198 protein-coding genes and 2 pseudogenes (1 of these 200 running past the window's edge) are annotated in these 224,195 nt (G+C 72.8%); 82 read left to right on the top strand and 118 right to left on the bottom strand.

Going from position 1 to position 224,195, the window contains the following annotated elements:
- The 3 genes from katG to ACZ56V_RS23640 all read left to right on the top strand — a co-directional run.
- Positions 1-2,115: the 3' portion of a catalase/peroxidase HPI gene (katG, locus tag ACZ56V_RS23650; protein WP_468944973.1), read on the top strand. It extends 108 nt beyond the left edge of the window; only the last 2,115 of its 2,223 coding nucleotides appear in the window; its start codon lies beyond the left edge, outside the window; its stop codon occupies positions 2,113-2,115.
- Positions 2,116-2,209: 94 nt separating this feature from the next.
- On the top strand, positions 2,210-3,211 hold the full coding sequence (locus ACZ56V_RS23645) for a phosphotransferase (RefSeq protein ID WP_468944971.1): 1,002 nt from the start codon (positions 2,210-2,212) through the stop codon (positions 3,209-3,211).
- Positions 3,212-3,268: 57 nt separating this feature from the next.
- Entirely contained in the window at positions 3,269-3,535 is a 267-nt protein-coding gene (locus ACZ56V_RS23640; protein ID WP_398908681.1) for a hypothetical protein, read from the top strand.
- On the opposite strand, the gene ACZ56V_RS23635 is transcribed toward ACZ56V_RS23640, so the two are convergent.
- Positions 3,478-4,506: a MerR family transcriptional regulator gene (locus ACZ56V_RS23635; protein WP_468944969.1), complete on the bottom strand. Its 1,029-nt coding sequence runs from the start codon at positions 4,504-4,506 to the stop codon at positions 3,478-3,480. The genes ACZ56V_RS23640 and ACZ56V_RS23635 overlap by 58 nt on opposite strands.
- Positions 4,507-4,599: 93 nt before the next feature.
- Between ACZ56V_RS23635 and ACZ56V_RS23630 the strand changes: the two genes are divergently transcribed.
- On the top strand, positions 4,600-6,141 hold the full coding sequence (locus ACZ56V_RS23630; protein ID WP_468944966.1) for an alpha/beta hydrolase: 1,542 nt from the start codon (positions 4,600-4,602) through the stop codon (positions 6,139-6,141).
- A gap of 393 nt (positions 6,142-6,534) precedes the next feature.
- Positions 6,535-8,238 carry a cellulase family glycosylhydrolase gene (locus ACZ56V_RS23625; RefSeq protein ID WP_467380061.1) on the top strand — a complete coding sequence of 568 codons (1,704 nt, stop codon included), beginning with the start codon at positions 6,535-6,537 and terminating at the stop codon, positions 8,236-8,238.
- A 3-nt stretch (positions 8,239-8,241) separates the two neighbouring features.
- Here the strand turns inward: ACZ56V_RS23625 and ACZ56V_RS23620 are convergent, their stop codons facing one another.
- Positions 8,242-8,817, bottom strand: a complete 576-nt coding sequence (locus ACZ56V_RS23620) for a hypothetical protein (protein ID WP_467380063.1) — start codon at positions 8,815-8,817, stop codon at positions 8,242-8,244.
- Between the two features lie 36 nt (positions 8,818-8,853).
- On the opposite strand from ACZ56V_RS23620, the gene ACZ56V_RS23615 reads away from it, so the two are divergent.
- Both ACZ56V_RS23615 and ACZ56V_RS23610 read left to right on the top strand, forming a co-directional pair.
- A complete protein-coding gene (locus tag ACZ56V_RS23615; RefSeq protein ID WP_356369185.1) occupies positions 8,854-9,543 on the top strand; it encodes a response regulator transcription factor in 690 nt (229 codons plus the stop codon).
- Positions 9,540-10,868, top strand: coding sequence for a sensor histidine kinase (locus ACZ56V_RS23610; RefSeq protein ID WP_467380066.1), 1,329 nt, complete (start codon positions 9,540-9,542; stop codon positions 10,866-10,868). The genes ACZ56V_RS23615 and ACZ56V_RS23610 overlap by 4 nt, the downstream gene beginning before the upstream one ends.
- Before the next feature lie 36 nt (positions 10,869-10,904).
- Here the strand turns inward: ACZ56V_RS23610 and ACZ56V_RS23605 are convergent, their stop codons facing one another.
- Positions 10,905-11,774 (bottom strand): CAP domain-containing protein, encoded by an 870-nt coding sequence (locus tag ACZ56V_RS23605; protein ID WP_468944961.1) that lies wholly within the window; start codon positions 11,772-11,774, stop codon positions 10,905-10,907.
- A 472-nt stretch (positions 11,775-12,246) separates the two neighbouring features.
- On the opposite strand from ACZ56V_RS23605, the gene ACZ56V_RS23600 reads away from it, so the two are divergent.
- From ACZ56V_RS23600 to ACZ56V_RS23585, 4 genes are all read left to right on the top strand, one after another.
- Positions 12,247-12,525 (top strand): acyl carrier protein, encoded by a 279-nt coding sequence (locus ACZ56V_RS23600; protein WP_356369179.1) that lies wholly within the window; start codon positions 12,247-12,249, stop codon positions 12,523-12,525.
- Positions 12,522-13,808, top strand: a complete 1,287-nt coding sequence (locus ACZ56V_RS23595) for a beta-ketoacyl-[acyl-carrier-protein] synthase family protein (RefSeq protein ID WP_467380070.1) — start codon at positions 12,522-12,524, stop codon at positions 13,806-13,808. The genes ACZ56V_RS23600 and ACZ56V_RS23595 overlap by 4 nt, the downstream gene beginning before the upstream one ends.
- A complete protein-coding gene (locus ACZ56V_RS23590) occupies positions 13,805-14,806 on the top strand; it encodes an ACP S-malonyltransferase (RefSeq protein ID WP_468944956.1) in 1,002 nt (333 codons plus the stop codon). Before ACZ56V_RS23595 ends, ACZ56V_RS23590 begins: the two co-directional genes overlap by 4 nt.
- Before the next feature lie 129 nt (positions 14,807-14,935).
- Entirely contained in the window at positions 14,936-18,310 is a 3,375-nt protein-coding gene (locus ACZ56V_RS23585) for a pyruvate carboxylase (RefSeq protein WP_468945222.1), read from the top strand.
- A gap of 64 nt (positions 18,311-18,374) precedes the next feature.
- On the opposite strand, the gene ACZ56V_RS23580 is transcribed toward ACZ56V_RS23585, so the two are convergent.
- A complete protein-coding gene (locus ACZ56V_RS23580) occupies positions 18,375-20,921 on the bottom strand; it encodes a discoidin domain-containing protein (protein ID WP_467380074.1) in 2,547 nt (848 codons plus the stop codon).
- A 210-nt stretch (positions 20,922-21,131) separates the two neighbouring features.
- Between ACZ56V_RS23580 and ACZ56V_RS23575 the strand changes: the two genes are divergently transcribed.
- Positions 21,132-21,500, top strand: coding sequence for a hypothetical protein (locus tag ACZ56V_RS23575; RefSeq protein ID WP_104630042.1), 369 nt, complete (start codon positions 21,132-21,134; stop codon positions 21,498-21,500).
- 58 nt (positions 21,501-21,558) lie between these two features.
- Here ACZ56V_RS23575 and ACZ56V_RS23570 read toward each other — a convergent pair whose 3' ends face one another.
- The 8 genes from ACZ56V_RS23570 to ACZ56V_RS23535 all read right to left on the bottom strand — a co-directional run bounded on the left by ACZ56V_RS23570 (position 21,559) and on the right by ACZ56V_RS23535 (position 32,816).
- Positions 21,559-23,085 carry a CYTH and CHAD domain-containing protein gene (locus ACZ56V_RS23570; protein ID WP_468944952.1) on the bottom strand — a complete coding sequence of 509 codons (1,527 nt, stop codon included), beginning with the start codon at positions 23,083-23,085 and terminating at the stop codon, positions 21,559-21,561.
- Between the two features lie 37 nt (positions 23,086-23,122).
- Positions 23,123-24,286 carry a M23 family metallopeptidase gene (locus ACZ56V_RS23565; protein ID WP_467380079.1) on the bottom strand — a complete coding sequence of 388 codons (1,164 nt, stop codon included), beginning with the start codon at positions 24,284-24,286 and terminating at the stop codon, positions 23,123-23,125.
- 159 nt (positions 24,287-24,445) lie between these two features.
- A complete protein-coding gene (locus tag ACZ56V_RS23560) occupies positions 24,446-27,127 on the bottom strand; it encodes a SpoIIE family protein phosphatase (RefSeq protein WP_468944949.1) in 2,682 nt (893 codons plus the stop codon).
- A 272-nt stretch (positions 27,128-27,399) separates the two neighbouring features.
- Positions 27,400-28,725 carry an alpha-galactosidase gene (melA, locus tag ACZ56V_RS23555; RefSeq protein ID WP_468944946.1) on the bottom strand — a complete coding sequence of 442 codons (1,326 nt, stop codon included), beginning with the start codon at positions 28,723-28,725 and terminating at the stop codon, positions 27,400-27,402.
- A gap of 45 nt (positions 28,726-28,770) precedes the next feature.
- Positions 28,771-29,661, bottom strand: coding sequence for a carbohydrate ABC transporter permease (locus tag ACZ56V_RS23550; protein WP_398908708.1), 891 nt, complete (start codon positions 29,659-29,661; stop codon positions 28,771-28,773).
- Entirely contained in the window at positions 29,658-30,608 is a 951-nt protein-coding gene (locus ACZ56V_RS23545) for a carbohydrate ABC transporter permease (RefSeq protein WP_468944942.1), read from the bottom strand. Before ACZ56V_RS23545 ends, ACZ56V_RS23550 begins: the two co-directional genes overlap by 4 nt.
- A 14-nt stretch (positions 30,609-30,622) precedes the next feature.
- Positions 30,623-31,951 (bottom strand): ABC transporter substrate-binding protein, encoded by a 1,329-nt coding sequence (locus tag ACZ56V_RS23540; RefSeq protein ID WP_468944939.1) that lies wholly within the window; start codon positions 31,949-31,951, stop codon positions 30,623-30,625.
- Between the two features lie 37 nt (positions 31,952-31,988).
- Positions 31,989-32,816 (bottom strand): endo alpha-1,4 polygalactosaminidase, encoded by an 828-nt coding sequence (locus ACZ56V_RS23535; protein ID WP_398908713.1) that lies wholly within the window; start codon positions 32,814-32,816, stop codon positions 31,989-31,991.
- Positions 32,817-33,188: 372 nt separating this feature from the next.
- Between ACZ56V_RS23535 and ACZ56V_RS23530 the strand changes: the two genes are divergently transcribed.
- The gene (locus tag ACZ56V_RS23530) at positions 33,189-33,410 is read left to right on the top strand and encodes a hypothetical protein (RefSeq protein ID WP_104630051.1); all 222 of its coding nucleotides are present in this window, start codon (positions 33,189-33,191) and stop codon (positions 33,408-33,410) included.
- Between the two features lie 16 nt (positions 33,411-33,426).
- Here the strand turns inward: ACZ56V_RS23530 and ACZ56V_RS23525 are convergent, their stop codons facing one another.
- From ACZ56V_RS23525 to ACZ56V_RS23505, 5 genes are all read right to left on the bottom strand, one after another.
- Complete coding sequence (locus ACZ56V_RS23525) at positions 33,427-34,857, bottom strand: cellulose binding domain-containing protein (protein WP_468944936.1); 1,431 nt, start codon at positions 34,855-34,857, stop codon at positions 33,427-33,429.
- A complete protein-coding gene (locus ACZ56V_RS23520; RefSeq protein WP_468944933.1) occupies positions 34,854-36,476 on the bottom strand; it encodes a beta-N-acetylhexosaminidase in 1,623 nt (540 codons plus the stop codon). The genes ACZ56V_RS23525 and ACZ56V_RS23520 overlap by 4 nt, the downstream gene beginning before the upstream one ends.
- 74 nt (positions 36,477-36,550) lie before the next feature.
- Positions 36,551-37,408 (bottom strand): carbohydrate ABC transporter permease, encoded by an 858-nt coding sequence (locus ACZ56V_RS23515; protein WP_468944931.1) that lies wholly within the window; start codon positions 37,406-37,408, stop codon positions 36,551-36,553.
- Positions 37,405-38,337, bottom strand: a complete 933-nt coding sequence (locus ACZ56V_RS23510) for a carbohydrate ABC transporter permease (protein WP_468944928.1) — start codon at positions 38,335-38,337, stop codon at positions 37,405-37,407. The genes ACZ56V_RS23515 and ACZ56V_RS23510 overlap by 4 nt, the downstream gene beginning before the upstream one ends.
- Before the next feature lie 38 nt (positions 38,338-38,375).
- Positions 38,376-39,644 (bottom strand): extracellular solute-binding protein, encoded by a 1,269-nt coding sequence (locus ACZ56V_RS23505; RefSeq protein ID WP_468944925.1) that lies wholly within the window; start codon positions 39,642-39,644, stop codon positions 38,376-38,378.
- A 226-nt stretch (positions 39,645-39,870) separates the two neighbouring features.
- Here ACZ56V_RS23505 and ACZ56V_RS23500 point away from each other — a divergent pair, with 226 nt between their 5' ends.
- Complete coding sequence (locus ACZ56V_RS23500) at positions 39,871-40,716, top strand: GntR family transcriptional regulator (protein WP_398908723.1); 846 nt, start codon at positions 39,871-39,873, stop codon at positions 40,714-40,716.
- 173 nt (positions 40,717-40,889) lie between these two features.
- Positions 40,890-42,314 carry a Gfo/Idh/MocA family protein gene (locus ACZ56V_RS23495; RefSeq protein ID WP_468944922.1) on the top strand — a complete coding sequence of 475 codons (1,425 nt, stop codon included), beginning with the start codon at positions 40,890-40,892 and terminating at the stop codon, positions 42,312-42,314.
- A gap of 48 nt (positions 42,315-42,362) precedes the next feature.
- On the opposite strand, the gene ACZ56V_RS23490 is transcribed toward ACZ56V_RS23495, so the two are convergent.
- A complete protein-coding gene (locus tag ACZ56V_RS23490; protein ID WP_398908726.1) occupies positions 42,363-43,115 on the bottom strand; it encodes a hypothetical protein in 753 nt (250 codons plus the stop codon).
- 330 nt (positions 43,116-43,445) lie between these two features.
- Here ACZ56V_RS23490 and ACZ56V_RS23485 point away from each other — a divergent pair, with 330 nt between their 5' ends.
- Positions 43,446-43,649, top strand: coding sequence for a cold-shock protein (locus ACZ56V_RS23485; protein WP_003978336.1), 204 nt, complete (start codon positions 43,446-43,448; stop codon positions 43,647-43,649).
- Positions 43,650-43,742: 93 nt separating this feature from the next.
- Here ACZ56V_RS23485 and ACZ56V_RS23480 read toward each other — a convergent pair whose 3' ends face one another.
- The 13 genes and pseudogenes from ACZ56V_RS23480 to ACZ56V_RS23420 all read right to left on the bottom strand — a co-directional run bounded on the left by ACZ56V_RS23480 (position 43,743) and on the right by ACZ56V_RS23420 (position 58,643).
- Entirely contained in the window at positions 43,743-44,576 is an 834-nt protein-coding gene (locus tag ACZ56V_RS23480) for an alpha/beta fold hydrolase (protein ID WP_468944917.1), read from the bottom strand.
- A 37-nt stretch (positions 44,577-44,613) separates the two neighbouring features.
- Entirely contained in the window at positions 44,614-45,429 is an 816-nt protein-coding gene (locus ACZ56V_RS23475; RefSeq protein ID WP_398908729.1) for an SAM-dependent methyltransferase, read from the bottom strand.
- Between the two features lie 222 nt (positions 45,430-45,651).
- On the bottom strand, positions 45,652-46,386 hold the full coding sequence (locus ACZ56V_RS23470) for an SDR family oxidoreductase (protein WP_398908731.1): 735 nt from the start codon (positions 46,384-46,386) through the stop codon (positions 45,652-45,654).
- A 184-nt stretch (positions 46,387-46,570) separates the two neighbouring features.
- Positions 46,571-47,152, bottom strand: a complete 582-nt coding sequence (locus ACZ56V_RS23465; RefSeq protein WP_398908733.1) for a TetR/AcrR family transcriptional regulator — start codon at positions 47,150-47,152, stop codon at positions 46,571-46,573.
- Positions 47,153-47,162: 10 nt separating this feature from the next.
- Positions 47,163-47,672, bottom strand: a pseudogene (locus ACZ56V_RS23460) (YncE family protein); the annotation flags it as partial.
- Between the two features lie 165 nt (positions 47,673-47,837).
- Positions 47,838-48,491, bottom strand: coding sequence for a maleylpyruvate isomerase N-terminal domain-containing protein (locus ACZ56V_RS23455; protein WP_467380095.1), 654 nt, complete (start codon positions 48,489-48,491; stop codon positions 47,838-47,840).
- A gap of 87 nt (positions 48,492-48,578) precedes the next feature.
- The gene (locus ACZ56V_RS23450; RefSeq protein ID WP_467380097.1) at positions 48,579-49,670 is read right to left on the bottom strand and encodes an AI-2E family transporter; all 1,092 of its coding nucleotides are present in this window, start codon (positions 49,668-49,670) and stop codon (positions 48,579-48,581) included.
- A 155-nt stretch (positions 49,671-49,825) separates the two neighbouring features.
- Entirely contained in the window at positions 49,826-51,349 is a 1,524-nt protein-coding gene (gene glpK / locus ACZ56V_RS23445; RefSeq protein WP_356372050.1) for a glycerol kinase GlpK, read from the bottom strand.
- A 147-nt stretch (positions 51,350-51,496) separates the two neighbouring features.
- Positions 51,497-52,327, bottom strand: coding sequence for an ammonia-dependent NAD(+) synthetase (nadE, locus tag ACZ56V_RS23440; RefSeq protein ID WP_468944910.1), 831 nt, complete (start codon positions 52,325-52,327; stop codon positions 51,497-51,499).
- Between the two features lie 134 nt (positions 52,328-52,461).
- Positions 52,462-55,476, bottom strand: a complete 3,015-nt coding sequence (locus tag ACZ56V_RS23435) for a 3-keto-alpha-glucoside-1,2-lyase-like domain-containing protein (protein ID WP_468944907.1) — start codon at positions 55,474-55,476, stop codon at positions 52,462-52,464.
- A 199-nt stretch (positions 55,477-55,675) separates the two neighbouring features.
- Entirely contained in the window at positions 55,676-56,995 is a 1,320-nt protein-coding gene (locus ACZ56V_RS23430; protein ID WP_468944904.1) for a DEAD/DEAH box helicase, read from the bottom strand.
- Between the two features lie 130 nt (positions 56,996-57,125).
- Complete coding sequence (locus tag ACZ56V_RS23425; RefSeq protein ID WP_468944901.1) at positions 57,126-58,085, bottom strand: alpha/beta hydrolase family protein; 960 nt, start codon at positions 58,083-58,085, stop codon at positions 57,126-57,128.
- A 123-nt stretch (positions 58,086-58,208) separates the two neighbouring features.
- Positions 58,209-58,643, bottom strand: coding sequence for a PGPGW domain-containing protein (locus ACZ56V_RS23420; RefSeq protein WP_398909399.1), 435 nt, complete (start codon positions 58,641-58,643; stop codon positions 58,209-58,211).
- A 355-nt stretch (positions 58,644-58,998) separates the two neighbouring features.
- Here ACZ56V_RS23420 and ACZ56V_RS23415 point away from each other — a divergent pair, with 355 nt between their 5' ends.
- Together ACZ56V_RS23415 and ACZ56V_RS23410 are read left to right on the top strand one after the other, a co-directional pair.
- Positions 58,999-60,864 carry a CocE/NonD family hydrolase gene (locus ACZ56V_RS23415; protein ID WP_468944898.1) on the top strand — a complete coding sequence of 622 codons (1,866 nt, stop codon included), beginning with the start codon at positions 58,999-59,001 and terminating at the stop codon, positions 60,862-60,864.
- Between the two features lie 38 nt (positions 60,865-60,902).
- Positions 60,903-61,142 (top strand): DUF5302 domain-containing protein, encoded by a 240-nt coding sequence (locus ACZ56V_RS23410; RefSeq protein ID WP_398908748.1) that lies wholly within the window; start codon positions 60,903-60,905, stop codon positions 61,140-61,142.
- A gap of 83 nt (positions 61,143-61,225) precedes the next feature.
- On the opposite strand, the gene ACZ56V_RS23405 is transcribed toward ACZ56V_RS23410, so the two are convergent.
- The gene (locus ACZ56V_RS23405) at positions 61,226-62,173 is read right to left on the bottom strand and encodes a methionyl-tRNA formyltransferase (protein WP_398908750.1); all 948 of its coding nucleotides are present in this window, start codon (positions 62,171-62,173) and stop codon (positions 61,226-61,228) included.
- Positions 62,174-62,349: 176 nt separating this feature from the next.
- On the opposite strand from ACZ56V_RS23405, the pseudogene ACZ56V_RS23400 reads away from it, so the two are divergent.
- The 8 genes and pseudogenes from ACZ56V_RS23400 to ACZ56V_RS23365 all read left to right on the top strand — a co-directional run bounded on the left by ACZ56V_RS23400 (position 62,350) and on the right by ACZ56V_RS23365 (position 82,453).
- Positions 62,350-63,704 (top strand): annotated as a pseudogene (locus ACZ56V_RS23400) (lysine N(6)-hydroxylase/L-ornithine N(5)-oxygenase family protein).
- An 11-nt stretch (positions 63,705-63,715) separates the two neighbouring features.
- Positions 63,716-64,780 (top strand): FecCD family ABC transporter permease, encoded by a 1,065-nt coding sequence (locus ACZ56V_RS23395; RefSeq protein ID WP_468944894.1) that lies wholly within the window; start codon positions 63,716-63,718, stop codon positions 64,778-64,780.
- 11 nt (positions 64,781-64,791) lie between these two features.
- The gene (locus ACZ56V_RS23390; protein ID WP_468944890.1) at positions 64,792-65,895 is read left to right on the top strand and encodes a FecCD family ABC transporter permease; all 1,104 of its coding nucleotides are present in this window, start codon (positions 64,792-64,794) and stop codon (positions 65,893-65,895) included.
- A gap of 38 nt (positions 65,896-65,933) precedes the next feature.
- Positions 65,934-66,797 carry an ABC transporter ATP-binding protein gene (locus ACZ56V_RS23385; RefSeq protein WP_467380109.1) on the top strand — a complete coding sequence of 288 codons (864 nt, stop codon included), beginning with the start codon at positions 65,934-65,936 and terminating at the stop codon, positions 66,795-66,797.
- Between the two features lie 86 nt (positions 66,798-66,883).
- Complete coding sequence (locus ACZ56V_RS23380) at positions 66,884-67,936, top strand: iron-siderophore ABC transporter substrate-binding protein (RefSeq protein ID WP_468944886.1); 1,053 nt, start codon at positions 66,884-66,886, stop codon at positions 67,934-67,936.
- 2 nt (positions 67,937-67,938) lie between these two features.
- Entirely contained in the window at positions 67,939-69,735 is a 1,797-nt protein-coding gene (locus ACZ56V_RS23375; RefSeq protein WP_468944883.1) for an ABC transporter ATP-binding protein, read from the top strand.
- Positions 69,736-69,792: 57 nt separating this feature from the next.
- A complete protein-coding gene (locus tag ACZ56V_RS23370) occupies positions 69,793-80,766 on the top strand; it encodes a non-ribosomal peptide synthetase (RefSeq protein WP_468944880.1) in 10,974 nt (3,657 codons plus the stop codon).
- Complete coding sequence (locus tag ACZ56V_RS23365; protein WP_398908764.1) at positions 80,753-82,453, top strand: ABC transporter ATP-binding protein; 1,701 nt, start codon at positions 80,753-80,755, stop codon at positions 82,451-82,453. The genes ACZ56V_RS23370 and ACZ56V_RS23365 overlap by 14 nt, the downstream gene beginning before the upstream one ends.
- A 32-nt stretch (positions 82,454-82,485) precedes the next feature.
- Here the strand turns inward: ACZ56V_RS23365 and ACZ56V_RS23360 are convergent, their stop codons facing one another.
- A complete protein-coding gene (locus ACZ56V_RS23360; protein WP_468944877.1) occupies positions 82,486-83,577 on the bottom strand; it encodes an alpha/beta fold hydrolase in 1,092 nt (363 codons plus the stop codon).
- Positions 83,578-83,664: 87 nt separating this feature from the next.
- On the opposite strand from ACZ56V_RS23360, the gene ACZ56V_RS23355 reads away from it, so the two are divergent.
- Both ACZ56V_RS23355 and ACZ56V_RS23350 read left to right on the top strand, forming a co-directional pair.
- The gene (locus tag ACZ56V_RS23355) at positions 83,665-83,877 is read left to right on the top strand and encodes an MbtH family protein (protein ID WP_398908768.1); all 213 of its coding nucleotides are present in this window, start codon (positions 83,665-83,667) and stop codon (positions 83,875-83,877) included.
- A gap of 154 nt (positions 83,878-84,031) precedes the next feature.
- Complete coding sequence (locus ACZ56V_RS23350) at positions 84,032-84,748, top strand: DinB family protein (RefSeq protein WP_398908770.1); 717 nt, start codon at positions 84,032-84,034, stop codon at positions 84,746-84,748.
- Between the two features lie 6 nt (positions 84,749-84,754).
- On the opposite strand, the gene ACZ56V_RS23345 is transcribed toward ACZ56V_RS23350, so the two are convergent.
- Positions 84,755-85,324 (bottom strand): MarR family winged helix-turn-helix transcriptional regulator, encoded by a 570-nt coding sequence (locus ACZ56V_RS23345; RefSeq protein ID WP_468944874.1) that lies wholly within the window; start codon positions 85,322-85,324, stop codon positions 84,755-84,757.
- 171 nt (positions 85,325-85,495) lie between these two features.
- Between ACZ56V_RS23345 and ACZ56V_RS23340 the strand changes: the two genes are divergently transcribed.
- A complete protein-coding gene (locus tag ACZ56V_RS23340; RefSeq protein ID WP_398908774.1) occupies positions 85,496-86,719 on the top strand; it encodes an FAD-dependent monooxygenase in 1,224 nt (407 codons plus the stop codon).
- Here the strand turns inward: ACZ56V_RS23340 and ACZ56V_RS23335 are convergent.
- Positions 86,701-87,312 carry a TetR/AcrR family transcriptional regulator gene (locus ACZ56V_RS23335; RefSeq protein WP_356366817.1) on the bottom strand — a complete coding sequence of 204 codons (612 nt, stop codon included), beginning with the start codon at positions 87,310-87,312 and terminating at the stop codon, positions 86,701-86,703. The genes ACZ56V_RS23340 and ACZ56V_RS23335 overlap by 19 nt on opposite strands.
- Before the next feature lie 148 nt (positions 87,313-87,460).
- Between ACZ56V_RS23335 and ACZ56V_RS23330 the strand changes: the two genes are divergently transcribed.
- Both ACZ56V_RS23330 and ACZ56V_RS23325 read left to right on the top strand, forming a co-directional pair.
- Positions 87,461-88,618, top strand: a complete 1,158-nt coding sequence (locus tag ACZ56V_RS23330; RefSeq protein ID WP_468944869.1) for an FAD-dependent oxidoreductase — start codon at positions 87,461-87,463, stop codon at positions 88,616-88,618.
- A 28-nt stretch (positions 88,619-88,646) separates the two neighbouring features.
- Positions 88,647-89,054, top strand: a complete 408-nt coding sequence (locus ACZ56V_RS23325; protein WP_468944866.1) for a hypothetical protein — start codon at positions 88,647-88,649, stop codon at positions 89,052-89,054.
- Here the strand turns inward: ACZ56V_RS23325 and ACZ56V_RS23320 are convergent.
- The 3 genes from ACZ56V_RS23320 to ACZ56V_RS23310 all read right to left on the bottom strand — a co-directional run bounded on the left by ACZ56V_RS23320 (position 89,051) and on the right by ACZ56V_RS23310 (position 91,682).
- Positions 89,051-89,791: a chitinase gene (locus ACZ56V_RS23320; RefSeq protein ID WP_398908780.1), complete on the bottom strand. Its 741-nt coding sequence runs from the start codon at positions 89,789-89,791 to the stop codon at positions 89,051-89,053. The genes ACZ56V_RS23325 and ACZ56V_RS23320 overlap by 4 nt on opposite strands.
- 115 nt (positions 89,792-89,906) lie before the next feature.
- The gene (locus ACZ56V_RS23315) at positions 89,907-90,425 is read right to left on the bottom strand and encodes a lytic polysaccharide monooxygenase auxiliary activity family 9 protein (protein WP_398908782.1); all 519 of its coding nucleotides are present in this window, start codon (positions 90,423-90,425) and stop codon (positions 89,907-89,909) included.
- Between the two features lie 300 nt (positions 90,426-90,725).
- On the bottom strand, positions 90,726-91,682 hold the full coding sequence (locus ACZ56V_RS23310) for an alpha/beta hydrolase family protein (RefSeq protein WP_468944861.1): 957 nt from the start codon (positions 91,680-91,682) through the stop codon (positions 90,726-90,728).
- Positions 91,683-91,822: 140 nt separating this feature from the next.
- Here ACZ56V_RS23310 and ACZ56V_RS23305 point away from each other — a divergent pair, with 140 nt between their 5' ends.
- Together ACZ56V_RS23305 and ACZ56V_RS23300 are read left to right on the top strand one after the other, a co-directional pair.
- On the top strand, positions 91,823-92,200 hold the full coding sequence (locus tag ACZ56V_RS23305; protein WP_398908786.1) for a MerR family transcriptional regulator: 378 nt from the start codon (positions 91,823-91,825) through the stop codon (positions 92,198-92,200).
- A gap of 250 nt (positions 92,201-92,450) precedes the next feature.
- Positions 92,451-93,524: a ferritin-like protein gene (locus tag ACZ56V_RS23300; protein WP_398908787.1), complete on the top strand. Its 1,074-nt coding sequence runs from the start codon at positions 92,451-92,453 to the stop codon at positions 93,522-93,524.
- 79 nt (positions 93,525-93,603) lie between these two features.
- Here ACZ56V_RS23300 and ACZ56V_RS23295 read toward each other — a convergent pair whose 3' ends face one another.
- Positions 93,604-93,996, bottom strand: coding sequence for a VOC family protein (locus ACZ56V_RS23295; RefSeq protein WP_398908789.1), 393 nt, complete (start codon positions 93,994-93,996; stop codon positions 93,604-93,606).
- An 86-nt stretch (positions 93,997-94,082) separates the two neighbouring features.
- Entirely contained in the window at positions 94,083-94,841 is a 759-nt protein-coding gene (aztA, locus tag ACZ56V_RS23290) for a zinc ABC transporter ATP-binding protein AztA (protein WP_468944856.1), read from the bottom strand.
- A gap of 15 nt (positions 94,842-94,856) precedes the next feature.
- Here aztA and aztB point away from each other — a divergent pair, with 15 nt between their 5' ends.
- Genes aztB through aztD form a run of 4 tightly spaced genes read left to right on the top strand, consistent with a single transcriptional unit; the run spans position 94,857 to position 99,153 of the window.
- Positions 94,857-95,708 carry a zinc ABC transporter permease AztB gene (aztB, locus tag ACZ56V_RS23285; protein WP_467380133.1) on the top strand — a complete coding sequence of 284 codons (852 nt, stop codon included), beginning with the start codon at positions 94,857-94,859 and terminating at the stop codon, positions 95,706-95,708.
- 15 nt (positions 95,709-95,723) lie between these two features.
- Entirely contained in the window at positions 95,724-96,968 is a 1,245-nt protein-coding gene (locus ACZ56V_RS23280) for a hypothetical protein (protein ID WP_467380135.1), read from the top strand.
- Entirely contained in the window at positions 96,965-97,954 is a 990-nt protein-coding gene (gene aztC, locus ACZ56V_RS23275) for a zinc ABC transporter substrate-binding protein AztC (RefSeq protein WP_467380137.1), read from the top strand. Before ACZ56V_RS23280 ends, aztC begins: the two co-directional genes overlap by 4 nt.
- Positions 97,951-99,153: a zinc metallochaperone AztD gene (aztD, locus tag ACZ56V_RS23270; RefSeq protein ID WP_468944852.1), complete on the top strand. Its 1,203-nt coding sequence runs from the start codon at positions 97,951-97,953 to the stop codon at positions 99,151-99,153. The genes aztC and aztD overlap by 4 nt, the downstream gene beginning before the upstream one ends.
- 51 nt (positions 99,154-99,204) lie before the next feature.
- Here the strand turns inward: aztD and ACZ56V_RS23265 are convergent, their stop codons facing one another.
- From ACZ56V_RS23265 to ACZ56V_RS23250, 4 genes are all read right to left on the bottom strand, one after another.
- Positions 99,205-99,282, bottom strand: a complete 78-nt coding sequence (locus tag ACZ56V_RS23265; RefSeq protein ID WP_464863028.1) for a hypothetical protein — start codon at positions 99,280-99,282, stop codon at positions 99,205-99,207.
- Positions 99,283-99,324: 42 nt separating this feature from the next.
- A complete protein-coding gene (locus tag ACZ56V_RS23260; RefSeq protein ID WP_468944849.1) occupies positions 99,325-100,269 on the bottom strand; it encodes a helix-turn-helix domain-containing protein in 945 nt (314 codons plus the stop codon).
- Positions 100,270-100,278: 9 nt separating this feature from the next.
- Entirely contained in the window at positions 100,279-101,115 is an 837-nt protein-coding gene (locus ACZ56V_RS23255) for an alpha/beta fold hydrolase (protein WP_468944846.1), read from the bottom strand.
- Between the two features lie 98 nt (positions 101,116-101,213).
- The gene (locus ACZ56V_RS23250) at positions 101,214-101,726 is read right to left on the bottom strand and encodes a carboxymuconolactone decarboxylase family protein (RefSeq protein ID WP_468944843.1); all 513 of its coding nucleotides are present in this window, start codon (positions 101,724-101,726) and stop codon (positions 101,214-101,216) included.
- A 99-nt stretch (positions 101,727-101,825) separates the two neighbouring features.
- Between ACZ56V_RS23250 and ACZ56V_RS23245 the strand changes: the two genes are divergently transcribed.
- A complete protein-coding gene (locus ACZ56V_RS23245; protein ID WP_467380143.1) occupies positions 101,826-102,803 on the top strand; it encodes a pirin family protein in 978 nt (325 codons plus the stop codon).
- A gap of 16 nt (positions 102,804-102,819) precedes the next feature.
- On the opposite strand, the gene ACZ56V_RS23240 is transcribed toward ACZ56V_RS23245, so the two are convergent.
- Together ACZ56V_RS23240 and ACZ56V_RS23235 are read right to left on the bottom strand one after the other, a co-directional pair.
- A complete protein-coding gene (locus tag ACZ56V_RS23240) occupies positions 102,820-103,458 on the bottom strand; it encodes an HD domain-containing protein (RefSeq protein ID WP_398908807.1) in 639 nt (212 codons plus the stop codon).
- 100 nt (positions 103,459-103,558) lie between these two features.
- Positions 103,559-104,524 (bottom strand): GlxA family transcriptional regulator, encoded by a 966-nt coding sequence (locus tag ACZ56V_RS23235; RefSeq protein ID WP_468944839.1) that lies wholly within the window; start codon positions 104,522-104,524, stop codon positions 103,559-103,561.
- Positions 104,525-104,651: 127 nt separating this feature from the next.
- On the opposite strand from ACZ56V_RS23235, the gene ACZ56V_RS23230 reads away from it, so the two are divergent.
- The gene (locus tag ACZ56V_RS23230; protein WP_398908808.1) at positions 104,652-105,482 is read left to right on the top strand and encodes an alpha/beta fold hydrolase; all 831 of its coding nucleotides are present in this window, start codon (positions 104,652-104,654) and stop codon (positions 105,480-105,482) included.
- Positions 105,483-105,506: 24 nt separating this feature from the next.
- On the opposite strand, the gene ACZ56V_RS23225 is transcribed toward ACZ56V_RS23230, so the two are convergent.
- Positions 105,507-106,118 (bottom strand): CGNR zinc finger domain-containing protein, encoded by a 612-nt coding sequence (locus tag ACZ56V_RS23225; protein WP_468944836.1) that lies wholly within the window; start codon positions 106,116-106,118, stop codon positions 105,507-105,509.
- A gap of 46 nt (positions 106,119-106,164) precedes the next feature.
- Between ACZ56V_RS23225 and ACZ56V_RS23220 the strand changes: the two genes are divergently transcribed.
- Positions 106,165-107,094 (top strand): ketopantoate reductase family protein, encoded by a 930-nt coding sequence (locus ACZ56V_RS23220; protein WP_398908811.1) that lies wholly within the window; start codon positions 106,165-106,167, stop codon positions 107,092-107,094.
- A gap of 13 nt (positions 107,095-107,107) precedes the next feature.
- On the opposite strand, the gene ACZ56V_RS23215 is transcribed toward ACZ56V_RS23220, so the two are convergent.
- Positions 107,108-107,977, bottom strand: a complete 870-nt coding sequence (locus tag ACZ56V_RS23215; RefSeq protein ID WP_468944833.1) for an alpha/beta fold hydrolase — start codon at positions 107,975-107,977, stop codon at positions 107,108-107,110.
- Positions 107,978-108,111: 134 nt separating this feature from the next.
- Here ACZ56V_RS23215 and ACZ56V_RS23210 point away from each other — a divergent pair, with 134 nt between their 5' ends.
- Positions 108,112-108,621, top strand: coding sequence for a CGNR zinc finger domain-containing protein (locus ACZ56V_RS23210; RefSeq protein WP_468944830.1), 510 nt, complete (start codon positions 108,112-108,114; stop codon positions 108,619-108,621).
- A 15-nt stretch (positions 108,622-108,636) separates the two neighbouring features.
- Here the strand turns inward: ACZ56V_RS23210 and ACZ56V_RS23205 are convergent, their stop codons facing one another.
- The 8 genes from ACZ56V_RS23205 to ACZ56V_RS23170 form a co-directional block, all read right to left on the bottom strand.
- On the bottom strand, positions 108,637-109,455 hold the full coding sequence (locus ACZ56V_RS23205; protein ID WP_468944827.1) for a siderophore-interacting protein: 819 nt from the start codon (positions 109,453-109,455) through the stop codon (positions 108,637-108,639).
- Positions 109,456-109,470: 15 nt separating this feature from the next.
- A complete protein-coding gene (locus ACZ56V_RS23200; protein WP_468944825.1) occupies positions 109,471-111,759 on the bottom strand; it encodes a glycoside hydrolase family 3 N-terminal domain-containing protein in 2,289 nt (762 codons plus the stop codon).
- Entirely contained in the window at positions 111,756-113,690 is a 1,935-nt protein-coding gene (locus tag ACZ56V_RS23195; protein WP_468944822.1) for a glycoside hydrolase 5 family protein, read from the bottom strand. The genes ACZ56V_RS23200 and ACZ56V_RS23195 overlap by 4 nt, the downstream gene beginning before the upstream one ends.
- Before the next feature lie 67 nt (positions 113,691-113,757).
- Entirely contained in the window at positions 113,758-114,801 is a 1,044-nt protein-coding gene (locus ACZ56V_RS23190) for a LacI family DNA-binding transcriptional regulator (protein ID WP_398908821.1), read from the bottom strand.
- The gene (locus ACZ56V_RS23185; RefSeq protein ID WP_333750223.1) at positions 114,798-115,625 is read right to left on the bottom strand and encodes a carbohydrate ABC transporter permease; all 828 of its coding nucleotides are present in this window, start codon (positions 115,623-115,625) and stop codon (positions 114,798-114,800) included. The genes ACZ56V_RS23190 and ACZ56V_RS23185 overlap by 4 nt, the downstream gene beginning before the upstream one ends.
- Before the next feature lie 14 nt (positions 115,626-115,639).
- Positions 115,640-116,581: a carbohydrate ABC transporter permease gene (locus tag ACZ56V_RS23180; RefSeq protein WP_356366872.1), complete on the bottom strand. Its 942-nt coding sequence runs from the start codon at positions 116,579-116,581 to the stop codon at positions 115,640-115,642.
- Positions 116,582-116,663: 82 nt separating this feature from the next.
- Complete coding sequence (locus ACZ56V_RS23175; protein ID WP_467380155.1) at positions 116,664-117,953, bottom strand: ABC transporter substrate-binding protein; 1,290 nt, start codon at positions 117,951-117,953, stop codon at positions 116,664-116,666.
- Between the two features lie 142 nt (positions 117,954-118,095).
- Positions 118,096-118,995 (bottom strand): NAD-dependent protein deacetylase, encoded by a 900-nt coding sequence (locus ACZ56V_RS23170; protein ID WP_468944817.1) that lies wholly within the window; start codon positions 118,993-118,995, stop codon positions 118,096-118,098.
- A gap of 335 nt (positions 118,996-119,330) precedes the next feature.
- On the opposite strand from ACZ56V_RS23170, the gene ACZ56V_RS23165 reads away from it, so the two are divergent.
- Complete coding sequence (locus ACZ56V_RS23165) at positions 119,331-120,191, top strand: PP2C family protein-serine/threonine phosphatase (RefSeq protein ID WP_467380158.1); 861 nt, start codon at positions 119,331-119,333, stop codon at positions 120,189-120,191.
- A gap of 20 nt (positions 120,192-120,211) precedes the next feature.
- Positions 120,212-121,183 carry an MASE1 domain-containing protein gene (locus tag ACZ56V_RS23160; protein WP_468944813.1) on the top strand — a complete coding sequence of 324 codons (972 nt, stop codon included), beginning with the start codon at positions 120,212-120,214 and terminating at the stop codon, positions 121,181-121,183.
- 46 nt (positions 121,184-121,229) lie between these two features.
- Here ACZ56V_RS23160 and ACZ56V_RS23155 read toward each other — a convergent pair whose 3' ends face one another.
- The 3 genes from ACZ56V_RS23155 to ACZ56V_RS23145 all read right to left on the bottom strand — a co-directional run bounded on the left by ACZ56V_RS23155 (position 121,230) and on the right by ACZ56V_RS23145 (position 124,147).
- Positions 121,230-122,696: an MFS transporter gene (locus ACZ56V_RS23155; RefSeq protein WP_468944810.1), complete on the bottom strand. Its 1,467-nt coding sequence runs from the start codon at positions 122,694-122,696 to the stop codon at positions 121,230-121,232.
- A 15-nt stretch (positions 122,697-122,711) separates the two neighbouring features.
- The gene (locus ACZ56V_RS23150) at positions 122,712-123,158 is read right to left on the bottom strand and encodes a MarR family winged helix-turn-helix transcriptional regulator (RefSeq protein WP_467380164.1); all 447 of its coding nucleotides are present in this window, start codon (positions 123,156-123,158) and stop codon (positions 122,712-122,714) included.
- Between the two features lie 80 nt (positions 123,159-123,238).
- The gene (locus ACZ56V_RS23145) at positions 123,239-124,147 is read right to left on the bottom strand and encodes an NmrA family NAD(P)-binding protein (protein WP_468944807.1); all 909 of its coding nucleotides are present in this window, start codon (positions 124,145-124,147) and stop codon (positions 123,239-123,241) included.
- 107 nt (positions 124,148-124,254) lie between these two features.
- Here ACZ56V_RS23145 and ACZ56V_RS23140 point away from each other — a divergent pair, with 107 nt between their 5' ends.
- The 4 genes from ACZ56V_RS23140 to ACZ56V_RS23125 all read left to right on the top strand — a co-directional run bounded on the left by ACZ56V_RS23140 (position 124,255) and on the right by ACZ56V_RS23125 (position 126,967).
- On the top strand, positions 124,255-124,818 hold the full coding sequence (locus ACZ56V_RS23140; protein ID WP_467380167.1) for a TetR/AcrR family transcriptional regulator: 564 nt from the start codon (positions 124,255-124,257) through the stop codon (positions 124,816-124,818).
- Positions 124,819-124,990: 172 nt separating this feature from the next.
- A complete protein-coding gene (locus ACZ56V_RS23135) occupies positions 124,991-125,212 on the top strand; it encodes a hypothetical protein (protein WP_398908840.1) in 222 nt (73 codons plus the stop codon).
- On the top strand, positions 125,206-126,504 hold the full coding sequence (locus ACZ56V_RS23130; protein ID WP_467380169.1) for a hypothetical protein: 1,299 nt from the start codon (positions 125,206-125,208) through the stop codon (positions 126,502-126,504). The genes ACZ56V_RS23135 and ACZ56V_RS23130 overlap by 7 nt, the downstream gene beginning before the upstream one ends.
- Before the next feature lie 61 nt (positions 126,505-126,565).
- Positions 126,566-126,967: a DUF2809 domain-containing protein gene (locus tag ACZ56V_RS23125; protein WP_398908843.1), complete on the top strand. Its 402-nt coding sequence runs from the start codon at positions 126,566-126,568 to the stop codon at positions 126,965-126,967.
- Here the strand turns inward: ACZ56V_RS23125 and ACZ56V_RS23120 are convergent.
- Genes ACZ56V_RS23120 through ACZ56V_RS23110 form a run of 3 tightly spaced genes read right to left on the bottom strand, consistent with a single transcriptional unit; the run spans position 126,954 to position 129,282 of the window.
- Entirely contained in the window at positions 126,954-127,811 is an 858-nt protein-coding gene (locus ACZ56V_RS23120; RefSeq protein ID WP_398908845.1) for a biotin-dependent carboxyltransferase family protein, read from the bottom strand. The genes ACZ56V_RS23125 and ACZ56V_RS23120 overlap by 14 nt on opposite strands.
- The gene (locus tag ACZ56V_RS23115) at positions 127,808-128,533 is read right to left on the bottom strand and encodes an allophanate hydrolase subunit 1 (RefSeq protein ID WP_398908846.1); all 726 of its coding nucleotides are present in this window, start codon (positions 128,531-128,533) and stop codon (positions 127,808-127,810) included. Before ACZ56V_RS23115 ends, ACZ56V_RS23120 begins: the two co-directional genes overlap by 4 nt.
- Positions 128,530-129,282: a LamB/YcsF family protein gene (locus ACZ56V_RS23110; protein WP_398908847.1), complete on the bottom strand. Its 753-nt coding sequence runs from the start codon at positions 129,280-129,282 to the stop codon at positions 128,530-128,532. The genes ACZ56V_RS23115 and ACZ56V_RS23110 overlap by 4 nt, the downstream gene beginning before the upstream one ends.
- Positions 129,283-129,500: 218 nt before the next feature.
- Here ACZ56V_RS23110 and ACZ56V_RS23105 point away from each other — a divergent pair, with 218 nt between their 5' ends.
- The 4 genes from ACZ56V_RS23105 to ACZ56V_RS23090 are packed head-to-tail and all read left to right on the top strand — an operon-like array spanning position 129,501 to position 132,914.
- Complete coding sequence (locus tag ACZ56V_RS23105) at positions 129,501-130,220, top strand: DUF969 domain-containing protein (RefSeq protein ID WP_356366900.1); 720 nt, start codon at positions 129,501-129,503, stop codon at positions 130,218-130,220.
- Positions 130,217-131,191: a DUF979 domain-containing protein gene (locus ACZ56V_RS23100; protein WP_104630130.1), complete on the top strand. Its 975-nt coding sequence runs from the start codon at positions 130,217-130,219 to the stop codon at positions 131,189-131,191. Before ACZ56V_RS23105 ends, ACZ56V_RS23100 begins: the two co-directional genes overlap by 4 nt.
- A gap of 47 nt (positions 131,192-131,238) precedes the next feature.
- Positions 131,239-131,889, top strand: coding sequence for a pyroglutamyl-peptidase I (gene pcp / locus ACZ56V_RS23095; RefSeq protein WP_398908850.1), 651 nt, complete (start codon positions 131,239-131,241; stop codon positions 131,887-131,889).
- On the top strand, positions 131,889-132,914 hold the full coding sequence (locus tag ACZ56V_RS23090) for a DUF2891 domain-containing protein (protein ID WP_468944797.1): 1,026 nt from the start codon (positions 131,889-131,891) through the stop codon (positions 132,912-132,914). The genes pcp and ACZ56V_RS23090 overlap by 1 nt, the downstream gene beginning before the upstream one ends.
- A gap of 7 nt (positions 132,915-132,921) precedes the next feature.
- On the opposite strand, the gene ACZ56V_RS23085 is transcribed toward ACZ56V_RS23090, so the two are convergent.
- The 4 genes from ACZ56V_RS23085 to malX all read right to left on the bottom strand — a co-directional run bounded on the left by ACZ56V_RS23085 (position 132,922) and on the right by malX (position 136,959).
- Positions 132,922-133,713 carry an alpha/beta fold hydrolase gene (locus ACZ56V_RS23085; RefSeq protein ID WP_468944794.1) on the bottom strand — a complete coding sequence of 264 codons (792 nt, stop codon included), beginning with the start codon at positions 133,711-133,713 and terminating at the stop codon, positions 132,922-132,924.
- Positions 133,714-133,792: 79 nt separating this feature from the next.
- Positions 133,793-133,963, bottom strand: coding sequence for a 50S ribosomal protein L32 (gene rpmF / locus ACZ56V_RS23080; RefSeq protein ID WP_398908854.1), 171 nt, complete (start codon positions 133,961-133,963; stop codon positions 133,793-133,795).
- 132 nt (positions 133,964-134,095) lie between these two features.
- Positions 134,096-135,319: a MalY/PatB family protein gene (locus ACZ56V_RS23075; RefSeq protein ID WP_398908856.1), complete on the bottom strand. Its 1,224-nt coding sequence runs from the start codon at positions 135,317-135,319 to the stop codon at positions 134,096-134,098.
- Positions 135,320-135,321: 2 nt separating this feature from the next.
- Complete coding sequence (gene malX / locus ACZ56V_RS23070; RefSeq protein ID WP_398908858.1) at positions 135,322-136,959, bottom strand: maltose/glucose-specific PTS transporter subunit IIBC; 1,638 nt, start codon at positions 136,957-136,959, stop codon at positions 135,322-135,324.
- Between the two features lie 361 nt (positions 136,960-137,320).
- On the opposite strand from malX, the gene ACZ56V_RS23065 reads away from it, so the two are divergent.
- Entirely contained in the window at positions 137,321-138,652 is a 1,332-nt protein-coding gene (locus tag ACZ56V_RS23065; protein ID WP_398908859.1) for an SGNH/GDSL hydrolase family protein, read from the top strand.
- Positions 138,653-138,674: 22 nt separating this feature from the next.
- Here the strand turns inward: ACZ56V_RS23065 and ACZ56V_RS23060 are convergent, their stop codons facing one another.
- Positions 138,675-139,304, bottom strand: a complete 630-nt coding sequence (locus ACZ56V_RS23060) for a TetR/AcrR family transcriptional regulator (protein WP_467380177.1) — start codon at positions 139,302-139,304, stop codon at positions 138,675-138,677.
- A gap of 84 nt (positions 139,305-139,388) precedes the next feature.
- Between ACZ56V_RS23060 and ACZ56V_RS23055 the strand changes: the two genes are divergently transcribed.
- A complete protein-coding gene (locus ACZ56V_RS23055; protein WP_467380178.1) occupies positions 139,389-140,333 on the top strand; it encodes an aldo/keto reductase in 945 nt (314 codons plus the stop codon).
- 79 nt (positions 140,334-140,412) lie between these two features.
- On the opposite strand, the gene ACZ56V_RS23050 is transcribed toward ACZ56V_RS23055, so the two are convergent.
- The 5 genes from ACZ56V_RS23050 to ACZ56V_RS23030 all read right to left on the bottom strand — a co-directional run bounded on the left by ACZ56V_RS23050 (position 140,413) and on the right by ACZ56V_RS23030 (position 143,634).
- A complete protein-coding gene (locus tag ACZ56V_RS23050; RefSeq protein WP_398909401.1) occupies positions 140,413-140,946 on the bottom strand; it encodes a TetR/AcrR family transcriptional regulator in 534 nt (177 codons plus the stop codon).
- Between the two features lie 22 nt (positions 140,947-140,968).
- Positions 140,969-141,805 (bottom strand): alpha/beta fold hydrolase, encoded by an 837-nt coding sequence (locus ACZ56V_RS23045; RefSeq protein ID WP_468944787.1) that lies wholly within the window; start codon positions 141,803-141,805, stop codon positions 140,969-140,971.
- A 60-nt stretch (positions 141,806-141,865) separates the two neighbouring features.
- On the bottom strand, positions 141,866-142,204 hold the full coding sequence (locus tag ACZ56V_RS23040; protein ID WP_467380181.1) for a nitroreductase/quinone reductase family protein: 339 nt from the start codon (positions 142,202-142,204) through the stop codon (positions 141,866-141,868).
- Between the two features lie 50 nt (positions 142,205-142,254).
- Positions 142,255-142,485, bottom strand: coding sequence for a hypothetical protein (locus tag ACZ56V_RS23035; RefSeq protein WP_398908867.1), 231 nt, complete (start codon positions 142,483-142,485; stop codon positions 142,255-142,257).
- 105 nt (positions 142,486-142,590) lie between these two features.
- Positions 142,591-143,634, bottom strand: coding sequence for a LacI family DNA-binding transcriptional regulator (locus ACZ56V_RS23030; RefSeq protein ID WP_467380183.1), 1,044 nt, complete (start codon positions 143,632-143,634; stop codon positions 142,591-142,593).
- Between the two features lie 250 nt (positions 143,635-143,884).
- On the opposite strand from ACZ56V_RS23030, the gene ACZ56V_RS23025 reads away from it, so the two are divergent.
- From ACZ56V_RS23025 to ACZ56V_RS22975, 11 genes are all read left to right on the top strand, one after another.
- Positions 143,885-145,033, top strand: a complete 1,149-nt coding sequence (locus tag ACZ56V_RS23025; RefSeq protein ID WP_468944783.1) for a Gfo/Idh/MocA family protein — start codon at positions 143,885-143,887, stop codon at positions 145,031-145,033.
- A complete protein-coding gene (locus ACZ56V_RS23020) occupies positions 145,030-145,971 on the top strand; it encodes a PmoA family protein (protein WP_398908872.1) in 942 nt (313 codons plus the stop codon). The genes ACZ56V_RS23025 and ACZ56V_RS23020 overlap by 4 nt, the downstream gene beginning before the upstream one ends.
- Positions 145,965-146,693: a cupin gene (locus ACZ56V_RS23015; RefSeq protein WP_398908874.1), complete on the top strand. Its 729-nt coding sequence runs from the start codon at positions 145,965-145,967 to the stop codon at positions 146,691-146,693. The genes ACZ56V_RS23020 and ACZ56V_RS23015 overlap by 7 nt, the downstream gene beginning before the upstream one ends.
- A 53-nt stretch (positions 146,694-146,746) precedes the next feature.
- Complete coding sequence (locus ACZ56V_RS23010) at positions 146,747-148,084, top strand: ABC transporter substrate-binding protein (RefSeq protein WP_398908875.1); 1,338 nt, start codon at positions 146,747-146,749, stop codon at positions 148,082-148,084.
- Entirely contained in the window at positions 148,081-149,046 is a 966-nt protein-coding gene (locus ACZ56V_RS23005) for a carbohydrate ABC transporter permease (RefSeq protein ID WP_467380188.1), read from the top strand. Before ACZ56V_RS23010 ends, ACZ56V_RS23005 begins: the two co-directional genes overlap by 4 nt.
- Positions 149,043-149,879 (top strand): carbohydrate ABC transporter permease, encoded by an 837-nt coding sequence (locus tag ACZ56V_RS23000; protein WP_398908879.1) that lies wholly within the window; start codon positions 149,043-149,045, stop codon positions 149,877-149,879. The genes ACZ56V_RS23005 and ACZ56V_RS23000 overlap by 4 nt, the downstream gene beginning before the upstream one ends.
- A gap of 4 nt (positions 149,880-149,883) precedes the next feature.
- The gene (locus ACZ56V_RS22995) at positions 149,884-150,522 is read left to right on the top strand and encodes a hypothetical protein (protein WP_398908881.1); all 639 of its coding nucleotides are present in this window, start codon (positions 149,884-149,886) and stop codon (positions 150,520-150,522) included.
- A 91-nt stretch (positions 150,523-150,613) separates the two neighbouring features.
- Positions 150,614-152,878: an MMPL family transporter gene (locus tag ACZ56V_RS22990; protein WP_468944775.1), complete on the top strand. Its 2,265-nt coding sequence runs from the start codon at positions 150,614-150,616 to the stop codon at positions 152,876-152,878.
- Between the two features lie 91 nt (positions 152,879-152,969).
- Positions 152,970-154,154: a sensor histidine kinase gene (locus ACZ56V_RS22985; RefSeq protein ID WP_468944772.1), complete on the top strand. Its 1,185-nt coding sequence runs from the start codon at positions 152,970-152,972 to the stop codon at positions 154,152-154,154.
- Entirely contained in the window at positions 154,151-154,822 is a 672-nt protein-coding gene (locus ACZ56V_RS22980) for a response regulator transcription factor (protein WP_467380196.1), read from the top strand. Before ACZ56V_RS22985 ends, ACZ56V_RS22980 begins: the two co-directional genes overlap by 4 nt.
- A 40-nt stretch (positions 154,823-154,862) precedes the next feature.
- Positions 154,863-155,879, top strand: a complete 1,017-nt coding sequence (locus ACZ56V_RS22975; protein WP_468944769.1) for a homoserine dehydrogenase — start codon at positions 154,863-154,865, stop codon at positions 155,877-155,879.
- 33 nt (positions 155,880-155,912) lie between these two features.
- Here the strand turns inward: ACZ56V_RS22975 and ACZ56V_RS22970 are convergent, their stop codons facing one another.
- From ACZ56V_RS22970 to ACZ56V_RS22960, 3 genes are all read right to left on the bottom strand, one after another.
- Complete coding sequence (locus tag ACZ56V_RS22970) at positions 155,913-156,902, bottom strand: NAD(P)-dependent alcohol dehydrogenase (protein ID WP_468944766.1); 990 nt, start codon at positions 156,900-156,902, stop codon at positions 155,913-155,915.
- A gap of 105 nt (positions 156,903-157,007) precedes the next feature.
- Positions 157,008-157,895 (bottom strand): GNAT family N-acetyltransferase, encoded by an 888-nt coding sequence (locus ACZ56V_RS22965; protein ID WP_468944764.1) that lies wholly within the window; start codon positions 157,893-157,895, stop codon positions 157,008-157,010.
- A gap of 3 nt (positions 157,896-157,898) precedes the next feature.
- Positions 157,899-158,573 (bottom strand): dihydrofolate reductase family protein, encoded by a 675-nt coding sequence (locus ACZ56V_RS22960; RefSeq protein WP_467380203.1) that lies wholly within the window; start codon positions 158,571-158,573, stop codon positions 157,899-157,901.
- Positions 158,574-158,737: 164 nt separating this feature from the next.
- Here ACZ56V_RS22960 and ACZ56V_RS22955 point away from each other — a divergent pair, with 164 nt between their 5' ends.
- The 3 genes from ACZ56V_RS22955 (at position 158,738) to ACZ56V_RS22945 (ending at position 162,448) form a co-directional block, all read left to right on the top strand.
- Positions 158,738-160,960 carry a bifunctional glycosyltransferase/CDP-glycerol:glycerophosphate glycerophosphotransferase gene (locus ACZ56V_RS22955; protein WP_398908892.1) on the top strand — a complete coding sequence of 741 codons (2,223 nt, stop codon included), beginning with the start codon at positions 158,738-158,740 and terminating at the stop codon, positions 160,958-160,960.
- A gap of 103 nt (positions 160,961-161,063) precedes the next feature.
- Positions 161,064-161,810, top strand: a complete 747-nt coding sequence (locus ACZ56V_RS22950) for a DUF1838 family protein (RefSeq protein WP_398908895.1) — start codon at positions 161,064-161,066, stop codon at positions 161,808-161,810.
- A 47-nt stretch (positions 161,811-161,857) separates the two neighbouring features.
- Positions 161,858-162,448, top strand: coding sequence for a DUF998 domain-containing protein (locus tag ACZ56V_RS22945; protein WP_398908897.1), 591 nt, complete (start codon positions 161,858-161,860; stop codon positions 162,446-162,448).
- 20 nt (positions 162,449-162,468) lie between these two features.
- Here ACZ56V_RS22945 and ACZ56V_RS22940 read toward each other — a convergent pair whose 3' ends face one another.
- The gene (locus ACZ56V_RS22940; RefSeq protein ID WP_398908898.1) at positions 162,469-162,831 is read right to left on the bottom strand and encodes a hypothetical protein; all 363 of its coding nucleotides are present in this window, start codon (positions 162,829-162,831) and stop codon (positions 162,469-162,471) included.
- Between the two features lie 100 nt (positions 162,832-162,931).
- Between ACZ56V_RS22940 and sigJ the strand changes: the two genes are divergently transcribed.
- Both sigJ and ACZ56V_RS22930 read left to right on the top strand, forming a co-directional pair.
- Complete coding sequence (gene sigJ / locus ACZ56V_RS22935) at positions 162,932-163,825, top strand: RNA polymerase sigma factor SigJ (RefSeq protein WP_468944758.1); 894 nt, start codon at positions 162,932-162,934, stop codon at positions 163,823-163,825.
- Between the two features lie 53 nt (positions 163,826-163,878).
- A complete protein-coding gene (locus tag ACZ56V_RS22930; RefSeq protein ID WP_468944756.1) occupies positions 163,879-164,484 on the top strand; it encodes a GPP34 family phosphoprotein in 606 nt (201 codons plus the stop codon).
- Between the two features lie 26 nt (positions 164,485-164,510).
- Here ACZ56V_RS22930 and ACZ56V_RS22925 read toward each other — a convergent pair whose 3' ends face one another.
- Both ACZ56V_RS22925 and ACZ56V_RS22920 read right to left on the bottom strand, forming a co-directional pair.
- Positions 164,511-164,894 (bottom strand): toxin Doc, encoded by a 384-nt coding sequence (locus ACZ56V_RS22925; RefSeq protein WP_104630162.1) that lies wholly within the window; start codon positions 164,892-164,894, stop codon positions 164,511-164,513.
- The gene (locus tag ACZ56V_RS22920; RefSeq protein ID WP_059296486.1) at positions 164,894-165,133 is read right to left on the bottom strand and encodes a hypothetical protein; all 240 of its coding nucleotides are present in this window, start codon (positions 165,131-165,133) and stop codon (positions 164,894-164,896) included. The genes ACZ56V_RS22925 and ACZ56V_RS22920 overlap by 1 nt, the downstream gene beginning before the upstream one ends.
- 149 nt (positions 165,134-165,282) lie before the next feature.
- Here ACZ56V_RS22920 and ACZ56V_RS22915 point away from each other — a divergent pair, with 149 nt between their 5' ends.
- The gene (locus ACZ56V_RS22915; RefSeq protein ID WP_398908903.1) at positions 165,283-166,344 is read left to right on the top strand and encodes an NAD(+)/NADH kinase; all 1,062 of its coding nucleotides are present in this window, start codon (positions 165,283-165,285) and stop codon (positions 166,342-166,344) included.
- A 145-nt stretch (positions 166,345-166,489) separates the two neighbouring features.
- Positions 166,490-166,954 (top strand): spore-associated protein A, encoded by a 465-nt coding sequence (locus ACZ56V_RS22910; protein WP_467380211.1) that lies wholly within the window; start codon positions 166,490-166,492, stop codon positions 166,952-166,954.
- Between the two features lie 85 nt (positions 166,955-167,039).
- Here the strand turns inward: ACZ56V_RS22910 and ACZ56V_RS22905 are convergent, their stop codons facing one another.
- The 3 genes from ACZ56V_RS22905 to ACZ56V_RS22895 are packed head-to-tail and all read right to left on the bottom strand — an operon-like array spanning position 167,040 to position 169,523.
- Positions 167,040-167,786 (bottom strand): class I SAM-dependent DNA methyltransferase, encoded by a 747-nt coding sequence (locus ACZ56V_RS22905; protein ID WP_468944751.1) that lies wholly within the window; start codon positions 167,784-167,786, stop codon positions 167,040-167,042.
- A gap of 57 nt (positions 167,787-167,843) precedes the next feature.
- On the bottom strand, positions 167,844-168,848 hold the full coding sequence (locus ACZ56V_RS22900) for a MerR family transcriptional regulator (RefSeq protein WP_398908907.1): 1,005 nt from the start codon (positions 168,846-168,848) through the stop codon (positions 167,844-167,846).
- Positions 168,849-168,851: 3 nt separating this feature from the next.
- Complete coding sequence (locus tag ACZ56V_RS22895; protein ID WP_398908909.1) at positions 168,852-169,523, bottom strand: HEAT repeat domain-containing protein; 672 nt, start codon at positions 169,521-169,523, stop codon at positions 168,852-168,854.
- Between the two features lie 97 nt (positions 169,524-169,620).
- Between ACZ56V_RS22895 and ACZ56V_RS22890 the strand changes: the two genes are divergently transcribed.
- The gene (locus ACZ56V_RS22890; protein WP_398908911.1) at positions 169,621-170,439 is read left to right on the top strand and encodes an SAM-dependent methyltransferase; all 819 of its coding nucleotides are present in this window, start codon (positions 169,621-169,623) and stop codon (positions 170,437-170,439) included.
- A 159-nt stretch (positions 170,440-170,598) separates the two neighbouring features.
- Positions 170,599-171,318 (top strand): phosphatase PAP2 family protein, encoded by a 720-nt coding sequence (locus tag ACZ56V_RS22885; RefSeq protein ID WP_398908912.1) that lies wholly within the window; start codon positions 170,599-170,601, stop codon positions 171,316-171,318.
- A 54-nt stretch (positions 171,319-171,372) separates the two neighbouring features.
- Here ACZ56V_RS22885 and ACZ56V_RS22880 read toward each other — a convergent pair whose 3' ends face one another.
- From ACZ56V_RS22880 to ACZ56V_RS22770, 23 genes are all read right to left on the bottom strand, one after another.
- Complete coding sequence (locus ACZ56V_RS22880; RefSeq protein WP_398908913.1) at positions 171,373-172,698, bottom strand: glutamate-1-semialdehyde 2,1-aminomutase; 1,326 nt, start codon at positions 172,696-172,698, stop codon at positions 171,373-171,375.
- Positions 172,699-172,705: 7 nt separating this feature from the next.
- On the bottom strand, positions 172,706-173,257 hold the full coding sequence (locus ACZ56V_RS22875) for a dTDP-4-dehydrorhamnose 3,5-epimerase family protein (RefSeq protein ID WP_468944746.1): 552 nt from the start codon (positions 173,255-173,257) through the stop codon (positions 172,706-172,708).
- Positions 173,254-174,486, bottom strand: a complete 1,233-nt coding sequence (locus tag ACZ56V_RS22870; RefSeq protein WP_398908916.1) for a polysaccharide pyruvyl transferase family protein — start codon at positions 174,484-174,486, stop codon at positions 173,254-173,256. Before ACZ56V_RS22870 ends, ACZ56V_RS22875 begins: the two co-directional genes overlap by 4 nt.
- Complete coding sequence (locus ACZ56V_RS22865) at positions 174,483-175,430, bottom strand: glycosyltransferase family 2 protein (protein WP_398908918.1); 948 nt, start codon at positions 175,428-175,430, stop codon at positions 174,483-174,485. Before ACZ56V_RS22865 ends, ACZ56V_RS22870 begins: the two co-directional genes overlap by 4 nt.
- A complete protein-coding gene (locus ACZ56V_RS22860; RefSeq protein WP_467380218.1) occupies positions 175,427-176,716 on the bottom strand; it encodes a hypothetical protein in 1,290 nt (429 codons plus the stop codon). Before ACZ56V_RS22860 ends, ACZ56V_RS22865 begins: the two co-directional genes overlap by 4 nt.
- 5 nt (positions 176,717-176,721) lie before the next feature.
- The gene (locus ACZ56V_RS22855) at positions 176,722-177,996 is read right to left on the bottom strand and encodes a DUF4910 domain-containing protein (RefSeq protein ID WP_468944741.1); all 1,275 of its coding nucleotides are present in this window, start codon (positions 177,994-177,996) and stop codon (positions 176,722-176,724) included.
- Positions 177,993-179,018, bottom strand: a complete 1,026-nt coding sequence (locus ACZ56V_RS22850) for an NAD-dependent epimerase/dehydratase family protein (RefSeq protein ID WP_398908922.1) — start codon at positions 179,016-179,018, stop codon at positions 177,993-177,995. The genes ACZ56V_RS22855 and ACZ56V_RS22850 overlap by 4 nt, the downstream gene beginning before the upstream one ends.
- Positions 179,019-179,021: 3 nt before the next feature.
- Positions 179,022-179,669 (bottom strand): PIG-L deacetylase family protein, encoded by a 648-nt coding sequence (locus ACZ56V_RS22845; RefSeq protein WP_398908924.1) that lies wholly within the window; start codon positions 179,667-179,669, stop codon positions 179,022-179,024.
- A complete protein-coding gene (locus ACZ56V_RS22840; protein WP_398908926.1) occupies positions 179,666-180,475 on the bottom strand; it encodes a sugar phosphate nucleotidyltransferase in 810 nt (269 codons plus the stop codon). The genes ACZ56V_RS22845 and ACZ56V_RS22840 overlap by 4 nt, the downstream gene beginning before the upstream one ends.
- A complete protein-coding gene (locus ACZ56V_RS22835; RefSeq protein ID WP_468944738.1) occupies positions 180,472-181,722 on the bottom strand; it encodes a class I SAM-dependent methyltransferase in 1,251 nt (416 codons plus the stop codon). The genes ACZ56V_RS22840 and ACZ56V_RS22835 overlap by 4 nt, the downstream gene beginning before the upstream one ends.
- Entirely contained in the window at positions 181,719-182,960 is a 1,242-nt protein-coding gene (locus tag ACZ56V_RS22830; protein WP_468944735.1) for a glycosyltransferase, read from the bottom strand. The genes ACZ56V_RS22835 and ACZ56V_RS22830 overlap by 4 nt, the downstream gene beginning before the upstream one ends.
- Before the next feature lie 2 nt (positions 182,961-182,962).
- Positions 182,963-184,195: an O-antigen ligase domain-containing protein gene (locus tag ACZ56V_RS22825; RefSeq protein WP_467380226.1), complete on the bottom strand. Its 1,233-nt coding sequence runs from the start codon at positions 184,193-184,195 to the stop codon at positions 182,963-182,965.
- 1 nt (position 184,196) lies between these two features.
- Positions 184,197-185,732 carry a right-handed parallel beta-helix repeat-containing protein gene (locus ACZ56V_RS22820; protein ID WP_468944732.1) on the bottom strand — a complete coding sequence of 512 codons (1,536 nt, stop codon included), beginning with the start codon at positions 185,730-185,732 and terminating at the stop codon, positions 184,197-184,199.
- A gap of 22 nt (positions 185,733-185,754) precedes the next feature.
- Complete coding sequence (locus ACZ56V_RS22815) at positions 185,755-187,722, bottom strand: alginate lyase family protein (RefSeq protein ID WP_468944729.1); 1,968 nt, start codon at positions 187,720-187,722, stop codon at positions 185,755-185,757.
- The gene (locus ACZ56V_RS22810; RefSeq protein WP_467380230.1) at positions 187,719-189,914 is read right to left on the bottom strand and encodes a bi-domain-containing oxidoreductase; all 2,196 of its coding nucleotides are present in this window, start codon (positions 189,912-189,914) and stop codon (positions 187,719-187,721) included. Before ACZ56V_RS22810 ends, ACZ56V_RS22815 begins: the two co-directional genes overlap by 4 nt.
- Before the next feature lie 59 nt (positions 189,915-189,973).
- Positions 189,974-191,908, bottom strand: coding sequence for an asparagine synthase (glutamine-hydrolyzing) (asnB, locus tag ACZ56V_RS22805; protein ID WP_468944725.1), 1,935 nt, complete (start codon positions 191,906-191,908; stop codon positions 189,974-189,976).
- A 3-nt stretch (positions 191,909-191,911) separates the two neighbouring features.
- Entirely contained in the window at positions 191,912-193,441 is a 1,530-nt protein-coding gene (locus ACZ56V_RS22800) for a Wzz/FepE/Etk N-terminal domain-containing protein (RefSeq protein ID WP_467380234.1), read from the bottom strand.
- A complete protein-coding gene (locus ACZ56V_RS22795; protein WP_468944721.1) occupies positions 193,438-194,805 on the bottom strand; it encodes a Wzz/FepE/Etk N-terminal domain-containing protein in 1,368 nt (455 codons plus the stop codon). The genes ACZ56V_RS22800 and ACZ56V_RS22795 overlap by 4 nt, the downstream gene beginning before the upstream one ends.
- Positions 194,802-196,058 (bottom strand): glycosyltransferase family 4 protein, encoded by a 1,257-nt coding sequence (locus tag ACZ56V_RS22790; protein WP_468944719.1) that lies wholly within the window; start codon positions 196,056-196,058, stop codon positions 194,802-194,804. The genes ACZ56V_RS22795 and ACZ56V_RS22790 overlap by 4 nt, the downstream gene beginning before the upstream one ends.
- The gene (locus tag ACZ56V_RS22785; RefSeq protein WP_356371848.1) at positions 196,048-197,373 is read right to left on the bottom strand and encodes a nucleotide sugar dehydrogenase; all 1,326 of its coding nucleotides are present in this window, start codon (positions 197,371-197,373) and stop codon (positions 196,048-196,050) included. The genes ACZ56V_RS22790 and ACZ56V_RS22785 overlap by 11 nt, the downstream gene beginning before the upstream one ends.
- Positions 197,374-197,443: 70 nt before the next feature.
- On the bottom strand, positions 197,444-198,922 hold the full coding sequence (locus tag ACZ56V_RS22780) for a sugar transferase (RefSeq protein ID WP_467380239.1): 1,479 nt from the start codon (positions 198,920-198,922) through the stop codon (positions 197,444-197,446).
- 335 nt (positions 198,923-199,257) lie between these two features.
- Positions 199,258-200,373 (bottom strand): MerR family transcriptional regulator, encoded by a 1,116-nt coding sequence (locus ACZ56V_RS22775; RefSeq protein ID WP_468944715.1) that lies wholly within the window; start codon positions 200,371-200,373, stop codon positions 199,258-199,260.
- 18 nt (positions 200,374-200,391) lie between these two features.
- Positions 200,392-201,243 carry a helix-turn-helix transcriptional regulator gene (locus tag ACZ56V_RS22770; protein ID WP_398908949.1) on the bottom strand — a complete coding sequence of 284 codons (852 nt, stop codon included), beginning with the start codon at positions 201,241-201,243 and terminating at the stop codon, positions 200,392-200,394.
- Positions 201,244-201,386: 143 nt separating this feature from the next.
- On the opposite strand from ACZ56V_RS22770, the gene ACZ56V_RS22765 reads away from it, so the two are divergent.
- Complete coding sequence (locus ACZ56V_RS22765; RefSeq protein ID WP_467380243.1) at positions 201,387-202,166, top strand: NAD(P)H-dependent oxidoreductase; 780 nt, start codon at positions 201,387-201,389, stop codon at positions 202,164-202,166.
- A gap of 34 nt (positions 202,167-202,200) precedes the next feature.
- Here the strand turns inward: ACZ56V_RS22765 and ACZ56V_RS22760 are convergent, their stop codons facing one another.
- The gene (locus ACZ56V_RS22760) at positions 202,201-202,596 is read right to left on the bottom strand and encodes an ankyrin repeat domain-containing protein (RefSeq protein WP_467380416.1); all 396 of its coding nucleotides are present in this window, start codon (positions 202,594-202,596) and stop codon (positions 202,201-202,203) included.
- Between the two features lie 99 nt (positions 202,597-202,695).
- Positions 202,696-204,159, bottom strand: coding sequence for a catalase (locus ACZ56V_RS22755; RefSeq protein ID WP_467380244.1), 1,464 nt, complete (start codon positions 204,157-204,159; stop codon positions 202,696-202,698).
- A gap of 122 nt (positions 204,160-204,281) precedes the next feature.
- Here ACZ56V_RS22755 and ACZ56V_RS22750 point away from each other — a divergent pair, with 122 nt between their 5' ends.
- The 3 genes from ACZ56V_RS22750 to ACZ56V_RS22740 all read left to right on the top strand — a co-directional run bounded on the left by ACZ56V_RS22750 (position 204,282) and on the right by ACZ56V_RS22740 (position 206,075).
- Positions 204,282-204,695, top strand: coding sequence for a Fur family transcriptional regulator (locus tag ACZ56V_RS22750; protein ID WP_467380246.1), 414 nt, complete (start codon positions 204,282-204,284; stop codon positions 204,693-204,695).
- A gap of 117 nt (positions 204,696-204,812) precedes the next feature.
- Complete coding sequence (locus ACZ56V_RS22745; RefSeq protein WP_398908958.1) at positions 204,813-205,541, top strand: SDR family oxidoreductase; 729 nt, start codon at positions 204,813-204,815, stop codon at positions 205,539-205,541.
- On the top strand, positions 205,542-206,075 hold the full coding sequence (locus ACZ56V_RS22740) for a hypothetical protein (RefSeq protein ID WP_468944711.1): 534 nt from the start codon (positions 205,542-205,544) through the stop codon (positions 206,073-206,075). It begins immediately after the preceding gene.
- A gap of 57 nt (positions 206,076-206,132) precedes the next feature.
- Here ACZ56V_RS22740 and ACZ56V_RS22735 read toward each other — a convergent pair whose 3' ends face one another.
- Complete coding sequence (locus ACZ56V_RS22735) at positions 206,133-206,735, bottom strand: helix-turn-helix domain-containing protein (RefSeq protein WP_356371840.1); 603 nt, start codon at positions 206,733-206,735, stop codon at positions 206,133-206,135.
- A gap of 107 nt (positions 206,736-206,842) precedes the next feature.
- Here ACZ56V_RS22735 and ACZ56V_RS22730 point away from each other — a divergent pair, with 107 nt between their 5' ends.
- Positions 206,843-208,435 carry an MFS transporter gene (locus ACZ56V_RS22730; RefSeq protein WP_468944709.1) on the top strand — a complete coding sequence of 531 codons (1,593 nt, stop codon included), beginning with the start codon at positions 206,843-206,845 and terminating at the stop codon, positions 208,433-208,435.
- A 12-nt stretch (positions 208,436-208,447) separates the two neighbouring features.
- Here ACZ56V_RS22730 and ACZ56V_RS22725 read toward each other — a convergent pair whose 3' ends face one another.
- On the bottom strand, positions 208,448-208,876 hold the full coding sequence (locus tag ACZ56V_RS22725) for a cold-shock protein (RefSeq protein WP_398908967.1): 429 nt from the start codon (positions 208,874-208,876) through the stop codon (positions 208,448-208,450).
- 273 nt (positions 208,877-209,149) lie between these two features.
- Here ACZ56V_RS22725 and ACZ56V_RS22720 point away from each other — a divergent pair, with 273 nt between their 5' ends.
- Positions 209,150-209,776: a DUF1275 family protein gene (locus tag ACZ56V_RS22720; RefSeq protein ID WP_398909405.1), complete on the top strand. Its 627-nt coding sequence runs from the start codon at positions 209,150-209,152 to the stop codon at positions 209,774-209,776.
- A gap of 42 nt (positions 209,777-209,818) precedes the next feature.
- Here ACZ56V_RS22720 and ACZ56V_RS22715 read toward each other — a convergent pair whose 3' ends face one another.
- The 5 genes from ACZ56V_RS22715 to ACZ56V_RS22695 are packed head-to-tail and all read right to left on the bottom strand — an operon-like array spanning position 209,819 to position 214,763.
- Positions 209,819-210,886, bottom strand: coding sequence for an aldose 1-epimerase family protein (locus ACZ56V_RS22715; RefSeq protein WP_467380251.1), 1,068 nt, complete (start codon positions 210,884-210,886; stop codon positions 209,819-209,821).
- Complete coding sequence (locus ACZ56V_RS22710) at positions 210,883-211,629, bottom strand: SDR family NAD(P)-dependent oxidoreductase (RefSeq protein ID WP_467380253.1); 747 nt, start codon at positions 211,627-211,629, stop codon at positions 210,883-210,885. Before ACZ56V_RS22710 ends, ACZ56V_RS22715 begins: the two co-directional genes overlap by 4 nt.
- A gap of 10 nt (positions 211,630-211,639) precedes the next feature.
- Entirely contained in the window at positions 211,640-212,449 is an 810-nt protein-coding gene (locus tag ACZ56V_RS22705) for an enoyl-CoA hydratase/isomerase family protein (protein ID WP_467380255.1), read from the bottom strand.
- Positions 212,446-213,555 (bottom strand): carbohydrate ABC transporter substrate-binding protein, encoded by a 1,110-nt coding sequence (locus tag ACZ56V_RS22700; protein ID WP_398908974.1) that lies wholly within the window; start codon positions 213,553-213,555, stop codon positions 212,446-212,448. Before ACZ56V_RS22700 ends, ACZ56V_RS22705 begins: the two co-directional genes overlap by 4 nt.
- Positions 213,552-214,763 carry a CaiB/BaiF CoA transferase family protein gene (locus ACZ56V_RS22695; RefSeq protein ID WP_398908975.1) on the bottom strand — a complete coding sequence of 404 codons (1,212 nt, stop codon included), beginning with the start codon at positions 214,761-214,763 and terminating at the stop codon, positions 213,552-213,554. Before ACZ56V_RS22695 ends, ACZ56V_RS22700 begins: the two co-directional genes overlap by 4 nt.
- Positions 214,764-215,020: 257 nt before the next feature.
- On the opposite strand from ACZ56V_RS22695, the gene ACZ56V_RS22690 reads away from it, so the two are divergent.
- Positions 215,021-216,193, top strand: coding sequence for a fumarylacetoacetate hydrolase family protein (locus ACZ56V_RS22690; RefSeq protein ID WP_468944702.1), 1,173 nt, complete (start codon positions 215,021-215,023; stop codon positions 216,191-216,193).
- Between the two features lie 20 nt (positions 216,194-216,213).
- The gene (locus ACZ56V_RS22685; RefSeq protein ID WP_398908978.1) at positions 216,214-217,257 is read left to right on the top strand and encodes a LacI family DNA-binding transcriptional regulator; all 1,044 of its coding nucleotides are present in this window, start codon (positions 216,214-216,216) and stop codon (positions 217,255-217,257) included.
- Between the two features lie 62 nt (positions 217,258-217,319).
- On the opposite strand, the gene ACZ56V_RS22680 is transcribed toward ACZ56V_RS22685, so the two are convergent.
- Positions 217,320-217,985, bottom strand: coding sequence for a ThuA domain-containing protein (locus ACZ56V_RS22680; protein WP_398908979.1), 666 nt, complete (start codon positions 217,983-217,985; stop codon positions 217,320-217,322).
- Between the two features lie 70 nt (positions 217,986-218,055).
- On the bottom strand, positions 218,056-219,198 hold the full coding sequence (locus ACZ56V_RS22675) for a mandelate racemase/muconate lactonizing enzyme family protein (protein ID WP_468944698.1): 1,143 nt from the start codon (positions 219,196-219,198) through the stop codon (positions 218,056-218,058).
- A gap of 124 nt (positions 219,199-219,322) precedes the next feature.
- Here ACZ56V_RS22675 and ACZ56V_RS22670 point away from each other — a divergent pair, with 124 nt between their 5' ends.
- Positions 219,323-220,072, top strand: a complete 750-nt coding sequence (locus ACZ56V_RS22670) for a FadR/GntR family transcriptional regulator (RefSeq protein WP_398908983.1) — start codon at positions 219,323-219,325, stop codon at positions 220,070-220,072.
- 72 nt (positions 220,073-220,144) lie between these two features.
- Here the strand turns inward: ACZ56V_RS22670 and ACZ56V_RS22665 are convergent, their stop codons facing one another.
- The 3 genes from ACZ56V_RS22665 to ACZ56V_RS22655 form a co-directional block, all read right to left on the bottom strand.
- Complete coding sequence (locus ACZ56V_RS22665) at positions 220,145-222,811, bottom strand: right-handed parallel beta-helix repeat-containing protein (RefSeq protein ID WP_468944694.1); 2,667 nt, start codon at positions 222,809-222,811, stop codon at positions 220,145-220,147.
- Positions 222,812-222,872: 61 nt separating this feature from the next.
- Positions 222,873-223,664, bottom strand: coding sequence for an SDR family NAD(P)-dependent oxidoreductase (locus ACZ56V_RS22660; protein WP_467380270.1), 792 nt, complete (start codon positions 223,662-223,664; stop codon positions 222,873-222,875).
- Between the two features lie 28 nt (positions 223,665-223,692).
- Positions 223,693-224,034 carry an L-rhamnose mutarotase gene (locus ACZ56V_RS22655; protein ID WP_398908987.1) on the bottom strand — a complete coding sequence of 114 codons (342 nt, stop codon included), beginning with the start codon at positions 224,032-224,034 and terminating at the stop codon, positions 223,693-223,695.
- Positions 224,035-224,195: the final 161 nt, after the last annotated feature.

Below are 224,195 nucleotides of genomic sequence, written 5' to 3'. Positions count from 1 at the left end.
CGCCAGTGGTGGCCGGAGCGGCTCAACCTGAAGATCCTCGCCAAGAACCCGGCCGTCGCCAACCCGCTGGGTGAGGAGTTCGACTACGCCGAGGCCTTCAACGCCCTCGACCTGGCGGCCGTGAAGCAGGACATCGCCGAGGTGCTGACCACCTCGCAGGACTGGTGGCCCGCCGACTTCGGCAACTACGGCCCACTGATGATCCGGATGGCCTGGCACAGCGCGGGCACCTACCGCATCAGCGACGGCCGCGGCGGCGCGGGCGCCGGCCAGCAGCGCTTCGCCCCGCTCAACAGCTGGCCGGACAACGGCAACCTCGACAAGGCCCGCCGCCTGCTGTGGCCGGTCAAGAAGAAGTACGGCCAGAACCTCTCCTGGGCCGACCTGCTGGTCCTCACCGGCAACGTCGCCCTGGAGACGATGGGCTTCGAGACCTTCGGCTTCGCCGGTGGCCGCGCCGACGTCTGGGAGGCCGAGGAGGACGTCTACTGGGGCCCCGAGACCACCTGGCTCGACGACCGGCGCTACACCGGCGACCGCGAGCTGGAGAACCCGCTCGGCGCCGTCCAGATGGGCCTGATCTACGTCAACCCGGAGGGCCCCAACGGCAATCCGGACCCGATCGCCGCCGCCCGCGACATCCGTGAGACGTTCCGCCGCATGGCGATGAACGACGAGGAGACCGTCGCGCTGATCGCCGGTGGACACACCTTCGGCAAGACCCACGGCGCCGGTCCCGCCGACGCCGTCGGCGACGACCCCGAGGCCGCCGCCATGGAGCAGCAGGGTCTCGGCTGGAAGAGCACCCACGGCACGGGCAAGGGCGGCGACGCCATCACTTCCGGCCTGGAAGTGACCTGGACCAGCACACCCACCCAGTGGGGCAACGGCTTCTTCAAGAACCTCTTCGAGTTCGAGTACGAGCTGGAACAGAGCCCGGCCGGCGCCAACCAGTGGGTGGCCAAGGACGCCCCGGAGATCATCCCCGACGCGCACGACCCGTCGAAGAAGCACCGCCCCCGGATGCTCACCACCGACCTGTCGCTGCGCCTCGACCCGATCTACGGGCCGATCTCCCGCCGGTTCTACGAGAACCCGGAGGAGTTCGCGGACGCCTTCGCCCGCGCCTGGTTCAAGCTGACCCACCGTGACATGGGACCGAAGCCCCTGTATCTCGGCCCGGAGGTCCCCGAGGAGACGCTGATCTGGCAGGACCCGCTGCCCGAGCCCGAGGGCGAGCCCATCGACGCCGAGGACGTCGCGACCCTCAAGACCAAGCTCCTCGAGTCCGGCCTGTCCGTCTCGCAGCTGGTGACCACCGCCTGGGCCTCGGCGTCCACCTTCCGCGGCAGCGACAAGCGCGGCGGAGCCAACGGCGCCCGCATCCGCCTCGAGCCGCAGCGCGGCTGGGAGGTCAACGAGCCCGACGAGCTGGCGCAGGTGCTGCGCGTCCTGGAAGGCGTCCAGCAGGAGTTCAACTCCGGGTCCGGCGCGAAGAAGGTCTCCCTGGCCGACCTGATCGTCCTCGGCGGCTCGGCCGCCGTCGAGAAGGCCGCCAAGGAAGCCGGTTTCCAGGTGGAGGTCCCGTTCGCCGCGGGCCGCGTGGACGCGACGGAGGAACACACCGACGCCGAGTCGTTCGAGGCGCTCGAACCGACCGCCGACGGCTTCCGCAACTATCTCGGCAAGGGCAACCGGCTGCCGGCGGAGTACCTGCTCCTCGACCGGGCGAACCTGCTCACCCTGAGCGCACCCGAGATGACCGTGCTGGTCGGCGGCCTGCGCGTGCTGGGCGCGGGCCATCAGCAGTCCCAGCTCGGCGTGTTCACCCGAACGCCCGGCTCGCTGACCAACGACTTCTTCGTCAACCTGCTCGACCTGGGCACCACGTGGAAGTCGACGTCCGAGGACCAGACGACCTTCGAGGGACGCGACGCCGCCACCGGCGAGGTCAAGTGGGCCGGCAGCCGCGCCGACCTGGTGTTCGGCTCGAACTCCGAGCTGCGGGCCCTCGCGGAGGTCTACGCGAGCGACGACGCCAAGGAGAAGTTCGTGCACGACTTCGTCGCCGCCTGGGTCAAGGTCATGAACCTCGACCGCTTCGACCTGGCCTGATCCACCTCACCCGCCCCCGGCGGCCCGTCCCAGGGCCCCCGGGGGCGGGCGAAATCCGGTGGCCGCCCGCGGCACACGGTGCTGGGATGGCGTGATGCTCAGTGACGCGCCGATGACCGTCGACCGGGGGCGGTACCAGGACACCGTCACCCCCTGGGAGGAACCGGCCTGGCGCACCGAGGCCCTCGGCTGGATCGAAGCCCGGCTGGCCGCCCGCGGCCTGCGGCCGACGGGACGGTGGCGGGTGCGGCTGCGGCCGTGGTCCGTCCTGCTGCGGCTGTGCGTCGAGGGAGGCGACTCCGTCTGGTTCAAGGCGAACCCGCCGGCCAGTGCCTTCGAGGGCGCACTGACCGCGGCGCTGGCCCGCTGGGTCCCCGGGCACGTACTGGAGCCGCTGGCGGTGGACACCGGCCGGGGCTGGTCGCTGCTGCCCGACGGGGGACCCCTCTTCCGGGACGTCCTGGCACGGGAGACGGTCGCTCCCGGCGCGTGGGAGGAACTCCTGCGCCAGTACGCGGCCCTGCAGCACGCCCTGACCCCGCGCACGAGCGAGATCGAACGCCTGGGTGTGCCCGCCGTGCCCGCCGACGCGCTGCCCGGCGTCCTCGACCGGCTCGACGAGACCCCGCTGCCGTCCCGGGACCGGGCCGCGCTCCGGGAACTGCGCCCCCGCCTGCCGGACTGGTGCGCGGAACTCGCGGACCTGGGCGTCCCCGACTCCCTCGACCACGCGGACCTGCACGACGGCCAGCTCTTCCACCCCGCGCCCGGCCGGTTCACCTTCTTCGACTGGGGCGACGCCGTCGTCGCCCACCCCTTCTCCAGCCTCGTCGTCCCCGCCCGCCGGGCTGCCGAGCGCTACGGGACGGGGGTACTGCCGCGCCTGCGCGACGCCTACCTCGAACCCTGGACGGGCGCCGGACGTACGCCCGCACAGCTGCGGCGTGCGGTGAGCCTCGCCTGGCGGCTCAGCGCCCTGAACCGCGCCGCCGCCTACGGCAGGCTCTTCCCCACCGCGTCCGGCGGCGCCGGTGCCTCGACGGCCGTGGCGGGCGCACGCTGCCTCCTCGAACTGCTGGACGAACCCCTTCTGTAGCGGCGGCCGGTCCCGGCGCGCGGGCCGTTGTCAGTGGCGGATGCGAGGCTTCACCTCATGGATGAGGTGGAGTTCATGCGGGGCAGGGTCTACGGCGCCGACCACGACAGCCCCGGGCCGCGCGCCGGACGCGTCTACGCCCACCTGGTGGGCGGCCCCCTGGACGGCCTGCTGCTGGACGTCACGGACCTCACGGAGCAGGAGCGCGACCGTGCGGTGGCACTGCCGACGGAGATAGGCCGCTACGGCCCGGGCGGCCGCTCCGCCTACGCCCCGAGGCCGGGTGACGCCCGCCGCTTCGACTGGCGGGGCGACGTGCCCTGATCCGGCACCGCCCCCGTCTGAGCGGTCAGCGCCGCCAGCAGCCAGTCGTGCGCGGTCCCGGGGGTCGGCTCCGGCCGCCCGCCCGGCGCGGTGTTCACCTCGGCCACCAGCTCCCAGTAGCGGTCCAGCCGGGGATCGGCCGCGAGCTGCCCGGCCAGCCGGTGGCGGAAGCCGGGAGTGTCCCGCACCCCGTATGCACTCGTGTACGCGGCGACGAACCCGTCCAGTGCCTCACCCGGGTGCGGCCCCCGGCCCCGCCGCAGCTGCGCCCCGGCCAGCTCGTACGCCTCCGCGAGCCCCGCGTACAGCACGGCGGCCCCCCGCGCCCCGGCGGCCCGGTGTGCCTCGGGCTGGGGCCGGACGGTGCCCGGGCACGGGGCGAGGGTGAGGGCGTTGAGCCGGGCGAAGGCCAGGACCTGGGCCGGAGCGGGGTCGTCGGGCGGCTGCGGCACCGCCACGTCCAGGAACGCGCCGGCCGACCGGGCCGGCATCCGCGCCGGCAGCCAGCCGCGCCAGAACCGCACCAGCGGCGCCGTGCTGGGCGGGACGGACACGGCACCGATCAACCGCAGCCGGTCGGCCTGCTCACCGGGCGGGGACTCCTGCACCAGCCGCAGCGCGGCCTCCCGCCAGCGCAACGCCCTCAGCTCCGAGCCGACCTCACGCAGCCGGCCCGCCACCGCGGCCTCCAGCGCCCCGCCCGCCCCGCTCCCGCCGCCCGCCACACCTTCCGCGTGCCGCTCGTCGAGAATCCGCCGCACCTCGGGAACGGCCAGTCCCAGGGCACGCAGCGAACGGATCAGCCGCAGCCGGTCGAGTGCCTCCGGACCGTACCGCCGGTGTCCGCCGGCGCTGCGGGACGCCTCCGGCAGCAGACCCCGGTCCGAGTAGAAGCGGACCGTCTTGACCGTGACACCCGCACCCTCGGCCAGTTCGCCGATGCCGCACAGACCGTCGTCCGACGTGGACACTTGAACCTCCCTCAGGGGGAGTTCCTACGGTACCGGCGACAGCGGCCCGGCGATCCGGCCGGGCCGCGCCGTGGACGGAGGAGAGAGCAGACCATGACCACGTTCATCCTGGTTCCGGGCATGTTCACCGGCACGCACATCTGGCAGGACACCGCCGCGCGCCTGACCGCGGCCGGCGCGGAGGTGCACACGGTCGCCCTCACCGGCCTCGACGGACCGCGCGCCGCCACCGAGTCCACCGTGGACCTGGAGACGCACATCGCGGACGTGCTCGCGGCGGTCGACTCGGTGGGCGCGGCCGCGGACCGGCGGATCGTACTGGTCGGCCACGACTACGGCATCCACCCGGCGGTCGGTGCCGCCGACCGGCGTGCGGAGCGCGTCGGGCGGATCGTCCACCTGGACTCGGGCCTGCCCAGGGACGGCATCCCGGCCCTGGCCGCCGTGCCCGACCAGTCCCTGCGCGAGCGCCTCGCCGGAACCGTAGGGACCGGAGGCGCGGACCCGGCCCAGCAGGTGCTGCCACCCCCGGCGCTCGGCGAATGGCCGCGCTGGGGCAGCACCATGGGCGTCCCCGACGCCGCACTGGACCGGCTCACCGCCCTCGCCGCGCCGCAGCCCCTCGGCACCCTGCTCCAGCCGCTGCGGCTGACCGGCGCGGTCGGCCAGGTGCCCACCACCGGCGTGCTGTGCACCGGCAACGGCACAAGCATCGAGCTGGTCCAGATGCTGGTGCGCCTCGGCGACCCCGCGCTGCGCCCCCTGACCGATCCCCGGGTGACCTTCTTCGAACTCCCCACCGGCCACTGGCCGATGCTGTCCTGCCCCGGAGAGCTGACGGACGTACTGCTGCGGGCCGCGGCGGGCGAGGGGCACCGGCTGGAACCGGTCGACGACGCGGCGGGGCCGGCTCACCTGAAGCCGTTCCTGCTGGAGGTCCCCGACGTCCCGAGGGAGCGGCACGGGAACGTCGACCTGTACCTGCCGGACGCCGAGGAGCCGCGGCCCGCGGTGGTGTTCGTGCACGGCGGTCCGGTCCCCGCCGACGCCCGGCCCACCCCGCGGGACTGGCCCGGCCTGACGGGGTACGCACGGTGCGTGGCCGGGGGCGGAGCCGTGGGCGTCCTCCTCGACCACCGCCTGCACGACCTCGGCGACTACGAGCGGGCCGCCGCGGACGTGGCCGCCGCCGTGGAGCTGGCGCGGGCCGATCCGCGGGTGGACGGGGACCGGATCGCGCTGTGGTTCTTCTCCGGCGGCGGCCTGATCGCCGCCGACTGGCTGGACGCGCCCCCGGCGTGGCTGCGCTGCCTGGCGGCCACCTACCCCGTCCTGGCGCCCCTGCCGAACTGGGGACTGTCCGAGACCCGCCTGCTGCCGGCGCGCGCCGTGGCCAACGCGGGTGACCTGCCCGTCGTACTCACCCGGGTGGGACGGGAGATGCCGGAACTCGCCGCCACCGTCGAGGAGTTCCTGGCCTCGGCCAAGGACTGCGGGGCCGACGTGGAGGTGATCGACGTGCCGCACGGCCACCACGGCTTCGAGACCGTCGACGTGACCGACGAGTCGCGCACGGCGGTGCGCCACGCGCTGCGCACGGTGCTGGACCACGCCTTCGGAACGGGGGCGCGGTGACGGCGGGCGGTGCGCCACCAATCCGCCCGCCGTCCGACGTCCGCCGCCGTCCGTCGAACGTGACTGGGCCCGTGAGGCACCCGTCAAGAGCCAGCCCTGGCCGCCGGGGGCTCGCGTGACGGGAAGGGCGCACCCGCACCGTGCCCGACGGCGCGAGCGGTTGGCGCGGTCGTGGTGACGGTGGAGTGACGACCGGACCGGCACGGTACCGGCGCTGTCCCGCCCCGCTCCGGGCGGGGCAAGCGTTTTCTGTCCGCAGTCTTGACGTGTACGCGGCGTAGTGAGTTTCATGGTGGGTCGTGGGAGCGCTCCCACGGCCCCGCAGCATGGGAGCCGCTCACCCCACCGTCACCCGCCCCCCCCGTGTCCGCACTACTCAGTCCTGGAGTCGCCGTGCGCACAGCAAGACGCGATACCTCCGCACCGAAGACCCTCGCGGCCCGCCTGGTGGCCGGTCTCGCCGCGCTGATCGGGCTGGTCGTCGTCGGTGCCCTCTGTCCGGGCGCCGCCATGGCCCAGTCGCCCGCGGACCGGGCCGTGGGCGACCGGTCGGCCGCGGCGCAGGCGGCCGGCCTGCACATCGGCGAAGGCCGGCTGGTGGAGGGCAACGGCAACGACTTCGTCATGCGCGGGGTCAACCACGCCCACACCTGGTACCCCGGCGAGACCCAGTCGCTCGCGGACGTCAAGGCGCTGGGCGCCAACAGCGTCCGGGTCGTCCTCTCCGACGGGTACCGCTGGAGCGAGAACAGCCCCGAGGACGTCGCCGCCGTCATCGGGCAGTGCAAGGCCAACCGGCTGATCTGCGTGCTGGAGGTGCACGACACCACCGGTTACGGCGAGGACGCCGCGGCCGGCACCCTCGACCACGCCGCCGACTACTGGATCGGCCTCAAGGACGTGCTGGCAGGCCAGGAGGACTACGTCGTCGTCAACATCGGCAACGAGCCCTGGGGCAACACCGACCCCGCCGGCTGGACCGAGCCGACCGTGGCGGCCGTCAAGAAGCTGCGCGCCGCCGGGCTCCAGCACACGATCATGGTGGACGCCCCCAACTGGGGCCAGGACTGGCAGGGCGTCATGCGCGCCAACGCGCGGTCCGTATACGACGCCGATCCCACCGGCAACCTGATCTTCTCCATCCACATGTACAGCGTCTTCGACACCGCCCAGGAGATCACCGACTACCTGAACGCGTTCGTCGACGCGGAACTGCCCATACTCATCGGCGAGTTCGGTGGTCCGGCCGACCAGTACGGCGACCCGGACGAGGACACCATGATGGCCACCGCCGAGCGACTGGGCCTCGGCTACCTGGCCTGGTCGTGGAGCGGCAACACCGACCCGGTCCTCGACCTGGCGCTCGACTTCGACCCGAGCAGGCTGAGCGGCTGGGGCGAACGCGTCTTCCACGGTGCCAACGGCATCGCCCAGACCTCGAAGGAGGCCACCGTCTACGGCGGCGGCGCCCCGGACACCCAGGCCCCGACCGCTCCCGGCACCCCCACCGCCACCGCGGTCACGGACACCTCCGTCACCCTCGGCTGGACCGCGGCCACCGACGACACCGCGGTCACCGGCTACGACGTCGTCCGCGTCGGCGACGGCACCGAGACCACCGTCGCCTCCTCGGCCACCCCCACCGCCACCGTGACCGGACTCACCGCCGCCACCACGTACACCTTCGCCGTCCGCGCCCGCGACGCGGCGGGCAACCGCTCCGCCGCCTCCCCGCCCGTGGAGGTCACCACCGACGAGGACGGCGGCACCCCGGGCGGCGCCTGCTCCGTCGGCTACCGCGTCGTGGGCGAGTGGCCGGGCGGCTTCCAGGGCGAGATCGCCGTCCGCAACACCGGGAGCGCCGCCGTCGGCCCCTGGACGCTCGCCTTCGCCTTCGCCGACGGCCAGACCGTCACCCACATGTGGGGAGGCACCGCCACCCAGAACGCGGGCGCGGTCAGCGTCGCCCCGGCCTCCTACACCGCCACCATCCCGGCCGGCGGCACGGTCACCCTCGGCTTCACCGCCCACAAGGGCGGCACCAACAGCGCCCCGACCGCGTTCACCCTGAACGGGGCCTCCTGCGCCACGACGTGACCGTCACCACGACACCTCCCGGACGTCGGCCCGGCTCTGCGGCTGCGTCGTCGCGGTGATCTCCGAGCGGTGACGGCTCGCCGTGAACGTCACCTTCAGCGTCTGAGGCGCGCCCTGCTCCGTACGCACCGTGAAGCCCTGGTTCGGCACCGCCGAGATCAGGCACACCCCGCCACCACCGAACCGCACGGTTGCCTTGCCGCCCTCGGAGGGCACCGTGTACACGCCCGCCCCGCCCTCCTCGCAGCCCGGGTCGCCCCCGCCCGCGGGGGGTCGCGGGGCCGTGGTGCGAGGGCTCGGCGTCGGCGTGGGGGTCGCGGTCGGCTCCGGCGGCCGCACGCTGGTGCGGGACGGCTCAGGGCTGGGCTTCCGGCTCGTCGGCGATGGGCTGGGAGTGGCGGTCACGGTCTTGGAGACGGTCGGGCGGGGCGGTGCCGGGAACTCCTCGGGCGCCGTCTGGGCGACCGGCGCCGTCGGCCGGGTCGACCCCACCACGAAGTGGATGGTGATGATGACGGCCGTCACACTGGCCGCCGTGCAGGACAGCCAGATGATCAGACAGCGCAGGAGGCGGGACACGACACCATAGTGACGGACCGGCTAACGTGCCTGCCCATGGCCTCCGTACTTGTCGTCGAGGACGACCCTGTGATCCGGGCCGCGCTGATCGAGGTCCTCACCGGACACGGCTACGCGGTGAAGACCGCACACCAGGGTTTCGAGGCGCTGCGCGACATCACCCAGAGCCCGCCGGACATCGTCGTGCTCGACCTCGGCCTGCCCGACCTGGACGGACTCGACGTGCTGCGGATGATCCGGGGCATATCCCGCGTCCCGGTGCTGGTCGCCACCGCCCGGGACGACGAGACCGAGATCATCCGGCTGCTCAACGCCGGGGCCGACGACTACATGGTCAAGCCCTTCTCCGGGGGCCAGCTCGCGGCCCGGCTCGCCGCCGTGCTGCGCCGCTCCGCGCCCGCCGACCTCCGGGCCGCACGGTTGCCCGTCCTCCAGGTCGCCGACCTCCGCATCGACCCCACTGCCCGCACCGCCCACCTCGCCGGACGGGAACTGCCCCTCACTCGCCGCGAGTTCGACCTGCTCGCCTACCTGGCCGCCAACGCCGACCAGGTCATCTCGCGACAGCGGATCCTCGCCGAGGTGTGGCAGCAGCCGTACGTGGAGGACCAGACGGTGGACGTCCACCTCTCCGCTCTGCGTCGCAAAATGGGGGAGAAGGCCCGAAAACCCCGCTATCTCCACACCGTGCGCGGCATCGGCATCAAGCTGGTCAGCGCGCCATGAGACGCGCCCTCGCCGGGATCGCCCTGGCCGTCACCTCCATGGTGGCCCTGTCCTTCCTCATCCCGCTCGCCCTCCTCGTGCGCGAACAGGCCCGGGACCGGGTCACCACCGCCGCCGAGCAGCGTGCCGCGGCCCTCTCGCCGGTGCTCGCCCTCACCACCCGGCGTGCCGACGTCCAGCAGGCCGTCGCGGAACTCGGCTCCGCCGACCAGCTGGTCGTACGGCTGCCCGACGGCGGCTTCGTCGGCACCCCGCACGCGCCCGAGGAGGCGCTCGACCGGGCCGTACGGGGGCGCGAGACGCTCGCCGTGGACACCTCGGACGGCTGGGCCTACCTCCAGCCCGTCGTGCTGCGGGACGAGCGGGTCGCGGTCGTCGAGGCCTACGTTCCCGCCGCCGACCTCACCCGGGGAGTGACGGCCTCCTGGGGTGTGATGGCCCTGCTCGCCGTGGGCCTGGTGGGCGGCTCGGTACTGGTCGCCGACCGGCTCGGCGCCCGCGTGGTCCGCTCCTCCCGGGGCCTCAAGCGCGCCTCCCTCGCCCTCGGCTCCGGCGACCTCGGAGTACGGGTGGAACCGGACGGCCCGCCCGAGCTCCAGGAGGCGGGAGTGGCGTTCAACACCATGGCGGACCGGGTCGTCGACCTGCTCGCCGTCGAACGCGAGCTGGTCGCCGACCTCTCGCACCGGCTGCGCACCCCGCTGACCGCCCTCTACCTGGAGGCCGACCGGATGGGCGCGACACCCGGCGCGCAGCGGGTCACGGAGGCGGCGGGGCAGCTGGAACGCGAGCTGGACTCGATCATCGCGGCGGCGCGCACCCCCCTGGCGGCCGCACAGCTCGCCGGGACCGGGGCGGGTACGGCGAAACCGTGCGACGTCGCCGAGGTGGTCGCCATGCGCCTGGACTTCTGGTCGGTCCTCGCCACCCAGCAGGAGCGGCCGTTCGAGCGCTCCCTCACTCCGCGTCCGACCCCCGTGGCCTTCCCCGAGGACGACCTCGCCGCCGTCGTCGACGCCCTGATCGGCAACGTCTTCCGGCACACCCCGCAGGGCACCCGCTTCGTCGTGCGCGTGGAACGCCGGGACCGGCACGTGCACCTCACGGTCGACGACGCCGGACCGGGCGTCGCGGACCCCGAGGCGGCCCTCACCCGGGGCATCAGCGTCGGCGGTTCCACCGGGCTCGGCCTGGACATCGTGGCCAGGGCGGCCCGTACGGCGGACGGCGAACTGACGATCACCCGCGCGCCGCTCGGGGGCGCACGGGTGACGGTGTCGTTCGCGCTGGCGGACGCGCGTGCGGCCGGCGGCGGTGAACGGTGAAGGCCGGCGGGTGCGGCCGGGCGGCGGTGACCGGCGTCAGCGGCCGGTGCCGAAGTCCTGGGTCCACCAGGGGCCGCCGTCGCCGAAGTGGACGCCGACGCCCAGCTCCTTGAAGGAGCAGTTGAGTATGTTCGCCCGGTGGCCGGGGCTGTTCATCCAGGAGTCCATCACCGAGGCGGCGTCCGCCTGGCCCCGGGCTATGTTCTCCCCGAGGGTCGACCACTGGTAGCCGGCGGCCTCGACCCGGCTCGCCATGGTGGAGCCGTCGGGACCCGTGTGGGACATCACCCCGCTGCTCGCCATCACGTCGCTGTAGTCGTCGGCGGCCCGCGTCAGCTTGTCGTTCGCGGTGACCGGCGAGCAGCCCGCCGCCGCCCGCTCCTCGTTCACCAGCGAGAGGACCTGCGCCTCGGCACCGCTCGTCGCGCCGGAGCCCGAGCCGGAACCGGAGCCCGACCCACTGCCCGATCCGGAGCCGCTGCCCGTACCGGACCCGTCGCCGCCCGACCCGCCGCCGCTCTTCGCGGTGGCCTTGACGTGAGTCTTCGAGGAGGGCGCCGGAGCCTTCGCGGTGCTGGTCGTCGGGCTCGCCGTCTTCTTCGGCTTCTTCTTCGGCTCGGCGCTCGGGCTCGGCGAGCCGCTCGCCGTGGCGCTCGGGCTCGCCGACGTGGACGCGAGCGGTGCCGCACCGCCCGCCGCGTCCTCGGCGTTCGGCGCCAGGTCGGCGGCGTTCGCGGCGACCCGGTCCGAGGCTCCGCCGTCGTCGCCGTCGGTGACGGCCAGCGTGATCCCGACGCCCGCCGTCAAGGTGACGGCGCCGAGCGCCAGCGCGGTACCGCGGGTCCTGAGCCCACCGCGGGGACGGGCGTGGGAGCGGGACGGGCGAGCGGCTCGGCGGGAACCCATACGCAGGACACCTCGGCTTGTCGGTCGGCTGACGGAGCCCCGTACCCGGTGGACGCGCCCGCGCCCACCGGGACCGTGGGGGGTGTTCGAGAGCCTAGGACCCGACCGGCGTGGAAACGCCCGTTCGAAGGTCATCTTCAGAAAGCCTTAAAAGAGCCGCCAAAGTCCGTTGAGGAAGTATGGCACCACCCCCAGTCCCGCCTGCCCCCTTACGCACGCGCCGCCCGCCACCCTCGGTCCGTCCCGGGGCGCTTCAAGGTGAAGGGCGGACACGGGTGCTCACAGGAGCCCGTCCCGTGCCCCTGACGCTCCGCCGTCACCCCGTACCCGGCGATTGCCCTGCCGGACGGCCGGACAGCCTGTCGGCGTGGACCGGCAGGTCGCCGGACACCGCACGGCGCGCCCGAGGGGACCGGGTCCTCCCGCCCACCGCCTCCGGGCGCGCCGTGCACCGACCAAGGAGGTACCGGACATGCCGTCCACCGCCGACGAAGGACAGCTGCTCGACGAACTGCGGGACCTGCTGGCCGCCACGGTCGAGGACCTGACCGCGGAGGAGATCGAGCCCGACTCCTCCCTCCAGGACGACCTGGGGGTCGACTCGCTGGCCCGGCTGGAACTGGTCGCCGCGATCGAGGACCGCTGGCAGATCGAGGTGCCCCAGGAGCAGGCGGACCGGCTCACGACGGTGCGGCAGATCGCCGCCCACCTCGCCACGGCCGTCACCGCCCCCGCGGGCGGCACCGCGTGAGCCCACGGCACGCGGCCGACCCCGCCCCCGAGGACCGGTTCGCCGTCGTCACGGGGCTGGGACTGACCACCGCGCTGGGCGGCGACGTACCCGCCACCTGGCGGGCCCTGCTGGACGGCGTGTGCGGCGTCGAACGCGTCGACTTCGGAGCACCGGACGGGCCCCCGCAGGTCTACCTCGCGGCCCCGGCGGCGGTCGATCCCGGGACGGTCCTGTCGGCCGCCAAGGCGGCGCACTGCGACCGCGCGGCGCAGTTCGCCCTCGTCGCCGCCCGCGAGGCCGTGCGCGACGCGGGGTTCCCCGACGTGTCGGAGCCCGCCGGGAGCGGCTCGCGGGTCGCCGTGGTGGTCGGGGTCGGCCTGGGCGGCGTCACCAGCATCCTGGAGCAGAACCGGCGCCTCGAGACGCGGGGCGCGGGGCGGGTGAGCCCGCGCACCATCCCGGTGATACTGCCGAACCACCCGGCCGCCGAAGTGGGGCTGATGGTGGGCGCCAAGGCCGGCGTGCACGCCCCCGTCAGCGCCTGCGCCTCCGGGGCCGAGGCCCTCGCCCAGGCCCTCGGCATGATCCGGGACGGCCGCGCGGACCTCGTGGTCGCGGGCGGCGCCGAGGCCGCGCTGCACCCGCTGACCCTCGCCGGGTTCGCGCGGCTGCGGGCCCTCTCCCGGCGCCACGACGACCCCAAGGGCGCGTCCAGGCCCTTCGACGCCGACCGGGACGGCTTCGTGATGGGAGAGGGTGCCGGCATGCTCGTCGTCGAGAGCGCCGCGCACGCCGCCGCCCGCGGCGCCCGCGTCCACGGCCGGCTGACCGGGGCGGGCATCACCAACGACAGCCACCACGTGGCCCAGCCCGCGCCCGGCGGTACGGGCTGTGCGGCGGCCGTCGGCGCCGCGCTGTGCGACGCGGGGCTCGTGCCCGAGGAGGTCCAGCACATCAACGCCCACGCGACCTCCACACCGCTCGGCGACCTCGGTGAGGCGCAGGCGCTGCACAGCGTCTTCGCCAAGGGAGTCGACGACGTGGCGGTCAGTGCCACCAAGGGCGCCTTCGGGCACACCCTCGGCGCCGCCGGAGCCATCGAGGCCGTCCTCACCGTCCTCGCCCTGAGGGACAGGACGGCACCGCCCGCGTGCAGCCTCGAACGGATCGATCCCGAGATCGGTCTGAACGTCGTCGGCCGGGACCCGGCGGCACTGCCCTCCGGGCCCCTCGCGGCCGTCACCACGAGCATGGGTTTCGGCGGGCACAACGTCGCGCTCGCCTTCGCCGACGCCTCATGAGGAACGACCACCCGGCCCCCGCCGGCGGCACACCGCGCACCGTGCTGATGTGCCCCGGCCAGGGGGCTTACGTCCCCGGCGCCCTGCGCCACCTGAGCGAGGTCCCGTCCGTCTCGCGGGTGCTGCGGACGGTGGACGCCCACGCCATCGCGCTCGGCGGCACTCGGACACCCGTCGGCCACCTCCTCACCGATGCCGCGGCACCTGACCCCGACCGCCTCGTGCGCACCGACCCCCTCGCCTTCGACCTGGCCACCTACGCCGCCGTGGTCGCCTCCGCCACCCTTCTGCTGGACCTCGCGGCGCCGCCCGTCCACGCGGTGCTCGGGCACAGCGTGGGCGACCTCTCGGCGCTCACCGTGGCCGGAGCCATCACCCTCGAACAGGGCGTCCGGCTGCTCCACGTCCGCGACCGGCTGCTGCGCGACGCGGCGCTCCCGGCGGCGGGCCTGCTGGCCACCGACCTGACCGCCGAGCGGGCGACCGACCTGCTGCGCGCCGAGGACCTGCCGCAGGTACGCATCGCCGCCCACAACGCCCCCGGCCAGACGGTCCTGGCCGGGCCCGACGACCAGTTGGCCGCCCTCCGGCGCACCGCCAAGGCGCTCGGCCGCCGCGCCACCGTGCTGACCAGCCGCACCGCCTACCACCACCCCCTGCTCACCGAGGTCCACCGGACCTTCCGGCGCCTCCTGCGCGCCCAGCCCGTCGCCCCGCCCGCGCTCCCCGTGTACGCGGCCACCACGGCGGGGCCCGCCCGCACCCCGGCCCAGCTGCGCACCGTGGCCGCCGCCCACCTCTGCGAGCCGCTCGCCTTCCACCGGACCCTGCGCGCGCTGCGCCTGGCCGGTTACACCACCTACCTCGACAGCGGACCCCGGGCGCTGCTGTCCACCCTGGCCAGGGCCGGTCTGCCCGGCTGCACCACCGCCGCACCCTCCCGCACCCCGGTCGGCGTCGATCGCATCCGCCACCGCCTCACCGCCGCCCTGCGGTGACGAGGGCCCTTGACCCGACAGCGACGGCGCGCCTTCATGAGGGGGCCGGGAGTGGCCCGGCTCACATGGCGTACCGAGGGCGGCGCCGACACCATGGTCTCGTCACCCGGCAGGCTGAAGGGATCAAGAATGTTCCGCAAGGTGCTGGTCGCCAACCGCGGTGAGATCGCGATCCGTGCGTTCCGTGCGGGCTACGAGCTCGGCGCGCGCACCGTCGCCGTCTTCCCGCACGAGGACCGCAACTCGCTGCACCGGCTCAAGGCCGACGAGGCCTACGAGATCGGGGAGCCGGGACACCCGGTGCGCGCGTACCTCTCCGTGGAGGAGATCGTCCGCGCCGCCCGCCGTGCGGGGGCCGACGCCGTCTACCCCGGGTACGGGTTCCTGTCCGAGAACCCGGAACTGGCCCGCGCCTGCGAGGAGGCCGGGATCACCTTCGTCGGACCCAGCGCGCACATCCTCGAACTGACCGGCAACAAGGCCCGTGCCGTGGCCGCCGCCCGCGAAGCGGGGGTACCGGTGCTCGGCTCCTCCGCGCCCTCCACCGACGTGGACGAACTCGTGCGCGCCGCCGACGACGTGGGCTTCCCCGTGTTCGTCAAGGCCGTCGCGGGCGGCGGCGGGCGCGGCATGCGCCGCGTCGAGGAGCCCGCCCAGCTGCGCGAGGCCATCGAGGCGGCGTCCCGCGAGGCCGCCTCCGCCTTCGGCGACTCCACCGTCTTCCTGGAGAAGGCGGTCGTCGAACCCCGCCACATCGAGGCCCAGATCCTCGCCGACGGCGAGGGCGGCGTCATCCACCTCTTCGAGCGGGACTGCTCGGTGCAGCGCCGGCACCAGAAGGTGATCGAACTCGCCCCCGCGCCCAACCTCGACCCGGACCTGCGGGCGCGGATCTGCGCCGACGCCGTGAACTTCGCCCGGCAGATCGGCTACCGCAACGCCGGCACCGTGGAGTTCCTCGTCGACCGGGACGGCAACCACGTCTTCATCGAGATGAACCCCCGCATCCAGGTCGAGCACACGGTCACCGAGGAGGTCACCGACGTCGACCTCGTCCAGTCCCAGCTGCGCATCGCCGCCGGTGAGACGCTCGCCGACCTCGGCCTCGCCCAGGAGAACATCACCCTGCGCGGTGCCGCCCTCCAGTGCCGCATCACCACCGAGGACCCGGCCAACGGCTTCCGTCCCGACACCGGGCAGATCAGCGCCTACCGCTCGCCCGGCGGCTCCGGCATCCGCCTCGACGGCGGCACCACCCACGCCGGTACGGAGATCAGCGCCCACTTCGACTCGATGCTGGTCAAGCTCTCCTGCCGGGGACGGGACTTCACCACCGCCGTGAACCGCGCCCGGCGCGCGGTCGCCGAGTTCCGCATCCGCGGCGTCGCCACCAACATCCCCTTCCTCCAGGCGGTCCTGGACGACCCCGACTTCCAGGCCGGCCGGGTCACCACCTCGTTCATCGAGCAGCGCCCGCACCTGCTCACCGCCCGCCACTCCGCCGACCGCGGCACCAAGCTGCTGACCTACCTCGCCGACGTCACCGTGAACAAGCCGCACGGCGAGCGCCCCGAGCTGATCGACCCGCTGACCAAGTTGCCGGCCGTGCCGGCCGGTGAACCCCCGTCCGGCTCACGGCAGTCGCTCGCCGAACTGGGCCCCGAGGGCTTCGCCCGCAGGCTGCGCGCGTCGTCCACCATCGGCGTCACCGACACCACCTTCCGCGACGCCCACCAGTCGCTGCTCGCCACCCGGGTGCGCACCAAGGACATGCTCGCCGTGGCGCCCGTCGTCGCCCGCACCCTGCCCCGGCTGCTGTCCCTGGAGTGCTGGGGCGGCGCCACCTACGACGTGGCCCTGCGCTTCCTCGCCGAAGACCCCTGGGAGCGGCTGGCCGCGCTGCGCGAGGCGGTGCCCAACATCTGCCTCCAGATGCTGCTGCGCGGCCGCAACACGGTGGGCTACACCCCGTACCCGACCGAGGTGACCGACGCCTTCGTGCAGGAGGCCGCCGCCACCGGCATCGACATCTTCCGCATCTTCGACGCCCTCAACGACGTCGAGCAGATGCGGCCCGCCATCGACGCCGTACGGCAGACCGGCACGGCCGTCGCCGAGGTCGCGCTGTGCTACACCGCCGACCTGTCCGACCCCTCCGAGCGGCTCTACACCCTCGACTACTACCTGCGGCTCGCCGAGCAGATCGTGAACGCCGGCGCGCACGTGCTGGCGATCAAGGACATGGCCGGCCTGCTGCGCGCCCCGGCCGCCGCGACGCTGGTCTCCGCGCTGCGCCGGGAGTTCGACCTGCCGGTGCACCTGCACACCCACGACACCACCGGCGGCCAGCTCGCCACCTACCTGGCCGCGATCCAGGCCGGCGCGGACGCCGTCGACGGAGCGGTGGCGTCCATGGCCGGGACCACCTCGCAGCCGTCCCTGTCGGCGATCGTGGCCGCCACCGACCACACCGAGCGGCCCACCGGCCTCGACCTCCAGGCCGTCGGCGACCTGGAGCCGTACTGGGAGAGCGTCCGCAAGGTCTACGCCCCCTTCGAGGCCGGCCTCGCCTCCCCGACCGGCCGGGTCTACCACCACGAGATCCCCGGCGGTCAGCTCTCCAACCTGCGCACCCAGGCCGTCGCGCTCGGCCTCGGCGACCGCTTCGAGGACATCGAGGCGATGTACGCCGCCGCCGACCGGATGCTGGGCCGCCTGGTGAAGGTCACCCCGTCCTCCAAGGTGGTCGGCGACCTGGCCCTGCACCTGGTGGGTGCGGGCGTGTCCCCGGCGGACTTCGAGGCCGAACCGGACCGGTTCGACATCCCCGACTCCGTGGTCGGCTTCCTGCGCGGCGAGCTGGGCACCCCGCCCGGCGGCTGGCCCGAGCCGTTCCGCAGCAAGGCGCTGCGGGGCCGCGCCGAGGCCAAGCCGCTCGCCGAGCTGTCCGAGGACGACCGCAGCGGCCTGGACAAGGACCGCCGGGCGACGCTCAACCGGCTGCTGTTCCCGGGACCGGCCCGCGAGTTCGACACGCATCGCGCCTCGTTCGGCGACACCAGCGTCCTCGACAGCAAGGACTTCTTCTACGGGCTGCGCCCGGGCAAGGAGTACACGGTCGACCTCGACCCCGGCGTCCGGCTGCTCATCGAGCTGCAGGCGGTGGGCGACGCCGACGAGCGGGGCATGCGCACCGTGATGTCCTCCCTGAACGGCCAGCTCCGCCCGATCCAGGTCCGCGACCGCTCGGCGGCCTCCGACGTCCCGGTGACGGAGAAGGCCGACCGGGCGAACCCCGGCCATGTCGCCGCCCCGTTCGCCGGCGTGGTGACCCTCGCCGTCGACGAGGGCGACGAGGTGGAGGCCGGGGCCACCGTCGCCACCATCGAGGCGATGAAGATGGAGGCGTCCATCACCGCGCCGAAGTCCGGCACGGTGACCAGGCTCGCCATCAACCGCATCCAGCAGGTCGAGGGCGGCGACCTCCTCGTCCAACTCGCCTGAGGGACCGGGCTTCCCGCCCGGTGGGTGACGCGCCCCGCACCGCCGCGGGGCGCGTCGTCGTGCCTCAGGGGAACTGGACGACCTTGGACGGCACGGTGTCCGTCCCCGACGTGGCCGCGCCGGTGTCGTTGACGACATGGCGGTACTGGCCCATGCCGCCCAGTGAGATCACCTGGAGGTTGCGCATCCTCACACCCGGCTTGACCGGTACCTGGAACCCGTGGTGCTGGACGATCGTCGGGTCGGACGTGTAGTTGCAGTAGCTGCCGAGCGCCACCGCGTCGTGCACGTTCACCGAGTCGGCGACCTTGTAGGCCGCGTAGCCGACGATGCCGTCGTGGGTGATGGCGGCCTCGTTCGGGGCGTCGTACGCCTTCTCGTTCTGGAAGAAGACGGTCCGGCCGCGCTCCCCGCTCCAGTAGACGTCGTACTTGTTGAAGTGCTCGACGAACAGCCCGGTCGCGAGGACGTCGTCGCCGTTGACCCGCAGGCCGTAGTCGGCGCGGTTGGTCTCCCAGCCGACGCCCTCGCCGTGGTCGGCCCGCCAGATCCAGGTGTGGTCGATGATCACGTCGTCGCTCTCGACCACGACGGAGTCGGTGGCCTTGCCGGGTCCCGCGCCGCCGACGCGGATGAACACGTCCTGCATGGTGGTGGGGTTGGCGGAGTGGTCGGCGTTCCCGCCCGGCGTCCCGATGCGCAGCAGCGTGTCGGAGTTCACCGGACCCGCGTCGATGAGGAAGCCCGCGAGCCGCACGCCGTCGACGTCGGCCACGTGCACGGCGTCGACGCCGCCGTCCGGGATGATCGTGGCCAGCCCGAGGCCCAGCACGACGGTGTTCGCACGGTCGACCTCGATGGTCCGGTCGATGTGGTAGACACCCGGCGTGAACAGCAGGTTGAGGCCCTGATCGAGCGCGGCGTTGATGGTGGCCGCCGTCGCGCCGGGCTTGACCACGTAGAACTGGCTGAGCGGCAGGGAGGTGCCCCCGGCGTTGGCGGGCCACGAGACGCCGCGCGCGTTGGTGCGCTTGGCGGGCACGCGCACCTTGTATTCGTTGCCGTCCAGGTACAGGAAGGGCTTCTCGCGGGAGATCGGCGTGGTGTCGAGCGTGGTGTACGGGCCGGTCTCGAAGTTGCCGGCCGGCGCGCCCTCGACGCCCGTGAACGTCATGTTCCAGACGCCGTTGGTCCAGCCGCCGACCGAGCTGTCCCGGGTGTACCACTGCTGCTGGGAGTAGGGGCCGACGGTGCCGTCGATCTTCGAGTCGGCGATGTAGCCGCCGGAGGCCCAGCCGTAGCCGTTGGGGGCGAGGTTGAGGCCGCCCTTGACGTGGATGCGCCGGAACGGGGCGGCCTGGGCGACGGCCCAGCGGTCGGTGCCGCTGGACGGGGTGATGGCGAGGTTCTCGGCCGAACGCCAGAAGTTCTGCGTGGCGTTGCCGTTGAACCAGCCCGCGTCCACGGTGATGTCACCGTTGATCTGCGTGTCGTCCGGGTTGAGGCCCAGACCGGAGATCGAGGTGTAGAAGCCCAGTTGGGCGTTGATCCCGTTGTAGGTGCCCGGCTTCAGCAGGAACTGGTAGCGCCCGCCGCCGAACTGGCTGGACTCCTGCTGGGCGAAGACCTGGTCGAACTTCTGCTGGAGGTTCGGCGTGGCGGGGTCCACGACGATGACGTTCGGCCCCAGGTCGCCGCCGCCCTCGACCGGGGGAGTGCCGGTGGTGCCGGTGTGCACGGCGACCTCCCACAGCGAGTAGCCGTAGCCGGTGGCGCGGGCCGTACCGTACACGCGGACGTAGCGGCCGGAGCCGCTGACGTCGTAGGAGACCTTGCCGCCGGTGGCACCGGTGACGCTCTTCAGCGTCTGCCAGTTCTGCCCGTCCGAGGAGGCCTCGATCCGGAAGTCCTTGGCGTGGGCGGCCTCCCAGTTCAGGTCCACCTTGCACAGGTCCCGTACGGCGCCGAGGTCGACCCGCACCCACTGCGGGTCGGAGGCCTGGCTGGACCAGCGGGTGCCGGCGTCGCCGTCGAAGGCCGCGGCGGCCGGTGTCCCGGCGTTCTCCACGGAGGAGGCGGAGGCGGGCCTGCCCTGCGCGGCGTTGGCGGTGCCGCACGAGCCGCCCGGCGTGGTGCCGCCGGTGGTGCCGAAGACCTGGAACTCCCACAGGGAGTAGCCCCACGGGGTGGCCCGGTGGACGCCCTGCATGCGGACGTAGCGGCCCTGGCCCGACACGTCGAGCGTGTCGGTGCCGCCGTCGCCGCCGGTGACCGACTTCGCGTCGCTCCAGGTGCTCCCGTCCTGGGAGAGCTGGATCTTGTAGTCCTTGCCGTAGGCCGCCTCCCAGTCGAGCACCACCCGGGTGACGGAGGCGGTGGTGCCGAGGTCGACCTGGAGCCACTGGTCGTCGCTCGCGGCCGAGGACCAGCGGGTGGTCCTGTCGCCGTCGACGGCGTTGCCGGACGGCGTTCCGGCGTTCTCGGCCGACGACGACGTGGCCGTCCGGCCCTGGGAGAGGGGAGTGTCGGCCGCGGTGGCCGTCATCGGGGCGGGGAGGGTGACGAGCGCCGCCGTGGCGACGAGCGCGACACCCAAGGATCTCAGTCTCATGCGGGCGCTTTCTGGGGATGCGGACAGGACCGGTCAACCGCGTGACGCAGCGGCTTAGTTCAAGGTGTGATTTAAGTGGTGAGGCTTTGATCCGGCAAGACTCCGGACAGGAGTTGTCAGTGCCGTGCTGAAGAATGCGGTCCATCGAGATCAACTCCGGCAGGACCGGGTAGGCGTTCTCGAGTCACTGACCTGGAAAGGCCACCGCCGATGCCGCTCACCGCCGCCGCCCGTCCGCAGACCGCCGACTTCCGTGGTGCCAGGCGCCCCGCCCGGATCGGTGCCGCCGAGACCGAGATCCTGCGCATCGTCACCGACGCGCGCACACCCGTCTTCGTCACGGTGCGGGCGGACGGGCGGCGCCGATACAGCTACTGGCGCCCCCTGGACTCCGCCACCGGCCGGGGCGGTTGCTACGCCGCGCTGCCGACCGCCGAGTGCGACGCGCTGCACGCCGCGGGCCGGATCACCCTCGGCGAACCGCTCGCCGACCCGGACCGGATCACCTACCGGGTCAGCGCCACCCGCACCCCGGCGGCGCCGCTGCGCGCGCTGCCGGAGCGGGCGCGCGCCGCGTGAGAGCGGCCCGTGCCGTAGGGCGCACGAAGCGGCCGGCCCGCCGAGACGGCACCGCCGTTCAGTGTTCGAGCGGTGCGCGCAGCGCGGGGTCCGACGCCGCCTGCCACACTCCGGGCAGCTCCTGCCGCCGGGCCTCGGCCCCCGCCCGTTCGAGGCCGTGCAGCAGCCCCCAGGTGAACGCCGACTCACCCGCCCCGTGGGCGGCCACCGCCAACTCCCGCAATGCGTCCTGGGCGACCACGGCGTCCTGGTGGTCACCGAGCAGTCGCTGCACCGCCCTGGCACGCCTGCCGAGCCGGGCCACCGGCTTGCCCAGCGCGGGCCGCGCGACCTCGGCCGCGTAGCGGAGCTTCTTGGCAGCCTTGCGCGCCTCGTGCAGCTCCGCCTCCCGCGACCGGCCGGCCGGCCGCGCCATGGCGCGTTCCATCCGTCCGGAGAGACGGCCGTACTCCTTGAGCACCGCCCGGGCCATCGTACGAGCGGGCTTCCCCGCGGCCTTGGCGCGCAGCGGCGGTCGCCGGACCAGGGTGTCCAGCGCGTCCAGCAGACGCAGATAGCGGGGCGTGGCCAGAGCCTCCCGGGTACGGGACCGCCCCTCGCCGCCCTGGGACACCTCCCAGACGCGCAGCCGGGCGGCCACGGGACCCAGGACGAGTGTGTCCGGCAGCTCCGCCACCGCGGCGCCGATCCGTTCGCCCAGCACCTCCTGGTCCCGCGCCGCTCCCAACTCGCCGGCCAGCCAGCGCAGTTCCGCACGCAGGGGATCGGTGACCCGCCGGTCGAGCACCGACCGGTACGAGCGCAGGCAACCGCGCAGCCGTCGGCACGTGACCCGCATCTGGTGCACCGCGTCGGGCAGGTCACCGCGGACCGCCGGATCCAGCGACACCAGCTTGCCCACCTGCTCGCTCACATACGCGAGCACGTACGCGCCCGCAGACCCGGGCACCGCCGCCGAGCGAGGCTCCCGTTCCACCTCCGCCCCCGTCTCCCGCAGCGCCCGGGCGAGCTTGGACGGGGAGTCGGCGCGGACGATCCCCTTCTTGCGGAGCCTCTTCTCGACGACGTCCAGCAGCCCGGCGGGCACACCGTCCGCGAGTTCGACCTCCAGCTCGCCCCACTCGGCGCGGCCGCCCCCGGACGCCGACGCGTCCGCGCGCACCTCGTCGAGGCTCAGCTCGGCGAGCACCCTGCCGTCCGCGTCCCGCAGCCGGCGCACGGTCCGGGTGGACCGGATGCGTACGACCGGCCGCAGCTCGGCACCCCGCGTGCGGGACAGGGCCAGCTCGCGCAGCGACTCGGGCACGTCGTCCGACAGCGCGGCCCACACCTCCTCCCGGGTGTCCCCGGCCAGCGGCAGCTTCAGATGCCAGCCCGCGTCCGGACCGCCCGTCCGGCGGCGCAACGTGACCGAGGAGCGGGCGAGCCGCAGATCCTCGGTGTCGTGGTACACCGCGTCGAGTTCCTCGGGCCCGGCCGTGGTGACCGAGGCGACGGGCCCGGCACCGGTGAGGTCGGGCAGTCCGGCGACGCCGCCGGAGGGGGGTTCGTACTTCCGCTCTGTCTCGCGCTTCGACTGGGTCATGCTGAGGTCTTCGACACGATCCGCCGGATCAAACCCCCTACGTGGCCAGCCAGGGGCGCGGATCGGTGTAGTACCCGTCGAGGATGACCTCGAAGTGCAGGTGGGGGCCGGTGGACAGACCGGTGGAACCGACCCGTCCGATCGGGGTCCCGGCCTCCACGGTCTGTCCCACGGCCACGCCCAGCAAGGAGAGGTGACTGTACGTCGTCTCCACCCGCTTGCCCTGGATGGTCCCGTGGTCAATCACGATGCGGTTGCCGTAGGCGCTGGTGAGCGCGGCGAACACGACGCGGCCCCGCCGTGCCGCCACGACCTGCGCGCCCTGCGGGGCGGCGAAGTCCACGCCGGTGTGCAGCTTGGTCACCCCGGTCAGCGGGTGCTCCCGCGACCCGAAGGGCGAGGTGATGGTGAGGGGGCTCACCGGCGCGGTCAGCAGGGCACCCGCGGGGCCGCCCGCGCCGCCGCCGGAGTCCTCCCGGTCGAGTGCCTCGTAACGCGGCAGCAGGGCCTGGACCTCGTCGAGGTACGTCTTCGCCCCCGCGGGTACGCGTCCCGCCTCGGTCACGGCGTCCGGTCCGGCGGCGTACGCGGCCAGGGTCAGCTCCACGAGGTCGCCGCTGACCCGGCCCTCGGTGCGCAGTTCGGTGACCTTCTTCGCCAGCGAGCAGTCCCGCCGGCCCAGCGCCATGATGGCGTCCGCCGGATCGCGGGGCGAGGACTTCCCGTTCCCGTCGTCGTCCTTGCCCCAGGTCCGCCACTCGCTGTCGGTGAAGGCGGCGATGCCCTTCTGGCCCGAGAGTTCGTCAGAGTCGTCGACCCAGCCCGAGAGCTGGTCGATCTGCGCGGCGAGCACGGACGGCTCAAGGACGGTGCAGGCCGAGGCGGCCTTGCGCAGCCACGGGACGTAGGAGGGATCGATGTCGGCCCCGGCGGACGTGCCGGTGTCGGAGTCGTCGGGCCACGGGTCGGGCAGTCCGCCCAGCGCGAGGAAGGCGGCCACACCGGTGACGGTCAGGAGTCCGGGCAGCAGCAACAGGGTGAAGGGCCCCGGTCCGCGGCGCTTTCGCCTGCGGGGCTGCTCCGGCTGCTCCGGCCGGTCCGACTGGTCCGGCGGTCCTGGTGGTTCCGGCCGGTTCCCGGCCGGCCGGGGGCCGTCCGTGCCGTCGGGCGTCTGCGCCACGGTCAGCCGCTCGTCGTTCATCTGGCCGCTCGCCGGGACGTGATACTCACGAGGGGACGCTATCGCCTCTTCTGTGCCGGCGTCAGGAGCCGTCGAGGCAGCGGGAGATGCCCGAACGGGCACGGCACCCGGCGCCCGTCCGCCCCACCGGGGCACGCGGATCACGACCCGTCCCGGCCGTCACCCCTCGGGCGGCCGGGGCCGCACGGTCGAGGGCGGCGAGGGCCGGACGGCGAGGATCGCGATGTCGTCCGCGCTGTCCGCCCCCAGACCGATCAACAGCTCGTCGCAGAACGTGTCGAGGGGCTCGCGGGCCAGGTCGGCGGCGTGCCGGCGCAGCCGGTCCAGGGCCTCGTCGAGGGGCTCGTCGCGGCGCTCGACGAGGCCGTCGGTGTACAGCAGGAGCGTCGAGTGGGCCGGCAACGCGTCACGGGCCGTGCTGCGGGCCGCGTGGGGGTCCATGCCGAGCAGCAGGCCGGCACCGCCGTCGAGGTAGCGGGTCCGGCCGTCCCGGGTGGTGAGCAGCGGCGGCGGATGGCCGGCGGAGGAGTGCGTCAGCTCCCAGGGGCCCTCGGGAGGCCCCTTGATCAGGCCGTAGACACAGGTGCCGGTCGCCTCCCGGTGGAGACTGTGGTTCGCCAGGTCCAGCCGGCGCAGCACCTCCGCGGGCGGCTCCTCGCGGTCCACCGCGATGCCTCGCAGCATGCTGCGCAACTGGCTCATCGCGATGGCCGCGTCGAGGTCGTGCCCCGTGACGTCGCCGATGACCAGCGCGGTGTTCCCGCCGGGCAGGACGAAGCTGTCGTACCAGTCCCCGCCGACCTGCGCGGTGGTCGAGGAGGCGGCGTAGCGGGCGGCCAGCCGCAGACCCTCGACCTCCGGCAGCACCGGGAGCAGCGAACGCTGGAGTCGTTCGGCGATGGAGCGGGTGTCCTGGTACAGACGGGCGTTGTCCACCCCCAGCGCCAGACCGTGCACCAGGTCGTCGACCAGCGTGAGGTCCTCCTCCGTGAACGGCGGGCCGCCGGACGCGCGGGCCAGGGTCAGGGCGCCGAAGATCTTGCGGCGGGCCCGCAGCGGAGCGACGACGGCGCTGCCCGCCCCCAGCTCCCGGAACAGGTCGACATACGCCCGGTCCAGCGCGCTCTCGGTCTGGCCCGGCCGCGGTGCGTCGGTCAGCAGGAGCGGCCCGGCGCCGCGCAGCACCCGGGCCAGCGGACCCCGCGACTCCTCGGCGACCTCCGAGAGCGTCCCCTCGTACGCCCCCGGACGCAGGGCCCGGGGGTCCCGGTGGACGACACAGACCCGGTCCACCCGGGCGTCGGCGGTGAACAGGTCCACCACGCACCAGTCGGCCAGCCGCCGCGTCAGCAGCCGGCCGGCGCGCTGCAGCCCCTCGTCCAGGTCGAGCGTGTTGTTGAGCTGCGCCGCGAGTTCGGCCAGAAGGGTGAGCCGGTCCAGCGCCGTCAGGCCGCCCCGGGCACCGGCCGTCCTGGCACCGTCCGTCCCGGCACCGGCGTCCGGACCGGCCGGTGCCCGGCCTCCGTCGGGCTCCCCGACGGCCGCCTCCCGGACCCTGCCGGGAGTCCGGGGACCGCCCAGGAACGTGGCCGCCCGCGGGACGAGCTGGGCGACGAAGACGGTGCGGCCGTCGGCCGTCTCCTGGGTCTGGATGTACAGCCGCACCGGAACCAGCCGGCCGTCGCGGTGCAGCGCCGGAAGCGGCACCGAGCGGCCCACGATGCGGGTGCGGCCGGTGAGCAGCATCGAGGTGAACGCCGCCGAGTGCCGCTCGCGCAGATGCTCGGGGACGAGGGTGGTGAGACGGCGCCCGACCAGGTCGTCCGGGTCCCAGCCCAGCAGGTCCGCCGCGGCCCCGTTGGTCGCCACGATCCGGTTGCCCTCGTCGGCGGCGACGGTCGGCATCCTGCTGGCCCGCACCTGGCCGACGTCCCACGGGACGAGCTCGGCGGAGCTGACCTCCGGCGCGCGGGGGACCACGGTCCACGCGGTGGGCGGGCCCCCGGTCAGCTGCCCGGCGATCTCGTCGAAGAGCCAGTCCTGGAAGGCGCGGCCGCGGGGCAGGGCCGGGAGCGTGAGCAGCCGTTCCTCCCGCGCCCGCGCCTCGGCCAGGCCGAGCACGCGGCGCAGCGCCCGCACCGCCGGCAGGGCGGCGGCCGACAGGGGGAGGGCCAGGGTGCGCAGACCGGGCTCGGGGGCCGGTCCCGCCGACGCGGCCGCCATCCCGGCGCTGATCACGTTGTTGACGTCGTTGGCCGCCACGAGGTCCTCGGGCGGCACCCCGAGGGGGTCACCCGCGGACGCGGCGAGGGTCAGCTCGCGCAGCACCGCGTGCCGGTGCTGCCGGCACGCGGACTCCAGGGCGGTCGGCATGTCGACGAGCGACACCGTCCGTTCGGCGGGCCGCGGCGGCACGGTGGTCTCCCACCCGGCCGACGGCGGCGGGGGGCCCTCGTGCCACAGCTCGAACCACACCGTCTTGCCCGCGTCGTCGCCGTCCGCCCCGAACCGGGAGGCCAGCTGCTCCACCAGCGCCAGCCCCTGCCCCGTACCGGAGTACGGCGAGCAGCGCTGCGGCACGAGTGCACGGCTCGGCCGCCGGTCACCGACCCGTACACGCACCCGGCCGTCCAGGCGTGCCACGCTCACCTCGACCTCGGTGCGCGCGTGCAGCACCGCGTTGGTGACCAGCTCGCTGACCAGGAGCTGGGCCGTTTCCACCAGGTCCGAGGGGGCACCGTCCAGCGCGGCGCGCACGAACCGACGGGCCGCCGCGACGCTCACCGGCCCGTCGGCCAAACGCCGTGACACCGCCGCCGGCGGCGGATCGGGGTAACCCATGACCTCAGTGTGGGCCCCGCACGGCCCGCCCCGCAGCGCGCGCCGTTGCGGCGCGCCCCGCTCCCGGCGCCGCTCCTGTCCGCCGGTCGGGTGAAGCCACCTGGTGAAGGCCCGGGGACGACGGGCGCCGGCGGCGGACAGGTGTGGCAGGTTCGTGCCGGTGGAGGGCGCCGGGTCTGGCAGGCGGCAGATTACTCCGATAGCTTGCAGACGCGGCCCCGCGTTCTCCCCCGTACGCGGGGCCGCACCAGTGCCGCCGCGAGGCGGTCGGCTCAGAGGGCGAGTACGCCCCGCAGTCCCGGTTGCAGCCGGTCCCCGTGCGCACGGACCATGTCGTCGCACAGCCGCCAGATCTCCTCGACCCTGAGCGTCGCCGCCGTCGCCGGGTCGGCCATCGCGGCATGCCTGATGTGCCGCGGGTCGTCCTCGGTCGCCGCCCGCACCACCAGGTCGGTGGTGCTGAGGTAGGCCCGGTTGAGGGCCGCCAGCTGCGGGGGCAGCGCGCCGACGCGGGTGGGCTGGAGGCCCGCGGAGTCGACCAGGCAGGGCACCTCGACGGTGCCCCGGGCCGGCAGGTTCTCGATCAGCCCGTGGTTCGGCACGTTGCCGTAGACCGTGCGCGGCGTGCCGGTCACCATGCTGTGGATGATCTGCGGCGCGTACTCCATGGTGCCCTCGACCGTGAGCGGCGCCCCGCACGCCAGCGCGTCGCGGGTGCGCTCGTACTCGGCCACGTTCTCGTCGACGATGCCCAGATAGGCGCCGACGGGCAGCCGCAGCCGGTCGATCTCGCTGTCGTGGTGCAGATACCAGGGGACGTACTCGGAGGAGTGCTCGCTGGTCTCCGTCGGGTAGTGGCCGAGGCGCCGGTACATGTCCATGCGGACCCGGCGGCGCAGCTGCGGGTCCTCGGCGATCAGGGCGTCGAGGCGCGGGTGGAGGTCCTCGCCCCCGTGCTCCAGACGCAGCACCCACGCCTGGTGGTTGACGCCCGCGGCCCGGTAGGTGACCTCCTCGTAGGGGACCTTCAGCAGCTCGCACAGGCCCTGGACGGTCCAGTACACGGAGTGGCACAGCCCCACCACCCGCGTCAGACCGGTCGCCTCGGCCAGGTACTGGACGTTCATCGCCATCGGGTTGGTGTAGTTGAGCAGCCAGGCGTCCGGGCAGACCTCGGCGATGTCCTGCCCGAGCGCCTTGAGCAGCGGGAAGGTGCGCAGGGCGCGGAAGATGCCGCCCACGCCGAGGGTGTCGCCGATGGTCTGGCGCAGCCCGTACCGGGCCGGGACCTCGAAGTCGGTACGGGTCGCCTCGCCCATGCCGACCTGCACGATGTTGATGACGAAGTCGGCACCGACCAGCGCCTCGCGGCGGTCGGCGTGCGCGGTGACCCGCGGGCGGGCACCGCGCTCGGCGGCGATGTACTCGGCGGCGGCCCGCGCGGTGGCCAGGCGCTCCGCGTCGATGTCGTGCAGCGCGATGTGCGCGGACTTCAGCGCGTCGAACGCGAAGAGGTCGGCGAGCAGACCCTGGGTGAAGACGACGCTGCCGGCTCCGACGAAGGTGATCTTGGGTGCGGTCGGGTGGGCGGTGCTCATGCGGGTTCTTTCCGTTGCGGGTGGCGGCGGACGGAGGGCGGGTGGTCAGCCCTTGAGTCCGCTGGAGGTGATCGACTGGATGAAGGTCTTCTGCGCCCCGAGGAAGGCGAGCAGGACCGGCAGCACGGTGATGACGTTGCCCGCCATCACGGCCGCCCACTGGGTGTGGTGCTGGCCCTGGAACGTGGTCAGGCCCAGTTGCAGCGTGTACTGCGTGTCGTGGTTGATGGCGATCAGCGGCCAGGTCAGGTCGTTCCACGTGGTCAGGAAGGTGAGCACGGCCACCGTGGCCAGCGCCGGACGGGACAGCGGCAGCACGATCCGCCACAGCACCCGCAGCCGGGAACAGCCGTCGATCCAGGCGGCCTCCTCCAGCTCCCTGGGCAGCGAGAGGAAGAACTGCCGCAGCAGGAACACCGCGAACGGCGTGACCAGCGACGGCACGATCAGCGCGCCCAGGGTGTCGATGAGGCCGAGCTTCTTCATCACCAGGAACGTCGGGATCATGGTCAGCTGGAACGGCACCGCCATGGTGGCCAGCATCAGCCCCATCAGCACCCGGGAGCCCGCGAACCGCATCCGGGCGAAGGCGTACCCGGCGAGCGAGCCGAAGACGAGGTTCGCGGCGACCGTGACGGCGGAGACGATCAGCGAGTTGACGAACCAGCGGGGGAACATCGCGTTGCCCAGCACATAGCGGTAGCCGCCGAGGTCGATGCCGGAGGGCCACAGCGCAGGCGGGAACCGGTTGATCTCCGCGTTGCTCATCACCGAGCTGAGCACCAGCCAGACCAGCGGCACGGCGAAGACCAGGGCGAGCGGCGCCAGTAGCAGGTGCCAGGGGCTGAACGGGAGCCGCGGGCGGCGCCGTTCGCCGGCGGGCGCCTTCACGATGTCGTGGGCGGCGCTGCCGGGCCGGGCGGAGGTCGCCGTCATGATCGGGCCCCTTCCAGACGGTGGCGTCCCCGGCGCCGGACGATGCGGACGGCCCCGGCGACCAGACCGAGGGCGACGGCCAGGACGTAGGCGGCCGAGGCCCCGTATCCGGCGGTGGCGTTCTTGAAGGCCTGCTCCCAGATGAAGTAGACGATCACCGTCGTGGAGCCGAGCGGCCCGCCCTTGGTGGTGACGTACACGAGGTCGAAGACCTGGAGGGACTGGATGGCCTGCCACAGTACGAGGAAGACGGTGACGGGGGTGAGCGTGGGCAGCGTGACGTGGCGCAGCAGCTGGCGGCGCCCGGCGCCGTCGAGGCGGGCCGCCTCGATCAGGGACTGCGGGACGTCCTGGAGGGCGGCGAGGTAGACCACGACGCAGAACCCGGTGCCGCTCCACAGCGTGATCGCCACCAGCACCAGCAGTGCCTGGGAGGGGTCGGACAGGAAGCCCTGCGACGAGACGCCGAGGCGGTGCAGCACCGAGTTGGCGGCGCCGAACTCCGGGTCCAGGATGAACGAGAACAGCACGCCCTGCGCGGTCGCCGACAGCACGAACGGCACGAAGATCAGGGTGCGGTAGAGGCCGACGAAGCGGATGCGCCGGTTCAGGACCAGGGCGAGGGCCAGGCCGAACAGCAGGCTCAGCGGCACGTACAGCACCGTGTAGAGCAGGGTGTTGCGGACCGCCTGGCTGAAGTTCGGGTCCTGGGCGAGGGCGCGGTAGTTGTCCAGGCCGACCCAGCGGCTGGGGGTGACCAGGTCGCTGGCCTGGAAGGACAGCAGCAGCGACCAGACGACCGGGACGATGCTCAGGCCGAGGACGATCAGGACCGCCGGTGAGACGAACGCCCAGGCGGTGCCGGTTTCGCGGCGGCGCTTGCGGCGCAGTGGCCGTGGGTCCGGCGGCGGGCCCTCGACGGTGATGGGGCGGGGGAGGCGCGGCATGGCGGTGTGGCTCCTCAACGCGGAATGAGCAGGGCGGCGTTGGCTTCGTCGGCGCAGGCGCGCAGCGCCTTCTCGGGGGTACTGCGCCCCAGGAGCACGGCGACGATCGCCTGTCCCAGCGCCTGCGAGACCTCCGGGTACGCCGGGTGGACGGGGCGCACCCGCGCCGTCTCCAACGCCGTGGTGAACACGTTCAGGCCCTCGGTGCGGGCGACCTTGTCCCGCCAGGCGGGCAGGGCCTCGGTGCGGCGGCTGAGTGGGAGGCTGCCGGCCTCGATGTCCCAGCGCACGTCCTGCTCGGGCCGGGCGAGCCAGGTCAGGAAGGTCCGGGCCGCCTTCGACCGGGCCTCTCCGTTGTCGAACACCGTCCAGGTGTCCGGACCCGAGATGGTCACCGGGCGTCCGCTGAAGGAGGGCAGGGGAGCGACGTGGTAGTCGACCCCGGCGGTCTCGATGTCGGGCAGCTGCCACGGCCCGGTGACCACCATGCCCATGCGGCCGGACTGGAACACCTGGTACATCTGCTCGCTGCCGGGCTTGGGATCGACGTACACGCTCTTGTCCCGGGCCAGGTCGGCCACCACCTGAAGCGCCCGGGCGCCGGTGTCGGCGAAGCCGATGCCCTTGCCGCCGTCGTCGACGACGTCGCCGCCCAGGTCCCAGATCAGCGGCCACAGACGCCACACGGTGTCCTCGTCGCCCGTGCCCGGCCAGCCGGTGCCGAAGCGGCCCCGGCCCGACTGGGTGAGCGTGCGGGCCGAGGAGACGAGGTCCTGCCAGGTCCAGCCGGGCTTCGGCAGCGGCAGGCCGGCCTCGCGGAACAGCTTCTTGTTGCAGACCACGGCGAGCGAGTCGAGTACCGCGGGGGCGGCCCTGACCCTGCCGTTGAGCGTGACGGCGTCCCTGGAGGCCGCCCAGTAGTTCTTCCACGGCACGGGCCCCGACCCGACCGTGTCGGTGAGGTCCACGACCTGCGGGCTGCGGGCCACCCGGGCCAGGTCCGACCCGAAGATGTAGGCGATGTCGGGGTAGGAACCGGCGGCGAGGGCGGCCGTCACCTTCTGCAGCATGACGTCCGACAGCACGCCGCCGCCCAGCTTCACCCTGATCTTCGGGTGGGCCCGTTCGAAGTCGGCGACGAGCCCTTCCAGGACCTTCTTCGCCGTGTCCGCCTGGCCGTGCCACATCTCCACGGTGACCGTGCCGTCGGCCGCGACGCCGTCGTCCGTACCGGCCCCGCAGCCGGTCACCGCGGTGCCCGCGACCGCCGCGAGCGCGGCACCCCCGCCGGCCCGCAGCACACCCCTGCGCGAGGGGCGCGCGGCACGTCGGACCGCATCCATCTGTACCTCCAAGGACTTCACTGGCCGTCGTGCGGTGTCAGCAGGTCTGACGGACGTAGCCGCTGCTGCCCTTCGGCGACACGTCCAGGTCGCGCCGGACGATGCTCAGCTCGTCGCCGAAACCCGCGCACGCCTTCGACAGGCCCTTGGCGGTGTACTCGATGACGATCACCCGGTCGCCGAACTCGGCCGTGTAGTCGCCGCACTCGTCCCACTCGCCGCATTCCTCGGCGACCGCGAAGTCCAGCCCGTTCTGTTCGCGGTTCGGGGCCAGTTCGACCGTGTTCTTCTGCCCGATGGCCAGCCCGTCGGAGTGCGCGCGCTCCGCCAGCAGCTTGATCAGGCCCTGCGCGTCGGCGGCGTCCAGCAGGTCGCCCGCGCGGGTGTAGCTGTCGTAGTTGTCCGGTTCGACGGCCTGGAAGCCCTTGTCGGCGCAGCCGTCGATCCAGGTGCCGACCTTCTCGGCGATGCGCTCGCGCTTGTCGGCGGTGCGGATGTCGAGGAAGGCCTCGCCCCAGTCGGTGTCGTAGACGACGTCGCCGTTCGCGTCGCGCAGCAGCAGGTCGTCGTCCCAGTCCTGCTCGGCGCCGGGCTGGGCCTGGAAGGCGTTGACGTAGCAGATGTTGTACAGGCCCGGCGCGGGGGAGGCCGTGTGGTCGCGGCTGACCACCTCGACACCGGCAGGCGGGGTATAGGCGCCGCCGATCTGGTAGTCGAAGCCCGCGTGGGCGGGCGGCGGGGTGTAGGTCGCCGCCTGGGCCGGGGTGCTGCCCGGGACGAGTGCGGCGGCGGTGACGAGGACGGCGGTGGCACCTATGCCGGCCAGTACCGGCTTCCTGGGGGTGTGCACCTGTGTACGGCTCATGGTTCGAGCTCCGGAGGTTGGTGGGCACGTCCCCGCCTCGGAGGCGCGTGGCCGTCCTGGCGACTCAGTCCGGGCTCCTGGCGCGAAGCCAGCTACCGGCTGGGCGTACCTCTGCCGCCGATCACACGACATCGGCGTTGATCGGGAGTAAATCGACCGGATCCAGGCCCTGTCAAGGGTTCGAATGCAGAGAGACGATGCATGAAGATGATCGAAATCAGCTCGTACGGCGCAGAAACAATCATCATGCGTCGGTTCCCGGATGTCCGGGAACGATGGAAGAGGGTCGGGCGGGAGCCGTGATCACAAGCTCCCGCGGGGGCTGGTAGCGTCGCGTGGTCGCGGCGGGCGGCGCGAGAGAGGTGTCGGTGCGTGGGAGAGCGGCAGGACCGTGACTGGGTGGCGATGACGCCGGGCGACTTCGACCGGGACGCCCCGCTGGTCCTCAACGTGGGCACCGGCCCCGCCACCGTCCCGGCCGAGCCCGACGAGTACGGCACCGCCCCCCTGTTCGGCGAGACGGCACCCGAACCCGGCACCCGACCGCGCAACCGGCGGGGACGGCCCGCGCCCGGTCAGGAGCGGCTGTTCTGACCGTCCCCGCCACGGGTCACGGGGCGGGCACCTCGTCCACGAAGGCGGTACCGGCGGCGCGGTACCCGGCGACCTTCGCGGCCACCTCGGCCGGGGTGAGCACCTGGTCCTTGACGTGCAGCACGTAGTCGACCTGCTGGTCGTAGGCGCGCGGCGCCGTCGAGGTCTGGCCGTTCAGGTCGATCAGCCACTGGTTGAAGTTGATCGACATCGGCCGCTCCGGCAGGTACTGCGCTCCGTGCGTGCCGAACGGCTGCCCGTCCACGTAGTAGGTGATGGCGCTGCCGTCGATCGTCACCACCAGGTCGTGCCAGCCGGCGTAGCCGGTGCGCTGCTCGGAGTGCTGGTTGACGGCCTGCCAGGGATCAGGGTTGTAGGTCTCCCAGGAGGTCGTGTACAGGATGTTCGAGGGTTCGCCCCACCCGCCGTTCGGCAGGTACTCGAAGTCGTACTCGGCGTAGTCGTCGGCCATCGGCGCCTTGAGGTCGTTGATGGTGAAGAAGGTCTGCACCAGGTGGTCCCCGTCGGGCCCGGACTTGGGCGCGTCGGCGAACTTGACCCGCGCGGCGTACGTGCCGTCCTTGAACTTCATCGACTTGGTCAGGACCTCGGTCTGCGTGGTGGACGCGCCGGTGCCGGCCGTGGAGGTCTCCAGGTTCATCACCGAGTTGCCGCCCGCGGAGACGAAGGTGACCTTCGACGGGTCCCAGGTGGCGCCTGGCACGCCGGGCCCGCCGGAGTTGGAGCGCACGCTCCAGCCGTGCGCCGAGATCGCGGGATCCGTGTGCGAGCTGTAGTCGAAGTCGTCGAAGAGCGTCTGACCGCCGCCGGGAGGATCGGTGGGGTCCGTCGGGTCGGTCGGGTCGGTGGGGTCGTTGCCCTCGGGAGCCGCACCCCAGACGGTGGCCCCGGTCAGCTGGGCGGTGACCTTGTCCCAGTTCGCGTACGAGGTCTGGGCGCCGTTGAAGGAGTAGTCGTCGCTCTGCCGCAGCGTCTGCCAGTTGCTCTGGTAGAAGCGCAGTTGCAGGTCACCGGTGTCCGCGCCGGGGGCCAGAGAGCCGGCCGCCGCCGTGAAGCCGACCTCCAGGTAGCGGTCGGCCGTCGCGGTCGGGTGGCTCAGGGCGCCGAACGTGCCGGTGACGGCGGCGCAGCCGCGCACCGCCCAGGAGCAGGCGAAGCGGTAGGAGGCGTTCGGGGAGTCCGCCTTGAAGTAGTAGCGGATCTTCACCTGGCTGAGCTGCACGGTGGACGAGCCGGTGTTGCGGACCTTGAACCAGGGTTCCGTCTGGTCCGCGGTGGCTCCGCCCGCGCTGGTGCGGTACTGGACGCTGAGACCGTCGGCGGCGGGAGCGGCCTGGGCGGGGAGGGCGGTCAGCGCACCACCGCCCAGGAGGACGGAGAGGGCGAGCGCCAGGCGGGCGCGGCCGACGGTGGGTCGGTTTCTCATGCGGGATCCTTTCGGCACGGCTCCCGCCTGCGCGGGAGCGTCGATGGGTGGTGCGTGGTGCGGGGGGACGACGAGGGGACGAGTCCGGCCGGCGGGGCGGCGTGCGGGACGTCCAGGGCGTCCAGGCGGGCGCGGTGCCCGGCCAGCCGGGTCGTGAAGTCCCGCCAGCCCGACGTGCCGTCCCAGACCCGGTCGGCGAGCGCGCACAGCCGGGGGAAGGTGAGGTACTCGATGTGCTCCGGCGTGCGCACGAACTCCGTCCACAACTGGCCCTGGGCGCCCAGCACCCGGGACGCCGCCTCCCGGGTCGGCGGTGCGAGGTCCACGTCGTGGACGGCGCGTAGGTCGACGACGCCTCCCGGCTGGGCGGGCGGCTCCCCGGGACCCGCGGTGCGCGCGTAGTCGAAGTAGGTCGCGCGGTGGTCGGCGTGCACGACATGGTGGCCGCGCAGTGCCGCCGCCCGGGCGTGCGCCGGTTCGCGCCAGCTCATCACCGTGCAGTCCAGCGGGAGGGCGACGCCGCTCTCGGCCCAGACCACCGGCCTGCGTCCCGCGCGGACCAGGTGCTCGGACAGCCGCGCGATGAACCAGGGATGCAGCGCACGGGGCCCCGCCAGCCCCTCCCGAGCGACACGGGCCCGCGCCGCCGGGCTCCGCTCCCACTCCGTGGTGGGGACCTCGTCCCCGCCGAGGTGCACGTACGGCGAGGGGAAGACGTCCATCACCTCGTCCAGGACGGTGCGGAAGAAGTCCAGGACGTTCTCGCCGGTGCCCAGGACGTTCTCGCACACGCCCCAGTGCGTCCACACGTCCAGTCGGCGGGCGGGGTCGGTGCCCAGCTCGGGGTAGGCGGCCAGGGCGGCGCGGACGTGCCCCGGCACGCCGGTCTCCGGCAGTACGCTCACCCCGCGCTCCGCCGCGTACGCGACCAGCTCCCGCAGCTCGGCACGGGTGTAGGAGCCGCCGTGCGGCACCCCGTCGAACCGGTCGCCGCCCGCCGGGCCCACCATCGACTCCGCGCGCCGGCCGCCGACCTCGGTGAGCCGGGGGTGGGCGGCCACCGGCATCCGCCAGCCCTGGTCGTCGGTGAGGTGGAGGTGGAGGACGTTCAGCTTGTGCAGCGCCAGCAGGTCCACGTAGCGCCGCAGATAGGACACCGGCTGGAAGTGCCGGGCCACGTCGAGCATGGAGCCGCGCCAGGGGTGGCGGGGTACGTCGGTGATCTCCACGGCCGGCAGCTCCCACGGCACTCCGCGCACCGGCCGCCCGGACAGGGCGTCGTAGGGCAGGAGTTGCCGCACCGTCTGCACTCCGCGCAGCAGCCCGGCCGGGCGGGCGGCCCGGAGCAGGGCGCCCTGGGGGCTCACGGTCAGGCCGTACCCCTCCTCGCCGAGGCCGGTCAGCGCCGAGTCGAGGGCGAGCACGAAGGCCCCGTCGGCCGCGGAGTCCAGGCGCAGTCCGGTGGCCGGGGCGAGCAGGGTGCGCAGCAGGGTCGCGGCCGCACCGGCGCCCGGGGTGACCCGCAGCCGGGTCGTGCCGTCGAGGCGGAAGCGGCCGGAGCGGGTGGAGAGGCGGCGCGGGCGGGGAACGAGGGCCAGTTCGGGGCGTGGCAGGTCCACGGGGCGGCTCCGGTGGTCGGCGGTGTGCGACGGCGAAGGGGACGGAAGGAGCGAAGGAGGAACGGTGGGCCCGGTCAGCCCTTGACGCCTCCCGAGGCCAGACCGGCCGTCACGTGCCGCTGCAGGGCGAGGAAGATGATCAGTGCGGGGAGTGCGAAGAGCGTGGAGGCGGCCATGGTGGCCCCCCAGTCGGTGCCGAAGGTCGACTGGAACGAGGAGAGCCAGACCGGGAGCGTGCGGCTGTCCTGCTGCTTGATGATGAGGAAGTTGGCATAGGTGAACTCGTTCCAGGCGGTGATGAAGCCGAACAGCGAGGTGGCCATGAGCCCGGGGGCCAGCAGCGGGAACGCCACCTTGCGGAACGCCATGGCCCGGGTGCAGCCGTCGACCTGTGCCGCCTCCTCCAGCTCCGGCGGGATGCCCGCGATGAAGCCGCGCAGCACGACCACCGTGAACGGCAGCGTGATCATGAAGTAGATCAGGGTCAGTGTCGGCAGCCGGTCGAGCATCCCGGTGTCGCGGGAGATGATGTAGACCGGGATGATCAGTGACTCCCAGGGCGCCATCTGCGCGACGAACACCGCCAGCATGAACTGCCGGCGCCCGCGCCAGCGCATGCGGGCGACGGCGTAGGCGGCGCCCAGGGCGACCAGCAGGGCGAGCAGGACGGCACTCAGGGTGACCAGGAGGCTGTTGCGCCAGAACAGCGCGAAGCCGTCGGCGCCGACCGCCTTCCGGAAGTGCTCGAACGTCCAGGCGCCCGGCACCAGCCGGGGATCGTAGGACTGGATGTCCGTCGACGGTTTGAACGCGGTCGTGACCATCCAGTACACGGGTAACAGGCAGACCACCACGGTCAGCGCGGCGGCGGCGTTCAGCGGGAGGCGGCGCAGCGCGCGGCGCACCGGGGGACGGGGACGCGGGGTGCTCACGGCTGCTCGCCCTCCTGACGGAACAGTTGGCGGAAGTAGAGGACCAGCACGCTGCTCATCAGCAGGACCGTGAGTATCGAGGCGGCGGAGCCCAGGTCGTAGCGCTGGTGGGCCAGCGCGGTCTGCACGGCGTACACCGGCAGGATGGTGGTGGCCTCGCCCGGCCCGCCGCGGGTCATCACCCAGATCTGCACGAACGCCTTGAACGTCCAGATCACTTCGAGGGACAGGACCAGCATGAAGATCGGCCGGACCAGCGGGAAGGTGACGGAACGGAAGACGCGGGTGGACCCCGCGCCGTCCATGCGGGCGGACTCGTACAGTTCGGCCGGCACCGTGACCAGCGCCGAGTAGAGCGTGATCGCGGCGAACGGCACGGACTGCCAGACGATCAGCACCACCACGATGCCGAACGCGGCCCCGCCGTGGGCGAACCAGGGATAGCCCTCGAACGACTCGAACCCGAGGCCGGTGAGGGCCTCGTTGACGATGCCGAACTCGGAGTGGAACAGCCACTGGAAGACGGTGGTGGCCGCGACCACCGGTACCGCCCAGACCAGGACCAGGGAGCTGAGGACCACGGTCCTGGCCACCCGCCCGAGCCGCTCGGCCATCAGCGCGACCAAGGTGGACAGCACCATGATCGCGACGACGTTGACCGCCATGAACACGAAGGTCCGGCGCACCACCTCCCAGAACTCCGGGTCGCCGAGCAGCGTGCGGTAGTTGCGCAGCCCGACGAAGTCGGCGTCCCCCAGGATGAGTTGGCGCAGCCGGAAGTCCTGGAAGGAGATGAGCACGGCCCGGACCAGCGGATAGAGCAGCAGGTACAGCATGCCCAGTACGGCGGGGGCGACCAGCAGGTACGGCCAGAGCGCCCCCCGCCCCGCGGCGCCGGGCGGCACGCTCCGCTCACGGACGGTCGACACGTCGCCTCCTGATCTCGTGGTGTCGGGGACGACGGCGGTCAGGAGTCGCTGCCCAGCGTCTCGGTGATGTGCCGGGACGCCTCCGCCGCCGCGGACTTCGCGTCCTCGCCGGTGAGCACGGCCGTCATGTACTCCTTGATCGGGTTCTTGGCCTCGACCGCCGCCCACTGGGGCGTGTTGGGCGTGGCGTGTCCGTTGGCGGCGGCGGCCGCCATGGCCGCGGTGCCCGGGTCGTCGGCGACGGCGCCCGCCAGGGTGGTCTTGTTCGGCACGTAGCTCATGGCGACGGCGAGCTTCTTCTGCCAGGCGTCACCGGTCAGTTCGCGGATGAGGGTGAAGGCCTCCTCCTGGTGGGCGGCGACGGCCGGGACGACCAGGTCGGAACCGCCGGTGAAGACGGCGCCCGGACGGTCGGCGGTCTTGCCGGGGATCGGGAAGAAGCCGAGCTTCCCCTTGAGTTCCGGGTTCTTCTCCTCGATGACCTTGGCCCCGCCCGGCACGGCGATGATCTGGGCGACCTGCCCCTTCGCCATCACCTCGGCCTGCGGCGGCTGGGCCTCGTCCGAGTCCTCGGGCCCCTTGCCGAGGGCCTGGAGACGCCGGTAGAAGTCCATGGCCCGCAGCGCCCCGGGGCTGTCGAGGCCGCCCTTCCACCCGCCGCCGGACTTCACGGCCAGGTCGCCGCCCTCGTCCCAGACGAAGCCGGACAGCACGTACCAGTTCTGCCCCGGCAGGTAGATGCCCTGGGTCCCGCCCGTGTCCAGCTTGCGGGTGGCGGCGATCCACTGGTCCCGGGTCCTGATCCGCGCGGGGTCGATCCCGGCCTTCTCGAACAGGTCGGTGCGGTGGATGACGACCCGGTTGGCCGCGTAGTACGGGATGCCGTACTGCTTGCCCTCGTACGACCCGGGCTCCGCGAGCCCCTCCAGCCAGTCGCCGCCCCCCAGTTCCCCGACGCGGTCCGTGAAGTCGGTGAGGCCGCCGCTCTGGGCGTACTGGGCGACCTGGGTGTTGCCGACCTCGATGACGTCCGGGGCGTCGTTGCTGGCCAGGGCCGCGGTCACCTTCTCGCCTATGCCCTCCCACTCCTGGATCTGGATCTTCACGTCGATGTCCGGGTGGGCCTTCTCGAAGCCCGTCTCGAAGTCCTTCTGGAACTGGGCCGAGACACTGTCGCGCATGAGCCAGACGTCGAGGGCGGTCCCGCCGTCCCCGGCGGCGTCGGAGGTGCCGCCGGACGAGGAGCAGGCGGCGAGCCCGGCACTGAGCACCAGCGTGGAGAGCAGGGCGAGCGAACGGTACTTCACGGTTCACCTCTGGGAGAGCTGGAAGGGACGACACACCCGCAGTTGACCAGTAAGGGGCGCTGGGCTTACCAGTCGGCGTTGGTCGAAGGTGGCATGGACCAATGAGGGCGTCAACCCCTCACGTAAGTACGGGTTTTCGGCCGATCGAACCGGGGGAGTGGCTGGTTCACGCCCGAGGTGGACAGGTAAGCTCGGCTGACCAGCAGACCAGTTACGGGAGTACTGCATGGAGATCGACGCCGCCGCCTCCGGTGCGGTGCTCAAGCGGGAGCGTGTCCGCGACGCCGTCCTGGAACTCATCGAGGACCGGCGCCCGGGGGACGCGATTCCCTCGGAGCGCACCCTGTGCGCCGAACTCGGCGTGTCCCGGCCCACGTTGCGTGCCGCGGTCGACGAACTGGTGGTCGCCGGACTGCTGGTGCGCGAGCACGGCCGGGGCATGTTCGTCGCCGCCGAGAAGATCACCCAGGAACTGGTCTCCGACCGCCGGGCCTTCAGCCTCCCGCAGGCCGCCGGCGCCTGGACCAGCAGGCTCCTGGAGGTCCGCACCCTGCCCGCGGGCGCCCGGGTGGGCCGCAAGCTGCGCATGTCGCCCGCGGCGCAGATCCACTACGTGGCCCGCCTGCGCCTGGTCGACGGCTCGCCCATGGCCATCGAGTACCTGCACGTGCCCGCCGACCTCGTCTCGGACCTGACCAGTGAGGAACTGGAGCAGGGCGACCTCTACGAGCACCTCGGCGAGCGGCACGGCGTCCGGGTCAGCGAGGCCGTGCAGTCCATCGAACCCACCGTGGTCACGCGCGCCGAGGCCGACCTGCTCGACGTGCCCGAACTGTCCCCGGCCCTCCTCTTCGAGCGGCTGACCACCGACACCCGGGGCCGGCCCGTCGAGTACGTGCACTCCCTCTACCGGGGCGACCGCTACCGGATCGTCTCCCGGCTCACCCTGGGCCCGCGCGACCAGACGCCGCCTTCGGACGAGGGCCACCATCCGGGCATCCCGCCGGGGGACTTCACCACCAAGGACCCCGTCACGCTCTCCACGCGCGGGGTGGTGCAGGACGGGATGTAGCGGTGCCACAGGTGCGCGGAAATGCTCGGAACGGCTTTGTATCGAGCACGTATTGACATGTCTCGGCTGACGCCGCAGAGTCATGCCCCGAACGTGTCCGACAGCTCGACAGCCCGACGTTGCCCGACCGCGCCCCGACCGTGATGCGAACCGCCACGAGGAGTGTTGCCGTCATGTCCGAAACGCCCGCTGTCTCACGCCGACTGCTCCTGGGCTCCGCCGCCGCCACCGGCGCCCTCGCGGCCGGAATCGGAGCCGCCGCCCCGTCCGCGTCGGCGGCGGCCGAGCAGGCGCCCCGCCGCAGGCCCGGCCAGAAGTCGATGATCGGCGTGCCCTTCGCCGCCCACCGGACCGTCCGCGTCGCGGTCATCGGCCTCGGCAACCGGGGCGGCGGCATGATCACCGGCTGGGCGGCCGTGCCCGGCTGCACCGTGACCGCCGTCTGCGACATCCGCGCCGACCGGGCCAAGCGCGCCGCCGACCGCCTGGAGAGCAAGGGCAACCCGCGCCCCGCCGAGTACGGCGGCTCCGCCGACTCCTACGCCCGGATGCTCCGCCGCGACGACATCGACCTCGTGTACGTCGCCACGCCGTGGGAGTTCCACTACGAGCACGGCCGGGCCGCGCTCCTCAGCGGCAGGCACGCCGTCGTGGAACTCCCCATCGCGACGGAACTGCGCCAGCTGTGGGACCTCGTCGACACCTCCGAGCGCACCCGCAGACACCTGCTCCTGTCCGAGAACTGCAACTACGGCCGCAACGAACTGGCCATGCTGAAGGCGGCGCACGACGGCCTGTTCGGAGACCTCACCAACGGCCACGGCGGCTACCTGCACGACCTGCGCGAACTCCTCTTCTCGGACACCTACTACACCGACTCCTGGCGGCGGCTGTGGCACACCCGCAGCACCGCCTCCTTCTACCCCATGCACGGGCTGGCCCCGATCGCGGCGGCCATGGACGTCAACCGCGGCGACCGCATGACGACCCTGCGCGCCACCGCGACGGCCCCGAAGGGACTGGCCGACTACCGGGCCCGCTTCGTCTCCCGGGACCACCCGTCCTGGAAGGAGACCTACATCAACGGTGACCTGGTCACCTGCATGATCGAAACGGCGAGGGGCAGGACGATCCGGGCGGAGCACGACGTGAGTTCGCCCCGGCCCTACAGCCGGATCAACACCCTCGCGGGCAGCCGCGGCATCGTCGAGGACTACGCGGGACCCGCCCCGACCGGCGCCCGCATCTACGTCGAGCCGGACCACGGCGGCCACACCTGGCGCGACTTCGAGGGCTACCGCAAGGAGTACGACCACTGGCTGTGGCAGAAGGTCGGCGACGACGCCGCGAACAACGGCGGCCACGGCGGCATGGACTACGTCCTGCAGTGGCGCACCGTCCAGCTGATGCGCGCGGGGCTGGTACCGGACATCGACGTCTACGACTCGGCCGCCTGGTGCTCGCCCGTCCCGCTCAGCGTCACCTCGCTGGCCGGGGGCGGCCGCCCCGTCGAGATCCCGGACTTCACCCGGGGCGCCTGGCGGCAGCGCAGGCCCGGCCTGGACTCGGCGCCCACCGACATGCCGCCCGTCGGCTGAGCACGGCACGCGGGCGGCCCCTGGTGCGGCAGCCGTCCCCGGGGCGCCCTACCGCGCCAGGACCTTTTCCGGGCCCATGACGACGACCGGCTCCTTGTCGGGGTCCAGGGCGGTCAGCAGCGCGCGCATGTGCTCCTCGCTCAGGGACACACAGGCGTTGGTCGGCCCGTCGTGGTCCACGTGGATCCAGACCCCGCCGCCCTTGTCCTCGCCCATGGGGCGGGTCTTGTCCAGCGGGGTGGTGCCGGCCACCCGGTTGTAGTCGATGGCGACCACGTAGTCGAACGACCCCTCCAGGGGCTCGCCCAGGTACCCGGTGCCCGACACGGAGAACTCCGGGTCCTCGTCGTAGGGGAGCCGGGTGCCCGGGTCGGGCAGCCGGCCCCCGGCGTCGCTGAGTCCGAAGACGCCGATGGGCGAGTGCAGGTCGCCCGCCTCGTGGTCGTCTGTCCAGCCGCGCAGGCCGTTGTGCGCGGGCCAGGGACCGGCGACCGCGCGCCAGCCCTCGGCCGGGTACTGCTCGTAGAGCACCACCTGGGACCGCGACGAGGCCTCGTCCTCGCCGGTGACCACCAGGGCCTGCCGGGTGCCGTCCGGGAACCGCTCCCGCATGACCGGGCCGACCCCGGGGAGGGGGCGGGGGAAGGAGCGCGGGGGAGCGGGGCGCGGGGCCGTGGAACTCGCGGGTGCGTGCGCGTCCTGCGAGGGGGCGCCCGCGGGCCCCCGGGTGCAGCCGGTGGCCAGCACGCCGGTGCACATGACAGCGCCGATCACCAGGGCCAGCGCTTTCCTGACGGTCATATCGATCTCCGACTCCGTGTGTGGACTCTTCATAGCTAGACCACTTCCGGAACCGCGTCGTGCGGCCGCCTCGCCGTCTCCCCCGGATGGCGCAGTGGGGACCCGCGCGGCGGCGGTCGAGGCCTCAGGTCGGCAACAAGGTTCCCGCTCACCCCCCTTACTCACTGGTGAGGCTCGGACATGCCGTGTAGCGTCAGCAGCAGATGTCGTGGTTCGCCCAGACCGCCCGCGCCGGAGTGCGGGCGGTTTGCTGTGCAATGCCGGAGGACCAGGACGACCACCTCCGGGTTCGCGCGGTGCGGATCCGATAACGGCTGAAAGGCAAAAGGCATGGCCAGCGGAACTGTCAAGTGGTTCAACTCTGAAAAGGGCTTCGGCTTCATCGCGCAGGACGGCGGCGGTCCCGACGTCTTCGCGCACTACTCCAACATCAACGCTCAGGGCTACCGCGAGCTGCAGGAAGGCCAGGCCGTGACCTTCGACATCACCCAGGGCCAGAAGGGCCCGCAGGCGGAGAACATCACCCCCGCCTGATCGGGAGATCGCCGAGCAGGGCGGGGCCCCGGGGGAGCGCTCGTTTCCCCGGGGTCCCGCCCTGTGGCATGTCGTCCCGCGGGCGGGCGCCCGTCAGCGCACGCCGCGGAAGAAGCCGAGCAGGGCGGCCGTCAGCTCGGCGGGCGCGTCCTCCTGGACCAGATGGCCCGCGTGAGCGATCGGCTCCCAGCGGGCACCGGGGACCAGACCGGCCAGTTCGCGTCCCTTGGCCACGGGGATCCAGGCGTCCTCCTCGCCCCAGCAGATCAGCGTCGGCACGTCGATCCCGGCGTACCGGTCCTGCATCTCGTCGGTGTACCGCTGGTCCGCCTGGGCGATCTGCCGATAGAAGGCCGGCTGACCCGTTTCGCCGAGCCAGGGCTCGACCAGCCGGTCCAGGACCGCCAGGTGCAGCCCCGGGCCGCCGGTGGAACCGATGTACTCGCGCACCAGCGCCCGGTGCAGCGCCTCGGGCAGCTGCTCGAAGACCTCGGCGTGGTCGCGGACCAGGCGGAAGAACGGCGACCCCCAGGGCGCCAGCGCGACCGGGTCGACCAGGGCGAGCGCCCCGTACCGGGCGCCGTGCAGCAGATGGGCCCGCAGGGCGACGGCACCGCCGAAGTCGTGCGCGGCCACGAGGGGTTCCTCCAGTCCCCAGTACTCCAGCAGCTCCGTGAAGAGACGGCCCTGCGCGGCCAGGGACACATCCTGTCCGGCGCCCTTCTCCGACAGTCCGTAGCCGGGCATGTCCCAGACGAACACCTGGTGGTCGCGCCCCAGCGAGCGGGCCACCGCGCGCCAGACGTACGAGGAGAAGGGCGTGCCGTGCAGCAGGACCAGCGGGCGCCCGCCCGGGGCGCCCAGCCGGTTCCAGCGGACGGTGCCCGAACTGCCGGCGAACGACTCGGGCAACGGCCATGCGGGCATGGTGCGGGTTCCTCTCGGTCCGGCGCGGGTCAGGGCGTCACGGCTTGCGGGCCAGCCCGCCGTGCTCGCCGATGAGCTTCGGGGCGTCGGCGTCCGCGTCCGGACGCCACTGGGTCACCGGGACCACGCCGGGCTCCACCAGCTCGAGACCGTCGAAGAACGCCGTGATCCGGTCGACGCTGCGCAGGATGTACGGCGCGGCACCGCTCGCGTTGTAGGCGTCCTGGGCCCGGTCGAACTCCGGGTCGATGCCGCGCGAGCCGTCGTTGATCGAGAGGTAGCTGCCGGACGGCAGGGCGTCGACGAGCCGGGCGGCGACGGAACGCGCCTGGTCGTAGTCGGGGATGTGGCCCAGGATGTTGCTGAGGATCAGCGCGATGGGCTTGTCGAAGTCCAGCGTCTCGGCGGCCGCCGCGAGGACGGTGTCGGGGTCGAGCACGTCGGAGTCGATGTACGCGGTCGCGCCCTCGGGCGTGGAGTACAGCAGCGCACGGGCGTGGGCGAGGACCATCGGGTCGTTGTCGACGTAGACGATCCGGCTCTCGGGCGCGATGCGCTGGGCGACCTCGTGGGTGTTGTCGGCGGTCGGCAGCCCGGTGCCGACGTCCAGGAACTGCCGGATGCCCGCCTCGGCGACCAGGTGGGTGATGTTGCGGCGCAGGAACGCGCGGCTGCTGCGGGCGATGGTGACGATGCCGGGGAAGACGGCGGTGTACGCGTCCCCGGCCTGCTCGTCGACCGGGTAGTTGTCCTTCCCGCCCAGCCAGTAGTTCCAGATCCGGGCCGAGTGCGGCACGGACGTGTCGATCTTCTGCTGCGCGGCGTGGCCGGGGGTCGTCGAGGGGTCGCTCATGGGTGCGGTCCGTCTTTCAGCCGAGGCGTGGGTGCTTGACCACAACCTACGTCGCAACGGCCCCCTTCCGTACACCGGTTGGCCGACGGGCCCGGACCGGACCGGGCGGCCGTTGGTCCTGGGGCACCGTCGTGCAGTGCGGCGGTCCGCGGAGACGTTCTCCGAACGGCCGTTCAACGGCCGGACGCCGGCCGAAGACCTGCCGGGTGGCCGCCCGGCCGCCTACTGGGCGCTGGCGGCCGGGCGCACCACGATCTCGTTCACGTCCACCTCGGCGGGCCGGGAGACGGCGAACGCGATGGCGTCGGCGATCGCTGAGGCCGGCACGGCCACCGAGCGGTAGGTCTTCATGTCCTCGCGCGCCCGCGGGTCCGAGATGGAGTCGGCCAGCTCGGACTCGGTGACGCCCGGGGAGACCACACTGACCCGGATGTCCCCGGCCGACTCCTGGCGCAAGCCCTCGGACAGGGCGCGCACGGCGAACTTCGTCGCGCAGTAGACGGCGGCGGTCGGCACCACCTCGTACGCGCCGACCGAAGCGATGTTCACGACGTGCCCGCCGCCCTGTTCCCGCATGACCGGCAGGGCCGCCGCGATGCCGTGCAGCACCCCGCGGACGTTGACGTCGATCATCCGGTCCCACTCGTCCACCTTCAGTTCCGACAGGGGCGAGAGCGGCATCACGCCGGCGTTGTTGACCATCACGTCCACGCGCCCCCAGCGTTCGGCGGCGGCCGACACGAAGGCCCGCACGTCGGCGGCGTCGGTCACGTCGAGCCGCCGGTAGCCGGCGGTGCCCCCGTCCGCGGTGATCCGCCCGGCCAGCTTCTCCAGGCGTTCGGTGCGGCGTGCCCCCAGGAACACCCGGTGGCCGTCGGCGGCCAGGCGCAGGGCCGTCGCCTCACCGATCCCGCTGCTCGCGCCGGTCACCAGAACGACCTTGGTGGTCTGCGTCATGACGATGTCCTCCCGATGGATGGTCCCGCAGCTGTCTGCGCCACCGAGTCTGCGCGGTACGGCGGGGGCGGACCAGGACGGTTGGTGCCTGGGTGCGGCACACCCAGGCAACGCGCCGGGCAGCCGCCGCGGCCACCTTCGGGAGGGCGGCCCGAGCACTCGGGCCCCCGACCCGGCCGCGTGGCTAGCCGGCGTTCGCCGTGCCCCGTGCGGATGCCGTGCGGAGGATGTCGAAGCACTCGGCGAGCAGCGGCCGCAGCGGTGGCTCCTGCCCCTCGTCGATCCAGCGCCGGAAGGCGACCTTGAGCACGGCGATCGCCGCCTCGGCGGCCAGCCGCGCCGTCAGTTCGTCCACGCCGCGCTCACGCAGCGCGTCGGCGAGGGAGCCGGACAGGGACGCGAGCTTGGTCAGTTCCCGCTCCCGCAGCTCGGCGTTGGCGTCGATGACGCCCTGCCGCAGGCGGACCAGATCGCCGCGCTCCTCGAAGACATCCGCCGCGGCGTCCAGGGCGGCGGCCACCGCCTCCATCGGCGTCGCCGTCGAGGGCGCCGCCGCGACGGCGCCCACGCACAGCTCCTCCAGCCCGCCGGAACCGCCGAAGAGGACCTCCCGCTTGTCGGCGAAGTGCCGGAAGAACGTCCGCTCCGTCAGCCCCGCACGCCTGGTGATCTCGGCCACCGGGGTCTGCTCGTAGCCGCGCTCCACGTACAGCTCCAGCGCCGCCCGCTCCAGGCGGCCGCGCGCGTTCGGCTCCCATCGACCCATGCCGCGGAGTCTACGCGAGGGCAGGCACTGTCATGCCCGGCTCCGCCCGCCCTCCGGGGACCGGCCCCGGTGGCTCACGCGTCGCCCGGCCCCTCGTCGCCAGGACCGCTGCGGCCAGGGGGCGCTCGCCCACAGGGAGCCGTGTCACCCGGCCGGTGTCGATGTCGACGCGACTCAGGCCGTTCCAGTAGCCGTCGCGGGTGAAGCCGCCCGAGACGTAGGCGGTGCCACCGTCGGCCGAGAGGGCGACGGTCTCGTGCGGGCCGTCCAGGGGGACGACCCGTTCGTCGCCGTCGGGCGTGCGGACGGTCAGGGACGGGCCGTCGTCCTCGGACGGGTCGATCGGGCCGGTGCCCACCACGTAGAGCGTGCCGTCGGCGCCCGCCGTGACGCCGTGCTGGTGGGTGTTGGCGGTCATGGCCTCGATCCGGACCCGCCCGGTGCCGGGGTCGACCACCGCCTGACGCTCACCCTCGAACGGCAGCAGCAGGGCTTCGTCGGAGGGGCGTACGGCGGTGTAGTTCGACGCTCCGGCTCCCTCGCCGCTGCCGGACGGACGACGGCCCTGTCGTCCGATCGGACGACCCGCTGAACGACGCGGTGGGCGTCCCGCTGGGTGTCCTGCTGGACGGCTCACCGGCCGCCCCGTCGGCCGCCGGGGCCCCGCGGGGACCGGATGCGCCGGTCAGCCGACCGGGAAGGGGAGCCGGCCCGCCAATCCGCCCAGCGCGGCCGTCTCCGCCGCGGTCGGTGCCCGCCGTCCGGTGCCGATCAGCAGCGCGTCCCGGTCGGTGAACGACGCGGGGAACGCCGCTCCGACGACCCCTTCCAGCAGTTCCCGCGAGCGCCTGAGCCCCTCCGCGGGCGGTGCGGCCGCCTCCGGGAGGTGCGCGACCAGGTCGAGATGGTGCAGGGACCATTCCAGGACGTACGCCGAGAGGTAGTCGCCCGCGGTGAGCACCTGGTCCTGGGTACTGACCCGGCCGGTGGGATCCGCGAGCACCGCGGCGCGGCCCGCTGCGGAACCGACGTCGTCGAGATGGAACTTGAGCAGCCACGGCTGCTCGTAGGCGGCGGCCAGGCGGACGATCAGTGCGTCGAGCGGGTCGTCCCCGGTCGGGGGCTCGACGACCTGCCAGTAGGTCACCGCGTCCCGGGTCGGTTCCTCGACGGTCGGGGTGGCCAGGGTGATCAGGACGTCCTGGGCGTCGATGACCAGGTGGCAGACCAGGTCCCGGACGAGCCAGCCGGTGCAGCCGGACGGCCGGGCGAAGTCCTCGTCGGACAGGTCGGCGACCGCGGCGAGCAGGGCCGACCAGGAGCGGCTGAAGGGATCCACGCCCGACAGCCAACACCACCGCCCGCCCGGCCGCGACCCAATTCGCGCGAGGGGCCCGTCCTTCACGTGCGGCGCCCGTGCGCCGGCTCAGCCGTCGGCGGTAGCGGCCTCCTCGGGCGGCTCGGCCAACTGCTCGCGCACGTAGTTCCACACCACCGCGATCAGGGCGGCGAAGGGGACGGCGAGCAGGCTGCCCACGATCCCGGACAGGCTGCCGCCCAGCGTCACCGCCAGCAGGACCACCGCCGCGTGCAGACCGAGGCCACGGCTCTGGATGATGGGCTGGAAGACGTTGCCCTCCAGCTGCTGCACCACCACGATGATCGCGAGCACGATGAGCGCGTCCGTCAGCCCGTTCGACACCAGGGCGATCAGCACGGCCACGAAGCCCGCGAACAGGGCACCCACGATGGGCACGAACGCGGACACGAACGTCAGGACCGCCAGGGGCAGTACCAGCGGCACGCCCAGGATCCACAGGCCGAGGCCGATGAACACGGCGTCGAGCAGCCCCACCAGGGCCTGCGACCGGACGAAGGAGCCCAGGGTCTCCCAGCCGCGCAGGGCGACGACCGGGACGTCGGTGGCCAGCCGACCGGGCAACTGGCGGGCCAGCCAGGGCAGGAACCGCGGCCCGTCCTTGAGGAAGAAGAACATCAGGAAGACGCCCAGGACAGCGGTGATCAGGCCGTTGACGACCGCGCTCACCCCCGTCGCCACCGCGGTGGTGATGCTGCCGACGCTGTCCTGGATGCGCGCCACCGCCGAATCGACCGCACCGGTGATCTCGTCGTCACCGATGTTCAACGGAGGTCCCGCGGCCCACTCGCGCAGACGCTGGATGCCCTCGACCACGCCGTCGGACAACTCATCGGTCTGGGAGGACATCGGCACCGCGATCAGCGCCACGATACCCAGGACGACCAGCAGGAAGGCCACCGTCACCACCGCGGCGGCCAGTGCCGGACGCCAGCCGTGCCGCCGCAGGAAGCGGGCCGAGGGCCACGTCAACGTGGTCAGGAGCAGACCGACGAGCAGCGGCCACACCACCGACCACATACGGCCCAGGAGCCACAGGGTCACGGCGAGCATGACAAGTATCAGCAGCAACTCGCCCGAGACACGGGCGCTGGTGCGCAGCGCGGCCCGGGTCCTCGCGGCGCTCAATCCGGCAGACATGGGATCACCCTAAGGGGACGCCAGTACGACGGACCCACCAGCCCAACAAGAGCCAGCTGTTCACTACTTCCCCCGGGCAAGGACGAACTGCTCGTCAAGCCCGGCAGGAATGGCGGGACGTGGTGATCGAGCGCTACGAGTGGTCCGCCCCCGGGTCAGCTCTCGGGGACCTTGACCCAGTCGAGCGTGCGCTCCACCGCCATCTTCCAGCCCGCGTACCCCTCCGCGCGCTTCTCCTCGGACCACTGGGGCTCCCAGCGCCTGGACTCGCTCCAGTGGGTGCGCAGTTCGTCGGTGTCCCGCCAGAAGCCCGTGGCCAGCCCCGCCGCGTAGGCCGCGCCGAGGGCGGTGGTCTCCGCGACCACGGGGCGGCTGACGGGAACGCCGAGCACGTCCGCCTGGATCTGCATGCACAGGTCGTTGGCGGTCACACCGCCGTCGACCCTGAGCACGTCCAGGTGGACCGAGGAGTCCTGTTCCATGGCCTCGACGACGTCGCGGCTCTGGTAGCAGATCGCCTCCAGCGTCGCCCGTGCCAGGTGCGCGTTGTCGTTGTACCTGGCCAGGCCGACGATCGCGCCCCGCGCGTCGGAGCGCCAGTACGGGGCGAACAGGCCGGAGAACGCGGGGACGAAGTACATGCCGCCGTTGTCCTCGACCGTGCGGGCGAGTTCCTCGCTCTCGGCCGCCGTCTTGATGATCTTCATCTGGTCGCGCAGCCACTGCACGGCGGACCCCGTCACCGCGATGGAGCCCTCCAGCGCGTAGACCGGCGGGCTGTCGCCGAACTGGTAGGCCACGGTGGTCAGCAGGCCGTGCTGGGAGCGGACCAGTTCGGTGCCGGTGTTGAGCACCAGGAAGTTGCCGGTGCCGTAGGTGTTCTTGGCCTCGCCGGGCGAGAAGCAGACCTGGCCGACGGTCGCCGCGTGCTGGTCGCCCAGCACCCCCGTGATGGGCACGGCGGCGCGCAGGGGCCGGGAGGTCCGGGTCGTGCCGTACGCCTCCCGGTGCGAGGAGGGGTTGATGGTGGGCAGCATGCTGCGGGGGATGCCGAAGAAGCCCAGCAGTTCGTCGTCCCAGTCGAGCGTCTCCAGGTCCATCAGCATGGTGCGGCTCGCGTTGGTCACGTCGGTGGCGTGGATGCCGCCGTCGGGACCGCCGGTCAGGTTCCACAGGACCCAGCAGTCCGTGTTGCCGAAGACCGCGTGCCCCTGCTCCGCCGCCTCGCGGACGCCGTCGACGTTCTCCAGGATCCACTGGATCTTCCCGCCGGAGAAGTACGTCGCGGGCGGCAGCCCGGCCTTGCGGCGGATGACGTCGCCCCGGCCGGAGCGCTCCAGGTGGGCCGCGATGGCGTCGGTGCGGGTGTCCTGCCACACGATGGCGTTGTAGTAGGGACGGCCGGTGCGCGGGTCCCAGACGACCGTGGTCTCCCGCTGGTTGGTGATGCCGATGGCCGCCAGGTCGGTGCCCGACAGTCCGCCGTTGCGCAGGGCGTTCTGCATCACCGAGTTGGTGCGCTCCCAGATCTCCACCGGGTCGTGTTCCACCCACCCGGAGCGCGGCAGGATCTGCTCGTGCTCCAGCTGGTGCTTCGCGACCTCGTTGCCGCCGTGATCGAAGATCATGAACCGGGTGCTCGTGGTCCCCTGGTCCACCGCGCCGATGAAGTCCGCCATGTTCGCTCCGTCTCTCCGGCCGGTGTCGGTCCTGGTCCGGGTACCTCCTCGGCCAGACTAAGGCGACTTCTGGCAAACCGCACATAAAGGACGATGATCGGTGTGCGGCGGCCCCGGTGGAGGCCGCCGCACGGCACCGGCCGAGGGTCAGGGAGCGATCGGCAGCCGGCGCTTGTGGTCGGTCTGCCGGTAGCGGGTGAGGATCTTCTCGAAGGTCCGCTCCTTCACCGGCTTGCCCTCCAGGAAATCGTCGATCTCCTCGTAGGTGACTCCGAGGGCGTCCTCGTCGGCCTTGCCCGGGTCGAGGGTCTCCAGGTCGGCCGTCGGAACCTTCCGGACCAGCTCGGCGGGCGCGCCCAGCGCGTCCGCGACGGCGCGCACCCGGCGCTTGGTGAGGCCCGTCAGCGGTACGAGGTCGGCGGCGCCGTCGCCGAACTTGGTGAAGAAGCCGGAGACCGCCTCGGCCGCGTGGTCGGTGCCGACGACCAGGCCGCCGTGCGCACCGGCCACCGCGTACTGCGCGATCATGCGCTGTCGGGCCTTGATGTTGCCGTGCACGAAGTCCTGGTGGCCGGCGTCGCGGAAGGCCACGTCGGCGGCGAGCAGGGCGTCGAGCGCCGCGTCGCTCGCGGGCTTGATGTCCACGGTCAGTACGTGGTCGGCCCGGATGAACGAGAGGGCGAGCTGGGCGTCGTGCTCGTCGGCCTGGACCCCGTGCGGCAGCCGCATCGCGTAGAAACGGGCCTCGTGTCCCGCGGCGCGGGCCCGCTCCACGGCGAGCTGGCACAGTCGGCCCGCGGTGGTCGAGTCGACCCCGCCGCTGATCCCGAGCACGAGCGCGCGCAGACCGGTGGAGGTCAGCCGCTCGGCGAGGAAGGCCACCCGGCGCTCGATCTCCCGTTCGGCGTCGAAGGTCTCCGCGACCTCCAGTTCCCGGGCGATCTCCTTCTGCAGGGCGATGGACGCCGGCTCGCTCAATTCCGCTCCTTGTTCGACGGGCAGGGCAGTTCTTGTTTCACCCTACCCAGAGGCGCCCGGGGAACTCGGACCCGCCGTCTGGCGGAGCGGGAGGTGCGGGGCGGCCGACAGGATCCGCCCCGCACGGCTACGGGTCAGTCCAGCGGTTCGATGCGGAGGTCGCGGAACCGGACCTTGTTCCCGTGGTCCTGCAGCCGGATCGCCCCGGCCGCGGGCGTCTCGGCCCGGCCGGCCGCGGTGGGCCCGTCGAGCACGATGTCGTCGTGGACCGTCCTGCCGTTCCACACCACCGTCACGCGCGCGTCGGCGGTCTTGGCTCCGTTCTCGTCGAAGCGGGCGGCACGGAAGACGATGTCGTACGTCTGCCAGGTCTCCGGGGCCGTCGCCGCGTTGGTGTCGGGTGCCTTCTTCAGGTAGATCGCCCCGGCCTCGTTGGTGTCCGGGGTGGTGTCGCCGTAGGAGTCGAGGATCTGCAGCTCGTAGCGGTCCTGGAGGTAGATGCCGCTGTTGCCGCGGTCCTGGCCGGTCACGTCGTCCGGCAGCAGGGGCACGCGGAACTCCACGTGCAGCTTGAAGTCCTGGTAGGCGTCCTTGGTGCGGATGTCGCCGCAGCACACCTCCATCGACCGCTCCTCTGCCAGCGGCCAGGCGACCTTCCTTCCGTCCGTGTGCTGCCACTGTTCCTGCGAGGCGGCGGTGCCGTCGAACAGGCCGACCCGGGCGCCGTGCGGGCGCACGGTGATCAGGTCGAGGTTGACGTGGCCGGTGTCGCCGGGGTCGTAGCGGTAGGAGAGCGTGTTGTGTCCGGCGCGCAGCCGCAGCGGCTCGGTCCGGGTGGACCAGGTGTCCCAGTCCCCGGTGGACGGGAGCTGTGTCTGGCGGACCTTCTTCCCGTTGGCGTACAGGGACAGCGATTTGGTGCCCTCGAAGGGGTTCGGGCCGTTGGAGTAGCGCAGGCCCACGTCGTAGGTGCCCGGCTTCGGGACGGTCACGTCGAACGTCGTGGTGACCTTGCCCTCGGTGGCGTAGCGGTCGACGAAGCCGCTGCCGGAGTAGCCGGCGTGGTCGGTGTTGATGCCCGCCTTCCCCGTCAGAAGCGCCTCCTCGGCCTCGTACAGGGTGGCAGCCGGCGGCTGCTTGCCGGGCATCTCGTTGAGGGTGTACCAGGCCTCGGTGCTCCACAGCGTCTCACCGGAGCCCGAGGTGAACGGGCGCGGGGAGCGCACGTGCACGACGCGGTCCGGCTTCAGGCCGTCCAGCCGCAGCCGCACGGTGCGGCCGTCGTCCGAGAGGGTCGCGGAGCGCACGGCCAGCTCCTCCTCGGCGATCTTCGGGCCGCCGTAGTCGCCGGTCGGCGTGTAGCGCCACTGCTCGGCCTCGTAGCGGGAGGCCAGCTCCGCGGCCGTCTCCTCGGACACCGGCTGGGTGTACGTGAGGTCGAAGCCGCCCGGCACGGCCCGCATCTTCTGGACGTCGAAGGTGTTGCCGCCGTTGGGCGTCAGCTTCTGCAGGCCGAACTTGAGCTTGCCCTCCTGCCCCCAGTTGCCGTCGGCGCCCAGGCCGCCGGTGTAGATCGCGCCGTCGGGGCCCATGGAGACCCGGTTGACGCCCGCCTCCAGGCCCTGCGTGTAGCGGAAGACGGCGCCCTGGTACTGGCCCTTCACCTTTTCCAGGTAGGCGCGCTGGAGGCCGCCGTAGGTGACGTCGCCGATCAGCATCTGGCCCGCGAACCTGCCCTTGGTGAGGTACAGCGGGGTGGAGGGCGAGTTGCCGATCTCGTTCTGCGGCAGCCACAGCACCGGCTCGGTGACGGGGGAGCCCTCGAAGGGTCCCGCGGGCTCGGTGTAGTGGTTGAAGAAGCGGTCCTGCTTGATCTGGACGAGCTTCGAGGCGGGCAGCCAGCCGCCCTGGTTGTCGGTGGCGAACAGGTCGCCGCCGGGCCCCCAGCCGATGCCGTTGGGCGTGCGCAGTCCGCCCGCGATCGGGCTGATCTTGCCCGTCTTCTTGCTGATCCTGTACGTCGTCCCGCGGTTGGGCGCGGGCTGCGGGGTGGTGGTCGCGCCGCCGAGGTCGATGGCGACGGAGAGGTTCACGTAGAAGTAGCCGTCGCGGTAGAGCAGGCCGAACGCGAACTCGTGGAAGTTGCCGCCGTAGGGCCAGGTGGCGACCGTGCGGTACTCGTCGGTCACGTCGTCGCCGTCGCCGTCGCGGTCGACGAGCCGGGTCAGCTCGTGCTTCTGCGAGACGTAGAGCGAACCGTCCACGTACTTGATGCCCATGGGCTCGCGCAGCCCGCTCGCCACCTTCTCGACGGTCACCTTGTCGCGGCTGGTCTCACCGGTGACGTTGCCCAGGAGGTACACCTCTCCGGCAACGTTGTCGGTGCCGCCCCAGGTGCTGATCGCCAGGCGTCCGTCGGGCAGCCAGTCCATGCCGGTGACCTGCGGTTCGAAGCCGTCGGGGCGCAGGTCGGTGAGGTCGAGGTCGGGACGTACGGAGGTGAGCGGCAGACCGTCGCCCGGGGTGTCGCGCCCGGCCTCGCACTCCTTTCGGCCCGGCGCCGTCACCCGGACGACCCCGGCGTCGGTGCTCAGCGCCTCGTTGGGTACGACGGTGAACTCGCTCTCGCCCGGCGGCATCCAGGACAGCTGCAGTTGCTGGCCGCCGCCGCGGTCGAAGTGGTCGATGCGCAGCGGGTGCGCTCCCGCGGTGAGGTCGACCGTGCCGTCCTTGGGCTCCGCGCCGTGCAGTCCGTCGTGGTCGATCACCGTGGCGTCGTCGAGGGTCAGCCGGGAGCCGTCGTCGCTGACGAGCCGGAACACATAGGTGCCGTCACGAGGGGCGACCAGATAACCGGAGGCCTGGGAGACGAAGTTGTCGGCGATGCCGCCGAAGTCGGCGGTGCTCGACCAGTCGACCGTCGGCATCAGCTTGTCGTGGTTGGGGGTCTGGCCCGGCTTGAGGGTGCACAGCTCGTTGAGGGGTGTCTGGACGTCGAACACGCGCAGGGTGACGCCGGGTTCCTGCGGCGGGATGTCGGCGGGCGCCGCCGAGGACGCCGGGGCGGCCCAGGCACCGCCGAGCGCGACGGCCGACGTCAGCAGGAGGATGAGGTGTCTTCGGGCACGCGAGAACAGCCGTGGGTGCATTGGTCCTCCGGGAGATGGGGACCGGACCGTGCCGGATATCGCTCCGGTCTTGTGCGGTAGGACGGACGTTCCGCCGCCAAGGTAGGAGACTTCCGCTTGACATGTCCATACTTTGTCATCGGTGTGTTCAAAGTTCTCGGCGCCGGCCCGGCCTCAAGTCCCGTTCCCCGGCGCTGTGATCGGCCCGCACGGCCGACGGTCAGCGGCCCCTGCGCACCCGGGCGGCCGCGCGCGCCTCCGCGGCCTTGCGCGCCTCGACGGCCTTGCGGGATCCCTTGGCGGCGCGGCCCGGCCGGGTGCCCATCCCGCGGAAGGGGGCGTTGCCGCCCTCCTGCGCCGGACCGGTCGGCGGGCGCTTCGCGCCGGTGAGGGCCGTCAGCTTCTGCTCGCCCGAGCGCACCGGGGTCACCGTCGGCCGGATCCCGGCCTCGGACATCATCCGGTTCACCTCGCGCCGCTGGTCGGGGGTGACGAGCGTGACCACGCTCCCCGCCCGTCCGGCCCGCGCCGTACGCCCGCCGCGGTGCAGGTAGTCCTTGGCGTCGGCCGGCGGATCGACGTTGACGACGAGGTCGAGCGCGTCGACGTGGATGCCCCGCGCCGCGACGTTGGTGGCCACCAGCACGGTGACCTCGCCCTCCACGAACCTGGCGAGGGTGTGCGTGCGCTGCGGCTGCGACTTCCCGCTGTGCAGGGCGGCGGCGGGCACACCGGCGGCCCGCAGGTGCCGGGTGAACCGGTCGACCCCGGCCTTGGTGTCCAGGAACATCAGCACCCGGCCGTCGCGGGCCGCGATCTCGGTGGCGGTCGCGTACTTGTCGGCGGGGTGGATGGTCAGCACGTGGTGCTCCATCGTGCTCACCGAGGCCGACGCCGGGTCCACCGAGACGGGAACGGGGTCGTGGAGGTGGTCCCGCACCAGCTGGTCGACGTCGCCGTCGAGGGTGGCCGAGAACAGCAGCCGCTGCCCGTCGGAGGGCACCTGCTCCAGGATGCCGGAGACCTGCGGCAGGAACCCCATGTCGCACATCTGGTCCGCCTCGTCCAGCACCGTGGTCCGCACCTGGTTCAGATGGCAGTCCCGGCGGGAGACCAGGTCGGCCAGGCGGCCCGGCGTGGCGACGACCACTTCGGCGCCGTCGCGCAGCGCCTGGGTCTGCCGGTTGATCGACAGTCCGCCGACGACCGTGGTCAGGCGGACGTCCAGCGCCCGTGCGTACGGCGCCAGCGCTTCGCTCACCTGCTGGGCCAGTTCCCGGGTCGACACCAGGACGAGGGCCAGCGGGCGCTTCGACTCCGCGCGGCGGCCCGCGGTCCTGGCGAGCAGGGCCAGCCCGAAGGCCAGCGTCTTGCCGGAGCCGGTCCGCGCCCGGCCCAGGACGTCGCGTCCGGCCAGCGCGTCGGGCAGGGTCGCCGCCTGGATCGGGAACGGCTCGGTCACCCCGAGGGCGGACATCGTCTCCACCAGCACCGGCGGCAGTCCGAGGCCGTCGAAGGATGCGGTCGGCTTCGCGTTCATGGGGGACCTCTCTGATCAGGCGCCCGGAACGCGACCGGGCCCGTACCCCTCGGTACGGACCCGGGCGCCTCAAAGCGTGCCGCCATTTTACCAGCGGGCCCGCCCGCGCCCCGCGGCCGACCGTGCGGGCCTACTTGGACTCGACCCGCCCGAGCGGGTCCGGCCCGGCCGCCAGCCCGTCCCGGGCCTGCTGCCAGGCGGTGTCCCCCGGATACAGCTCGGAGCGCAGATAGGCCCAGGTGAGCCGCTGCACGGCGGCCACCCGCGCGGGGTCCTCGTCGGTGGTCTCCGCGACGTCGTATCCGGCCACCCCGCCGAGCCCGTGCTCCGCGCCGAACAGGGTCAGCAGGGACTTGGGGCCCGGGGAGAGGGCGTACGGGTCGGCATGCCACTCGGGTCCGGACACCGTCAGGTGGGCGGAGTCGTCCTTGTCGCCGGCGACGACGAGCGCGGGTGTGGTCATGCGGGAGAAGTCCGTGGTCAGGAAGAAGGGCATGCTCTCGGCGGCGGACTCGCTGAGGGCGTCGCCGCCCCGGCCGGGGGCCGCCAGCAGCACGCCCGCCCTGACGCGGGGCTCGGCCAGGTCCACCTCCGTGCCGTCGTCCGGATCGGTGAGCCGGGCGCCGAGCAGCAGGCTCGCGGTGTGTCCGCCCATCGAGTGCCCGGCGACCGCGACCCTGCTCCGGTCCAGACGGCCGGAGAGCCGCGGGACGGCCTCCTCCAGGACGTCGAGCCCGTCGAGGACGCGCGTCATGTCCTCGGCGCGCGACCGCCAGAACAGGGGCGCCCCGGGGGTCCCGGGGTCCAGCGCCAGTGTCCGCGAGCTGAGATGGGTCGGCTGGATCACGACGAAGCCGTGTGCGGCCCAGTAGTGGGCGAGCGGGGCGTAGCCGTTCAGGGAGGAGAGGTGGTGCGAGTAGCCCTGGCCGTGCGAGAGCAGGAGGACCGGCAGGCCGGTCCCGGTCACCGGCGCGGAGACCCGCACCTGGAGGTCCACCGGCCGCCCCGGGGCAGGCAGCACCACCGGGGCGACGGAGAGGACGGGAGCGGGCGGGGGGACGAAGTCGGTCGGGTGGGTCTGTGCGCTCATGATGCGTGGGTCCGTTCGATGAATCGACGGCGGGGACGGCGAGGCCGTCCAGGAGTGGACGCGTCGGCGCGACAAAAGCGGGACGCTGTCCCGGTTAAATATACGGAACGCCGTCCCGTTTGGTCAACGCGCGTGTTCCTGGGCCGTTGGTGATCCGCGACGCGCCGCCCGGACACGGCGGTGGCTCCACCCGAGCAGGGCGAACAGCACGAAGCCGGAGACGATCAGGCTCGCCCCGGTGGCCCATCCCGAGTACGGCAGCTCGGGCACGAGGCCCCAGACCACGCCGGCGGCGAGGAGGAACAGCCCCACGAGCACGGACCCGGCGATGCGCCATCGGGAGGAGACGCTCTCCTCGGCAGCACGCATCGCCCGGGTGCGGACCGGGGCGACGAACCGGTCCAGCGCCGGAACGGCGCGCGCCAGCAGCACCACCCCGGCGAAGACGAGCAGCAGGCCGGGGCCGGGCAGCACCAGCAGCGCGACACCGACCAGCAGCAGGACGGCGCCGAGGGCACCCACGGCCGTCCGCCGGATCGATTCGACACCCCGCGCCATGGCGCCCCACTCTCCTGCGGTCGGCAAGGAATCCGGTTCCGTCGGCGTGCCCCACCCTAGGCGCGGACCGCGGCGCGGGCGATTCCGGCGGGCTCGGCCGACGTGCTCGGGGGCGGCCGGCCCCGGAGGCACCGGGACCGGGCGGCCGCGGGCGAAGGGCACGCACCGGGGGCGAGGCCCGACATGGACCCATGTGCCCGGCAGGCCCGGCCGGAGACGGGTGCTGACGGATCACGTCCGCCAACGCCCGATGTGACAGGGGAAGTTGCGATTCGGACCCATCGACGTGCGGGGGACTTCGCTGCTAGACCTGCACCACCCGTACCACCTGCACCCGCCTTCCAAGGAGGAGCATGTGAGACCACGTCGCGCGGTCGTCCGGACCGCATCGGCACTCGTCGCCGCCCTCGCCCTGACCGTCGGCCTGGGCGGCACCGCCGTCGCGGCGCACGAGGCGGAGACCGGTCCGGCCGCCGCCGGGACCGCCCCCGTCACGCACGAGGAGAACGACCGGGTCCCGGAGGGCTCGGTCTGGACCCAGCACTACTTCCCGTCCTCCGACCGCTCGGGCACCCGGCTTCACGCCGACGTCCTGCTGCCCGAAGGGCTGAAGCGGAAGGAGAAGGTGCCGGTCATCGTGTCGATCGGCCCGTACTTCGCCCACGCGGGCCAGACCGGCCCCGAGGGCTGGTCCCACACCGGCCCCTCCGCCCGCTTCCAGGACTTCATCGAGGGCACCGACCTGTTCGACCAGGGGTACGCCTTCGTCATGGTGGACCTGCGCGGCTTCGGCGGTTCCACCGGGTGTCTGGACTGGGGCGGACCCGGCGAACAGGCCGACGTCAGAGCCGCGATCGACTGGGCCGCGAACCAGCCGTGGTCCACCGGCGCGGTCGGCATGTACGGCAAGTCGTACGACGCCGTCACGGGTCTCATCGGCAACAACCTGGACCAGCGCGCGCTCAAGGCCGTCGTCGCCCAGGAACCCGTGTGGGACATGTACCAGTACATCTACTCCAACGGCGTGCCGCGCCCGAACGTGACGGGCACCGCCGACGCGTACAACTCCATCGCCTCGATGCCCCCGATGGCGGACGACGACCCCCGCTACCAGGCCGCCGCCCGGTACGAGGAGGGCCACCCGGAGTGCCTGACGGAGAACTCGGCCGGCTACCGGATATCCGACCAGCGGGACGAGCACTGGACCTCCCGTGACCTGGCGAGGATGGCCAGGGGCAGCGACACCCCGCTGTTCGTCACGCAGGGCTTCGTCGAGAACAACACCAAGCCCGAGGAGATGGAGGAGTACCTCGACAACCACCGCGGCCCCGAGCGCGGCTGGCTCGGTCAGTGGGACCACGTGCGCGGCGGCGACCGCGTCGAGGACGGACGCCTGGCCATGGGCCGCGAGGGCTGGTACGACGAGACCCTTGCCTTCTACGACCAGTACCTGAAGGGCACCAGGCCGACGGTGCGTTACCCGGCCTACGCCGTCGAGGACTCCACCGGTGCCTGGCGGGCCCAGCGCACCTGGCCCGTCACCGAGCGGTCGGTGACCCTTCCGCTCGGCGGCGGCTCCTACGTGGACGACGGCGGCGCGTCCGGCCGCGCGGCCCTGACCGCGTCCGGCGGCCCGGCACCGAAGGCACCGCCGCAGCCGACCGGCAAGTGGGACATGGAGAACGCGCCCGCGACCGAGCGGCCGGCCCCGGCCGGGCTGGCCGCGGAACTGGCGAAGCGTCAGCGCGCCGGTGAGGCCGCCTCCAGCTTCTTCGTCTGGTCGAAGCCGCTGCGGAAGGCCACGCGCGTCACCGGCACCCCGCAGGTGTCCCTGACGGCCCGCGGCGAGGGCAACGTCATGCTCAAGCTGTACGACGTCGCCCCCGACGGCACCGCCGTCATGTTCGACGAGCAGGTCTCCCTGGTGAAGTCGGGCCGCCTGAGCGTCGACCTGAAGGCGACCGACTGGACGCTCGCCGCCGGGCACGTCCTGGCCGTGGAGATCGGCTCCATCCAGACCGGCTCCTGGCGCGACACCCCCTCCGGCGAGACCATCGAGGTCAGGGGAGCGAAACTGCGGCTCGCACTGGACGGCCCGGCCGACGACATCGCCACCGCGGGCGACCGGTCGCCGTACCTGGACACGTACCTGCGCCAGTACACGGTGACCCTGCCGGCGGGCCCGGGCACCTACTCGGTGGTTCCGGGCGGCCGGTCGTGACAAGCTGTGCTCCTGTTGTCCGAGCCCAGGAGGTCGTCATGACTGAAGAGTCTTCATCGCAAGCAGGTTCGGAACCGGCGGAGGACGAGCGCCCCGCCCTGACACCCGACGCCGACGGTCAGTACGACCTGAAGGACAAGTTCCGCCAGGCGCTGGAGCGCAAGCGCGGCAAACAGGCGGAGGCCGCGGCCCAGGCCGCGGGCGCCGACGTGGCGAAGATCCGGGGCACCCACGGCCCCGCCGCCAGCCAGCGTTCGTTCCGGCGCAAGAGCGGCTGAGGCCGCGCGCGACCGTCCAGGGCAGGGCCCGACCGTGACAGCACGGTCGGGCCCTGCCCGTCGTGGACGGCCGGTCGGGGTGCTCAGGGGCGGGTGGTCAGATAGCCGCCCATGGAGGTGAAGTACTCCGTCGCGGCCAACTCCCTTCCGTCCTCGGTCCGTACTCGCGTCACGGCGAGACCGCGGTTGCGGCCCCGGCGCGCGTCCGCCCCGGCGACGATGACCACACCCTCGCCCTCGCGGTAGAAGATCCGGCCGGGCGTACCGCCGTAGCGGCCCTCGGAGACCACCGCGGCGAGGATCTCGAGCCGCCTGCCCCGGTGGAAGGTGAAGGCGCTGGGGTACGGCTCGGACTGGGCCCGGACCAGACGCTCCAGGTCCTCGGCCGGCCAGCTCCAGTCGATGCGGATGTCCTCGGCGGACCGCTTGTGGAAGAAGCTCGCCCGGGACCGGTCCTGCTTCGTGAACTCCGTCTGCCCGGCAGCGATGAGTCCGAGGGCGCCGACGGTGACCGGGGCGATGAGGTCGACGGTCTTGTGGAACAGGTCGGTGGCGGTGTCCGTCGGTCCGACGGGTACCGCCTCCTGCCGGACGATGTCACCGGCGTCCAGCTCGTCGTTCATCATGTGCGCGGTGACGCCCACTTCGGTCTCGCCGTTGATCAGCGCCCAAATCAGCGGGGAGAACCCGGCGTACTCGGGCAGCAGTGAGTCGTGCACGTTGAGCGTGCCGTGGCGCGGCAGGCCGAAGATGCGCGGGGGGATCCAGGTCCGCCAGTTGTTGGCGACGATGATGTCCGGGTCGGCGTCCTTGAGGCGCTCGAACAGTTCGTCGTCGTCCGGGCGGTTGCGGATCAGCACCGGGACGCCGTGCTCCTCGGCGAGGTCGGCGACGGAGTCGCTCCAGATCTTCTCGTACGCGTGCTCGCTCTTGGGATGGGTCACCACCAGGACCACGTCGTGCTCGGAGTCCAGCAGGGCTCGCAGGGTGCGGTGCCCCCAGGTCTGGTAGCCGAACATGACGACCCGCATGGGTGTTCCTCCTCAGAGCAGGGGCTGACCCGGGCAGTTAAGCAAGCCTTACCTTAGTGCGCAACACCGCCGCCATATCCGCCAGTTGGCTCGAAATGACCTCCGTCGCGCCCTATCGACACCCGTATCTCATTAGCTTAGGCTCACCTAAGTTTCCGGCGCACGAGGGGAGTGACATGTCACAGGTTCTTCCTGCTGACTCAACACTGGTCCACGACCTCATTGGTATCGGCTTCGGGCCGTCCAATGTCGCCATGGCGATCGCGATCCGCGAACACAACGCACGGGCCGGCGGGCAGGAGGCGCTCGACGCCCGCTTCTTCGAGCAGCAGCCGCGCTTCGGCTGGCACCGCGGCATGCTGATCGACGACGCGACCATGCAGGTGTCCTTCCTCAAGGACCTGGTGACCCTGCGCAACCCGGCCAGCGAGTACAGCTTCCTCTGCTACCTGCAGAGCAAGGGGCGGCTGATCGACTTCATCAACCACAAGAACCTCTTCCCCCTGCGGGTCGAGTTCCACGACTACTTCGAGTGGGCCGCGGGCAAGGTCGACGACATGGTCTCCTACGGCCACGAGGTCGTCGGCGTCGCGCCTGTCGTGCGGGACGGAGTCGTGGACCACCTGGAGGTGACGGTCCGTTCGGGGGAGGGTCTCGAGGTCCACCGGGCGCGCAACCTCGTCGTCGGCACCGGGCTGCGCCCCCTCGTGCCGGAGGGCGTGGAGCGCGGCGACCGCGTCTGGCACAACTCGGAACTGCTGGCCAGGGTCGACGCGTTGGAGGGCACCTCGCCCTCCCGGTTCATCGTCGTCGGCGCCGGGCAGAGCGCCGCGGAGAACGTCGCCTACCTGCACCGCCGCTTCCCCTCGGCCGAGGTCTGCGCGGTCTTCGCGCGCTACGGCTACAGCCCCGCCGACGACAGCGCGTTCGCCAACCGGATCTTCGACCCGGCCGCGGTCGACGACTACTTCACCGCGCCCGGCGGCGTCAAACGACGGCTGATGGACTACCACGGCAACACCAACTACTCCGTGGTGGACATCGACCTGATCGACGACCTGTACCGGCAGATGTACCGGGAGAAGGTCCTCGGCACCGAGCGGCTGCGCTTCCTCAACGTGTCCCGGCTCTCCGACGTCAAGGAGACGCCGGACCGGGTACGCGCCACCGTGACCTCCCTGGTCACCGGCGAGGAGAGCCTCCTGGACGCCGCGTCGTGGTCTTCGCCACCGGCTACGGCCCGGCCGACCCCCTGGGCCTGCTCGGCGAGGTCGCGGACTGCTGCCTGCGGGACGACGAGGGCCGGGTGCGCGTCGAGCGCGACTACCGCGTCGCCACCGACCCCGCCCTGCGCTGCGGCATCTATCTGCAGGGCGGCACCGAGCACACGCACGGCATCACGTCGTCGCTGCTGTCCAACACCGCCGTCCGGGTCGGCGAGATCCTCGAGTCACTCCTCGGCCGGGGTCTCAAGTCGGCCTCCGACGAGTCCCGTACGGTCGCCGACGGAACCGGCACCGGCGCGCGTTAATGTACGTCGCCATGACCACGACTGCGGCCCAGCGCCCCGCGTCCACGCCCAGGGGCCCGACGGAGGCCCGCCGGCGTCGGCTCGCCGGCCTGGGTGTGCTGGCGGTGCTCCTCGTGGTCGCGGCGGCGGCGTCGCTGGCCGTCGGCGCGCGGGCGCTCAGTCCCGCCGATGTCTGGCACGGGCTGTTCGCGGCGCCCGAGGCCGACCAGCGGCTCACCGAGATCAGGCTCATCGTGCGGACCGTACGGGTGCCCCGCACGGTGCTCGCCGTCGTGGCCGGCGTCGCGCTGGGGGTCGGCGGGGCACTGATCCAGGGGTACACGCGCAACCCCATCGCCGACACGGGACTGCTGGGGGTGAACTCCGGCGCCTCGTTCGCCGTGGTGTCGGGGATCGCCGCCTTCGGGTTCACCAGCCCCTTCCAGTACGTGTGGTTCGGCTTCCTGGGCGCGGCGGTCGCCGGTGTCGTCGTGTTCGGGCTGTCGAGCATCGGCCGGGGGGCGGGCAACCCGCTGACGCTCGCGCTGGCCGGGCAGGGGGTCACGGTGTTCCTCGCGGCGATGACCACGGCGGTCGCGCTGACGGACAAGGCCTCGCTGAACGCCCTGCGGTTCTGGAACGCGGGCTCGCTAACCGGGGTCGGCTTCGACGTGATCTGGCCCGTGTCCGCCTTCATCGCGACCGGGCTGCTGCTGGCGCTGACCACACTGCCCTCCGTCAACCTGCTCAACCTGGGGGACGACGTGGCACGGGGACTCGGCGTGAACATCGCGCTGACCCGCACCGTCGGTATCGTCGCCATCACCCTGCTGGCCGGGGCGGCGACGGCGGCCTGCGGCCCCATCGCGTTCCTCGGGCTCATGGTGGCCCACGTGGCCCGGTACCTGACCGGCCCGGACTACCGCTGGCTGGTGCCGTACGCCGGTCTGCTCGGGGCCGTCGTGCTGCTGGTCAGCGACATCGTGGGGCGCCTGGTCGTACGGCCGGGGGAGCTGGACGCCGGGGTCGTCGTCTCGCTCCTCGGCGCACCGTTCTTCGCCGTCCTGGTGTGGCGCGGGAAGTTCAAGAACGCGTGAACGGGGCGGACATGAAGACGAACGGGGCGGACCCGGCGGTGGACGCGGCAGGGGACGCGAAGGCGGACGTGCGGGCCCCGGTGGCGCCCGGTGTCCGGTTCGGCGGCGTGTCGTTCGTGTGGCGGCCCTGGGTCGCGGCTGTCACCCTGCTCCTGGCGGTGGCGGCCTTCCTGGTGTTCTGCCTGTCCATCGGGGTCGGGGACTTCCCCATCGGCCTGTCCAGGGTGCTCGCCACGATCCTCGGCCGGGGCGAGCAGGTCGACGAGTTCGTGATCATGGACCTGCGGATGCCCCGGGCCCTCGCCGGACTCGTCGTGGGCGTCGCGCTCGGGGTCTCCGGGGCCCTCACCCAGTCGATCGCCCGCAATCCGCTGGCCAGCCCGGACGTCCTCGGCATCACCAGCGGCGCCGGCGCGGTCGCGGTGTTCCTGGTGACGGTTTCGGGCGGCGCCGCGACGGCCGTGGCCGACTCCGTGGGCCTGTCGGCGGCGGCGCTCGCGGGGGGCCTCGGCACCGGGCTGCTGGTGTACTTCATGGCGTGGCGCCGCGGGATCGACGGCTTCCGGCTCATCCTCATCGGCATCTCGGTGAACGCCGTGATGCAGGCGGTCACGACGTGGCTGCTGGTCGGCGCCGACATCAGGGACGTGGCCCGGGCCCAGGCGTGGCTGGTCGGCTCGCTGGACAACCGGTCCTGGGACGAGGTCCACGTCGCGCTGTGGGGCACGCTCGTCCTGCTGGTCGTCGTGGCCTGTGTCGCCTTCCAGTTCAAACCGCTGCACTTCGGCGACGAGGTCGCCGCCGGGCTCGGCGTCCGGTACGGCGCGGTGCGCGCCGTCCTGCTGCTGTGCGCGGTGCTGCTGGCCGGCGTGGCGGTGAGCGCGGCGGGACCCGTGCCGTTCGTGGCGCTGGTGGCACCGCAGGTGGCGATGCGGCTGGCCAGGTGCCCGACCCCGCCGCTGGTGGCCTCCGGCCTGGCGGGAGCGCTGCTGCTGACCGGTTCCGACCTGGTCGCGCGCACCGCGCTGCCCGTCTCGCTGCCGGTCGGTGTGGTCACCGCCGCCATCGGCGGGCCCTTCCTCGTCTATCTGCTGGTGCGGGCGAACCGCAGATAGCTGGTACAAAGTAAGGTGAGCCTAATCGAGGGGGCCTTGTGGTCGTTCAGTCCATTACCGGGACCGGAACGGGAGTTGACGGCGCCTCACGGCTGGTGGCCCGGGGCGTCACCGTCGGGTACGGGGCCCGGTCCGTCATCGACGGTCTCGACGTGGCGATTCCGCCCGGAGTGATCACCACCGTCATCGGACCCAACGGCTGCGGCAAGTCGACCCTGTTGCGCACCCTGTCCCGGCTGCTCAGGCCGACCGGCGGAACGGTCGTGCTGGACGGCGAGGACATCGCCACGCTCAGAACCCGCGACGTGGCGAAGAAGCTCGGCCTGCTGCCCCAGGCGCCGGTGGCCCCGGAGGGACTGACGGTGTCCGACCTGGTCGCCCGGGGCCGTCACCCGCACCAGAGCTGGCTGCGGCAGTGGTCCTCGGACGACGCCGACGTCGTACGGCAGGCGCTGGCCATGACCGGCGTGTCCGACCTCGCGGACCGTCCCGTGGACTCGCTCTCCGGCGGACAGCGCCAGCGCGTGTGGATCTCGATGACCCTGGCCCAGGGCACCGACCTGCTGCTGCTGGACGAGCCCACCACCTATCTGGACCTCGCGCACGCGGTCGACGTGCTCGACCTGGTCGACGACCTGCACGAGTCCGGGCGCACCGTGGTCATGGTGCTGCACGACCTCAATCTGGCCACGCGCTACAGCGACAACCTCGTCGTCATGCGGGAGGGCGCGATCCTGGCGCAGGGGCATCCGCGCGACGTGATCACCGCCGACCTGCTGCACAAGGCGTTCGGACTGCGCGCCAAGGTGATCGACGACCCGGTCGGGGACCGTCCCCTCGTCGTGCCGATCGGACGTACCCACGTCGAACTCGACCGGTCGGCCCCGAAGTTGTCACGGTGAGGGTAGGCTAACCTCACTCGGGCGCGACAAGGTCTGCTGCCCTCAGGCGGGCGCAGTGGACGGCGCGACAGCAAAGGGATCTGCGGATGCTCCTCAGAACGACGCGTACGAAGCCCTGGCGACGACTCACGGCGGCCCTGTCCGCCGCCGCGCTCGGCGTCGGACTCCTCGCGGGATGCGGTTCCGACTCGGACGACTCGGCGGACCGGGCCGGTGGCGACACCCCGGCCGCCGCCGGAGCCTTCCCGGTCACCGTGGAGCACGCGTTCGGAACGACGAAGATCGAGAAGTCCCCGGAGCGGGTCGTCTCCGTCGGCTACACCGACGACCAGACCGTCCTGGCCTTCGGCATCAAGCCCGTCGGCATGGTCGACCAGTACCCGAACCCGGCCGGGCAGAGCCCCGACATCAACACCCAGTGGCCCTGGGTGAAGGGCAAGTGGGGCGACACCAAGCCCGAGGTCATCATGAAGAACGGGGACACGGGTCCCAACTACGAGAAGATCGCCGCCCTGCGCCCCGACCTGATCGTCGCGGTCTACTCCGAGATCGACCGGGCCGCCTACGACAAGCTCTCCAGGATCGCGCCCACGGTGGGCCGCACCAAGGGCGAGAAGGAGCCGTTCAGCGCTCCCTGGCAGGACAACGCGCTGCACATCGCCAAGGCGCTCGGCAAGGCCGAGGAGGGCGAGAGGATGGTCGCCGGCATCCAGGGCAAGCTGGACGCGGCCAAGCGGGACCACCCCCGGTTCGCGGACCAGACCGCGGTGGTGCTCTCCTGGTACAAGGACTCGGTGGCTCCGTTCACCTCCACCGACGTGCGCGGGCGGCTGGCGACCGGCATCGGCTTCACGTACCAGACCGAGATCGACAAGATCGCCGGCGGCGACTTCTACACCACGCTCTCGCCCGAGCGCGTCGACCTGGTCGACGTGGACCGCGTCTTCGTCATCAACGACAAGGCGGACCAGGACGCGTTGAAGAAGTTCGAGCTGTTCGGCAACCTGGACGCCGTCAAGAACGGCAAGGTGTCCTACCTGCTGGACAGCGAGGGCCCGGCGGTCGGCGCGGCCATCTCCCAGGGCACCCTGCTGTCGATGCCGTACGCCGTCGACGAACTCGTCAAGGCGGCCGGGTAGGGGTGAGCGTCACCGACGTCCCTCCCGCCCCGGCCGTCCTGCGTACGGCGACCGGACGCGAGGCAGCCCGATGGGTCGCGGCCCACTGCCGCGAGGTGCCGTGGCTGACGGCCGCCACGGTGCTCACCACGGTGGCAGGGGCGGCGCTCCAGGTGCTCCCGGTGCTGCTGCTGGGCCGCGTGGTCGACGCCGTGGCCGGGGGCGAGTCGCAGTCCGTCCTGGTCACGATCGGCGCCCTGATGGTCGCCGCGGCGCTGCTCGGCGCGGCGGCGACCGCGGTGTCGACCTACCTGATCGGGCGGCTGGGCGCCGACCTGCTCGCCCGGCTCCGGGAGGGCGCCGTCCGCGCGGTCCTGGCCATGCCCAGCGCCCGCGTCGAACAGGTGGGCCGCGGCGATGTGCTGTCCCGGGTCGGCGACGACGTCGCCGTGATCTCCAACGGCATCCGCAGCGCCGTACCCACGGTGTTCTCCGCGGGCGTCCTCGTCACCATCGCCACGGCCGGCATGTTCGGCCTCGACTGGCGGCTCGGCCTTGCGGGAGCCGGGGCGCTGCCCGCCTACGCGCTGGCCCTGCGCTGGTACCTGCCGAGGTCCGCGCCGCTCTACCGCAAGCAGCGGGTGGCCCAGGCCGACCGGGCGCAGGCCCTGATCAGCGGTCTGAACGGCATCGACACCGTCCGGGCGTACCGGCTCGAGGACGCCTTCCGCGAGCGGGTCACCCGCGAGTCGTGGCGGGTGCGCGACCTCGGCATCGAGGTGTTCCGGTTCTTCGGCCGGTTCGTCGGCCGGGAGAACCGCGCCGAGTTCATCGGGCTGACCCTCATCATCGTGGTGGGCTACGCGCTGCTGGAGGCGGACGCGGCCACGCTGGGCGAGGTGTCGGCGGCCCCGCTGCTCTTCCACCGGCTGTTCACCCCGCTGGGCGCCATCATGTTCACCTTCGACGAGGCGCAGAAGTCGGGCGCGAGTCTGACCCGCCTGGTCGGCGTGCTGGGGGAGGACGCGGCGGACCGGCTGGTGGGCGACGAGTCCGTCGGCGCGGCGGCCGGACCGTACCCGGTCACGGTGCGGGGGCTGACGTTCACCTACCCGGGTGCCGAGGAGCCGGTCCTCAGCGACGTCGACCTGACGATCCCGGCGGGTGGTTCGCTCGCCCTGGTGGGGGCGACCGGCGCGGGCAAGACGACCCTGGCCGCGCTGGTCGCCGGCATCGGCACCCCGCAGGAGGGTTCGGTGCGCGTCGGGCAGACCGACCTGGCGGGAGTCGACGAGGCCGGGGCGCGGGCCTTGGTGAGCATCCTGACCCAGGAGACCCACGTGTTCTCCGGGCCGCTCGCCGACGACCTGCGGCTGGCCGCCCCGCGGGCGACCGACGCCGAACTCCTGGGCGCCCTGCGCACCGTGGGCGCCGGTCAGTGGGTCGACGCGCTGCCCGACGGGCTGAACACGCTGGTGGGTGAGGGCGGCGAGCGCCTGGACGTGACCAAGGTCGCCCAGATCGCGCTGGCCCGGCTGGCGCTCGGGCGGGCGCCGGTGGTGGTCCTCGACGAGTCGACAGCGGAGGCGGGCAGCGAGGGTGCCGCCGAGCTGGAGCGGGCGGTGCTGGCCGCGTGCGCGGGCCGCACCACGCTGTTCGTGGCGCACCGCCTGACCCAGGCGATGGCGGCGGACCGGATCGCCGTGCTGGACGCCGGACGGGTCGTCGAGGAGGGCACACACGCGGAGTTGGTCGCCCTGGGCGGCCGCTACGCACGGCTGTGGCGGGCCTGGCGAGAGGGCAGCCAGGCGGGGTGTTAGGTATGCCTAAGTTAGGTTAGCCTGCCTTCATTCCTTGGAAGGGGCGTTGAGTCTTCGATGATGGAACCGACCGCTTCTCTCGTACGGCTTTCTCCCGCGCAGCTGACCGACATGCGCCGGCGCACCGGCGACTTCCCCGACCAGGTCATCGCCGAGGCGTGCGCCGTCGGACTGGCGTACTGGGCCTCGGGCCGCGGCCCCGCCGGACTCGACCTCACCGCGGGCACCCTGTTCACCGATGTGCTCGGCTGGACCGACAACGGCGGTACGGCGCCCGACGGTTGGACCGTCGGCACCGACGGCCGGACGATCACCCTCCCGGACGACGTCGTACCGGACGACGCCCAGCTCGCGCTCGACGACCTCGCCGACTTCCCGGACCGCCCGCTCGGCACCATCGGACCCTCCGGCCCGGCGGAGCGGCTCGCGGACCTCGCCCGGTGGAACGACACCGACGCCGACCGGGTCCGCCCCACCCTGGTGGAGATGTTCCGCGAACAGGCGCGCGCCAGGCCGGACGCCGTGGCCGTCGTCGACGAGCACCGCGCACTGACCTACCGTCAGACGGCGGAGTTGACGGCCCAGTTGGCCCACCATCTCGTCGCTCGCGGGCTCACCGGCGAAGACGTCGTCGGCATCTCCCTGGAACGCTCCGCCGAGATGGTGATCGGGCTGCTCGGAGTGCTCCAGGCGGGCTGTGCGTTCGTCCCGCTCGATCCGCACTGGCCCGCCGAACGCCGGGCCGTCGTCATCGAGGACGCGGGCGTCGTCGTACAGCTGAACTCCTCGGGCGAGCACGCCCGGACGGAACCGGAAGCCGTGGCCGTGGACCTCGGCGACTGGCGGTTCGGAGCCCATCCCACCGAGGGGACCGGGATCACCATCCCCGGCGACGCCCTCGCCTACGTGATCTTCACCTCGGGTTCGACCGGGCGGCCCAAGGGCGCCATGATCCGGCACGAGGCGATCAGCGAGCGCCTGTTGTGGCAGATCCACGAGATCCTGGGCTTCGGGCCCGGCGACGCGTCACTGTTCAAGGCGCCGCTGTCCTTCGACATCTCCATCAACGAGATCTTCCTGCCCCTCGTCAGCGGCGGCCGCCTCGTCATCCTGCGCCCCGGCGGCGAACGAGACCCGCAGCACCTGCTGAGCGTGATCGACGAACAGCGCGTCACCTTCACCTACCTGGTCTCGTCCATGCTGGACGTGCTCCTGGAGATGGCGGGCGACTCGGGGCGCCTCGACAGCCTCCGGCACGTCTGGTGCGGCGGCGAGGTGCTCACGCCCGAACTGTACGAGCGCTTCCGCACCCGGCTCGACATCCCCCTGTACCACGGCTACGGCCCCGCCGAGACGACCATCGGCGTCTCGCACGTCGTCTACCGGGGAGCGGCCGAGCGCCTGTCGACGTCGATCGGCCGGGCCAACCCCAACACCCGGCTGTACGTCCTGGACGACGAACTGCGCCCGGTGCCGGTCGGCGTCGGCGGCGAACTGTACGCGGGAGGACTGCTGCTGGGGCGCGGCTATGTGAACGCGCCCGGCCTGACGGCCTCCCGGTTCGTGGCGAACCCCTTCGCGAACGACGGCTCCCGGCTGTACCGGACCGGCGACCTCGCGCGCTTCGCCCCCGACGGCTCGCTCGACTTCCTCGGCCGCGCGGACAACCAGATCAAGATCCGCGGCATGCGCCTGGAGATCGAGGACGTCGAGGTCGGCCTCGCCGAGCACCCCCACGTGCGCCACACCTGCGTCGTCGCGAAGAAGAACACGGCGGGCGGCACCTACCTGGTCGGATACGTCGTCCCGGCCGCCGGACACGAGGACCTGCGCGGGGACGACGTCAAGGCGTGGGCCGGCGCGCACATGGTGGAGTACATGGTGCCCACCCACGTCGTCGTGCTGACCGAGTTCCCGCTCACCGCGAACGGCAAGCTCGACCGGCACGCGCTGCCCGAACCCGTGCTCGCCCCAGTCTCCGTCGTCCCGCCCGCCACCGACGAGGAACGGACGGTGTGCGCCGCGGTCGCGTCACTGCTCCAGCTGGACCGGGTGGGGATCGACCAGGACTTCTTCCAGCTGGGCGGGGACAGCATCCTGGCGATCTCCCTGCTGAGCGCGCTGCGCGACGCCGGACTCCACGTCACGGCCGGGCAGATCTTCAGCCACAGCACGGTCGGAGCGCTGGCGGCGGTGGCGAGCCGCGAGGACACCACGGCCGTGGACCACCGCGACGTGGCGACCGGAACCGTCGTCGGATCACCGGTCGTGCAGTGGCTCGGCGAGACCACGGACGCGATCGACGGCTTCGTCCAGTCGGTCGTGCTCAACACGCCGGCGGACCTCACCGCGGACGCCCTCGACACGCTCCTCACCACCCTCGTCCGCCGCCACCCCATGCTGCGGGCCAGGCTGGTGCGCGGTGACCGCTGGAGCTTCGACATCCCGGAGGCGGACGTCGACCCCGCCGGGTCCCTCTGGCAGGCGAGCGACGAGCCCCTGGACGCGTGCGTCGCCCTCGCCACCGGGGAGCTCGACCCGACGGGCGGCACGATGCTGCGCGCCGTCTGGCGCCGCGAGGCACGGCAGCTGGCCGTCGTCGTCCACCACGTGGTGATCGACGGCGTGTCCTGGCGGGTGCTGATGGACGACCTGGCCACCGCCTGGCGGCAGCTCGCCTCGGGCACGGAGATCGCACTTCCCCCGGTCGGGACGTCGTTCCGCCGCTGGACCCAACTGCTGGAGCGAGCGGCGTTCGACGCGGACAGCACCTACTTCCGGCGCCCCCTGCCCGGCCCCGACGAACCGCTGGGCAGACGCGGCCTCACCGGGGACGACACCGTGGCACGCGAGCGGACCCGGACCGTCACGGTCGGCGCCCGGACCACGGCGGCGCTGCTCGGGGAGACCCCCGCGAAGTTCCACGCGGGCGTCAACGACGTCCTGGTCACCGCGCTCGCCGTCGCCCTCGCCCGGCGGCGCCGGGACCTCGGCCAGAGCCAGACCTTCGCGCACCTCGAACTGGAGGGCCACGGCCGCGAGGCCGCGTTCGTCGCCCCGTCCGCCGGTTTCGAGCCGGAACTCTCCCGGACCGTGGGCTGGTTCACCACCCTCTTCCCGGTGACCGTCGACCCGGGCACGGCCCCCGACCCCACCGCACCCGAGTACCTGACCGCCGCCCTCAAGGCCGTCAAGGAGGACCTCGCGCGCGTACCCGACCACGGCGTCTCCTACGGAGCCCTGCGCCACCTGGCCCAGGCCACCTTCGACGCGCCCGCACCCCAGGTGCTCTTCAACTACCTGGGCCGCTTCGACGCGGGCTCGTCCGGCGACTGGCAACTCGCCCGCACCACCGGACAGCTGGGCGAGAAGCGCGACCCGCGGATGCGGCTGCCCCGCGCCCTGGAGTTCAACGCGATCGCCGAACCCGGCCCCACCGGCGCGTACCAGCTGGTCACCGCCATCTCCTGGCCCGAGGGCGTGTTCACCGACGCGGACGTCAACACCCTCGGCGCCTACTACGAGCAGGCGCTCGCGGGCCTTGCCGCGCTGGACGGCGGCCACTCGCCCAGCGACTTCCGACCGCTTCCGCTCACCCAGGCCGACGTCGACGCGCTGGACGGCCCGGCGCTGCGCGACATCCTCCCGCTGACCCCGTTGCAGGAGGGCCTGTACTTCCACTCGGTCTACGACGACGACGCCACCGGCAGCTACGTCGAGCAGCAACTGCTGACCCTGGAGGGCGAGGTGGACCCCGGCCGGCTGGCGACGGCGGCCACCCGCCTGCTCACCCTCCACCCGAACCTCGCCGCGCGTTTCGTGGCCCTCGCCGACGGCCGGGTGGTCTCCGTGCTGGAGAACGGTGTCGAGGCGCCCTTCGCCACGCTGGACCGCCCCGGCATCACCGACGACGAGATCCGCGCCCTCGCCGAGCGGGACCGCCGCGCCGGGTTCGACCTGGCCACCGGTCCGCTGATGCGGTACACCCTCGTCCGCGCGGGAGCCAGCAGGCACGTCCTGGTGCAGACGGTGCACCACATCGTCGCCGACGGCTGGTCGGTGCCGCCCATGCTGCGCACCCTGCTGGCCGAATACCACGCGCCCGGTTCCGGACACGCGCTCGGCGGCTTCCCCGACCACGTACGCCGTCTCGCCGCACGCGACGACGAGGCGAGCGACCGGGTGTGGGACGAGCAACTGGCCGGGCTCCCCGGCCCGTCGCTGATCGCCGAGGGACACGCACCCTCCGCGCACTTCGCCGACACCGCCGTGACGGCGGACACCGACGTCGACGCGGCCGCCCGGTCGGCCGGTGTGCCGCTGAGCGTCGCCGTGCACAGCGCCTGGGCCCTCACCCTGGGCGGCCTCCTGCACAGCGACGACGTGGTGTTCGGCTCCACGGTCTCCGGGCGGGACGCGGACCTGCCCGGCATCGAGGACATGGTGGGCCTGCTCATCAACACGGTCCCCCTGCGCGCCCGCTGGTCCGGCACCACCACCGCGCGCGAACTGCTCGCCTCCGTCCGGGCGCACCAGAGCGCGGTACTGCCGCACCAGCACGTCTCGCTGGCCCGGATCGCCCGCAGGGTCGGTACCGGAGCGCTCTTCGACACCCTGGTGGTGTTCGACGTGGCGACCGACGTGGCCGGACTGCGGCGCCCCGGCGACACCCTCGCCGTCACCGCCGTCGTCAACGAGGGCGCCCCGCACTACCCGCTGACGCTGGTGGTGGAACGCACACCCGACGGCCGCCCGCGCTTCAACCTGATCCACGACGCCGAGCTGCTGGGACAGACCGGCGTCCGCGAGATCCTGCGCACCTTCACCCGGAACCTCATCGCTCTGCTCACCCGGCCGGACGCCCCGGTCGCCGACCTGACGGCCGAGCGCCCCGGGCACGTCGAGCCGGTCACCCCGACCACCCTGGGCGACCTGTTCGACGCCGCGGCCCGCCGCGACCCCGCCGCCACCGCCGTCACCCAGTGCGCCCTCGACGGCACCACCCGGAGCCTGACATACGGCGAACTCGGCGCCACCAAGGACGAGTTGGCCGCCACCCTGCGCACGGCCGGGGTCGGTCCCGGCAAGCGGGTCGCCGTCGCCGTGCCGCGCTCCGTCGAGCAGGTCGTCGCCCTGATCGCCGTCGTCGCCGCGGGCGGGGCCTACGTACCGCTGGACCCGGCGTACCCGGACGAGCGCCTGGAGTACGTCCTCGCCGACTCCGCCCCGCAGGTCGTCCTCGTGGACCCGGAGCAGCGCGACCGGTTCACGGGGCTGCTGGACCGCGCGGGCGTGCCGGCCCGCGTGCTCGTAGCGGGGGAGGAGCACCCGCCCACCACCACGGAGCCCGGACCCGGGGCCGGCCGGCACGACCCCGCGTATGTGATCTACACGTCCGGTTCGACCGGGCGGCCCAAGGGCGTCGTCGTCCCGCACTCCAGTGTCGTGACGCTGCTCGCCCGCACCCGGCCCGCGATGGCCTTCGGCCCGGACGACGTGTGGGTCCAGTTCCACTCCTTCTCCTTCGACTTCGCCGTCTGGGAGCTGTGGGGAGCGCTCGCGCACGGCGGTGAGCTGCTGGTGCCGGAGTACGCGCTGACCCGCTCCCCGGTCGACTTCCACCGCCTGGTCCGCGAGCGCGGGGTGACCGTGCTCAACCAGACCCCGTCGGCGTTCTACCAGTTCGCCGAGGCCGACCGGCACGCGGGCGAGCCGCTGCCCGCGCTGCGCCGGATCGTCTTCGGGGGCGAGGCGCTGGACCTCGGGCGGCTGCGCGGCTGGGTCGAGCGGCACGGCACCGACTCGCCCGAGCTGGTCAACATGTACGGCATCACCGAGACCACCGTCCACGTCACCCACCGGGTGCTGACCGCCGCCGACTTCGCTCCCGGCGCGGCCACCACCAGCCCGATCGGCGGTCCGGTCCCCGGCCTGGTCACCCACCTCCTCGACGACCGGCTCCGCCCGGTGCCACCGGGCCGGGTGGGTGCCATCCACGTCGCCGGTGACCAGGTGTCGCTCGGCTACCTGGGCAGGCCGGGACTCACCGCCGCCCGTTTCGTGGCCGATCCGTTCAAGGCGGACGGCTCCCGCATGTACCACACGGGCGACCTCGCCCGCCGCACGCTCGACGGCGAGCTGGAGTTCGTGGGCCGCGCCGACGACCAGGTGCAGCTGAAGGGGTTCCGCATCGAGCTGGGCGAGGTGGAGTCCGCGATCCGGGGCATCGACGGCGTGGTCGACGCCGCCGTCACCGTCGCCGACAGCGCGGACCACCTGGTCGCGCACGTCGTGGGCCGGGTGCCCGCGGACCTCACCGCGCTGCTGTCGGCGAAACTGCCCGCGCACATGGTGCCCGGCCGCGTGCTGCCCGTGGACGCCCTGCCGCTGACGGTCAACGGCAAGCTCGACCGCGGGGCGCTGAGCGAGCGCGCGGCACTGACGCCACCCGAGAGCGGCGTTGAGCGGGAGAGCGGCACGTGGGGCGGCGACGCCTCGGAAGGCGATGCGGGCGCCGCGGACGGCGGGAACGACTCCGTGCTCGCGTCACTCGTCGGCATCTTCGCGGCGACGCTGCCCGGCTCCGACCCGGACGCCGACACCGACTTCTTCACCGCCGGAGGCGACAGCATCGTCGCCATCACGGTGATCAACCGGGCCAGGGCGCTCGGCCTGCCGATCGCTCCGCGCGACGTGTTCCTGCTCCGGACCCCCCGCGCGCTCGCCGAACACCTGGGCACCCGCACCCCGCGGCCCACGGCGTCCGCACCCGCCCGCCAGGAGGACGGCCCGCTGCCGCCCACGCCGATCATCCTGCGCCAACGGGAACTGGGCGGCTCGCTCGCCCGGTTCGCCCAGGCCAGGACGCTGACCGCCCCCGAAGGCGCCGGTTTCGCCGACGCGGAACGCGCCGCGCGCGCCGTCGTCGCCACGCACCCGGCGCTGCGGCTGCGGCTGCGCGTCGGCCACGGGGCGTGGACCCTGCGCACCGAACCCGTCCGCGAGGTCACCGTGGTCCGGGCCGCCGGGACCGACGCGGCGGACGCGGCCGACCAGGCGGCCGGCCGCCTCGATCCCGAACACGGCGACGTCATCGCGTTCACCTGGCTGGAGGCGACCCGGACGCTGGTGGTCGCCGTGCACCACCTCGCCGTCGACGCCGTGTCCTGGCTGATCCTGCTGGACGACCTGGCCGACGCGATGCGCGGCACCGGCCCGGCACCGCAGACCACCCCCTACGCCGAGTACGCCCGGGCACTGACGCACCGGTCCAGTGAGGGGACCGACGGCCTGGCCCACTGGATCACCACGCTCCAGGCCCCCGCCCCGCTGCCCGCCGCCGTTAACCCGCGCGAGAGGACGGTCGTCCTCGCCCCCGACCTGAGCGACCGCGTCACCCGTACCGCGCCCACCGCACTGGGCATCGGTCTCACCGAGCTGCTGTGCGGGGCGCTGCGCACCGCGTTGACCCGCGTCCAGCCGACGCCCACCGACCTGGCGGTCGACCTGGAGCGGCACGGCAGGGTCCCGGCCCGCGACGACCACGACTACACCCGCACCGTCGGCTGGTTCACCGCCATCGCACCCGTACGGCTCACCGCGCACACCGACCCCGTCGCCGCGGCGCGCGAGGTCGCCGAACGCCGGCCGGACGAGCGCGCACACGTCGCCTACGGCGGCCTCAGGTACCTCAACCCGCAGACCGCCCCGCTGCTCACCGCCCGGCCGCAGGTCCTGTTCAACTACCTGGGCCGGGGCGCCGAGTCCGAGGCACCCCGGCTCACGGGCTACGGCCAGGACACCCCGTACGCGGTCGAGGTGAACGCGTGGACCGACGCGGCCACCGGCAGCCTGCACGCGGCCTTCACCCTGGCCGAGGGCGTCCCCGACGGGATCACCGAGCACTGGCACCGCGCGCTGGAACGGATCGCGGAGGCCGCCGCGACGGCCGAGCGCACGGCACCGGTCGGCCCCCTCCAGCGGGGCCTGTACTTCCAGGCCCAGCTGACGGGTCCGGCCGGGCACTACGTCGCCCAGAGCTACTTCACCTTCGAACGACGCCTGGACACCGACGCGTTGTCCCGGGCGATGGGACACGTGCTCGCCCGGCACCCGGCCGTGGGCGCGGGCTTCACCACGGACGAGGACGGGAACCCGGTGCAGGTCCTCGCCGCGGTCCGCCGGGTCGACGTCCACACCGTCGAGGCGGCCACGGACGCGAAGGCCGACGCCCTGCGGCTGGAGGACCGGGAGCGGGGATTCGACCCCGGCGAGCCGCCGCTGATCCGGCTGACCGTGGTGCGGCTGCCCGACGACCGCGACGGCCTGCTGCTCAGCTACCACCTGCTGCTGTGGGACGGCTGGTCGCGGGAGATCGTCCTGCGCGACCTGTTCGACGCCTACGAGGCCGCCGTCGAGGGCGCCCCCCTCGACGCCGTGCCCGCCACCCCCGCCTTCGAGGACCACACCCGGGCCCTCGCCGCCAAGGACCCGGCCGCGTCGGAACGCTTCTGGGCGCGGCACCTGGCCGGACTGACCGGCCCGACCCTGCTCGCCGGACCGGCGCCCGCCCTCCCCGACGACCTGCCGCGCGCACTCGTGCACACCCTGACCGCCGAACGGTCGGACGCCCTGAGGTCGGCGGCCAGGGCGTACGGCGTCACGCTGAACTCGGTGCTGACCGGCGCCCTCGGCCTCCTCCTCGGCGCCCGCACCGGCCGCGCCGACGCCGTGTTCGGCGTGACCGTCTCCGGCCGGGAGGGCGAAGGGCTGGCCGACGTCGTCGGCGTGCTGCTCAACACCGTGCCCCAATGGACGCGGGCCCGGCCGCACGACACGGTCCGCGCCTATCTGACGGCGGTGCAGGCGGCCCGGGTCGACGCCATGGAGCACGAGCACCTCGGGCTCGGTGAGATCCAGCGGGCCGGCGGCCACGACACGCTGTTCGACAACCTGTTCGTCCTCCAGAACTTCCTGGACCTGGACGCCTTCGCCGAGATGAACGCCCGGCACGGCGTCACCTCGGTGCGGGCCGACGACTCCACCCACTATCCGTTCACGTGGGTGGTCACCCCGGGCGACCGGCTCACCGTCAAACTGGAGTACCGCGACCACGACACCCAGAGCGCCCGGTGCCTCCTCGACGACTACCTGCGCGTGCTCGACGACCTCGCCGCGCGCACCGGGTCCGAGGAGCCGGTCGGGTCCCTCCCCGGACCGGCCCCCGCACCCGGGCCCGCGGCACGCACCGACATCGGCACGGACACCGTCGTGGACCGCTTCGACCGGGCGGCCGACCGCGACCCGCGACGGACGGCGCTGGTCGCCCACGGCGCCACCATGACCTTCGCGCAACTGCGGGACCGCAGCCGGGCGGTGGCCGGTGTGCTGGCCCGGCGCGGCGTCGGACCCGAGGCGACCGTGGGTCTCGCCCTCCCGCGCTCCCTCGACTCGATCGTGGCCCTCTTCGCCGTCCTGCGCACCGGCGCCGCCTACGTACCGCTGGAGCTGGACCACCCGGACGAGCGGATCGCCGCGATCGTCGCGGACGCCCGCCCGGACGCCGTCCTCACCACCAGCGCCGTCTCGCACCGGCTCACCGGCGGCCTCGACCTGATCGAGCTGGACCGCCCGCTGCCCGAGGCCGAGCCGTTCGTGACCTTCGCGCCGGACGACCCGGACCGGCTGCGGCACCCCGCGTACACCATCTACACCTCCGGCTCGACCGGCCGGCCCAAGGGGGTGGTGACCGAGTACGCCGGACTCACCAACATGCTGGTCAACCACCAGCGCCGGATCTTCGAACCGGTCCTGGCCCGGCACGGCCACCGGACCTTCCGCGTCGCCCACACCGTGTCGTTCGCGTTCGACATGTCGTGGGAGGAGCTGCTGTGGCTCGCCGACGGCCACGAAGTCCACATCTGCGACGAGGAGTTGCGCCGCGACGCGCCCCGACTGGTCGCGTACTGCCTGGAGCACGGGATCGACGTCGTCAACGTCACCCCGACCTACGCCCAGCAACTGGTCGCCGAGGGCCTGCTCGACGACCCGGAGCGCCGGCCCGCGCTGGTGCTGCTCGGCGGCGAGGCCGTCACCCCGGCGCTGTGGCGGCGGCTGGCCGAGACCGAGGGCACCGTCGGCTACAACCTGTACGGGCCCACCGAGTACACCATCAACACTCTCGGCGTCGGCACCTTCGAGTGCCCGGACCCGGTGGTGGGCGTCGCGATCGACAACACGGACGTGTACGTGCTCGACCCGTGGCTGCGGCCGCTGCCCGACGGCGTCCCCGGCGAGCTGTACGTCGCGGGCACCGGTATCGCGCGCGGCTACCTCGGACAGCCCGCCCAGACCGCGCACCGCTTCGTCGCCTGCCCGTTCGGTGTCCCCGGCGAGCGCATGTACCGCACCGGCGACCTGGTGGTGCGGCGGCCCGACGGGAACCTGATGTACCTCGGCCGCACCGACCAGCAGGTCAAGATCCGCGGTCACCGGGTCGAACTCGGCGAGGTCGAGGCCGCGTTCGCCGCCCACCCGGCGGTGCGGTTCGTCGCCGCCGTCGCCCAGCCCGACCCGCAGGTCGACGGCGCCCACCGGCTGGCCGCCTACCTCGTGCTGGACGGCGCCGGCCTGGCCGAGGTCGCCGCCGAAGCGGGCGCCGGACTGCCGGACTTCCTGCGCCCCACGCACTACGCCCAGGTCGACGCCATCCCGCTGACGGTGAACGGCAAGGCCGACACCAAGGCGCTCCCGGAGGCCAAGCCCCTGGGCGCGCTGACCACGGCGGGGGAGCGCGCACCGGAGACGGAGACCGAGACGACGGTGTGCGAACTCTTCGCCGAGGCCCTGGACCTGGACGACGACGAGGTGAGCGCCGTGAGCGACTTCGTGGCCCTCGGCGGCCACTCCATGCTGGCGGTGCGGCTGACCGGGCTGCTCCGCCGGGAGTACGGTCCAGTGATCACGATCCGCGATCTGTTCAGCCTGCGAACCCCGGAAGCGATTGCCCGCCACCTCGATGACCACTCCTGACGCACAGCGGCCCCGCGCGGGGTCCGACATCCTCCGTACCGCCCTGCGGCGCAACCTCGGCGCGATGGTCCGGGGCACCGTCCTCATGGGCCTCTACCAGGCCGGTGAGACGGCCTTCCCCATCGCCCTCGGCCTGATCGTCGAACACACCATGCGGGACCGGAGCCTCGACGCGCTCGGCGTCTCCGTCGGCGCGCTGGCCGTCATCATCACGACCGTGTCCCTGTCCTGGCGGTTCGGGATGCGGATCCTCCAGAAGGCCAACACGACCGAGGCGCACCGCTGGCGGGTCCGCGTCGCGGGCTGCGGACTCCAGCCGGTGGCCAGGGACGTCGACCTCAAGTCCGGCGAGGTGCTCACCATCGCCACCGAGGACGCCGACCAGACCGCCGACATCATCGAGGTGGTGCCGCTGCTGATCAGCTCGCTGGTGGCGGTGCTGATCGCGGCGGTCGCGCTGGGCCTGGCCGACATCCGGCTCGGGCTGCTGGTCATCGTCGGAACCGTCGCGATCCTGTCCGTCCTGAGCGTGATGTCCAAGCGCATCGGCTCCAGCACCCGTGAGCAGCAGGCCCGGGTGGCGCGGGCGGGCGCCAAGGTCGCCGACCTGATCACCGGACTGCGTCCGCTGCACGGCTTCGGCGGCAACCACGCGGCGTTCCGCTCCTACCGCGCAGTCAGCACGGAGGCGAAGCGCCAGTCGGTCACCGTCGCCCGGGTGAGCGGCGTCTACGCGGGCACCGCGCTGGCCCTCAACGCGGTGCTCGCCGCCGCCGTGACCCTCACGGCGGGCTGGCTGGCCTTCCGGGGCCGGATCACCATCGGCGAACTGGTCATGGCCGTGGGCCTCGCGCAGTTCATCATGGAACCGCTGAAGCTGTTCTCGGAGATGCCGAAGTACGTGATGATCGCGCGGGCCTCGGCCGAGCGGATGGCCCTCGTCCTCACCGCACCGCCGGTGACGGCATCGGGGACGGAGCGACCGGCCCCGGGCGGGGACCTGGAGGTCGACTGCGTGCGGCACGGCGCGCTGCGCAAGGTGCGGTTCCGGGTCCGGGCCGGCGAGTTCGTGGCCGTCGCGGCGTACCAGCCCCGGGCGGCGGCCGACCTCGCGGCGGTCCTCGCGCTGCACGTGGCGCCCGACGCGTACGAGGGGACGGTGCGGATCGGCGGACGGGACCTCGCGGACCTGGCGGTCGAAGGCGTCCGCGAGCACCTGCTGGTCAACCCGTACGACGGCGAGATCTTCGCGGGCACCCTGCGTTCCAACATCGACCCCTCGGGCACCAGCCGGACGGTTCCCGAAGCCGTGGAGGCGTCGATGCTGACCGACGTCGTCGCGCTGCACCGCGAAGGGCTCGACCACCCCGTCCGCGACCGGGGCGCCAACCTCTCCGGCGGGCAGCGCCAACGGCTGTCGCTGGCCCGCGCGCTGGCCGCCGACACCGACGTCCTGGTGCTGCGCGACCCGACGACGGCCGTGGACGCGGTGACCGAACAACTCGTCGCGCGGGGCGTCGCCAAGCTGCGGCGGGACCGCACCACCCTCGTGATCACCAGCAGCCCCGCCCTCCTGGACGCCGCCGACCGCGTCCTCGTCCTGGACGACGGCGTCATCACCGCCGAGGACACGCACCGCAACCTCCTCGCCACCGACGAGGCGTACTGCCTGGCGGTGACGCGGTGACTGGTGGCCCGGTGGGCCGGCCGCGGCGTCCCCTACCCGAGGGCCCAGGCCACGTCCCGGAGCAGCGCGTGCCGCCAGCCCGCGCGGTCGTGGCCGGAGGCCGACCTGGAGACCCGCACGGTCGCACCGGCCTGCTCGGTGAGGGTCTCCACCAGGGCGCAGTGGGGGAGCATCCGCGTCTCGTGCTCGCCCACGTCGAACGCGATCCGCAGTCCGGACAGGTCGGGACGCGCGCGCAGCCGTGCCGCGAGGGTGCCGCCGACCGGGCCGCCCAACGGGTCCGCCAGATCCGCGGCGCCGGGCGTCCACCACAGCGACGCCGACTGACAGGCGACACGCGACACCAGGTCCGGGAACTCCAGCGCCGCGTACAGCGCGCTCAGCCCGCCGAAGCTCTGCCCCGCGACCACCGTCCGGCCGGGATCGGCAGGCACCCCGCTCCCGGTCACCAGGGGCAGCAACTCGTCCCGCACCGCCTCCCACAGCGCGGGCCGGCACCCGAACTCGGCCCCGCGGTCCTTGGCCGGGAGGAACACCAGGGTGACCGGAGGCATCTCACCACTCGCGACGGCCGAGTCGAAGGCGGCCGCCGCCGGGTGCAGATACAGCCAGTCGTCCCCGTCCAGCAGCAGCACCAACGGCCCGCCCCCGCCCACCGGATGGACCCGCACGGTGCGCCGCCCGCCGAGCCGCTCGCTGGTCCAGCGCAGCCGGGTGCGGGGCAGCGGCAGGACGTCGGAGGCGCCGAGCAGGGGCCAGTGCGGCTGGGGCGGGGCGTCCGGGGTGGCGGCGATGGACCGGTCACCGCCCGCACCCGCGGGGTTGCACGGGTCGCCGTACGCCGCGTCGCCCACCAGGAACTGGTAGGTCACCCGCAGCCGCGCCGGCATCCGCACCTCGGCGTACCAGCAGTCCGTGTCGCCCCACCGGCGCAGAGGCACCGGAGCCGACCAGCTCTCGAAGACGACGCTCGCCGCCCGCGACCCGCGCCGCAGGAACAGGGTCGTCCACCCGTCACCGTCGGGTACCGCCAGGGGCGTCTTCACGGCGGCCCAGAAGGCGTCGGTGCCGGGCACCCCGGACAGCCCGAACGCGGCGAAGGCGTCCGGCCCCGGCGGCGTCATGAACGTCTCCTTGTGGAGCGGAAATCCAGAAGGCTGCGCTCAAGGCGCATTAGGCGAGCCTAACCTAATTTAATGGGAGGTACGCGGATGAGCACCAATCCCTTCGACGACCCCGACGGCCGATTCCTCGTCCTGGTGAACGACGAGGGCCAGCACTCGCTCTGGCCGTCCTTCGCGGCGGTGCCCGGCGGATGGACGACCGTCTTCGAGGAGAACACCAGGGACGCCTGCCTGGCCTACGTCGAGGCCAACTGGACCGACCTGCGCCCGCGTTCCCTGACGAGGTCCGCGGACGCCTGAGGCGGGGCCGCGTCCCGTGCCGCTCCAGGGTGGTTGCCGTCCCGCCGTGCGCCGGGAAATCGGTCGCGTGCGCGGGGCGCGAGTCGTTAGCCTCGGCCTCCGCCGGAGCGCCGGATGGCGCGGGGCACCGTGGAAACCGTGGAAGGGGCCGGGCATGGCGATCGAGGGCGCGCGGACGGATCGACTGGGCGTGCTGCTCGACCAGTTCGACCAGGCCAGGGAGATGGCCCAGGTGCGGCTGGCGGGGCTCGGCGACGAGGAGTACCTGTGGGAGCCCGTGGCCGGTTGCTGGTCGATCCGGCGTCGGGGCGAGGCGGTGACGCCGAGGGCGTACGGGCCGGGCGAGTGGGTGCTCGACAAGGGCGCCCCCGACATCCCGGCGAGCGAGTACGCGGAGGTGGCCCGGCAGGCCGCGAGCGGCATGCCGGTCACCAAGATCGCCGACGACTGGAGCGTGAGCGTCGAGCGCGTCGAGCAGGTCCTCGCCCACGAAGGCACGCCGGAACCCGACGCGACGCCGGTCACCACCATCGCCTGGCGGCTCGCACACCTGCACTCCTGCTTTGCGGGCCAGTGGGAGTGGACCTTCGGTGAACGACGCCGGGACCCGCGGCTGCTGGTCGACTTCACCCCCTCCGCCGCCCTCGGACTCGAACGGTTCTGGGCGGTGATCGACCGCTGGCGCCAGGACGTCGCCCACGTCACCGACGAACAGCTCGACACCGTCGGCTTCTCCCAGTACCCGTACGGCTCCGATCCCGAAGACCCCTACATCGGCGTCGTGGCCGGGGACAGCCTCGAGTTCATCCACCACATGGCCGAGATCGCGCTCCTGCGCGACCTGTGGCGGGCCCGCTCCGCCGCCGGGTAGGTCCGCTCACTCCTCGGCGTCGAACCGGGCCAGACGCGCCGTCACGTCGTCGGCGAGGCGGTTGAGGAGGCGGGTGAGATCCTCGCGGTCCTGTCGGGGCCAGTCGGCGAGCGCCTCGGCGAACCAGCCGAGGAGGGACGTCACATACCGGTTGGCGGCCTCCATGCCCGCCGCGGTCGGTTCGATGAGACTCGCGCGGCGGTCGTGGGGATCGGCGACCCGGCGGACCAGACCGCGCTTCTCCAGCGCCTGCACCTGTCGGGTGACGTGCGGGCCCACGACCTGCATCCGGTCCGCGATCTCGCCGATCCGCAGCGGCTGGTCGGCCGTACGAAGGGTCACCAGCACGCCCATGGCGGGACGGTCGAGGGCGAGCCCGGCCGCCTCGGCGGCGCGTTCCGTGAGCCGGCCCTTGTTGAAGGCCGCGCTGAGCTGGGTGAGCCGCGGCAGCACGGCGAGCAGGTCGGAGTGCGGGTCGTCCGGCTCGGACGGCCCGGCGGATTCGGACGACCCGGCGGGTTCGTCGGGTTCGTCGGGTTCGGCGGGTTCGGCGGGTTCGGCGGGTTCGAGGGTCATGGGGTCTCCATTTGCATACCTGAGTTAGGTATCTATATCGTGGGGAGCGGCCGGTGCCTGGGAGGGTGCCGTATGGCCTCCATAAAGATACCTAAGGTACGTATGTTTGCCGTCCGTGCGGCACGTGCCTCCGTCTTCCCGGGGTCCGCCCCGGCGAAAGGGTGAGAAGCCATGATCCACACGTCCCGTCCCGCTCGTCGCGTACTGATCTCCGGAGCAAGTATCGCGGGCCCCGCGCTCGCGTACTGGCTCGACCGGTACGGCTTCCAGGTGACCGTCGTCGAGAAGGCCGCCGCCGTCCGCGGGGGCGGCTACGCGATCGACGTGCGCGGCACGGCCCGCGAGGCCGTGGACCGCATGGGCCTGCTGCCGGCGCTGAGCAGGGCGCACGTCGACAGTCAGCGGATCACCTTCGTGGACGCCGCGGGGGAGACGGTCGGCTCGCTGCAGCCCGAGCAGCTGACCGGGGGAGAGGCGGGGGTCGACCTCGAGATCCGGCGTGGTGACCTGGCCGACGTGCTCTACACCCCGCTGCGGGACCGGGTCGAGTTCCTCTTCAACGACTCGATCGCGACGCTCGACGACGCCGGGGACGCCGTGCACGTCGTCTTCGACAGCGGTGTGCGCCGCACCTTCGACCTGGTGGTCGGCGCGGACGGACTGCACTCGAACACGCGCAGGCTGGTCTTCGGCCCGGAGGAGCCGTTCCACCGCTACCTCGGCCACGTCTTCGCGGGCTTCACGCTGCCCAACGAGTTCGGGCTCGCGCACGAGGCCGTCATCTGGAACGAGCCGGGACGCAGCGCCGTCCTCTACGCCCACGAGCCCTCCGACCGGCTGCACGGCTTCCTCACCTTCACCCGCGACACCCCGCCCTTCGACGCCTTCCGCGACCCCCGGGCCCAGCGGGACCTGGTGGCGGCGCGCTTCCCCGAACGGGTCTGGCACCTGCCGCGCCTGGTCGAGGGAATGCGGGAGGCCGACGACCTCTTCTTCGACATCGTGAGCCAGATCCACATGCGTACGTGGTCCCACGGGCGTGTCGTCCTGGCGGGCGACGCGGCGCACGCCACGTCGTTCATCTCCGGCCAGGGGTCGAGCGTCGCGCTCGTCGGCGCGTACGTCCTGGCCGGTGAACTGGCGACGCACGCGGACCACGCCGACGCGTTCGCGGCCTACGAGCGCCGGATCCGGCCCTTCGCGGAGCGCAACCAGGCGCTGGCCACCAGCGGAGGCTCGGCGGTGACCCCCGCGACGCGGCAGGAGATCGAGGCCCGCAACGCCCTGCTGCGCGACCCGGAGGCGGCGGCGAGGGCGATGGTGACCGCGAGCGCGCAGGAGGGCCGCGCGGCCCACTCGGCCCTGGAACTGCCCGACTACCCGCGGGCCGCCTGAGCGGACGCCGGGCCGGCCTGCGAGCGCCAGCCGTGCAGGAGCAGGTCGAACACCGTCTCCACGGTCGCCCGGGGATCGTGCCGTCCCGTGGTCAGGGCGGGGACCTCCAGGACGAAGCGGGCCAGCGCCGCGCACGCCGGATCGTCCGGCTCCCGGCCGAGTTCCTCCGCGATCACGCCGCTCAGCGTGTCGGCGTGTCGCATCCACATGCGCTCGCCGTACTCGCGGAGCGCGGGCGTGTCGCTGACCAGAGCGGTGAAGCTCGCCCGGCGCGGATCGGTCACGATCGGCACCCAGGTCTCCAGGGCGTGCGCGCGGAGCGCCTCGACCACTCCCTGCCCCCGGGGCCGCTCACGGACGGCGGCGGCCAGTGCGGCGTCGACGTCCTGCTCGCGGTCGAAGACCAGGGCCTCCTTGCTCGGGAAGTGCGCGAAGAGGGTCGTGGTCGAGACATCGGCCCGCTCGGCGACGTCGCGGACGCTGACCCGGTCGAACCCGTGCTCCAGGAAGAGTTCGAGCGCGGCGTCGGCGATGGCCTGCCTGGTCGCGGCCTTCTTGCGCTCGCGACGGCCGGGAGTCGGGGAGTCGGGCATGGCGCCACTCTAACGCACCACTGGAACGACGCAGAAATCGATTCGATTCAGAAATCTGACTGACTAAGAAACTGGAACAGTTGCAGTTTCTCACTCGTTTCTGCTTTGGTGGTTCCACGGGGGACGCCACCAACGGAAGGAAACCGTCATGCACTCTCCGACTCCCGCGACCGCGCGGATCAGCATCATCGGCGCGGGCCCGGGCGGGCTCACCTGCGCCCGCGTCCTGCGGCAGCACGGCATCGCGGCGACGGTGTACGACCGCGACCCGGACGCCGCCTCCCGGGACCAGGGAGGCTCGCTCGACCTGCACGAGGAGGACGGTCAGCTCGCGCTCCGCGAAGCGGGGTTGCTGGAGGAGTTCTTCGCGCTCGCCAGGTGCGAGAGCCAGGAGGAGCGCCGTTTCGACAGCGCGGGGCGCCTCCTCGCCCACCGGCTGCCGGACGAGGGGGAGACGGCCCGCCCGGAGATCGACCGCGGTCAGCTCCGGGACCTCCTGCTGCGCTCGCTCGACGCCGGGACGGTGCGGTGGGGGCGCACGCTGGAATCGGTGGGCGGGCCGGCCGAGGGGCCGCGGACCCTGACGTTCACCGACGGGAGCACCGTGGAGACGGACCTCGTGGTCGGAGCGGACGGCGCCTTCTCCCGCGTCCGGGCGGCGGTGTCCGACGCCGTACCGCGCTACACCGGCGTCGGCTTCCTCGAAGCATGGTTCGACGCGATGGAATCCGCGCATCCGGAGCTGTCCGAACTGGTCGGCCGGGGCAGCGCCCACGTGGCCGACGGCGAGCGCGGCCTCTTCGCACAGCGCAACAGCGGTGGACACATGCGCGTCTACATCATGCGCAGGGTCGCCCTGGACTGGATGGCGGCGGGCGGTCTGCGTCCGCGGGACACCGACGGCATCCGCGCACGGCTCCTCGCCGAGTACGCGGGCTGGTCACCGCGGATACTCCGCCTGATCACCGAGAACGACGGCGCCTACGTCGACCGCCCCCTCTTCGCCCTGCCGGTGCCGCACACCTGGCGGCCCACGCCCGGCGTGACCCTCCTGGGAGACGCCGCGCACCTGATGCCCCCGCTCGGCGTCGGCGTCAACCTCGCCATGCTCGACGGCGCCGAACTCGCGCTCGCCCTCGCCGGTTCCGCCACCGTCGACGATGCCGTGCGCACCTACGAGAAGACGATGCTCCCGCGCTCGGCCGAGATCGCCGGGATGCTCGAGGGCGGTGCGGGGTTCCTGCTGGAGGAGCCGGACGCCGAGGACCTCGCACGGCTCGGTGCGGGCCGCGGGCCGGGGGAGTGACGAGTGCCCGGCCGGTAGGCTCGCACCCATGGATGCGCTCCTGCCGTACGTGCTCCTCGCCGGTGGCCTCGCCGCGGTCCTCGGCTTCTTCACCTGGCTGGCGTCGCGCGTACGCCGCCGGGGCACGGCGGGCGGGGCGATGGGCGCGGCCCTGGCCTCCTACGAGGAGGCGTTCCGCGCCACGGCGTACGCGTCCCACGTCGAGATCCGGGCCGAGGCGGAACGCAGGTCCCCGCTCCTGTCGCCCGACGGCGACTGGCGGCGCGGCCGGGCCGGGGCGGACGGGGCCGGTGCGGAGGGCGGCGGGCCGGCTCGCCGCCCTCCGCACCGGCCGCGACGCCGTCCGGGCCGCTGGTTCGGCCGCCGAGGTGGCCCCCTCGCGACCGGGCGGCCCGGTGGGCACGAGGGGGCGGACGGGTCGGGCTCGGCCCGCTAGCAGCTCAGGTTGCCGCCGGGCTCGACACCGAGGAGCTGGGTGAATCGCTCGTAGTTGTCGATCCGGCTCTGGACCTGCGCGGGATTGCGCCCGTCGCACTCCAGGCTGCCGTTGATCGACCGGATGGTCTCCCCGAACCCGGCGCCGTTGACCATGGCGTCGTGCGGGGTCATGGTGCCGGGCCCGGACTGGGTGTTCCAGTACCACAGGCCCGTCTTCCAGGCCACGGCCGAGTCGTTCTGGACCAGGTCGGGGTTGTTGAGCAGGTCGATGCCGAGGGCGTCCCCGGCGGCCTTGTAGTTGAAGTTCCAACTCAGCTGGACGGGGCCGCGTCCGTAGTACTTGTCGGTGCCGGCCGGGCAGCCGTACGGCTGGGAGGCGTCGCAGTAGTGCGGGTAGTTGGCGGTGTTCTGCTCCACGACGTACGCCAGTCCGCCGGTTTCGTGGCTGACGTTGGCGAGGAAGGCGGCTGCCTCCTGCTTCTTGACCGTGTCGCTGCCGGTGTTCGAGAACCCCGGGTAGGCGCTGAGCGCGGCGGTGAGTCCGCTGTAGGTGTAGAAGGAGTTCCGGTTCGGGAACATCTGGTTGAACTGGGCTTCACTGACCACGAATTCGGCGGCGGCTTGGGCGCCGGGCTTCTCGGTCTTCTGGGCGACCGCCGACGGCGCCATGGTCAGGGTGCACAGGGCGGCGGCCGCACCGGAGGCGGCCAGCAGTGCGAGCTTGCGGTGCTGCACGGTAAGACTCCTGCTCGATGGGGGGAGGGAGGGCGACGCGGGGAGGGCGGAGGGGGGAGCGGCCGTGCGCCCCGGGAAGGGGCACGGTCGCTCCCGGACCGCTCCACCGGGCCCGTCAGCCGCCGACGTTGACGTCGATGCAGGCGTAGAACGCGTTGGACGTGTCGGCGACGTTCCAGACGGCCAGGACCTTCTGCTGTCCGGTGAGCCCGCCGAAGTCCACCTGGTGGTTCACCACCGCGCCCGGCTTCGCGCCGCCGTCGTCGAACAGCGCGATCCGCTGACCGCCGGCGTAGTACTCCCAGGTGCTGGTGGCGTGCTGGGCGGTGAGCCGCCACGAGAACGTCGTGGTCTTCGACACCGGGGTGACCTTCCAGCCCTTGCTGTCGTCGTCCAGCTCCGCGAACCGGCTGTTGCCGCCGCTGCAACTGGTCAGGCCCTTGGGGCCCTCGACGCTCTGCGGCTCGTACGTGATGTCACCGCAGGACACCGTGCCCGCGGCGCACTGGGCCTGACGGCTGGGCGGGTCGGAGATGTAGCCGTGCGCACTCGCCGAGGAGGCGGGCAGGCTCACGGCCACGACAGGGGCGAGGGCCGCGCCGATCAGGGCAGCGGTCTTCCGACGTGCGTGCATGGGAACTCCTTCACATCCGGCCGCCCCAGGGCATGCGCGGCCGTGTGTGGGGGGACCGCGCGCACGCCGGGTACGGCCTCTCGTGGGTGGGGCCAGGAGGCGCGAAGGTGACGCGCACTCACCGTCCCCGCAGGGGCGTGGGACCCCGGCAGGGCTCAACTCCGTAAACGGAGTGGCGAGTTCTGTTGGACTAGACCATACAAGCGGCCGACATGACCGTGTCAAGAGCGTGACGACGGTGAACCTGGCTCCGGGGAGCGCGCGTTGATCGGTCCCGGCGACGGCGGGAGGACCGGGCGATCAGTCGGACGCCCTCTTGGATTCGAGCCGTCCCAGGGGATGGGTGTCACCGGACAGGTCCCGCCGGGCCGTTGTCCAGGCGGTGCTGTCGATGTCGAGGGCGTGGCGGAGGTAGGCCAGGGTGACGCGCTGGACCAGGGCGACGTGGGCGGGGTTCTCGTCGGTGGTCTCCGCTGCCCCGTAGCCGGAGATGCCGCCGAGGAAGTGTTCCGCCCCGAAGAGCGTCAGGAGGCTCTTCTCGCCGGGGCTCAGCATGTACGGATCGGCCGTCCAGTCCGCGCCGCGGACGGTGAGCGGGAGGTCGTCCTTGTCGCCCGCGACCACGAGGGCGGGGGCGGTCATGTGCGTGAAGTCGGGGTGCCGCAGCCAGGGGAGGTTCTCGGCGGCGAAGGGCGTCAGGGCGTCGCCGCCGGCGCCGGCCGTCGCGAGCAGCACGCCTGCCCCGACCCGGGAGTCGGAGAGGTCCGCCGCCTCTCCGGTGGCGGGGTCGCGGACGCGCAGGCCCAGCAGGATGCCCGCCGTCTGGCCGCCGAAGGAGTGGCCGGCCGCCGCGACACGGGACCGGTCCAGCCGCCCGGCGAGGCCGGGGACGGCCGCCTCCACCACGTCCAGGCCGTCGAGGACCCGCTTCATGTCCTCGACGCGCGAGCGCCACAGGCCCGGCCTGCGCGGGTCGTCCCCGGGCAGGTCCAGTGTCCTGGAGTCGAGATGGGTGGGCTGGACCACCACGAAGCCGTGCGCGGCCCAGTGGTCGGCGAGCGGGCCGTAGCCGTCGAGCGACGAGCCGAAGCCGTGCGCGAGGAGGACGAGGGGCAGGTCGTGCCCGGTCACCGGCGCCGACACGCGCAGGCGCAGGTCCTCGCCCCGCCCGGGCGCGTGCAGGACGACGGGTTTGACCGAGACGACCGGTGTGGTGGTGGCGACGACGCCGGCCGTCGCGCTGACGGGTGCGCTCATGAAGGTGCCCTTCTTTCCGCTGGCCGCAGGGGTGGGGGTGAAGGGCCCGGGACTGGGCGGGGCCCTCGGGAGTTACGCTAAAACCTGACGTTGACGTGAGGGGCAAGTCGCACGGCCCGGACCGGGAGAGGAGGCGCGGGATGCGTATCGGGGAGCTCGCCGCCAGGACGGGCGTCAGCGTGCGGGCGCTGCGCTACTACGAGGAACAGGAACTGCTCGTCGCGGAGCGCAGCCACAGCGGCCAGCGGCAGTACCCCGAGAGCGCGGTCGACCACGTCCGGCTGATCCAGCAGCTCTACGCCGCGGGCCTGTCGAGCAGGACCATCGTCGAACTCATGCCCTACGCGGTCGACGGCAGGGCCACGCCGGAACTGCTCGACCGCCTGTCGACGGAGCGGGAGCGCGTCGAGGGCCGGATCACCGAACTGGTCGGCACCCGGGACCGGCTCGACTCCGTCATCACCGGCGCCACGAGCAACCTCAACACCGGTCGGCCCTGCCGCGCCGGGGCCTCCTGAGCCGCTGACCCCTGAGCCTCACACCGTCCAGCCGGCTCGCGCCCTCGCGGGTAGGGCCGACCGGGTAGAGGATGACCCGTTCGGTGCCGCCCGCCCGGGAAACTGCCTCGGCGCTGCTAGTTTCGCCAGCCGTCGGAGGAATCCGGACGTCCCGGTCGGAGACGGGCGTCGGCTTGGAGAGGGAGTACGGGTGACTGGTGTGCGCGAGGAACCGTCGGGGACGGGCGGTCCGTTCGGGCGAAGGACCTTCATGGCGTCGGCCGTCCTGACGGCGGCCGCCCCCGTCTCGGCCACCGCCCCCGCCCGGGCGGCCGGGCGGCCGGAGGGCACCGTGTCCGGCTGCCGGTCCGTGGCACGGCTGCTCGCCGTCCCGGAAGAGGGCCGCGGCGTCGACTGGCTGCGCGAGGCCCTCCAGGTCGCCGTCGCACTCGAACTCGCCACGATCCCGCCCTACCTGTGCGGATGGTGGTCCGTGGGTGACCGCACCAGCCACGTCGCACGGCTGATCCGGCGCATCATCGGCGACGAGATGTACCACATGGGCGTCGTCTGCAACCTGCTGGTGGCCGTGGGCGGCCGGCCGCGGATCACGGACGCGGCCCTCGCCTACCCCGGCCCCCTCCCCGGCGGAGTGCGCGAGGAGGTGAACGTCTACCTCTCCGGCCTCACCAGGCCCTTCGTGCACGACGTGATGATGGCGATCGAGGCCCCTGAGGAGCCCCTCGCCCGCGGCCTGAACACCTCGCCCAGCATCGGCCACTTCTACGACGACCTGCTGCGCGCCTTCCGGTCCACGGCGCCCGCGCTGTCGTCCCGTGGGCAGTTGTCCCAGCGCATCGGCTCAGACGTCCTGGAACCCGTCACCGACCTCGACGGCGTCGAGCGGGCGATCGAGATCATCAAGGAGCAGGGCGAGGGCACCACCAGTTCCCCCGAGGACGCCTTCGGCGACGACTACCCGGCCCACTACTACGCCTTCGGCGAGATCTACCACGGACGGCAACTGCGCCAGGAGGACGACGGCTGGCGGTTCACCGGCGCCCCCGTGCCCTTCCCCGACGCACGCCCCATGGCCCGGGTCCCGGCCGGTGGCTGGCCCGATCCGCCGCAGCGGGTGGCGGACCTCCTCGACCGGTTCGACACCGCCTACGCCAAGGTGCTGAGCACCCTGGAGGCGGCCTGGGCCCACGGCGACGCGCGCACCCTGAGCTCGGCCGTGCGGACGATGCGCGGACTGGAGGGCCCCGCCCTGGAGCTGATGGAAACCGGCATCCCGGGCGCCCGGGGCGCCTACGGACCCCAGTTCCGCCCGCCCCGCGGGTGACGTCCGCGGGACGGTCACGCAGTCCCGGCCGCGTCCGGACGCGTGCCCTCCTGGAGGCGGCCGGCCGCCTGGACGAACGCTACTGGACCTGCATGATCTGGATCAGGTTGCCGCAGGTGTCGTCGAGGACCGCCGTGGTGACCGCGCCCGTCTCCAGCGGCTCCTGGGTGAAGTGCACCCCGAGACCGCGCAGCCTGTCGTACTCGGCCCGTACGTCGTCCACGGCGAAGGACGCGGCCGGGATGCCGTCCTCGGCCAGCGCCGTCCGGTACGGCCGCACCGCGGGATGGGCGGAGGGCTCGAGCAGCAGCTCGGTCCCGTCGGGGGCCTCGGGCGAGACCAAAGTCAGCCACCGGTCCCCGCCCGCCCCCACCGGCACGTCGTGCTTCTTCAGGAAGCCCAGCGCCTCGGTGTAGAAGCGCAGGGCATGCGCCTGGTCGTCGACGAAGACGCTGGTGAGGTGGATCTTCATGGGGTCATCTCCGGTGCGTGGGTTCCGGGCCGTCGGGTCACGAGGTGCTCGGGCGGGCCGAAACCCTCCGGGACACCACCTGACTATCAAGGGCCCGTGGGTCCGGCAACGGCCCAGACCTCCGCCAGGGCCGAGGTGGTGAGTACCCGGCCGGGGTGGCCGTGTCCCGCCAGCCCGCCCCCGCGCAGCAGGAGGCAGGCCTCGGCGGAGCGTGCGGCCGCCAGGTCGTGCGTGGCGTGGACGACCGTCACGCCGTCGGACACCAGCTCCGCCAGGAGCGCGGTGATGCGCTCCCGGGCCTCCGGGTCCAGGCCGGTGGTCGGTTCGTCCAGGAGGAGCAGGTCGGACTGCTGGGCGAGCCCCTGGGCGATGAGCGCGCGCTGTCGCTGACCGCCCGACAGCTCCCCGAGCTGACGCGGGGCGAGGTCGGCGACGCCGAGCCGGTCGAGCGCCGAGTCCACGACCAGGTGGTCCCGGCGTTTCAGCCGGCGCCACGGCCCGCGCTCACCCCACCGCCCCATCTCCACGGCCTGCCGGACGGTCAGGGGGAGGGCGTCCGCGACGGCGCCACGCTGCGGCACGTAGGCAGGCGGCCGCTCGCCGTACCGGTGAAGGTCTCCCGATGTCGGACGGATCACACCGGCCAGCACGCCGAGGAGCGTCGACTTGCCGCTGCCGTTCGGGCCGACGAGCGCCGTGACGGCCAACGCCGGTATCTCGCAGGTGAGTTGCCGCAGTACGGGGCGCCCCGGATAGCCGGCGCAGAGCCCGGTCAGACGGGCGTGCGACGTCCGCCCCGGAGTGGCGGAGGGCGAAGGACGGGATTTGTTGAACATGATTTTCATTGTAGTGTCCTCCGCATGGACTGGTTGACGGCCCCGTTCGAAGTGACCTTTGTGCAACGAGCCTTGTGGGGCGGCATCCTGGTGTCCGCCATCTGCGCGCTGGCCGGCACCTGGGTCGTGCTCAGGGGGATGGCCTTCCTCGGTGACGCCATGTCCCACGGGCTGTTGCCCGGGGTCGCGCTCGCGGCGCTGTTCGGCGGCAACCTGCTGCTGGGGGCGGTCGCGAGCGCGGCCGTCATGGCGGCCGGCGTCACCGTGCTCGGACGCACCCCGCGGCTCTCCCAGGACACCGGCATAGGGCTGCTCTTCGTCGGCATGCTCTCGCTCGGCGTGATCATCGTGTCGCGGTCGCAGTCCTTCGCGGTGGACCTGACCGGCTTCCTCTTCGGTGACGTCCTCGCCGTCCGCGAACAGGACCTGCTCCTGCTGGGCGCCGCACTGCTGGTGGCCCTGCTCGTCGCCGTGCTCGGTCACCGGGCCTTCCTCGCCCTCGCGTTCGACCCGCGCAAGGCCCACACCCTGGGCCTGCGTCCCCGGCTCGCCCACGCGGTGCTCCTGGTCCTGCTGGGCCTCGCGATCGTGGCCTCGTTCCACATCGTCGGCACCCTGCTCGTCCTCGGCCTGCTCATCGCACCGCCGGCCGCGGCCCTGCCCTGGGCGCGCGGAGTGCGCGGCGTCATGGTCCTCGCGGCACTCCTCGGCGTCACCGCCACGTTCGCCGGGCTGCTCCTGTCCTGGCATCTGAGCACCGCCGCCGGTGCGACCGTCTCGGCCGTGGCGGTGGCCCTGTTCTTCCTCTCCCACGCGGCGTCCGGCCTGCGGCACCTGCGTGCCCGCCCCGCCGCCCCCGTCCCGACAGTCGACTGAAGGAAATCCGAGGCGATGGACCCCACCGTCCGCAGAAACACCACGCGTCGGCTCCCGACCGCGCTCGTCCTCACCACCGCGCTGCTCGCCACGGGCTGTTCGGGGCGGGCGGACGACGGGCCGGAGCCGGCGGCGACCGAGTCGTCCGCCACCCCGCACGGCTACGTCGAAGGAGCGCGGGAAGCGGCCGAGGAACAGTCCCGGCTGCTCCTCGGCGACCCCGGCACCGGCGCGAGCCGGGTGCTCGACCTCGTCACCGGCAAGGTGCACGAGACGGCGCCAGTGACCGGTGCCGCCGGGTTGAGCACCGACGGCCGCTTCGGCTTCTTCCACACCGACCGCGGTGCGCACGTCGTCGACGGCGGTGCCTGGATGGTGGACCACGGCGACCACGTGCACTACTACCGGGCGGCGATACGTGACGTCGGCGACCTCCCGGCCGGCCGCGACGCCGAGATCCGCAGCGACGTCACGGTGACCGCGGTGACCGACCGGGACGGCCGGACGACGCTGTACGACCGGACGGCACTGGAGGAGGGCGAGGTCGGGCCCGCCCGGACGCTCGCCGGGGTGCACGCCGGCGCCGTCGTCCCGTACGGGGAACACCTGGTCGCGCTCAGTGGCGACGACGACTCCGCCGAGGTCACGGTGTACGACCGCGAGGGCAGCCCCGTCGCCTCGCCGGACGCGACGTGCGAGCGGCCCCGGGGCGACGCCGTCACCCGCCGCGGCGTCGTCCTGGGGTGCGCCGACGGGGCCCTGCTCGTGAGCGCCGAGGACGGGGTGTTCACGGCCGAGAGGATCCCGTACGGACAGGACGTGCCCGAGAAGGAACGGGCGACGGCCTTCCGCCACCGGGCCGGCAGCGACACCCTGACGGCGCCCGCCGGCCGGCGGGCCGTGTGGGTGCTGGACGTGACCGACCGTGCCTGGACCCGAGTGAGGACCGGGCCGGTCCTGGCGGCCAACACCGCCGGGGAGGGCTCCCCGCTGCTCGTCCTGGAGACCGACGGCGCCCTGCACGGCTACGACATCGCCACCGGCAGGCACACGGCCCGGACCGAGCCCCTCCTGACCGGAGCCGGGAAGGCGGCCACCGGCGCGGGCGCACCCGTCGTCGAGGTCGACCGCAGTCGCGCCTACGTCAACGACCGCACCGGCAGACGCGTGTACGAGATCGACTACAACGACGACCTGCGCGTCGCGCGTTCCTTCGGCCTCGACATCGCACCCGGCCTGATGGCGGAGACCGGCCGATGAGGGGGACGACGCGCGCACGGATCCGGGCCGCACGGCTGCGCCGCCTCCTGATGGGCCTGCTCGCCCTCGTCGCGGCCGCCACCGCCACGGCCTGCACCGGCACGGGGGAACAGCCCCGCATCGTCGTGACCACCAACATCCTGGGCGACATCACCCGCCAGGTCGTCGGTGACCAGGCCGAGGTCACGGTCCTCATGAAGCCCGACGCGGACCCGCACTCCTTCGGACTGTCGGCCGCGCAGGCCGCCCAGTTGGAGCGCGCGGACCTCGTGGTCTTCAACGGTCTCGGCCTGGAGGAGAACGTCCTGCGGCACGTGGACGCCGCCCGCGAGGCGGGAGTGGCGACCTTCGAGGCCGGCAGGGCCGTCGACCCCCTCACCTTCCACACCGGAGCGGACGGCGGACCCGAGGGGGAAGCGGGGCAGCCCGACCCGCACTTCTGGACCGATCCCGACCGCGTGCGCACCGCCGCACGCCTCATCGCCGACCGAGTGAGCGAGCACGTGAAGGGCGTGGACGACGAGGCGGTCCAGGCCAACGCCGCCCGCTACGACGCGCAACTGGAGGACCTCACGGCCTTCATGGAGAAGTCCTTCGACCGGGTGCCCGAGCACCGGCGCAACCTGGTGACCAACCACCACGTCTTCGGCTACCTCGCCGACCGCTTCGGCTTCCGCGTCATCGGCGCCGTGATCCCCAGCGGCACGACGCTGGCCTCCCCCAGCTCCTCCGACCTGCGCTCGCTGACCCGGGCCATGGAGAAGGCCGGGGTCCGGACGGTGTTCGCCGACTCCTCGCAGCCCAAGCGGCTCGCCGAGGTCCTGCGCACCGAACTCGGCGACGGGGTGCGGGTCGTGGAGCTGTACTCCGAGTCCCTGACCGCCGAGAACGGGGGCGCCGCCACGTATCTGCGGATGATGCGCGCCAACACCACCGCCATGACCGACGGACTGACCGTCGGCAGCCCGAAAGGAACGCACAGTTGAACACGTCCATACGCACCAGGGCCCTCACCGGGACGGCACTCGCCCTGGCGGTGTCCACGGTCCTGACCGCGTGCGGAGGAGACGACACCTCCTCGTCCGGCGCCAAGTCCCAGGGCGCCGGGGCCGCCACGCCCACGGCCTCGGTGCGGGACCCGCTGGTCGCCACCTTCGACGGCGGCCTGTACGTCCTCGACGGCAAGACCCTCGAACTCACCAGGACCATCGACCTGCCCGGCTTCAACCGCGTCAACCCGGCAGGGGACGACGACCACGTGGTCGTCTCCACCGACAGCGGCTTCCGCCTCCTGAACGCCACCGAACAGACCCTCACCGGCATCGAGTACAAGGGCGCGAAGCCCGGCCATGTCGTCCGCCACGCCGGGAAGACGGTGCTCTTCACCGACGGCACCGGCGAGGTCAACGTCTTCGAACCGGGCGAACTGGGCGCCGGCGAGAAGCCGCGCGGACGCACCTACAGGTCCGCGCGGGCCCACCACGGCGTCGCCATCGAACTCAGCGACGGGCGACTCCTCACCACCCTCGGGGACGAGGAGAAACGGACCGGTGCCCTGGTCCTGGACAAGGACAACAAGGAGATCGCCCGCGACGAGAACTGCCCGGGCGTGCACGGGGAGGCAGCCGCCCGGGGCGAGGCGGTCGCCCTGGGCTGCGAGGACGGCGTCCTGATCCACAAGGACGGCCGCTTCACCAAGGTCGACGCCCCCGACGACTACGGCCGGATCGGCAACCAGGCGGGCAGCGACGCGTCCCCCGTACTCCTCGGTGACTACAAGACCGACCCGGACGCCGAGCTGGAACGGCCGACCCGCGTGTCCCTGATCGACACCGAGACGGCGAAGCTGCGCCTGGTGGAGCTGGGCACCAGCTACTCGTTCCGCTCCCTCGCCCGTGGACCGCACGGCGAGGCACTGGTCCTCGGGACCGACGGCGCCCTCCACGTCATCGACCCGGACAAGGGCACGGTGCGGAAGAGGATCCCGGCCGTGGGGGAGTGGCAGGAACCCCTGGACTGGCAGCAGGCGCGGCCCACCCTGTTCGTCCGCGACCACACCGCGTACGTGTCCGAACCGGGGAAGAAGGCCGTGCACGCCATCGATCTCGACACCGGCGAGAAGCGCACCTCGGTCACCCTGCCGAAGGGGACCAACGAGCTGTCGGGAACGGTCGCGGGCCACTGACGGCCGCGTCCCCCCGGCGCGCGGGCCGGGGGGACGTACCGGACGGGTGCCCTAGGACTGGGGCCGCCGTCCGTGGTTGGCGGGGTGGTTGCGGCGTGCCTTCTTCTTCCGGCGTCGCTTCGAGGACATGCGTGCCTCCTTCGGAAGCCGTCTGCTCCGTGCGCGTCCGTGTCAGCGGGCATCCGTGAATGCCGTCCGTCCACGATTCCACGCCCGGCCGGGAGGTGCCATTCGACGCGGTACGGCCCCCGCGGATCCCACCGGTCGCGCCGGTGACGAGACCGGCCACGCGACGTCGTCGATCGCGAGCCACGGTGCGCCGGCCACGGCCGTGGGGGTCAGCCCGGTGAACGCCCTGACCTCCCGGTGCAGGTGGGACTGGTCGACGTAGCCGCTCTCGAAGGCGACGGAGGCCGGGGCCATGCCGCCCGCGAGCAGGTGGGCGGCATGGTCGAACCGGACCAGCCGGGCGGCCCGCTTGGGTGTGATGCCGAGCTGGGCGTGGAACCGGGCCGACAGCCGCTTGCGGCTCCAGCCGACCTCCTCGGCCAGAGCGTCGACCCGTACGCGCCCCCGGCCCGCGAGCGTCGTCCGCCAGGTGTGCGCGACCTCAGGATCGACCGGCGCCCGGTCCGCCATGCGTCGGCGGAGGAGGCCCGCCGCGAGCGCGAACCGCTCGTCCCACGATCCGGCGGCGCGCAACTCGTCCTTGACCCGCTCCGCCTCGCGGCCCCAGACGTCCTCGAACGACTCCACCCTCCCGCCGAGCGCCGCCGACGGGCCGAGCACCGCGGCGGCCACCGCCGGTTCCAGCCGGATCTGCAGGCACGCGCCCACCCGGCCCGCCACCCTGAGGCCGCCAGGGGCGAGCCCGACGACGAAGCTGCCGTGCCCGTGCCGGCCCCGGGCGCCGTACAGGATGCCCTCCCCGTCGCTCAGGTCGATGAGCAGGGTGACGGACGGATGCGCGACCATGGCCATGTCCACGAAAGCGGACACGTGCTGGCTGAACCCGGCCATGCTGATTCCCGCGAGCCGGGCCGAGGGGTGCGGGACCGCGACGTCCACGATCGACCAGTCGGGCGGTGCCCCGGTCGGTGTCTCGGTGGACAACACGCGACCAGTCTAGGTCTCGGGGCCGAGGGTCGGGAGGTCCGCGCCCCGGGCGGTGAAACCGAGCAGCAACTCGCCGGTCGGCCCGGGTGCTTCCAGGGGCGGCAGGTGTCCGACGCCCGGCAGCAGCTCGAGCCGCGCGTTCGGCACGGCTTCGTACCGGTGCGCCGACGACGGATCCCAGCGCGGGTCGGCGGCACCGAAGAGCACCAGCACCGGGACGGTGAGGGCGGCGAGGCGCTCGGGCACGCCGCGCTCGGCGAGGTAGGCGGTGTTCCCGCGCGCCACCGTTCTGAAGGAGCGGTACGAGATGTCCCGCACGTCGTCGATCATCCCCTGCGGGACGTCCACGGGACCGGCGGCCGTCGCGGCGATCGCCTTGTGGAGCATCGCGTCCGTGCGCCGCGGCCACAGCAGCGGGCCGAAGGGCGGGGCCAGCAGCAGCCGGAGGATCACCGGCTGGGGGAGGAGCGCGTCCAGACTCGGACCCGTACTGACCAGGGCGATCGCCCCGACCAGGTCGGGGCGCCGCTCGGCGAGCGCCGTGGCGACGTAGCCGCCGCTGGAGTGGCCGGCCACCGTCACGGCCCCCAGCCCCAGGTCGTCCAGGAGCGCCGCCACCCGGCCCGCCTGCCGAGGCACGTCGTAGGAGGGGACGGGCGGGGACTTGCCGCAGCCCGGGAGGTCCACGCGCAGGACGTGACGGTGCTCGGCGAGCGCCGGGACCACCGGGCCCCACGAGGCGCCCGAGGCACCGGAACCGTGGATGAGCAGGACGGGCGGCGCCTGCGGCGGGCCGTCGTGCACCACGTGCATGCCGTGCGAGAGATCGGCGTCGTACTGACTCATGCCGGAATGGTGCGCCCGGTGCCGGTCACGGGTCTTGTACGAATGTCGCCGGAGCGGTCGCACGGGGCGGAGGCGCCGGCGGTCGGGCGCACCGAGGGTCAGGCGCGCGAGGCGCCGCGCACCGGGTGCTTGCTCAGGACGGAGAGCCGGTTGAAGGCGTTGATACTGATCGCCACCCAGATCACGGCGGAGATCTGGTCGTCCGACAGGACACTCCGCGCCTGCGCGTACGCGGCGCTCTGCGCGCCTGCGTCGGCGGGATGCGTGGTGGCCTCGGCGAGGGCGAGCGCGGCGCGTTCCGCGGGCGAGAACAGCTCGGTGTCGCGCCAGGCCGGCAGCACCCCGAGCCGCTGGGTCGTCTCGCCGCCCCGCAGCGCGGCCCTGGTGTGCGCGTTGAGGCAGTAGGCGCAGGCGTTGAGCTGCGAGACGCGGATGTTGACCAGTTCCACGAGGACCCGGTCGAGCCCGGCCGCGTCGGCGACCCCCCGGACCGCCTCCGCCGTGGCGCGCAGTGCGGTGTAGGCCTCGGGGCTCTGCTTGTCGATGAACACGCGCCGCTCGTCAGCGCCTCCGGGCATCTCTGCCTCGGTGCGTACAGGCGTCTGCGTCATGTGGGGTGCCTCCGTTGCGCGCCGGCGTTTGTCACGGCCTATCATCGAACCATAGAAGTTGAAAGTGAAACTTTCAGGGTCGAGTGGGAGGACGGAGCGGTGAGCAACACGGAAGCGCATCCCGCCGAAGTCAGGTGCGGAGCACCGGAGGGCGGAGCGCCCGCCGCCGGCGTGGAGATCCTGACCGCACGGGACGTCCCGCTCGGCGGTCCGCGCGCCATGAAGGTGCGCCGCACCCTGCCCCAACGGGCCCGGACACTGATCGGAGCCTGGTGCTTCGCCGACCACTACGGTCCCGACGCGGTTCCGGAGTCGGGCGGCATGAACGTCGCGCCCCACCCGCACATCGGCCTCCAGACGGTCAGCTGGCTGTTCAGCGGGGTGATCGAGCACCGGGACAGCCTGGGCAGCCACGCGTTCGTCAGGCCCGGTGAGGTGAACCTCATGACGGGCGGCCACGGCATCAGCCACTCCGAGGTGTCCACGCCGGACACCGCGGTCCTGCACGGCGTCCAGCTCTGGGTGGCGCTGCCCTCGGAGCACCGCGACACCGCCCCGGACTTCCAGCACCACGTGCCCGCCCCGGTCGCCCTGGACGGCGGCGAGGCGCGGGTCTTCCTCGGCTCGCTCGCCGGGACCACCTCGCCGGTCGACACCTTCACACCCCTGCTCGGCGCCGAGGTGACCCTGGACCCGGGCGCCACCGTGGTCCTCGACGTCGACCCCGGCTTCGAGCACGGCGTCCTCGTCGACAGCGGCGACGTGCGCCTCGACGGCGCGGTCGTGGGCCCCGCCGAACTGGCGTACACCGCACCGGGACGACGGGCCCTCACCCTGACGAACGAGGCACCCGCGGCCGCCCGGCTGCTGGTGCTGGGCGGTCCTCCCTTCCCCGAGGAGATCGTCATGTGGTGGAACTTCGTCGGACGGTCGCACGACGAGATCGCGCGGGCCCGCGCGGACTGGGAGAACGACTCCGGACGCTTCGGCCGGGTCGACGGCTACCCCGGTGACCGCCTCCCGGCGCCCGTGCTCCCCAACGCCACCCTCTCCCCGCGCAGGAACCCCAGGCCTTAGGAGTCCCGGGGAGGGGTCACTCCGGCCAGGCGGAGTTCTCGATCACCTCGACGAAGTCCGTGCGCCGGAAGCCCGGCACGAAGTGCTCCAGGACGTCCGCGTTCACCGTGCCGAAGGTGGTGTCCGGGCGGTGCCGGAACCCGTCCGTGAACGCCTGGAGGATCTGCTTCTTGAAGTCCGGGCGGGGGTGGGCGGCGGTGACCGCGTCGATCTCCGCCCGGGTGATGCGGGCCAGGTGCAGACCGAGCACGTCCGTCTCGACGCCCGCGGTGGTCGCCGCGATCTCCGGCGCCAGCTTGTAGGGGACCTCCGGGGTGGTGTGCAGCGCGACGGCCGTCCACACGGTGCCCGCGTCGGCCTCGGGTACGCCGTGGGCCAGCAGGAACGCCCGCGCCTGGTCCGCGCCGTCCATCTCGAAGCGCTGGTCGTCGCCGCGGTAGGGCGGCACCAGACCGGTGTCGTGGAAGAGCGCGGCGACGTACAGCAGTTCCGGGTCCGGCCGCAGGCCGAGGGCGGCGGCCTGGAGACTGCCGAACAGGTAGACGCGGCGCGAGTGGTGGAAGATCAGCGGCGGTGTGGTGTCGCGGACGAGTTCGGTTGCCTCCCGCGCCAGCGTGCTGTCGGGGATGTCGATTCCGGCGATGGTCTCCGTCATGGTGGTCCTCCCGGGACGGTGCCTGTCGTGTCGTTCCCACTTTGCGCCGGACGGCCGGGCCGCGTCCGCTGCCCGATGGCCATGAACCCCTCGGAACCGGTCATGACTCCCGCGTGGTGGTGCCGAAGCGCTGCTGGTACCGGATGGGGGACAGCCCGAGGTGCCGGGAGAAGGCCCGGCGCAGACTCTCGTAGCTCGGGAACCCCGATCGGGTGGCGGCCTCCGTGGCGTTGTGCCCGGCGTCGAGCAGGGCCTTGGCCATGTCGAAGCGGATCAGCTCCACGTACTTCATCGGCGTCGTGTCCTGCTCGGCCCGGAACATGCGCGTCAGATGCCGCGGACTGACCCGCACACGGGCGGCGAGCGCCTCCAGGCCGTGGTCCGCCGCAGGGTCGCCCTGCACCGCCTCCTGGACCAGCCGCAGCACCGGCGTGCGGGGAGCCGGGCCCTGGAGCGAGGCGGAGAACTGCGACTGGCCGCCGGCCCGCTGCATGTACACCACCAGCGAGCGGGCGACCTCACGGGCCAGGGCGGGGCCGTGGTCGTCCTCCACCAGGGCGAGGGCGAGGTCGATGCCCGCGGTCACACCGGCGGACGTGTAGGTGCTGCCGTCCCGCACGAAGAGCGCGTCGGCCTCGACCCGCGTGGCCGGACAGCGGCGGGCCAGCGTCGCGGTGTGCTGCCAGTGCGTCGTCGCGCGCCTGCCCTCCAGCAGCCCGGCCGCGCCCAGGACGAAGGCGCCGGTGCACACCGAGGCGACGCGCCCCGCCCGGCCCGCCAGTGCCCTCGCGGCCGCGCGGAGAGCGGGGTCGACGGGGGCGCCGGGCAACGCGTCGCCGCCGACCACGACCAGCGTGTCGTAGGCGGCGGCCTGCGCGTCCGTGTCCGCGGTGACCCGCATGCCGATGGACGAGGACACCGGCGACCCGTCGGCGGAGACGATGCCCAGCCGGTAGTCGGCGCCGAACCGGTTGGCCTCGCCGAAGACCTCCGCCGGCCCCGACAGGTCGAGCAGCTTCATGCCGTCGAACACGAGGAAGCCCACCCTGTGCGGCCCCGCTGCCATGGCTTCCTCCGTCATCCGGTCCCTCGCGATCTGATCAGTATGGGTGAAAAATGAGGTATGCCGGTTATCGGCGTAACGTGGCTGGCGCGGATCAGTCGTACACGCCCTACACGCGGAAGGATGAGCCATGGGCACGGTCACCACCTCCGACGGCACGAACATCTTCTACAAGGACTGGGGCCCGCGCGACGGCCTGCCGGTCGTCTTCCACCACGGTTGGCCACTGAGTGCCGACGACTGGGACAACCAGATGCTGTTCTTCCTCTCCCACGGCTGTCGCGTGATCGCCCACGACCGCCGTGGCCACGGACGCTCCGACCAGCCGTCCACCGGCCACGACATGGACACCTACGCCGCCGACGTCGCGGCGCTGACCGAGGCCCTGGACCTGCGGGACGCCGTGCACATCGGGCACTCCACCGGCGGCGGCGAGGTCGCGCGGTACGTGGCGCGCGCCGAGCCGGGCCGGGTGGCGAAGGCCGTGCTCGTCAGTGCCGTCCCCCCGGTGATGGTGAAGTCCGAGGCCAACCCCGAGGGTCTGCCGATCGAGGTCTTCGACGAGTTCCGCGCGGCCCTCGCCGCCAATCGCGCGCAGTTCTACATCGACGTGCCGTCCGGTCCCTTCTACGGCTTCAACCGGGAGGGCGCGACGGTCTCCCAGGGACTGATCGACCGCTGGTGGCTGCAGGGGATGATGGGCGCGGCCAACGCCCACTACGAGTGCATCGCGGCGTTCTCGGAGACCGACTTCACCGAGGACCTCAAGCGGATCGACGTCCCGGTCCTCGTCGCGCACGGAACGGACGACCAGGTCGTGCCCTACGCGGACGCGGCACCGAAGTCGGTCGAACTCCTGGCGAACGGCACCCTGAAGTCGTACGAAGGGCTTCCGCACGGCATGCTCTCGACCCATCCCGAGGTCGTCAACCCCGACCTTTTGGCCTTCGTGAAGGCGTAGCCCCGGTGCGGCGGCGCGGCGCCCTCAGGGCGCCGATGCCCGCAGGCGGTGGCCGGCCGCCTTGGCCCGGTTGCCGCAGCGGCGCATGGAGCACCACTTCCGAGGCCGTCCGGCACCGGAGTCGAGGCAGAGCATCCGGCACGTCTCGGAGGCGCAGGCGGTCAGCCGGGACCGGCGTGCACCGTCGGTCATGAGATCGATCAGGTCCCGCGCGACCAGCGACAGCAGGGCCTCCTTGGTCAGCGTCCGGCTTTCCTTCGGGACCCACGCGCCGTCGGCCGTCAACTCCAGTCGGGGTGCCGGGGGTTCGGTCCTGGCCAGGAGGTTCACCAGGTCGACCGACTGCTGGCGCGGCCGGTGCGCGTCGACGGCGCCGGAGGCGATGTCGTGGGCGGCCGCGCGCAGCGCGTGGAGCGAGCGCAGGACGTCCTCGGGGTCGTACCCGTCCTCCAGCGCCACCCCGACGCCCCGGCACCAGGCTTCGAGGCGCGAGGCGTCGCCCATCCGCTCGACGGGGGCCTCGGGCCTGCGGCCCACGGTGGCCACCAGGTCCAGGCACAGGGTTCCGGCGTCGAAACGAAGCTCCCGCGCCTGCGCGGTGACTCTTCTGCGGGGCTCGTGCCGTACGACATCCATGGTTTGATGGTAACCGTTCGAACGGTTACCAAGAGGGGGCGGAGCCATGCGTGTCGCGGTGATCGGAGCGGGCGGCGTCGGAGGCTATTTCGGGGCCCGGTTGGCCGCCGCGGGGAACGAGGTCACCTTCGTGGCCCGCGGCGCGCACCTGGAGGCCATGCGCCGGACCGGCCTGGTCGTCCACAGCCCCCTGGGCGAGTTGCGCACCTCGCCCGACTCCGTGGTGGGGAGCATCTCGGAGCTGGGCCCCACCGATCTGGTCCTCGTCGCCGTCAAACTGTGGGACACCGAGGCCGTGGCCGACCAGCTGCGGTCCTCGGCGGCGCACGGGGCTGCGGTGCTGTCACTGCAGAACGGGGTGCACAAGGACGCCGTCCTGCGCGGCCGGCTGACGGACGAGCAGGTCCTGGGCGGGGTCTGCTTCATCTCCGCCTTCATCGAGGAACCCGGGGTGGTCAGGCACAACAGCACCCTGCAGAAAGTCGTCCTCGGCCCCTACCGGTCCGGCCGGTCGGCGACCAGCCGGACCGTGCTCGCCGCGTTCCGGGACGCCGGGGTCGACGTCGAGGAGAGCGACGACATCGAGAGGGCGATCTGGGAGAAGTTCGTGTTCCTCGTGGGTCTGTCGGCGACCACGACGGCCGTCCGCCGGCCGATCGGCGTCGTCCGCGCCAACGAGCGGAGCCGACGGCTCCTGTACGACGTCATGGCCGAGACGGTGGCCGTGGCGCGGGCTTCGGGGGTGCGGCTGGACGGCGGCTTCGCCGAGGACCGGCTCGACTTCTGCGACACGCTCCCCGCGGACATGACCTCCTCCATGCACAACGACCTGGAGAAGGGCAACCGCCTCGAACTGCCCTGGCTCAGCGGGGGAGTCGTGGACCTCGCCGACCGGCTGGGCGTCCCCGTCCCGCGCAACCGGACGGTGGCCGACATCCTCGCGCCGCACGTCCTGGGCCGGCCGGCCGGATCCTGACCGCCGGGGCGCCCTACTTCCCGGCCCGGGCGAGGAAGTCCCGCATGTGCCCGGCGATCTCCTCCAGGTGGGTCTCCAGGGCGAAGTGCCCGGTGTCCAGGAGGTGGATCTCGGCGTCCGGCAGGTCGCGCCGGAACGCGTGGGCGCCCTCGGGGCCGAAGATCTCGTCGTTCGCGCCCCACACGGCCAGCAGCGGCACCCGGGTGTCGCGGAAGTACTGCTGGAGCCGGGGGTAGAGGGCGACGTTGGACGGGTAGTCGCGGAACAGCGTGAGCTGGACGGCGTCGTTGCCGGGCCGGTCGAGCAGGGCCTGGTCGAGGTTCCAGGTGTCGGGGCTGACGAGGCTCTGGTCGGGGACCCCGTTCAGGTACTGCCGGCGGATCGCCTCGGGGGACATCGCGGCCCGGGCGGGAGCCTCCGTCTCGGGGGTCGGGTCGTCGGTGTAGGCGAACAGCCCGTCCCAGAACTCCTTGACGAGGCCTTCGGTGTAACCGTTGCCGTTCTGCGTGACGATCGCGGTGATGCGGTGCGGGGTCCGGAGGGCGATGCGCCACGCCACCGGTGCCCCGTAGTCCTGCACGTACACCGCGAAGCGCTCCACGCCGAGCAGGTCCAGGAGGCGGACGGTCACGTCCGTGAGGGAGTCGAAGCCGTAGTCGAACGCGTCCGCCGCGGGCATGGACGAGTATCCGAAGCCGATCATGTCGGGTGCGATCACGTGGTAGGAGTCGGCGAGCTTCGGGATCAGGTCGCGGAACATGTGGCTGCTCGTCGGGAAACCGTGCAGCAGCACGACGGTGGGCGCCTGCGGGTCACCGGCCTCCCGGTAGAAGACGTCCAGGCCGTCGACGGCAGTGGTCCTGTGGTGCACGGCGACACTCATGGAAACCCCTAAAGTTGTTTTTGGCGGTTAGCTAGAGTCCAGCACTCCTGAGCTAACCTGTCAAGCGAGCTTAAGTGGTTAGGTGAGCGTGTTGTAACCTGCCAATGTCCACGAAACGGTTAGGGGTGAAGGCGGTGACCGGCACGGCCGCGGAGGACGTCCTCCTGGAACTGCTCAACACGACTCCCGTCGTGCGGGGCTCGGTGAGTGACGCCCTGGGCACGCCCGCGGAGGGTCGCGCGTGGGCGCGGGCCCACGGCGGGACCGGGTCGGACGAGGAGGCCGCCTTCCTGGTCGCCGCGCGGGACGTCCTCCAGGACGTCGTCCGGGGGCGGCGGGACCCCGAGTGCCTGAGCGAGTTCCTCGACGGTGTCAGCAGGGTGCCGGCCTTCGAGGGCGGCACCCTGGAATGGACCCTCCGGGTCCCCGACGCCCACCGGCTGGCCGTGGAGCTGCTGCTGACCTGGGCGCACGTCGAGGCGACCCGGCCGGGACGGCTCAAGCCGTGCGGCAACCCGGACTGCCGGCGCTTCCTGCTCGACCGGAGCAAGCCCAACAGCGCCCGCTGGTGCTCCATGGCCGAGTGCGGGAACCGGATGAAGGCCCGACGGCACTACCAGCGCGTCAAGGGCGCCCAGGCGTAGCGAGTACGGCCGGGGTCAGGCCGCCGCCATCGCCTCGTGCTTCCAGAACCCCGAGAAGGTGATGCGCTCCTTCGGCAGTCCCAGGCGGTGCAGGTGCCTGCGGCCCTCGGTGGCCAGGGTCGACTCGCCGACGACGAAGGCGTATCCCGCCGCGTCGGCGCGGGTCAGCCGGTGCAGCTCGCGCAGCGCGGCGGCGCCGGGGACCGAGGCGCTGTCCCGCCGCACGACCCAGGAGACGGCCACGCCGGCCGGGGCGTCCAGCTCGCGGCGGTCGGCGTCGGTGGGGATCTCCTGGATGAGGCGTCCCACGGTGCCTTGGGGGAGCGAGCGCATGATGCTCGCCGTGGCGGGCAGTCCGGTCTCGTCGGCCACCACGGTGACCTCGGAGGCGTCCCGCGGGCAGTCGAACAGGATGCCCTGGTCGAGCAGGGCGAGCGCGTCCCCGGGCCGGGCACCGCAGGCCCAGAGCGCGGCCCTGCCCTCGATCTCGCCGGTGGGGCCCCGGTGCACGACGAAGTCGATGTCCAGTTCGGCCGTCGTCCGGCGGTAGTCGGCCACGGAGTAGTTGGCGCAGTGCGGTCGCTCGTCCTCCGGGATGGCGAGGTACGGCCGCCACCACTGTGAGCCGGTGAACTCCGGCAGTCGCAGCCCCCGTTGGTGGGGAAGCGGGAGGAACAGACGGAACCAGTGGTCGTACCCCAGCCACGGAAAGCCGCCGAGCCCCGGTCCGGTGACCGTGACGCGCCGCATGGACGGGGAGACCCGCTCGGTCCGCACCACGCGGGCGCGGAACATCTCCGGGTGCTGGGGGGTGAGCCGCCGAACCTTCGCCATGAAGGTAAGGCTAGCCTAAGTTGCCTTCGATTCCGAGCCGGTGATCTCGAGGCGGGCGCCCGTCGTCCGGTCGGAGGACGGGCCCGTCTCCAGCTCGACCACCCCCGGCTCCACGGCGAGCCGGAGGTCGCGCCCCACCGAGGCCAGCGTGTCCGGGCCCACCTCGAAGACCGCCTCGGCCTCGTCGCCGGGCGCGATGCCCAGGCGGACGAAGCCCCGCAGCTCGCGCACCCGCGGCCAGGACGTGCCCCCGGACAGCCGGCGCACGTACAGCTGCACCGTCTCCTCGGCCGGCCGGGCCCCGGTGTTGCGGACCGTGACCCGGCAGGTCAGACGCGGTGCGTCCGCACCGACCCGGGAGCGCGACAGCCTCGGCACCCCGTACGCGACGCTCGTGTACGACAGGCCGTGCCCGAAGGCATGACGCGGACCGGCGCTCTGGTCGACGTAACCGCGGTAGCGGTGGTCCTTGCCGTTGTAGTGGACGGGCAGTTGGGCGGCCGACCGGGGCACGGAGACCGGCAGTCTGCCGCGGGGCTCGGCGTCGCCGAACAGCACCTCGGCCACGGCACGCCCGCCCCGCGGCCCCGGGTACCAGACGCTCAGCACCGCCGCCGCGGGCGCGTCCACCTCGGGCAGGGCGTGCGGGCGGCCCTGGACCAGCACCACCACGACCGGGGTCCCGGTCGCCGACACCGCGGCCAGCAGGGCCCGTTGCGCGGGCGGCAGCGCAAGGTCCGCCAGGTCGACCCCCTCGCCGCAGGTCATGCCGGACGGCGTTCCGGCACCCGTGACGGCGGCCCCGTTCGCGTCGAAGACCGTGTCCGCGGAGCGGGCACTGGAGCCGCCCAGTACCAGTACGGCCACGTCGGAGCCGGCCGCCAGACCGACGGCCGCCGGCACGTCCGACACCTCGTCACCCACCAGGCCGCACCCCCGCCCGTGCACCACCTCGGTACCGGGCGCGACCGCCGCACGGATGCCCTCCAGGACGGTGATCCCCACGCCGGGCCGCTGCGGCGCCGTGTAGTCGCCGATCTGCTGGGACAGCGAGTCGGCGTTCGGGCCGAGAACCGCGATCCGCCGCGCCGCACGGGACAGCGGGAGCACGCCGCCCTCGTGGGCGAGCAGGGTCACCGACGCACGGGCGAGGCGCTCGCCCAGCTCGGCCGGGTCCGGCAGACCCGCGGCCTCGGACCGGGCCGGCGGCAGGGGCTGTTCGAACAGGCCCAGGCGGAACTTCAGCGCGAGGACCCGTGCCACCGAGGCGTCCAGCGCCGACTCGGACACCAGCCCGCGTTCCACCGCCTCGCCCAGCCGGGTGAAGGAGTCGTCCCACAGACTCAGATCGCATCCCGCGTTCAGGGCCAGCGCGCCCGCCGACACCGGATCGCCGGTCAGCCGCACCAGCCGGTCCACCGCGGTGCCGTCCGCCATGACGACGCCCTCGAACCCCCACTCCGTGCGGAGCAGGTCGGTCAGCAGGTACCGGTTCGCGGCGCAGGGCAGCCCGTCGAACTCGTTGTAGGCGGCCATCACCCCGGCCGCTCCCGCCGCCACCCCGGCCCGGGCCGCCGCCAGATGCACCTCGTGCAGTTCCCGCGGTCCCAGCTCCGTCGCCGCGCTGTTGCGGCCGCCGACCGTGGCACCCTGCCCGGCGAAGTGCTTGAGGACCACGGCCACCCCCGCCCGCCGCGCGCCCTCGACGAGCGCCCCGGTCATCCGCGCGGCGAGGTACGGGTCCTCGGCGAAGCACTCCTCGCTGCGCCCCCAGCGCGGATCACGCACCAGGTCGAGTGCCGACACCAGCGCGATGTGCGCGCCCCGCGCGCGGAGTTCGGCGGCCGCACCGGCCACCGCGTCCGCGTACAGCTCCGGGTCCCAGGTGGCGCCGACCGCGAGGTTGACCGGGAGGACCGTGCCGTCCAGCGCCTGGTGGCCGTGCGGCATCTCCTCCACCAGCAGGACGGGGATGCCCAGCCGGCTGTGGTCCATGACGTACCGCTGCACCGCCGCCGCCGTGCGCGCCCCGTCCCGGGCGTCGAGGCCGTCGGCGAAGCCGACGCCGGACCAGGCGTCGGCCCGCTGGAGCCCGTACAGCGCGCCCATGCCGTCGAAGGCGGCCACCTCCGCGCGGAAGGCGTCGGTGAGGCGGTGCCCCTCCCCGGCGCGTTCGTAGGCGTCCCAGCCGTACATGCGCTGGTTGAGCTGGCCGACCTTCTCCGCGAGGGTCATGCGGCCCAGCAGGTCGCGGACGCGGTCCGGCACCGGCGCGGCGGGATCACGGTAACGGGGCGGGGTCATCGCAGCTCCAGCACCACTACGCCGTACGCCTCCAGCGCCACGTCCTCCACCGGGGTGCCGTCGGCCAGGTCGTGCAGCGTCCCCTCGGCGGCCGGACGGACCACGAGCCGCTGCGGACTCTGGCTGACCAGCCACACGAAGCGGCGGCCGTCGGCGTGGACGAGGACGTCCGCCGACACATGCGGATCGGCGACCGTGACGGGCCGCCGCACGCCCGCCACCTGCGCCAGGGCGGCGTAGAGACGCTGCGTGACATCGGGGTTGACGCGTGCCGTGCGGGCCGCCATGTGCTCCAGCGGATAGGTGGCCAGCACCGTCCGGCCCACCCCCGTCTCATGGACGATCAGGGCCGGCCGCCCGTGGGCGTCCACCGCGACGACCCGGCCCGCACGCGGTACGACGGGCAGATAGGCGCGGCTGTCCTCGTTCCCCGCGACCGGGAAACGCAGCACCTCGCCGGGCCGCAGGTCGCCGAAGTCCTCGGTGAACGTCATCTCCAGCACGTCGTCCTCGATCGGCTCGGCGACGCCGTACGACAGTTGCAGCTCCACGCCGAAGAGGCCGTCGAGGTCGTCGAACCAGGGGCCGCGGGTGGCCGGGTGTTCGCCGGAGCAGAAGGACAGGTACACGGTGGCGCCCTCGGCGGCCCGGCGGGCCAGCTCCCTGCGGGTGCGGGTGGTGAGCTGCCGGGTGGCGGGGAGCAGGTAGAGCGACGCCTCGCCCGGCAGTCCGTCGGCCTCACGGGTCAGGGCCACCGGCAGGTCGGCGGCGCGCGCGGTGACGTAACCCTGGTGCAGGGACGTGAAGATGAGCGGCCGGTCGGCCGGGCGGCTGTAGGGATAACCCCGTTCGAGGAAGGCGGGCACCACCAGGGCGGCGTCCGCGTCCGTGCGGGAGCAGCGCCAGAAGTCCACCGCCTTCAGCACCTCCGCGAAGGCGGCCAGTTCCCGCAGCGGCTCCTTGGGCGCTCCGGCGGAGTCGGTGATGCCGAAGTGCATCTCGAAGGGGTGGTGGTCGTAGGGGGACCGGTCCCACAGGTCGTCGTAGTCGGTGTTGTTCCAGGCGAGCCAGCCGGTCGCCCCGCCCAGCAGCGAGTTGTGCAGGGTCTGCCGGTAGAAGATCCCCGCGTTGGCGGCCGAGACCGTGTCGGTGGACAGCCCGAACTCCTCCAGCACGACGGGCTGTCCGGTCACCGCGGCCAGCTCGCACTCGAAGGCGGCACGGTAGTGCTGCCGCGGCCGGTCGGTGTCCGAGCGGTACACGTGCGGGCCCACGAAGTCGACGTACTCGGCCGTCTCCCGCAGCGAGAAGCCGTTGTCGCGGCCGGTGACCTCGATGCCCCACGCCCCGTCGCCCAGCGACACCGGCTGCGTCGCCCCCGTCGCCCGCACCGCGTTGCACATCGCCTGCGCCCACGCGGTCACCACGTCCGAGGACGGCGGGTCGACCTGGTAGATCCGCCCGTACCCGGGCATCTCGTTGGTGATCAGCCAGCCCGTGACCGCCGGGTGGTCCTTGAAACGCCGCGCCATGCGGGAGACGAACCACGCCTGGCGTCCGACCATCCACACGTCCTCGTACAGGTCACGGTTGCCGCGCCAGGCGGGGTCCCAGTTCTCGCCGGACATGTGGCCGACGATGAAGGTGGGTATCGTCCCCATGCCCGTCTCCGTGTGCGCGTCGAGGAAGTCCTCGAAGCGCGCGCACAGTTCGTCGTCGACGCGGTCGGGCTCCGGGTGGAAGTCCGGCCAGTAGAAGAAGGACCGGGTGGTGTTGAGGCCGTGGTCGGCGAGCACGCGGAGTTCCTCGCGGACGGTCTTCGGGTCGTAGTTCCGCCACATCAGCGGGCCGCCGGTGCGGGACCAGAAGTTGGCGCCGAGCCAGGGCAGTACGTCGGTCTGGTGGGTGAGCTGGGCGCTGTGGCGTCGCATGGTCCTTCTCGGGTGGTGGGGGTGCGGTGGGTGCGTGGCCGCGGTGTGCCGCGGCCCGGGGTGGTGGTCAGGTGAGGGCGGGCCCCGTGGACTCGCGTACGACCAGGCGGGGCCGTTCGGCGAGGGCGGTGTCCTCGACCTCCTCGCCGCACAGGGCGAGGAGCATGCGCGCGGCGGCCGCGCCCACCCGCTGCACCTGCTGGTCGACCGTGGTCAGCCGCGGGTGGAGCCAGGAACCGAGCGGCAGGTTGTCGTAGCCGACGACGGACACGTCCCGGGGCACGACCAGCCCGGCGCGCTGCGCGGTGCCGATGCCGCAGACCGCCATCGAGTCGTTGGCGTACACGATCGCCGTGGGGCGGTCGGCGGAGTCGAGGAGCGCCTCGGTGGCGCCGACGGCGCGCCGTTCGCTGAAGTCGGTGGGCAGCACCGCGAACGGGCGCAGCCCCGCCTCGCGCAGGGCGCCCTCGAAGGCCGCCCGGCGCACGCGGGTGTGCTGGAGTTCGGGCGGCCCGCTGACGTAGGCGACGCGCCGGTGGCCGAGGCCCAGCAGGTGCGTGACGGCCTCGGCGATCCCCGCGCCCTGGTCGCGCAGTCCGACGCGTGGGACGACGGCCGTGTCGTCGGGCGAACCGAGCAGTACGGCGGGCAGTCCGAGGCGGGCGAGCAGCGCGGGCCGGGCGTCGTCGTCGCGGGCGTCGGTGAGCACGGCGCCGTCCACCCGGCCCTCGGCCGCGAGCCGCTCGTACAGCGCGTTCTCCTCGCGGTGACCGCTGACCAGGTGCAGCAGCAGACCGTAGCCGCGCGGCGCCAGCTCGCCCTCTATGCCGGTGATCAGCTCACTGAAGTGCGGGTCGGAGCCCAGCACGTCCGTGGGGCGCCGCACCACCAGGGCGAGACTGCGGGTGCGTGCGTTGCGCAGCGCCGCGGCGGAGGCACTGGGCGACCAGCCCAGCTCCAGCGCGGTGTCGAGGATGCGGCGGCGGGTCGCCTCGGAGAGCCGGCCCTTGTTGTTGAAGGCCTGGGACACGGCGGCCGTCGACACCCCGGCCGCCGCCGCGACCGCCTTGATGGTGGGCCGGCGTCCCGACCGCTCGGCGGAGACGCTCACATCTTCACCGCCCCGCTGACCAGGGCCTGCTGCATGCGCCTCTGGAGCAGGGTGTAGACGAGCCACACCGGCACCAGGGTGAGCACCGTACCCGCCGTGAGCACGCCGTAGTCCGTGCCGGTGATCGACTTCAGCGTGGGCAGGGCCACCTGGACCGTGCGCTGCGCCGGGTCGGGGCCGATGATGACCAGCGAGTACAGGTACTCGTTCCAGAAGGTCAGGAAGTTCAGCAGCAGCACGGTGGCGATGCCCGGCAGGCACATCGGCGTGTACACGTGCCGCAGCACCGCGAAGGTGGACGCCCCGTCCAGCCGGGCGGCCTCCTCCATCTCCGGCGGGATGGTGCGCATGAACTGCACCAGGATCACCACCGACAGCGGCAGCGCCGTCGCGGGCAGGAACAGCACCATGAAGATCCGGGTGTGGAACAGCCCGGTGGCCGCCGCCAGGAGGAAGGTGGGGAAGAGCGCCGCGAACGTCGGGATCAGGAAGCCCAGCGAGAAGACCTTCTCGACCACGCCCGCCAGCCGCCCCGTCGAACGCGCCAGCGCGAACGAGGCCGGGATCGCCAGCAGCAGCGTGAGCGCCAGCGAGAACACCGTCACCAGCGCCGAGTTGACGACCGCCAGCCCGAGGTCCGCGCTCTCGAACGCGGTGCGGAAGTTGCCGAGCCCCAGGGAGGACGGCGGGGCGAAGGGGTGCGCGAAGATCTCGTCGTTCGACTTGAACGCCGAGGCGAGGAAGTAGTACAGCGGGACGACGAGCAGCACCGCGTACGTCCACACCAGGATGTGGGCCGGGAGCCAGCGCTTGCCGAGCTTCATCAGTGCTGCTCCGATCAGTAGTTCTGGCGGAAGACACGGCGGATCGTCAGCAGCCCGACGAGTCCGACGAGGAAGAGGAGGACGCCGACGGTCTGGCTGTAGCCGAGGTCGGCGGCGATGAACGCCTTCTGGTAGACGAGGAACGACAGCGTGGTGGACGACGTGCCGGGACCGCCCTGGGTGAGCAGCAGCACGTGCTGCGCGGAGCCGAACAGCGTCCACAGGAACTGCAGCATCGTCACCACGCCGACGTAGTCACGGATGACGGGGAAGTGGACCGACCACATCGTCCGCCAGTGCCCCGCCCCGTCCAGCTGCGCGGCCTCCCCCAGCTCGTCCGGCACACTGCCCAGCCGCGCGGCGAACAGTACGGCGGTGAAGCCGATGCCGGCCCAGATGTCCAGGGCGATCAGACACGCCAGGGCCGTGGACGGCGACGCCAGCCAGGCGTCGGCGAGGGAGCCGAGGCCGACGCTCTCCAGCCCGCCGTTGAGCAGGCCGTCCGGTGACAGGGCCGCGTAGAAGACCATCGCCTTCGCGGGGGTCGAGATCAGCCCCGGGATGAAGAGCAGGTACCGGATGACCCGGTGACCGGGCGGCCGCTGGGCCACGTAGTACCCCAGCATGTACGCGCAGACGATCATCACCGGGACGGCGACGGCCAGTTGCACGGCGGTGTTGCGGACCGCGTCCCAGAACACCGGGTCGTCCAGCACCACCCGGGCGTTGTCGAGACCGGCGAAGGAGACCGGCTGGAGCATGCCCGGCCAGCGCAGGGCCGCGATCACGAAGATGGCGAGCAGCGGCCCGACCATGAACACCAGGTACCACACCAGCGCGGGCACCGCGAGGACGGTGCCGCCCTGCCGGGGCCGGCGCGCGGCCGGGGCGGGGGAGGCGGGCGGGGCGGACCGCGGGGCCGCGCTCCCGTCCGGCGTCGTGGTGAGCGTCGTCATGCGGTGACTCCCGGAGAACGGGTGGAACGGGGGAGGGGGACGAGGGGGAACCGGACGGTGCAGCCGGGGGTGTCCGGGCGGCTCATGCGGACCGGTACGCGGACTCGAGGGCGGCGCGCACCCGGGCCGGGCTGGTGCCCCGGGTGAACGACGTGCTGGTCGCGGTGATCAGCGGCTGCGCGGCGGCGGGCGGCACGTACACGTCGGGCAGCAGGACCTGGCTCACCTCGGAGCCGAGCCGCTGGGCCGCCCCGACCAGCGGGAAGCCGGTGGAGACGGCGTCCGTGCGCAGGGCCATGTCCCGGCCGCTCTCCGTCACGAACCGCGCCACGATGTCCGGGCGGTACATGAACCGCAGGAACTTCTCGACGTGCTCGATCTTGCGGACGCCGTTGGGGCTGATCCAGAAGCCGATGAGGGTGTAGGCGCGGATGACGGTGGGACCGTCGTGCGCCGCCCCGTCGGCCAGCGGCCAGCCCCCGACCTCCGTGTGCCGGGCCACCTTCTCGGGCACCTTGGCCAGGGCGGAGGACATCGCCGACTGCACGGCCGCCTCCTCGGTGTTGAACTGCGTGGTCATCGAGTCGGAGGTGAGGCCCTGGGCCTTGTCCGCGAACACACCGGCGTCCCGCAGGTGCGTGAAGTACTCGATGCCCAGGCGCGCGCCGCGCCCGCCGAAGTCGCCGGTGGTGTAGACGTGCCGGGCCTCGTCCTGGGAGAGGAAGGTCTGGATGATCTGCGCCAGCAGCTTCTGGCCGGTCCAGTCGTTGCCGCCCACCGTCACCGGGGCGAGCCCCTTGGCGCGCAGCTTGCGGGCGGCGGCGATCAGCTGGTCCCCGGTGGTGGGGATCGCGTCGACGCCGGCCCGGTCGAGCAGGGCGCGGTTGTAGGCCACGGGCCAGTTCGTGGCGAAGTAGGGGAAGGCCCTGACCCGGCCCTCGTCGTCGGTCCAGTCGGCCAGCGCGGCGGGCAGGACGCGCCCGCGCAGCCCCCAGTCGTCGAGGTAGGGCTTGACGTCGACGGTCGCGCCGACGTCCGTCCAGGCCAGCGTCTTGTCGTAGAGGTTGACCATCACGACGTCGGCCTCCTTGCGGGCCAGTCGTGAGGTCTCGTAGACCTGGGCGAGGTCGTCGCCGTTGACGAGGTTCTTGACCTTCACCCCCGGGTTCTCCTCGCGGAAGCGGTCCACGGCCGCGAGGTACGTGGGGGAGCCCGGTGCGGTGGTGCCGAGCTGCGTGTGGACGACGAGGGTGTCCGGGTCGGAGTCCGCCGACGCCAACGACGAGCAGCCGGACAGAGCGGGCAGGGCAGCGGCCGCGGCCAGACCGGAACCGGCGGCGAGCAGTTCGCGCCGCGTCAGCGATGAGCGCACAGGGGTGGTCTCCAACCAAGCGGTTAACGATTGGTTAATCGATGTACCTCGTGAGGTGCGAGGACTTTATGGAGTGCGGGGACCACGGTCAAGGGGGTGGCGCGGGGAGATTCCGCTCCCCGGCGGGACGCGGGTTGCCTGGTCAGGCCGTCGCCGCGGCCTCTACGGAGACGCCGAGCCGGTCGGCCACGGCCGTCAGGGCCGGTCCCAGCGGGAGCGCGACCCGGGTGACGGCCAGCCGGTCGCCGCGGGTGGCGTCGCGGTTGACGATCAGGACCGGCTTGCCCGCGTCGGCTGCCTGGCGGACGAAGCGGAGCCCGGACATCACCGTCAGCGAGGAGCCGAGGACCAGCAGCGAGGAGGCCGCGCGCACCAGCTCGCGGCAGTGCTCGACGCGCTCGGGCGGCACGTTCTCGCCGAAGAACACCACGTCCGGTTTGAGGATGCCGCCGCAGACCGTGCAGGGCACCACCCGGAAGTCCCCGACCTGCTCGTCGGTGAGGTCGGCGTCGCCGTCCGGGTTGATGCCGGCGGCCACCGGCGCGAAGCCCGCGTTGGCCTCCTCCAGGCGCCGGGCGAGTTCGCGGCGGGGGCTGAGGTCGCCGCAGGTCAGGCAGAGGACCCGGTCCAGGCTGCCGTGGAGCTCCACGACGCCCTCGCTGCCCGCGGCCTGGTGCAGTCCGTCGACGTTCTGGGTGATCACGCCGGTGAGCAGACCGTGCCGCCCGAACGCCGCCACCGACCGGTGTCCCGCGTTGGGGCGGGCCCGGCCGAAGGTGCGCCAGCCGAGGTGGCTGCGCGCCCAGTACCGGCGGCGGGCCTCGGGCGAGCCGGTGAAGTCCTGGTAGGTCATCGGCGTGTGCCGGCTCAGGCTCCCGCCCTCGCCCCGGTAGTCGGGGATGCCCGACTCCGTCGAGATGCCCGCCCCGCTGAGCACCAGCACACCCCCGGCGCGCAGCGCCTCGGCGACGGGCGCCAGGTCCGTGGTGCCCGGCGGCAGGTCCGCTCCCGGGGTCCAGCTCAAAGTGGGCCGCATGCGCATGCGGCAAGGGTACGGAACCCGCCGCGCTTTCCGGCGGGGCGGGGCGCGCCCGTGGGGCCGTGCTGCCCGGCGGGACGTATCCGTGGCCGCTCGCATCCGGGCCGCCGCGTTCCCCGGCGTGGTGCGCACCACCCGTCACCCGCTGCCACGGCGCCGCGCTTCCCGGCGTGGCGGCAGGGCCCGCCCGCCGGTCATCCGCGCCGTGCCTGTCGCGCAGCCTTCCGTCGCCGCCCCCGAAGGCTCCCGCATGACCTTTTCCGTCCCGGGTGACAGACTTGCACTGTCCAGGGGGCCGAGAGGCTCCTGCCGGGAGGCGGCCTGGCGGGGAGTGGTTCATGTTCCGCAAGCGTCCCGCACCTGACGGTGAAGAGCTGCTCGCCCGGCTGGCCTCGCTGACCACACAGGCGAGGGAGCTCGCCGAGCTGCGGCGGTCGCAGGTGGAGCTGGCGATCGCCCTGCAGCGCGACATGCTCCCCGCGGACCTGCCCGCCGTACCCGGCATCCACCTGGCCGCGTGCTACTCACCCGCGTACGCCGGACTCAATGTGGGCGGCGACTGGTACGACGCCTTCACCCTCCCCGACGGCCGTATCGGCCTCTCCGTCGGAGACGTCCAGGGGCACGCCATCGACGCGGCGGCCTTCATGGGCCAGGTCCGGGTCGGCCTGCGGGCGCTCGCGTCGGTGACCAGCGAACCCGGTGACCTCCTCGCGTGCACGAACGAACTGGTCCTCTCCCTCAACAAGGACCTGTTCGCCACCTGCACGTTCATGCGCTACGACCCGGCGACCGGCCTGCTGGAGAGCGCCCGGGCCGGCCACGTCCCCTGCGTCCGGGCCACGGCGGACGGCAGGGCGGAGGTCTGCCGGGACGAGGGCGGACCTCCGCTGGGCGTCCTGGAGGGCACCGACTACCCGGTGACCCGGTACCGGCTCGGCACCGGCGGGGTGTTCGTCCTGGTCACGGACGGTGTGGTGGAGGGGCCGTCGCTGAGCGTGGACGACGGCCTGGAACGGGTCGTGCGGCTGGCGAGCCTCGCCGCCGCCGTCGGCATGGAGGCGCACGCGCTGGCGGCCGCCGTGCTCAAGAACGCCGAGCTGATCGGACACGAGGACGACGCGGCCGTGCTCGTCGTCGGCCATGACGGGCGGGGCGTTACGCCGGAGGGTGGGACGGTGCGCCTCTCACCTCGCTGACCCGGCCGCACCGGTGTCTGATGGCTGCTGTGGTGGGTATCCGTGCATGGCCGCGACCGGTCGTCCTCGCCTGCGCGACGCTGCTCCTCGCCGGCTGCTACTACGCGGCGGGGCGGCTCGGGCTGTCGCAGCAGCTGACCGCCGACGGTTCGGTCGTCACGCCCATCTGGCCGCCCAGCGGCCTCGCGTTGGCCTGTCTCCTCCTGTTCGGGCCGTGGTGCGTGCCCGGCATCGCCCTGGGCGCGCTGCTGGTCATGCTCTCCCTGGGAACCTTCGGGGCCGAGGGCGTCGGCATCATGGCCGGCAACACCGTCGCCCCCGTCTGCGCCTGGCTGATGCTGCGCGCGGTGGGGTTCCGCGTGAGCCTGAGCCGCCTGCGCGACGGACTGGCCCTCGTCTTCCTGGGGGCGCTGACCGCGATGCTGATCAGCTCGGGAACGGGCGTCGGCATGCTCGTGCTGTCGGACAAGCTCCCCACCGACCACCTCGGGATCGTCTGGCTGGCCTGGTGGGTCGGCGACGCCATGGGTGTCGTCCTCGTCACCCCGCTGCTGCTCCTGCTGTACCGCGCTCGCCTGCCGCCCCCGTCCGTGCGCTGGACCGAGGCCGTCGGGCTCACCGTGGTCGTGTGCGCCGTGGTCCCGCTGATCATGTACAGCTCGGTCAGCCTGCTGTTCCTGGGCTTTCCGATCCTGATCTGGTCGGCCCTGCGCTTCCAGCTGGCGGGCGGCATCCCCTGCGCCCTGTTCATGTCGGTGACGGCCACCGTCGTGGCCCGGCAGGAGGCCGGCTCCTTCGGCAGGCTGACCGACATCGAGACGATGATGAGACTCCAGGCGTTCAACGGGAGCCTGGGGCTGACCGCTCTCCTGCTCTCCGCCGTGATCAGCGAACAGCTCAACACCAGACGATCGGTGGAGCGCGCCTGCCACGAACTGGTCGAGGCGCTGCAGCACCTGAACGCGGGCGGCTCCGGCAACCCGGGGCCCTGAGGACGGGCATCGGAAGGCGGAGTCCTCGATGTTCCCTCGGGGGCGCTCAGACCGATGCCCGCGTGCCCGCCCCCGCCGCTCGGCCGAGTGTGCGGTCGAAGAGCGTGAGCAGCAGGTAGAGCACGCCGGCGCCGAGCATCACCCAGGCCAGCCGGTGCAGACCGCCGGTGTCCGCGTGCTGTCCGAAGGAGGCGGCGGTCGCGGAGGAAGCCACCATCGAGCCGATGTAGGCGAAGGTGCGCAGCAGCCCGGCCGAGGACGCGGTGCGCTCCGGATCGGCCTGGAAGTACACGGAGTTCTGCAGGGCCAGGTTGTTGAGGCCCTGCGGGACGCCGAAGATCAGCGCGACCAGCAGCAGCATCCACAGCGGGCTGTCCGCGCCCAGCGTGAGGATCACCAGGCACGCGGCGATCTGGCCGACCGCGCCGAGCAGCAGCTTCCCCCGGACGCCCGTGCTGCGCCCCGACACGATCGAGACCCCTATAGCCAGCAGGAACATGGGTATCTGGGCCAGGCCGGCGTGGAAGGGAGACAGCCCGAAGCCCTCCTCGGTCCACTGGGTGAAGCCGTAGAGGAAGCAGTACGCGACGACGTAGGCCACGAGGGCCCGGCCGTAGGTGGCCAGCAGGGGAGTGTTGCCGCCGAGCACCCGCAGGTCGATGAAGGGGGTGGCGGTCCGCAGCTCCCGCACCGCGAACGCCGCCCCGGCGGCGGCCGAGAGCGCGAGCAGGTACCAGTCGAGCAGGTGCAGGTTCATCAGGAAGAGCAGCAGTGAGACGAGCATCGCCGCGAACAGTGCCATGCCGGGCAGGTCGAGGCGGGCGGCCAGGTTCCCGCGCCGCGCGGGCCCGTTCGCGGGGTCCGCGGTGGGTTCCTCCGTGGGCTCCGCGGTGGGTTCCTCCGTTGGCTTCGCCTTGGGCAGCCGCAGCAGCCCCAGCAGCACGGCCGCGACGGCCAGGGGCACGTTCAGCGCGAAGGTGGCGCGCCAGCCGCCCACCGCGATCAGCAGGCCGCCCAGGAGCGGGCCGACGACGGCGATGGTCTGGTTGGCCACCGCCAGTGCGGTGAGCACCCCGCCGGGGCTGTCCCGTCCGGTGCGCTCGGCCTCGCTGCGCACCAGGGCCATCGCCGCGGGATAGCCCGCGCAGGTGCCGAACCCGAGCAGGACCCGCGCGCCGATCAGGACGCCCAGGCCGGGCGCGAGGGCGCCCACGACGCCCGCGACACCGACGAGGCCGGTACTGAGGAGGAAGAGCCGGCGCGGCCCGAAGACGTCGATGAGCCGGCCGACGACCGGTTGCCCGAGCGACGTGGCCAGGTAGAGGGCGGAGACGAGCCAGGCGGTCTGCGAGGCCGGTGCGCCCAGGGCCCTGCCGATCGGGACGAGGGCGACCGCGATGATCGTCGAGTTGATCGGGTTGAGCACCGAACCCAGCAGCATCGGCGGCAGCAGTCTGCGGTCGAAGCCGGGCTTCCCGGTGCCGACCCGCGGGCCCGCCTTCGCGTCAGTCACTGCCCTGCCTCCGCGTCAGTCACGGTTCAGCCGCTCCAGCACGGCCATGGCCGCGATCACGGTCCTGCGCTCCTCCTCGGTGCACCGGTCCTGCAACCGTTCGGCGAGCCATTCCGTGCGGGCCTGCCGCCCCTCCTCCACGCGACGGACGCCCTCCGCGGTCAGCGTGATGAGCAGCCGCCGTCCGTCGTCCGGGTCGGGTTGCCGCTCCACCAGTCCCATGGAGGCGAGCGCGGTGACCGTCGCCGTCATCGACTGGTGCCTGACCCCTTCGGTCGCGGCGAGTTCGCTGGCCGTGACGCCCCCCTGGTCGGACAGCCGGGCCAGCACCGAGGCCTGGCCCAGGGTGAGATCCTCGACCTCGGAGGCCTTGAGGATGCGCCGGCGCAGCCGGCTGATGACCGCCCGGACCTCCCGCGAGGCCCGGACTGCCGAGGGGGAGAGGCTCTCGTTCTCGCTCATGCCCCCAGACTAGGCTTCACAGGATGAGCTGTACAGGTTGAACTGTACAGCTGACTCCGTGTCGCCCGGAGTTCCCAGCGTCAGTCCGACTCCGGCAGGTGTGCGCTTGCCCAGGTCCTGAAGGGGGTGAGGGGAATGCCCAGGTCGTGGGCGAACCGCGGGAGGGCGGGCTGGGGGAACTCGTTGAGCGACGCCTGGCCGAACCCCATGTCCGGCATCCCGGCGGCGACCGCCTCGTCCTCGGTCATGTCGGACGGGGTCAGGGTCGTGCGCAGGTGCGCGGAGAGTATCTCGGCGATCTCCCTCATCGTCAGCAGGTCGCTCGCCAGCTCCAGTTCGACCCGGTCGAACCGCTCGGGTTCCGCCACGGCGGCCGCGGCGGTCGCACCGATGTCGTCGACCGCGACCAGGGACAGCCGGGTCGAGGGCTTCAGAAGGCTCACCAGGCCGCCGTGTACTCCCCGGGGGAAGACGATGGCCTCCGAGGGGAGCAGGTTCTCCATGAAATAGCTCGGCTTGACGATCGTCCAGTGCGTGAACCCCGCCTCGCGCACCCGGTCCTGGATTCCGGCCTTCGCCGCATAGTAGGGCCCCATCCATCCCCAGCGGTCCTTCACCCAGCTCGTGTGCTGCCCGGCACCCGAGACGGAGGTGTGCACGAACTGGGGCACCCCGGCCTGCCGCGCGCCCTCGATCAGGTGGACGGCCTGGGCGACCTCCCCCTCGAAGCCGTGGCGCTCGAAGTCGGGCATCTGGACGGAGAAGACGGCGCGGGCCCCTTCGGCGGCCCGGACCACCGAGTCGCGGTCGTCCAGGTCCCCGACGGCCAGCTCGGCGCCGAGGGCCGCGATCGCCGCGGCCCGCTCGGTCGAGGGGTCACGGACCAGGGCCCGGACCGGAACGCCGGACTTCAGCAGGGCGCGGGCGGTCGCGCCACCCTGCTTGCCGGTCGCGCCGGTGACGAGGACGGGTGCGGAGGAGTCGGGCATGGGTGAGCCTCCCGGGTGAGGGGGTTGGAATAAGTGGCGGGGCCCGCCACTTAGCTGCCGGGTACGATACGGAGGGCCCCGCCGTTTAGCAATGCCGAGAGGACGCCATGCCCCACCACCAGCGCGCGGACGCACGGCGCAACTACGCCCGGATCCTGGCCGTCGCCGAGGACGAGGTCGCCGCGCACGGCGCCGAGGCATCCCTGGAGCGGATCGCCCGCGTCGCGGGTGTCGGCTCGGCGACGGTGCGCAGGCACTTCCCCGGACGAAGCGCCTTGCTGGAAGCGGTGTTCCGCGAGCGGATCGAGGCGCTGTGCGCCCGTGCGGCCGCGTCGGCGGACACGGTGGACGCCCGCGCCGCCCTCCTGGACTGGCTGGAGAGGTTCACCGAGTACGCCGCGTCCGCACGGGGCATGGCCGAGGCGCTGGCCCAGGACCGGCTGGTCGGACCGGAGCGGGTGAGTGCCTGCTCGGTCAAGCTCGAAGGGGCTGTCGAGCCGCTGCTGCGGCGCGCGGTCGAGAGCGGGGTGGTGGCGCCGGACGTCACCGCCGCCGACCTTCTCGCGCTGGTCACGGGCATCGCCCTGGCCACGGAGCGCCATGCCGACCCCGCCGCCGAGGGGCGACGCCTGCTGGAGCTGACCGTCCGGGGCATCAGCCCGCCGAGGTGAGCGCGGCGCGCGGGCCTTTCGGCCGATCCCCCCGTGGGCACCGGAGAGCGGGTCGTCCCAACGTGTCCTGCGGACTCCTCCGCCAGACGTGCGCCAACCGCACTGGGCGCCGCGGCCGTCGCGAGGGCGGCCGGGGACGGCCGGCCGGGCAGGGCCGGTGCGGGGCACGGACGTGAGCGTCCGTCAGCGGCCGACGGCCGACTCCGCACGGGTGGCGACTGCGCCCGGACCGACGTTCGTCCGCGTGGCCTGCCGGGTCCACGGCGGCCTCGTCGAGTACGACGGCTACAGCAACGACGCCCGGTCGTACCTGCCCGACCACGGCGGTTACGTCTCCACCAGCAGCTTCGTCGACGTCGACGACGCCTGGCCCCCAGGAGTGCCCCCATGCTGACCCCCTCCCTCCGGCGCCGCGGCTGTGCCCCGCGCCGCAGACCCCCCACCACCCGCGCCCTGAGCGGCCCGGTGTGCCTGCTCGCCCTCGCCGGTACGACCCTCGCCGCCACGCCCGCCCCCGCCGCCGACGCCGCGAGCCCGCCCGCCGAGGTGTCCTGGCGCGCCGACCTGGCCCCGACCGGCGCCGACGACGTCAACGTCCGCTACGACGAGGGCGCCCTGCGGGTACGGGACGGCTCCGTCAGCCCCGCCTCCCTCGGCCGGGACCGCGGCTATGCCTCCGCCGTACTGGAGCCGCACCACGTGGACCGGCCCGTCGACCGGATCGCCGTGGACCTCGACGCGACGGTGCCCGACACGGCGAGCGTCGAGGTCGACGTGCGCGGACGCGCGGCTGACGGAACCTGGACCGAGTGGCGGCGGGCAACGCCCGGCACCCCGGCCGAACTGCCCCGCGACGTCGTCGACGTCCAGGCCCGGCTCACCCTGTGGAACGCCAAGGGCGAACCCACCGCGGCCGTACGGGCGGTGACCCTGACGGCGGACGACGCGGGCCGCGCCCCCGCCGAGCCCGCTCCGGCGACCAGGGCGGCCGCCTTCTCCGCCCGCGTCTACGCCACCCGCGAGGGCCTCGTCGGGCACACCACCGCCAACGGGCACGTCATCCGGACCAACGACCACTTCGTGGCGCTCCCCTCCCGCCGCGCCCTGTCCCCCAACGGCAGCGGCCAGTACTCGGTGCAGGTGTGCGGGCCCGCCCGCTGCGAGACGGCGCCGGTGTGGGACGTCGGCCCGTGGAACACGCACGACGACCACTGGAACCCCTCGTCGGTGCGCGAGCAGTGGAAGGACCTTCCGCAGGGTCTTCCCGAGGCGCAGGCCGCCTACGAGGACGGGTACAACGGCGGACGCGACGAGTTCGGCCGGCAGGTCGCCAACCCGGCGGGCATCGACCTCGCCGACGGCACCTTCTACAACGTGGGTCTCGACGACAACGGCTGGGTGACCGTCACCTACCTGTGGACCGAGGGCGGCGGCGACACCACGTCGTTCCCGACCTGGGGCACGGACGTGAGCGTCCGGCAGCAGGCGACGACCACCTCCACCCGCGTGGCGACCCTGCCCGGGCCCACGACCGTACGCGTGCGGTGCCAGGTCCACGGCCAGCTCGTGACCTACGACGGCTACAGCAACGACGCCTGGTCCTACCTGCCCGACTACGGCGGTTACGTCTCCAACATCTTCATCGACGTGGCCGACGCCTGGCTCCCGGACGTCCCCACCTGCTGACCCTCAGGCGCGTATGCCGGGGCGGTGGGGGACCGGGAGGGACGGCCCGCACAATGAACGCATGGCCTTCACCTCCCCGACCCGCGCCGGTGCGCGGGACCATGCGCTGCGCAGGCGCCTCGGGGCCGCGGTGGCCGCAGCGGTGATCGTCGGCGCCGGACTCGCGCTCAGGGCCGTGGCGGCGGGCGAGGTGGCCAAGTACGGCGGAGACGCGCTGTACACCCTGCTGCTGTTCGCCCTCGTCCTCGTGGCGGCGCCGAGGACGGCACCGGTGAAGGCCGCCGCGGTGGCCCTGGCGGTGAGTTGGGGCGTGGAGTTCCTCCAGCTCACCGACGTGCCCGCGCACCTCGCCCGGCAGAGCACGGCGGCCCGCCTGGTCCTCGGTTCCACCTTCAACGCACCGGACCTGTTCTGGTACGCGGTCGGCGCGGCGACCGGCCCGCCGGCCGTCAGGCGAGCGTGAAGCGCACCGGGGTTCCGGCCGCGGCCTGGGCCGCCGCGGCCAGCGCGGGCTCCGGGACGACCGCGACGACCGGGTAGCCGCCCGTCGTCGGGTGGTCGTGCAGGAAGAGCACCGGCCGGCCGTCCGGCGGGACCTGCACCGCGCCCAGGACCATGCCCTCGCTGGGCAGTTCGCCCGCCGACGCGCGTTCCAGCGGTGGTCCCTCGGTGCGCAGGCCGATGCGGTTGCTGTGCGGGGAGACACGGTAGGTGGCCGAGGTGAACGTGCGCAGCGCGGCCGGGGTGAACCAGTCGGCGCGGGGGCCCGGGCGTACCGGCAGGACCAGTTCGGCGGGCGGTCCGGGCCAGGGAGCGGCGACCGGCGGCGGCACCGGCAGCGGCGGGATGCCCACCGCGACGACCTCCCCGTCCCGCAGGGGCTCCGGGCCCAGGCCCGACAGCAGGTCCGTCGAGCGGCTGCCGAGGACGGGTTCGGCCGCGATGCCGCCCGCGACGGCCACGTACGAGCGGACGCCCGCGGTGGCCGCCCCCACCTCCAGGACCGAGCCCGCGGGCACCCGCACCGGGGCGCCCCAGGCGGCCGGTCTGCCGTCGACCGTCACCGGGCAGGGCGCACCGCCGACGACGGCGGTGACGTCCTGGTCGGGGCGCAGGGCGCAGCCGGTCAGGGTCGTCTCCAGGACGGCGGCGTCGGGTGCGTTGCCGAGGAGGCGGTTGGCCAGCCGCATCGCGGGCGCGTCCAGCGCACCGGAGCGGGGCACGCCCAGGTGGGCGTGGCCGGGCCGGCCCGCGTCCTGCACCGTCGTGAGCGCCCCGGAGCGCACAGTCGTGAGCTTGGTCGTCATGCCCCGGCCTCCCGCCCCGTCCCGACCACCGCGGGGCCGCCCACCGCAGTGCCCGTCGCGGTCGCGTCGCCCGCCGTGACAAACCGCACACGCGTCCCCGGGGAGAGGAGCGCCGCACGCTCCCGCGCCGGGTCCCACAGTGGCCGTGGGTCGGGCATGGTGCCGATCAGCTGCCAGCCGCCCGGGGTGGCGCGGGGGTAGACGGCGCTGTACGGACCGGCGAGGGCCACCGCCCCGGCCGGGACGCGGGTCCTGGGCGTGGACCGGCGGGGGACGTGCAGGTGAGGGGGCAGTCCGGTGAGGTAGCCGAACCCGGGCGCGAAGCCGCAGAACGCGACCCGGTAGGTGTGCGAGCCGTGCAGGGCGCCGACCTCGTCGGGCCCGACCCCCCACCGGGCCGCCACGTCGGCCAGGTCCGGCCCGTCGTAGCGCACGGGGATCTCCACCACGGCACCCGTGTCGTCCGCGACCGGCGGCACCTCCCAGTCGGTGACCCGGCGGGCCAGCGCCTCCGGGTCCGGCACCCCGTCCAGCAGCACGGTCCGCGCTCCCGGCACGATCTCCTCGACCGGCGGCAGCGTCCCGGCCGCGCGCCGGCGCAGCACCTCGGCGTGGAAGGCGGCGGTGCGCTCCGCGTCGGGCAGCTCGACGAGGAGGGCGTGGCGACCGGCGGGATGCGCCGTGAGTGCCCCGGTGTGCGCCGTGCGGCCGTCGTCCGTCATGCGAACGCCCCGATCCCGACCCCGGACGCCTCCAGCGCCTCGCGCACCCGGGCCGCGATCCGGGCGGCGTTCGGGGTGTCGCCGTGCACGCACAGCGAGCGGGCGGCCACCGCGACCGTCGTGCCGTCCACGGCCTCGACGGAGCCCGCCACGGCGAACGCCACGGCACGGCGTACCACCGCGTCCTCGTCCGTCACCACCGAGCCGGCCTCACGGCGGGGGACCAGGGTGCCCCGCGCGGTGTAGGCGCGGTCCGCGAAGGCCTCCGGGACGCCGGTGAGGCCCGCTTCCGCGGCGACCGTGAGCAGCCGCGAGCCGGGGAGCCCGAGCACGGGCAGCGCGCCGCCCGCCAGGCTCACCCCGGCCACGACGGCACGGGCCTGCTCGTCGTCGTGGACGGTGCGGTTGTAGAGCGCGCCGTGCGGCTTCACGTAGGCGACCGTGGCCCCGGCGGCCTCGGCGAAGACCCGGAGGGCGCCGATCTGGTACGCCACCTCGGCGGCCAGCTCGTCGGCGGGCACGTCCATGGCACGCCGTCCGAAGCCCGCCAGGTCGCGGTAGGACACCTGCGCCCCGATCCGCACCCCGCGCTCGGCGGCGAGGTCGCAGACGCGGCGCATCACCGAGGGGTCGCCCGCGTGGAATCCGCAGGCGACGTTGGCGCTGGTGACGACGGAGAGCAGGGCGTCGTCGTCGGTGAGGGTCCAGCGGCCGAAGCCTTCACCGAGATCTGCGTTGAGGTCGATCACACCTTGAAAGTAGACGATCGTTGAACGATCCGACAAGAGACTGCCCTGTGTGACCGCTTCCGGGGACGAGGAAATTCGCCTCTTGTTAGATCGTTCAACGATCGCTAGTGTCCGTGCATCTGCCACACATCTGGAGCTATGGTCCCCGGGACCGATGAGTCACGTTCCGAAGCTCCGGATCCGTGCCCTGCCCCCTCATGCCTGAAGAAGGCCACCGAATGATCGTTCTCCTCGGTGTGGTCGTGGTGATCCTCGGATTCGTCACGCGCCGCAACCCCGTCCTCGTGGTGGGCGTCGCCGGTATCGTCACCGGACTGCTCGGCAAGATGAACCCGCTGGAGGTCCTCGCGGCCTTCGGCCGGTCGTTCGCCGACAGCCGCTCGGTCACCGTCTACGCCATCGTGCTCCCGGTGATCGGGCTGCTCGAGCGCTACGGCCTGCGCGAGCAGGCCCGCAATCTCATCGGCCGCCTGGGCAAGCTCAGCGCCGGCCGGTTCCTCACCGTCTACCTGCTGGTCCGGCAGGTCACCGCGGCCTTCGGCCTGAACAGCATCGGCGGCCCGGCCCAGACCGTGCGGCCCCTGGTGGCACCGATGGCCGAGGCCGCCGCCGAACGCTCCACCGGGGCCAAGCTGTCCGACAAGTGGCGCGAGAAGGTGCGCTCCTACTCGGCCTCGGCCGACACGGTGGGCGTCTTCTTCGGCGAGGACTGCTTCATCGCGATCGGCTCCATCCTGCTGATCACCGGCTTCGTGAACTCCACGTACCACCAGGACATCGAGCCGACCCAGCTCGCCCTGTGGGCGATCCCGCTGGCCGTCTGCGCCTTCGTCATCCACGGCGCCCGGCTGCTGCTCATGGACAGGCAGCTCGAGCGCGAGATGGCCCAGGCCGCCGCCGAGCACGACCTGCCGCTTCCCGAGGGGGCCGACAAGTGATCAAGGTCGAATGGCTGTACTGGCTGATAGGCCTCGTCTTCGTGGTCATGGCCGTGCAGATGGCCGCGGACCGCAGCAACCCCAAGCGGTGGACGTCCGCCGCGTTCTGGGGCCTGCTCGGGCTCACCTTCCCCTATGGCACGGGAGTCGCCAACGCCACCGCGGACAACGGCGGCTGGACCCTGCCCGCCGAACCGCTCGGCGTCGCCGTCCTCGCCCTGATCGTGCTGGCCGGCTTCAACTTCCTCGGCAAGGGCGTCCCGGTCACCACCACCGGCGAGCAGCGCGAGGCCGCCGCCGCCCGGCTCGGCAACAAGATCTTCATCCCGGCGCTGACCATCCCGCTCGTCGCCATCGTCTGCGCCTCCGTCCTCGACGAGTCCGGGCTGTTCGAGACGGGCAAGGCCACCCTCCTCGGGCTCGGCCTCGGCTGCGTCGCCGCGCTCGTCGTCGGCATGCTCGTCACCGGCGAGAAGAAGGTCTCCGTCCCGATCCACTCCGGCCGCTCCATGCTGGAGGCGATGGGCTCCGCCCTGCTGCTGCCCCAGCTGCTGGCCGTGCTCGGCTCGATCTTCGCCGCCGCCGGGGTCGGCGACCAGGTCGGCGACATCATGAACAAGGTCCTCCCCGACGACTCGAAGTACCTCGCCGTACTCGCCTACTGCGTCGGCATGTTCCTGTTCACCGTCATCATGGGCAACGCCTTCGCCGCCTTCCCGGTGATGACGGCGGCGATCGGCTGGCCCGTCCTCATCCAGCAGATGCACGGCAACGAGCCCGCCGTCCTCGCGATCGGCATGCTGGCCGGCTTCGCCGGCACCCTGTGCACGCCGATGGCCGCCAACTTCAACATCGTCCCGGCCACCCTGCTCGAACTGAAGGACCAGTACGGGCCGATCAAGGCACAGCTGCCGACGGGCGTCGCCCTGCTCGGCTGCTGCACCGTGATCATGGCGCTCTTCGCCTTCTGATCCCGCCCCCGATCCCCGCCATCCGACCCGCACGGCAAGGAACGCCCATGACCCGTGTCCTCATCACCGGCTTCGCCCCCTTCGGCGGGGAGCGCGTGAACCCGTCCTGGCAGGCGGCCTCCCTGGTGGCCGCCGAACCGCCCGCCGGGCTCACGGTCACCGCCGCCGAACTGCCCTGCGTCTTCGGCAAGGCACTCGACGCCCTGCGCGACGCCGTCCGGGCGGAGCACCCCGACCTGGTGCTCTGCCTGGGCCAGGCGGGCGGACGCCCCGGCGTCACCGTCGAGCGGGTCGGCATCAACGTCGACGACGCACGCATCCCCGACAACGCCGGCGCCCAGCCCATCGACGAACCGGTGGTCCCGGACGGCCCCGCCGCCTACTTCTCCACCCTCCCCGTCAAGGCGTGCGTCGCCGCGATGCGCGAGGCCGGGGTCCCGGCCGCCGTCTCCAACACGGCCGGCACCTTCGTCTGCAACCACGTGGCCTACGGCCTCGGCCACCTCATCGCCACCGAGTTCCCGCACCTGCGCGGCGGGTTCGCGCACGTGCCCTGGGCGCCGGAACAGGTGCCCGACGGCACCGCGCCCGCCCTGCCGCCCGCCACCGTCGCCCACGGCCTGCGCGCCCTGCTGGCCACCGCCGCCCGCACCCCCGCCGAGCAGGACCTCAAGGTCACCGAAGGAGCCACCCACTGATGCCGCTCAGCGCCCACGCGGCCCCCTTCGCCCAGCTCGCCCTGGCGAACATCACCCGCGAGTACCCCAACTTCCCCGCCCACCTGATCACTTCCGCCGACGAGCACCTCGCACCCCGCTCCCTGCACCCCGCCTTCTACGGCGCCTACGACTGGCACTCCTCGGTGCACATGCACTGGCTGCTCGTCCGCCTGCTCCGCCGCCACGGCGGCACCCCCGCACTGCCGGACACCGCGGCGGCCGTCGCCGTGCTCGACCGGCACCTCACCCCCGACCACCTCGCCACCGAGGCCGCCTACCTGCGCGACCGGCCCTCCTTCGAGCGCCCCTACGGCTGGGCTTGGCTGCTCGCGCTCGCCGCCGAGTGCCGGGCGCACGGGGGTGCGGAGGGCGAGCGCTGGGCCGGGGCGCTGAAGCCGGCCGTGGACGCCGTCGACCGGCTGCTGGCCGACTGGCTGCCGAAGGCCACCTATCCCGTGCGCCACGGGAACCACCCCAACAGTGCCTTCGCGCTGGGCCTCGCCCTCGACTCGGGGGAGCTGTCGGCCGGCACCGACCGGGCCGTACGGGAACGGCTGCTCAGCTGGTTCGCCGACGACCACGACGCGCCCGCGCACTGGGAACCGTCGGGGCAGGACTTCCTGTCCCCGGCGCTCACCGAGGCCGACGCGATGCGCAGGGTCCTCACGCCGGAACGGCTCGCGCGGTGGCTCGACCGCTTCCTGCCCTCACTCGGGGCGGGTGCCTCCTGCGCGCTGCTGGAGGTGCCGGTCGTCTCCGACCACGCCGACCCGCAGATCGGCCATCTGCTCGGCCTGACCCTCAGCAGGGCCGCCGCGTTGCGCTCCCTCGCCGACGCCCTGCCGGACGGGCCGGTCCGCGCCCGCCTGGACGAGGCGGCCGGGGCGCATCTCACGGCGGGCCTGCCGGCGGTGGAGCGCGGTGACTTCACCACCGACCACTGGCTGGCGACCTTCGCAGCCCTGGCGCTCGACCCGGTGACCCCGGTGGCCGCGCGCCCCTGACGCCGAGTCACCCGCTGCGCGCGTGCGCCCGCCTGACCGGCAGCATCGTCTCGACCTCGCCCTGCGTGAGGTGGTCCCGGATCAGCCCGTTGACCAGGGCCGCCTTCTCCAGCGGCACCAGGTGGGAGGCACCGGGCACGACGGCGAGCTGGGCACCGGGAACGGCGCGGTACAGGGCGGTGGTGTGCTCCAGCGTCATCAGGTCGTCGTCACCGGACATCACGAGGGTCGATGCCTGGATGCGGGCCAGGTCGTCCGCGGTGAGCGTCGGCTGGGTGCGCCACATGTCGAGCACCTTGGCCGCCACCACCGGCCAGTGGTCCGCGCCGTCCGGCGAGACGGCCTCGTACAGCGCGCGGAAGAACGCCAGGTCCGGCCCCTCGGGCGTCATCGCGTCGAGCATGCCGGGGTCGGCGAAGCACTCGGTTCCGGGACGGAAGTTGGCTCCGATCACCACGACCCCGCGCACCAGGTCGGGCCGGGCGACGGCGACGAGCAGGGCGACGACCCCTCCGTCGCTCCAGCCGACCAGGTGTGCGGGCCCGCCCACGACGGTCTCGACGAACGCCACCGTGTCCTCGGCCATGTCCCGGTAGGTGAGCGGGCCCGGCACGTCCGGGGTGTGGCCGTGCGCGCGCCGCTCGGGCAGGAAGAGGCGGTACGCGGCGGCGAGATCGGGGCGTTGCGCTCCCCACGTGTCGTTGGTGCACAGACCGCCGTGCAGCAGGACCAGCGGCTCGCCGGTCCCCTCGGTCTCGTACCAGGTCCTGACCCCAGGAAGGTCCGCGTACTCGCCCATCGCCCAGGCCCTCTCGGCCGCCGTCGCTCACGGCCAGTCTCCGCCGGGACCCGCACACCCGCAACGCGGGGGAGGAGAGTCAGCCCTCCGGGCGCAGGAGGCCGCGCCGGTACGCGGGCACCAGGTGCCGCGGGACCCGCAGGGTCACCCCGTCCACCGTCACGGGCACCAGGTCCGGCGCACTCGCCTTCCACCGGGCCCGGCGGTGGCGGGTGTTGCTGCGGGACATCTTGCGCTTGGGAACAGCCACGGTGAGGGTCCTTTCGGCAGACGGCCGCCCGGCTCCGCGCGCGCTCGGGGAGCGGTGGAGCCTGGCATGAGACCCCGAGACTACATGAAAACGATGTTCATTACGAAGTTGCTCCGCTCCGAACGCTGCCGCTCATGACCGCTCCGCGGCACCGAGCCGCCGCAGCGCCCGCACCAGCGCCCCGACGCCCGCCTCCGCCTTCGACCGCGGACAGCCGACGTTGAGCCGTACCCGTCCCGGAGAGCCGTAGGCGGACCCCGGCATGACCGCCACCTTCTCCACCTCCACCAACTCCCGTTGCAGCGCCTCGTCGTCGACGCCCAGCGGGCGCAGGTCGATCCAGGCCAGGTAACCCGCCTGCGGAGGCTGCCAGTCGAGCCGGGGAAACGCCTCGCGGAGACGATCGGCGACCATCGCGAGGTTGCCCGCGAGATACGCGCGCAACGCGTCCAGCCAGGGCGCCCCCTCGCGGTACGCCGCGATGTGACCGACCAGCGACAGCACCGCGGGGGAGGAGAGCCCGTCCGCGTCCTTGAGCTGCCGCAGGTAGGCGTCGCGCGAGACCGGGTCGCCGATGATCCCGTAACTGCCGGTCAGCGCGGGGATGTTGAAGGACTTGGACGCCGAGGTGACCACGGCCCAGCGGCCGTCGCCGCCGTGCCGCACCCAGGGGCGGTGGACGTGCGGGGCGTGCGCCAGGTCGGAGTGGATCTCGTCGCTGACGACCGCGACGCCGTGCCGTGCGCACAACCGGGCCATCCGGTCCAGTTCACCGGTCGACCACACCCTGCCCGTCGGGTTGTGCGGCGAACACAGCAGCAGCACGGCCGTGTCGGGCAGCGCCAGCAGCCGCTCCAGCTCCGCCCAGTCGTCCAGGGGGCACTCCAGGAGCCGCCGGCCGCTCGCCGACACGGTCTTGGGGAACGCGTCGTACATCGGGGTGTGGGTGACCACTGCGTCGCCGGGCCGCGACCACAGCCGCAGCAGCCGCGAGACCTGGTAGACGACGGAGGGCGCGTAGACGACCGACCCGGGGTCCACGTCCGTGCCGTGCCGCGACGCGTACCAGTGGACGATCGCGGACAGGAAGTCGTCCTGGCGCCAGCGGGAGTAGCCGAGCACCCCGTGGTCCAGACGGGCGCGCAGCGCCGCCAGCACCTCGGGGGCGGTCTCGAAGTCCATGTCGGAGATCGTGAACGGCAGCAGGTCCGGCACGCCGAAACGGTCCTGGACGTAGTCCCACTGCGTGCACCAGGTGCCGTGCCGGTCCACCGTCGTGTCGAAGTCGTACGGCGAGGACGAGGACGAGGACGGAGGCGTGGGCGTCGGAGCGGCCGGGGACGAGTGCGCGGTCACGGTCAGCCCACCGGGATCATCGTCGCGATGGCGTCCTTCACGGACTGGACCTGCGGGCCGATGACGACCTGGACGTTGTGCCCGTCGAGCTTGATGACCCCCACGGCCCCCAGCTTCTTCAGCCGTGCCTCGTCGACCTGTTCGGCGTCCGCCACCGTCATGCGCAGGCGGGTGATGCAGTTGTCCAGGGACCGGATGTTGCCGGCGCCGCCGATCGCGTCGAGCATGGCGACGGCGTCGTACTTCCCCGCGACCAGCTCGCGCGGCCGCTCCGGAGCCTCCCCGCCCTGGTCCTCGTCGTGTCCCTCGTCATGTGCCTCGCCGTGCGCCTCTTCGTGCGCGTCGTCCGCCGGCGGGTCCTCCCGGCCGGGCGTCTTCAGGTCGAAGCGGGTGATGGCCCAGCGGAACAGGAAGTAGTACGCGGCGAACCACACCGCCGCGATCACCGGCACCAGGTACCACTTGGTCGTCGAGCCCTGCAGCACACCGAAGACGAGCCAGTCGATGACGTTGCCGTCGGTGTTGCCGATGAAGACGCCGAGTACGGCCGCCGTGAGGAAGCCCAGCCCCACGAGGACCGCGTGGATGACGTACAGCCACGGGGCGACGAAGAGGAACAGGAACTCCAGCGGCTCCGTGATGCCGCCGACCACGCAGGCCACCACGCCGGACACCAGCAGCGCCTTGATCTCCGGACGCATCCGGCGCCTCGCGCAGTGGTACATCGCGAGCGCGGCGCCGGGCAGGCCGCCGAGGTAGGCCGCCATCTTGCCCTGGGAGAGGAAGTGCGTGGCGTCGGTGACGGCCGAGTTGGGCGCCGCCGAGCAGTCCAGCTGGGCGTAGAACAGGTTGAGGGCGCCGGAGACCTGGTCGCCGCACACGGTCCCCGAACCGCCGACGTCCGTGAAGCGGAACATGGCGACGAGGATGTGGTGCAGGCCGATCGGGCGCAGCAGCACCTCGCCCATGCCGAAGAAGAACGGTCCGAAGACCCCCGTGTGCCCGATGCCCCGGCCGACGGCGTTGATCCAGCCGTTGAAGGTCGGCCACACCAGCGGGATGAGCAGGCCGAGCACGCTCAGGACCAGGGCCGAGACGATCGGTACGAAGCGCAGCCCGCCGAAGAAGGCCAGCGCGTCGGGCATCCGCTGGGTGCGGAAGCGCCGGTGGAGCAGACTGACAACGATGCCAACGGCCACCGCGCCGAGCAGTCCCGTGTCGATGGACTGCACGCCCAGCACGTCGGCTATGCCGTAGTGCTCGATCGCCTTCTCGTCCTCGAAGTCGACGCCCTTGGCGGTGAGATAGAAGTTCACCGCGAGGTTCATGGCGACGAAGCCGACGAAGCCGGAGAACGCGGCCACGCCCTTGTCCTCCCGGGCGAGGCCGAGCGGAATGGCCATCGCGAAGAGCACCGGCAGGAACGTGAAGGCGACCAGACCGGTGTTGGCCATCCAGGTGAAGACGAGGTGGAAGCCCTCGCCCTTCAGGAAGGCAACGTTGTCAGTGACCGCGTCGCTGGACAGCGAGGAGCCGATGCCCAGCATGATGCCGCAGAACGCGAGCAGGGCCACCGGGAGCATGAACGTCTTGCCGAGCCCTTGGAGGAATTCCCAGAGGGCGGCCTTGGTCTTCTGCATGTGTACGGAACTTTCGAGCCTGGGGGGACGGACCCGTCCGCCCGTCGTGACGACATGGGGGGTGGGCCGACGGGCGGTACGAGCGGCTGAAGACATGCCGCCGCAGGGATCACATCACAGCGGGTCGGTGACTGTCCACGGGGTCCCGCCCGCCGGTCACAGCCGTCCTCGCGCGTCGACTGCGTGGTTCCGACGGGACGGTGACCGTGCCTACGATGCGGGCCACCGGAGCGGCGGAGGGTGCGGGCGGAAGGCAGGGGCACGACACGGTCGGCTCCGAAGCGGGCCGCCACCGAGCACAGGACACCATCTCCCCGCCGCGACCGGCGTCCCGTCCAGACATGTCGGAAGGCAGGCACGTATGCGCGGTCCCCTTGCCCGAGTCGCCCGAGTGCTCGACCCCGCACAGGCCCCACGGGCCAGAGGTGCCGCGGCCGCGCTGGCCCTCGCCCTGGCATCGACGGTCCTGGCCGCCTCGGCCGCGTCCGCCCCCGCCGACGCCGCGTCGGGACGGCCCGCGAAGCCCGACGCCTGGTTCACCTCCTGGGCCGCCTCCCAGCAGAACCTCGCCGCCACCCCGTTGCGCGACCAGTCGGTACGCATGATCACCCACCTGAGCCAGGGAGGCGACGCCCTGCGCATCCGCGTCCAGAACACCTTCGGCCGGACTCCGCTCACGGTGGACGCCGCGACGGTGGCCCACAGCAGCGGGGAGGACGCCGCGACCACCGGCCGGCCGCGCCCCGTCACGTTCGACGGCCGGCGCGAGGTCGTCGTCCCGCCGGGCGGCGAGGTGTGGAGCGACCCCGCGGGACTCAGAACCGCAGCCCAGGACGACGTGGCGGTCTCGCTCTCGGTCACCGGTACGGTGCTGCCCGGCCGGCACGAGAGCGCCTTCCGCACCAACTACCTGACCCCGTCCGGCGCCGGTGACCACACCGCCGACCCGGCCGGGACCGCGTTCACCGAGACCACCGGCTCCACCTACCTGGTCAGCGCCGTCGACGTGCGCAACCCGCGACTGCGGGGCAGCCTCGTCGCCTACGGCAGTTCGGTCGTCGACGGCACCGGGTCGACGAACTGCGGACCGGACTGCGACCGCCCGGGCGCCGACCTGAGGTGGACCGACGACCTCGCGCGGCGGATCACCTCGGAGCTGCCCGCCACCCGGCAGTTCGCCCTCGCCAACGCCGGTATCGGCGGCACCACGAGCGCCGCGACCTGCCCGGGCATCGGTGAGTCCGTGCGCGGCCTGGACGCCGCCGCCCGGCTGGAGCGCGACGTGCTGGCCCTGCACGGGGTCACGGGAGTCCTCTACTACTACGGGACCAACGACCTCCCGGCCGGCTGCGACGCCACGCAGATCCAGGCGAGTTACCGCGAGGTGTTCCAGCGCCTGCGGGCCGCGGGCATCAAGGTGTACGTCACGCCCATCACCCCACGCCCCGGCTACACCGACGCGCACAACCGCGACCGGCACGCCGTCGGCACGTTCGTCTCGAAGTGGAACAGTTGCGGCGGCATCTGCGACGGGATCCTCCCCTTCGACCAGGTACTCGAGGACCCCGTGCGGCCGAACAGCATCTACCCGCCGTACGACACCGGTGACGGGGTCCACGCGAACATCGTGGGCCAGCAGGCCCTCGCCGACATCGTCTCGCTCCCGATGCTGGCGGCGTCGGCCCGCCGGTGACCCGGTGATCCACCGGCCCGGGTCATGAACGCCCCGGCGGCCGGAGCGCGTCGACGACGAGATCGAGCAGGCGGCCAGTCCGCTCCGGCTCGTCGTCGGCCGCCGTCGAGAGGAACACCCCGAGGAGCATCGCGGTGACGTCGTCGGGTTCGACGTCCGCGCGCAGCGAGCCGGTCCGCGCTCCTTCCGCGAGCAGGGTGCCGATCGCGGCCGTGATGCGTTCCCGGGTGGCGGGTGTCGCGAGGCGTCCGGAGGCCCAGCTGGTGTGGAGGGTGTTGAGCATGGCGCGTTTCGTCGCGACGAACTCGGCGTAGCGCGCCATCCAGGCGCGCAGCGCCCGCTCGGGCGGCAGTTCGTTCAGCAGGGCCGGGGCGCTGTCGGTGACGGCGTCCAGTTCGGCGGCGTAGACGGCCTCGACCAGTGCCTCCCGGGTGGGGAAGTGGCGGTAGAGCGTGCCGATGCCGACCCCCGCGTCGCGGGCGATGCCTTCGAGCGGAACGGTGTCGTCCGCGGCGGTGAAGGCGGCGCGCGCGGCGGCGACGAGGTTCTCGCGGTTCCGCCGCGCGTGGGCGCGCAGCGGGCGGCCGCCCGGGCTCGTCGGCTGCTGCGGCCGGTCGGCGGCGGGGGGCGTCGGTTCCTGGTCCGGACTCAAAGCGGAGGGTCCTCCGGTAGTGCTACAGTCGGCTTGACGGAGGCTCCTCCGTTTTTGCCATCTTCTCATGAGGGCGGACTTCCCATGACGTCAAACGGCACCTCTGTCCCGGTCACGGCCGAGGGCACCCCCCGTCCCGGTGGCGCGGGGACGCTCGCGGGCCGCACCGTCTCCCGGATCGGGTACGGCGCGATGCAGCTGGAGCGTCTGCACGCCGACCGCGGCGCCGCCGTCGCACTCGTGCGCCGCGCGGTGGAACTCGGCGTCGACCACTTCGACACCGCCCAGTTCTACGGCGACGGCTTCGTCAACGAGGTCCTCCGCGAGGCACTGGGCGCCACGGACGACGCCGTGGTCGTGACCAAGGTCGGCGCCACCCCGGACTCCGGCGGTCCCCTTCCCCTGCGTCTGGCGCAACGGCCGGAGGAACTGCGGGCCGACGTCGAGGCCAATCTCCGGAGCCTGGGCACCGACCGCCTCGCCGTCGTCAACCTGCGCCGCGCCGACACCGGGCCCGGACTCCGTGCCGAGGGTGATCAGCTGGTCGACATCGACGACCAGCTCGCCGTGCTGACGGAGCTGCGGGACGAGGGCAGGATCGGCGCCATCGGGCTCAGCGCCGTCACCCTGGACGGACTGCGCCGCGCGCTGCCGGTGGGCGTCGCCTGCGTACAGAACTCCTACAGCCTGGTGAGCCGTGCGGACGAGGACATGCTCCGGCTGTGTGCCGCCGAAGGCGTCGCCTGGGTGCCCTACTTCCCGCTCGGCGGGGCCTTCCCGGGCATGCCCAAGGTCGCCGACGAGCCCGCCGTCCACACCACCGCACGGGCGCTCGGTGCCACGCCGGCCCAGGTGGGGCTCGCCTGGCTGCTCCACCACGCCGCGAACGTCCTGCTCATCCCCGGTACGGCTGACCCCGGCCACCTGGAGGCGAACATCGCCGTCGGAGGGCTCGCCCTGGACGGAGCGGAGCTCGCCGCGCTCGACGCGGTGCCCAGCCGCTCCGCGGACCACGTGCGGCTCGGCTGAGACAGGGACGCGTCTCCCGGGGGGCCGGACGCGAGCGTGATCTCCGGGTGGCGGGACGGGAGGGTCTCCGGTGCCGACCTCACATGGCGCGCAGGCCCCGGTCGGCGAAGGCGACGAGCCAGTCGAAGCTCTCGTCGATGTCCGTGCTCCACTGGAAGCCGTGTGCCGCCTCCAAGGTGGCGAAGCCGTGGCAGAGGCTGCGCAGCAGGCGCAGGGCGTGGTTCACGTCGGAGGCTTCGATCTCGTAGCCGCGCAGGACGGCGGTGAACGCGATGAGCAGCCGCTCTCCCGCCGCGGCCAGGGGATCGTCCGGGCCGGACGGCTCCTGGCCGATCGTCGCGGCGTACCGGCCGGGGTGCTCCACGACGAAGGCGCGGAAGGCGCGCGCCGCGGCCGCCAGGGCGTCGCTGCCCGCCCGGCCCTGTACCGCGCTGCCGACGGCGTCGGCGGCCTCGTCGAGGGCCAGCGCCGCGATCCGCCGGATCAGGTCGTCCTGGCCCGTCACGTGCTTGTACAGGGACGGGGTGCGCACGCCGAGCCGGTCGGCCAGCAGGCCCATCGTCAGTTTCGTGAGGCCCACTTCGTCGGCGAGGGCCGCGCCCGCGCCGACCACGGCCGCTCGGTCCAGGCCCGCCCTAGGCACGGGCGGCGTCCGAGCGCAGGAAGGCGAGCAGGAGCGTCACCACCCGGTCGGGGAACTGGTGGTGCGGGTAGTGGCCGGCGCCCTCGATCATCTCCAGGCGGCCGAGGCCGGACGGCAGCGCGTCGACGACGGCCGAGCCCTCGGCGTGCGGGTCGGCCCAGTCGGGGTCGAGCGTGCCCATCACCACCAGGACCGGGCAGCGCACGTCGCCGAGCCGGGCGCCGGCGTCGGTCGGAGCGCTGCGGCCCATGGCCTGCATGGCCTTCATCCGGCCCGGCTCGCGCAACCGGGTCTCGATGAGGCCCAGCCGCTCGGTCCAGTCGGCCGGTTTCACCCCGGGGTAGGCGACGTCGAGGTACGAGCGCCAGAGCGGCAGACTGCCGAAGAGCCCCGCGCCGAGCAGCCGCACCATGCCGCGCCGGAACCGCCGCACCCGCAGGTCGCCGAGCCGGATCGACTGCTTGCGGGTGAAGGGCGCCAGTTCGACCACGGAGGTGACGAGCGAGGGCTCCCGCGCCGCCGCGATGGTCGCCGCGCCGCCCGAGACGGAGTGGCCGACGAGCACGGCGGGGCCGCCGAGGTGGCGGATCAGGGCGAGCAGGTCGCCGGCGATGTCGGTGCGGCTCCAGGCCGGCCAGTCGACGCTGGACTCGCCGCAGCCGCGCAGGTCGACCGCGGCCACCCGGTAACCAGCCGTCACCAGCTCGGGGATCAAGGCACGGTAGGCCTCGCGGCTGTCGCCCATGCCGTGCGCGAGCACGATCAGCGGGCCGGACCCGGCTATCTCGTAGGCGATCGTTCCGCCGTCGACGGCAAGGTACTCGGTCATGGCAACCCCCAGATGCGGCTAATGAAGTTAGCTAAAAGCTATTGTCATTAGCCGCACCTGTCAAGAGCGGTCGGCCTCCTCCCGCGGGCATGACCCGGATTCGAGACGTACGAAGGGGATCGCGCGCCCGACCCGGCGCGACGCCGTCACGCTGCCGTCGGAGGGCAGGCGCGCGAAGGCGCACAGCCGGCGTGCGGCGCGGGGGTGGCGCGCGCCGTACTTCTCCATGAGTGCGGCACCGTCCTCGGGGGCGAGGAAGCGGGCGGTGACCGCGTGGTGCCGGTTTCCGAACTGCGGGACCGTCTTCGGCTGTTCGCGCAGGTTGCGGTACCAGTCGGCCGGCGGGCCGAAGCCGGACGCCACCGTCCAGGTTCGGGAGTCCCGCTCGCAGGCCACCACCTCCAGGACGACACGGCGGTCCAGTCCCGAGACCCGTGTGGAACGACGTTTCAGTCCATGGGGAGTGGTGGCCGCATCGCCTGCTCCAGGGCCCGTTCCACCTCGCGGCGCGGCACGCCCTGTTCCTCCGCGCAGTCGGTGATGCCCTGGACCAGGGCGGCGGTGGCGTCCGACCAGACCGCCAGGGCGACCGTGGCGTTCTCGCCGGCGTTGTTGCGGTAGCGGTTGTCAGCCGCTTCGACGGCTCGCTGGAGTTCGATGAGGCGTCTCGGGATGTCCATGGTGACGAGCCTAGGAGCGATGATCATGGATTTCAGTGGCCGGTCGAACGCGGTTCGCTCTCAGCGGGGGCAGTCGTCTTTGCCCTCGCCGCTGCCCGTCGTACCTCAGGCGTCCACCGCGCGTCGCCCGCCCGTCGTGGACTCCCGCTCCGCCAGCCAGTGCGGCGCCACGTGCACCTCGAACGGCAGGGGCGACCGGGACCGTATCCGGGCCGCCAGGCACTTGACGGCGAGTGAGGCGATGGCGGCCTTGTCGGGGACCACGGTCGTCAGGGACGGCGTGCTGTAGAGCGCCTCCTCGGAACCGTCGATGCCGGCGACGGCGACATCGCCGGGAACGGTCAGCCCGGCCTCGTGGAGGGCGCGTTGCGCCCCCACGGCCAGCAGGTCGCTGAAGCAGAAGACGGCGTCGGGCCGTTCGTCGGCGGGCAGGGCGGCGAGGTGGCGCATCGCCAGCAGTCCGTTGCGGCGGTCGAACTCCTCGACCCGCGGTGCGAGCCGGGGGTCGAAGGGCAACCCGGCCTCGTGCAGGGCCCGCTGGTACCCCTCCAGGCGCTGACGGCTGGTCGCGGAACCCTGGCGGTCCACGCCGATCGCGGCGATCCGGGTGCGTCCCAGGCCGATGAGGTGGGCGGTGAGGTCACGGGCCGCCGCCACGTTGTCGATCAGCACGTGGTCGGCGACGACACCGTTGCGCCCGTAGGTGCGCTCGCCGAGCAGCACCAGCGGGAACTCGTCGGTGACGGAGGCGAGTTCGTCGGAAGTGACGCGCAGCGGGGAGAGGATCACACCGTCGAGCAGCGAGGCGCCGACCCCGCCCGCCAGCCGCAGCTCCTCGGCGGCGTCGCCCAGTGACTCCTCGATGAGGACGGTCAGGCCCAGCAGCGTGGCCTCGCCCCGCACATGGTGGGCGAGTTCGGCGAAGTAGGGCGTGGCCAGTTCCGGGACGACGAGAGCGATGAGACCACTGCGCCCCGTACGGAGCCTGCGCGCCGAGGGGTTCGGCCGGTAGCCCAGCTCGTCCACCGCCCGCAGCACCCGTGAGCGCGTGGCCTCGGACACGCGCGGAGCGCCGCGTACAACGTTGGACACCGTTTTGATCGACACCCCCGCGTGTTCCGCCACGTCCTTCAGTCTCACCGCGGCCACAGCCCGCCCCCTTGCCGAAGTTTCCGCAGATTATGCCCCTGCGCGCCACCCCTGTCAGTACGTGAACCGGGCACCGACTCTTTTGCGGACAGAGGGTTGACCTTGCGGACGCACGCCGGTTACAACGTTGGAACACCACGATAGCAAGCGGTTGCTGCGAGGCGGCGCCGACATCCCCCGCCCGCCCGCGCATCCCACCACCGCCCGTCGCGCGGCGCCCAGCCCCCGTCCGGCTCACGAGAGGGTCCGCATGTCTTCGCACCTACCGAACGCGCCGCTGCGCACAGCAGTGGTCGGCACGGGCTCCATCGCCCGGTCCAGTCATCTGCCCGCCCTGACGAAACTGGCCGCCGAGGGCGAGGTGGAAGTCGTCGCAGCGGTCGACGTGGACGGCCCGGCGGTGCGGGCGTTCGCCGACGAGTTCGGGATCCCGCAGGCGTCCACCGACCTCCACACGATGCTGACCGAGACGCGCCCGGACCTCGTCGTGCTGTGCACACCGCCCGCCGTGCACCGCGAGCAGGCCGTGGCCGCGCTCGCCGCCGGGGCCTGGGTGTGGTGCGAGAAGCCGCCCTGCCCCTCACTGGCCGACTACGACGCCGTGGAGGCGGCCGAGCGGGGCGACGGCGCGGGGCCGTACGCCTCCGTCGTCTTCCAGCACCGCTTCGGCTCCGGCGCCCGCCATGTCCGCGCGCTGCTGCGCGGCGGGGCGCTGGGCCGGCCGCTGGTGGCCCACTGCCAGACCACGTGGTACCGGAACCAGGCGTACTACGCGGTGCCCTGGCGCGGGCGCTGGGCCACCGAGGGCGGCGGACCGGCCATGGGACACGGCATCCACCAGACGGACCTGCTGCTGGACCTGATGGGCCCGTGGACCGAGGTGCGCGGCATGGCCGCCCGGCTCGTGCACGACGTGGAGACCGAGGACGTCTCCACGGCACTGGTCCGCTTCGCCGACGGAGCCGTCGCCACCCTCGTCAACAGCGTGCTGAGCCCCGACGAGGTGAGCCGGATCCGCATCGACTGCGAACTGGCCACGGTCGAACTGACCCACCTGTACGGCTACCGCAACGCGGACTGGCGCATCACCCCGGCGCCCGGCGTCCCCGAGGAGACCGCCGCGGCCTGGCTCGACTTCGGCGCCGACGAACCCAGCTCGCACCAGGCCCAACTGCGCGTCCTGGTCGACGACATCAGGAACGGCCGCCGCCACTCGACCAGCGGTGCGGGCGGCCGGCGGACCCTGGAGCTGATCACCGCCCTGTACAAGTCCGCGTTCACCGGCACGCCCGTGCACGCGGGCGACATCGGCCCCGGCGACCCGTACTACACCGAACTGCAAGGCGGCGCCCCGGGCTGGGCGCCGGCCGGCACCCGCGAGGAAGAGGACCACGCATGACGCTCTCACTGACCCACGTCCACGGAGACCGCGTCACCGTGGCCCACGGAACGGCCGGAACCGAGCTGTTCTCCTACGTGTACCGCCCCGAGGCCGACTGGGAGGCGCCCAAGCCGTACCTCCACCCGGTCAGGACCCTGTCCGGCGGACTCGTCACGGACTACCGGCCCAACGACCACCGCTGGCACAAGGGGCTCCAGCTGACCGCCTCCCACCTGTCCGGACAGAACCTGTGGGGCGGCAACACCTATGTGCACGGCGAGGGTTACCTCGCACTGCCGGAGAGGGTCGGCTCGATGGCCCACGTGGCCTTCGAGGAGGTCGGCGCGGAGGGGGACCGCGCCGTCATCGCCGAGCGGCTGACCTGGCACCCGCACGGCGGCGAGCTGTGGGCCGAGGAGGAGAGGCGCATCGAGGTCCGCGACGTCGACCCCGACACGGGCAGCTGGACCCTCACCTGGACCTCGGCGGTGACCAACCGGCGCGGCGAACCACTGCGGTTCGGCAGCCCCACCACCCACGGACGCCCCGCCGCCGGATACACCGGACTTTTCTGGCGCGGGCCCCGCGCCTTCCGCGGCGGCCGGGTCTTCACCGCCGAATCCGCCGACTCCGGCGAGTCCTCGGCAGCCGACCCGATGGGCTCCCAGGCCCCCTGGCTGGCCTACGTCGGCGAGCACGACGGACGGGACGGCCATGCCACGCTCGTCTTCGAACACGCCCCCTCCAACGACCACCTGGGCGAGAAGGGCACCCACCCGGCGCACTGGTTCGTGCGCAGCGATCCCTTCGCCGCGGTCGCGCCGTCCTGGGCCTTCCACGAGGAACTGGTCCTGCCGCCCGGCGAAACCCTCGCCCGGGCCTACCGCGTGGTCGTCGCCGACGGCGCCTGGGACCGCGCGCGGGTAGCCGCACACCTGGCGGGACTCGCGTGGTGAGCCCGACGTACGACGGCTTCCCGGCGGCGGTCGGCGTGTCCCGCCTGACCGTGTACGACTGGCCGACCGTGGAGGGGCTGCCCGGTGGCGGCACCCCGCACCTGCACCTGACGTGCAGCGAGGGCTACGTCGTCACCGCGGGCCGGGGCGCGGTGCAGACCCTGACCACTTCGGGCTTCGAGGAGACACCCCTGGAGCCGGGCACGGTGGCCTGGTTCACGCCCGGCACGATCCACCGCCTCGTCAACGACGACGGCCTGGAGATCACCGTCGTGATGCAGAACAGCGGCCTGCCCGAGGCGGGCGACGCCGTCCTCACCCTGCCCCAGGACCGCCTCACCGACCCCGACACGTACGCCGACGCCGTCCGCGTCCCCGCCGACCTGCCCGAGGCCGAGCAGGCGAGGGTCGCACGCGCCCGCCGCGACGTGGCGACCCGGCGCTTCCTCGAACTCCGCGAGGCCACCGAGAACGGCGACCCGGAACCGCTGGCCGCGTTCCAGCGGGCCGCCGCCGAACTGGTGCGGCCCCGGCTGGACGCGTGGGAACGGCGCTGGCGCGAGGGCGCGCACGCCGCCGCGGAGGCGACCCGGGCCCAACTCGACGCCCTGCGCGGCGAGGACACCGGACACCTGACCGCGGCCCGGGTGTCCGCGACGGGGCCCGCGGCCCGCGGACGCTTCGGAATGTGCGGCAGGCTGGCCGTCTACCCGGGCATCTGAACCCGAGCCACGTACCTCCCCCCACCCATCCACGCACCCCCGGGAAGGCCCCCATGCCCGAATCCCGAAGCGGTCGGCGCCGGCTCCCCAACCGCCGGGCGGTCCTGGCCGCGGCCGTCGTCGGTCTCGGCACCGCGCTGACGGCATCGCTCAGCGCGTGCTCCTCCTCCGGCGACGTGTCGTCCGAAGGCGTCACCCTCACCTTCTCCTGGTGGGGCAACGACGACCGCGCCGAACGCACCGAGAAGGCCGTGCGGCTCTTCGAGCAGGAACACCCCGGCGTCACCGTCCGCACCTCGAACGCCGACTTCGGCTCCTACATGCAGAAGCTGGCCACCCAGGCCGCCGGCGGCGGCATCCCGGACGTGGCACAGCTCGACTACCGCCAGATCTCCCAGTACTCGGGCGGCGGCGCGCTCCTGCCGCTCGACGACGCCGTCGGGGACGGCACGGTCCGCACCTCCGAGATGGACGAGGAGTTCCTGCGTACGGGCACCTACGAGGGCCGGCAGTACGCCGTGCCGATGGGCCGCGGCATCACCGGCTACGCCTACGACTCCGAGATCTACGCACAGGCCGGCATCCCCGCCCCCGAGCCCGGCTGGACCTGGGAGGAATGGGCCGACGCCAACCGGAAGATCACCGCCCTCGGACTCAAGGCCCCCGACGGACGCGCCGTGGTGGGCGCCAACGACAACGGGGTCAACGAGGACATCTTCGAGGACTGGCTGCGCGGCCGCGGCGGGAAGCTCTACGCGAGCCAGACGAAGCTCGGCTTCACCGAGGACGACCTCACCGAGTTCTGGACCTTCTGCGACCGGCTGCGCGAGGAAGGCGCCGTCGCCGAGGCCCCGGACACCGCACAGGCCAACACCACCGAGATGTCACCCATGGGCCGCGGCCTCGCAGCCGCCGACTTCACCTGGGACGCGCCGTTCCCCGGGTACACCGCGCTGCTCGGCGACCAGGTCCACTTCGCCCCGGTCCCCACCACCGACGGGCGCCAGGGAGCGTACTTCAAGCCCTCCATGCTCCTCGGCGTCGGCGCGCACACCGACCACCCCGAGGAGGCGACCGCGCTCGTCGACTTCCTCCTCAACGACGAGCGGGCCGGCGACATCCTCGGCTTCACCCGCTCCACGCCTCCCAACCGGAGGATCGCCGCCCGCGTCGCCAAGACCCTGGAAGGGGCAGAGCGGGAGATCTACCGGTACGCCCGGAAGATGGAGGAGTACGGCCTGGACGCCCCGCCCGCCGCGCCACCGCGCGGCGACGTCGCCCTCCAGACCGCCTTCAAACGCGCCTACCACCGCGTGATGTACGACCTGACGTCCCCGCGCGAGGCGGCACGGGAATTCATCGACGAGGCCAACCGGGAGCTGCGGTCATGAGCACGGTGTCGACCAGGGCGCCCGCGCGCGCCGACCGCACTACGCCGCCACGGCCACCGGCCGGGCGCCGGCGCCGCCGCGAACAGCAGTGGCCCGCCTACGTGTTCCTCACCCCGTGGATGATCGGCGCGGCCGTGCTCACGCTGGTGCCCATGGCCGTGTCGCTGTACCTGTCCTTCACGGACTACAACCTCTTCGACCCGCCGCACTGGGTGGGCCTGCGCAACTACACCGAGATGCTCACCGAGGACCCCCGCTTCTGGCGGTCGGTCGGCACCACGCTGCTGTACGTCGTCGTCGCCGTACCGCTCAAACTGGCCCTCGCGCTCGGGGCGGCCCTGCTCCTGAAGAACCTCGGCCGCGGCCGCGCCTTCTACCGCTCGGCCTTCTACGCGCCCTCGCTGCTCGGGGCGAGCATGTCGATCGCGCTGGTGTGGCGGGCGCTGTTCAACGACGGCGGCACGGTCTCCGAGGTCCTCGGCTCCCTCGGCATCGACACCGGCAGCTGGGTCGGCGACCCGGACCTCGCCGTCTACGTCGTCGTCCTGCTGACGGTGTGGCAGTTCGGCGCACCCATGGTCATCTTCCTCGCCGGGCTCCAGCAGATCTCGCCCGAACTGTACGAGGCGGCGGCACTGGACGGTGCGGGCCGATGGCGGCAGTTCGTGTCCGTCACCGTGCCGATGCTGTCCCCGGTCGTCTTCTTCAACCTGGTCCTGGAGATGATCCAGTCCTTCCAGGTGTTCACCCCGGCCTTCGCGGTCAGCGGCGGCGAGGGCGGTCCCGCCGACTCGACCCTGTTCTACACGCTCTACCTCTACGAACGCGGCTTCACCGCCTCCCACATGGGCTACGCGGCGGCCATGGCCTGGCTGCTGCTGATCGCCATCGGCGTCATCACCCTGATCCTGTTCAGGACCTCCAGGTCCTGGGTCTTCTACGCGGACGAGGAGGGACGATGAACCCCAACGCCCGGCGATGGCTGCCGCACACGATCGCCCTGGCGGGACTGCTCGTCCTGCTGTACCCCCTGGCCTGGCTGCTCGCCACCTCCCTCAAACCGGCCGACGAGGTGGTGACCAGCCTGGACCTGTGGCCCAGCCACCTGGAGTGGTCGAACTACACGACCGCCCTGGACGGAGTCTCCGGGGTCCCGGTGAGCCGGCTGCTGTGGAACTCCCTGCTGATCGCGGGCGGCGCCGTCGTCGGCAACGTGCTGTCCTGCTCCCTGGCCGCCTACGCCTTCGCCCGGCTGCGCTTCCGGATGCGCAAGCCGATGTTCGCCTTCATGGTCGCCACCCTGATGCTGCCGCACCACGTCGTGCTGATCCCGCAGTACATCATCTTCAACCGGCTCGGCATGGTGGACACCTACTGGCCGTTGATCCTGCCGAAGTTCCTGGCCACCGAGGCGTTCTTCGTCTTCCTCATCGTCCAGTTCATGCGCGGGCTGCCCCGCGAGCTGGAGGAGTCGGCGCGCATCGACGGCTGCGGCGCCTTCCGCACGTACTGGTCGCTCACCCTGCCGCTGAGCCGGCCGTCGCTGATCACCACGGCGATCTTCACGTTCATCTGGACCTGGAACGACTTCTTCACGCAGATGATCTACCTGTTCGCCCCGGAGAAGTTCACCATCACCCTGGCCCTGCGCAGCTTCGTCGACCAGTCCAGCACCTCCGCCTACGGCCCCATGTTCGCCATGTCGGTCCTCTCCGTACTGCCGATCGTGCTGTTCTTCTTCGTCTTCCAGCGCTACCTGGTGCAGGGCATGGCCACCTCCGGACTGAAGGGCTGACCCCATGACCCAGGTGCCCGCACTGCCGCCGCACGACCGCAGGGAGCCCGGCGAGGTCTTCTCGTCCGGCTTCACCCTCTTCGCCGACATGCTGCTGGTGGGGCTGCTCACCGCCGTGGCCTGCCTTCCCGTCGTCACCGCACCGGCCGCGTTCGCCGCCGCCTCGGCCACCCTGCGCCGGGCGGCCGAGGACGGGGTGCCCGTCGACACCGGCACGTACGCCGGACACCTGCGCGCCCGGCTGACCCGCGGCTCACTCGCCGGCGGACTGGCCGTGCCGCTCCTCGCCTGCGTCCTGCTGGTGGACTCCGCGCTGACCCGCACCACCCTGCCCGGCGCGGACGTCATGGCCCCCGCGCTGACACTGCTCACCCTCGGCATCGCGGTACTGGCCCTGCGCACGACCGCGCTGCCGGCACCGCACGCACTGTCTCCGCGCGAGGGCCTCCTGCGCTCCCTCGCCGACCTCCGCGGCACCCTCCTGCTGGCCGGCGCGGTCGTCCTGGCCGCGCTGCTCGCCTGGTCGATCCCCGTACTGATCCCCCTCCTTCCCGGCCCGCTGGCCTTCGCGGCCACCTCGGTGGACCTGCGCTTCACGGGGGAGGGGAGGGGCCCGGCCGCGGGCGGCGGTACTCGAAACTGAGTACACGCGATGGTCGGCGCGGACGACGACGGGGCGGGGCCCGCCCGACGAGGCTGGAGAGGTTCCCCAGATCAGATGCGGAGACCTCTCCATGGCAACTTTGTTGTACCGGTTGGGCCGCGGTGCCTTCCGACGGCGCCGCTGGGTGACGCTGTCCTGGGCAGCCGTCCTCCTCGGCGTCGTGCTCGCCGCCATGAGCGCCGGCGAGGCGGCCGACGACTCGGACCCGATGCCCGGCATCGAGTCCCAGCAGGCGTTCGACCTCATCAACGAGCGGTTCCCGGACGCCGAGGCCGAAGGCGCGAGTGCCCGGATCGTCCTCGTCGCACCGGACGGACGGAAGGTCACGGCGGCCGAGTACCGGGCGGCGATCGACACCCTGGTCGCCGAGGTGGCCGACGGGCCGCAGGTCGCCGCCGTCTCCGATCCTCTCGACGCGTCGACGGTCAGCGAGGACGGGACCACGGCGTACGCCACCGTCACCTACGAGGTGACCGACGACAACGTGACGGACGCCGGCCGGAAGGACCTCACCGAGGCGGTGGAGAAGGCCCGGACCTCCGGTCTGACCGTCGAGGCCGGCGGGGGCGCCGTGGCCGGTGAGCCGCCGGCCGGGATCGGCGAGTTCCTGGGCATCGCCGTCGCCGCGGTGGTCCTGCTGATCACCTTCGGCTCGCTGGCCGCCGCCGGACTGCCGCTGATCACCGCCGTCGTGGGCGTGGCCCTCACCCTCGCCTCGATCATCGCGCTGGGCAGCGCCCTCGGCATGTCCACGGCCACCGCCGACCTGGCCATGATGATCGGGATCGCGGTCGGCGTCGACTACGCCCTGCTGGTCGTCTCCCGCTACCGCGAGGAGCGCGCCCAGGGGAACGACGCCCGGGAGGCGGCGGGGCTGGCCGTGGGCACGGCCGGTTCCGCGGTCGTCTTCGCCGGGCTCACCGTCGTCATCGCGCTGGCCGGCCTGTCGGTGATCGGAGTGCCGTCGCTGACGAAGATGGGCCTGGCCGCCGCCGGCGCCGTCGTCCTCGCGGTGCTGATCACCCTCACCCTGGTCCCGGCGCTGTGCGGCTTCTGGCCCGACGCCCTGCTGGCCCGCCGGGTCCGCAAGGGGCCGAGCACGCGTCCGGCACGCCGCTTCCGCAAGGGTCCGCACGCCGGTGCCGCCGGTGCCGTCCGGGAGGCCGGGGCGTGGAGCGCCCGCTGGGCCCGGTTCGTCCGGCGCCGCCCGGTGCCCGTGCTGCTCGGCTCGGTGATCCTCCTGGGCGCACTCGCCGTACCGGCGCTGGACCTGCGGCTCGGCATGCCGGGCGACGAGGCGAAGCCCACCTCCACCACCGAGCGCCGGGCGTACGACGCCCTCGCGGACGGCTTCGGGCCCGGGTTCAACGGCCCGCTGACCCTCGTGGTGGACGCCCGGCGGGCCGACGACCCGCGTTCCGCGGTCGCGGCCGTGTCCGAGCGGGTCGCCGGCACCGACGGCGTGGTGTCCGTGTCGCCGCCCCGGTTCAACGCGGCCGAGGACACCGCGGTGATCCAGGCCGTCCCGTCCACCGCGCCCACCAGCGAGCGGACCGAGGAACTCGTCCGCACCATCCGCGCCGAGCGCGCCGCGGCCGAGTCCGCCACCGGCGCGACCTTCGAGGTGACCGGTACCACCGCCCTGAACATCGACGTCGCCCGGAAGATGACGGACGCCCTGATCCCCTACCTCCTGGTCGTGGTGGGCCTGGCCTTCCTCCTGCTGCTCCTCGTCTTCCGCTCCGTGCTCGTACCGCTCAAGGCCGCCCTCGGCTTCCTGCTGTCGGTCGGGGCGTCCTTCGGGGTTCTGGTCACCATCTTCCAGAACGGCCACGGTTCCGGACTCCTGGGCGTCGACGAGACCGGACCGATCATGAGCACGATGCCGCTGATGCTGGTGGGCATCGTCTTCGGCCTTGCCATGGACTACCAGGTGTTCCTCGTCTCCCGGATGCGGGAGGCCGTCATCCACGGAGAGCGTCCCGCCGAGGCCGTCGTCACCGGATTCCGCCACAGCGGCCGGGTCGTGACCGCCGCCGCGGTCATCATGACGTCCGTCTTCGGAGGGTTCATGACCGGCGGCGAAACCCTGCTGAAGATGGTCGGCTTCGGCCTGGCGGTCGCCGTCCTGTTCGACGCCTTCGTCGTCCGCATGGCGTTCGTGCCCGCCGTCCTCGTCCTGCTCGGCGAGCGCGCCTGGTGGCTGCCGCGCCGACTGGACCGGCTGCTGCCGCGGGTCGACGTGGAGGGCGAGGCCCTCGGCCGCCGGGCCGCCGCCGCGCCCGGGCTCGCGGCCGTGCCCGACGCCGACCGCCAGGACACGGTGCGCGCCTGACCCGCGCCGCCGGAGGGCCGCTCGTGCGGGACACGGGCGGCCTCCCGACGCGCGCCCGGCGCATCGGCGATCCTGGTCCCAGGAGGACACCATGCTCAGCAGTTGCCGGCGGTACGCCGACAGCCACCCGCACCTCGTCGAGACGGCCTTCCTGCTGCTGGTGCTCGCCGTCACCAGCCGGCAGTACGTACACGGAGACCTCGGCTGGTGGGCGGGCCAGCCCCTGGCTCTCGCGGCCGCCGCGGGCCTGGTCCCGCGCCGCGGCCACCCGCGCGCCGCCGTCCTCGTCACCGCCGTCTGCGCCGCCGTCTCCGTCGCCCTGGCCCACCTGGTCTTCCCGCTCCTGCTGCTGCCCGTCCTCATCGCGCTCTACGAACTGGCGGTCCGCACCCCGCAGCGGACCGCGTACGCCTGCTACGGCCTCACCCTCGCGCTGGTCGTCCCCGCCGCCCTGCTCTTCGGACGGAACGGCCAGCCATGGGTGGACGAGAGCGTCGGCCCCGTGTTCTGGATCCTGCTGCCGGTCCTGGCCGGCACCGCGGTGCGCAGCCGACGCGCCTATCTGGACGCCGTCCACACCCGGGCCGAGCACGCCGAACGCACCCGCGAGGAGGAGGCCCGCCACCGCGTCGCCGAGGAGCGCATCCGCATCGCCCGGGAACTGCACGACGTCGTCGCCCACCACATGGCGCTGGCCAACGCCCAGGCCACGACCGCCGCCCACCTCGCCCGTACCCACCCCGAGCAGGCCCAGGAGATCCTCACCCACCTCACCGGCACCACCGGGTCGGCACTGCGCGAACTGAAGGCCACCGTCGGCCTCCTGCGCAGGCCCGACGACGCCGACGGTGCCGACGACCTGCAACCCCCGCCCGGTCTCGCCCGACTCCCCGAACTGGTCTCGGCGTTCGGCTCCGCCGGGCTCCACGTCACCGTCACCGTCCGGGGCACGCGGCGTGCCCTGCCGCCCGGAGCGGACCTGACCGCCTTCCGGATCGTGCAGGAGGCCCTCACCAACGTCACCAAGCACACCGACGCCGCAACGGCGGACGTGCACCTCGCCTGCGCCCACGACCGCCTCACCCTCACGGTCACCGACGACGGCGGTGCCGCCCCGCGGCCGCCCGGCCCCGGCGGCGGCTACGGCCTGATCGGCATGCGGGAACGCGCCCGGACCTCCGGCGGACGCCTCAGCGCGGGCACACTGCCGGAAGGCGGCTTCGCCGTCACCGCGGAACTCCCCGCCCCGCCACCACCAAGGGAACAGCCCTCATGACCATCCGCGTGCTGCTCGCCGACGACCAGGCCCTGCTGCGGGCGACCTTCCGCATCCTGATCGACTCCAGCGAGGACATGGCCGTGGTCGCCGAAGCCGCCGACGGCCGGGACGCCGTGGCGCTGACCCGCGCCCACCGGCCCGACCTCGTCCTCATGGACATCCGTATGCCCGGCACCGACGGACTCGCCGCCACCGCCGCCATCTGCGCCGACCCGGACCTGCGCAACACCCGGGTGCTCGTCCTCACCACCTTCGAGACCGACGAGCACGTCGCCCGGGCCCTGCGCATCGGCGCGAGCGGGTTCCTCGGCAAGGACGTCACGGCGGAGGAACTCCTCGACGGCATCCGCACGGTGGCGGCCGGGGACGCCCTCCTGTCCGCCGCCGCCACCCGCAGCCTCATCACCCGGTTCCTCGATTCCCCCGACCCCGCGGCCTCTCCCGTGCCGCCCGAGGACCTGGCCGCCCTCACCGCCCGCGAGCGCGAGGTCACCGCCCTGGTCGCGGACGGCAAGTCCGACAAGGAGATCGCGGCTGAACTGTTCCTCAGCCCGCTGACCGTACGCACCCACGTCCAGCGCGCCAAGACCAAGCTCGGCGCCCGGGACCGGGCCCAACTGGTCGCCCACGCCTACCGCTCCGGCCTGGTACGGCCTTCCCGCTGATGGTTCGGCACGGTCGGTGATGTGAGAGGATCCCGGGTCCATGGGTGAAGCTGCGGAAGCGACCGGGACCGATGTGGTCCTCGCCGGGTACGGCCCGGTCGGGCGGGCCTTCGTCGACCGGCTGGCCCGGGACGGCGACGCACTCGCGCGCCGTCACGGCGTACGGCCGCGGGTGGCCGCCGTACGCGCGAGCGGGGCCCAGTGCGGGACGGGCGCGGACGGGTCGGTGCCGCCGCGCGCGGAGTGGGGTCCCGTGCGGCCGCTGGAGGAGACCCTCGACCGCACCGGCGCGCGGGTGTTCGTCCAGGCCGTCCCGTCCTCACCCGGAGCGCGGGAGCGCGCCGCGCAGGAGGCGGTGACCGCACTGCGCCGGGGCGTCCACGTGGTGACGGCCACCAAGAGCCACCTGCTCACGCACTGGCGCCGGCTCGACGCGGCCGCCCGGGCGGGCGGCAGCATGATCCGGATCTCCGGAGCCACCGGGGCGGCCCTCCCGGCGGGCGACCTGTCGCGGAGCTCCCTGCGCGGCCTGGACTGCCGGACGATCCGCGCCTGCCCCAACGGCACGGTCACCTTCGTCCTCGACCGTCTCGCCGAAGGCGACACGCTGGACGACGCGATCGGCGCCGCGCGGCTGAGGGGCATCGCGGAGGCGGACCCCTCGGCGGACCTGTCGGGCGCGGACGCCGCCACCAAGATGCGGCTGCTGGCCGCGCTGGCCTGGGACTGGGACCCGGCCGAGGTGCGCGTGCGGGCGCAGCCCGTGGACGGGAGCACCGCCGGCCGGGCCCGGGACGCGGCGTCCCGGTCCCGTCGGCTGCGGGCGGTCGCCGGCGCGTCGGTGGCCGAGCCCGGCATCGTGCGCGTACGGCTCGAGGAGACGGAGCCGGGGGACCCGCTGCACGCACTGACCGGGCCCGAGAAGGCCGTGGTCTTCGGCTGTCCGGACGCGGGCGACGTGACCGTCAGCGGCGGACGGTCGAGCCCGGTGGGCGCGGCGCTGGCCCTGGTGAAGGACACCGTCGAGGTCACGGCACCGCGCACGGGCTTTCGCTGAGGCGCGGGCACGGCGACCGCCCTCGCGGGACGCTCACGACACGGTGATCACGGTCTTGCCGCGGGCGTGTCCCTCCTCGACGTGCCGTACCGCCTGCGCGGTGTCGGCCAGGGCGAAGGTCCGGCCGACCACGGGCGTGAGCTGCCCGGCCTCGACGAGCGCGGTGACGGCGAGCAGGTCCTCGTGGGCCGGTCCGTCCGGCGTCGCGGGGAGGATCGGACGCAGCCGCTGCCGCGTGACCGCGTTGACCGCCGCCAGTTGCAGCATGGCGCCGATCGCCCCGAACACGCGGCCGGGGGAGCCGCCGCCGTTGGCCACCAGGACGCCCGCCGGGGTGAGCGCCCGGCGCAACCGGCGCAGCGGGTGGTTGCCCACGTTGTCCAGGACGACGTCGTAGCGCTCGCGCCCGTCGGTGAAGTCCTGCCGGGCGTAGTCCAGGACGTGGGCCGCGCCCAGGGAACGCACCAGGTCGGCGTTGCCGGCGCTGCACACCGCGGTGACCTCCGCGTCCAGGAGCGCCGCGATCTGCACCGCGAAGGTGCCCACGCCGCCGCCCGCCCCGTTGACCAGGACCCGCTGCCCGGACCGCACGCGGCCGACGGTCCGGATGCCCCGCAGGGCGGTCACCCCACCCATCGGCAGGGCCGCCGCCTGCTCGAACGTCAGCCCCGCGGGCACCGGCACCAGCAGCGGTGCGGAGGTGCACGCGTACTCGGCGAAGGCACCCGGACAGAAGCCCAGGACCGGATCGCCGGGGGCGAGCCCCCGCACGCCCGCGCCGACCCGCTCCACCACCCCCGCCGCCTCGATGCCGGCCACCGGGGACTTCGGCCGGGTCAGCCCCATGCCGCCCAACAGCCGTGCCGCGTACGGGTCTCCGCGCAGCATGTGCCAGTCGTAGGGGTTCACCGCGGCGGCGCGCACCCGCACCAGCACCTGGCCGGCCCCGGCCTGCGGCCGGTCGGCGTCGCTCACCCGCAAGCTGTCCGGCGGGCCGAACCGCTCCTGGACCACTGCCTTCATCGCCCTGCCACCATCCCCCCGGGGATTCTCGGGACCGATCGCGGGTCGCGCGGTGAGGGCACCGTAGGGGCGCGGCCCACCGCCGTCAATGGCCGTACCGGGCGCCTACGGGTGCCGGCCGGCGCAGGTGAAGTCGTAGGCGCAGAAGTCGGCGAGCGGGACGTATCCGATGCGCCGGTAGAGGGCGTTGCTGGTGCGGTTGGCGGGGTCGGTGAACAGCACGACCTCCTTCGCACCCGCCGCCAGCGCGGCCCGGCTGACCTCGACCGTCACGGCGCCCGCGTAGCCGCGCCCGCGCTGCCTGGCGGGGGTGTAGACGGGGTCGATCCGGACCTGCCCGCCGACCAGGGGGTTCGCGCCTGCCATGGCGACGGGCGTGCCGTCCGGGGTCTCCCAGAAGGTGTACCGCTTCTCGGCGAAGCGCGTGCCGGCCCAGGACGCGGCGTCGACGGTCGCCGCCTCGCCGACGTCCGCGGCGAACTCACGGCACCAGCGCATGAGGTGACCGTGCTCCCGCTCGCCCACGGGCCGGCCCCGGCCCGCCGGAACGGGCTGCGGCGGGGTGAGCGTGCCGAGCCGGTGGAGACGGGCGCCCCAACCGCGCACGTGCGCGGCGCCGGTGTGCCCTCGCCAGGCCCCGGCGAACGCGGCGGCGGTCTCCTCGTCCGAGAGGACGCCGGTGGGACGGACGCCGAGGCCCACCAGGTGGGCGGCGAAGCGGTCGGCCTGCCCGGGGGAGAGGGCGGTGAGGGTCAGCCGGCCGGTCGGCGGGCGCAGGAAGGCGGCCCGGACCTCGCCGCCTTCCTCCAGCCACCCGAAGAGGGTCGCTCCCGCACCGGCCGCGGCCGCGCCCCCTTTCCCGCCCTGCGTGCGCAGCTTCTCGATCGCCGTCAGGGGCGTGGTGTGCGGGGCGGGGCGCGAGCACAGGAAGTCCCAGGCCCGGGTCAGGAAGTCGCCGAGGTCTTCGGTGAGGTACCAGCCGTCCGGTCGCATGCCTCATGGTCCCTGAACCGCTCGGTCCCCGGGGGCCGTTCGTCCCGAAGCAGGTCGGCGGACTCGGCGGACCTCGTAGAGCAGGTGGGTGGCGTTGGGGGTGGCGTTCGCGCTCCGTCGGACCAGGGTGCGCGGTGTCCCGCCGGTGAACAGCGGTGTTCCGGAGCCCAGCACGACGGGAGCCAGGTGCAGGGACAGCAGGTCGACCAGCCCGGCGTCGAGCGCCGAGCCGATCAGGGCGCCGCCGCCCATGAGGACGACGTCGAGGTCCGTGCCACGGTCCGCCGAAGCCGCCTCGGCCCGCTCGCGCGCCGCGGTGACGGCGTCGGGCAGCCCCGTCGTGACGAACGTCCAGTCGAGGCCGGTGAGCCGGACCGAGGCCGGGGGCGCGCTCGTCACGACGACGAACGGGGGTTTGCCGACCTCCGCGGCGCCGTAACCGACGGTGTCGTCCCAGCCGCCCGGCCCGTCGACCAGGTCGAAGAGCCGACGGCCGAGGACGACGGCGCCCGAGCGGGCGGTGGTCTCCCGCACGATCCGGCGCTCCTCCGGGTCGTCCGAGAACGCCCAGGTGTGCAGCGCCTCGCCGCCGGCCCCCAGACCGTTGCCGGGGCCGGGATCCGGTCCGGTCACCCAGCCGTCGAGGGAGATCGAGATGTCCGCGATGATCCGAGTCATACAGGGTGGACCCGATGCGTTCCCCGAACTCATCGCTCCCGTCCGAGACGAATGCCGGATCCGTCCTTCCCGAGACATTCACCGTGCATGTACAACGTTTCACAAGCGTCACTGGTCTCCCTGTCCAGCCACGATTCACCCACGCTTCACCTGGAGTTGTCCGCATGCCTCGGTTCAGCATTGTCGTCCCCGTGTACAAGGTGCAGGGATACCTTCGCGAATGTCTGGACTCGGTACTGGGGCAGTCCTACCGGGACCTCGAGGTGATCGCCGTCGACGACTGCTCACCGGACTCCTGCGGCGCGATCATCGACGAGTACGCCGCCCGCGACGCCCGGCTCAAGGCCGTGCACCTCCCGGAGAACGCCGGCCTGGGGCGGGCGCGCAACGCGGGGCTCCGGCAGGCGCGCGGCGACTACGTCCTCTTCCTCGACAGCGACGACTCCTACACCCCCGGCCTGCTGGAGGCGCTGGCCGCCCGGCTGGACGCCGTCGGGGACCTGGACATCCTGGTCTTCGACCACGTGCGCACCTACTGGTGGGGCAAGGGCGGCCGCAGTCAGGCCGCGGACCTGATCGAGCGGGCGGGCACCGACGTCTTCCGCCTGGAGGAACGGCCCGAGTACGTGCACCTGTTCCTGGTCGCCTGGAACAAGGCGTTCCGCCGCGAGTTCTTCGTCGGCCAGGGCTTCCAGTACGCGCCCGGCCTGTACGAGGACGCGCCCGTCACCCACATGGCGATGGTCACGGCCGAGCGCATCGGCTGTCTGGACCGGGTCGGGGTCGAGTACCGCCAGCGCCGCCAGGGCGCGATCACGAAGACCCCCGGGCGCAAGCACTTCGACATCTTCACGCAGTACGAGGGGCTGTTCGCGTTCCTCGCCCAGCGGCCCGAGCTGGCCTGGGCCACGCCCATGCTGTTCGAGCGGGCCGTGTTCCACATGCTGTTCGCGCTCAAGCGTCCCGAGCGGGTGAGGGTCGCCGACCGCCGGGAGTTCTTCGACCGCACCGCCGACTTCTACGCGCGGCATGTCCCGGCCGGCTTCACGATGCCCGGGGGACCGACGGGGGTGTACATGCGGGCCGTGGCCAAACGGCTCTTCCGCGCCTACCAGGCCGCCCAACTCGCCGCGCGCGCCAAGACGGTGGGGCCGAAGAAGGTCGTCAGGGCCAAGAACAAGGCCGGCAAGCGCGCGTACGCCGGGCTGTACACCCTGCAGCGCAGGCGCACCCCGGACCCCGGCCTCGCCGTCTACACCTCGTACTGGGACCGGCTGCCGTCCTGCAACCCGCTCGCCGTCTTCGAGAAGGCCAGGGAACTCGCCCCGCAGGTGCACGGCGTGTGGGTGGTGCGCAAGGAACTGGCCGGCCGGGTCCCCGACGGCATCGACCACGTGGTGCGCGACTCACGCCGCTACTGGGAGGTGATGGCCCGCGCACGGTACTTCGTGAACAACGTCGACTTCCCCGACCACATCGTCAAGCGCCCCGGTCAGCTCCACCTGCAGACCCACCACGGGACCCCGCTCAAGCGCATGGGCCTGGACCAGCGCGCCTACCCCGCGGCGGCCAGGGGCATGGACTTCGACCGCCTCCTCGAACGCGTGGACCGCTGGGACCTCAGCGTCTCCTCCAACCAGTACTCCACCAAGCAGTGGGAGCGCGCCTACCCCGGCTCCTACGCGTCCCTCGACACGGGCTACCCGCGCAACGACCGGTACTACGGCGCGGATGCCGCGGACGTCGCCGCCGTCCGCGTCCGGCTCGGCATAGCCCCGGGCAGGACCGCCCTGCTGTACGCGCCGACCCACCGCGACTACCGGACGGACTGGACCCCGTCCTTCGACCTGGCGCGGGTGGCCAAGGTCCTGGGCGACGACTTCGTCCTGATGGTCCGCACCCACCACTTCGACGACCTGACGCCCGAGCTGAGGGGCCTCGCCGAACAGGGCGCCGTCCTCGACGTCTCCCGTCACCCCCGCGTCGAGGACCTCTGCCTGGCGGCGGACGCGCTCGTCTCCGACTACTCGTCCCTCACCTTCGACTACGCCAACCTCGACCGGCCCATCGTCATATACGCCGACGACTGGGAGATCTACTCCCAGGTCCGCGGCGTCACCTTCGACCTCCTCTCCGGCCGGCCCGGCGACACTCCGGGAGCGGTCGCCACCACCGAGGACGAACTCATCGACACCTTCCGCAGCGGCCGTTGGCGCGGCTCCGAGGCCGCCGCCCTGCGCGCCGCCTTCAGGGCCCGCTTCTGCCAGTACGACGACGGCCACGCCGCCGAGCGCGTGGTGCGCCGGTTCTTCCTCGGCCAGGACGCGGGTCCTGCGGTCGTCCCGCTGGAGCAGCGGACCCCGGCGCCGTCACCGGTCCGCGGCTGACCGAGGCGTGCCCTGCCCCGGAACGGATGCTTCCGGCCGTTTCGGGGGGCGGGTCGTGTCATTTCCCGCCCGGTGCGGGTGGCGGTCGCGCAGAGTACTTCCCATGACGACACCCGCGCAGTCGCTCCGCTCCCTCGCCCGCACCCGGGCCTCCCTCGACGGCGAAGAGGTCACGTACTGGTGGTCCGGAAACGTGTACGCGTGGGCTCCCGACGAGCCCTACGAGCACGTCTTCGGCTTCGAGGGCGTCAACGTCGCCCGCCTGGTCCAGGACGCCGACGACGGTCCGGACGCCTACCGGCTGCTCACCCGTGAGGCCGCCTTCTACCTGGACCCCGTCACCCGGGAGATCCTGGAGACCTGGCGGGACCTGCCGGTGGTGCACGTCTGGAACGACCCGGCGAACCAGAAGTGGCGCCCCTTCCCGGTCCCGACGACCGACCTCGGCGACCAGGTCTGCTTCAGCCTGGAGATCCCGCTCGCCTACCCCTCCCCCCTGCCGGTGGCCCAGTACCCCCACCACTCGGCCGGCGACACCTACAAGGCCCTGGAGCTCTTCCAGTTCTTCGCCCACCGCGCGGACCTGGCCGGCCCGGCCCCCAGTGTCCCGGCGACCATGTCGTGGACCCGGATGTCCCCGTGGCTCCCGTGGATGGCCCGGGGGCAACGGCCCGGCGGCCTCACCTTCCACTGCCGGGGCCGCAAGCTCGGTTCGTACGCCGAGGTGCCCGAGCGCACCCGCGCCTGCATCGCCGACCACCACCCGCGGTTCGCGCGGGCACCGGAGCGGTGGAGCGAGCCGAACGAGACGAGCTGGACGTACTTCCGCACACTCAACCCGCCCGTGTGAGAGCCGTGGGCGCGGCTTCGTACGGGCGTGCGCTCTATGGTTGTCCGATGCGATTTGTCCCCAGATGGGTCCTGCTGTCGTCGGGATGTGCACCCGTGCTGCTGGTCGCAGGCTGGACCGGCGCGGCGTATGTCGAAGGGTCTTCCTACGATCCCGTCACGCAGACCATCAGCGTGCTGGGGTCCTACGGAGCCGCCGGGTTCTGGGTGATGACGACGGCCTTCCTCGCCCTGGGGGTCTGCCACCTGCTGACCGCCTGGGGACTGCGGCCCGCCGCCACCGCCGGACGCGTCGCGCTGGGCGGTGGCGGGCTCGCCGCGCTGGTCCTGGTGGCGCTCCCCGCGCCGAGCAGCGGGGGCTCCCTGCGCCACGGCGCGGTGGTGGTGGTCGGGTTCATCCTCCTGGCGGTGTGGCCGGTGCTGGCGATCAACGGAGGTGCGGCCGCTCCCTGGGCGCTGCGTCTGGCGCCCTCGGTCGTCGCGACGGCCCTGATGGCCGCCGGCGGGGTGTGGTTCCTGATCGAGATGGGGCGACACGGCGACGCAGGCGTCGCGGAACGCGTGGTGACCTCGCTCCAGTCGCTGTGGCCCTTCGTGGTGGCCGCCTCCTGTCTTCGCCACGCCCGGCAGCGCGCGTGATCCCCGCGGCGCGGGGGCGCTCACCGCCGCGCCAGCGCCAGCACGCTCAGCCCGAACATCAGGACGCCCAGCGGAAGGTGGACCGACGGGACGTGCGCGATGCCGAGCACGACCTGGACCGAGGCGAGGACCAGGAAGCCGCAGGAGTGCCAGACGGGCCGGAGCGGGCCGCCGCCCGGCTTCCACGCCAGCACCGCCGCGAGCACGTACAGCATCGACGCCCCGTACATCACCCGGGCTCCCACGCTGTGCAGCGTCTCCCCGTAGGAGGCGGTCAGCAACAGTCCGGCGGAGACCGCCTGGAGGAAGATGGTCAGGGTCTGCAGTGCGATCGCGATCCGCAGGAACGAGATCCGGTGCTGCGCCGTCGCCTGGGTTGCCATGCCGCGGTCCCCTTTTCCGCCCGGGGGGCAGTAGATCGGTAAGGTTTCACCAGCCCGACGAAGCGGGTCGGCGAAAGGTAAGGCGAGGGGGCGGTCGGGCATGGGGTCGGCGGGGACGAGGACCGACGCGACGGTCGGAGAGCGGCGCCAACTGATCAATGTCGCCTACCGCTTGCTCGGTTCGCTGGCCGAGGCCGAGGACGCCGTGCAGGAGGCCTACGCGCGCTGGTACGCGCTGCCGCCCGGCAGGCAGGAGGAGATAGTGTCCCCGGGCGCCTGGCTGACGACGGTCACCGGCCGGGTCTGCCTGGACGTGCTCGGCTCGGCGCGGGCCCGGCGCGAACGCTATGTGGGCGCGTGGCTGCCGGACCCGCTGCCCGCCCACGCCGAGCGGGACCGCGGACACGGCGCCGACCCCGCCGACCAGATGGTCCTGGACGAGTCGGTGACCATGGCCTTCCTCGTCGTCCTGGAGTCGATGACCCCCGCGGAGCGGGTGGCCTTCGTACTCCACGACGTCTTCCGCTACCCCTTCGCCGAGATCGCGGGCATCCTCGGCCGGACCCCCGCGGCCTGCAAGCAGCTCGCGGCGTCGGGCCGGCGCCGGGTGCGCGACGCCCGGGTCCGGGCGGCCCCCGCGGTGCAGGCGGACGTCGTGCGGCAGGTGAAGGCGGCGTGGGAGACGAAGGACATCGCGGCGCTGGTCGACCTGCTCGACCCGGCCGCCGTCATGACCGCCGACGGTGGCGGCATGGTGGGCGCCGTCCTGCGGCCGGTCGAGGGCGGCGCCCGCATCGCCCAGTACATGGCCGCCATCGCCGACAGGGCCCCGGGCCTCGAACTGCTGGAGCGCTCGGTCAACGGAGTCCCGGGACTGGTGGCCCGGCGCGACGGCGTGGTCATGACGGTGGCCGCCTTCGACGTCTCCGAAGGCCGTGTCAGCCGCATCTGGGCGGTCCGCAACCCCGAGAAGCTGCGGCCGTGGGTAGGCTGAGCAGGGTCGCGGCAGGCGTGTCGCAGCTGATGTGACAGATGGGGAGTTCCGCCATGACCACAGCGCACGACCTGACGATCGTCTCCCTTGAGGTCCCCTCCGACTACCCGGTCGAGCGTGGTGACCTGTCACTGGCCCTGGCCGGAGCGGAACTGATCGACCTGCTGGAAGCCGGGACGGTCGCGCTGGACGGTTCCCTCCTGCGGTCCGTCTCGCCGAGCGGCTCCGGTGACCGGCTCCTCGACGCTGCGGCGGCGTCCCTGGCCGGGCAGGAGCCGGCCGAGTCGGTGACGGACTGGCTGTGGCGCCGGGGAGACGGCCTGGCGGCGCAGTACCTCGCCGCCGCGGGCCCGGACGACGGTGGCCGCGGGCGCCCGTGGCGGAACGCACGGCGCGGTGCCGACCGGCCGTCCCCGGCCGATCCGTCGGCCCGCCGGCGCGCCACCGACCGCTGGGTCGGCGGCGATCCGGTGCTGGTGGGTCTCGCGGCCGCGGTCGGCGTCCGGCACGAGTCGGCCGACCGGCCGACGGATCCCGAGGACGACCGGATCGCGACGGTCCTCGCCGCGGTGCACGACGCCGTGGTGGAGCTGGCCGCCACCCGGCAGCGCCGCAGCATCGAGGAAGCGGCGTTCGACAATATCTGGCGGGGGATGTGACGGCCGCGCGGTGACGGCCGCGCCGGTCAGATGCGCCAGGAGCGGAGCACGTCGGCGATCTCGTAGATGCTCAGCCGGGTCTCGCGGACCTTCCTGATCAGGTCGGACAGGGCCCCGTAGGGTGGATCGATGCCCTCCCCGGACTGGTCCATGTACTGACCGGTGACGAAGGCCGCGAAGAGGCTGTTGCGGTGGGGGAGCGGTTCGAGCCGCACCACGGTGTGCAGGAGGGCGGCCGCCCGCCAGGCGCTGTCGGGGTTCGAGGCGGCCAGGGTCGGCATGCGCGTCTTGTGGCGTGCCACCGCCGCGACGAGCGCCGAGTAGTCCGTGACCGACACGTCCTCGTTGTCCAGAGCGGCGTCCTGGACGTCCAGGAGCCAGGGGACATCTATGTACAGGGGCTCGCTCATCAGGCGGCGCTGACTCCCTCGCCACGCTGGGACGGGGGGATCTCGTCCGGGAACGCCTCGTCGAACTCGGCGCGCAGCCGGTCCGCCCAGGAGACGGCCCCAGCGACGAACCGCTTGCGCTGCATCTCGCGGACACCGAGGTCGTGCATGTACTGCTTGAGGCTCTTGCCCTCGGCCGCGGCGGCAGCGCGGACGCCTTCCATTTCTTCCTCGGTGAAGGTCACGTTGAGTGATGGCATACCCGCATGGTACCTACTCGGTACCTGATGTGCGACTCGCCGGACGGAGGAGGGCGCCCGGCATGTCGCGGCCCGCCCCGCCGCGAGGGTCGGCGAGGATTCCGTCGTTCGCCGTCCCCGGAGCGCGGCCCGGGAGCAGGGAGGCAGTGGTGACGATCGAGCGGGTCGGACTCGTGGTCCACGGCGGTCGGGAGGGCGCCGCCGAAGCGGCGCGGGAAGTCCGGGAGTGGTGCGACCAGAACGCCGTGGCGTGCACGGACATCGACGTGTGGAGCGGCGGGGGGCGGCGCAGCGCCCGGGAGGAGGTGGACGCGGCCGGCGACCCGGACCTCGTCGTCACCCTGGGCGGTGACGGCACCTTCCTGCGCGGCGCCCGGCTCGCCGCGGAGAACGACGCCCTGATCCTGGGCGTGGACCTGGGGCGGGTCGGGTTCCTGACCGAGGTCCCCGCACCGGCGGTGCGCTCCGCCCTCGACGCCGTCCGCGGGGACCACCTGGAGCCGGAGAGCCGCATGCTGCTCACGCTGCGTGCCTCCCGGCTCCTGGAGATCCCGTCGGAGATGGAGGCGCTCCTGCGGTACGGGCGAGGGCCGCTGCTGCCTCCACCGCGGGTGCGGACCGACTGCGAGAGCGGTGACGAGTGGGGCATCGCGCTGAACGTCACGGCCCTCAACGACGTGGTGCTCGAGAAGCTGTCACGGGACCGGCAGATCTCCGTCGGCGTCTACGTCGCGGGCCGGCTGCTGGCCTCGTACTCCGCCGACGCGCTGCTCGTCGCGACCCCGACGGGTTCCACCGCCTACAGTTTCGCCGCGGGCGGCCCGGTCGTCTCGCCCCGCGCGGAAGCACTCGTCTTCACCGCGGTGGCCCCGCACATGACGTTCGACCGCTCCGTGGTCACCGCGCCGGACGAGCCCGTCGGCATGCGGATCCTCGAACGGTCCGGCCGGGCCGCCGTGAGCATCGACGGACAGCTGCGGGGCGTGCTCGATCCGGGCGACTGGCTCGGCGTCTACGCCGCTCCCCGAAGGCTGCGGGCGGTGCGCCTCGGACCCATGGACTTCTACGGCCGCCTGCGCGACCGCATGCGGCTGACCGATGCCCCGGCCGCGGTCGCCGACGGCACGCCCGCCCCGCTGTGGCCGGTCAGCACGCCCCCGCCGGGAGACCTCGCCCATCTGGCGATGCCGGTGCCGGCGGCCGAGGACTGACGCCGCCGGTCTTCTTCGCGAAAACAGGTAAACATCCGTCAAAGACGTACAACCCCCGAAGGGGTGCAAAGGTCTCAACGGGTGGCTTCAGCAACACCATGGGGAGGCCGTCCGATTCACGGATCGAGGTGCCATGAAGCGTTCCATGCAAGCGGTAGGGGCGACGTTGACCGCCGTCGGGGCCATCGGGGCGGGGCTGCTGGTGTCGGCTCCCGCCGCCGGCGCGGCGACCGCCGGTGCGACCGCGTCGTACAACGGGGTCTGCGGCTCCGGCTACAAGGTGGTGAACTCCATGCCGATCGGTACCACCGGCACGGTGTACCTCACCTACAACTCGTCCACGGGCAAGAACTGCACCGTGACCATCCGCAACAGGACGGGCACACCGACGTACATGGTGGCCTACGTGCGCAACGTCGACAGCAGTGAGGACCAGACCGACGCGGGCAACTACACGTCGTACGCCGGGCCGGTGTACGCGTTCGGGCGCGGCGCCTGCGTGGAGTGGGGCGGCGTCATCGACAACCTCCAGGCCTGGAACTACGGCTCGAACTGCGGCTCACTCGCAGGCAAGGCCTCGCAGAAGGACTGGTTCGCCGGCCAGCGCTGAGACCGGTGCGCCGGTGACCACCGGGGGCTCCTCCGCACGGCGGAGCCCCCTCGACGGGAACTCTCCCTCAGGCGTGGCGCCGTCCTCAGGCCGGCTTGCGCCACACGGAGATGTGCTTCGCGGATTCCTGCGTGAACGGGGCCCCGTCCCAGTCCCCGACCCGGCGTTCCAACTCCAGCCCGGCGATCCGCGCCATCAGGTCGAGCTCCGCGGGCCAGGCGTACCGGTGCCGGGAGTTGTCGCGGCGGTAGGTGCCGTCGGCCGGGTCGCGGGTGAAGTGGTGCGAGACGAGGACCTGTTCGACCAGGTCGAAGGTGTCGAAGCCGAGATGCCGCTCCGAGACGTCGAACGGCACCGCGACCTGTCCGGGCGGCAGGAACCGCAGCGGCGGCACGCCCAGCTCGATGACGAACCGGCCGCCGGGGCCCAGATGGCGAGCCGCGTTCCGGAAGCACTCCACCTGCTCGTCCTGCGTGAGCAGGTTGGTGATGGTGTTGTAGACGAGGTACACCAGGGTGAACTCGCCGGGGACGACGGTCGTGGCCATGTCCCCGAGGGACACCGGCAGCGTCTCCTCGTCCGCCTTGCGCCGCAGGACCGCCGCCATGTGCTCGGAAAGCTCGATGCCCGCCACCGGCACACCGCGTTCCCGCAGCGGGACGCCCACGCGTCCGGTTCCGATGGCGAACTCCAGCGCCCGGCCGTCTCCGGCGAGTTCGGCGAGGAAGTCCAGGGTCGGTCCGAGGACGGCGGCGGAGGCCATCCCGGTCTCGGTCTCCTCGGCGTCGTAGCGGTCGGCGGTCTCACGGGTCCACAGTTCGCTGCTCGTCACGGGCGGACATCCTGCCGGGCGCTAGCGTGCGCTGTCGACGCATTTACGCCCGTGGCGTCACCGCGCCTCACGCAGCCGGAGCAGGTACGCCGCGGTCAGCGCGACGGCACGGTCCGCGTCCCGCGACAGCTCGGCCAGCGCACTGGACGCCCTCGTGCCCGGGATGCCCGCCAGCGCCTGGGTCAGCCGGCCGCGCGCGGGCGCGTCGGTGGTGTCGTGGGCGAGACGGCCGACGAGAGCGGTCGCGATCCGGTCCGCCGTCGCGGTGTCGCCCGCCAGCACGCTCAGCGCGTCGGCCGCGTCGGTGTCGTTGCGGCCCGCCACGACCATGTCGATGAGCGTCGGGACCGCGGCTGCCACCCCCTGCGTCCCCAGCGCCAGTGCCGCGTACCCGCGGACCACGGCGTCGGAGCTCGCGAGGGCGTGCCGCAGCTGCGCGGTGGCCGCGTCGCCGGGCAGCTCGGTGAGTGCCTGGACCGCACGCACCCGCACCGCGGCCACCGGTGACCCGAGGCCCTCCGCCAGCAGTTCCGCGGCGTCGTCGCCCGACCGCGCCAACGCCCACCGAAGGGCTCCGGCGACGTTGGTGTCCGTCTCGCTCAGCGCCGCCTCGACCAGGGCTTCCACCGGCACCGCCGCCTCGTGGACCGAGGACAGGGCCGCCCGCTGGCGCGCGTCCGCGCTCTTGGAACCCAGCGCCTGGAGGAGCGCGACGGCCTGGAGGACGTCCTCCCAGCCGCCGGGGCCCGCGGCTTCGATCCGGCGCAGCCGGGTGAGCAACTCGGTCTCGGCCGCGATGCGTTCGCGCGTCCGGCGGATGAGGTCGTCGACGAGCGCCGAGGGTTCGAAACCGGGTTCGTCGAGCGCGCGTCCGATCTCGCGCAGCGACAGCCCCAGCGACCGCAGGCTCTCCACATGGAAGATCCGCCGGATGTCCTCCCGGGAGTATTCCCGGTAACCGGAGCCGGTGCGGCCCGAAGGCCGCACCAGGCCGAGCGACTCGTAGTGCCTGAGCATGCGGGCACTGACCCCGGACCGTCGCGCCACCTCACCGATCAACACGCTCTATCGTCCCCCGGGACCGGACCCGCCGAGGGCCACGACGCGCTTCGCCTCCTCGATCGCCGACGCGAACCCCGCGTCGGGGTCGCGCAGCAGCCGCCGCGTGGCGAGGGCGTGCGCACGCACGTGCGGCGCAGGGGCGGCCGTCGCGGCATCGAGAACCTCCACGACCGGCTCGCCCAGCGCGACCAGCGCCCGGCTGAGACTCAGCTGCGTCTCCCGGTCGCCACGTCCCAGCTGCGTCGCCAGCACCGCGGCCAGGGCGGGCTCCTCGCCGTCGGGCACCAGGACGACCGCGGTCCGCCAGGCACTGCGCGCCACCTCGTCGTCGGCGTCGCAGAGCACCGCCCGGGTGATCGCCGGCCACGCCCGCCGGTCCCCGATCTTGGACAGCGTGTGCAGCGCCTGGCTGCGTGCCTGCGGGCGGTCCGAGCGGACCTCGCCGACCAGCCGGTCAAGCGTCAGGGACACCGGATGACGGGTGAGCGCCCAGGTCAGCATGTCGCGGACGAAGAACTCCGGCTCGATCGCGGACCGTTCGACGAGCTTGTCCACGAAACGCGGGTCCGGCGCCGAGCCGACCGCGAGGGCCGCCCGCAGCCGCACGGACGCACGCCCGTCCTCCAGATCCCTGAGCGCTCGCATCGGATCCGCGTCCTGACTCGTCATGGTCATCGGGACCACCTCCTGGTCCGCAGTGAAGACCTTGTCACCGTGTCAAGGTCAAACAAGTGGTGGCCGGGGCTCCTCGTCGCGGGCGAGAATGGGGGCCATGACGGGAGAGAGTTCCTCCATCGACAGCACCAGGCCCAGCATCGCCCGCGTCTACGACTACCTGCTCGGCGGCAAGGACAACTACGCGGTGGACCGGGAGATCGGTGACGTGTTCAAACGTGACCTTCCCGGTTCGGTGGCGATCGCCTTCGCCAACCGCGCGGCGCTGACCCGGGCGGTGCGGGAGATCGTGACGACGACCGGGGTGCGGCAGTTCATCGACCTGGGCAGCGGCCTTCCCACCGCCGACAACGTGCATCAGGTCGCGCAGCGCACGGCGCCCGAGACCCGGGTGGTCTACGTCGACACCGACCCCCAGGTACTGGTCCACGGGCGGGCGCTGCTGGAGGAGAACGACCGGACACGGGTCGTACCGGTCGACGTACGCGATCCCGAGGGCATCCGCAACCACCCGGACACCCGGGAGCTGATCGACTTCGACCGCCCCGTCGCCGTCGTGTTCAGCGCCATCCTCCACCACGTCAACGACGAGGAGGACCCCGCCGGGATCGTCCGCCACTGGCGCGACCGAGTGCCCTCCGGCAGCTACTTCTTCGTCAGTCACTTCCGCTCCGGGAACAACCCGGAGACCGCGGAGGCCGAGAAGGTCCTCCAGGGGACCTTCGGCCGCGGCCGGTGGCGGACGGACGCCGAGATCGAGGCACTGCTGGACGGCCTGGAGCTCCTCGAACCGGGGATAGTCCCGGCCCCCCTGTGGCGTCCGGAGACAGCAGGCGATCCGCAGCACCTGGGCGGAGAGCGGGAGTTGACCGTCTGGGAGCGGCTCATCGCCGCCGGGATGGCCCGCAAGCCGTAGGCCACGCGATGGCCCGAATCGGCTGTTATCAGGCCGGTCGGAACGGCTACGGTGGGCTGGACCGAGGCTGATCAGCGCGACCGCCGGCGGCCCGGGCGAAGCGGGGGAGTGGGCGAGGACGTGGGAGAGTACGGCAGGTCGCCCGGGGGCGGAGCACGGGTGACCGGTCGGCCGGAGCCCGCGGTGCTGCCGTCGTCGCTGCGCGTGTGGCTCGCGCTGATCGCCGCCCTCGCCGCGCTGGTGGTCCTCGTCCTCGGGGCCACGTACGCCGACGACAGCGAGCCGGGCGCGGCGGACGCGCGGATCGCGGCGGTGGTGGACGGGGTGGGGCCGCCGTGGCGGCACGTCGCCCTGGTCACGGACTTCCTGGGGGAGCCCGTGGGAGCGGTGCTGCTGGTCGCGGTTCTCGTGACGGGCTGCCTGGTGCTCCGGCACCCGCGCGCCGCCGTGTTCCTCGTGACCGGCACCGGCCTGACCGTGGGGACGACCACGCTGCTCAAGCCCGTCGCCGGACGCACCATCCACGGCGACAACCTGTCGTATCCGAGCGGGCACACCGCCTTCCTCACCGCGCTCGCCCTCATGGTGTCGCTGCTCGCGGCCGGCCGCCTCGGCCTCGGCAGGGCGGCCGGCACGGCGTTCGTGGTCGCCGCGGGGCTGGTGGCCGGCGCCGCCATGGGCTGGGCGCAGGTGGCCCTGGGCTCGCACTACGCGACCGACACCCTCGGCGGCTGGTGCACCGCGCTGGCGGTGCTGCCGGTGAGCGCGTGGCTGGTCGACCGGACGGCCGACCGGCTGACCGACCGCGCGACGACCGACCGGCCGGCGGACGAAGCCGCCGACCGGAGAGCCGACGCGGGCCGGCAGGAGTGCCGCTGACCCGGCGCCGGCTCGCCTGCGTCGTCGACTCCCCGGCGCGCCGTGCGCCTCACCTCACGCCAGGCGGCGGAACACCGGCTTCACCGCTCGTCCGGCCATCCAGGGCGTGGGATCGGCGGCGTCCAGCGCCTTCCGGTACACCGCACAGGCCTGCGCCACCACGTCGACGGTGTGCTCGATGTCGGCCTCGTCGAGCGCGCTGCTCACCACGAACGACGGGGCCAGCACCCCGCCCGCGAGAAGCCGGCGCAGGAACAGGGTGCGGTACGGCTGCGACGGCTGCCGGTTCTCGTCGAGGGTGGCGAAGACCAGGTTGCTGGCCCGCCCCCGGACCACGACGTGGTCGCCGACGCCCATGCTCGCCGCGGCGTCGCGGACACCCGCGGCCAGCCGCTCGCCGAGCGCGTGCAGCCGCGCGGTGACCCCCTCCTCGGTGTAGGTGGTCTGCACGGCCATCGCGGCGGCCAGCGCGTGCGTCTCCGCACCGTGGGTGGTGGACAGCAGGAACACCCGGTCCCCGGAGTGACGCAACCCGCCCCGCTCCATCAGCTCGCGGCGCCCGGCCAGCGCGGAGACCGCGAACCCGTTGCCCAGCGCCTTGCCGAACGTGGACAGGTCGGGAACGACGCCGTACAGACCCTGGGCGCCCGCCTCCGACCAGCGGAAGCCGGTGATCATCTCGTCGAAGACCAGCACGCAGCCGTGCCGGTCGGCCAGTTCGCGCAGACCGGCGAGGTACCCGGGCGGCGGCTCGGCGTGGGCGGCGGGTTCGAGGATCAGGCAGGCGACCTCGTCCCGGTAGCGGGTGAGCAGTTCCTCCGTGGCGGCCAGGTCGCCGTAGGGGAACGCCACCGTGAGTTCCCCGGTCACCGCCGGAACACCGGCGGACATCGGCGTGGTGCCGATGAACCAGTCGTCGACGGAGAAGAACGGATGGTCGGCGCAGACGGCCACCCGGGGGCGCCCGGTGGCGGCCCGGGCCAGGCGCACCGCGGCGGTGGTGGCGTCGGAGCCGTTCTTCGCGAACTTCACCATCTCCGCGGTCGGCACCGTGGCCAGGAACCGCTCCGCGGCCTCGACCTCCACGATGGACGGCCGGACGAAGTTGCTGCCCCGGTCGATCTCCCGCCGCACGGCCTCCGTCACCCGCGGATGGGCGTGGCCGAGGCTCACCGACCGCAGCCCGGAGCCGTACTCGATGTAGCGGTTGCCGTCGACGTCCCACACATGGGCACCCCGGCCGTGGCTGATCACCGGGGCCAGGTTCTCCGGATACTGGTCGTCGCCCTTGGCGTAGGTGTGCGCGCCCCCGGGGACCATGGCGTGCAGCCGCTCGTTCGCCCGTCGCGATCGCGGCAGGTCGGGCTCTTCCGTGTTCACTGCGGCCTCACCCTTCCAGGTGCTTCAGGACCTCGGCGAGGCTCGGCGCCCGCCGGTCCCGCGCGGACGTCGAGGTGACCGGCAGCGGCCAGGGGACGGCCAGCTCCGGGTCGTCGAAGGCGATGGTCACGTCCTCGGCCGGATCGTGCGGGCGGTCGATCCGGTACGACACGTCGGAGGTCTCCGTCAGCGACTGGAAGCCGTGCGCGCACCCCGCCGGGACGTACACCGTCGCCTGCGTCTCACCGGACAGCTCGAAGTAGGCCCGGCCCAGGTACGTCGGCGAGTCCGCCCGCAGATCCACGACGACGTCGAAGATCCTCCCGTACGAGCACCGCACCAGCTTGGCCTCGCCCGCGCCGGAGCGCAGGTGCAGGCCGCGCAGCACGCCCCGGACCGAGCGGGACACGCTGTCCTGGACGAAGGAGGCCGGGTCGACGCCCACCGAGCGGACCACGTCGGCGTCGAAGGTGCGGCAGAAGAAGCCGCGTTCGTCGGCGTGCGGCGTCGGCTCGAACAGGTACGCGCCGGCGATCCCCGGTACTTCGGTCGCCTTCATGGTGCCTCCCGCAGGGCGTCGGTGGGTCCGGCCGCGGGGAACAGGGCCGCGGCCAGGGCGGCGAACTGCTGCTCGACGCGCCGGGCGACGACCAGGTTCCGTTCGAAGAGGGTCCGCCGCACCTCGGCCGACCGCCGCTCCAGCTCGCGGAACTGCTCCAGCAGCCGGTCGGCGTCGGCCTCCCGGGCCGGATGACAGTACGCGCCCATCCCCATCTCGGTCATGAGCACGTCGCTCTTCGCCGAGTAGCTGAGGGCGAGGGTCGGCGTACCGACCTTCAGGGCGCACACCAGGTTGTGGTAGCGGGTCGCCACCACGCTGTCGGCACCCGCCGTCTCCTTCATCAGGTCGGCCAGCGAGGCCGCCTCGGCGACGGTGACCAGCGGCGAGCCCACCGCGTCGACGATCGCGGCGGCCACCGGCCGGTCCAGCTCGTCGCCCGTGAGCAGCCGGACCGGCCTGCCCTCCTCGACCAGCGCGCGCACGAACCGTGTCGTCCCGTCCAGGTAGCGCCGGTGGATCTCCTCGGCCCGGTCGCGTTCGTCGTTGCTCCCGTGGAAGTCCATGACGCCGACGCAGACCGGGCCCCGCGTGCCCGCGGGCTCGCCCGCCGACGGCGCCGGCAGGGCGAACACGAGGTCCGCGTAGACCTCGTCCCGCGCGGTGTTCACGCCCATCGCCCGCATGGCGTCGCGCGACTGGTCGTCCCGGTACGACCGGTACGCCGCCAGCCGCGTCGACCAGCGCGTCAGCACCCGGGTCGGCCGGACCCCGATCGCACCGGCGCCGACGCTGACCAGCGCGACACGGGTGCCGAACAGCCGGCCCGTCAGACAGAGCAGGAACAGCGAGTACGGGAAGCCCCACGGCCTCAGCGGCAGCGTGGTCTCCAGCACGCCCGTGCCCGGCACGATCACCGCGTCGTGCCGGCGCACCCAGGCGGCGGTCCGGAAGACGTCGACGAGTTTGCCCAGCGCCTTGGCCGCGACGGCGCTCACGCGTGACGCGGTCCGGTACTCCCCGCGGTACCAGTTCAGCCGCGTCGCGGGAATCCCGTACCGGGTCGCGACGATCTCGGGTCCGCCGCACATCGCGTCCAGGACCGCATCGGGACGGGCGGCCCGGAGATGGTCGAGCACGGCCTCGAGCGACCCGTCGTTGCCGCTGTTGCCGGCGCCGAAGAGACCGAACACGCCGATGTGTAAAGGCTTTTCGCGCAGGGAGGTCATGCCTGCCCTCCCTTGCGGCCGGCGACCAGGTCGTCGACGGAGACGGTGAACCGGTCCGGGCCGACGGGGGCGCGGTCCTCGACCCGCTCGCCGGCGCCCGGCCGGACGCGGCTGGTCAGCCACGCGGCCAGATGGCGGTGGCACGCACGCCGGTCGGCCGAGGACAGCGGCGCCCGCCCGATCGCCGAGGCGAAGCCCCAGACGTACTCGGCGAGCAACCGTGGCGTCGGATGCAGCGGGCCCGCCCGGCGCGGGTCCAGGTTGACGCACCGGGCGCGCTTGGAGGGGTTCGCCCGCTCGGCGCGGGTGGGGTGGTCGCGGCGGAAGTACAGCAGCTCCGGCACCTGGTGGAACGGTCCGTGCAGGGTGATCTCGGCGACGAAGGTGCGGTCCGCGTGGTGGTAGCTGTCGTGCGGCTTCACCCGGCGCAGCATGTCGGCCCGCATCACCCCGTAGAAGTCGTCGCCCCCGGGCTCGAACAGCAGGCTGCGGAAGCGCTCCGGAGCGCGCGGGGAGTCGGTGGCGAGCCCGTACTCGTAGGGGACCTTCACCTTGCCGTCGCCGTCGATGACCGCCTGGCCGCTGTGCGCGAGGACCACGTCCGGCCGCTCGTCCAGCGCCTCGACGCAGCGGCGCAGCAGGTCCCGCGCGTACAGGTCGTCGTGCGAGGCCCACTTGAACAGCTCGCCGCGGCACTCGGTGAACACGTAGTTGTGGTTCGGGGCGGCGCCGATGTTCCGGGTCAGCCGGATGTACCGGATGCGGGAGTCCCGCGCGGCGTACCGGCGGCAGATGTCCTGGGTGCCGTCGGTCGACGCGTTGTCGGATATCACCAGTTCGAAGTCCTCGTAGGTCTGGCCGAGCAGGGCCTCCAGCGCCTCGGCGAGGTATTCCTCGCCGTTGTAGACGGGCAGGCCGATGCTCAGCCGGGGGTGGGGGGTCATGTGTTCCTCACTTCGGGGATGGGATGGTCGTGCCGCTCGCGCAGGGCGGCCCGCAGTTGCAGCCACCACACGGCCGAGCCGCAGGCGGACGCGGCGGCGGCGCCCCAGGCCGAACCGACCGTGCCGCCCGCGACCGCGCCTGAGAGCCCGCCGGCGACATAGCAGGCGGAGGCGAACAACTGGCAGCGCAGACTGCGCCGGGCCGCGGCGAGCGCCCGCAGTCCGGCGGCCGCGCCGGTGCCGAGCCCGGCGCCCGCGACGCTGAGCGTGACCGGCACGATGAGTTCCGAGGCACCGCTCCAGACGTCGCCGAGCACGAACTCGCCGAGCCGGTCCGGTACCAGCAGCAGCGCCGCGCCCCACAGCAGCGCGGCGACGGTCTGCCCGGCGCCGAGCAGGAAACAGAACTTCCCGAGCCGCTGAGGGGCCTGCCGCAGTACCCGCGCCGACTCCGCCACGGTGACCAGCGACAGCCCCATCAGTACCGCGAGGAACGGCCCGAGCAACAGCTCCGCGCCGCGGATCACGCCCACCGCGCCGACGCCGACGATCGCGCCGAGCCCGTACGCCCGTATCTGGCCCGCGCCGCTGACACCGACGTTCTCGACCAGGTAGCGGTAGCCGAGGTCGCGGTGGTCGCGGTGCCACTCGCGCGCTCCGGTGGGCCGGGGCCGGATGCCGGACTGGAAGCAGCCGTACACCGCCGCCACCGCGGCGGACCCGCCCCAGGCGAGCAGGAAGGCCGGCACCGTGCCCACCCGGGCCGCCACCACCATGGCCGGGACGAGCGCTGCGGCCCACACCACGTCGTTGACGAACGCCTTGCGGCCGGCGCCGGCGGCGAAGAACGAGTAGCGCCAGGCGTCCTGGAGCAGCAGCCCCGGCAGCACGATGCCGAGCGCGGCGAACGCGGCCCCCACCTGGCCGCCGATGCCCAGCCCGGCGGCCAGGGACACCATGCCGATCCCGGCGCCGACCAGGAGTGCCGCACCCGAGGCCCGGGCCACCGCCCCGCGCCAGGACGACTCCGGCACTCCGCTGAAGCGGACCACGAGCGGGTCGGTGGCCAGCCCGCGCGAGACGTTGAGGACCACGCCGTAGGTGACCCAGGCCAGGCTGAACACCCCGAACGCGGTCAGTCCGAGCGAGCGTGCCACGTAGATGCCCACCACGAAGTTGGACAGGCTGGAGGCCGCCTGGTCGGCCAGCCCCCAGGACAGCCTGCCGACGACGCCCCGCCGGGCCGCCCCCGCCGGTGTCGTCGTCTTCTCCCCTTCGACGGTCATCGGCGTCACGCCTTGATCAGTCCGGCGCCGTGCAGGGCGTCGGCCGCCGCGGTGACGGTGTCGAACGGCAGCCCCGACCGCTCGGCCACGTCCAGCAGACCGTGCTCGCCGTCGGAGAGGCTGAGCACCCAGAGCATGGCCATCTGGGCCTGCTTCGCGTCGCTGCGGCCGCCCAGCGAGTCGTACAGGCCGCGCCGTCCCAACTGCGGTTCCCCGTACGGACTGAGGTTGACGTACCGCCGGTTGCGGTCCAGGACGGCGAACGCCTCGCGGCAGACGGCGAGCGTGTCCGCCATCGCCGCCGGGGAGACGAAGTCCAGGTTGTCCGCCGACGTGTGGTACTCGGGGTAGCCCGCGTACGGGGTCCTGGTGAGTGAGCCCACGCCGAGGTCGAACCCGGGCGAGCAGTACTGCCGCTCGTCGTAGCCGTACGGCGTGAACCCGGTGACGTGGTGCGGGCGTCCGGACGCGGTCAGCACGTGCCGCAGCACCCGGTCGATCTCCGCGTCGCCGCGCCTGCTCTGCTTGTACGTCAGCTGCCCCGGGTCGCCCGCGCAGGCCAGCACCAGGCCGTGCTTGACCCGCTCGACCCGCTCCCGGTTGCGGGCCAGCCAGGTGACCGCCCCGATGGTGCCGGGCGCGAAGATGAACCGGTAGGTGTAGTAAGGGTTCCGTTCCGCCAGTTCCCGGGCCAGGAACGTCGCCACCGCGATGCCGGCCAGGTTGTCGTTGGCCAGCGACGGGTGGCACGTGTGGCAGGAGACGATCACCTCGTCGGGCACCTGCCCGGGGACCACGTGCTCGGCGTAGGTGAGGTGGCCGTCCGCCAGGGTGGAGTCGATGCGGACCTTGTAGTCGCCCTCCGGCAGTGCGTCGAGCGTCTCCTGGGCCAGGCAGAACCCCCACTCAGGCTGGTAGTAACTCGTGCGGTACGGCACCCAGGAGGGCTGCTCCGGCAGGGTGTGCAGGTGCGGGCGCAGCTCGGCCAGCGGCATCGTCGCCGACACCGGCACGCTGTAGCCGAGCACGTGGAGGCTCGACGCGGCGAAGTCGACGACCCGGCGGCCGGCGGCGTCGGCGACGTACGCGTCCCGGATGTTCCACTCCTGCGGCACCGTCCAGTCGAGCACCTGCGTCCCGGTCGGTACCTCGTGCACGTGCAGAGGGATGTACTCGTCGACGATCCGCAGGGTGGCGCGCACCCCGTCGCCGGTGATGCTCCGGCACAGCGGGTACATCCGCTCCACCAGGGCGTACATCTCCTCTCCTGGCTCGGTCATCGGCGCCACCGCAGGGTGTCGTCGACGGCGCCGGTCTCGGAGGCCGCGCGCAGCACGGCGAGGCGGGTGAAACGCCGCTCGAAGTCCTCCCGGGTCAGCCCGTGCTTCCGGTAGGCGTCGGCGAGTTCGAGTGCGCCCTGCTTCACCGTCCACTCGCAGTCGAAGCCGGGGATCGCGGCCCGGAACCGGGAGAAGTCCACCCGGTACGAGCGCGGGTCGGCGCCCGTCTCCCCGGTGATCACCACCTTCGAGCCGGACACCGCCGCGGCCACCTCCTCGGCGATCTCGGCGACCGTGACGTTGTTGACCTCGCTGCCGATGTTGAACGCCCGGTCGTGCACCGCCTCGCGCGGGGCGACCAGCGCGGCGGCGAAGGCCCGGGCGATGTCGGCGGCGTGCACCAGGGGACGCCACGGGGTGCCGTCGGAGAGCACGAGCACCTCACCCGAGAGCAACGCGTGGCCCACCAGGTTGTTCAGCACGATGTCCGCGCGCAGCCGGGGCGAGTAGCCGAAGGCGGTGGCGTTGCGCATGTACACCGGGCTGAAGTCGCCGTCGGACAGCGCGTGCAGGTCGTCCTCCACCCGCACCTTGGACTCCGCGTACGGCGTCACCGGGCGCAGCGGGGCGTCCTCGGTCACCAGGTCGCCGCCGCCCGCGGCGCCGTAGACCGAGCACGTCGAGGCGTACAGGAAGCGCTGCACCCCGGCGTCGCGGGCGAGCCGGGCCAGCCGCACCGACGCGTGGTGGTTGATGTCGTAGGTCAGCTCGGGTGCCAGCGATCCCAGCGGGTCGTTGGAGAGCGCGGCCAGGTGGATCACCGCGTCCACCCCGGCCACGTGCTCGGCCGTGAGGTCGCGCAGGTCCACCCGCCGTCCCGGGGGGTCGGCGGGTGCCGGTCCCAGGACGCAGTCGGCGAACAGGCCGGCGTCCAGCCCGACGACCTCGTGTCCGGCGGCCGTGAGGACCGGTGCCATCACGGTGCCCAGGTAGCCCTGGTGTCCGGTGAGCAGTACGCGCAAGGTTCAACCCCCCAGGTTGAGAGTGAGTTTGGCGACGTCGAACGCCTCGGCGTAGCGGGCGTGGCATTCGATGCCGCGGATCCGGGCCAGGCCCAGGAAGGCCTCCCGGTCGTACCAGGGACGGTGCCGCTGCGAGGGGTAGTGCTCCTGCAGCAGCCGCACCTTCCGTTCGGCGACCTCCGGCGACAGCGGCTGGTACGCCGACGGGCGGCCCAGGTCGCCGTCCCACTTGACGATCTCGTAGCGGAGCACGAGGTGGTCGCGGAACGCGGTGGTCATCAGCTTCGCCAGGCCGCGGTGGTCCTGGTGCGCGTCGTCGGTGCGCGGGGCCAGGACGAGATCCGGTTCGGTCCGCTCCCGCAGCTCCTCGACCGCCGTCTTCGCCTCCTCCCAGTGGGCCGGCATCCGGCCGTCCGGCAGCTTGAGCACCGTCAGCCGAAGGTCCGCCCCAGGGCAGAAGGCGGCGAGCGCGGCCCGCTCCTCCTGCTCCCGTTCGCCGCCACCGCCGGAGAGCACCAGCGCGTCGACGCGGAGGCCCGGGCGTGCCAGGCACAGCGTCAGCAGGGTGCCGCCGGCGCCGATGGCGATGTCGTCGCAGTGCGCGCCCACCGCGACGATCCGGTCCGGGCGCCCGGCGCCGAGCCGGATCACGCGGTCCTCACCCCGGCGCGCCCGCCGGCACCGTCCCGCTCCCACACGGCCCACGGGCGCTCGCCCCGGGCGTAGGCGGCATCGAGCGCGGCCCGCTCCTTCACGGTGTCCGTCGGCTTCCAGAAGCCGCGGTGCTGGTGCGCCACCAGCCGTCCCCGCTTGGCCAGTTGGGTGCAGCCGTCGGCCACCAGGTCCCCGTCCTCCGGTATGTGGTCGAAGACCTCCTGACGGAGCACGAAGTAACCGCCGTTCTCCCACAGCGGCAGGTCGCTCACGGGAGTGATGCCGCCCACCAGACCGTCCTCGCCCAGGTCCACGCAGTGGAACGAGGACTGCGGCGGCACCACCATCATCGACGCCCCGGCGTCCCGCCGCGCGAAGGCGTCGATCATCTGCGGCAGGGGTGCGTCGGTGAGCACGTCGGCGTAGTTGGCGAGGAACATCTCGTCCCCGTCCAGATGGTGCCGCACCCGGCGCAGACGCTCCCCGATCGGCGACTCGATGCCGGTCTGCGCGAACGTGATCGTCCAGTCGGCTATGTCGGCGGACAGCAACTCGGTCCGCCCGCCCCGCAGTACGAAGTCGTTGGACGTCGTCTCCTCGTAGTTGAGGAAGAAGTCCTTGATGTGGTGGGCCCCGTAGCCGAGGCACAGAATGAACTCCTTGTGCCCGAAGTGCGCGTAGTAGCGCATGACGTGCCAGATCAGCGGCCGCGGCCCGACCATCGCCATCGGCTTGGGCACGTCGTCGGAGGCGCCCTCGCGCATCCGCATCCCGTAACCGCCGCAGAACAGTACGACCTTCATGCTGTGACCTCTCGGGACGCGGCCTCGACAATGCTCAGTTCCGGGATGGGGAACACCAGCCGGCCGCCCCACTCGTGCACGAACGAGAGCTGCTCGACCAGCTCGGCCCGCAGGTTCCACGGCAGGACGAGGACGTAGTCCGGCCGGTCGGCGGCGATCCGCTCCGGCGGCAGGATCGGGATGCGGGTGCCCGGCGTGAACCTGCCGTGCTTGTAGGGGTTGCGGTCGACCGTGTACGCGAGCAGGTCGGGCCGGATGCCGCAGTGGTTGAGCAGGGTGTTGCCCTTGCCGGGCGCTCCGTAGCCGACCACCGTCTCGCCGCGCTCGGCCGCCTCGATCAGGAACCGCAGCAGGTCCCGGCGCACCTTGGCCACCCGGGCGGAGAACTCGGTGTACCCGGACAGCTCCCGCAGCCCGGCCGCCTTCTCCCGGTCCAGCACCTCGGCCACCCGCCTGCTCGGCTCACCTGCCACCTCGGCCGGCCGGGCCCACAGCCGGATGGAACCGCCGTGCGTGGGCAGCAACTCGACGTCCACGAGGGCCAGTCCACCACTGGCCAGCGCCCGGATCGCGGACGCGACCGTGTAGTACTGGAAGTGCTCGTGGTAGATCGTGTCGTACTGGTTCTCCTCGATCAGCGTCAGCAGGTGCTGCACCTCGACCGAGACCCAGCCGTCGTCGGCGACCAGGGCACGCAGCCCCTTGGTGAAGCCCACGACGTCCGGGATGTGCGCGTACACGTTGTTGGCCACGACCAGGTCCGCCGGGCCGTGCTCGGCGCGGACGGCCGCGCCGGTGTCCGGGCTCAGGAACTCCGTGAGCGTGGGCACGCCCGCCTCCCGCGCCGCGGCACCGACGTTCACCGACGGCTCCACGCCGAGGCAGCGGATCCCGCGGTCCACCATGTGCCGCAGCAGGTACCCGTCGTTGCTCGCGACCTCGACCACGAAGGCGTCCGGGCCGAGGCCCAGCCGCTCCACGGCGCCGGTGACGAAGGTCCGCGCGTGCTCCACCCAGGAGGTCGAGTAGGAGGAGAAATACGCGTACTGCGTGAACGTCTCCTCCGGCGTGATCAGCGCGGGGATCTGCGCCAGCCAGCAGTCGGTGCACACCCGCAGGTGCAGCGGGTACGCCGGCTCCGGCCGGTCCAGTTGGTCCGCGGCGAGGAAGCTCTCGCACGGCGGAGTCGCTCCGAGATCGACGACGCTCTCCATCGCCGCCGAACCGCAGAGTCGGCATCGTGTCATCTACTGCCCCCATCCCCCCTGCCCGCGCGGGTCTCCCCGCCACGAGCCTGTGCCAACCGCCCCGCGATCGCGGTGCGGTACCCCTCCAGCAGGCGCTCCAGCCCGACGGCCGGGCTGAACCCCTGCTCGTAACGGCGCCGGGCCGCCCGGCCCATCTCCTGGTTCCGGTCCGGCTCCGCCGTGATCCGGCGCAGGCACGCCGCGAGCGAGGCGGGTTCGCCCGGCCGGTGCAGCAGCCCGGTCACCCGGTCCTCGACGAGTTCCACGAAGGCGCCGTGCCCGGCGGCGACGGCCGGGACCCCCGCCGCCATCGCCTCCACGACCACCAGGCCGAACGCCTCCAGCCACGTCGACGGAGCCACCACGGCCACCGACCGCGCCAGGGCCCGCCTGCACTGCTCCGGGTCGTACAGACCGACGTACCGCACGTCGTCCCGCCCGGCCGCCCAGGCGGTCACCTCGCGCTCCAGCGGCCCCGTGCCGGCGATGACGAGCGGGACGCCCACACCTCCGGCCGCGGCGAGCTCGTCCCACGCGGCCATGAGCAGCCGCACGCCCTTGGCCTCGGCGAGCCGGCCCAGATACAGCAGGTGCTCGCCGGCACCCGCACGGCGCTCCTCCGGCTCGGGCACGAAGTTGTGCTTCACCGACAGCCGCCCGGCCGGCATCCCGGACCGCACCAGCACCTCGCGCTGCGCCGCGGAGATGCAGAAGAACCGCTCCACACCGGACCACCAGCGCCGCCGGTTGGCTGCCAGGCTGACCGCGAGCGGCACCGTCGCCAGGCGGGAGCCGCGGTAGCAGCCGTGCCGCACGGCGGGCAACGGCGTCGCCCCGACGCACTCGGTGCAGGGCCGCCCCTGGCGCTGCAGCGTGCCGGGCGGGCAGACCTGCGTGTAGTTGTGCAGCGTGGCGACGGCGGGCACCCCGGCGTCGGCGCAGGCGGCCAGCACCGCCGGGGACAGGAGCGGGAAGACGTTGTGGACGTGCACCACGTCCGGCCGCTCGGCCCGCAGCCGGGCCGCCAGCTCCCTGCGGACCGCCGGGTTCCACGGCACGAGGAGCGGCAGCGCGGCCTTGCCGGGCAGCGACCGGGCGGCGATGTCGTCACTGCGCCGCTCGAACACCCCGACCCGGTGGCCGGCCGTGCGCAGCAGCTCCACCTCCTGGTCGACGACGTTGTTCTCGCCGCTCGGCTGGGCCGAGTTGTACCGGTTGTGCACCACGAGCACGTGCATGCTCAGATCACCTCCGAGGTCCGCGCCCAGCGCGGGACGCGTCGTCGAGGGGGGTCGGGCATCGGCGGGGGTGTGGCCGCGGCGGGTACCGCCAGCAGGGAGGCGGCCACGGCGAGGTGCAGCAGGTACGGCGAGGCGTCGCCGAGACCCGCCTCGGTGTACGACGCGAGCGCGCAGTAGCTGATCAGGAAGATCGCGCAGGCCCTGGCCAGTGACGGCGGCCGCAGCAGCGCGACGCCGCCCAGCACCACGAAGACCGCGGCCACCAGGGCGACGCCGATCAGGCCCTGCTCGTGGTAGACGGCCAGCCAGCTGTTGTCGATCGGCAGCCCGTCGAACGACTTGTCGCCCAGGCCCATCCCGAAGACCTTCTCCCCGGTCGTCCGGGGCGCCGCCAGCAGGGCGTCCCAGACCTTGGCCCGGCCGGTGAGATTGCTGAAGTTCTCCTCGCTCTGCCCGCGCAGGAACCACGCCTGCAGCGCGGAGGCGAACACCACGGCGGCCACCGCGGCGCACAGCACCGCCCAGGAGAAGAAGCGGCGGGCGGCGGCGCTGGTCAGGGTGAGCGAGCCGATCGCGAGCGTCAGACCGACGAGCAGGCCGAGCGTGGCCGTACGGGTGTGGGTGAGTACGAGCAGGACGAGTGAGGGCACGATGACCAGCGCCGCGCTGCGCCGGTCGGTCCGGTGGCCCAGGACGAGCAGCACGGCGAGCCCGATGATCACCGCGGCGTACTGTCCGATCTGCGGCGGGGTGAGCGGCCACAACGCGCCGACCAGCCGGCCGCCGTAGAGGTCGGGCATGGCCGCGCCCGGCGAGACGAGCGCGCCGGCGGCCACCGAGCACAGGACGACGAAGTACATCCGGATGTGGTGCCGGACGAACGTCGGTCCGCCGTCCCACCATCGGCTGAGCAGCCACAGCGTGCCGAGGAAGAGGGCCATCCGGGCGCAGCGGAACAGCGCGCCGAGCCCGGACTGCAGGTCCGCGCTGGAGATCAGGCTCGGCACCAGCAGCAGGGTGAGCAGGAACAGGAAGGCACTGGCGCGCACCCGCAGCCGGAGATTGAGCGCGAGCGCCAGCGAGAACGCGGCGGCCAGCGCGCCCATGGTGACCATCTGGATGAGCGAACGGGGGAGCGGGACGACGGTCTCCGCCCCCGCGGAACCCAGGGTGTTGAGGACCAGCAGCCCCCAGACCGTCCCGACCGGTTTCGGCGTGCGCTCCGCGTCCATCTCAACCACCGTCCCGAGCGCGCAGGGTGCTGCCCGCGTCCTGCCGGTAGGGCGCGCCCTGCCACTGTCCGAAGTCGAGGACCCGGCTCGGGTCGTGGGCGACGAACTTCCACGGACCGACGTAGACGTTGTCGTGCCAGCGGTTGTGCTGCCGGTGGGTGACGGCCTCGGCCACCCGCTCGCCCTGGTACGGGGACCAGTCCGGATAGGTGCCGTAGTTGGCCAGCAGCGCCATGCGGTCGCAGTTCGACGTGCACTCCACGACGGTCTTGTCCAGGACGAAGCGGTTGTCGTGGACGTCCACCCGCTGGGTCTTCCAGCGGCAGTCGGCGTACAGCGGTGCCTTGGCGATCGCCGGGCGCGCGCAGCGCCCGATGTCCTTCACCAGCAGCGTGCAGTCGCCGGAGGAGGTGTTGGCCGGACTGTTGCAGAACCGGTCGGCGTTCTCCCACAGGGTGATGCCGGACCAGTTGTCCTCCAGGACGTTCTCGTAGATCTCGATCTTGTCGGTACGGGCCTCGACCCGCGGTTCACCGCCGGACTCGGAGAGGTAGACGGTGGCGAACGGGAAGTTGTCGCCGCCGTCGGTGTTCTCCCGGCCCTCGACCCAGTTGTTCCGCCGGATCGTGTTCCCCCGCACGACCGCGTTGTAGCTGGTCTCGTAGATCAGCGCGGCACCGTCGTTGCCCTCCAGCACGTTGTCCTCGATGAGGAAGTCGTTGTTGTTGGTGTCCGCCCACAGGCCGGTCCCGCGGTTGTGGTGCACCCAGTTGCCGCGGACGTCGGCGCCCTGGACGGCCCAGAACTTGACGCCCCCGGTGCAGCCGCAGCCCGGCCGCTTGCGCTCCCAGTCGCCGGTGTTGTTGCCCGTGATCTCGTTGCCCTCGACCACCAGGTCGTTGATGGTGCCGTCGCCCTTGTACGCGTTCAGGCCGTACTGGCCGTTGTCACGCAGACAGCTGGCGCGGACCTCCTGGCGGTCACCGGCCATCAGCCCGGCGCCGGAGTTGTCCTCGACCGTGGCGTGCTCGATCACCCACCCGTCGGCCGAGTCGTGGTTGACCACGCCCTCGTCGTGCGGCGCGACGAAACCCCGCACCGTGAGGTGGCTGATGGTGACGTCGCGCGCGCTGCCGCCGAACGCGTACCGGTTGGTCTCGCGTCCGTCGAGCACCGCGCCCGGCGCGCCGAGGTAGCGGTTCCCCTCCTTGGGGACGACCTGGGAGTACCGGTCGGGTGCGAGCCGGTGCTTGCCCGGCCGCAGCCAGAAGGTGGTGTGCGCGGGGCTGTTGCGGGTCTTGGCGGCCAGGTCGCCGACGACCGCCGGATCGACGGTCACCGCACCGGCCGGTGCCTTCGCCGGTCCGGCCTCGGGTTTGGCGCACACCCGGGCCCCGGGGGGCCCGTCCGACGGGGCGGACGACGCGGACGGTCCCGGCGACGGCGCGTCCGACGTGCCGACACAGCCGCCCGCCAGCAGCGCCAGCGCCAGTGCCGCCGCAGCCGAACGAGCCCCGCTCCGCCAGGTGATCCCCATGCGTCCTCCCCCCTTCCTGTGCCTAGTCGCGGAACCCGAGTACGGTCGTGAAGCCCTGCGCGCCGTCGGTGAAACCGGTGCCGACCAGCGTGGTGGCCGGTTCCTTGCGCCCGAAGCCGGGGGAGTACCAGCCCAGCGGCGGGTCGGTCTCCCCGCGATGCGCCCGCCAGGACAGCCCGCCCGGCAGGCCGAGCACCGCCGAGCGCTCCTCGCCGTCCCGGGCCCAGGTGAGCACGGCACGGCTCCCGGCCAGGTCGGCGGAGACCGCCGGGCCGAGGTGGAACGCGAGACGCACCGCCCGGCGCGGGCCGCGTACCTCGTCCACCACCCGCAGCTCACGGGTCGCGGCCGTCAGCTCCACCCGGCGGCGGTGTACGGAACCCCCGTACCCGTCGTGCTCGGCACACCAGCGGGACACCCCCTCGTCGGAGGTGTCCACGGCCAGCACGCGGCTGCGGGCGTGCCGGGTCCACAGGAACGGGCCGCCGGAGACGGACTGGTCGGTGCCGTCCAGCTCCAGGGTGTTGTGGCCGAGGGTCGACCGGAAGTACCGCCGCCACACGGGCTGCCCGTGGTAGCAATACGTCCCCGGGTCGGCGAGCACGTCGACCCCGTCGTGCCGCACCTCCACCGAGAGCGCGTCCGCGTGGGCGTGCGCCGCGATGGAGAGGAAGCCGTGCGGACCACCGTCGCAGCGGCACCAGATCCCCGCCGGACCGCGCAGGACCGTGAGCCCCGCGTCCGCGAAGTGGGCCGGCCTGCGCGCCGGACGGGTCACGGCCGGACCGGCGCCCCCCTTGCCGTACGGCCGGATCAGCGCGGCCAGCAGCGGGGTGCGCACATCGGTGCCGGTCACCGTCGGCCACCACGGGAGGGAGCCGAACACGGCGTCCCCGGTGGCCAGCAGCGAGGCCCAGCGGTCGGTGCCCGCGCCGTCCACCACCAGGCCGTGTCCGTCGTCCGCGTCCCCCTGACGCGGCGGCCGCAGTGAGTCGTCCACCACGGCGGCGAGCGCGTCGGTCATCCGCAGCAGCACCAGCCGGACCGCCGCGGGCACCGGCACACCGGCGGCGTCCGCCTCCGCCACCGCGGCCAGGCCGAGTTCCAGCACCAGACCGTGGTACTCGGTGGCCAGCTCGCGGTTGAGACCGGAGGGGAACGTGTTGCCGCGCAGGTGCCGCTCCAGCGACCGCAGCGCCTCGTCCCGCCAGCGCGCCGAGGCGGGGAACCAGTCGAAGGCGCAGGCCGCGGCCAACTGCCCGGCGGCCTCCGCCACCACGTGGTTGTTCGCCGACGATCCCCGGCTGGGGAAGGCGGCCAGCCAGCGCTGGTGGTGCCAGATCTGCTTCAGGGCCGCCGGGTTGTCCTCGAAGAGGGCGGCCGCGCCCGGCCAGCCGTCGAGCAGCCGGCGGATCCACACCCACGACAGCAGCCGGACGCCCAGCTCGATGCCGCTGACCCAGTGCACCCCGCGCAGCGGCGCGTTGGACGCCCACCACGACCGCAGGTGCTCGGCCACGCGCTCGGCGTACCGCTCGTTCCCGGTGACCGCGTAGGCGGCGGCGAGCACCGTCAGGTACTGGTGCCGGGACGGCTCCCAGATCTGCTTGATGTCCCCTACCGCGTCCTCGTCGCGGTAGGGCACGTCGAAGGCGTAGCCGCCCGGCGCCCGGCGCCCGGTCTTCGGGTCGTACCACCAGTCCGGGTCGGCCAGATCGTCGCGGGCCACGCCGAAGTACTCGACGTGCCCGGCCATCAGGCGGTCCGCCTCCGCGACGAGGCGTTTGGCGGCGTCCGGCGGCACCGCGGCGAGCGTCCCGGCGGGCAGGGCCGCGGTGAACCGGGCCCCGGTCACGCTCGGGACCTCCGGCCGCGCCGACCGCCACCGCCGCCTGCGCACCGTGTCGCCCACCCGGCCGCCCACCTCACGCGGCCCCATCCGGGACAGCCGCCGCAGGTACCAGCCCGGACTCCCCGGGGTCACGGTCATCGCGCCTCCGCCAGGGTCACCGGAGCGCCGCCGGTCAGGGCGGCCCGCACGGCCAGGGTGGCCGTCGTGGTGGCGACCAGCGACCCGAGCGGCACCGGCATCGGCCCGCCGGTCCGCACCGCCCGGACGAACGCGGCCAGTTCGGCCGACTGGCCCTTGTCCCGGGCCTTGGGCAGCCGCGAACTGACCCAGCGCTTGCGCCCGTCGTAGACGGACGTGCGGACGAAGTCGTCGAGTTGCAGCACCTTGCCGTCCGCGACCAGGTCCAGCGTCTCCTTGGGGAATCCCGCCGCGCCGGTGGTGACGTAGCTGATGGTGGCGGTGGACCCGTCCGGGTAGCCCAGCACCACCTGGAGGTCCTCGTTGCCGGACGGGGCGAGGGCGTACACCGAGACCGGGTCGGCGCCCAGCAGCCAGCTCGCCGTGTCGACGAAGTGCCCGCCCTCACCGGCGAACCGCGAGCCCTCGGTGCCCTGCTGGAGGTACCAGCTGCCGTGGTCGAGTCGCCCCGCGTTGACCAGATAGCGCAGGCTCGCCGGTCCGGTGCGCTCGCCGAACCGCTTCCTGGCCTCCTGGAGCAGCGGTGCGAACCGGCGGTTGAAGCCCACCTGCAACCGGTCGTTGCCGGCCTCCTCCACCGCGGCGAGCACGCCGGTCAGCTCGTCCTCGGTGAGCGCCAACGGCTTCTCCACGAACACGGCCTTGCCGGCCAGCAGCGCCTTGCGGGTCAGCTCGGCGTGCGAGCTGTGCCGGGTGACGACGAATACCGCGTCGACGGACGCGTCGCCGAGCACGGCGTCCAGATCGGTGGTCGCCCTCCCGAAGCCGAACTTGCGCTGCGCGTTGGCCGCGGACAGAGCCGTCGTGGTGACGACCGTCGACAGTTCGACGCCGTCGCGCCGTGCCAGGTGCGGCAGCAGCATCGACGTCGCGTAGTTCCCCGCGCCCACGAACGCCAGGCGCACCGGCGTCTTCGCCGCCCGCGGCGGGGCGGAGCGCTTGCCGCCGCTCGGCACCGCGGGCACGGTCAGCGCCGGGGCCTCGGCCGACGCCCCTTCCTCCTCGGTGGATTCGGGATACCGGAACAGCACGGCCACGGCCTTGAGATCGCCGTCCTTGAGGCTCTGGTACGTCTCCACGGCGTCGTCGAAGGCGGCCGTGCGGGTGATCAGCGGCTCCACGTCGACGCGGCCCCGGGCGACGAGACCGAGGAAGCACGCCAGGTTGCGCCGCTCGGTCCAGCGCACGTAGCCGATCGGGTAGTCCCGCCCCTCGATCTCGTACTCCGGGTCGTAGCGCCCGGGTCCGTAGGAGCGGGAGAACCGGACGTCCAGCTCCTTCTCGTAGTACGCGTTCCACGGCAGGTCCAGGCGGCACTTGCCGATGTCGACGACCCGGCCGCGGTCCCGGCACAGCCGCGCGGCCAGCTCGACGGGCTGGTTGCTGGCACCGCCGGCGGCCAGGTACACCTGGTCCACTCCGTGGCCGTCGGTGAGTTCGGCCACGGCATTCTCCACGGCCGGGGCCGCCGGGTCGCCGCAGGCCGCCGCGCCCAGCCGCTCGGCCAGCTCGCAGCGCACCGGGTCGGGGTCGACGCCGACGACCCTGACGCCCGAGGCGGTGAGCAACTGCACCACCAGCTGCCCGATCAGCCCGAGCCCGATGACCAGGGCCACCTCGCCGAGCCGCGACTCGCCCTGGCGGACCCCCTGGAGCGCGATCGAGCCGACGGTGCCGAAGGCCGCGTGCCGCGGCGCGAGGCCGTCCGGCACCGGGGCGTAGAGGTTCTTCGGGACCCAGTTCAACTCCGCGTGCAGGGCGTGCTCGTTGCCCGCGCAGGCCACCAGGTCGCCTGCCTTCACGTCGTCGATCCCGGCGCCGACCTGCTCGACCACCCCGCACAGCGAGTAGCCGAGCGGTGTGTAGGAGTCCAGCTTGCCCATCACCTTGCGGTAGGTGGCGGGCACCCCGTTGGTGGCCACGCTCTGCACGACCTTGGCCACCTGGTCCGGCCGGGAACGGGCCTTGCCCAGCATCGACATGCCGGCCTCGGACACCTTCATCAGCTCGGTGCCGGTGGAGATCAGAGAGTAGGCGGTCCGCACCAGCACACCGCCCGGCTTGCAGCCCGGCACCGGCACGTCGAGCAGCGCCAGCTCGCCGCTCTTGTAGTTCTGCACAACTTGTTTCACCCGAAGTCCTCTTGTCTCTGTGCCGGTTGTCTCTGTGCCGGTCGGTGCGCCGGGAGGCCCTACACCGTCGATGGAGGGTTTTGGTCGGCCCCCGAGGTCGCGCCGCGGTACCAGTACTCGAGGGTCAGCACGTGCCACAGGTGCTTGGAGAAGTCCCGCTGCCCGGCGGCGTCCTCGGCGACCAGCCACCGCAGCGCGTCGCGCCGCAGGAAACCGGACCGCACCAGCTCGCCGTCGTTGACCACCTCGCGCACCAGCGGCGCCAGGTCCCGGCTCATCCAGGCCCGCAGCGGGGCGCTGAACAGGCCCTTGGGCCGGTACACGATCTCCCGGGGCAGGACCGACGTGGCCGCCTCCTTCAGGACGGCCTTGCCCTGCCGGCCGACGATCTTGCGGTCGCCGGGGAAGGTGAACGCCGCCTTCACCACCTCGACGTCCACGTACGGCACCCGGACCTCGGTCGAGGCGGCCATGCTGGAGCGGTCCGTGTAGGCGAGGTTCAGGCCCGGCAGGAACATCCGGGCGTCGCCCAGGCACATGCGGTTCACGAAGTCGTCGAGGTCGTTGTCCTGGTAGACGTCCGCGTGCTCGGCCAGCACGTCCTCGACCGTCCCCGCCAGGTCCGGGTCGATCAGGGCGAGCAGCTCCTCCCGGTCGTACATCGTGTAGCTGCGCCGGAAGGCGGTCTCCTCCGGCAGATCGGCGAAGGAGAGGAACCGCTTCGCGAAGCGCACCGAGCGGTAGCCCCGACGGCTGGTCGCGACCGGCAGCAGGTCCACGGCCGCGGACAGCCCGCGCCGCAGCGGCCGCGGGACGCGCTGGTAGCGCAGCGCCAGCACGTTGGCCAGGTGCTTGCGGTAACCGGCGAACAGCTCGTCGGCGCCCATCCCCGAGAGCATCACCTTGACCCCGGCCTCCCGGGCGGCCGAGCAGATCAGGAAGGTGTTGATCGCGGCGGGGTCGCCGATCGGCTCGTCCAGGTGGTACGTCATCCGCGGCAGCAGGTCGAGCACGTCGGGGGCGATCTCGATCTCGTGCAGGTCGACGCCGAACCGCTCGGCCACCTGACGGGCGTAGCGCAGGTCGTCGGGCATCGCCTCGAACCTGGCGTCCTCGGCGCGGAACCCGATCGTGTAGGCGGAGATCCCGGGCCGCTCGCGGGCCGCCAGCGCGGTCAGATAGCTGGAGTCCAGCCCACCGGAGAGGAACGTCGCCACCGGCACGTCGGAGAGCAGGTGGCGCCGGGTCGACTCCTCGACCACGGCGGCCAGATCCGGCCGCTCGCCGCCCAGGGCACGCTCCCGGCCCTCGGCGGCGACGTCCTTCAGGTTCCAGAACCTGCCGCGCTCCACCCGGCCGTCGGGCCGGCACCGCAGCCAGCTCCCCGGCGGCAGCTTCTCCGCCTCGCGGAACGCGCAGCGCGAGTCCGGCACCCAGTAGTACAGCAGCGAGGCCACCAGCGCCGCGTGGTCCACCTCCAGCTTCCCGCCGGTCACGGCGGCGAGCGCCTTGAGCTCGGAGGCGAACACCAGACCCCCGCCGCGCCGCAGCAGGAACAGCGGCTTGATGCCGAGCTGGTCGCGGGCGAGCACCAGTTCACCGGTGCGCTCGTCGAACACCGCGAACGCGAACATGCCGCGCAGCCGGGCCAGGCAGTCGGTGCCCCAGCGCCGCCAGGCCTCCAGCACCACCTCGGTGTCGGAGGTACCGCGGAAGCGCACCCCGGCGGACTCCAGGTCACCGCGGAGTTCGGGGGCGTTGTACAGCTCGCCGTTGTACGTCAGGGCGAGACCGTCCGAGACCATCGGCTGGGCGCCGGTCCCGGACAGGTCGATGATGGCCAGCCGACGGTGCCCGAGCTGCACCTCGCCGTCACCGGCGGGGTGGCTGTAGCGGCCCGCCCCGTCCGGACCGCGGTGGGCGAGGACGTCGGTGAGCCGGTCGGTCACGGCCTTGCCGTCCGGCCAGTGGTACGTGCCTGCGATGCCACACATGTGCTACCGCGCCTCCTGATCGCTGTCCGGGACCGTCGTGGCCGGCATCGGCGGCCGTTCCACGCGAAACCTCCCCGTCCCGTTGTGTCGCCTCGGCCGATCGTCGTGGCCGCGCGGCGCGAGGTGCGGACCGTCCCACAGGGTGCCGTCGGTCCGGTCACGCGGATCGGGGTCGATCAGGACCACCCCGATCACCGCGATGCGCTGGTCCGCGAGTTGCCGCGCCACGGTGTGCAGCCAGGCGGCGCTGCCGTGCCCGGCCCGCACGACGAGCACCGTCCTGCTGCCGAGGTAGTGGAGGTCGGTCCACGCGGTACCGGGCGCCACCGAGCCGACGCCGAGCCGGCGCACGTGGTGCGGTTCGGCGGCGGCCCGCTCGCCGCTCAGCACGGTGGGGCCCCCGGACTTGCGGCGGGCGCCCGCGAGGTCCGTGCCGGGCAGCGCGTCGACGACGACCACGGGCCCGTCCGCCTCCAGTGCTCCGGCGACGTCCAGGGCGATCAGGCCGGTGCCGCGCGCACAGCCGAGTTCCAGCAGCGACACCGGTTCCGCGGAGCCGCGCACGATGCGGGCCAGGGTGGTGGTGAGCCGTTCGCGTGCCGCCCGGGTCCGCCGGCCCTGCCACGACCGGGCCGACCGGTGCGGCCCGCGGCGCAGCTCGGCGAGGACCGAGGCGCCCAGGTTCGCGGCGATCTCCCGGCGCAGCACGGGGCGGTCCGCCACCACCGCGCCGACCGCGGCCAGCGCGAGCCCGAGAACGAGCCCGAGGGCCAGCCCGATCCCGGCGTCGGTGCCCACGGCCCTGGGCAAGGAGTGCCGCACCGCGTGCGGGGCGTCCACGATCTTCGTGCCGGCGACTACTTCGGGCGTGCCGGTGAGCGCCTCCGCGGCCCGCTGGTCGAACTCGGCGATCCGCGAGTCGAGCTCGGCCCGGCGGGCGAAGAGCGACTCGATGCTCGCCGACGCGTCCGGTTCGTCGTCCGGTGAGCGGTCCCCGATCGACTTGTTGACCTCGGCGAGTTCCTTGCGCATGCGGTCACGCTGGTCCAGCAGGGACTCGGACTCGGCCTCGGCGGCCTCCCGCATCCGCCGCACGTGGTCCGCGACGAACGTTTCGGCCAGCGCCTTGGCCCGGGCCACCGCGTCCGCGTCGCTGTCACCCGTCACGTCGATCTGCAGCAGGTTGTTGGTCAGTCCGGTGCCCCGATAGTCCTGCATGAAGTCTTCCGGGTCCTCCCGGGAGTCGAGCGACCGCAGGGCCGCGGCGGCGATCCGGGTGGTGTCCAGTAGCTCGACATCGGTGCGGATCAGCGTTCCGGTGTCGTTCGGCTGGTCGTCCTTGTGCGCGACCAGCACCTTGGTCACCGCGGCCGGCCGGGGCGGCAGCAGGACCGCCACCGCCGCGCCCGCCAGCAGGCCCAGCAGGGCCAGGGAGGCCCACAGGCGCCGCCGCCTGCGCACCGCCACGACCAGTGCCTGAAGGTCCAGCAGCGGAGCGGAGGCGGACGACTGCGAAGCCGTACTCGTCGTCATGCGGCACCTCCCGTCGCCCGCTCGTGCACCGGAGCCGCCGCGGTGGCGTTCTCCGGAGGGCGGCCGGACGAGCCCGTGGGACGGGCCCGGACCGCGTCCGCGACGACGACGCCGACGACCTCGTGTCCGCCGTCCGCACACGCCTCGGCGAGGCCGGCGAGTTCCTCCGCGGTGCGGCTGCCCGCGCCGAGCACGACCAGGACACCGGACTCGATGTCGCGGTCCGGCACCATCGGCCGGGCCACCGAGACCTCCACCACCCGCAGCAGCGGTTCGCCCTCGGCCTCGGCGGCGATCCGCTCGGCGGCCCGCCGGGCGACCTCGTCGTCGTCGGGTACGACGACCAGCAGCCGCCGGGCGGCCGGCAGCCGTTCCCGCAGACGCGCGCACACCCGCCGGTAGCGGATCCGCCGCCCGGCCTCGTCGCCGGAGCACCGCGGGGCCGGCAGGTCCCACCGGACGTCGGTGCCCAGCAGCCGCCGGAGCCGGGCCCGCGCGCCGCGTGCCTTCGGCCGGTGGGCGCGCCGGTCACCGGCTACGTCGACGGTGCCCAGCGACGCCGAGCGCAGCGCCGCGGCGATCTCGGGTTCGGAGCGCAGCCGCCGGTTCACCCGCGCCGAGGCCAGATGACCGACGACCGCGAGCACGAAGAACAGCAGCGCGCCGCCGCCGACGAGCTGCAGCCGCGTCGGCGGAGCCTCGCCGCCCGGTCGGGGCGCCGGTCCCATGACGACCAGGCCCGCCCTGTTGTTCGCCGGGTCGGCCTCCTCCAGCTTCTGCATGGCCTCCTGCAGCGTGGTGCGCAGCTTCTCCAGCTCGGTGCGGGCCTGCACACTCTCCACGGTCTGCCCCGGATCGGCCGCGTTGGCCAGGTCGGTGATCCGCTGGTTGGTCCGCTTCACCTGCTCCCGCAGCGCCTCCGGCCCCGCAGCCTCGTCGGGATCGGTGCTGCCGCTCGCGATCCGTGCCGCGAACGTCACGAACTGCTGGGCCACTTCGTCGGAGAGCCGCTGCGCACGCTCCGGGGTCTCGGCCGTCCCGGAGATCTTGATGACGTTCCCGTCGGCGGTCTCGGCGCTCACCCGGTCGCGCAGCTCGCTGTCGCCGACCCCGCTCCAGTCGAGCGCCTCGCCCGCCCGGTCGACCACCGACGAACTGGTCGCGATCTCCACCTGCGTGACCAGTTCGCGCTCTTCCCACTGTCCCGGCAGCAGGACCGATGCGGACGCCGTGTAGCGCGGCGGGAACAGCACCGAGACGCCGTAGCCGACGAGTGCGCCCACCACGACGAGGACGGCGAGCAGCCGCCGGCGCCGACGGAGAATTCGCCCGACCGTGACCAGGCGTATCGTGTCATCGCTCAACGGCGCGGCCTTCTCCCTGCTGTGCGGCAGGCGGCGGCGTACGCGGCGAGCAGCGCCGTCTGCGAGTTGCGCCAGGAGAGCTGTCCGTTGACGCGCTCCTGGCCGATCTTGCCCATCCGGGCGCGCTCGTCCGGGTCGTCCAGCAGCCCCGCGATGAGCCCGGCGAACTCCGTCTCGTCGTTGGCGGGGGCGTAGAGGGCGGCGTCACCGGCGGAGACGCGCGCCTCCCGGAGGTCGAACGAGACGATGGGCCGGCCCATCGCCATGTACTCCAGGACCTTGTTCATGGTCGACACGTCGTTGAGCGGGTTGCGCGGGTCGGGGGAGAGGCACACGTCCGCCGTGGACAGGTAGCGCACCAGGTCGGCGTCCGGAATGCGCCCGGTGAACCGCACCTGCTCGCCGAGCCCCAGCGACCGGGACAGCTCCACCATCGCGTCGAAGGCGTCACCGGAGCCGACGAACACCGCGTGCCAGTCGGTCCGCCCCACCTCGTCGCGCAGCTTCGCCAGGGCCCGCAGGGCGTAGTCGACGCCGTCCTGGGGGCCCATCACACCGAGGTAGCACAGCAGATGGGGCTTGCCGCGCTTCAACTCCGGCTCCGGGGCCACCGGTTGGAAGCGGTCGGTCGCGGGCGCGCTGCGCACCACGAAGACGTCCTCGGGGCGGCGGCCGCCCCGGCGTATCGCGACGTCCTTGTAGCTCTCGTTCGTGGCGAGCACGATGTCCGCGGCCCGGTAGGTCATCCGTTCCAGGGCGCACACCGCGTGGTAGAGCAGGTCCTTGCCGCGGCCGAAGCGGGAGAGGTACAGCTCGGGTATCAGGTCGTGCTGGTCGAAGACGAACCGCGCGCCGCGCCGTTTGAGCCACAGGGCGGGCAGGAACAGCAGGTCGGGAGGGTTGCAGGCGTGGACCACGTGGACCGGGCCGACCCTGCGGGCCAGCCGGAAGGTGTGCCAGAGTGCCGCCCCGTACTCCCGCAGGTAGCCGGCCGGTCCTCCGGTGGCCGCGCGCAGCGGGTAGCGGTGGATGCGCACCCCGTCGACGACCGCTTCCCGCTCCGTGTCCCGCTTGGTGCCCGTGGGGCAGATGACGTGCACGTCCCAGCCCGCGTCGCGCAGGGTCGTGCACTCCTGCCACACCCGCCGGTCGAAGGGCACCGACAGGTTCTCCACCAGGATCAGCGCGCGCCGTCCCGGCCGGTCGCCGGCGCCGCCGAGCGGCGTGGCACCGGACGTCGTGTCACCAGGCAAGGCCCACGTACCCCGGTTCGGTCCGGCGCGTGTCGGCGTCGGGAAGGTGGATGAGGTCGATCAGCAGCGGCCCCCCGCTGTGGGGGAGCGCCGCCAGCACGGCCGGGTCCTTGGTCCCGACCAGGCACACCTCGGCGTGTTCGAGGACCTCGTCGACGGAGTCCGCGAGCAGCTGGGCGAGGTGCGGCAGCCGGGTCTCGACGTACTCGCGGTTCGCGCCGAGCAGCCGGGACAGGCTCACGTTGGCGTCGTGGATCCTGAGGTCGTATCCCTTGCCGAAGAGCCGCTCCGCCAGTTCGACGAGCGGGCTCTCCCGGAGGTCGTCGGTGCCGGGCTTGAAGGACAGCCCGAACAGCCCGACCCGGCGCTTCCCGGTGCGCTCCACCAGCTCCACCGCGCGCTCCAGGTGTGCGGAGTTGGAGGGCAGCACGTGGGCCAGGATGGGCACCGACACGTCGGCCCGCTGCGCCGCGTGGACCAGGCTGCGCAGGTCCTTGGGCAGGCAGGAGCCGCCGAAGGCGAAGCCGGGACGCAGGTAGGCGGGGCTGATGTTCAGCTTGCGGTCGGCCAGGAAGACGTCGATCACCTGGTGCGAGTCCACCCCGAGCGCCTGGCACACCGCGCCCAGCTCGTTCGCGAAGCCGATCTTGAGGCCGTGGAAGGCGTTGTCCGCGTACTTGATCGCCTCGGCCGTCGCGACCGGCACCCGGAACACCTCGCCGGGCAGGCTGTCGTACAGGGCCAGCACCGCGTCGCCGCTGGCCGGGTCGAGTTCGCCGATGACGGTCTTGGGCGGGTCGAAGAAGTCCCGCACGCTCGTGCCCTCGCGCAGGAACTCCGGGTTGACCGCGACCCCGAAGTCCACCCCGGCGGTGCCGCCGACGTACTTCTCCAGGATCGGCACCAGCAGGTTCGCGCAGGTGCCCGGGAGCATGGTGCTGCGGAACACCACGGTGTGCCGTCCGCCGTGTCCGCCACGGTCCGCCAGCGCGGCGCCGATCTCCTCGGTGACCCGTTCCAAGTACGTCGTGCACAGGCTGCCGTTGGGCTCCGACGGGGTGCCCACGCAGACCAGGGATATCTCGCTCCCCATGATCGCCTCGCGGACGTCGCCGGTGGCGCGCAGCGCTCCGGTGCCCACGACCTCGGCGATCAGTTCCCCGATCCGCTCCTCGACCACCGGGGCCTTGCCGTCGTTGACCAGGTCGACCTTCACCTGGTTCACATCCACCCCGATGACCTCGTGCCCCATGCCGGCCAGGCACGCGGCCGACACGCAGCCCACGTAGCCGAGGCCGAAAACGCTCACCCTCATGACCCGTTCCTCCCCCCAGGCAGGCCCCGACGGCCTGCGATCCGCGCGTCGGCCCGGCGGCCCCCGCGCATCAGTACGCCCCCTGCCCGTGGACCACGGCGCGCAGCGTCTTCCACAAGATCACTGTGTCCAGCGCGAGCGACCAGTCCTCCACGTACCGCAGGTCCAGCCGGACCGCCTCCTCCCACGGCAGGTCGCTGCGTCCGCTGATCTGCCACAGGCCGGTGAGTCCGGGCTTGACCAGTAGGCGTCTTCGGATGTCCGGGCCGTACGCCGCGGACTCCTCCGGCAGCGGAGGCCGCGGACCGACGAGCGACATCGATCCGGTGAGCACGTTGAACAGCTGCGGCAGCTCGTCGATCGAGTACCGGCGCAGCACCGCCCCGACCCGGGTCACCCGCGGGTCCCGGCGGAGCTTGAACAGCAGGCCCGCGCCCTCGTTGCGGTCGGCCAGCGCGGCCCGCGCCCGGTCGGCCCCGGCGACCATGGTGCGGAACTTGAGAATGGTGAACTCGCGGCCGTCCTTGCCGACCCTGCGCTGGCGGTAGAACGCCCCGCCCCGGCTGTCCACCAGGATGAGCAGTGCGACGAACACCATCAGGGGCGCGAACAGCGTCAGCAGGATCGCCGCGCCCAGCCGGTCGACCACGGCCTTGACGGCCCGGCGGCCCCCGGTGAAGGTCGGCATGCTGACCCGCAGCAGCGGGATCCCGAGCACCGCGTCGACGTGCAGCCGCGGACCGGCCACCTCCATCAGCACGGGCGCCACGACCATCTCGGCTTCGCTGCCCTCGAGGTTCCAGGCCAGCCGCTGCAGCCGGTGCGGTGACCAGTGCGGGTCCGGGGTGACCGCGACCACCCGGTAGCCGTCGCGGCGGACGTGGTGGGCGACGTCCTCCAGTGGGCCGACGACCGGCACTCCGTCCAGTTGGTCACCTTCGAGCCCGGGGCCGAGCGTCGTGCAGACCGCGTCCACGCGCCAGCCGAGGTGCGGGAACCGCCGGGTCCGGGCGATCAGATCGCGCACGGTGGCCGGGCTGCCGGCGGCGAGCACCGGTCTCAGACAGCGTCCTTCCTTGCGCTGCCGGTGCAGCCGGACGCGCAGCGCGTAGCGCGAGATCATGGTGACGATCGCGATCGCGGGGACGGCGACGAAGATCCAGAGTTTGATGTTGCGCGAGGTGAGGGCGATTCCGCCGAGCGCCAGCACGACGGTCGCCATGAACAGAGAGCGTCCGAGCCGCCGGAACTCCTCGGCGCCCTGGCCGAGCACGGCCGGTGACCACGACCGGCTCACCGCCAGCGCGCCCAGGACCAGAAGCTCGGTGCCGAACGCGAGAATGCCCCATTTCTCGTGCCAGTTGGCCGCGTCCCGGACTCCGAAGAAATTGCCGATGCCCGCCACCACGAACGCGGTGGTCACGGTATCGCTGGTGATCACGGTACGGCGGTACCGCTGCTCCCAGTCGCTCGTGAGCCGGCTGGTTGCCCCGTCCGCCAACTGCCCGCGGGCAGACGGAAACGGGCTGACCAATCCCCCTTGCCGCACAGAACCCCCCAGGTTCCCAGTGGTTCGACGTATTCGCCTAGCACTGTTCCTCCCCCTCGGGAGACCCCCGCCTCCCGCGCCGCGCTGTTCCTCCCCACGGACGGCCCCCCGGCCTGTCCGTTATCGGTCGCCTCGTGCCTGAACAGCTGAAGCACGGTCAATCTAGACCATCGGGGCCACCGTGTAGAGGGGATGTGTGTAATTCGTGCTCAAGCTTTGGGAGTTGATCAACCAACCTGTGAAGAGCCCGGGGGCGCCTTCCCGCCACCGCGTGATCCGTGCTGTCGGGTCCCACCGTGGTCTCGCCGCCGCCCGGGCCATCGCGCACCGCCGGTTCAGGCCACGAGCAGCCGGAGGCCGAGCTCCGCCGCGTCGAGATCCAGGAGGTCGCGGTTGCGCTCGGTCCAGCGGCCGGAGGAGAGGTCGTCGCGGAGCTGGGCCACCGCCCGCCGCTCGGCCCGCGGCCCGACTCTGGTCCACACGGAGACCGCGCGGCGTACGTGTTCCTCCAGATACGCCTCCGGCCGGCGCCAGTAGGCTTCCAGGAAGCCGTCGGCGCAGTCCCAGGGGATGAGCACCGGCTCCAGGCGGGCCCCGATCGCGCGGGCCAGCCGGTCCACCGGGGGCCGGTCCGCGACCAGGTCCGCGACCTCGGGCAGGTAGTCCCGGGTCAGCCAGAACCGGTGCCGCCAGCCGGTGTCGCCGGTGTCGTGCGTGAACACCACCACGCGACGGGCGACCCGGCGCATCTCCCGCAGCCCGGCGATCGGGTCGTGCCAGTGGTGAACGGTGCTGAAGGCCATGGCGGCGTCGAAGGACTGGTCCCCGAACGGCAGGCTCTCCGCGGCGGCGGCCACGCACCGTGCCGCGCCGGCGGGCCGCCGCGCCCGCATGACCGCCGACGGTTCCACCGCGGTCACCTCGCGGTCCTCGGGCTCGTAGGAGCCGGTGCCGGCGCCCACGTTCAGCACCGTGCGTGCGTCGCCGAGCGCCTCCCAGACCTTCGCGGCGATCCGCGGTTCGGTGCGCCGCGTCGCCGGGTAGGCATCACCGATCGACTCGTACAACTGCGCCCCGAACACCTTCAGTTGGTCCTCCGGCGTCGTCCTGATCCCCATCGCGCGTGCCTCCAGTTCCCTGTCGATGGCCGTCACCATGGAGGCGGCGCGGTCGCGCCGTTCCACCAGCAGGCCGCGCAGCCGGTGCAGATGCGCGACCGCGTCGGTGGCCGGGTCGTCGACCAGGTCCGCGATGTCGCGCAGTGGGAAACCGAGCCGCCGGTAGGCCAGAACCTCCCGCAGCCGCTCCACGTCGTCCGCCGCATAGGCCCGGTACCCCGCCGCGGTCCGCGCGGACGGCCGTACGAGGCCGATCTCGTCGTAGTGATGCAGCGTGCGGACGCTCACGCCGGCCAGCTCGGCCACGCGTCCCACGGTCAGGTGCTCCTCCACGTCACCGACGATGCGGCATCACGCCACGTGAGGGTCAAGCGCTCCGCTCCGGGCACCGTGCCGGTCGGCACCACCGAGCGTGCCCAGCAGACGCAGCCCGTCCTCGGCGGGGCTCCCGGGCGCGGCGGACAGGACCAGCAGTTCCATGCCCGACTCGTCGGGCAGCGCGAAGTTCTCCTGGTGCAGTTCCAGCAGTCCGACCAGCGGGTGCCGGTACGCCTTGCGGCCATGGGTGCGGGCGCGCACGTCCGCGCGGGCCCAGAGGCGGCGGAAGCGCTCGCTGCCCATCGCCAGCTCGCCGATGAGCGAGGCCAGGCGCGGATCGTCGGGGTACTTCCCCGCCGCCAGGCGCAGGTGTCCGACCACGTCGAGGGTGCATGACTCCCAGTCGGCGTACAGGCCGCGCTCGGCCTCCTCCAGGAAGATGTGCCGCGCGGTGTTCAGGCCGCGCGGCGACCGGCCGTAGAGGAGGCCGGCGAGGCGGTTCCCCGCGGCCACGTCCAGCCGGTGGTCCATGATCAGTGCGGGTGCGTCGGTGACCAGGTCGAGTACGCGCAGCAGTTCCGGCCGCAGCCGCCCGCCGGGCGACTTCACGCGGCGGCGGCGCTGCCTCGCGAGCCGGCCCAGGTGCCCGCGTTCGGTCTCGTCGAGGCCGAGGACACCGGCGAGGGCGTCCAGGACCTGTTCGGAGGGCTGGGTGGCGCGGCCCTGCTCCAGGCGTATGTAGTAGTCGACGCTGACCCCGGAAAGGTGCGCGACCTCTTCGCGGCGCAGCCCCGCGACGCGGCGGCGGCTGTCGGTGGGGATGCCGACGGAGGAGGGGTCGACCCGGGAGCGCCGGGTGCGCAGGAAGCCCGCGAGATCGTCCATGACCCCAGTATGGCTCCGGCGCCGCGCGCGAGGGTGGTCCTGCCGGTACCAGGAAGCGGGGTCCGACGGAAGCGGCGCCCCTGAACGACGCGGCCGCCGAGGCGGAGCATCGGTGGTGACAGTCCTCGTCGAAGGGAACAGCCGTGAAGACCCTCATCGTTTACGCCCATCCCGAACCCCGCTCGCTCAACGGCGCGCTGAAGGACCTCGCCGTCTCCACGCTCGAAGCCGCCGGGCACGAGGTGCGCGTGAGCGACCTGTACGCGATGGGCTGGAAGGCGGTGGTGGACGCGGCGGACTTCGGCGCGCACGCCACGAGCCCGCTGCGCGTGGTGTCGAGTTCGGGCGGGGCCTACGAGGCCGGCGCGCTGACCCCCGACGTGGCGGCCGAGCAGGAGAAGCTGCTGTGGGCCGACACGGTGGTGTTCCAGTTCCCGCTGTGGTGGTACACGATGCCGGCGATCCTCAAGGGCTGGGTGGACCGGGTGTTCTCCTTCCGCTTCGCGTACGGCGTCGGCGTGCACGACGAGACCCGCTACGGCGAGCGTTTCGGTGAGGGCACGCTGCGGGGACGGCGGGCGATGCTGTCGGTGACCGTCGGGGGCCCGGAGTCCCACTACACCGATCGCGGGATCAACGGCCCGATCGAGGACCTGCTGTTCCCGATCCACCACGGGATCCTGTACTACCCGGGGCTCGAGGTGCTTCCGCCCTTCGTGCTGTACGGCGCCGACAGGATCACCGGCGGTGCCTTCGACGACGCCGCCAAGGCGTGGCAGGAGCGTCTGCTGTCGTTGGAGACGACGGAGCCGATCGCGTTCCGGCGCCAGAACTTCGGTGACTACGACATTCCGTCCCTGCGGCTGAAGCCGGGCCTCGAAGCGCCGGGCCGCAAGGGCTTCGGCCTGCACGTGCGGGGTTAGGGCCGGCGCTTCGAGGCCAGGCTGCGGCGCCCGGTCAGCTCGCGAGCAGGTGGTCGCGGCCGAACATGGCCGCGGCGGCCCGTGCGGTCGGCGTACCGGAGTCCAGATCGGCCCCGGCCCGGAGCAGTACGGTCACCACGTCGTCGGCACCCTTGAACAGGGCACCGGCGATGGGGGACTGGTCCCTGTCGTTGCGGAGGTCCGGGTCGGCGCCGTGCCGGATCAGGGCCCGCACGGTGTCGGCGTGTCCGTGGTACGCGGCGAGCATGAGGAGGGTGTTGCCCGCCGGATCGCGTACGTCCACCGGCAGCCCGTGTGCCACGAACTCCACCAGCTGCTCGGTGTTGCCCTCCCGGGCCAGGTCCATGGCGACGGCCACGACGCGCTCCGTCTGCTCGGGAGTCAGACCACCGCTGTTGTTCATGTCCATGATGTCTCCGTGGCGGTACGCCCGCGCCGGCGCGGGCACCTCGGGGGTGCCCACGCCGGCGCGGTGCGGGTGTACCGCTCGTCGTTCCGACCGGCCGGGTCAGCGGTTGTCGGCGGCCAGGGCCTCGATGGCCTTGCGGACACCCTCGCCGTAGGCCGGGTCGGCCTTGGTGCAGTTGGCGATGTGCCGCGCGACGGTCTGCTCGGAGGCGCCGTCGATGGCGCGCGCCGTGTTCTCGAAGAGCACCTGCTGCTGCTCCGGGCTCATCTGCCGGAACAGGTTGCCGGGCTGCTCGAAGTAGTTGTCGTCGTCCTCACGGTAGTTGAACCGGTCGGCGACGGCACCCACGGCCTGGCTCGGCTCCCGGTAGGCCGGCTGCTCCTGCCAGCGCCCGTAGGAGTTGGGCTCGATGCCCGGGGTGGCTCCCTGGTTGCCGTCGACGCGCATGCCGCCGTCGCGGTGGTAGGAGTTCACCGGGTTCTTCGGGGCGTTGACCGGGATCTGGTGGTGGTTGACACCGAGGCGGTAGCGCTGGGCGTCGCCGTAGGAGAAGAGCCGGCCCTGCAGCATCCGGTCGGGGGAGAAGCTGATGCCCGGAACCACGTTGGCCGGGCTGAAGGCGGCCTGCTCGACGTCCGCGAAGTAGTTGTCGGGGTTGCGGTTGAGCTCCCACTCGCCGACCTCGATCAGCGGGTAGTCCTTCTTCGACCAGACCTTGGTGAGGTCGAAGGGGTGGAAGCGGTAGTTCTCGGCGTCGGCCTCCGGCATGACCTGGATGAACAGCTTCCACTTCGGGAAGTCGCCGTTCTCGATCGCGTCGAAGAGGTCGCGCTGGTGGGACTCGCGGTCCTTGCCGACCAGGGCCTCGGCCTCGGCGTCGGTGAGGTTCTTGATGCCCTGCTGGGTGCGGTGGTGGAACTTGACCCAGAACCGCTCGCCGTCGGCGTTGATGAAGCTGTAGGTGTGCGAGCCGAACCCGTGCATGTGCCGGTAGGAGGCCGGGATGCCGCGGTCCGACATCACGATCGTGACCTGGTGCAGGGCCTCGGGGAGGTTGGTCCAGAAGTCCCAGTTGTTCTCGGCGTTGCGGAGGTTGGTGCGCGGGTCGCGCTTCACCGCGTGGTTGAGGTCCGGGAACTTCAGCGGGTCACGGAAGAAGAAGACGGGGGTGTTGTTGCCGACCAGGTCCCAGTTGCCCTCCTCCGTGTAGAACTTCACGGCGAAGCCGCGGATGTCGCGCTCGGCGTCGGCGGCGCCGCGCTCACCGGCGACCGTGGAGAACCGGGTGAACAGCGGGGTCTTCTTGCCGATCTCCGAGAAGATCTTGGCACTCGTGTACCGCGTGATGTCGTGGGTCACCGTGAAGGTGCCGAACGCGCCCGAGCCCTTGGCGTGCATCCGGCGCTCCGGGATCACCTCGCGGTCGAAGTGGGCGAGCTTCTCCAGGAACCACACATCCTGCAACAGCATCGGACCGCGCGGGCCGGACGTCAGCGAGTTCTGGTTGTCGGGAACCGGCGCACCGGCAACCGTGGTCAGCGGCTTCTGGTTGTTCTCAGGCAAGGCTTGCTCCTCGGGTGGGTCTTCGCGGACACCACCCTACCTTGGACAGGATCTAAGGCAAGGTGTCATCTAGAGCCATATCCACTCTTGAGTTGAAGCCGAACCCTGCTAGGGTGCTGCGCATGAGTGATCTCCTTGGGCGGCTTCGCGAGCGCGGCTGGCGTCTGACCGCGCAGCGACGCGTGGTCGCCGAGGTCCTCGACGGAGACCATGTGCACCTGACCGCCGACGAGGTGCACGCCCGCGCGGCGGAGCGACTGCCCGAGATCTCCCGCGCGACGGTGTACAACACCCTGCGCGAACTGGTGCACCGCGGCGAGGTCATCGAGGTGTCGACCGACGGCCGCGCCAAGCGCTACGACCCCAACGCGCATCGCCCCCATCACCACCTGCTCTGCGCGCGCTGCGGCTCGATCCGCGACGTGCACCCGACCGGCGACCCGCTCGCGGACCTCCCGGCCTCCGAGTCCTTCGGCTTCACCGTCTCCGAGGTCGAAGTCACCTACCGCGGCATCTGCCCGGACTGCGCCGCCTGACGCCGTCGGCGATCCGCTCCCCTCTCATCCCTTCGGGGCGTTCAAAGCGCAGTCCTTCGCGCGTACCGACACAGTGGTTCCTGAACCACACGGACCCGGAAGGAAGCGAGGCGCGCCGTGAAGATCGCGGTCATCGGCGGTACGGGACTCATCGGCTCGCAGGTCGTCGAGAAGCTGAACGCGGCCGGACACCAGGCGGTTCCCCACTCGCTGTCCACCGGAGTGGACGTCGTCGGCGGCGGGGGAGTGGACCGGGCGGTCGAGGGGGCCGACGTCGTGGTCAACCTGACGAACTCGCCGACCTTCGACGACGCCTCGCCCGCCTTCTTCCGGACCTCGATGGACCACCTCCTGGCCGCGGCGCAGCGGGCCGGCACGGGCCACTTCGTGATTCTCTCGATCGTCGGTGTCGACCGGGTGCCGGAGCTGGACTACTACCGCGCCAAACTCCTCCAGGAGGAGCTGCTCCGGGACGGCCCCGTGCCGTACTCGATCGTGCGCGCCACCCAGTTCATGGAGTTCATGGCGGCCGTCCTGTCCTGGACCGCGGACGGCGACTCCGTCCGGCTGCCCGCCACGCCGATCCAGCCGATCGCCGCGAGGGACGTGGCGGCCGCGGTGGCGGAAGTCGCCGTCGGCGCCCCGTTGAACGGCATCCGCACCATCGGCGGACCGGAGGTGTTCCCGCTCGACGACCTGGGCCGCCTGACCCTCGCCCGCAAGGGCGACGGGCGTACGGTCGTCACCGACCCGGCCGCCGGCATGTTCGCGGCGGTCGAGGGAGACGTCCTCACCGACATGGACGCCCGTCTGGCCCCCACCCGATACACCGACTGGCTGTCCTGAATGGCCGAGCGCGTCGGCCACGGCCCCGCCGAGGGCGTTGCGCCGAGGGACATCCTGCGGCGCCGGCCGGAGGGGTGGCTGTTCAAGGGGATCTACGGCCTGGTACTGGCCAGCGCGCTGGTGGCCGCGCTGGATGTTCCGGGTGAGGAGGCCAACCCCGGCCAGGACGCGCTGTGGGTCCTGCTCACGGCGCTGACGTCGGGCGCCGCCCACGGGTACGCGCATGTCATCGCCCAGCGCGCGTCCGGTGGCGGGAGGGCCGGACCGGGCCGGGTGCGCTCGGTGATCGCCGAGTGGCCGCTGGCCGCCGCCGTGCTGCCGACCGTGGCGATGCTGCTCGCCGCGGCGGCCGGGTGGTGGGCGGAGGACACGGCCGCCGACACGGCCCTGGTGCTGAACACCGTCCTGCTCTTCGCCCTCGGCACCTCCGCGGCCCGCACCGCCGGGCTCGGCCGGCTGTCCTCGTGCCGCGCGGGACTCCTGGACATGCTGATCGGCCTGGTGATCATCGCCGCCGACGCACTGATCGAGTGAACCGTGGAAGGTCGTGACCTCGTCGAGCGCGGCAGGCCCGTCTGACGCCCCGCGCCGTCACTCACCCGTGTCCCGGGCACCGAGGTCGCCGCCCTCGCGCTGGTGGCCGCGGCGGGCGTCGCGGTCGAAGATGCCCAGGATCTCGCAGGGGCCGCCCGCGGTGCCGATCGCGTGCGGCAGCATCGTGGGGAACTCGGCGGCCTGGTGGGTCTCCACGCGGAAACGGCGGTGCCCGAGCATGAGGACCGCGGTGCCGGACAGGACCACGAGCCATTCGCGCCCCGGGTGGGCGCGCATACGTGCCGGATTCTCGGGCGGCGGCTGGGTCATGCGCTGACGCACCACGGTCATGCCGGGATCGCCCTTCACCGGCCAGCGCATCAGACCGTGGGCGCTGTCGATCATCGGACTGGTGATGACGTCGTCGTCGGCGGTCTCCACCAGCTGGTCCAACGTGGTGTCCAGGGCGCGGGCGAGGGTGACCAGCTGGTCCAGGGCGAGGCGGCGCCGGCCGTTCTCGATACGGCTCAGCGAGGACTGGCTGAGGTTGGCGCGCCCGGCCAGCTCCTCCAGGGACCAGCCCTGCGCGACCCGCAGGGCGCGAATGCGTTTGCGTACGAGGCTGTCCAGATCTTCATCTTCTTGCGTCATGAGCAACATGGTATGCCTTCGGCGCAAAGCGGGCCTAGTTTCGGACGCAGCCGAGCCGCACTCCCCGACCCCTTCCACGACCCGTCGGGCGGCGGCCTGCCCTGCGAAAGGAACCCATGAGCACCAGCCCACCCGTACGGGCCTTCGAAGCCGGCGGCGGGAACACCCCCGACGCGCGTCAGCTCCGCACGATCCTGATCGCCGTCTCGGTCGCCCTGATGGCCGTCGTCGCCTCGGTGTCCGGACTGAACGTCGCGCAGACCCACATGGCCGTCGAGTTCGGCGCCTCCCAGAACACGGTCCTGTGGATCATCAACATCTACACACTCGCCCTGGCCGCGCTGCTGCTCCCGCTCGGCGCCGTCGGCGACCGGCTGGGCCGCAAGCCCATGCTCGTCGCCGGGCTGGGAGTCTTCGGTGCCGCGAGCGTCCTCGCGGGACTGGCCCCCTCGGCCGAGGTCATGCTCGCCGCCCGCGTGGCCGGCGGTGCCGGCGCCGCGATGATCATGCCCGTCACCCTCGCCGTCATCACCTCCACCTTCCCCGAGGAGCAGCGCGGCAAGGCGATCGGCGTGTGGACGGGGGTCGCCGGAGGCGGCGGCATCCTGGGCATGTTCCTCTCCGCCCTCCTCGTCGACGTCGCCGACTGGCGTCTGCTGTTCGTCCTCCCGGTGGTCCTGGTCGTCGCGGCCCTGGCCTTGGCCCTGAAGTCGGTCCCCAACTCCCGCGAGACCCCGGCCCACCGGTTCGACACGGCCGGAGCGCTGATCTCCACCGTCGCCGTGACCGGCCTCATCTTCGTCCTCCAGGAAGGCCCCGAACGCGGCTGGACCGCCCCGGTGACGCTGACCGGCCTCTCCGTCGGCATCCTCGCCGCCGTGGGCTTCGTCGCCTGGGAACTGCGCCGCCGCGACGCCTCACTGCTGGACGTGCGTCTGTTCCGCGAGCGCGGCCTGGCAGGCGGGTCGATCACGCTCCTGGTGGTCTTCGGCGTCCAGGCCGGTATCGCCGTGGTCCTCTTCCCGTACTTCCAGGCCGTGCTCGGCTGGTCCGGCCTGCTCTCCACGGTGGCGCTGATGCCCATGGCCGTCATGATGATGGCGACCTCCGGCCTGGCCCCCGGGCTCGCCGCACGCGTCGGCTCCCGCGCGACCATGGCCGCGGGCATCGCCCTGGCCGGCGTCGGCCTCGCGCTCATGGCCCTGTTCGTCTCCGTGGACGACGGGTACCTGACCGTCCTGCCCGGCATGCTGGCCATGGGCACCGGCATGGGCCTGTCGATGACCCCGTCCACGGAGGCCATCACCGGCTCGCTGCCCCGCGCGAAGCAGGGCGTCGCGTCCGCACTCAACGACGTCACCCGCGAGTTCGGCACCGCGCTCGGCGTCGCCCTGCTCGGGGCGTTGCTGGCCAACGGCTACCGCGGTGCCATCGACGGACGGCTGGACGGCATCCCCCAGGGGCCCGCGGACGACGCCCGACAGGGCGTGGCCAACGCCGTCGAGGCCGCGGGCGGCGCCGGCCCGCACGGCCCGGACCTGCTGCACGCCGCCCGGCAGTCCTTCGTCGACGGCTGGCAGCAGGCCATGTGGGCAGGCGTGGCCGTCATGGGCGTCCTGCTCGTCTGCGTGGCGTTCCGCGGGCCGGGAAGAACGGCCCCCGTGGACACGGACGAACCGGAGGCCGCCGAGGCCCTCGCCGCCCCGTGACGGAAGGCGGGCTCAGTCCTCGATCCAGCCGTGGCCCTCGCTGAACTTCAGGAGCGCGCCGCGGATGGTGAGGATCTGCTCCGCGGTCAACTGCGGACTCGCGGTCAGCAGCAGTTCCGTCACGTCACGCCGGTACTCGTCGGAACTCAGCACATCGCACAGCGGCTGGCCGTTCTCGTCGGACATCACGGCCCTGGGCGCGGCCTCCAGGTGGCGGCGCGCAGGCTTGTGCCGCTCCCCCTCGGGGAGCCGGATGCCCGAGGCCTTGAGCCCCCGCTCACCGCTCTCCACCTCGAACTCCACGACCAGACCGGCTCGCACGTACTCCTCGGGGATGAGCAGATCGTTCACGTGCAGGAAGATGTCCTCGCCGCCGTCCTCCGGCGCGATGAACCCATAGCCCCGCGTACTGTCGAAACGCACCACACGACCCGCGACCACGCGGACCCCCCGCCTCAGAGAACCACACGGTTCCGGGGCCCTTCCCCGGAGCCGTGTGCATGCTATCCGGTGTGATCCGGCCAGGTTCCCGGTGCATGTGGCCGACGTACGCCGCGGTCGTCCCGACCGGCATGTCGCGGCCCGTGCCGCCGGGGCGGTCGGCGAGGATTCCGTCCGGGGCCCCGACGAGGCGAGGAGAGGACCACGGAGGGCAATCGGTGCCGGGATCTCCCGCCGGGGTCGGGGCAGCACGCGGACGCGTGGACCGCGCGGCTGCTGACCTTCTCCGCGGGCGCCGTCAACGCCTGGGGTTTCCTCTCCCTCGGCGGCGTCTTCACCAGCGTGGTCACCGCCAACTCGGCGTTGACCGGGGTGGGTCTGGGCGGCGGGGACCCGACGCTCGGCGCTCTGGCCGCCGTCGCGGTGCTCTGCTACGTCCTCGGCGCGGCGGGGGCCGCCTGGGCGGCCGGCCGCGCCCAACGGGGCGGCCGCCTGCACCCATCGGGCTTCCTGCTGCTCGAACTCCTCCTGCTGTGGGCCGTCGTGGGGTGGTGGCTCGCCGTGCCCGGGGACCCGTCGGGCGCGGAGCGCACGGCGATGCTGGGCACGGTGGCGGCCGCGATGGGCTGCCAGAACGCCGGTGTCCGCGTCGCGATGGGCGCGCAGGTGCCGACCGCGTACCTGACGGGCCTGCTGACCGGAGCCGTCGCCGAGGCGGTGACGGCCCGGCGGATCCAGTGGCCCGCCCTGGTCACGATGGCGCTGCTGATCACGGGCGCGGCCGCCGCCACGCTGCTGGAGCGTCTGCTGCCCGGCGCCACCCCGCTGCTCCCCGCGCTGCTGGTGACGGCGGCATGGCTGAACACGCACGCGCGGACGGGGACCCGGCCCAAGCCGTGACGCCCCCGCGCCCCGTGTCCGCACGAGTCGCGGAGCCGGTGGTCAGTCCAGGTGCCCCACCCGGAACGTGGTCGTGTACTCCCGCTCCTCACCGGGGGCAAGGAACGTCATGGACCCGTCCTCCCGGGCCGCGGCCTCGCCCTGAACATGGTGCGTGGACGGTTCGAAGCCGACCGCGTAGGCGCCCTCGCGCAGGTGCAGCCACTGGAAGAAGGACGGGAACTGGGCCGTGTCGAACTCCAACTCGAAGTAGACGCCGAGGCGTTCGTTGACCAGGCGGGGCCGGGCCAGGCCCGCCGCGTCGGGCTCCAGCGCGTGCTCGTAGACCTGCTCGACGAAGCCCGGCAGCGGGGCGGGCATCACGCTGTGGGAGACGCCCTGCTCGGCGACGCTGTCGCTGCGCCACAGCGTGCGGTGCGGCGGCAACTCGTAGCGTGCGCCCTCGTCCAGGAAGGGCCAGCCGACGTTGACGTGGTACAGGTACATGTGCGGCGTCGGGTCGAAGCCGGCGTTGCGCACCCGGTCGGTCAGGCGGATCTCGGTGCCGCCGAGGTCGGCCTCGACGCGGCGGGTGAGCCGCAGGTGCTCGCCGAAGATCGCGGCCTGGCGGACCTCGCCCTCGGCCCACAGCACGCAGCGGCCGTCCTCCTCCCACCGCTCGCCGTACCCGGTGAGCCGGGCCGGAAGGTTGGCGACCCGCCCGTGGAGGGCGTGCACGGCCGTGCGCCGCGGCGGATAGCGGTACTGCGAGGCGTCCACCTCGGTGCCGAAGAGCGTGTGGTCCAGGCCCGCGGTGAGCAGCAGCCCCGAGAAGCTGCGCATCATGGAGAGGCCGTCGTCGTCGCGGTACTCGTGCAGTCCGGGGTGCCTGAAGCCGGTCGCCGAGCGCCAGCCGAAACCCCGGCCCTCGAACTCGGCCCCGCCGAGGTCCATCGCCCGGTCCACGAGCACGTCGAACGACAGTCCGGCGCCGGTCCGGAACTCCAGCGTGCGGATGCCGCGCTCGGAGCCGTCGTCCAGGACGACGGACCGTACCCCGCCCGCCGCGCTCAGGTCGCCCGCGTGCCGGGCGAGGGACTGCCGGTCGTGGGAACGTCCGTACAGCTTCACGCCATCACCCACCCTCCGTTGACCTCGACGCACTGGCCCGTGACGAACGAGGCGTCGGGGCCGGTGAGGAAGGACACCACGGAGGCCAGTTCCTCGGGCCGCCCGCGCCGCTTCAGGGCCTGGTGGTCGAGCACGTGCCGCCGATAGGCCGCGGGGTCCTCGTGGATGTCCTCGGCCGCGGTGGGAAAGGCGCCGGGGGAGACGCAGTTGACGCGGATCTCGGCGGGACCCAGCTCCCGGGCGAGCGCGCGGGTCAGGGCGACGGCTGCGCCCTTGGTGGAGATGTAGGCGGCCAGTGAGTCCCAGCCGCCGTGCAGGGTGATCGACGCGACGTTGACGATCGCCCCGCCGCCCGTGTCCGTCATGTGCCGGGCGGCGGCCTGCGCGGCGACCCAGTAGGCACGCTGGTTGACCGCCACGACCTCCTCGTACTCGGTGAGCGGCACGTCGAGGAAGGCCCGGCTCGGGTACACGGCCGCGTTGTTGACCAGCACCCGCAGCGGGCCCAGTTCGGTCACCGTCCGCCCGACGGACGCCTCGACCGCCTGGGCGTCGCGCAGGTCGGTGGTGAGGGCGAGCACCCGCGCACCGGCCTTCTCCACCAGCGCGGCGGTGCCCTCCAGGGACTCGGCGTCGCGGTCGAGTACGGCGACGTCGTGCCCGTCGGCGGCCAGCCGGACGGCGGTGGCCCGGCCGAGGGCGCCTCCGGCACCGGTCACGAGTGCGGCTCGGGGTTGCTGCATGGGATTCCTCTCAGCGCTTGCGGAAGACGGGGGTGCGCTTCTCGGCGAACGCGCGGCGGCCCTCGGCGGCGTCCTCGGTGGCGAAGCAGATGGTCTGCAGATCACGCTCGTAGGCGAGCGCCTGGTCCTCGGGCAGGTTTCCGGCGGCCCGCAGGTTGATCTTCGCGGTCTCGGCCGCCACGGGAGCGCGGGAGGCGATCACGGCCGCGAGGGCGCGGGCCCGGTCGAGCAGCCCGGCGCGGGGCACGACCTCGCTCACCAGGTGCCAGTCCAACGCCCGTGCGGCGTCGACGCGTTCGCCGGTGAGCAGCATCATCGCGGCGTTGCTCGGCCCGGCGGCGCGGCTGAGGAAGGCGGCCATGCCGCCGCCACCGATCCAGCCCAGCGTGATCTCCGGTGCGCCGAAGGACGCGGTGTCCGCGGCGAGGCGGATGTCGCAGGACAGGGCGGTCTCCAGCCCGCCGCCCAGGGCGTAGCCGCCGACCGCGGCGACGGTGGGAGTGCGGGCGGCGCGGATGGCGTCGCAGTAGTCGACGCGGTTGCGGAAGTCCCACGGGGTGGCGTACTGGTCGAGGGCGCCGATGTCCGAGCCGACGCTGAAGGAGCGCTCACCCGCCCCGGTGACGACAAGGGCCCGGACGTCGTCGGTCGTGTCGCACCACTCGATCGCCCGTACCAGGGCACGGGACATGTCGGGGGTGACGGCGTTGAGTTTGGCGGGCCGGTTCAGGGTGAGGGTGGCGACGCGGTCCGCGACGTCCAGCAGGACGTGGTCGGTGCCGAGGTCGGGTGGAGAGAGGGTGGTGCCGGTGTCGCTCATGTCTGTCGTTCCTCCGGTGTCCGGCTCGCCCGGTACAGGGCGCGCATCCGGTCGAGTGCCGCACGGTGGTCGGTCTCTCCGGCGAGCGCGGCGCGTACGGCGGCCGACGCGGCGGTCTGGAAGCCGATGTAACCGGCGTGCCGCGGACGGACCCAGGCCTGCTCGCAGGTGGCGGTGGTGCGTCGGTAGAAGTCGGCGGCGACGGTCCCGGGCGAGGTCCAGGCGGTGCGGGCGCTGGGCTGCCCGCTGTGCCGGGGCAGGAAGTCGCCCTGTGCCTCCGGGGACATCAGCCATCGCAGGTGGGCGATGAGTCCGGGGGACGGTGTGCAGCGGGCGCTGAGCGCGATTCCGGTGCCGCCCAGCGTGGAGCCGGGCCGTCCGCCCGCCGTCAGGGTGGGGGCGTCGGTGAAGGTCACGCGGTCGGCGTAGGTGACGTAGCCGTACACCAGCGGGCAGTGTGCCAGCCGGTCCGTGGCGGCCATGAGTTCCAGCAACCCGATCGGGTTGAGCGCGCGGGTCGCGGGCGGGGCGAGGGCGTCGAGGCCGGCCATCAGGTCGAGCACCGCGAGTCCCGTGTCGTCGCCGATCAGGTGGTCCGGGTCGGCGGCCGGTTCCTCACCCAGGGCGACCGCGACGGAGGCGAAGGTGAGAAAGGCGTGCGGTCCGGCGAGGGACAGGGCCACGGGGGCCCGGCGGGCCAGGCGGCGTACCTCGTCCCAGGTGCGGGGCGGCTCGCCGGCGAGGTCGGTCCGGGTGGCCGCGACCTGGGTGGCGGCGTCCAGCGGGAGCGCCCACTGACGGCCGTGCATGGCGTACGACCGCATGGTGGGACCGATGGAGTCGGCGCCCCAACGGGCCAGTTCCTCCGGGGCGAACAGGTGGTCGAGCGGCCGCAGGCACCCCGTGCGCACGGCCTCGCCCAGGTGCGGGTGGTCGAGGACCACGAGGTCGTAGCGGGCGCACAACTCGTCGACCGGGTGGGACTCGAAGCCCTCCAGTGGCTGTACGTCCCAGTGGACGAGGCCGCCCGCGGAGGCGGCGAGGGCGTCGTAGCCGCGGGGATGGTCCCACGTCAGTCCGGCGTACGCCGGTCCGGTCGGCGTCATGAGGTCGTCTCCGTCACGGCGCCGGCGGCGAACAGTTCCTCGATCTCTCCGTCCGCGAGGCCCGCCTCGGTCAGCACCTCGCGGGTGTGCTCCCCGACGAGCGGGGCGCCGCGGTCGATGCGGGGCGGGGTGGCGGAGAACCGGTAGGGGAAGCCGGGCACCGTCACGCGGCCCTCGGTGGGATGGTCGTAGGTGACGAAGGTGCCGTTGTGGCGGATCTGGGGGTCCTGGACCAGGTCGGCGTAGCCGTAGACGGGGCCCGCCCAGATGCCGGCGGCGGCGAAGGCGTCGAGCCAGTGCCGCGAGGTCCGGGTCAGCAGCCGGGCGGCGGTGCGGGCGAAGATCTCGTCCCGGTGGGTCCAGCCGTGCTCCTCGTCCTCCATGGACAGGAAGCCGTCCTCGCCGAGGATCTCGCCGAGCTTCTTCAACGGCGGGAAGGCGAGGACGAGATAGCCGTCGGAGGTCTGGAAGGCACCGTACGGGGAGCGGATGTACACGTGGGCGTGCGGTTCGGCGGAGCGGGTCTGGGGCAGCCCGCCCACGGTGTGGACCGACAGCTCCTGCATCTGGAGGGTGGTGACGGCGTCCAGCATGTTCACCGTCACGAGCTGGCCCTCACCGGTGCGTTCGCGGTGCAGCAGCGCGGCGAGCACGCCCTCGAAGGCGGTGGATGCGGTGACGGCGTCCACGAGGTACTGGCCGGCCGCCCGCGGGGCCTCGCCCGACCGGCCGCTGGACAGCATGGCCCCCGACATCGCCTGGAGCAGCAGGTCCTGACCCGGTCGCTGGGCATAGGGGCCATCCTCGCCGTACCCGGAGATGGACACGTAGACGAGGGAGGGGTTGATCGCGGCCAGGGAGGCGTAGTCGACGCCGAGGCGGTCGGCGACGCCGGGCCGGTAGTTCTGCAGGAAGACGTCGGCGCCCGCGACGAGGCGGCGCAGGACCTCCTTGCCCGCCGGGTCCTTGAGGTCGACGGCGAGGGACCGCTTGTTGCGGTTGAGGGAGAGGAAGGAGACGTTGATCCGGTTGCCGGCCGCCCCGCCGGCCGCGGCGTGGCGCTGCCACTCCCCGGTGACCGGTTCGACCTTGACGACGTCGGCGCCGAGGTCGCCGAGGCGCTGGGCGGCGAACGGGCCGGCCATGGCGATGGAACAGTCGAGGACCCGGTACCCGGCGAGGGCACCGGGTTGGTCGCGCGAGGTCATGGGGCTCCTTGGAGGCGGCGGGCGGCACCGGCACGGACGGCGGGCGTCGGACAGGGCGGGAGGGACCGGACGGGAGCGCGGGCCGGCGTGCGGCACCACCGCGTCCGGGTACGGCGCGATCATCTTTCAAACACTGTTGTTAGCGCTAGCGATAGCGCTAACATGCACGCTAGGCGGGCGCCGCTCGCAGTGTCAACGCCCCTGTCCCGACCGCTTCGCACCCTCTTGGGGGCCGGGGCAACCACGAAGGGAATCCGATGAACCAGTGGCCCGACGCCGCGACCACCCTGCCCGCCGACGGCACCGGGGGCGCGCTCGTCGGCCGGGTCTGGCGTCCAAGCCTCGGGCCGTCCGTCGTGGCCGTGCGCGAGGACGGCCTGCACGACATCACCGCGGCCTTCCCGACCGTGCGCGACCTGTGCGAGACACCGGACCCCGCCGCACGCCTGCGGGCCGCCCGCGGGGAACGGATCGCCGGGCTCGACGAGGTGCTGGCCAACACGCCCGTCGACGCCCGCGACCCGCGACGGCCCTGGCTGCTCGCGCCGGTCGACCTCCAGGCCGTCAAGGCCGCCGGGGTCACCTTCGTCGTCTCGATGCTGGAGCGGGTGATCGAGGAACGCGTCCGCGGCGACGCCGCCGGTGCCGCCGAGGCCCGGGAGCGGATCCGCCGCCTGGTCGGCGACGACATCGCCTCCCTGCGGCCCGGTTCCGAGGAGGCCGCCGCGCTCAAGGAGATCCTGGTCGCCCAGGGAGCGTGGAGCCAGTACCTGGAGGTCGGCATCGGCCCCGACGCCGAGATCTTCACCAAGGCGCCCGTGCTGGCCGCCGTGGGCAGCGGCGCCGACGCCGGGGTGCACGCCGCCTCGCGCTGGAACAACCCCGAGCCCGAGGTGGTGCTGGCCGTCTCCTCCACCGGGGCGGTGGTCGGCGCCACACTCGGCAACGACGTCAACCTCCGTGACGTCGAAGGCCGTTCCGCGCTGCTGCTGCCCCAGGCCAAGGACAACAACGCCTCGGCCGCCCTCGGACCGTTCCTGCGCCTGTTCGAACCGGGCTTCCGCGTCGACGACGTACGGCGGGCCACGGTCACCCTGACCGTCGAGGGCGCCGACGGGTACCGGCTGGACGCCGAGTCCTCGATGGCCGCCATCAGCCGCGACCCCCTGGACCTCGTCGCCCAGTTGCTGGGCCCGCACCACCAGTACCCGGACGGCGCGGTGCTCTACCTCGGCACGATGTTCGCGCCCGTCGAGGACCGCGACGCGCCGGGACAGGGGTTCACGCATCACGACGGCGACCTCGTCGCCATCGCCACGCCCAAGCTCGGCACGCTGGTGAACCGGGTCCGGCCGAGCGACGCGTGCGCGCCGTGGACGTTCGGCATCGCGGACCTGATGCGGGCGCTGGTGGCACGGGGAGCGCTGTGACGCCCGATATCGTTTCCGGCGTGACCCAGCCGCCGCCCCGCCGTCCCCGCAAACGATCCGCGACCCGTTCGGTGACCCTGTCGGACGTCGCGGCGGCCGCCGGGGTGTCGGCCCAGACGGTCTCCCGGGTCGTCCGCGATCCCCTGTCGGTGTCGGACGAGACCCGCGCCCGGGTCCAGGCGGCCCTCACGGCCACCGGCTACGTGCCCAACCTGGCCGCCAGCAACCTGGCGTCGAACCGCAGCCGCACGGTCGCCGCCCTGGTGCCGCAGATCAACGCGTCGGTCTTCGCGGACACCGTCCACTCCTTCTCCACGGCGCTGGCGGCCCACGGCTACCAGATCTTCGTCGGGAGCACCGACTACCGGCCCGAGCACGAGGAGGAGGTGCTGCGCAGCTTCCTGGGCCGACGGCCGGACGGACTGCTCATGGTGGGGACCCGCCACACGCCGGGCACGCTGACACTGCTCGGGGCGGCCAACGTGCCGGTCGTGGAGACCTGGGGCTGGTCCGAGGACCCGGTGGACCTGCTGGTCGGCTTCTCCAACGCGGCGGCGGCAGCGGCGATGGTGGGCCATCTCGTCGAGCGCGGCCGACGGCGGATCACCTTCGCGGGACGGCACACCTCGGGCGACCCCCGGGCCGCGGAACGCCTCGACGGCTACACCGGCGCCGTCCGCGACCTGCTGGGCGGTGAACCGCGCACCGTGGACGCCGGTCCCGAGCCGGTCGCCATGGACACCGGCGTCGCCCTGCTGGACCTGGCGCTGGAGCGCTACCCGGACTCCGACGCCGTGATGTTCTCCAGCGACGTCTTCGCGGCCGGCGCCCTCCAGGCCTGCGTGCGGCGCGGCATCGAGGTGCCGGACACGCTCGCCCTGGCCGGCTTCGGCGACTTCGAACTGGCCCGGCACCTGGTCCCCGCGCTGACCACGGTGGCCGTACCCAGCGCGCGGATCGGGGAGTTGAGCGCCGAGCTGCTGCTCACGCGGATGCGCGGTGCCCCGGTCGACGTGCCGCACCGGGACGTGGGGTACCGGGTCGTCGCACGCGAGAGCACCTGACAGGGTCGGCGTGCCGGACGGCCTGGGGCGAGAGCACCCGGGGTTCCGGGCACCCCCGTACGTCACGCGCGCGCCGCCCACACGAGGCCGCGGCCGATGATCGCCGCCGTCTGCGGGACCCGCAGGTCCGCGACGCGGTGCCCCAGGGTGCAGACGAAGACCCGCCCCGCTCCCCAGCGGCGCGTCCACACCACGGGGAACTCGACGGGTTCGTGCCACGGGTCGGCCGCGCCCGGGGTGAGCACGGACGTGGCCAGGACGGTGTTGAGGGAGTCCGTGAGCACCCAGTAGTGCTCGGTCTCCACGTCGTAGTCCGTGACGCCCTCGGTGATCGCGCCGTCCCGGTCCGGTGCGGCGGCGATCCGCACGGTGAACTGCTGGAAGCCGTCCGGGTGCCACAGGAAGCGGCCCCCGACCATCCGCAGGTAGCGCGGGTTGGCGACGTTCGTGGCGACCACGCCCCCGTGCCAGCCGGCGAAGCCGGTGCCCGCCTCCACCGCGTCGACCAGGTTCGTCTCCTGGGCCGCCGTCAGCCCGCCCGCCGACCAGGAGTGCACGACGAGGTCGGTGGCGGCGAGCAGCCCCGGGTCCTCGTACACCGCCAGGTCCTCGGCGACCTCGATCTCGAACCCCGCGCGCTCCAGGGCGGGCATGACCGACTCGGTGCAGCCGACCGGGTCGTGGCCCTCCCAGCCGCCGCGGACCACCAGGGCCTTGCGCGTCCTCATGTCCTGCTCCCTCCTCGTCGCTTCCTCAAAGGGGTCCTCGCAGTGTCTCCGGTGCGTCCTCGCCGCGTTCTCATCGCGCCTGCGGTACGAGTCTGAGGCCGGCGTCGGCAGGACGGACGTGAGGCCCGGACGGGAGGGACCACCCGCCCGACGCGGCCCGCGCGACGATCCGCTCCTCGTCGACCTCGATCCCCAGGCCCGGGGCGTCGCCGAGGACGATCCCGCCGTCGGCGATCTCCTGGTCCACCCGCAGCCCGACCGGGAAGGCCAGGTCCTGCACCTCGGTCACCAGGTGGTTGGGCACGGCGGCCGCCGCGTGCGCGACCGGGTTGCCGTTGTACCCGACGGGGCTGACCGGCAGGCCGTGTCCGAAGGCCAGCGTGGAGACGCGCAGGAAGTGGGTGATGCCCCACACGGCACCCGTCTGCACGACGCCCACCGCGTCCGCGGACAGCAGCGGCCGGAAGTGCTCGAGGCCCGTCAGGTTCTCGCCGGTCGCGACGGCGGCACGAATGCCGGTAGCGACCGCGCGGTGTCCCGCCACGTCCCAGCGCCGGACCGGTTCCTCGATCCAGGTGAGCTCGACGCGCTCCTCCACCTGCCGGGCCAGCCGCACCGCTTGGTGCCGCCCCCAGGACTCGTTGACGTCGTACATGAGCGCGGGACGGTCGCTGTTGACCCGGAACACGTCACGGACCGCGGTCAGGCGCCGCACGTCCCGGTCGACGTCGAGGCCGCCCTTGACCTTGGCGCCCGTGAACCCGCGCAGCGCCCACCGCTCGTGGAACGCGACGAGTTCGTCGTCGGTGAGCGCGTAGTCCAGACCGGAGGCGTAGCCCGGCACGAAGCGGTCGGCGGCGCCCAGCGTCCGCCACAGCGGTTCCTGGGCGATCTTCGCCTTGAGGTCCCACAGCGCCATGTCGAGGGCGCCGATCGTGGCGAACACCCGCCCGCCGTGCCCGGACTTGAAGACGTGGGCGAGCATCCTGTCGTAGAGCGAGACCACCGCGCGGGGGTCCTGGCCCTCCAGGGCGGGGAAGACCCGCGCGACGTCGGTGTGGCCGCCGAGGCCCACTCCGGTCAGGCCCTCGTCGGTCTCCAGCAGCAGGACCGGTACTTCGGTGACGCCGCCGGCGACGACGCCGTTCACGTCGCCCACCGGTCGTCCCCACTCGTGGACCGTGGCAAGGGACCGGTATCCGGTGATGCGCATCGCTCTCCCACGGCTGAGTCATAACTTGTGATACGAGTGATGACCTTAGCATGTTCGGCTAACCTGGGGTCATTGGACAGCGGGGCCGGGCGAACCTGCACGAACATTGGGAGTCTCTGACCAGATGATCAAGCCATCCGCGGACACCACCGCCGTGTCCCGACCTCACCGGCGTCGGCCACCGCTCGCGGCGGCCGTCGTCCAGAGCCTCGCCAAGGCCATCGTGCTCGGCGAGTACCCGCCGGGCACGGCGCTGCCGTCGGCCGGTGAGCTCTGCGAGGAGTACGAGGTGAGCCGGACCGTGATCCGGGAGGCGACGACGACGCTCGCCGAGAAGGGGCTGGTGGCGACCCGTCAGGGCTGGGGGACCGTCGTCCTGGGCCAGGACCAGTGGAGCCTGCTCGACCCGCTGGTCCTCGACGCGCTGTTCCAGCGCCAGGACCGCCTGGTCTATCTGGACAACCTGATCGAGATCAGGACGACCCTGGAGTGCGCGATGGCCGCCCGTGCCGCCGGGCGCATGGACGAGGAGCAGTCGGCGGCGCTCTCCGCCAAGCTCGACGAACTCGCGGGCCTCATCGACGATCCCGAGGCCTACTCGCGCGCGGACATAGAGTTCCACGAGATCATCCACCGCGCCTCCCGGGACGCGTTCGGACGGGCCATCGTCTCCAGTATCCAGGGCAAGGCCGTGCGCTCCCCGCAGTACAGCGGGGACCCCAGCCGCGAGGACATCGAACTCACCCACGAGGCGCACGCCCGGGTCGCCGCCGCGGTGCTCGCCGGGGACGGCGAGGCGGCCGCCGACGCGATGCGCGAGCACATCACGTCGTCGTGGGCCCGCCGGCGGCCGGCCGACGTGCCGGACGCGTAGGAAGACACGACGAGGCGGCCGAGCGGCCCGTCCGGTGACGGGTCCCTCGGCCGCCTCGTCGTGTTCAGCCGGTCACGGCCGTCCGGTCCCCGCCGCGCCGACGTGCCGGTTCCACTCCGCGACCCACGCGGCCCCGTACGCCTCGGCCACCGAGCCGGAACCCGAGAACTTCAGCGTGTCGAGGTCCAGGCCCGTCTCCGCCACCGAAGCGGCCGCCACCGACCGGGTGTTGACCTTGTCGCTCCAGCGCGACAGCTTGTACTCCGCCGTCGGCTCCGTGAAGGTCGCGGTCGTCTCCACGAACCCCGAGCCGCCGCCGACGACCACCGCGTGGTCGATCTCCACACCGGACGGCACATAGAGCGAGTCCGCGTCGTCCCACACGGTGGCCCGGCTGCAACCGTTCGTGCCCGCCGTCGCGTAGTGCGCCGCGGTGCAGTCCTCGCCCGTGGCGGTCACCCTCGGCACGTACCACCGCTCGACCTGCGGGTACGCGATCGGCTTCCCGTCGGAGTACGTCGACCGCCCGCCGGTGTAGTGCTCGCGCCAGGCCGCCACCGTCTCGGGCGTCGCGCTGTACTTCTCCCCCTCGCGGACGTCGAGGAAGGAGTTGAACCTGCTCTGCAGCACCCAGCTGTTGTCCAGCGGCAGCCGTGTCTCGCCCTTCTTGTGGTAGATGCCGCCGTGGCCCACCTGCTTCACCCCGATGAACACGTTGTCGTTCGCGGTGTTGCTGTGCCCGGAGTTGAAGTTGACGCCGGAGTTCGAGCCGTTCACCACGTTGTGGTGGAAGCGCACCCCCGAGGCGCCGTCGTCCATGTAGAGCGCGTCGTTGGAACCGCCGATCTTCTCGAAGTGGTTGTACGCGACCTCGTTGCCGAGGTACGTGAAGTCCCGGCCCGCGTAGACCGCGCCCATGTCCCCGGCGTTCTTCACCACGTCGTAGAAGTGGTTGTGGTTGACCCGCATGTCGTTGCCCATGATCTGCACGGCCATGTGCGGTGCGTCGTGGACGTAGTTGTGCTCGAAGGAGTTGCCGACGCCGTACAGGTAGCCGGCGGGGGTGTAGGTGGCCAGCTTCGAGAAGCGTGTGATCTCGTTGTGGCGGGCGACGTTGTTCCCCCGTTCCAGCGTGGCCCGGTCGCCGCCGCCGAGGAGGACCCCGCCGCCGCCCAGGTCGTGGAGGTAGGAGTTCCGCACGACGTTGTCGTGGCCGCCCCGCAGGGCCCGGTAGTCGGGCATGGCCGTGATGGTGTCGGTGGTCCGGCCGATGCGGACGGCGTCCATGCTCACGTTGGAGACGTCGACCGCGTCGATGAGCGTGCCGACGGCGTCGAGCAGCTGCACGCCGCTGACCAGCGACCCGGTCATGGCGAGGCCGCGCAGGGTCACGCCCCGGGTCCCGTCGAGCAGGAAGAAGTTCTTGTCGAAGGTCTGGAGCGTGGTGTCCTTGCCCTCGATCGTCCCGCCCTCGGGCCGGTAGTAGAGGACGTCGTTGTCGTCGTAGCGGTCGATGTAGTACTCACCGGCCGTGTCCATCTCCGACAGCACGTTGAGGACCTTGACCTTGGTCCACGCGTCCTGCGGAATGTACATCGACGGGTACTTGGTGTAGATCCGGTCGTCGCTCCAGGACAGGATCCGCACCATGTCGTTGGCGTAGTTGTTGCCGAAGTAGCCCGAGAGCCAGCCCTCGGTCTCGGCCTTCGTGTTGTCGATGTCCTCGATCCACCGCGGGTCGAGCTGCACCGGGACGTCGCCGTACTCCCCGAAGCCACGGGTGCCGAGGTCGTCCACGGTCGGCACCGCCTCGGGCGCCCAGCCCTTGTAGCGGTCGTCGGCCGCCGCCCGGCCGCCCACCGTGAAGATCTGCGGTGTCATGCGCCGCATCTCCTGCGGCGACCAGGTGTCGCGCTGCTCCGGGTCGGCGAGCTGCTGCTTCTTGTCCTCGAACTGGGCCCGCGGGGTCGTGCCCGAGGAGTTCCAGTCGTCCTGGAGGCCGAAGCGGGCGTCGAGGTCCACGTTCACGAGGTCGCGGGGACCCTCGGCGTCCCACTTGTCGCCCGTGCCCCACAGGTGACAGCCGGTCTCCGTCGTGGCGCAGGAGTTCCCGTTGGGGTACTCGGCCAGGACCTGGGTGTCGCCGCCGACGACGAGTTCGGGGGCGAAGGGGTCCTGCACCCAGTTGAAACCGTTCTTGTACAGCGTGCCCGGGTCGATGCCCCGGGCGCCGAGGTCGTAGACCCACACGCCCTCACGCAGCTCGGGTGTGTCCAGGCGGGTGTGGGAGGAGTACTGCGGCTGGGCGAGGGTCTCCTCGGAGAAGTCGGTCAGCTTCTTCCATCCCTCGGCGGGCAGTTCGTGCGACCCGGTGATCGTCACCTTCTCGTTCCGGTACGGGGCGTAGGTGACCCAGGAGTTCGCGGCACCCTTCAGCTCGACGGTGTCGTCGAGGACGTAGGTGCCGCCCCGGATCAGCACCGTGCCGCGCTCCTTGGCCGACGTGTGGCCGGCCAGGGCGTCCCGGGCGGCGGCGATGGTCCGGAACGGGTCCTTGCGGCCACCGCTGTTGGCGTCGTCCCCGTCGGTGGCGGAGACGTGGACCGTCAGCGCGCCGGGCGCGGCCGGGGCGCCGGTCGCGGCGGCGGCCCCGGCGGCCGGTCCGACGGCGCCCGCCGTCAGCGCCAGGGCGACCGCGGCCAACAGCATCCGGGCCGGTCGGCGCCGTGTTCTCAGCATGGAGGTGCCCTTTCGTCGGTTCTCGGGTGACTGACGTGGCGTGCGGTACGGGGAGGGCTGGTCAGCCGCCCTCGGGGCGCAGCCGCAGACCCTGCATGCCGCCGTCCACGGCGAGGGCGGTGCCGGTGACGGACGCCGCCGCCGGGGAGGCCAGGTAGACGACGGCCGCGGCGACCTCCTCGGCGCTCACCAGACGGCCGGTCGGCTGGCGGGCGTTGAGCGCGGTGCGCTCGGCGGCCGGGTCGTCCGCGCTCGACAGCAGGCGGTCTATCCACGGGGTGTCCGCCGTACCGGGGTTGACGCAGTTCACGCGGATGCCCTCACGGATGTGGTCGGCGGCCATGGCGAGGGTCAGGGACTGCACGGCGCCCTTGCTCGCGCTGTACAGCGCTCGCCGGGGCAGCCCCGCGGTCGCCGCGACCGAGCAGGTGTTGACCACCGCGGCGTGCCGGGAGGCGCGCAGGTGGGGCAGGGCGGCGCGGGTGGTCCGCACGATGCCGAGGACGTTGACGTCCAGCACGTGCCGCCACTCGGCGTCGTCGTTGTCCGCGACCGTCCCCTGGGCGCCGATGCCCGCGTTGTTCACCAGGATGTCCAGGCCGCCCAGCCGGTCCACCGCCCGGCCGACACCGGCCCGCACCGCGGCGTCGTCGGTGACGTCGCACCGGACGGGGAACAGGGCTTCGCGGTCGGCGGCCGGCAGGGCGTCGGGGTCGCGGTCGAGGACGGCGACCCGGGCGCCGCGGCGGACCAGGAGCAGGGCGGTGGCGAGCCCGATCCCCGACGCGCCGCCCGTGACGACGGCCGCGAGACCGTCGAGTTCGGGGGCCGGGGGAGAGGGGGTGTGCGGCATGACGGTGTTCCTTCGCATGGGGTGGTGGTCAGTCCAGGTGGAAGAGTTCCTCGCCGGTCACCCACCGCTCCCCGGGCTGCGCCGAGTCCAGGGGCCGCTGGCAGGGGTCGGTGAGGGTCCACCAGTGCTGGGTCTGCGGGTCGGCGGCGATGGCGGCCATGTCGGCGTCGTGGTCGTCGCCGGTGTACTCGTAGTAGGCGAAGAGCGTGTCCTCGCGCAGGAAGATGGAGTAGTTGGTGACATGGGCGCGCGAGAGCGCGTCCCGTACCGGCCGTGGGACGGCGCGGTGCAACTCCCGGTACCTCTCGGCGTGTTCGGGGCGCAGCCGGATCACGGACGCGACCCGGCGCGGTGTGCGGGATGCGGGCATGGCTGGTCACTCCTTCGGGAGCCGGTCACTTCTCGGTGCGGTGGGCCCGGCGCGGAGCGGGGCGGGCCCTAGGGGGTGTCGTTTGGATCTTGCCGGGGTCGCGGGGTCTGGCACGCACAGCCCCTGTCTTTTTCTCCCTTTTCCACCCCCCCCCCTCTTCC

The sequence above is a fragment of the Streptomyces sp. NPDC034099 genome (genome assembly GCF_055575415.1).
This window is presented reverse-complemented; position numbering and strand designations above follow the sequence as displayed.

What these genes read in the sequence shown, in the direction of transcription:
- ACZ56V_RS23495 (WP_468944922.1), top strand. Translation starts at nt 40,890, where the DNA reads ATGTCCGAAACGCCCGCTGTCTCACGCCGACTGCTCCTGGGCTCCGCC.
- ACZ56V_RS22980 (WP_467380196.1), top strand. Translation starts at nt 154,151, where the DNA reads ATGACCATCCGCGTGCTGCTCGCCGACGACCAGGCCCTGCTGCGGGCG.
- ACZ56V_RS23610 (WP_467380066.1), top strand. Translation starts at nt 9,540, where the DNA reads ATGAGACGCGCCCTCGCCGGGATCGCCCTGGCCGTCACCTCCATGGTG.
- ACZ56V_RS23090 (WP_468944797.1), top strand. Translation starts at nt 131,889, where the DNA reads ATGCCGCTCAGCGCCCACGCGGCCCCCTTCGCCCAGCTCGCCCTGGCG.
- ACZ56V_RS23010 (WP_398908875.1), top strand. Translation starts at nt 146,747, where the DNA reads ATGCCCGAATCCCGAAGCGGTCGGCGCCGGCTCCCCAACCGCCGGGCG.
- ACZ56V_RS22800 (WP_467380234.1), bottom strand. Translation starts at nt 193,441, where the DNA reads ATGACGACGAGTACGGCTTCGCAGTCGTCCGCCTCCGCTCCGCTGCTG.
- ACZ56V_RS22660 (WP_467380270.1), bottom strand. Translation starts at nt 223,664, where the DNA reads ATGCCGCACACCCCCTCTCCCCCGGCCCCCGAACTCGACGGTCTCGCG.
- ACZ56V_RS23355 (WP_398908768.1), top strand. Translation starts at nt 83,665, where the DNA reads ATGAGCACCAATCCCTTCGACGACCCCGACGGCCGATTCCTCGTCCTG.
- ACZ56V_RS22735 (WP_356371840.1), bottom strand. Translation starts at nt 206,735, where the DNA reads ATGTTGCTCATGACGCAAGAAGATGAAGATCTGGACAGCCTCGTACGC.
- ACZ56V_RS23395 (WP_468944894.1), top strand. Translation starts at nt 63,716, where the DNA reads ATGACCACGACTGCGGCCCAGCGCCCCGCGTCCACGCCCAGGGGCCCG.
- ACZ56V_RS23195 (WP_468944822.1), bottom strand. Translation starts at nt 113,690, where the DNA reads ATGCGACGCCACAGCGCCCAGCTCACCCACCAGACCGACGTACTGCCC.
- ACZ56V_RS22920 (WP_059296486.1), bottom strand. Translation starts at nt 165,133, where the DNA reads ATGCCATCACTCAACGTGACCTTCACCGAGGAAGAAATGGAAGGCGTC.
- ACZ56V_RS23025 (WP_468944783.1), top strand. Translation starts at nt 143,885, where the DNA reads ATGTCTTCGCACCTACCGAACGCGCCGCTGCGCACAGCAGTGGTCGGC.
- ACZ56V_RS23170 (WP_468944817.1), bottom strand. Translation starts at nt 118,995, where the DNA reads ATGCGCATGCGGCCCACTTTGAGCTGGACCCCGGGAGCGGACCTGCCG.
- ACZ56V_RS23165 (WP_467380158.1), top strand. Translation starts at nt 119,331, where the DNA reads ATGTTCCGCAAGCGTCCCGCACCTGACGGTGAAGAGCTGCTCGCCCGG.
- aztC (WP_467380137.1), top strand. Translation starts at nt 96,965, where the DNA reads ATGAGGGGGACGACGCGCGCACGGATCCGGGCCGCACGGCTGCGCCGC.
- ACZ56V_RS23425 (WP_468944901.1), bottom strand. Translation starts at nt 58,085, where the DNA reads ATGAGCGCACAGACCCACCCGACCGACTTCGTCCCCCCGCCCGCTCCC.
- ACZ56V_RS23345 (WP_468944874.1), bottom strand. Translation starts at nt 85,324, where the DNA reads ATGACCCTCGAACCCGCCGAACCCGCCGAACCCGCCGAACCCGACGAA.
- ACZ56V_RS23360 (WP_468944877.1), bottom strand. Translation starts at nt 83,577, where the DNA reads ATGACGCCGCCGGGGCCGGACGCCTTCGCCGCGTTCGGGCTGTCCGGG.
- ACZ56V_RS22835 (WP_468944738.1), bottom strand. Translation starts at nt 181,722, where the DNA reads ATGACACGATGCCGACTCTGCGGTTCGGCGGCGATGGAGAGCGTCGTC.
- ACZ56V_RS22875 (WP_468944746.1), bottom strand. Translation starts at nt 173,257, where the DNA reads ATGAAGGCGACCGAAGTACCGGGGATCGCCGGCGCGTACCTGTTCGAG.
- ACZ56V_RS23590 (WP_468944956.1), top strand. Translation starts at nt 13,805, where the DNA reads ATGAGGAACGACCACCCGGCCCCCGCCGGCGGCACACCGCGCACCGTG.
- ACZ56V_RS22865 (WP_398908918.1), bottom strand. Translation starts at nt 175,430, where the DNA reads ATGACCCCCCACCCCCGGCTGAGCATCGGCCTGCCCGTCTACAACGGC.
- ACZ56V_RS23325 (WP_468944866.1), top strand. Translation starts at nt 88,647, where the DNA reads ATGGATGCGCTCCTGCCGTACGTGCTCCTCGCCGGTGGCCTCGCCGCG.
- ACZ56V_RS23420 (WP_398909399.1), bottom strand. Translation starts at nt 58,643, where the DNA reads ATGGCGCGGGGTGTCGAATCGATCCGGCGGACGGCCGTGGGTGCCCTC.
- asnB (WP_468944725.1), bottom strand. Translation starts at nt 191,908, where the DNA reads ATGTGTGGCATCGCAGGCACGTACCACTGGCCGGACGGCAAGGCCGTG.
- ACZ56V_RS22930 (WP_468944756.1), top strand. Translation starts at nt 163,879, where the DNA reads ATGACCACAGCGCACGACCTGACGATCGTCTCCCTTGAGGTCCCCTCC.
- ACZ56V_RS23105 (WP_356366900.1), top strand. Translation starts at nt 129,501, where the DNA reads ATGATCGTTCTCCTCGGTGTGGTCGTGGTGATCCTCGGATTCGTCACG.
- ACZ56V_RS23125 (WP_398908843.1), top strand. Translation starts at nt 126,566, where the DNA reads ATGGCCTTCACCTCCCCGACCCGCGCCGGTGCGCGGGACCATGCGCTG.
- ACZ56V_RS22700 (WP_398908974.1), bottom strand. Translation starts at nt 213,555, where the DNA reads ATGACGCCGACCGGACCGGCGTACGCCGGACTGACGTGGGACCATCCC.
- malX (WP_398908858.1), bottom strand. Translation starts at nt 136,959, where the DNA reads ATGCAGAAGACCAAGGCCGCCCTCTGGGAATTCCTCCAAGGGCTCGGC.
- ACZ56V_RS23020 (WP_398908872.1), top strand. Translation starts at nt 145,030, where the DNA reads ATGACGCTCTCACTGACCCACGTCCACGGAGACCGCGTCACCGTGGCC.
- ACZ56V_RS22680 (WP_398908979.1), bottom strand. Translation starts at nt 217,985, where the DNA reads ATGAGGACGCGCAAGGCCCTGGTGGTCCGCGGCGGCTGGGAGGGCCAC.
- ACZ56V_RS22830 (WP_468944735.1), bottom strand. Translation starts at nt 182,960, where the DNA reads ATGCACGTGCTCGTGGTGCACAACCGGTACAACTCGGCCCAGCCGAGC.
- ACZ56V_RS23160 (WP_468944813.1), top strand. Translation starts at nt 120,212, where the DNA reads ATGGCTGCTGTGGTGGGTATCCGTGCATGGCCGCGACCGGTCGTCCTC.
- ACZ56V_RS23180 (WP_356366872.1), bottom strand. Translation starts at nt 116,581, where the DNA reads ATGACGACGCTCACCACGACGCCGGACGGGAGCGCGGCCCCGCGGTCC.
- ACZ56V_RS23480 (WP_468944917.1), bottom strand. Translation starts at nt 44,576, where the DNA reads ATGCCCGCATGGCCGTTGCCCGAGTCGTTCGCCGGCAGTTCGGGCACC.
- ACZ56V_RS23350 (WP_398908770.1), top strand. Translation starts at nt 84,032, where the DNA reads ATGGCGATCGAGGGCGCGCGGACGGATCGACTGGGCGTGCTGCTCGAC.
- ACZ56V_RS23150 (WP_467380164.1), bottom strand. Translation starts at nt 123,158, where the DNA reads ATGAGCGAGAACGAGAGCCTCTCCCCCTCGGCAGTCCGGGCCTCGCGG.
- ACZ56V_RS23550 (WP_398908708.1), bottom strand. Translation starts at nt 29,661, where the DNA reads ATGACGGCGACCTCCGCCCGGCCCGGCAGCGCCGCCCACGACATCGTG.
- ACZ56V_RS23585 (WP_468945222.1), top strand. Translation starts at nt 14,936, where the DNA reads ATGTTCCGCAAGGTGCTGGTCGCCAACCGCGGTGAGATCGCGATCCGT.
- ACZ56V_RS22730 (WP_468944709.1), top strand. Translation starts at nt 206,843, where the DNA reads ATGAGCACCAGCCCACCCGTACGGGCCTTCGAAGCCGGCGGCGGGAAC.
- ACZ56V_RS22995 (WP_398908881.1), top strand. Translation starts at nt 149,884, where the DNA reads ATGACCCAGGTGCCCGCACTGCCGCCGCACGACCGCAGGGAGCCCGGC.
- ACZ56V_RS23185 (WP_333750223.1), bottom strand. Translation starts at nt 115,625, where the DNA reads ATGAAGCTCGGCAAGCGCTGGCTCCCGGCCCACATCCTGGTGTGGACG.
- ACZ56V_RS22975 (WP_468944769.1), top strand. Translation starts at nt 154,863, where the DNA reads ATGGGTGAAGCTGCGGAAGCGACCGGGACCGATGTGGTCCTCGCCGGG.
- ACZ56V_RS22860 (WP_467380218.1), bottom strand. Translation starts at nt 176,716, where the DNA reads ATGACCGTCGAAGGGGAGAAGACGACGACACCGGCGGGGGCGGCCCGG.
- ACZ56V_RS23250 (WP_468944843.1), bottom strand. Translation starts at nt 101,726, where the DNA reads ATGACGCAGACGCCTGTACGCACCGAGGCAGAGATGCCCGGAGGCGCT.
- ACZ56V_RS23535 (WP_398908713.1), bottom strand. Translation starts at nt 32,816, where the DNA reads ATGAGCCGTACACAGGTGCACACCCCCAGGAAGCCGGTACTGGCCGGC.
- ACZ56V_RS22825 (WP_467380226.1), bottom strand. Translation starts at nt 184,195, where the DNA reads ATGGACGCGGAGCGCACGCCGAAACCGGTCGGGACGGTCTGGGGGCTG.
- ACZ56V_RS23240 (WP_398908807.1), bottom strand. Translation starts at nt 103,458, where the DNA reads ATGACGGAGACCATCGCCGGAATCGACATCCCCGACAGCACGCTGGCG.
- melA (WP_468944946.1), bottom strand. Translation starts at nt 28,725, where the DNA reads ATGAGCACCGCCCACCCGACCGCACCCAAGATCACCTTCGTCGGAGCC.
- ACZ56V_RS22965 (WP_468944764.1), bottom strand. Translation starts at nt 157,895, where the DNA reads ATGCGACCGGACGGCTGGTACCTCACCGAAGACCTCGGCGACTTCCTG.
- ACZ56V_RS23230 (WP_398908808.1), top strand. Translation starts at nt 104,652, where the DNA reads ATGGGCACGGTCACCACCTCCGACGGCACGAACATCTTCTACAAGGAC.
- ACZ56V_RS23545 (WP_468944942.1), bottom strand. Translation starts at nt 30,608, where the DNA reads ATGCCGCGCCTCCCCCGCCCCATCACCGTCGAGGGCCCGCCGCCGGAC.
- ACZ56V_RS23265 (WP_464863028.1), bottom strand. Translation starts at nt 99,282, where the DNA reads ATGTCCTCGAAGCGACGCCGGAAGAAGAAGGCACGCCGCAACCACCCC.
- ACZ56V_RS23120 (WP_398908845.1), bottom strand. Translation starts at nt 127,811, where the DNA reads ATGACGACCAAGCTCACGACTGTGCGCTCCGGGGCGCTCACGACGGTG.
- ACZ56V_RS22675 (WP_468944698.1), bottom strand. Translation starts at nt 219,198, where the DNA reads ATGCGCATCACCGGATACCGGTCCCTTGCCACGGTCCACGAGTGGGGA.
- ACZ56V_RS23145 (WP_468944807.1), bottom strand. Translation starts at nt 124,147, where the DNA reads ATGCCCGACTCCTCCGCACCCGTCCTCGTCACCGGCGCGACCGGCAAG.
- glpK (WP_356372050.1), bottom strand. Translation starts at nt 51,349, where the DNA reads ATGGCGGACTTCATCGGCGCGGTGGACCAGGGGACCACGAGCACCCGG.
- ACZ56V_RS22955 (WP_398908892.1), top strand. Translation starts at nt 158,738, where the DNA reads ATGCCTCGGTTCAGCATTGTCGTCCCCGTGTACAAGGTGCAGGGATAC.
- ACZ56V_RS23645 (WP_468944971.1), top strand. Translation starts at nt 2,210, where the DNA reads ATGCTCAGTGACGCGCCGATGACCGTCGACCGGGGGCGGTACCAGGAC.
- ACZ56V_RS23300 (WP_398908787.1), top strand. Translation starts at nt 92,451, where the DNA reads ATGGCGTCGGCCGTCCTGACGGCGGCCGCCCCCGTCTCGGCCACCGCC.
- ACZ56V_RS23640 (WP_398908681.1), top strand. Translation starts at nt 3,269, where the DNA reads ATGGATGAGGTGGAGTTCATGCGGGGCAGGGTCTACGGCGCCGACCAC.
- ACZ56V_RS23405 (WP_398908750.1), bottom strand. Translation starts at nt 62,173, where the DNA reads ATGCGGGTCGTCATGTTCGGCTACCAGACCTGGGGGCACCGCACCCTG.
- ACZ56V_RS22750 (WP_467380246.1), top strand. Translation starts at nt 204,282, where the DNA reads ATGAGTGATCTCCTTGGGCGGCTTCGCGAGCGCGGCTGGCGTCTGACC.
- ACZ56V_RS22840 (WP_398908926.1), bottom strand. Translation starts at nt 180,475, where the DNA reads ATGAAGGTCGTACTGTTCTGCGGCGGTTACGGGATGCGGATGCGCGAG.
- ACZ56V_RS23365 (WP_398908764.1), top strand. Translation starts at nt 80,753, where the DNA reads ATGACCACTCCTGACGCACAGCGGCCCCGCGCGGGGTCCGACATCCTC.
- ACZ56V_RS22925 (WP_104630162.1), bottom strand. Translation starts at nt 164,894, where the DNA reads ATGAGCGAGCCCCTGTACATAGATGTCCCCTGGCTCCTGGACGTCCAG.
- ACZ56V_RS23410 (WP_398908748.1), top strand. Translation starts at nt 60,903, where the DNA reads ATGACTGAAGAGTCTTCATCGCAAGCAGGTTCGGAACCGGCGGAGGAC.
- ACZ56V_RS23580 (WP_467380074.1), bottom strand. Translation starts at nt 20,921, where the DNA reads ATGAGACTGAGATCCTTGGGTGTCGCGCTCGTCGCCACGGCGGCGCTC.
- aztA (WP_468944856.1), bottom strand. Translation starts at nt 94,841, where the DNA reads ATGAAAATCATGTTCAACAAATCCCGTCCTTCGCCCTCCGCCACTCCG.
- ACZ56V_RS23065 (WP_398908859.1), top strand. Translation starts at nt 137,321, where the DNA reads ATGCGCGGTCCCCTTGCCCGAGTCGCCCGAGTGCTCGACCCCGCACAG.
- ACZ56V_RS22760 (WP_467380416.1), bottom strand. Translation starts at nt 202,596, where the DNA reads ATGGACATGAACAACAGCGGTGGTCTGACTCCCGAGCAGACGGAGCGC.
- ACZ56V_RS23200 (WP_468944825.1), bottom strand. Translation starts at nt 111,759, where the DNA reads ATGACCCCGCCCCGTTACCGTGATCCCGCCGCGCCGGTGCCGGACCGC.
- ACZ56V_RS23140 (WP_467380167.1), top strand. Translation starts at nt 124,255, where the DNA reads ATGCCCCACCACCAGCGCGCGGACGCACGGCGCAACTACGCCCGGATC.
- sigJ (WP_468944758.1), top strand. Translation starts at nt 162,932, where the DNA reads ATGGGGTCGGCGGGGACGAGGACCGACGCGACGGTCGGAGAGCGGCGC.
- ACZ56V_RS23115 (WP_398908846.1), bottom strand. Translation starts at nt 128,533, where the DNA reads ATGACGGACGACGGCCGCACGGCGCACACCGGGGCACTCACGGCGCAT.
- ACZ56V_RS22815 (WP_468944729.1), bottom strand. Translation starts at nt 187,722, where the DNA reads ATGACCGTGACCCCGGGGAGTCCGGGCTGGTACCTGCGGCGGCTGTCC.
- ACZ56V_RS23130 (WP_467380169.1), top strand. Translation starts at nt 125,206, where the DNA reads ATGCTGACCCCCTCCCTCCGGCGCCGCGGCTGTGCCCCGCGCCGCAGA.
- ACZ56V_RS23575 (WP_104630042.1), top strand. Translation starts at nt 21,132, where the DNA reads ATGCCGCTCACCGCCGCCGCCCGTCCGCAGACCGCCGACTTCCGTGGT.
- ACZ56V_RS23500 (WP_398908723.1), top strand. Translation starts at nt 39,871, where the DNA reads ATGGAGATCGACGCCGCCGCCTCCGGTGCGGTGCTCAAGCGGGAGCGT.
- ACZ56V_RS23340 (WP_398908774.1), top strand. Translation starts at nt 85,496, where the DNA reads ATGATCCACACGTCCCGTCCCGCTCGTCGCGTACTGATCTCCGGAGCA.
- ACZ56V_RS23430 (WP_468944904.1), bottom strand. Translation starts at nt 56,995, where the DNA reads ATGAACGCGAAGCCGACCGCATCCTTCGACGGCCTCGGACTGCCGCCG.
- ACZ56V_RS22770 (WP_398908949.1), bottom strand. Translation starts at nt 201,243, where the DNA reads ATGGACGATCTCGCGGGCTTCCTGCGCACCCGGCGCTCCCGGGTCGAC.
- ACZ56V_RS22985 (WP_468944772.1), top strand. Translation starts at nt 152,970, where the DNA reads ATGCTCAGCAGTTGCCGGCGGTACGCCGACAGCCACCCGCACCTCGTC.
- ACZ56V_RS23330 (WP_468944869.1), top strand. Translation starts at nt 87,461, where the DNA reads ATGCACTCTCCGACTCCCGCGACCGCGCGGATCAGCATCATCGGCGCG.
- ACZ56V_RS23380 (WP_468944886.1), top strand. Translation starts at nt 66,884, where the DNA reads ATGCTCCTCAGAACGACGCGTACGAAGCCCTGGCGACGACTCACGGCG.
- ACZ56V_RS23295 (WP_398908789.1), bottom strand. Translation starts at nt 93,996, where the DNA reads ATGAAGATCCACCTCACCAGCGTCTTCGTCGACGACCAGGCGCATGCC.
- ACZ56V_RS22940 (WP_398908898.1), bottom strand. Translation starts at nt 162,831, where the DNA reads ATGGCAACCCAGGCGACGGCGCAGCACCGGATCTCGTTCCTGCGGATC.
- ACZ56V_RS22670 (WP_398908983.1), top strand. Translation starts at nt 219,323, where the DNA reads ATGATCAAGCCATCCGCGGACACCACCGCCGTGTCCCGACCTCACCGG.
- ACZ56V_RS23605 (WP_468944961.1), bottom strand. Translation starts at nt 11,774, where the DNA reads ATGGGTTCCCGCCGAGCCGCTCGCCCGTCCCGCTCCCACGCCCGTCCC.
- ACZ56V_RS22690 (WP_468944702.1), top strand. Translation starts at nt 215,021, where the DNA reads ATGAACCAGTGGCCCGACGCCGCGACCACCCTGCCCGCCGACGGCACC.
- ACZ56V_RS23255 (WP_468944846.1), bottom strand. Translation starts at nt 101,115, where the DNA reads ATGAGTCAGTACGACGCCGATCTCTCGCACGGCATGCACGTGGTGCAC.
- ACZ56V_RS22785 (WP_356371848.1), bottom strand. Translation starts at nt 197,373, where the DNA reads ATGAGGGTGAGCGTTTTCGGCCTCGGCTACGTGGGCTGCGTGTCGGCC.
- ACZ56V_RS22710 (WP_467380253.1), bottom strand. Translation starts at nt 211,629, where the DNA reads ATGCAGCAACCCCGAGCCGCACTCGTGACCGGTGCCGGAGGCGCCCTC.
- ACZ56V_RS23390 (WP_468944890.1), top strand. Translation starts at nt 64,792, where the DNA reads ATGAAGACGAACGGGGCGGACCCGGCGGTGGACGCGGCAGGGGACGCG.
- ACZ56V_RS22705 (WP_467380255.1), bottom strand. Translation starts at nt 212,449, where the DNA reads ATGAGCGACACCGGCACCACCCTCTCTCCACCCGACCTCGGCACCGAC.
- ACZ56V_RS22895 (WP_398908909.1), bottom strand. Translation starts at nt 169,523, where the DNA reads ATGACCATGACGAGTCAGGACGCGGATCCGATGCGAGCGCTCAGGGAT.
- ACZ56V_RS23370 (WP_468944880.1), top strand. Translation starts at nt 69,793, where the DNA reads ATGATGGAACCGACCGCTTCTCTCGTACGGCTTTCTCCCGCGCAGCTG.
- ACZ56V_RS23000 (WP_398908879.1), top strand. Translation starts at nt 149,043, where the DNA reads ATGAACCCCAACGCCCGGCGATGGCTGCCGCACACGATCGCCCTGGCG.
- ACZ56V_RS23035 (WP_398908867.1), bottom strand. Translation starts at nt 142,485, where the DNA reads ATGGACATCCCGAGACGCCTCATCGAACTCCAGCGAGCCGTCGAAGCG.
- ACZ56V_RS22655 (WP_398908987.1), bottom strand. Translation starts at nt 224,034, where the DNA reads ATGCCCGCATCCCGCACACCGCGCCGGGTCGCGTCCGTGATCCGGCTG.
- ACZ56V_RS23600 (WP_356369179.1), top strand. Translation starts at nt 12,247, where the DNA reads ATGCCGTCCACCGCCGACGAAGGACAGCTGCTCGACGAACTGCGGGAC.
- ACZ56V_RS23235 (WP_468944839.1), bottom strand. Translation starts at nt 104,524, where the DNA reads ATGGCAGCGGGGCCGCACAGGGTGGGCTTCCTCGTGTTCGACGGCATG.
- ACZ56V_RS22820 (WP_468944732.1), bottom strand. Translation starts at nt 185,732, where the DNA reads ATGGGGATCACCTGGCGGAGCGGGGCTCGTTCGGCTGCGGCGGCACTG.
- ACZ56V_RS22990 (WP_468944775.1), top strand. Translation starts at nt 150,614, where the DNA reads ATGGCAACTTTGTTGTACCGGTTGGGCCGCGGTGCCTTCCGACGGCGC.
- ACZ56V_RS23310 (WP_468944861.1), bottom strand. Translation starts at nt 91,682, where the DNA reads ATGAGCGCACCCGTCAGCGCGACGGCCGGCGTCGTCGCCACCACCACA.
- pcp (WP_398908850.1), top strand. Translation starts at nt 131,239, where the DNA reads ATGACCCGTGTCCTCATCACCGGCTTCGCCCCCTTCGGCGGGGAGCGC.
- ACZ56V_RS22870 (WP_398908916.1), bottom strand. Translation starts at nt 174,486, where the DNA reads ATGACCTCCCTGCGCGAAAAGCCTTTACACATCGGCGTGTTCGGTCTC.
- ACZ56V_RS23470 (WP_398908731.1), bottom strand. Translation starts at nt 46,386, where the DNA reads ATGACGCAGACCACCAAGGTCGTTCTGGTGACCGGCGCGAGCAGCGGG.
- ACZ56V_RS23450 (WP_467380097.1), bottom strand. Translation starts at nt 49,670, where the DNA reads ATGTCTGCCGGATTGAGCGCCGCGAGGACCCGGGCCGCGCTGCGCACC.
- ACZ56V_RS23615 (WP_356369185.1), top strand. Translation starts at nt 8,854, where the DNA reads ATGGCCTCCGTACTTGTCGTCGAGGACGACCCTGTGATCCGGGCCGCG.
- ACZ56V_RS23525 (WP_468944936.1), bottom strand. Translation starts at nt 34,857, where the DNA reads ATGAGAAACCGACCCACCGTCGGCCGCGCCCGCCTGGCGCTCGCCCTC.
- ACZ56V_RS22855 (WP_468944741.1), bottom strand. Translation starts at nt 177,996, where the DNA reads ATGACCGAGCCAGGAGAGGAGATGTACGCCCTGGTGGAGCGGATGTAC.
- ACZ56V_RS23315 (WP_398908782.1), bottom strand. Translation starts at nt 90,425, where the DNA reads ATGCACGCACGTCGGAAGACCGCTGCCCTGATCGGCGCGGCCCTCGCC.
- ACZ56V_RS23225 (WP_468944836.1), bottom strand. Translation starts at nt 106,118, where the DNA reads ATGGATGTCGTACGGCACGAGCCCCGCAGAAGAGTCACCGCGCAGGCG.
- ACZ56V_RS23435 (WP_468944907.1), bottom strand. Translation starts at nt 55,476, where the DNA reads ATGCACCCACGGCTGTTCTCGCGTGCCCGAAGACACCTCATCCTCCTG.
- ACZ56V_RS23215 (WP_468944833.1), bottom strand. Translation starts at nt 107,977, where the DNA reads ATGAGTGTCGCCGTGCACCACAGGACCACTGCCGTCGACGGCCTGGAC.
- ACZ56V_RS23490 (WP_398908726.1), bottom strand. Translation starts at nt 43,115, where the DNA reads ATGACCGTCAGGAAAGCGCTGGCCCTGGTGATCGGCGCTGTCATGTGC.
- ACZ56V_RS22665 (WP_468944694.1), bottom strand. Translation starts at nt 222,811, where the DNA reads ATGCTGAGAACACGGCGCCGACCGGCCCGGATGCTGTTGGCCGCGGTC.
- ACZ56V_RS23305 (WP_398908786.1), top strand. Translation starts at nt 91,823, where the DNA reads ATGCGTATCGGGGAGCTCGCCGCCAGGACGGGCGTCAGCGTGCGGGCG.
- ACZ56V_RS23005 (WP_467380188.1), top strand. Translation starts at nt 148,081, where the DNA reads ATGAGCACGGTGTCGACCAGGGCGCCCGCGCGCGCCGACCGCACTACG.
- ACZ56V_RS22950 (WP_398908895.1), top strand. Translation starts at nt 161,064, where the DNA reads ATGACGACACCCGCGCAGTCGCTCCGCTCCCTCGCCCGCACCCGGGCC.
- ACZ56V_RS23055 (WP_467380178.1), top strand. Translation starts at nt 139,389, where the DNA reads ATGACGTCAAACGGCACCTCTGTCCCGGTCACGGCCGAGGGCACCCCC.
- ACZ56V_RS23475 (WP_398908729.1), bottom strand. Translation starts at nt 45,429, where the DNA reads ATGAGCGACCCCTCGACGACCCCCGGCCACGCCGCGCAGCAGAAGATC.
- ACZ56V_RS23465 (WP_398908733.1), bottom strand. Translation starts at nt 47,152, where the DNA reads ATGGGTCGATGGGAGCCGAACGCGCGCGGCCGCCTGGAGCGGGCGGCG.
- ACZ56V_RS23540 (WP_468944939.1), bottom strand. Translation starts at nt 31,951, where the DNA reads ATGGATGCGGTCCGACGTGCCGCGCGCCCCTCGCGCAGGGGTGTGCTG.
- ACZ56V_RS23205 (WP_468944827.1), bottom strand. Translation starts at nt 109,455, where the DNA reads ATGGCGAAGGTTCGGCGGCTCACCCCCCAGCACCCGGAGATGTTCCGC.
- ACZ56V_RS22740 (WP_468944711.1), top strand. Translation starts at nt 205,542, where the DNA reads ATGGCCGAGCGCGTCGGCCACGGCCCCGCCGAGGGCGTTGCGCCGAGG.
- ACZ56V_RS23630 (WP_468944966.1), top strand. Translation starts at nt 4,600, where the DNA reads ATGACCACGTTCATCCTGGTTCCGGGCATGTTCACCGGCACGCACATC.
- ACZ56V_RS23570 (WP_468944952.1), bottom strand. Translation starts at nt 23,085, where the DNA reads ATGACCCAGTCGAAGCGCGAGACAGAGCGGAAGTACGAACCCCCCTCC.
- ACZ56V_RS23335 (WP_356366817.1), bottom strand. Translation starts at nt 87,312, where the DNA reads ATGCCCGACTCCCCGACTCCCGGCCGTCGCGAGCGCAAGAAGGCCGCG.
- ACZ56V_RS22910 (WP_467380211.1), top strand. Translation starts at nt 166,490, where the DNA reads ATGCAAGCGGTAGGGGCGACGTTGACCGCCGTCGGGGCCATCGGGGCG.
- ACZ56V_RS23280 (WP_467380135.1), top strand. Translation starts at nt 95,724, where the DNA reads ATGGACCCCACCGTCCGCAGAAACACCACGCGTCGGCTCCCGACCGCG.
- ACZ56V_RS22970 (WP_468944766.1), bottom strand. Translation starts at nt 156,902, where the DNA reads ATGAAGGCAGTGGTCCAGGAGCGGTTCGGCCCGCCGGACAGCTTGCGG.
- ACZ56V_RS23085 (WP_468944794.1), bottom strand. Translation starts at nt 133,713, where the DNA reads ATGGGCGAGTACGCGGACCTTCCTGGGGTCAGGACCTGGTACGAGACC.
- aztB (WP_467380133.1), top strand. Translation starts at nt 94,857, where the DNA reads ATGGACTGGTTGACGGCCCCGTTCGAAGTGACCTTTGTGCAACGAGCC.
- ACZ56V_RS22695 (WP_398908975.1), bottom strand. Translation starts at nt 214,763, where the DNA reads ATGACCTCGCGCGACCAACCCGGTGCCCTCGCCGGGTACCGGGTCCTC.
- ACZ56V_RS22945 (WP_398908897.1), top strand. Translation starts at nt 161,858, where the DNA reads ATGCGATTTGTCCCCAGATGGGTCCTGCTGTCGTCGGGATGTGCACCC.
- ACZ56V_RS23220 (WP_398908811.1), top strand. Translation starts at nt 106,165, where the DNA reads ATGCGTGTCGCGGTGATCGGAGCGGGCGGCGTCGGAGGCTATTTCGGG.
- ACZ56V_RS23565 (WP_467380079.1), bottom strand. Translation starts at nt 24,286, where the DNA reads ATGAACGACGAGCGGCTGACCGTGGCGCAGACGCCCGACGGCACGGAC.
- ACZ56V_RS22960 (WP_467380203.1), bottom strand. Translation starts at nt 158,573, where the DNA reads ATGACTCGGATCATCGCGGACATCTCGATCTCCCTCGACGGCTGGGTG.
- ACZ56V_RS22890 (WP_398908911.1), top strand. Translation starts at nt 169,621, where the DNA reads ATGACGGGAGAGAGTTCCTCCATCGACAGCACCAGGCCCAGCATCGCC.
- ACZ56V_RS23045 (WP_468944787.1), bottom strand. Translation starts at nt 141,805, where the DNA reads ATGACCGAGTACCTTGCCGTCGACGGCGGAACGATCGCCTACGAGATA.
- ACZ56V_RS23485 (WP_003978336.1), top strand. Translation starts at nt 43,446, where the DNA reads ATGGCCAGCGGAACTGTCAAGTGGTTCAACTCTGAAAAGGGCTTCGGC.
- ACZ56V_RS23560 (WP_468944949.1), bottom strand. Translation starts at nt 27,127, where the DNA reads ATGGGTTACCCCGATCCGCCGCCGGCGGCGGTGTCACGGCGTTTGGCC.